The sequence below is a fragment of the Streptomyces sp. NPDC002889 genome (assembly GCF_042888425.1).
Classification (GTDB): domain Bacteria; phylum Actinomycetota; class Actinomycetes; order Streptomycetales; family Streptomycetaceae; genus Streptomyces.
Map to the genome: position 1 here is coordinate 1 of NZ_JBIAPT010000005.1, position 225746 is coordinate 225746.

At 69.0% G+C, this 225746-nt stretch carries 210 protein-coding genes and 7 pseudogenes (1 of these 217 running past the window's edge); 99 read left to right on the forward strand and 118 right to left on the reverse strand.

Going from position 1 to position 225746, the window contains the following annotated elements:
- Positions 1-130: 130 nt before the first annotated feature.
- A pseudogene (locus tag ACFYWI_RS08695) lies at positions 131-413 on the reverse strand (IS5/IS1182 family transposase); the annotation flags it as partial.
- A gap of 26 nt (positions 414-439) precedes the next feature.
- On the opposite strand from ACFYWI_RS08695, the gene ACFYWI_RS08700 reads away from it, so the two are divergent.
- A complete protein-coding gene (locus ACFYWI_RS08700) occupies positions 440-643 on the forward strand; it encodes a dihydrofolate reductase family protein (protein ID WP_389227366.1) in 204 nt (67 codons plus the stop codon).
- 202 nt (positions 644-845) lie between these two features.
- On the opposite strand, the gene ACFYWI_RS08705 is transcribed toward ACFYWI_RS08700, so the two are convergent.
- Positions 846-1130, reverse strand: a complete 285-nt coding sequence (locus tag ACFYWI_RS08705; RefSeq protein ID WP_389228289.1) for an Imm53 family immunity protein — start codon at positions 1128-1130, stop codon at positions 846-848.
- A 26-nt stretch (positions 1131-1156) separates the two neighbouring features.
- On the opposite strand from ACFYWI_RS08705, the gene ACFYWI_RS08710 reads away from it, so the two are divergent.
- Positions 1157-1291 (forward strand): hypothetical protein, encoded by a 135-nt coding sequence (locus ACFYWI_RS08710; RefSeq protein WP_389227369.1) that lies wholly within the window; start codon positions 1157-1159, stop codon positions 1289-1291.
- Positions 1292-1432: 141 nt separating this feature from the next.
- On the opposite strand, the gene ACFYWI_RS08715 is transcribed toward ACFYWI_RS08710, so the two are convergent.
- A complete protein-coding gene (locus ACFYWI_RS08715) occupies positions 1433-1855 on the reverse strand; it encodes a hypothetical protein (protein WP_389228292.1) in 423 nt (140 codons plus the stop codon).
- Positions 1856-2114: 259 nt separating this feature from the next.
- A complete protein-coding gene (locus tag ACFYWI_RS08720; RefSeq protein ID WP_389227372.1) occupies positions 2115-3275 on the reverse strand; it encodes an NAD-dependent formate dehydrogenase in 1161 nt (386 codons plus the stop codon).
- Between the two features lie 195 nt (positions 3276-3470).
- Here ACFYWI_RS08720 and ACFYWI_RS08725 point away from each other — a divergent pair, with 195 nt between their 5' ends.
- The 6 genes from ACFYWI_RS08725 (at position 3471) to ACFYWI_RS08750 (ending at position 7553) form a co-directional block, all read left to right on the forward strand.
- Positions 3471-4013 carry a fluoride efflux transporter FluC gene (locus ACFYWI_RS08725; protein ID WP_389227375.1) on the forward strand — a complete coding sequence of 181 codons (543 nt, stop codon included), beginning with the start codon at positions 3471-3473 and terminating at the stop codon, positions 4011-4013.
- The gene (gene crcB, locus ACFYWI_RS08730) at positions 4010-4381 is read left to right on the forward strand and encodes a fluoride efflux transporter CrcB (RefSeq protein ID WP_389227378.1); all 372 of its coding nucleotides are present in this window, start codon (positions 4010-4012) and stop codon (positions 4379-4381) included. Before ACFYWI_RS08725 ends, crcB begins: the two co-directional genes overlap by 4 nt.
- Positions 4382-4561: 180 nt before the next feature.
- Positions 4562-4840: an FmdB family zinc ribbon protein gene (locus ACFYWI_RS08735; protein ID WP_389227381.1), complete on the forward strand. Its 279-nt coding sequence runs from the start codon at positions 4562-4564 to the stop codon at positions 4838-4840.
- 81 nt (positions 4841-4921) lie between these two features.
- The gene (locus ACFYWI_RS08740) at positions 4922-5560 is read left to right on the forward strand and encodes an AmiS/UreI family transporter (RefSeq protein ID WP_389227384.1); all 639 of its coding nucleotides are present in this window, start codon (positions 4922-4924) and stop codon (positions 5558-5560) included.
- 25 nt (positions 5561-5585) lie between these two features.
- The gene (fmdA, locus tag ACFYWI_RS08745) at positions 5586-6845 is read left to right on the forward strand and encodes a formamidase (protein ID WP_389227387.1); all 1260 of its coding nucleotides are present in this window, start codon (positions 5586-5588) and stop codon (positions 6843-6845) included.
- A 300-nt stretch (positions 6846-7145) separates the two neighbouring features.
- Positions 7146-7553: a hypothetical protein gene (locus ACFYWI_RS08750; protein ID WP_389227390.1), complete on the forward strand. Its 408-nt coding sequence runs from the start codon at positions 7146-7148 to the stop codon at positions 7551-7553.
- Positions 7554-7718: 165 nt separating this feature from the next.
- Here the strand turns inward: ACFYWI_RS08750 and ACFYWI_RS08755 are convergent, their stop codons facing one another.
- The 5 genes from ACFYWI_RS08755 to ACFYWI_RS08775 all read right to left on the reverse strand — a co-directional run bounded on the left by ACFYWI_RS08755 (position 7719) and on the right by ACFYWI_RS08775 (position 10632).
- On the reverse strand, positions 7719-7925 hold the full coding sequence (locus tag ACFYWI_RS08755) for a hypothetical protein (RefSeq protein ID WP_389227393.1): 207 nt from the start codon (positions 7923-7925) through the stop codon (positions 7719-7721).
- A gap of 432 nt (positions 7926-8357) precedes the next feature.
- Complete coding sequence (locus tag ACFYWI_RS08760; protein WP_389227396.1) at positions 8358-8651, reverse strand: hypothetical protein; 294 nt, start codon at positions 8649-8651, stop codon at positions 8358-8360.
- 136 nt (positions 8652-8787) lie between these two features.
- Entirely contained in the window at positions 8788-9624 is an 837-nt protein-coding gene (locus ACFYWI_RS08765; protein WP_389227399.1) for a protein kinase, read from the reverse strand.
- 69 nt (positions 9625-9693) lie between these two features.
- Entirely contained in the window at positions 9694-10137 is a 444-nt protein-coding gene (locus ACFYWI_RS08770) for a hypothetical protein (protein ID WP_389227402.1), read from the reverse strand.
- A 264-nt stretch (positions 10138-10401) separates the two neighbouring features.
- Positions 10402-10632 (reverse strand): hypothetical protein, encoded by a 231-nt coding sequence (locus tag ACFYWI_RS08775; protein WP_389227405.1) that lies wholly within the window; start codon positions 10630-10632, stop codon positions 10402-10404.
- Between the two features lie 126 nt (positions 10633-10758).
- Here ACFYWI_RS08775 and ACFYWI_RS08780 point away from each other — a divergent pair, with 126 nt between their 5' ends.
- Positions 10759-12099, forward strand: a complete 1341-nt coding sequence (locus ACFYWI_RS08780) for a hypothetical protein (protein WP_389228295.1) — start codon at positions 10759-10761, stop codon at positions 12097-12099.
- Here the strand turns inward: ACFYWI_RS08780 and ACFYWI_RS08785 are convergent.
- Positions 12077-12610 carry an NUDIX hydrolase gene (locus ACFYWI_RS08785; RefSeq protein WP_059083836.1) on the reverse strand — a complete coding sequence of 178 codons (534 nt, stop codon included), beginning with the start codon at positions 12608-12610 and terminating at the stop codon, positions 12077-12079. The two genes, ACFYWI_RS08780 and ACFYWI_RS08785, sit on opposite strands and share 23 nt — an antisense overlap.
- A gap of 545 nt (positions 12611-13155) precedes the next feature.
- Between ACFYWI_RS08785 and ACFYWI_RS08790 the strand changes: the two genes are divergently transcribed.
- Positions 13156-14988: a hypothetical protein gene (locus ACFYWI_RS08790; protein ID WP_389227409.1), complete on the forward strand. Its 1833-nt coding sequence runs from the start codon at positions 13156-13158 to the stop codon at positions 14986-14988.
- 21 nt (positions 14989-15009) lie between these two features.
- On the opposite strand, the pseudogene ACFYWI_RS08795 reads toward ACFYWI_RS08790, so the two are convergent.
- The 3 genes and pseudogenes from ACFYWI_RS08795 to ACFYWI_RS08805 all read right to left on the reverse strand — a co-directional run.
- Positions 15010-15931, reverse strand: a pseudogene (locus tag ACFYWI_RS08795) (hypothetical protein); the annotation flags it as partial.
- A gap of 44 nt (positions 15932-15975) precedes the next feature.
- Complete coding sequence (locus tag ACFYWI_RS08800; protein WP_389227412.1) at positions 15976-16269, reverse strand: hypothetical protein; 294 nt, start codon at positions 16267-16269, stop codon at positions 15976-15978.
- 230 nt (positions 16270-16499) lie between these two features.
- A complete protein-coding gene (locus ACFYWI_RS08805; RefSeq protein ID WP_389227415.1) occupies positions 16500-17492 on the reverse strand; it encodes a GlxA family transcriptional regulator in 993 nt (330 codons plus the stop codon).
- A 52-nt stretch (positions 17493-17544) separates the two neighbouring features.
- Between ACFYWI_RS08805 and ACFYWI_RS08810 the strand changes: the two genes are divergently transcribed.
- Positions 17545-17940 (forward strand): cupin domain-containing protein, encoded by a 396-nt coding sequence (locus ACFYWI_RS08810; protein ID WP_389227418.1) that lies wholly within the window; start codon positions 17545-17547, stop codon positions 17938-17940.
- A 193-nt stretch (positions 17941-18133) separates the two neighbouring features.
- On the opposite strand, the gene ACFYWI_RS08815 is transcribed toward ACFYWI_RS08810, so the two are convergent.
- Positions 18134-19120, reverse strand: coding sequence for an NAD-dependent epimerase/dehydratase family protein (locus ACFYWI_RS08815; protein ID WP_389227421.1), 987 nt, complete (start codon positions 19118-19120; stop codon positions 18134-18136).
- A 390-nt stretch (positions 19121-19510) separates the two neighbouring features.
- Here ACFYWI_RS08815 and ACFYWI_RS08820 point away from each other — a divergent pair, with 390 nt between their 5' ends.
- Together ACFYWI_RS08820 and ACFYWI_RS08825 are read left to right on the forward strand one after the other, a co-directional pair.
- Complete coding sequence (locus ACFYWI_RS08820; RefSeq protein WP_389227424.1) at positions 19511-19897, forward strand: VOC family protein; 387 nt, start codon at positions 19511-19513, stop codon at positions 19895-19897.
- Between the two features lie 127 nt (positions 19898-20024).
- Complete coding sequence (locus ACFYWI_RS08825; protein WP_389227427.1) at positions 20025-20189, forward strand: hypothetical protein; 165 nt, start codon at positions 20025-20027, stop codon at positions 20187-20189.
- Positions 20190-20516: 327 nt separating this feature from the next.
- Here the strand turns inward: ACFYWI_RS08825 and ACFYWI_RS08830 are convergent, their stop codons facing one another.
- On the reverse strand, positions 20517-20720 hold the full coding sequence (locus ACFYWI_RS08830) for a cold-shock protein (protein ID WP_385427059.1): 204 nt from the start codon (positions 20718-20720) through the stop codon (positions 20517-20519).
- A gap of 617 nt (positions 20721-21337) precedes the next feature.
- On the opposite strand from ACFYWI_RS08830, the gene ACFYWI_RS08835 reads away from it, so the two are divergent.
- Together ACFYWI_RS08835 and ACFYWI_RS08840 are read left to right on the forward strand one after the other, a co-directional pair.
- Positions 21338-21532 carry a ferredoxin gene (locus ACFYWI_RS08835; protein WP_389228298.1) on the forward strand — a complete coding sequence of 65 codons (195 nt, stop codon included), beginning with the start codon at positions 21338-21340 and terminating at the stop codon, positions 21530-21532.
- Between the two features lie 308 nt (positions 21533-21840).
- A complete protein-coding gene (locus ACFYWI_RS08840; RefSeq protein WP_389227431.1) occupies positions 21841-22263 on the forward strand; it encodes a DUF6003 family protein in 423 nt (140 codons plus the stop codon).
- A gap of 350 nt (positions 22264-22613) precedes the next feature.
- On the opposite strand, the gene ACFYWI_RS08845 is transcribed toward ACFYWI_RS08840, so the two are convergent.
- The 3 genes from ACFYWI_RS08845 to ACFYWI_RS08855 form a co-directional block, all read right to left on the reverse strand.
- Positions 22614-23006: a DUF2267 domain-containing protein gene (locus ACFYWI_RS08845; protein WP_389227434.1), complete on the reverse strand. Its 393-nt coding sequence runs from the start codon at positions 23004-23006 to the stop codon at positions 22614-22616.
- Between the two features lie 220 nt (positions 23007-23226).
- Positions 23227-25593 carry a SpoIIE family protein phosphatase gene (locus ACFYWI_RS08850; RefSeq protein ID WP_389228301.1) on the reverse strand — a complete coding sequence of 789 codons (2367 nt, stop codon included), beginning with the start codon at positions 25591-25593 and terminating at the stop codon, positions 23227-23229.
- 206 nt (positions 25594-25799) lie between these two features.
- On the reverse strand, positions 25800-30125 hold the full coding sequence (locus tag ACFYWI_RS08855; protein ID WP_389227437.1) for a HAMP domain-containing protein: 4326 nt from the start codon (positions 30123-30125) through the stop codon (positions 25800-25802).
- 145 nt (positions 30126-30270) lie between these two features.
- Between ACFYWI_RS08855 and ACFYWI_RS08860 the strand changes: the two genes are divergently transcribed.
- Complete coding sequence (locus ACFYWI_RS08860; protein WP_389227440.1) at positions 30271-30669, forward strand: sigma-70 family RNA polymerase sigma factor; 399 nt, start codon at positions 30271-30273, stop codon at positions 30667-30669.
- Positions 30670-30817: 148 nt separating this feature from the next.
- Positions 30818-31219 (forward strand): ATP-binding protein, encoded by a 402-nt coding sequence (locus ACFYWI_RS08865; RefSeq protein ID WP_389227443.1) that lies wholly within the window; start codon positions 30818-30820, stop codon positions 31217-31219.
- A gap of 245 nt (positions 31220-31464) precedes the next feature.
- Here the strand turns inward: ACFYWI_RS08865 and ACFYWI_RS08870 are convergent, their stop codons facing one another.
- Positions 31465-31704 carry a DUF6411 family protein gene (locus ACFYWI_RS08870; RefSeq protein WP_389228304.1) on the reverse strand — a complete coding sequence of 80 codons (240 nt, stop codon included), beginning with the start codon at positions 31702-31704 and terminating at the stop codon, positions 31465-31467.
- A gap of 161 nt (positions 31705-31865) precedes the next feature.
- On the reverse strand, positions 31866-33086 hold the full coding sequence (locus ACFYWI_RS08875; protein WP_389227446.1) for a phosphatidylserine/phosphatidylglycerophosphate/cardiolipin synthase family protein: 1221 nt from the start codon (positions 33084-33086) through the stop codon (positions 31866-31868).
- Positions 33087-33303: 217 nt separating this feature from the next.
- On the opposite strand from ACFYWI_RS08875, the gene ACFYWI_RS08880 reads away from it, so the two are divergent.
- The gene (locus ACFYWI_RS08880) at positions 33304-33474 is read left to right on the forward strand and encodes a hydrophobic protein (RefSeq protein WP_389227449.1); all 171 of its coding nucleotides are present in this window, start codon (positions 33304-33306) and stop codon (positions 33472-33474) included.
- Positions 33475-33788: 314 nt separating this feature from the next.
- On the opposite strand, the gene ACFYWI_RS08885 is transcribed toward ACFYWI_RS08880, so the two are convergent.
- Together ACFYWI_RS08885 and ACFYWI_RS08890 are read right to left on the reverse strand one after the other, a co-directional pair.
- A complete protein-coding gene (locus ACFYWI_RS08885; RefSeq protein ID WP_389227452.1) occupies positions 33789-34175 on the reverse strand; it encodes a peptidoglycan-binding protein in 387 nt (128 codons plus the stop codon).
- Between the two features lie 398 nt (positions 34176-34573).
- Positions 34574-34924 (reverse strand): winged helix-turn-helix transcriptional regulator, encoded by a 351-nt coding sequence (locus ACFYWI_RS08890; protein ID WP_389227455.1) that lies wholly within the window; start codon positions 34922-34924, stop codon positions 34574-34576.
- A 49-nt stretch (positions 34925-34973) separates the two neighbouring features.
- Between ACFYWI_RS08890 and ACFYWI_RS08895 the strand changes: the two genes are divergently transcribed.
- On the forward strand, positions 34974-35861 hold the full coding sequence (locus ACFYWI_RS08895; protein ID WP_389227458.1) for an NAD(P)-dependent oxidoreductase: 888 nt from the start codon (positions 34974-34976) through the stop codon (positions 35859-35861).
- Between the two features lie 304 nt (positions 35862-36165).
- On the opposite strand, the gene ACFYWI_RS08900 is transcribed toward ACFYWI_RS08895, so the two are convergent.
- The 4 genes from ACFYWI_RS08900 to ACFYWI_RS08915 form a co-directional block, all read right to left on the reverse strand.
- A complete protein-coding gene (locus ACFYWI_RS08900; RefSeq protein WP_389227461.1) occupies positions 36166-36447 on the reverse strand; it encodes a hypothetical protein in 282 nt (93 codons plus the stop codon).
- A 679-nt stretch (positions 36448-37126) separates the two neighbouring features.
- The gene (locus tag ACFYWI_RS08905) at positions 37127-39880 is read right to left on the reverse strand and encodes a molybdopterin-dependent oxidoreductase (protein ID WP_389227464.1); all 2754 of its coding nucleotides are present in this window, start codon (positions 39878-39880) and stop codon (positions 37127-37129) included.
- On the reverse strand, positions 39877-40716 hold the full coding sequence (locus ACFYWI_RS08910) for an FAD binding domain-containing protein (RefSeq protein ID WP_389227467.1): 840 nt from the start codon (positions 40714-40716) through the stop codon (positions 39877-39879). The genes ACFYWI_RS08905 and ACFYWI_RS08910 overlap by 4 nt, the downstream gene beginning before the upstream one ends.
- 863 nt (positions 40717-41579) lie before the next feature.
- A complete protein-coding gene (locus tag ACFYWI_RS08915; RefSeq protein WP_389227470.1) occupies positions 41580-43067 on the reverse strand; it encodes a UDP-N-acetylmuramoyl-L-alanyl-D-glutamate--2,6-diaminopimelate ligase in 1488 nt (495 codons plus the stop codon).
- A gap of 793 nt (positions 43068-43860) precedes the next feature.
- Here ACFYWI_RS08915 and pstS point away from each other — a divergent pair.
- Positions 43861-44937 carry a phosphate ABC transporter substrate-binding protein PstS gene (pstS, locus tag ACFYWI_RS08920; RefSeq protein WP_389228306.1) on the forward strand — a complete coding sequence of 359 codons (1077 nt, stop codon included), beginning with the start codon at positions 43861-43863 and terminating at the stop codon, positions 44935-44937.
- Positions 44938-45072: 135 nt separating this feature from the next.
- Here pstS and ACFYWI_RS08925 read toward each other — a convergent pair whose 3' ends face one another.
- Genes ACFYWI_RS08925 through ACFYWI_RS08935 form a run of 3 tightly spaced genes read right to left on the reverse strand, consistent with a single transcriptional unit; the run spans position 45073 to position 46357 of the window.
- Positions 45073-45198 carry a hypothetical protein gene (locus ACFYWI_RS08925; protein ID WP_389227473.1) on the reverse strand — a complete coding sequence of 42 codons (126 nt, stop codon included), beginning with the start codon at positions 45196-45198 and terminating at the stop codon, positions 45073-45075.
- Positions 45195-45992, reverse strand: a complete 798-nt coding sequence (locus ACFYWI_RS08930; protein ID WP_389227476.1) for an aquaporin — start codon at positions 45990-45992, stop codon at positions 45195-45197. Before ACFYWI_RS08930 ends, ACFYWI_RS08925 begins: the two co-directional genes overlap by 4 nt.
- Positions 45993-46042: 50 nt before the next feature.
- Positions 46043-46357 carry an ArsR/SmtB family transcription factor gene (locus tag ACFYWI_RS08935; RefSeq protein WP_389227479.1) on the reverse strand — a complete coding sequence of 105 codons (315 nt, stop codon included), beginning with the start codon at positions 46355-46357 and terminating at the stop codon, positions 46043-46045.
- 119 nt (positions 46358-46476) lie between these two features.
- On the opposite strand from ACFYWI_RS08935, the gene ACFYWI_RS08940 reads away from it, so the two are divergent.
- Both ACFYWI_RS08940 and ACFYWI_RS08945 read left to right on the forward strand, forming a co-directional pair.
- Positions 46477-46890 (forward strand): arsenate reductase ArsC, encoded by a 414-nt coding sequence (locus tag ACFYWI_RS08940; protein ID WP_389227482.1) that lies wholly within the window; start codon positions 46477-46479, stop codon positions 46888-46890.
- A 283-nt stretch (positions 46891-47173) separates the two neighbouring features.
- Positions 47174-47656: a DUF1203 domain-containing protein gene (locus ACFYWI_RS08945; protein WP_389227485.1), complete on the forward strand. Its 483-nt coding sequence runs from the start codon at positions 47174-47176 to the stop codon at positions 47654-47656.
- A gap of 253 nt (positions 47657-47909) precedes the next feature.
- Here the strand turns inward: ACFYWI_RS08945 and pstB are convergent, their stop codons facing one another.
- The 5 genes from pstB to ACFYWI_RS08970 form a co-directional block, all read right to left on the reverse strand.
- The gene (gene pstB / locus ACFYWI_RS08950; protein ID WP_389227489.1) at positions 47910-48830 is read right to left on the reverse strand and encodes a phosphate ABC transporter ATP-binding protein PstB; all 921 of its coding nucleotides are present in this window, start codon (positions 48828-48830) and stop codon (positions 47910-47912) included.
- 5 nt (positions 48831-48835) lie between these two features.
- Positions 48836-49744 carry a phosphate ABC transporter permease PstA gene (gene pstA, locus ACFYWI_RS08955; protein WP_389227492.1) on the reverse strand — a complete coding sequence of 303 codons (909 nt, stop codon included), beginning with the start codon at positions 49742-49744 and terminating at the stop codon, positions 48836-48838.
- A complete protein-coding gene (gene pstC / locus ACFYWI_RS08960) occupies positions 49741-50682 on the reverse strand; it encodes a phosphate ABC transporter permease subunit PstC (protein ID WP_389228309.1) in 942 nt (313 codons plus the stop codon). Before pstC ends, pstA begins: the two co-directional genes overlap by 4 nt.
- A 2-nt stretch (positions 50683-50684) precedes the next feature.
- Positions 50685-51653, reverse strand: coding sequence for a PstS family phosphate ABC transporter substrate-binding protein (locus ACFYWI_RS08965; RefSeq protein ID WP_389227495.1), 969 nt, complete (start codon positions 51651-51653; stop codon positions 50685-50687).
- Positions 51654-52437: 784 nt separating this feature from the next.
- Positions 52438-52689 carry an ArsR/SmtB family transcription factor gene (locus ACFYWI_RS08970; RefSeq protein WP_389227498.1) on the reverse strand — a complete coding sequence of 84 codons (252 nt, stop codon included), beginning with the start codon at positions 52687-52689 and terminating at the stop codon, positions 52438-52440.
- Positions 52690-53129: 440 nt separating this feature from the next.
- Between ACFYWI_RS08970 and ACFYWI_RS08975 the strand changes: the two genes are divergently transcribed.
- Entirely contained in the window at positions 53130-53417 is a 288-nt protein-coding gene (locus tag ACFYWI_RS08975) for a hypothetical protein (RefSeq protein ID WP_389227501.1), read from the forward strand.
- A 111-nt stretch (positions 53418-53528) separates the two neighbouring features.
- Here the strand turns inward: ACFYWI_RS08975 and ACFYWI_RS08980 are convergent, their stop codons facing one another.
- The 4 genes from ACFYWI_RS08980 to ACFYWI_RS08995 form a co-directional block, all read right to left on the reverse strand.
- On the reverse strand, positions 53529-53738 hold the full coding sequence (locus ACFYWI_RS08980; RefSeq protein ID WP_389227504.1) for a DUF5988 family protein: 210 nt from the start codon (positions 53736-53738) through the stop codon (positions 53529-53531).
- Positions 53739-53836: 98 nt separating this feature from the next.
- Positions 53837-60193 (reverse strand): SDR family NAD(P)-dependent oxidoreductase, encoded by a 6357-nt coding sequence (locus ACFYWI_RS08985; RefSeq protein WP_389227507.1) that lies wholly within the window; start codon positions 60191-60193, stop codon positions 53837-53839.
- A gap of 78 nt (positions 60194-60271) precedes the next feature.
- A complete protein-coding gene (locus ACFYWI_RS08990; RefSeq protein ID WP_389227510.1) occupies positions 60272-61624 on the reverse strand; it encodes a beta-ketoacyl synthase N-terminal-like domain-containing protein in 1353 nt (450 codons plus the stop codon).
- Positions 61625-61996: 372 nt separating this feature from the next.
- A complete protein-coding gene (locus ACFYWI_RS08995; protein ID WP_389227513.1) occupies positions 61997-62239 on the reverse strand; it encodes a hypothetical protein in 243 nt (80 codons plus the stop codon).
- Between the two features lie 836 nt (positions 62240-63075).
- On the opposite strand from ACFYWI_RS08995, the gene ACFYWI_RS09000 reads away from it, so the two are divergent.
- Together ACFYWI_RS09000 and ACFYWI_RS09005 are read left to right on the forward strand one after the other, a co-directional pair.
- Positions 63076-63594: a transglycosylase SLT domain-containing protein gene (locus ACFYWI_RS09000; protein ID WP_389227516.1), complete on the forward strand. Its 519-nt coding sequence runs from the start codon at positions 63076-63078 to the stop codon at positions 63592-63594.
- Between the two features lie 122 nt (positions 63595-63716).
- The gene (locus tag ACFYWI_RS09005; RefSeq protein ID WP_389227519.1) at positions 63717-64694 is read left to right on the forward strand and encodes an NAD(P)H-dependent flavin oxidoreductase; all 978 of its coding nucleotides are present in this window, start codon (positions 63717-63719) and stop codon (positions 64692-64694) included.
- A 229-nt stretch (positions 64695-64923) separates the two neighbouring features.
- On the opposite strand, the gene ACFYWI_RS09010 is transcribed toward ACFYWI_RS09005, so the two are convergent.
- On the reverse strand, positions 64924-65181 hold the full coding sequence (locus tag ACFYWI_RS09010; RefSeq protein WP_389227522.1) for a hypothetical protein: 258 nt from the start codon (positions 65179-65181) through the stop codon (positions 64924-64926).
- Positions 65182-65451: 270 nt separating this feature from the next.
- Here ACFYWI_RS09010 and ACFYWI_RS09015 point away from each other — a divergent pair, with 270 nt between their 5' ends.
- Positions 65452-67092, forward strand: coding sequence for a cytochrome bc complex cytochrome b subunit (locus ACFYWI_RS09015; RefSeq protein ID WP_389227525.1), 1641 nt, complete (start codon positions 65452-65454; stop codon positions 67090-67092).
- A gap of 25 nt (positions 67093-67117) precedes the next feature.
- Here the strand turns inward: ACFYWI_RS09015 and ACFYWI_RS09020 are convergent, their stop codons facing one another.
- Both ACFYWI_RS09020 and ctaD read right to left on the reverse strand, forming a co-directional pair.
- Entirely contained in the window at positions 67118-67507 is a 390-nt protein-coding gene (locus ACFYWI_RS09020; RefSeq protein ID WP_389227528.1) for a cytochrome c oxidase subunit 4, read from the reverse strand.
- Positions 67504-69138: a cytochrome c oxidase subunit I gene (ctaD, locus tag ACFYWI_RS09025; protein WP_389228311.1), complete on the reverse strand. Its 1635-nt coding sequence runs from the start codon at positions 69136-69138 to the stop codon at positions 67504-67506. The genes ACFYWI_RS09020 and ctaD overlap by 4 nt, the downstream gene beginning before the upstream one ends.
- Positions 69139-69829: 691 nt before the next feature.
- Here ctaD and ACFYWI_RS09030 point away from each other — a divergent pair.
- Positions 69830-70753 carry an alpha/beta fold hydrolase gene (locus ACFYWI_RS09030; protein WP_389227531.1) on the forward strand — a complete coding sequence of 308 codons (924 nt, stop codon included), beginning with the start codon at positions 69830-69832 and terminating at the stop codon, positions 70751-70753.
- A gap of 14 nt (positions 70754-70767) precedes the next feature.
- Here the strand turns inward: ACFYWI_RS09030 and fxsT are convergent, their stop codons facing one another.
- The 6 genes from fxsT to ACFYWI_RS09060 all read right to left on the reverse strand — a co-directional run bounded on the left by fxsT (position 70768) and on the right by ACFYWI_RS09060 (position 80622).
- Entirely contained in the window at positions 70768-74751 is a 3984-nt protein-coding gene (fxsT, locus tag ACFYWI_RS09035) for an FxSxx-COOH system tetratricopeptide repeat protein (protein ID WP_389227534.1), read from the reverse strand.
- On the reverse strand, positions 74748-75974 hold the full coding sequence (gene fsxC / locus ACFYWI_RS09040) for an FxsC protein (RefSeq protein ID WP_389227538.1): 1227 nt from the start codon (positions 75972-75974) through the stop codon (positions 74748-74750). Before fsxC ends, fxsT begins: the two co-directional genes overlap by 4 nt.
- Before the next feature lies 1 nt (position 75975).
- A complete protein-coding gene (locus ACFYWI_RS09045) occupies positions 75976-76635 on the reverse strand; it encodes a TIR-like protein FxsC (RefSeq protein WP_389227541.1) in 660 nt (219 codons plus the stop codon).
- A 189-nt stretch (positions 76636-76824) separates the two neighbouring features.
- Complete coding sequence (locus ACFYWI_RS09050; RefSeq protein ID WP_389227544.1) at positions 76825-79065, reverse strand: FxsB family cyclophane-forming radical SAM/SPASM peptide maturase; 2241 nt, start codon at positions 79063-79065, stop codon at positions 76825-76827.
- A 56-nt stretch (positions 79066-79121) separates the two neighbouring features.
- A complete protein-coding gene (locus tag ACFYWI_RS09055; RefSeq protein WP_389227547.1) occupies positions 79122-79304 on the reverse strand; it encodes a hypothetical protein in 183 nt (60 codons plus the stop codon).
- 850 nt (positions 79305-80154) lie between these two features.
- The gene (locus ACFYWI_RS09060) at positions 80155-80622 is read right to left on the reverse strand and encodes an HIT family protein (RefSeq protein WP_389227550.1); all 468 of its coding nucleotides are present in this window, start codon (positions 80620-80622) and stop codon (positions 80155-80157) included.
- Between the two features lie 320 nt (positions 80623-80942).
- Between ACFYWI_RS09060 and ACFYWI_RS09065 the strand changes: the two genes are divergently transcribed.
- On the forward strand, positions 80943-81119 hold the full coding sequence (locus ACFYWI_RS09065; RefSeq protein ID WP_389227552.1) for a hypothetical protein: 177 nt from the start codon (positions 80943-80945) through the stop codon (positions 81117-81119).
- 500 nt (positions 81120-81619) lie between these two features.
- Positions 81620-82297: a hypothetical protein gene (locus ACFYWI_RS09070; RefSeq protein WP_389227555.1), complete on the forward strand. Its 678-nt coding sequence runs from the start codon at positions 81620-81622 to the stop codon at positions 82295-82297.
- Between the two features lie 159 nt (positions 82298-82456).
- Here the strand turns inward: ACFYWI_RS09070 and ACFYWI_RS09075 are convergent, their stop codons facing one another.
- Positions 82457-82660, reverse strand: coding sequence for a cold-shock protein (locus ACFYWI_RS09075; protein ID WP_389227558.1), 204 nt, complete (start codon positions 82658-82660; stop codon positions 82457-82459).
- A gap of 288 nt (positions 82661-82948) precedes the next feature.
- Complete coding sequence (locus tag ACFYWI_RS09080; protein WP_389227560.1) at positions 82949-83404, reverse strand: Lrp/AsnC family transcriptional regulator; 456 nt, start codon at positions 83402-83404, stop codon at positions 82949-82951.
- Positions 83405-83612: 208 nt separating this feature from the next.
- Here ACFYWI_RS09080 and ACFYWI_RS09085 point away from each other — a divergent pair, with 208 nt between their 5' ends.
- From ACFYWI_RS09085 to ACFYWI_RS09100, 4 genes are all read left to right on the forward strand, one after another.
- Positions 83613-84635: an asparaginase gene (locus ACFYWI_RS09085; RefSeq protein WP_389227563.1), complete on the forward strand. Its 1023-nt coding sequence runs from the start codon at positions 83613-83615 to the stop codon at positions 84633-84635.
- A 127-nt stretch (positions 84636-84762) separates the two neighbouring features.
- Complete coding sequence (aspA, locus tag ACFYWI_RS09090; RefSeq protein ID WP_389227566.1) at positions 84763-86205, forward strand: aspartate ammonia-lyase; 1443 nt, start codon at positions 84763-84765, stop codon at positions 86203-86205.
- Positions 86206-86640: 435 nt separating this feature from the next.
- Complete coding sequence (locus ACFYWI_RS09095) at positions 86641-87405, forward strand: class I SAM-dependent methyltransferase (protein WP_389227569.1); 765 nt, start codon at positions 86641-86643, stop codon at positions 87403-87405.
- 435 nt (positions 87406-87840) lie between these two features.
- Positions 87841-88524 carry a formylglycine-generating enzyme family protein gene (locus tag ACFYWI_RS09100; protein WP_389227572.1) on the forward strand — a complete coding sequence of 228 codons (684 nt, stop codon included), beginning with the start codon at positions 87841-87843 and terminating at the stop codon, positions 88522-88524.
- Positions 88525-88578: 54 nt separating this feature from the next.
- Here ACFYWI_RS09100 and ACFYWI_RS09105 read toward each other — a convergent pair whose 3' ends face one another.
- Complete coding sequence (locus ACFYWI_RS09105; protein ID WP_389227575.1) at positions 88579-92127, reverse strand: S8 family serine peptidase; 3549 nt, start codon at positions 92125-92127, stop codon at positions 88579-88581.
- Between the two features lie 467 nt (positions 92128-92594).
- Between ACFYWI_RS09105 and ACFYWI_RS09110 the strand changes: the two genes are divergently transcribed.
- Both ACFYWI_RS09110 and ACFYWI_RS09115 read left to right on the forward strand, forming a co-directional pair.
- On the forward strand, positions 92595-94103 hold the full coding sequence (locus ACFYWI_RS09110) for a glutamate synthase subunit beta (protein ID WP_389227578.1): 1509 nt from the start codon (positions 92595-92597) through the stop codon (positions 94101-94103).
- Between the two features lie 812 nt (positions 94104-94915).
- A complete protein-coding gene (locus tag ACFYWI_RS09115; RefSeq protein WP_389228314.1) occupies positions 94916-95815 on the forward strand; it encodes a hypothetical protein in 900 nt (299 codons plus the stop codon).
- 235 nt (positions 95816-96050) lie between these two features.
- On the opposite strand, the gene ACFYWI_RS09120 is transcribed toward ACFYWI_RS09115, so the two are convergent.
- On the reverse strand, positions 96051-96596 hold the full coding sequence (locus ACFYWI_RS09120; RefSeq protein ID WP_389227581.1) for a hypothetical protein: 546 nt from the start codon (positions 96594-96596) through the stop codon (positions 96051-96053).
- 532 nt (positions 96597-97128) lie between these two features.
- On the opposite strand from ACFYWI_RS09120, the gene ACFYWI_RS09125 reads away from it, so the two are divergent.
- The 9 genes from ACFYWI_RS09125 (at position 97129) to ACFYWI_RS09165 (ending at position 104564) form a co-directional block, all read left to right on the forward strand.
- Positions 97129-97626 carry a peptidylprolyl isomerase gene (locus ACFYWI_RS09125; protein ID WP_389227583.1) on the forward strand — a complete coding sequence of 166 codons (498 nt, stop codon included), beginning with the start codon at positions 97129-97131 and terminating at the stop codon, positions 97624-97626.
- Positions 97627-98007: 381 nt separating this feature from the next.
- On the forward strand, positions 98008-98637 hold the full coding sequence (locus tag ACFYWI_RS09130; protein WP_389227586.1) for a hypothetical protein: 630 nt from the start codon (positions 98008-98010) through the stop codon (positions 98635-98637).
- Positions 98638-98716: 79 nt separating this feature from the next.
- The gene (locus ACFYWI_RS09135; RefSeq protein ID WP_389227588.1) at positions 98717-99115 is read left to right on the forward strand and encodes a hypothetical protein; all 399 of its coding nucleotides are present in this window, start codon (positions 98717-98719) and stop codon (positions 99113-99115) included.
- A 303-nt stretch (positions 99116-99418) separates the two neighbouring features.
- Positions 99419-100729 carry an ABC transporter substrate-binding protein gene (locus tag ACFYWI_RS09140; protein WP_389227591.1) on the forward strand — a complete coding sequence of 437 codons (1311 nt, stop codon included), beginning with the start codon at positions 99419-99421 and terminating at the stop codon, positions 100727-100729.
- Complete coding sequence (locus ACFYWI_RS09145) at positions 100726-101670, forward strand: carbohydrate ABC transporter permease (protein WP_389227594.1); 945 nt, start codon at positions 100726-100728, stop codon at positions 101668-101670. The genes ACFYWI_RS09140 and ACFYWI_RS09145 overlap by 4 nt, the downstream gene beginning before the upstream one ends.
- Positions 101670-102503 (forward strand): carbohydrate ABC transporter permease, encoded by an 834-nt coding sequence (locus tag ACFYWI_RS09150; RefSeq protein ID WP_389227597.1) that lies wholly within the window; start codon positions 101670-101672, stop codon positions 102501-102503. The genes ACFYWI_RS09145 and ACFYWI_RS09150 overlap by 1 nt, the downstream gene beginning before the upstream one ends.
- A gap of 38 nt (positions 102504-102541) precedes the next feature.
- Positions 102542-103735, forward strand: a complete 1194-nt coding sequence (locus ACFYWI_RS09155) for an ABC transporter ATP-binding protein (RefSeq protein WP_389227600.1) — start codon at positions 102542-102544, stop codon at positions 103733-103735.
- A 26-nt stretch (positions 103736-103761) separates the two neighbouring features.
- Entirely contained in the window at positions 103762-103905 is a 144-nt protein-coding gene (locus tag ACFYWI_RS09160) for a hypothetical protein (protein ID WP_389227603.1), read from the forward strand.
- Between the two features lie 278 nt (positions 103906-104183).
- Positions 104184-104564, forward strand: coding sequence for a hypothetical protein (locus tag ACFYWI_RS09165; RefSeq protein WP_389227606.1), 381 nt, complete (start codon positions 104184-104186; stop codon positions 104562-104564).
- Positions 104565-104702: 138 nt separating this feature from the next.
- Here the strand turns inward: ACFYWI_RS09165 and ACFYWI_RS09170 are convergent, their stop codons facing one another.
- A complete protein-coding gene (locus tag ACFYWI_RS09170) occupies positions 104703-106361 on the reverse strand; it encodes an ABC-F family ATP-binding cassette domain-containing protein (protein ID WP_389228317.1) in 1659 nt (552 codons plus the stop codon).
- Between the two features lie 358 nt (positions 106362-106719).
- Positions 106720-107637, reverse strand: coding sequence for a MerR family transcriptional regulator (locus ACFYWI_RS09175; RefSeq protein WP_389227609.1), 918 nt, complete (start codon positions 107635-107637; stop codon positions 106720-106722).
- Positions 107638-107732: 95 nt separating this feature from the next.
- Here ACFYWI_RS09175 and ACFYWI_RS09180 point away from each other — a divergent pair, with 95 nt between their 5' ends.
- The 4 genes from ACFYWI_RS09180 (at position 107733) to ACFYWI_RS09195 (ending at position 111447) form a co-directional block, all read left to right on the forward strand.
- The gene (locus tag ACFYWI_RS09180) at positions 107733-109241 is read left to right on the forward strand and encodes an alpha/beta fold hydrolase (RefSeq protein WP_389227613.1); all 1509 of its coding nucleotides are present in this window, start codon (positions 107733-107735) and stop codon (positions 109239-109241) included.
- Between the two features lie 313 nt (positions 109242-109554).
- Positions 109555-110784: a DUF2993 domain-containing protein gene (locus ACFYWI_RS09185; protein ID WP_389227616.1), complete on the forward strand. Its 1230-nt coding sequence runs from the start codon at positions 109555-109557 to the stop codon at positions 110782-110784.
- Between the two features lie 96 nt (positions 110785-110880).
- Positions 110881-111054 (forward strand): hypothetical protein, encoded by a 174-nt coding sequence (locus ACFYWI_RS09190; protein ID WP_389227619.1) that lies wholly within the window; start codon positions 110881-110883, stop codon positions 111052-111054.
- A 141-nt stretch (positions 111055-111195) separates the two neighbouring features.
- Positions 111196-111447: a hypothetical protein gene (locus tag ACFYWI_RS09195; protein ID WP_389227622.1), complete on the forward strand. Its 252-nt coding sequence runs from the start codon at positions 111196-111198 to the stop codon at positions 111445-111447.
- Between the two features lie 270 nt (positions 111448-111717).
- Here the strand turns inward: ACFYWI_RS09195 and ACFYWI_RS09200 are convergent, their stop codons facing one another.
- The 5 genes from ACFYWI_RS09200 to ACFYWI_RS09220 form a co-directional block, all read right to left on the reverse strand.
- The gene (locus tag ACFYWI_RS09200) at positions 111718-112263 is read right to left on the reverse strand and encodes a tellurite resistance TerB family protein (RefSeq protein WP_389227625.1); all 546 of its coding nucleotides are present in this window, start codon (positions 112261-112263) and stop codon (positions 111718-111720) included.
- Between the two features lie 698 nt (positions 112264-112961).
- Positions 112962-113468, reverse strand: coding sequence for a DUF664 domain-containing protein (locus tag ACFYWI_RS09205; protein WP_389228320.1), 507 nt, complete (start codon positions 113466-113468; stop codon positions 112962-112964).
- A 269-nt stretch (positions 113469-113737) separates the two neighbouring features.
- Positions 113738-114982, reverse strand: a complete 1245-nt coding sequence (locus ACFYWI_RS09210; RefSeq protein ID WP_389227628.1) for an MDR family MFS transporter — start codon at positions 114980-114982, stop codon at positions 113738-113740.
- Positions 114979-116286: an ATP-grasp domain-containing protein gene (locus ACFYWI_RS09215; RefSeq protein WP_389227631.1), complete on the reverse strand. Its 1308-nt coding sequence runs from the start codon at positions 116284-116286 to the stop codon at positions 114979-114981. The genes ACFYWI_RS09210 and ACFYWI_RS09215 overlap by 4 nt, the downstream gene beginning before the upstream one ends.
- Positions 116287-116325: 39 nt before the next feature.
- On the reverse strand, positions 116326-116514 hold the full coding sequence (locus ACFYWI_RS09220; protein ID WP_389227634.1) for a hypothetical protein: 189 nt from the start codon (positions 116512-116514) through the stop codon (positions 116326-116328).
- A gap of 98 nt (positions 116515-116612) precedes the next feature.
- Between ACFYWI_RS09220 and ACFYWI_RS09225 the strand changes: the two genes are divergently transcribed.
- The 3 genes from ACFYWI_RS09225 to ACFYWI_RS09235 all read left to right on the forward strand — a co-directional run bounded on the left by ACFYWI_RS09225 (position 116613) and on the right by ACFYWI_RS09235 (position 119552).
- On the forward strand, positions 116613-117728 hold the full coding sequence (locus tag ACFYWI_RS09225) for a DUF5937 family protein (protein ID WP_389227637.1): 1116 nt from the start codon (positions 116613-116615) through the stop codon (positions 117726-117728).
- 850 nt (positions 117729-118578) lie between these two features.
- The gene (locus ACFYWI_RS09230; protein ID WP_389227640.1) at positions 118579-118731 is read left to right on the forward strand and encodes a hypothetical protein; all 153 of its coding nucleotides are present in this window, start codon (positions 118579-118581) and stop codon (positions 118729-118731) included.
- 35 nt (positions 118732-118766) lie between these two features.
- Positions 118767-119552 carry a hypothetical protein gene (locus tag ACFYWI_RS09235; protein ID WP_389227643.1) on the forward strand — a complete coding sequence of 262 codons (786 nt, stop codon included), beginning with the start codon at positions 118767-118769 and terminating at the stop codon, positions 119550-119552.
- Between the two features lie 23 nt (positions 119553-119575).
- On the opposite strand, the gene ACFYWI_RS09240 is transcribed toward ACFYWI_RS09235, so the two are convergent.
- The 5 genes from ACFYWI_RS09240 to ACFYWI_RS09260 all read right to left on the reverse strand — a co-directional run bounded on the left by ACFYWI_RS09240 (position 119576) and on the right by ACFYWI_RS09260 (position 123763).
- Positions 119576-120043: a hypothetical protein gene (locus ACFYWI_RS09240; RefSeq protein WP_389227646.1), complete on the reverse strand. Its 468-nt coding sequence runs from the start codon at positions 120041-120043 to the stop codon at positions 119576-119578.
- Between the two features lie 59 nt (positions 120044-120102).
- Positions 120103-120660, reverse strand: a complete 558-nt coding sequence (locus ACFYWI_RS09245) for a hypothetical protein (protein ID WP_389227649.1) — start codon at positions 120658-120660, stop codon at positions 120103-120105.
- 342 nt (positions 120661-121002) lie between these two features.
- Positions 121003-121206 (reverse strand): cold-shock protein, encoded by a 204-nt coding sequence (locus tag ACFYWI_RS09250; protein ID WP_389228323.1) that lies wholly within the window; start codon positions 121204-121206, stop codon positions 121003-121005.
- A 263-nt stretch (positions 121207-121469) separates the two neighbouring features.
- Positions 121470-122138, reverse strand: coding sequence for a hypothetical protein (locus ACFYWI_RS09255; protein WP_389227652.1), 669 nt, complete (start codon positions 122136-122138; stop codon positions 121470-121472).
- A 263-nt stretch (positions 122139-122401) separates the two neighbouring features.
- On the reverse strand, positions 122402-123763 hold the full coding sequence (locus tag ACFYWI_RS09260; protein ID WP_389227654.1) for an NAD(P)/FAD-dependent oxidoreductase: 1362 nt from the start codon (positions 123761-123763) through the stop codon (positions 122402-122404).
- 232 nt (positions 123764-123995) lie between these two features.
- On the opposite strand from ACFYWI_RS09260, the gene ACFYWI_RS09265 reads away from it, so the two are divergent.
- On the forward strand, positions 123996-124808 hold the full coding sequence (locus tag ACFYWI_RS09265) for an SAM-dependent methyltransferase (RefSeq protein WP_389228326.1): 813 nt from the start codon (positions 123996-123998) through the stop codon (positions 124806-124808).
- Between the two features lie 92 nt (positions 124809-124900).
- Here ACFYWI_RS09265 and ACFYWI_RS09270 read toward each other — a convergent pair whose 3' ends face one another.
- Positions 124901-125803 (reverse strand): helix-turn-helix domain-containing protein, encoded by a 903-nt coding sequence (locus tag ACFYWI_RS09270; protein WP_389227657.1) that lies wholly within the window; start codon positions 125801-125803, stop codon positions 124901-124903.
- 91 nt (positions 125804-125894) lie between these two features.
- Positions 125895-126128 (reverse strand): DUF397 domain-containing protein, encoded by a 234-nt coding sequence (locus ACFYWI_RS09275; RefSeq protein ID WP_389227660.1) that lies wholly within the window; start codon positions 126126-126128, stop codon positions 125895-125897.
- Positions 126129-126446: 318 nt separating this feature from the next.
- Here ACFYWI_RS09275 and ACFYWI_RS09280 point away from each other — a divergent pair, with 318 nt between their 5' ends.
- On the forward strand, positions 126447-126872 hold the full coding sequence (locus tag ACFYWI_RS09280) for an ATP-binding protein (RefSeq protein ID WP_389228329.1): 426 nt from the start codon (positions 126447-126449) through the stop codon (positions 126870-126872).
- A 315-nt stretch (positions 126873-127187) separates the two neighbouring features.
- On the opposite strand, the gene ACFYWI_RS09285 is transcribed toward ACFYWI_RS09280, so the two are convergent.
- The 5 genes from ACFYWI_RS09285 to ACFYWI_RS09305 form a co-directional block, all read right to left on the reverse strand.
- Positions 127188-127343, reverse strand: a complete 156-nt coding sequence (locus tag ACFYWI_RS09285; RefSeq protein WP_389227663.1) for a DUF6131 family protein — start codon at positions 127341-127343, stop codon at positions 127188-127190.
- 179 nt (positions 127344-127522) lie between these two features.
- Positions 127523-128623 (reverse strand): YihY/virulence factor BrkB family protein, encoded by a 1101-nt coding sequence (locus ACFYWI_RS09290; RefSeq protein ID WP_389227666.1) that lies wholly within the window; start codon positions 128621-128623, stop codon positions 127523-127525.
- A 195-nt stretch (positions 128624-128818) separates the two neighbouring features.
- Complete coding sequence (locus ACFYWI_RS09295; RefSeq protein ID WP_389227669.1) at positions 128819-129085, reverse strand: DUF4235 domain-containing protein; 267 nt, start codon at positions 129083-129085, stop codon at positions 128819-128821.
- Positions 129082-129459 (reverse strand): DUF3618 domain-containing protein, encoded by a 378-nt coding sequence (locus ACFYWI_RS09300; RefSeq protein ID WP_389227672.1) that lies wholly within the window; start codon positions 129457-129459, stop codon positions 129082-129084. Before ACFYWI_RS09300 ends, ACFYWI_RS09295 begins: the two co-directional genes overlap by 4 nt.
- Complete coding sequence (locus ACFYWI_RS09305) at positions 129456-129863, reverse strand: phage holin family protein (RefSeq protein ID WP_389227675.1); 408 nt, start codon at positions 129861-129863, stop codon at positions 129456-129458. Before ACFYWI_RS09305 ends, ACFYWI_RS09300 begins: the two co-directional genes overlap by 4 nt.
- Positions 129864-129998: 135 nt before the next feature.
- Here ACFYWI_RS09305 and ACFYWI_RS09310 point away from each other — a divergent pair, with 135 nt between their 5' ends.
- From ACFYWI_RS09310 to ACFYWI_RS09325, 4 genes are all read left to right on the forward strand, one after another.
- Positions 129999-130919: an oxygenase MpaB family protein gene (locus ACFYWI_RS09310; protein WP_389227678.1), complete on the forward strand. Its 921-nt coding sequence runs from the start codon at positions 129999-130001 to the stop codon at positions 130917-130919.
- Positions 130920-131025: 106 nt separating this feature from the next.
- Positions 131026-131874 (forward strand): GNAT family N-acetyltransferase, encoded by an 849-nt coding sequence (locus ACFYWI_RS09315; protein WP_389227681.1) that lies wholly within the window; start codon positions 131026-131028, stop codon positions 131872-131874.
- A gap of 230 nt (positions 131875-132104) precedes the next feature.
- Complete coding sequence (locus tag ACFYWI_RS09320) at positions 132105-132455, forward strand: PRC-barrel domain containing protein (protein WP_389227684.1); 351 nt, start codon at positions 132105-132107, stop codon at positions 132453-132455.
- Positions 132456-132606: 151 nt separating this feature from the next.
- Positions 132607-133446, forward strand: coding sequence for a DUF1206 domain-containing protein (locus ACFYWI_RS09325; protein ID WP_389227687.1), 840 nt, complete (start codon positions 132607-132609; stop codon positions 133444-133446).
- Positions 133447-133514: 68 nt separating this feature from the next.
- Here ACFYWI_RS09325 and ACFYWI_RS09330 read toward each other — a convergent pair whose 3' ends face one another.
- Positions 133515-133973, reverse strand: a complete 459-nt coding sequence (locus tag ACFYWI_RS09330; RefSeq protein WP_389227690.1) for a hypothetical protein — start codon at positions 133971-133973, stop codon at positions 133515-133517.
- 201 nt (positions 133974-134174) lie between these two features.
- Between ACFYWI_RS09330 and ACFYWI_RS09335 the strand changes: the two genes are divergently transcribed.
- Positions 134175-134366: a DUF6381 family protein gene (locus tag ACFYWI_RS09335; protein ID WP_389227693.1), complete on the forward strand. Its 192-nt coding sequence runs from the start codon at positions 134175-134177 to the stop codon at positions 134364-134366.
- 377 nt (positions 134367-134743) lie between these two features.
- Here ACFYWI_RS09335 and ACFYWI_RS09340 read toward each other — a convergent pair whose 3' ends face one another.
- The 3 genes from ACFYWI_RS09340 to ACFYWI_RS09350 all read right to left on the reverse strand — a co-directional run bounded on the left by ACFYWI_RS09340 (position 134744) and on the right by ACFYWI_RS09350 (position 137748).
- Positions 134744-135646, reverse strand: coding sequence for an RNA polymerase sigma factor SigF (locus tag ACFYWI_RS09340; RefSeq protein ID WP_389227696.1), 903 nt, complete (start codon positions 135644-135646; stop codon positions 134744-134746).
- A 301-nt stretch (positions 135647-135947) separates the two neighbouring features.
- Positions 135948-137492 (reverse strand): FAD-dependent oxidoreductase, encoded by a 1545-nt coding sequence (locus ACFYWI_RS09345; protein ID WP_389227699.1) that lies wholly within the window; start codon positions 137490-137492, stop codon positions 135948-135950.
- A 73-nt stretch (positions 137493-137565) separates the two neighbouring features.
- Positions 137566-137748, reverse strand: coding sequence for a hypothetical protein (locus ACFYWI_RS09350; RefSeq protein WP_389227702.1), 183 nt, complete (start codon positions 137746-137748; stop codon positions 137566-137568).
- Between the two features lie 177 nt (positions 137749-137925).
- Here ACFYWI_RS09350 and ACFYWI_RS09355 point away from each other — a divergent pair, with 177 nt between their 5' ends.
- Positions 137926-138438, forward strand: coding sequence for a GNAT family N-acetyltransferase (locus tag ACFYWI_RS09355; protein ID WP_389227706.1), 513 nt, complete (start codon positions 137926-137928; stop codon positions 138436-138438).
- A gap of 48 nt (positions 138439-138486) precedes the next feature.
- On the opposite strand, the gene ACFYWI_RS09360 is transcribed toward ACFYWI_RS09355, so the two are convergent.
- The 3 genes from ACFYWI_RS09360 to ACFYWI_RS09370 all read right to left on the reverse strand — a co-directional run bounded on the left by ACFYWI_RS09360 (position 138487) and on the right by ACFYWI_RS09370 (position 141563).
- Entirely contained in the window at positions 138487-139185 is a 699-nt protein-coding gene (locus tag ACFYWI_RS09360) for a YoaK family protein (protein ID WP_389227709.1), read from the reverse strand.
- 213 nt (positions 139186-139398) lie between these two features.
- Positions 139399-140967 (reverse strand): glycerol-3-phosphate dehydrogenase/oxidase, encoded by a 1569-nt coding sequence (locus ACFYWI_RS09365; protein ID WP_389227712.1) that lies wholly within the window; start codon positions 140965-140967, stop codon positions 139399-139401.
- Positions 140964-141563 (reverse strand): TetR/AcrR family transcriptional regulator, encoded by a 600-nt coding sequence (locus ACFYWI_RS09370; RefSeq protein WP_389227715.1) that lies wholly within the window; start codon positions 141561-141563, stop codon positions 140964-140966. The genes ACFYWI_RS09365 and ACFYWI_RS09370 overlap by 4 nt, the downstream gene beginning before the upstream one ends.
- Before the next feature lie 73 nt (positions 141564-141636).
- Here ACFYWI_RS09370 and ACFYWI_RS09375 point away from each other — a divergent pair, with 73 nt between their 5' ends.
- Both ACFYWI_RS09375 and ACFYWI_RS09380 read left to right on the forward strand, forming a co-directional pair.
- Entirely contained in the window at positions 141637-143232 is a 1596-nt protein-coding gene (locus ACFYWI_RS09375; RefSeq protein WP_389227718.1) for an FAD-binding oxidoreductase, read from the forward strand.
- A gap of 32 nt (positions 143233-143264) precedes the next feature.
- Complete coding sequence (locus ACFYWI_RS09380) at positions 143265-144146, forward strand: YegS/Rv2252/BmrU family lipid kinase (RefSeq protein WP_389227721.1); 882 nt, start codon at positions 143265-143267, stop codon at positions 144144-144146.
- Between the two features lie 47 nt (positions 144147-144193).
- On the opposite strand, the gene ACFYWI_RS09385 is transcribed toward ACFYWI_RS09380, so the two are convergent.
- Positions 144194-145438 (reverse strand): saccharopine dehydrogenase C-terminal domain-containing protein, encoded by a 1245-nt coding sequence (locus tag ACFYWI_RS09385; RefSeq protein WP_389227724.1) that lies wholly within the window; start codon positions 145436-145438, stop codon positions 144194-144196.
- Between the two features lie 115 nt (positions 145439-145553).
- On the opposite strand from ACFYWI_RS09385, the gene ACFYWI_RS09390 reads away from it, so the two are divergent.
- Positions 145554-146255, forward strand: a complete 702-nt coding sequence (locus ACFYWI_RS09390; RefSeq protein ID WP_389227727.1) for a TetR/AcrR family transcriptional regulator — start codon at positions 145554-145556, stop codon at positions 146253-146255.
- Positions 146256-146341: 86 nt separating this feature from the next.
- Here the strand turns inward: ACFYWI_RS09390 and ACFYWI_RS09395 are convergent, their stop codons facing one another.
- Together ACFYWI_RS09395 and ACFYWI_RS09400 are read right to left on the reverse strand one after the other, a co-directional pair.
- Complete coding sequence (locus tag ACFYWI_RS09395) at positions 146342-148555, reverse strand: FUSC family protein (RefSeq protein WP_389227730.1); 2214 nt, start codon at positions 148553-148555, stop codon at positions 146342-146344.
- On the reverse strand, positions 148552-149997 hold the full coding sequence (locus ACFYWI_RS09400; protein ID WP_389227733.1) for an MFS transporter: 1446 nt from the start codon (positions 149995-149997) through the stop codon (positions 148552-148554). Before ACFYWI_RS09400 ends, ACFYWI_RS09395 begins: the two co-directional genes overlap by 4 nt.
- 163 nt (positions 149998-150160) lie before the next feature.
- On the opposite strand from ACFYWI_RS09400, the gene ACFYWI_RS09405 reads away from it, so the two are divergent.
- The 5 genes from ACFYWI_RS09405 (at position 150161) to ACFYWI_RS09425 (ending at position 155828) form a co-directional block, all read left to right on the forward strand.
- Positions 150161-150673: a hypothetical protein gene (locus ACFYWI_RS09405; RefSeq protein WP_389227736.1), complete on the forward strand. Its 513-nt coding sequence runs from the start codon at positions 150161-150163 to the stop codon at positions 150671-150673.
- Positions 150674-150691: 18 nt separating this feature from the next.
- Complete coding sequence (locus ACFYWI_RS09410; RefSeq protein ID WP_389227739.1) at positions 150692-151588, forward strand: DMT family transporter; 897 nt, start codon at positions 150692-150694, stop codon at positions 151586-151588.
- A 306-nt stretch (positions 151589-151894) separates the two neighbouring features.
- The gene (locus ACFYWI_RS09415) at positions 151895-152587 is read left to right on the forward strand and encodes a FadR/GntR family transcriptional regulator (RefSeq protein ID WP_389227742.1); all 693 of its coding nucleotides are present in this window, start codon (positions 151895-151897) and stop codon (positions 152585-152587) included.
- A complete protein-coding gene (locus ACFYWI_RS09420) occupies positions 152587-153984 on the forward strand; it encodes a hypothetical protein (RefSeq protein WP_389227745.1) in 1398 nt (465 codons plus the stop codon). The genes ACFYWI_RS09415 and ACFYWI_RS09420 overlap by 1 nt, the downstream gene beginning before the upstream one ends.
- Complete coding sequence (locus ACFYWI_RS09425) at positions 153981-155828, forward strand: GMC family oxidoreductase N-terminal domain-containing protein (RefSeq protein ID WP_389227748.1); 1848 nt, start codon at positions 153981-153983, stop codon at positions 155826-155828. The genes ACFYWI_RS09420 and ACFYWI_RS09425 overlap by 4 nt, the downstream gene beginning before the upstream one ends.
- A 65-nt stretch (positions 155829-155893) precedes the next feature.
- Here ACFYWI_RS09425 and ACFYWI_RS09430 read toward each other — a convergent pair whose 3' ends face one another.
- Entirely contained in the window at positions 155894-156853 is a 960-nt protein-coding gene (locus ACFYWI_RS09430; RefSeq protein ID WP_389227751.1) for a GlxA family transcriptional regulator, read from the reverse strand.
- Positions 156854-156968: 115 nt separating this feature from the next.
- Here ACFYWI_RS09430 and ACFYWI_RS09435 point away from each other — a divergent pair, with 115 nt between their 5' ends.
- Positions 156969-157265, forward strand: coding sequence for a putative quinol monooxygenase (locus ACFYWI_RS09435; protein ID WP_389227754.1), 297 nt, complete (start codon positions 156969-156971; stop codon positions 157263-157265).
- Between the two features lie 211 nt (positions 157266-157476).
- Here ACFYWI_RS09435 and ACFYWI_RS09440 read toward each other — a convergent pair whose 3' ends face one another.
- Positions 157477-157623: a hypothetical protein gene (locus ACFYWI_RS09440; protein ID WP_389227757.1), complete on the reverse strand. Its 147-nt coding sequence runs from the start codon at positions 157621-157623 to the stop codon at positions 157477-157479.
- Positions 157624-157790: 167 nt separating this feature from the next.
- Positions 157791-158123 (reverse strand): hypothetical protein, encoded by a 333-nt coding sequence (locus ACFYWI_RS09445; RefSeq protein WP_389227760.1) that lies wholly within the window; start codon positions 158121-158123, stop codon positions 157791-157793.
- A 673-nt stretch (positions 158124-158796) separates the two neighbouring features.
- On the opposite strand from ACFYWI_RS09445, the gene ACFYWI_RS09450 reads away from it, so the two are divergent.
- The gene (locus ACFYWI_RS09450; protein WP_389227763.1) at positions 158797-160278 is read left to right on the forward strand and encodes a glutamate-cysteine ligase family protein; all 1482 of its coding nucleotides are present in this window, start codon (positions 158797-158799) and stop codon (positions 160276-160278) included.
- 52 nt (positions 160279-160330) lie between these two features.
- Here the strand turns inward: ACFYWI_RS09450 and ACFYWI_RS09455 are convergent, their stop codons facing one another.
- The gene (locus ACFYWI_RS09455; protein ID WP_389227766.1) at positions 160331-162181 is read right to left on the reverse strand and encodes a glycoside hydrolase family 15 protein; all 1851 of its coding nucleotides are present in this window, start codon (positions 162179-162181) and stop codon (positions 160331-160333) included.
- A gap of 1628 nt (positions 162182-163809) precedes the next feature.
- On the opposite strand from ACFYWI_RS09455, the gene ACFYWI_RS09460 reads away from it, so the two are divergent.
- Entirely contained in the window at positions 163810-164409 is a 600-nt protein-coding gene (locus ACFYWI_RS09460; RefSeq protein ID WP_389227769.1) for an RNA polymerase sigma factor, read from the forward strand.
- A 44-nt stretch (positions 164410-164453) separates the two neighbouring features.
- Positions 164454-164684: a hypothetical protein gene (locus ACFYWI_RS09465; RefSeq protein ID WP_389227772.1), complete on the forward strand. Its 231-nt coding sequence runs from the start codon at positions 164454-164456 to the stop codon at positions 164682-164684.
- A 6-nt stretch (positions 164685-164690) separates the two neighbouring features.
- Here ACFYWI_RS09465 and ACFYWI_RS09470 read toward each other — a convergent pair whose 3' ends face one another.
- The gene (locus tag ACFYWI_RS09470) at positions 164691-165419 is read right to left on the reverse strand and encodes an SDR family NAD(P)-dependent oxidoreductase (protein WP_389227775.1); all 729 of its coding nucleotides are present in this window, start codon (positions 165417-165419) and stop codon (positions 164691-164693) included.
- A gap of 301 nt (positions 165420-165720) precedes the next feature.
- Between ACFYWI_RS09470 and ACFYWI_RS09475 the strand changes: the two genes are divergently transcribed.
- The gene (locus tag ACFYWI_RS09475) at positions 165721-166002 is read left to right on the forward strand and encodes a metal-sensitive transcriptional regulator (RefSeq protein ID WP_389227778.1); all 282 of its coding nucleotides are present in this window, start codon (positions 165721-165723) and stop codon (positions 166000-166002) included.
- A gap of 103 nt (positions 166003-166105) precedes the next feature.
- On the opposite strand, the gene ACFYWI_RS09480 is transcribed toward ACFYWI_RS09475, so the two are convergent.
- The 4 genes from ACFYWI_RS09480 to ACFYWI_RS09495 form a co-directional block, all read right to left on the reverse strand.
- Positions 166106-167485: a rhodanese-like domain-containing protein gene (locus ACFYWI_RS09480; protein WP_389227781.1), complete on the reverse strand. Its 1380-nt coding sequence runs from the start codon at positions 167483-167485 to the stop codon at positions 166106-166108.
- Between the two features lie 230 nt (positions 167486-167715).
- Positions 167716-168852, reverse strand: a complete 1137-nt coding sequence (locus ACFYWI_RS09485) for a hypothetical protein (protein ID WP_389227784.1) — start codon at positions 168850-168852, stop codon at positions 167716-167718.
- 151 nt (positions 168853-169003) lie between these two features.
- On the reverse strand, positions 169004-169285 hold the full coding sequence (locus tag ACFYWI_RS09490) for a hypothetical protein (protein ID WP_389227787.1): 282 nt from the start codon (positions 169283-169285) through the stop codon (positions 169004-169006).
- 190 nt (positions 169286-169475) lie between these two features.
- Complete coding sequence (locus ACFYWI_RS09495; protein ID WP_389227791.1) at positions 169476-169934, reverse strand: nuclear transport factor 2 family protein; 459 nt, start codon at positions 169932-169934, stop codon at positions 169476-169478.
- A gap of 92 nt (positions 169935-170026) precedes the next feature.
- Here ACFYWI_RS09495 and ACFYWI_RS09500 point away from each other — a divergent pair, with 92 nt between their 5' ends.
- Positions 170027-170584 carry a TetR/AcrR family transcriptional regulator gene (locus ACFYWI_RS09500; protein WP_389227794.1) on the forward strand — a complete coding sequence of 186 codons (558 nt, stop codon included), beginning with the start codon at positions 170027-170029 and terminating at the stop codon, positions 170582-170584.
- A 166-nt stretch (positions 170585-170750) separates the two neighbouring features.
- Positions 170751-173450 (forward strand): SpoIIE family protein phosphatase, encoded by a 2700-nt coding sequence (locus tag ACFYWI_RS09505; protein ID WP_389227797.1) that lies wholly within the window; start codon positions 170751-170753, stop codon positions 173448-173450.
- Between the two features lie 39 nt (positions 173451-173489).
- On the opposite strand, the gene ACFYWI_RS09510 is transcribed toward ACFYWI_RS09505, so the two are convergent.
- Together ACFYWI_RS09510 and ACFYWI_RS09515 are read right to left on the reverse strand one after the other, a co-directional pair.
- Positions 173490-173972 carry a nucleoside deaminase gene (locus ACFYWI_RS09510; protein ID WP_389227800.1) on the reverse strand — a complete coding sequence of 161 codons (483 nt, stop codon included), beginning with the start codon at positions 173970-173972 and terminating at the stop codon, positions 173490-173492.
- Positions 173973-174207: 235 nt separating this feature from the next.
- Complete coding sequence (locus tag ACFYWI_RS09515) at positions 174208-174366, reverse strand: hypothetical protein (protein ID WP_389227803.1); 159 nt, start codon at positions 174364-174366, stop codon at positions 174208-174210.
- Between the two features lie 236 nt (positions 174367-174602).
- Between ACFYWI_RS09515 and ACFYWI_RS09520 the strand changes: the two genes are divergently transcribed.
- Positions 174603-175328, forward strand: coding sequence for a tyrosine-protein phosphatase (locus ACFYWI_RS09520; protein ID WP_389227806.1), 726 nt, complete (start codon positions 174603-174605; stop codon positions 175326-175328).
- 27 nt (positions 175329-175355) lie between these two features.
- On the opposite strand, the gene ACFYWI_RS09525 is transcribed toward ACFYWI_RS09520, so the two are convergent.
- Complete coding sequence (locus ACFYWI_RS09525) at positions 175356-175844, reverse strand: GNAT family N-acetyltransferase (protein ID WP_389227809.1); 489 nt, start codon at positions 175842-175844, stop codon at positions 175356-175358.
- 258 nt (positions 175845-176102) lie between these two features.
- On the opposite strand from ACFYWI_RS09525, the gene ACFYWI_RS09530 reads away from it, so the two are divergent.
- The gene (locus ACFYWI_RS09530; RefSeq protein WP_389227812.1) at positions 176103-178001 is read left to right on the forward strand and encodes a Xaa-Pro dipeptidyl-peptidase; all 1899 of its coding nucleotides are present in this window, start codon (positions 176103-176105) and stop codon (positions 177999-178001) included.
- 45 nt (positions 178002-178046) lie between these two features.
- On the opposite strand, the gene ACFYWI_RS09535 is transcribed toward ACFYWI_RS09530, so the two are convergent.
- The gene (locus ACFYWI_RS09535; protein ID WP_389227816.1) at positions 178047-178772 is read right to left on the reverse strand and encodes a siderophore-interacting protein; all 726 of its coding nucleotides are present in this window, start codon (positions 178770-178772) and stop codon (positions 178047-178049) included.
- A gap of 99 nt (positions 178773-178871) precedes the next feature.
- Between ACFYWI_RS09535 and ACFYWI_RS09540 the strand changes: the two genes are divergently transcribed.
- Positions 178872-180926, forward strand: coding sequence for a penicillin acylase family protein (locus ACFYWI_RS09540; RefSeq protein ID WP_389227819.1), 2055 nt, complete (start codon positions 178872-178874; stop codon positions 180924-180926).
- Positions 180916-181500: a GNAT family N-acetyltransferase gene (locus ACFYWI_RS09545; RefSeq protein WP_389227822.1), complete on the forward strand. Its 585-nt coding sequence runs from the start codon at positions 180916-180918 to the stop codon at positions 181498-181500. Before ACFYWI_RS09540 ends, ACFYWI_RS09545 begins: the two co-directional genes overlap by 11 nt.
- A 36-nt stretch (positions 181501-181536) precedes the next feature.
- On the opposite strand, the gene ligA is transcribed toward ACFYWI_RS09545, so the two are convergent.
- The gene (gene ligA / locus ACFYWI_RS09550; protein ID WP_389227825.1) at positions 181537-183675 is read right to left on the reverse strand and encodes an NAD-dependent DNA ligase LigA; all 2139 of its coding nucleotides are present in this window, start codon (positions 183673-183675) and stop codon (positions 181537-181539) included.
- A gap of 48 nt (positions 183676-183723) precedes the next feature.
- Positions 183724-184308, reverse strand: a complete 585-nt coding sequence (locus ACFYWI_RS09555) for a GNAT family N-acetyltransferase (RefSeq protein ID WP_389227828.1) — start codon at positions 184306-184308, stop codon at positions 183724-183726.
- Positions 184309-184471: 163 nt separating this feature from the next.
- Here ACFYWI_RS09555 and ACFYWI_RS09560 point away from each other — a divergent pair, with 163 nt between their 5' ends.
- Positions 184472-185905, forward strand: coding sequence for a PP2C family protein-serine/threonine phosphatase (locus ACFYWI_RS09560; protein WP_389228332.1), 1434 nt, complete (start codon positions 184472-184474; stop codon positions 185903-185905).
- A gap of 84 nt (positions 185906-185989) precedes the next feature.
- Here ACFYWI_RS09560 and ACFYWI_RS09565 read toward each other — a convergent pair whose 3' ends face one another.
- Positions 185990-187483 carry a hypothetical protein gene (locus ACFYWI_RS09565; RefSeq protein WP_389227831.1) on the reverse strand — a complete coding sequence of 498 codons (1494 nt, stop codon included), beginning with the start codon at positions 187481-187483 and terminating at the stop codon, positions 185990-185992.
- Positions 187484-187716: 233 nt separating this feature from the next.
- Here ACFYWI_RS09565 and ACFYWI_RS09570 point away from each other — a divergent pair, with 233 nt between their 5' ends.
- A complete protein-coding gene (locus tag ACFYWI_RS09570; protein WP_389227834.1) occupies positions 187717-188838 on the forward strand; it encodes an aminoglycoside phosphotransferase family protein in 1122 nt (373 codons plus the stop codon).
- Between the two features lie 810 nt (positions 188839-189648).
- Positions 189649-191625, forward strand: coding sequence for an N-acetylmuramoyl-L-alanine amidase (locus ACFYWI_RS09575; RefSeq protein WP_389227837.1), 1977 nt, complete (start codon positions 189649-189651; stop codon positions 191623-191625).
- Positions 191626-191924: 299 nt separating this feature from the next.
- Here ACFYWI_RS09575 and ACFYWI_RS09580 read toward each other — a convergent pair whose 3' ends face one another.
- Positions 191925-192407 (reverse strand): MarR family winged helix-turn-helix transcriptional regulator, encoded by a 483-nt coding sequence (locus ACFYWI_RS09580; protein ID WP_389227840.1) that lies wholly within the window; start codon positions 192405-192407, stop codon positions 191925-191927.
- A gap of 109 nt (positions 192408-192516) precedes the next feature.
- Here ACFYWI_RS09580 and ACFYWI_RS09585 point away from each other — a divergent pair, with 109 nt between their 5' ends.
- Positions 192517-193263, forward strand: coding sequence for a dienelactone hydrolase family protein (locus tag ACFYWI_RS09585; RefSeq protein ID WP_389227842.1), 747 nt, complete (start codon positions 192517-192519; stop codon positions 193261-193263).
- A 134-nt stretch (positions 193264-193397) separates the two neighbouring features.
- Here ACFYWI_RS09585 and ACFYWI_RS09590 read toward each other — a convergent pair whose 3' ends face one another.
- Positions 193398-193559 (reverse strand): hypothetical protein, encoded by a 162-nt coding sequence (locus ACFYWI_RS09590; RefSeq protein ID WP_389227845.1) that lies wholly within the window; start codon positions 193557-193559, stop codon positions 193398-193400.
- Here ACFYWI_RS09590 and ACFYWI_RS09595 point away from each other — a divergent pair.
- Positions 193558-193734 carry a hypothetical protein gene (locus ACFYWI_RS09595; protein ID WP_389227848.1) on the forward strand — a complete coding sequence of 59 codons (177 nt, stop codon included), beginning with the start codon at positions 193558-193560 and terminating at the stop codon, positions 193732-193734. The genes ACFYWI_RS09590 and ACFYWI_RS09595 overlap by 2 nt on opposite strands.
- A gap of 94 nt (positions 193735-193828) precedes the next feature.
- Here the strand turns inward: ACFYWI_RS09595 and ACFYWI_RS09600 are convergent, their stop codons facing one another.
- A complete protein-coding gene (locus ACFYWI_RS09600) occupies positions 193829-195595 on the reverse strand; it encodes a SpoIIE family protein phosphatase (protein WP_389227850.1) in 1767 nt (588 codons plus the stop codon).
- 469 nt (positions 195596-196064) lie between these two features.
- On the opposite strand from ACFYWI_RS09600, the gene ACFYWI_RS09605 reads away from it, so the two are divergent.
- Both ACFYWI_RS09605 and ACFYWI_RS09610 read left to right on the forward strand, forming a co-directional pair.
- Positions 196065-197081 carry a hypothetical protein gene (locus ACFYWI_RS09605; protein WP_389227853.1) on the forward strand — a complete coding sequence of 339 codons (1017 nt, stop codon included), beginning with the start codon at positions 196065-196067 and terminating at the stop codon, positions 197079-197081.
- A gap of 304 nt (positions 197082-197385) precedes the next feature.
- A complete protein-coding gene (locus ACFYWI_RS09610) occupies positions 197386-199590 on the forward strand; it encodes a germacradienol/geosmin synthase (protein ID WP_389227856.1) in 2205 nt (734 codons plus the stop codon).
- A gap of 91 nt (positions 199591-199681) precedes the next feature.
- Here ACFYWI_RS09610 and ACFYWI_RS09615 read toward each other — a convergent pair whose 3' ends face one another.
- Entirely contained in the window at positions 199682-200182 is a 501-nt protein-coding gene (locus tag ACFYWI_RS09615) for a hypothetical protein (RefSeq protein WP_389227859.1), read from the reverse strand.
- Positions 200183-200367: 185 nt separating this feature from the next.
- On the opposite strand from ACFYWI_RS09615, the gene ACFYWI_RS09620 reads away from it, so the two are divergent.
- Positions 200368-200763, forward strand: coding sequence for a hypothetical protein (locus ACFYWI_RS09620; protein ID WP_389227862.1), 396 nt, complete (start codon positions 200368-200370; stop codon positions 200761-200763).
- A gap of 825 nt (positions 200764-201588) precedes the next feature.
- The gene (locus ACFYWI_RS09625; protein ID WP_389227864.1) at positions 201589-201780 is read left to right on the forward strand and encodes a hypothetical protein; all 192 of its coding nucleotides are present in this window, start codon (positions 201589-201591) and stop codon (positions 201778-201780) included.
- Here the strand turns inward: ACFYWI_RS09625 and ACFYWI_RS09630 are convergent.
- From ACFYWI_RS09630 to ACFYWI_RS09650, 5 genes are all read right to left on the reverse strand, one after another.
- Positions 201773-202021, reverse strand: a complete 249-nt coding sequence (locus ACFYWI_RS09630) for a DUF397 domain-containing protein (protein WP_389227866.1) — start codon at positions 202019-202021, stop codon at positions 201773-201775. The two genes, ACFYWI_RS09625 and ACFYWI_RS09630, sit on opposite strands and share 8 nt — an antisense overlap.
- Before the next feature lie 103 nt (positions 202022-202124).
- Positions 202125-203291 (reverse strand): thiolase domain-containing protein, encoded by a 1167-nt coding sequence (locus tag ACFYWI_RS09635; protein WP_389227869.1) that lies wholly within the window; start codon positions 203289-203291, stop codon positions 202125-202127.
- Entirely contained in the window at positions 203284-204381 is a 1098-nt protein-coding gene (locus ACFYWI_RS09640; protein WP_389227871.1) for a thiolase domain-containing protein, read from the reverse strand. The genes ACFYWI_RS09635 and ACFYWI_RS09640 overlap by 8 nt, the downstream gene beginning before the upstream one ends.
- Positions 204381-205325, reverse strand: coding sequence for a Zn-ribbon domain-containing OB-fold protein (locus ACFYWI_RS09645; RefSeq protein ID WP_389227874.1), 945 nt, complete (start codon positions 205323-205325; stop codon positions 204381-204383). The genes ACFYWI_RS09640 and ACFYWI_RS09645 overlap by 1 nt, the downstream gene beginning before the upstream one ends.
- A gap of 17 nt (positions 205326-205342) precedes the next feature.
- Positions 205343-206173 (reverse strand): crotonase/enoyl-CoA hydratase family protein, encoded by an 831-nt coding sequence (locus ACFYWI_RS09650; RefSeq protein WP_389227877.1) that lies wholly within the window; start codon positions 206171-206173, stop codon positions 205343-205345.
- A 182-nt stretch (positions 206174-206355) separates the two neighbouring features.
- Here ACFYWI_RS09650 and ACFYWI_RS09655 point away from each other — a divergent pair, with 182 nt between their 5' ends.
- On the forward strand, positions 206356-207981 hold the full coding sequence (locus tag ACFYWI_RS09655) for an acyl-CoA synthetase (protein ID WP_389227880.1): 1626 nt from the start codon (positions 206356-206358) through the stop codon (positions 207979-207981).
- A gap of 91 nt (positions 207982-208072) precedes the next feature.
- Here the strand turns inward: ACFYWI_RS09655 and ACFYWI_RS09660 are convergent, their stop codons facing one another.
- From ACFYWI_RS09660 to ACFYWI_RS09670, 3 genes and pseudogenes are all read right to left on the reverse strand, one after another.
- Entirely contained in the window at positions 208073-208603 is a 531-nt protein-coding gene (locus ACFYWI_RS09660) for a VOC family protein (RefSeq protein ID WP_389227883.1), read from the reverse strand.
- Between the two features lie 288 nt (positions 208604-208891).
- Positions 208892-209036 (reverse strand): annotated as a pseudogene (locus ACFYWI_RS09665) (alpha/beta hydrolase); the annotation flags it as partial.
- Positions 209037-209130: 94 nt separating this feature from the next.
- Positions 209131-210396 carry a multidrug effflux MFS transporter gene (locus ACFYWI_RS09670; protein WP_389227886.1) on the reverse strand — a complete coding sequence of 422 codons (1266 nt, stop codon included), beginning with the start codon at positions 210394-210396 and terminating at the stop codon, positions 209131-209133.
- Between the two features lie 73 nt (positions 210397-210469).
- On the opposite strand from ACFYWI_RS09670, the gene ACFYWI_RS09675 reads away from it, so the two are divergent.
- Together ACFYWI_RS09675 and ACFYWI_RS09680 are read left to right on the forward strand one after the other, a co-directional pair.
- Positions 210470-210964: a MarR family winged helix-turn-helix transcriptional regulator gene (locus ACFYWI_RS09675; RefSeq protein ID WP_389227889.1), complete on the forward strand. Its 495-nt coding sequence runs from the start codon at positions 210470-210472 to the stop codon at positions 210962-210964.
- Between the two features lie 162 nt (positions 210965-211126).
- Positions 211127-211345, forward strand: coding sequence for a hypothetical protein (locus tag ACFYWI_RS09680; RefSeq protein ID WP_389228357.1), 219 nt, complete (start codon positions 211127-211129; stop codon positions 211343-211345).
- Here the strand turns inward: ACFYWI_RS09680 and ACFYWI_RS09685 are convergent.
- Both ACFYWI_RS09685 and ACFYWI_RS09690 read right to left on the reverse strand, forming a co-directional pair.
- Positions 211267-211520, reverse strand: a pseudogene (locus ACFYWI_RS09685) (phenylacetate--CoA ligase family protein); the annotation flags it as partial. The gene ACFYWI_RS09680 and the pseudogene ACFYWI_RS09685 overlap by 79 nt on opposite strands.
- Positions 211521-211704: 184 nt before the next feature.
- Positions 211705-212012, reverse strand: a pseudogene (locus ACFYWI_RS09690) (Ku protein); the annotation flags it as partial.
- A gap of 1228 nt (positions 212013-213240) precedes the next feature.
- On the opposite strand from ACFYWI_RS09690, the gene ACFYWI_RS09695 reads away from it, so the two are divergent.
- Positions 213241-213525, forward strand: coding sequence for a hypothetical protein (locus ACFYWI_RS09695; RefSeq protein WP_389227892.1), 285 nt, complete (start codon positions 213241-213243; stop codon positions 213523-213525).
- Between the two features lie 288 nt (positions 213526-213813).
- Here the strand turns inward: ACFYWI_RS09695 and ACFYWI_RS09700 are convergent, their stop codons facing one another.
- The 3 genes from ACFYWI_RS09700 to ACFYWI_RS09710 all read right to left on the reverse strand — a co-directional run bounded on the left by ACFYWI_RS09700 (position 213814) and on the right by ACFYWI_RS09710 (position 216263).
- Complete coding sequence (locus tag ACFYWI_RS09700; RefSeq protein WP_389227894.1) at positions 213814-214032, reverse strand: hypothetical protein; 219 nt, start codon at positions 214030-214032, stop codon at positions 213814-213816.
- A gap of 85 nt (positions 214033-214117) precedes the next feature.
- A complete protein-coding gene (locus tag ACFYWI_RS09705; RefSeq protein WP_389227897.1) occupies positions 214118-214585 on the reverse strand; it encodes a DUF6221 family protein in 468 nt (155 codons plus the stop codon).
- Between the two features lie 97 nt (positions 214586-214682).
- Positions 214683-216263: a recombinase family protein gene (locus tag ACFYWI_RS09710; protein WP_389227900.1), complete on the reverse strand. Its 1581-nt coding sequence runs from the start codon at positions 216261-216263 to the stop codon at positions 214683-214685.
- A gap of 32 nt (positions 216264-216295) precedes the next feature.
- Between ACFYWI_RS09710 and ACFYWI_RS09715 the strand changes: the two are divergent.
- A pseudogene (locus ACFYWI_RS09715) lies at positions 216296-216817 on the forward strand (phenylacetate--CoA ligase); the annotation flags it as partial.
- Here ACFYWI_RS09715 and ACFYWI_RS09720 read toward each other — a convergent pair.
- Entirely contained in the window at positions 216795-218306 is a 1512-nt protein-coding gene (locus tag ACFYWI_RS09720; protein WP_389227903.1) for a fatty acyl-CoA synthetase, read from the reverse strand. The pseudogene ACFYWI_RS09715 and the gene ACFYWI_RS09720 sit on opposite strands and share 23 nt — an antisense overlap.
- Positions 218307-218439: 133 nt before the next feature.
- Between ACFYWI_RS09720 and ACFYWI_RS09725 the strand changes: the two genes are divergently transcribed.
- The 3 genes from ACFYWI_RS09725 (at position 218440) to ACFYWI_RS09735 (ending at position 219960) form a co-directional block, all read left to right on the forward strand.
- Positions 218440-218691: a hypothetical protein gene (locus ACFYWI_RS09725; RefSeq protein ID WP_389227906.1), complete on the forward strand. Its 252-nt coding sequence runs from the start codon at positions 218440-218442 to the stop codon at positions 218689-218691.
- A gap of 618 nt (positions 218692-219309) precedes the next feature.
- Positions 219310-219492, forward strand: a complete 183-nt coding sequence (locus ACFYWI_RS09730) for a restriction endonuclease fold toxin-2 domain-containing protein (RefSeq protein ID WP_389227909.1) — start codon at positions 219310-219312, stop codon at positions 219490-219492.
- Positions 219493-219501: 9 nt separating this feature from the next.
- Complete coding sequence (locus ACFYWI_RS09735) at positions 219502-219960, forward strand: hypothetical protein (RefSeq protein ID WP_389227912.1); 459 nt, start codon at positions 219502-219504, stop codon at positions 219958-219960.
- A 210-nt stretch (positions 219961-220170) separates the two neighbouring features.
- Here the strand turns inward: ACFYWI_RS09735 and ACFYWI_RS09740 are convergent, their stop codons facing one another.
- A complete protein-coding gene (locus ACFYWI_RS09740; RefSeq protein ID WP_389227915.1) occupies positions 220171-220899 on the reverse strand; it encodes a hypothetical protein in 729 nt (242 codons plus the stop codon).
- Between the two features lie 465 nt (positions 220900-221364).
- On the opposite strand from ACFYWI_RS09740, the pseudogene ACFYWI_RS09745 reads away from it, so the two are divergent.
- Positions 221365-221510, forward strand: a pseudogene (locus ACFYWI_RS09745) (transposase); the annotation flags it as partial.
- Here the strand turns inward: ACFYWI_RS09745 and ACFYWI_RS09750 are convergent.
- Positions 221506-221688, reverse strand: coding sequence for a hypothetical protein (locus ACFYWI_RS09750; RefSeq protein ID WP_389227917.1), 183 nt, complete (start codon positions 221686-221688; stop codon positions 221506-221508). The pseudogene ACFYWI_RS09745 and the gene ACFYWI_RS09750 sit on opposite strands and share 5 nt — an antisense overlap.
- A gap of 77 nt (positions 221689-221765) precedes the next feature.
- Positions 221766-222131 (reverse strand): MerR family transcriptional regulator, encoded by a 366-nt coding sequence (locus ACFYWI_RS09755; protein ID WP_389227920.1) that lies wholly within the window; start codon positions 222129-222131, stop codon positions 221766-221768.
- Positions 222132-222222: 91 nt separating this feature from the next.
- Here ACFYWI_RS09755 and ACFYWI_RS09760 point away from each other — a divergent pair, with 91 nt between their 5' ends.
- The gene (locus ACFYWI_RS09760) at positions 222223-222702 is read left to right on the forward strand and encodes a hypothetical protein (RefSeq protein ID WP_389227923.1); all 480 of its coding nucleotides are present in this window, start codon (positions 222223-222225) and stop codon (positions 222700-222702) included.
- 78 nt (positions 222703-222780) lie between these two features.
- Here ACFYWI_RS09760 and ACFYWI_RS09765 read toward each other — a convergent pair whose 3' ends face one another.
- On the reverse strand, positions 222781-223344 hold the full coding sequence (locus ACFYWI_RS09765) for a hypothetical protein (RefSeq protein ID WP_389227926.1): 564 nt from the start codon (positions 223342-223344) through the stop codon (positions 222781-222783).
- Positions 223345-223529: 185 nt separating this feature from the next.
- Here ACFYWI_RS09765 and ACFYWI_RS09770 point away from each other — a divergent pair, with 185 nt between their 5' ends.
- Both ACFYWI_RS09770 and ACFYWI_RS09775 read left to right on the forward strand, forming a co-directional pair.
- On the forward strand, positions 223530-224756 hold the full coding sequence (locus ACFYWI_RS09770; RefSeq protein WP_389227929.1) for a cytochrome P450: 1227 nt from the start codon (positions 223530-223532) through the stop codon (positions 224754-224756).
- A 449-nt stretch (positions 224757-225205) separates the two neighbouring features.
- A protein-coding gene (locus ACFYWI_RS09775) for an AraC family transcriptional regulator (RefSeq protein ID WP_389227932.1) crosses the window boundary here: on the forward strand, positions 225206-225746 show its 5' portion. The gene runs 416 nt beyond the window's last position; only the first 541 of its 957 coding nucleotides appear in the window; its start codon is at positions 225206-225208; the stop codon falls past the right edge of the window.

Below are 225746 nucleotides of genomic sequence, written 5' to 3' on the forward strand. Positions count from 1 at the left end.
GTCAGCCCGCCGCCCTGTGGATACCGCATGCCCCGGTGATACCGCACGAGCGACGAGCCGTCAGCCCATACGACTCCACGAGTTCAACCTCAGTAACCATCTTCGTCTCCGCTAGGAGTTGTCCGGGCGATCATGTTCGGAGCCAGATGGCAAGGGCAAGCGGCAGTGACGGTGCCGAGGTAGACGTAGTGGCGCTTGTCGTACCGGGTGGCCACAGCCCTGGAGTGCTTCAGCTTGTTGATGGCCCGTTCGACGGTGTTGCGCTGCTTGTACCGCTGTTCGTCGAAGCCGGGTGGACGTCCGCCGCGCGATCCTTTCCGCAGGCGGGCGGCCTGGCTGTCGGTCTTCTCCGGGATCGTGTGCCGGACGCCTCTTCGCCGCAGGTAGTCGCGGCACGGGCGAGATCGACAAGCTCAGGCGAGGCGGCGACGGCCACATCGTGGTCTGGGGCGGCGTTAGCTTCTGGCGGTCGCTCATACAACTCGACTTGATCGACGAGTTCCGCCTGGACTTGCACCCCTACGTTGCGGGCGAGGGTACCCGGCTGTTCGACGACGTCCCCAAGTCCTACCGGCTCGACCTGGTCTCCAGCACCGAGTTCAGCAACGGGACCGTCGGGCTGCACTACCGCCGGCACCACTAGACCGGCGGCCGACATGCACGACGAGTGGCAATCAGGCGAGCGCCACTACCTGTCCGAAGGATCTACGGCCCAACTCGAACCAACCTGCGATGCTGGCGGTATCGCCGCGATCGACAGCGGGCAAGTAGACATCGACGATCAACCGCAAAGCCCACCACCCCGCGAGCCACTGCCGGCGGGCTCCTCGGGCGGTGGTTGGAAGCTAGGACTCCCGGCCTTCCGAGGTGGCCCACTCTCGGAACAGACGCAGAACTTCATCGAGATTGAGCGGGCCGCAGGACGCTTGGAAGACGTCGTCCGACACCTTCGTCATCACCCAGTCGGAGTTGCTGCGTCGGAAGTCTGTCCGCGCATAGGTCCGGCCGGCCAGCGAGGTCTCTGGTTGTGTCCATGGAGGTGGTGTGCGGGTTCGACCTGATTCGGGGGTTTGCTCCGGCGTCGGGATGATGCCCGCATAGATGAACGGCCACCGGCTGATCTTCGAGATGTCGAGTCACGAAGGAGATCAGCACGATGACCGCACCAGACAGTGTGCCCCTGCACGCCCTCGCCGAGGACAACCGCGCTGCGGCGAGTCCCGATCTGCTGCGCGCGATGGTCAAGACGTTCGCCGACGCGCTCATGTCCGCGGAGGCCGACGCCCTCTGAAACGCCGAATACGGGCAGGTCAGCGACGGGCGAGTCAACCATCGCAACGGTTACCGCCCACGCGAGTGGGACACCAGGGCCGGGACCGTCGAGCTGGCCGCCGCCGGTCGGGGAGGCTCCTTCCGCACTCGCTCGGGCTTGTCAGAGCTTTCCGCCGATCTCGCACGCCTGGCACGGCGGCCGGCCGCAAGTGCACTGCATGATCGCCTCGAGGACCTCGCGGTCATGGTAGAGGCACTCGTCCTTGCAGGTGTGGCGCGGAATGAAGCCCGCCGGGATCTCACCGGGCCACGGCTCGTGACCGTCACGGCAGCGGACGAACCGTTCGGGATCGGTGGCGTGCAGGTCGTGCATGCTGGACCGCGCCTCGTCCTCCAGCTCCCGCACTCGCTCCACCAGGCTCTTGAGCTCGGCGGAGATGCTGGAGTACCGGTCCGCGCCGGTCCTTACATGTGCGGCCCGCAGTGCCATCACTGCGTTGCCCAAAAACCGGCTGGCATCCTGAAGATCGGTCACGTGATGCATCTGAATGCCGTTCACGCTCCGTACCCACACGGCGTCCATGCTGCTCACTGATCCACCTTCCCGGCGTCCACCTTGGTCTTCTTGCGAAACAGTATGCGCGGCGCCAGTGCCTTCGCATAAGGAAAAATCAATCTCTTTACGCACGCTAAGGCTCTCGGCCGCACTCCGCCAGCGGATTCGGGGTGAGTCGGATCACAGCATGCAAGGGTTCGGAGCCGGCATGACACGCCAGAATGCCCATTGCCTATTCAGTGGTGGATCTTCTGCTGATTTATTGTCCACCGGCTGTTATTCGTTATCAGGCGACCGTGTAGGAGCGCGCTCCCGTCCCGGCAAGCCCACCACCGTCGACGATCAGGTACTCCGGACGGATGGGGCGCTCGTCGAACCAGCACTCCAGGATCTCCCGGGTACCGGCCGCGTAGCGGGCCTGCGCCGCGAGGGTCGTACCGGACACGTGCGGCGTCATCGCTTCGTACGGCATGGTGCGCCAGGGGTGGTCGGGCGGCGGCGGCTGCGGATACCAGACGTCACCGGCGTAACCGGCCAGTTGGCCGCTGTTGAGGGCCCGCACCACGGCATCCCGGTTCACGATGAGTGCGCGTGCGGTGTTGACGATGTACGAACCGCGCTTCATGACCCCGATCAGTTCGTCGTCGAAGAGGTTCTGCGTCTGCGGATGCAGCGGAGTGTGGATGGACAGCACGTCGACCGAGGAGGCGAGCGAACGCGCGTCGGGGTGCCAGGTCAGCCCCAGCTCCTCCTCGACGTCCCTGGGCAGCCGGTGCACGTCGTGGTAGTGCAGCTTGACGTCGAACGGCTTGAGGCGGCGCAGTACCGCCTGGCCGATACGGCCCGACCCGAGGACGCCGACGTTCATGCCTTCGAGGTCGTAGGCGCGCGAGACGCTGTCCGCGATGTTCCAGCCCGCCTTGGCGGTCACCCACTCGTGGGCGGGCATGTAGTTGTGCACCAGTGTGAGGATCTGCATGACGGCGTGCTCGGACACGCTGATGCTGTTGCTGTAGGTCACCTCCGCCACCGTCATGCCGTGGGCGATGGCGCTCGGCAGGTCGACGTGGTCCGACCCGATCCCCGCGGTGATCGCGAGTCTGAGATGGGGAGCCGCGGCGATCCGCTCAGGGGTCAGGTAAGCGGGCCAGAAGGGCTGCGAGATCAGCACGTCGGCATCGGGCAGCTCGCGGTCCAGGGTGGAGTCCGGCCCTTCCTTGTTGCTGGTGACCACATAGGTGTGGCCTCGGTCCTCCAGGAACGGGCGCAGCCCCAGCTCGCCCGAGACACTGCCGAGGAGCTGCCCCGGGGTGAAATCTATGGCTTGCGGGGTGGGGGCGGTCTGACCGCCCGGATAGCCGGTGATGACTGGAATCTCGTCACGTGCGTAGTCGGGTGGATACCCCTCCACGGGGTCGGGATAGAGCACCGAAAGGATCTTTGCCATGGCCGTCCTCCATCGGGTCAGGCCATTGCTCCGGTAAACCGGTCAGGCGCCGATGATCTTGAATTTTAGTCGAGCATGCATCGGTGCTGCAATCCCCAGGAATAATGGGGGAGGTGGGTTATCGGATAGGGATGCGGTTATTTCGATGATCCATGCGGCAGAAGTTCAGACGATCAGTGCGTACGGAGGCTTCTGATGCGGGCCGACGAATCCGGGCCCGACAGGGAATCCCGAGAGCCCGCGTACATCTCCGGTGGCGGGCCCGAACCGTCGAGCGAGCCGTTCCACTCGCGTCTGCGCCGGGGTGCCCTGGCCGCGATCGCGGTCGGCGGTCTCCTGGGCGGATCGGCCCGCTACGCACTGGGACTGGTCTTTCCCACGTCTGACGCGACGTTTCCATGGACGACGTTCGCCGTCAACGTGTCCGGTTCGTTCCTGCTCGCGCTGCTGCTCGTGTACGTGCTCGACATCTGGCAGCCGACCCGGTACGTGCGCCCCTTCGCCGCCGTCGGGTTTCTCGGCTCCTTCACCACCTTCTCCACCTGGATGCTCGACACCGACCGCCTTCTGGGTCACGGCCACTATGCGACCGCGGCGTTCAACGTCTTCGGCAGTCTCCTGGCCGGACTGGCCGCCACCGCGCTCGGCCTGGCCGCCGGCAGGCGGGCGGCGGCGCGGCGGGCACGGCTCGCCACGCGACGCGGCCACGCCCGCCGGTACGGCTGGTGGGTCCGGTGATCACCCTGCTCGCCGTCGGTGCGGCGGCCGCGGTCGGGGCAGTTGCGCGCTACGTGCTCGACCAGTACGTGCAGTACCGAAGCCCCGGCGGCTTCCCGCGCGGCACGTGGCTGATCAACATCACCGGCTCGTTCGTGCTCGGGCTTCTCGTGGGCCTCGACGCACGGCACGGGCTGCCGGAACAGGTGGTGACCATTGCCGGCGTCGGTTTCTGCGGCGCCTACACCACGTTTTCCACGTTCAGTTACGAGCTGATTCTCCTGCGCCAGAAAGGGCAGACCGGAAGAGCCGTGCTGTACGCCGCGTCGAGCCTTGTGGTCGGTCTGGCGGCGGCAGCGGCGGGGCTCGCCGTCGGGTCGTGGGGATAAGGGCCCCCGCACGAGCATCGGCAAGGGCTCCGATAGGGGCCGGATCGGACCGTCCGGCACTTGACACGTGGATGTACGAGACGTCTCCTTGAAAGAGGAAATGCGGTGTGGCGTACGCCGATCGGGGCGCGTCGCACATTCTCGGGTTGGCCAGCGTCCACCGGCATCCGGAGGCTGCTGATGGCAACCTACGAATATCTATGCAGTCGCTGTGGACCTTTCGACGTGAAGTTGACTATCGGAACAGCGCCCACCGTTTACGGCTGCCCTGTTTGCGCAGGTACTGCGAGACGTGTGTACACCTCGCCCGGGCTCACGCTGACCTCGCATACGGTCGCTGCCCTCCATGAACAGGAGGAGCAGTCCCGTGATGCCCCGGCGGTGGTTTCCGAAGTGCCGCCACACCGGGCGGTGCCACCGCGCCCGCACCCCGCGCTCTCGCGTTTGCCACGACCCTGAGGGCGGTGGTCGACAAGGCTGAACCTCTCAGGCGGGTTACGACGATTCCGTCCCCCACGCGGGCTGAGGAGGTGCGTCCCCGTGGGCAACGTGGGACTGCTCTTTGTCGGTGCGGTGCTCTTCATCAACGGAATGCTGCTGCTCGGGAAGGTCGACGCCAAGGCGGCGGCGGTGTTCAACCTTTTCGTGGGCGCACTGCAGGTGCTGACGCCGACTTACCTCATCTTTGCCGCCGTCGGCGATCCCGCCGAGATCCTGGCGGCATCCGGCATCTATCTGTTCGGCTTCACCTACTTGTATGTAGGCGTGGGCCTACTCGCCGGTCTCGACAGCACCGGCGTCGGCTACTACTCGCTGTTCGTGGCGGTTGCGGCCCTGGGATACTCGTTCGTCAATTTCCGGCTCTTCAAGGACTACGCGTTCGGCGTCATCTGGCTCTACTGGGCATTCCTGTGGTTCCTGTTCTTCCTCCTGCTCGGTCTCAAGATGGACCGCCTCAGGATCTATACGGGATGGGTCACGGCGATCCAGGGCTGGGTCACGGGCGTGATTCCCGCGGCGCTGCTGCTCTCCGGTTACTGGGTGAACCCCAACGAAACCGCCATCGCACTGGCGGTGTTCGGCGTGGTGGCCTTCGCGGCGTTGTGGCCGCTCACCCGGAATTCGCGGCAATCAGCCCCAGCGGCCCCGTCGGCCGGAAGCGTGAGCGCACCAACGTGACCTGATCCGAAAATGAGGAGCTGTTATGCCCGAAGAAATCTTCCATGTGGACCACAGCAAGTCGATGCGTGACCAGGACGTTCCCGGACACAACAGGTGGCACCCGGACGTCCCCACCGTCGCCATGGTGAAGCCGGGAGCGGAGTTCCGTATGGAATGCCGCGACTGGACCGACTGCCAGGTCGGCAACAACGACACCGCCGACGACGTACGCGACATCGATCTGACCATCCCTCACATGCTCAGCGGTCCGATAGGCGTGGAGGGCGCCGAACCCGGCGACCTGCTCGTCGTCGACATACTCGACCTCGGCCCCGTGCCGCAGCAGACCGGCGACTTTGCGGGCCAGGGCTGGGGCTACACCGGCATCTTCGCCAAGGCCAACGGCGGCGGCTTCCTGACCGACTATTTCCCGGACGCCTACAAGGCGATATGGGACTTCCACGGACAGCAGGCGGTCTCCCGCCACCTTCCGGGGATCCGCTTCACCGGGATCACCCACCCGGGGTTGTTCGGAACGGCCCCGTCCGCCGAGATGCTCGCCCGCTGGAACACCCGCGAGCAGGCGCTGATCGACACCGACCCGAACCGGGTCCCGCCACTCGCCGTACCGCCGGACAGCACCAACGCACTCGCCGGCACGGCCACCGGAGACCTCGCCACGCGTATCGCCGCGGAAGGCGCACGCACGGTGCCGGCCCGCGAGAACGGAGGCAACCACGACATCAAGAACTTCACGCGCGGTTCGCGGGTCTTCTACCCCGTACACGTCAAGGACGCCAAGCTCTCGGGAGGCGACCTGCACTTCAGCCAGGGCGACGGAGAGATCACCTTCTGCGGCGCCATCGAGATGGGCGGCTTCATCGACTTCCACGTCGACCTGATCAAGGGCGGCATGGAGACGTACGGCATCTCCACCAACCCAGTGTTCATTCCGGGCAACGTCGAGCCGAGGTACACGGAATTCATGACCTTCATCGGGATCTCCGTCGACCACGACACGGACACGAACTACTACCTCGACGCCACGCTGGCCTACCGCCGGGCCTGCCTCAACGCCGTCGAGTACTTCAAGAAGTTCGGCTACAGCGGAGAGCAGGCCTACCTGCTGCTCGGCTCCTCGCCCATAGAGGGACGTATCAGCGGCATCGTCGACATCCCCAACGCCTGCTGCTCGCTGTACGTACCCACCGCCATGTTCGACTTCGACGTCCGGCCCTCCGCCGCCGGCCCGATGAAGGCCGACCGCGGCAAGTGCGCGATGGCCTCCGGCACCCTGGTCTGACCGGACAACGGGGGCCCCGCAGCTGGCACTCGGGGCCGATCACTCAAGGGGCAGCACAACACAAAGGCCCGGGGCAGGGGTCATGACCCTGGCCTGGGCCTTCATCTTCGGAGCGGGTGACGGGAATCGAACCCGCACTCTGAGCTTGGGAATCACTGATCGTTTGCCCACGGCTTCGTCCCTGAGCTGCGTAGACGCTCACCTCCGGCCGTCGCTGACTATCGCGCTTCGCGCCGGAATGACCGTGGTTCACCCCTGTTTCTGGTGCTCATCCGGTGCGCCTGCTGGTAGACAACCGCCATGACGTACTACGCAGACCTGACGCCGTACACGTACGACAGGGACAATTGGGATCCGACGGCATCGGGTGTCTGGCGGAGCGTCACCCTGCGCAACGTCGGCTGGCTCGACCGTGGCAAAACGTATGCGAAGGGTGCTCCACCGCCAGGTCTGGTGGAGACGCTGAAGGGTATGGCCCGCACCCACCGAGCGCAGCAGACGCGAGGCTTCCACCTCTGTCCATGGTGCACTTCGCTCTCCGCTGCAAGGCGCCGCGACGGCCCTCGAGGAAGCGCCGAGATACGAGTGATGGGCGACGGCGTCGCCTACGCCGCCCGTGAACTGATCGCCCACTACGTCGAGGCCCATGACTACCAGCCGCCGGCCGACTTCACGGAGGCGGTCCTGTCGTCGGACGCTGCCGTCTGAGTTCGGGAATCACCGCGCTTGTAGGGCCGGATCTGGCTCCTGGCCAGGCATGACGGGTGCTGGAACCACGCCGTGAAGCCTGTTCCAGCACCTGTCATTGACCGTGGTTCCCCGCCCCATCGGGCACGGGAGGGGCACGGAACATGCAGCATGCGCGTACGTGCTCTACAACTTGTCGTCCCGCTCCAGGACCAGGCTGATCGAGCCGTCTTCGAGATTGACGCCGCCGTCAAGATGCTCGTGGTACCCGTCCTGGAGTTCCGGATCGGCGAGACCAAGGAGCCGTTCGGCCAGGTCCCGCAGCCCGGTCGCGTTGGCGGCAATGGTGATCTCGGTGGCTGAGCCGTACACCTTGATCTTGGGTTCATCCATGGCGTCACGCTACATCGGAGGTCGGTGGAGTCTTAATGGCCTATACCGAGCTCGTGCATGGTTGGCGGTGGCGTGTCGACCCCGTGATCGTTAGTCAAGACCGCCGACAGTCTTGAAAAACGTGAGGACGCGAAAGCGTCCCCGTGGGCCCGGATCCCGCTTACTCCGCAGGTCATAGACATGCTGGTCAGAAGGGGTGCCTCTCGCTGAGGGGCACCCCTTCTGCGTGGGCCTGTCTCACCTTGATCTGGCTCTGTCGCGTTGTCGATCACTGCGTGTGGACCAGGCGTGGACCAAGGATCGGCTGAACAGCGCCACATACCTACTGGTCAGCGCCCTTCTGCGGTACTGAGCGTGGACCGACTCAGGACAGTGCGAAGGCGGGCTGGTGGCCAGTGAAGACGCGCCATACGCTGCCTCTTTAGAGGCTCGCTATGGTGCGACGCTGTCGGCCATGCGGTCCAGGATCGCGAGTGTCTGCCGATAGTGCTCAGCGTGCTCATCGGGGTTGTTCTGCTCGGACAGTAGCCTCTGGAGGTGCCCCTCGCAGAAGCGGTCAGGTTCCCGTGTAACCCGCCGTAGCATCAGTTCGAGGCGGGCCTGCTCGGTTTCGCCCACCCTGACATCGGCAGACACGTACATGCGGCGCTCTGCGAAGGCCAGCATGGTTGGGCCGACCAACAGCAACAAGTCCTCGCGCATCTGCCTTGCGTTGCGCTTCGCCAAGTCCAGCAAGCTGCGCAGCACAGTCTCGGTCAGTGCCTCCTGCCCGTCCAGGGCAGCGAACTCCTGGGGGTAACCGTGCTGCTCAGCAAGGCAGCGTGCCGCCGCGCGAGCAATGCGCGGTGAACGGGCTTCGGGGTCAGCTCAGGGCTTTGCCCACTTCGTAGATCGTCGGCCGGTCCTCGGGAGCGTGGCTGAGCATGGCGTCGATCAGTTCGCCCAGCTCACCAGGCGCCTTTACAGGGCGGCGCCGACCGTTCACCACGGCTTGTCTCTGCACAGCGCGAGGAGCGTCGTCCGGGTACTCGACCGCTCGCCAACCGGTGGCGGAGAGGAGCAGGGACGCGCCGAGGGCGTAGATGTCGGCTTCCGGCGAGGGCTCGGCTTCCCCGGTGGCGAGCACGCTGCGAGCGATCTCCGGTGCCTCGTAGTGGACGAGGCAACCGCGGAACGGGAAGTCGTACCCCTCGGGCACGCTTCCGCCACGGGCGAGGGCGAGGTCGATCAGGTGCGTCCGCTCGGGCCCGATGATGAAGTGGGCGGGTTGCACGTCTCCGTGCGCCCAGCCCTTCGCATGCAGTTCGGCCAGTGCTTCGACGCATCCCAGGGCAACATCGGTGTGTGGCGCGATGGGAGAGTCCGGTCCACGGCAGGGTTCCCACAGCCGGTACAGGTCCGGCCCCTCGTGCCATGTCTGGAAGTTCCAGGTACCTCGCTCCCACTCGCCGTAGGCGATCTCGTCGAGGCCCAGACGGTGCAGTACGGCGCCCTCGCGCGCCGGCGCGAGTGCGGTCCAGGGCTGGGCGGCCCAGTCGGCCGTGGCCTCGATCGGGTAGCCGAGCTTCACGGCGTAGTGGCCCCGTTGGCTCTCCACCTCCCAGACCGTGGAGCCCCGACGATTGATGACCAGGTGTTGAGCCGTGGGCATGAGCGCGTCGAGCACCACGATCGGCAGTTCAGGGGTTGGGCCGGACAACGTCTCTTCTCCTTCCGAGCGCACGCGACCGGCCACGGATCGAGGCCGGTCGCGCCGCTGTTGGGTGGGTCAGTCCTGACCGTAGGGTCGGCCGCAGTCCGAGTCGCACTGCGCGAGGTTCGTGCCGTCCACGGTCCACAGGTCGTCGAAGACCATGAATCCGGCCGCCTTCATGGCGTGAGCCGAGGCAGCGACCCTCTCAGGGTCGCGCGCTCCTCCGCCCGGCTTCGGGTTGTGGTGGAGGAAGCGCCCCGCGTACTGCTCGCAGAGCCCGGCGTACTCCTTCGTGTGCAGGATGAGCGCGTGGAGACCAAAGTCCACGTCATCCGAAGGGACCATGGGGACCGTGGCGGTTGCCGCCGTGACGACGAACGCGACCGCCTGGTCCGCGATCCGCTCGGCGCGCTCGGGCGACTGCCCGTTGTGGATGATCACGAAGTGGGCGAGGCTCTGGAACAGTTCCTCACCCGCCACCGCGCGACCGGTCTTTTGATCGTTCGCTGTTGCCGTCATGTGCAGTCTCCTGGTGTGAGGTGGTGCAGGGCGCTTACCTGCCGTCGCGATCACCGAGCGCGGCTCGAAGACGATCGTGAGCGGGCTTGGAGGCCGGCCCCGAACGGGGACGGGGGAGCCGTAACGGCACCCGTTCGGGGCGGCCGGTCTACTGGCCGGTGCCGAGGGCCACACCGATCACCAATCCGCACGAACCGCTGATGCAGATGATGCAGATGATGCAGATGATGAACAGGACCCCGGCGTAACGGCCGATGGCGCGCATCACAGCCCGACCCGACTGTTGCCGTTCCTAGCGGCCAGCCGGACGCTCAGCTCTTCCCGCGCGCTGAGCGCCTCCACGTCGTACCGCATGGCATCCCACTCCCTGCCGCCACTGACCGGCCGCATCTGCACACGGCCGCCGACCTCACCCATGACGACGCCGATACGCCCGGTGGCACCGTCCTTCGCCAGCGCACCGATGCCTGGTCTGGTCTGCTGATTGCTCGCCATGCAGAGGAGCATCGCGATCAGGGGACCCCTGCCAAAAGGCCAGGCTGATTACCCAACTTGGGTAACATCGCGGCTAGTAGAGAATCCACGACGTTGCGTAGCCCTCGCAGTGTGGGAGCAGGCCCGATGCCCGACGCCGACCGGCCACAGGAATTACCTGCCCGGCTGCTGACCGACCCCGAGATGATCCATGCGTGTCGGGTGCGGGACTTCGCCAGAGTATTCCGGCTGGTGAAGACCCGAGCGGGTATCTATCCGTCGATGATCGCGAGGCGCTGCGACCTGACTCCGAGCCGGGTCGGCGAAGTGATTGCCGGGCGACGTCAGTTGCTCCACATGGACGTGATCGAGCGCATCTCGGACGGCTTGCGCATTCCAGGGGGAATGCTCGGGCTTGCCCGCCGTTCCTGGGAGACGCCGCAGGCCCTCGCAGTCACCGAGCGCGAGGCACCGCAAGTACCGGAGCCTGAGGAGCGGTCACCGGCGTCCCTGCCGGGCCCGGACGTCGACAGCATCTTGGCTTTGGCCACGCGGACGAATCTCAGCGCGGCCACCCTCGAAGCGTTCCGCTCCTCCATCGAGGACTACTGGCGACGGGACGACCAGCACGGCGGCGAGGCGTTGCGGCCGGCCGTCGTCGGCCAGCTCCGCTACGTGGTCGGACTGCTGAAGGAGAGCCGCCCGCCGTCCATTCAGCATGGCCTGTACGGGATCGCGGCCGAACTGGCACGCCTCACCGGCTGGACCTACTTCGACGCCCGCCAGTACAACCAGGCCCGCGCCTACTTCAGCGAAGCCCTGCAACTGGCCAAGGAGATCGACGACCGCCAGTTCTTGGCCAACGTCCTTGCTTGCATGAGCTTGCAGGCGACCTACCAGGACAAGCCCGCGGATTCCCTGGCGCTCGTGACCGCCGCCCAGGACCAGGCCCGCTCGGCCTTCGGTACGACGCCGCGTGTCTTGTCGATGCTGTCCATGCGGGAGGCATTCGCCCATGCCACGCTCGGCAGCCATACGTCGACCCACCGGGCACTCGGGGAAGCGCATCGCCAGTTCGAGCAGATCCAGGCGAGCGACCCGGACCCGTCATGGGTGACCTACTTCGACGAACTGAAGCTCATAGTGGACACGGGCATTGCCCACGGCCGACTGGGCGAGGCGGCGACGGCTGAGCCTTTGATCGCGGATGCGTTGCGTCGGGAGGCCCGCACCAATCAGCGCGGACGGGCGTTTCACGCCTTCTGGCTGGCCCGTACGCAGCTGGATCAAGGGAAGGTTGACCAGGCGTGCAGCACCGCTACGCAGGCTCTGGAGTCCGCGTCGGCGGTGGCGTCCGAGCGAGTGTCGGGCCATCTCAGGGAGTTCTACGACCAGTTGGCCCCACACGGGAAGGAGCCCGTAGCCCTGGCCTTCGAGGCACGGCTACGGGCAGTCCTCCCGCCGGTCAGCGGATCGCTTCATCCATGAGCAGGTAGAGCAGACCAACAAGGGTTCCGCTACTGACGATCTCGCGACGGTCGATCATCCCGCGCACCTCGCTGAGCGGGATCCACTCGATCCGGTCTGACTCGTTCTTCTCGGTGGGCGGTCCCACGTGGGTCGCGCCATCCGCGCGAAAGACGTGGTGCTGTGAGTCGGTGATGCCGTTGGCCGGCTCGGCGTAGATCAGAGGCTTGATGGGACCAGGTCGCCAGCCCGTCTCTTCCAACACTTCGCGTGCCGCCGCTTCCTCAGGCGACTCGCCCTCTTCGACCAGGCCCATGGGCAACTCCCAGGCCCACGAGTCCGTGATGAAGCGGTGCCGCCACATCATCAGCACCTCTTGGCGATCGTTGACCACGGCGGCCACGGCCAGGTGCCGGAGACGAACGACGTGGTACTCCCACCTGCGCCCGTCAGGCTGCTGGACGTCGACCAGACACAGGTTCACCCACTTGTTCGTGTAGATCTGCCGCTCACCGTGGGTCTTCCACTCCATGCCTTCGGCCCCTCTCGATCGGTCTCCAGGATCTCAGACCGCTCCCTGAGAGGGTGCCAGTTCGACGCTTTTCGCGTCACATTGACGAGATGCCTTGGACCCGCATGCTGTTGGAGCGGCCAAAACGCTAGGAGGGGGAAGCCAGGGAGAGGCTGCAGCACAGGTTCGTCGAAGCCTGCGACGGAGAGCACCGCCGCAGCACCGTGCGGGGTGCCGGTACCACTGCCGCGCTCTCCAGACACCTGCGCTCACACCGGCTGCTTGTCCGTGGCCTCCGGTGCCGGAGCGATGCCCGTCGGGCACGAGGCTCCCCAGTTCGTCGCGAACGGGTCACCCAGCTTGACGCCCGTCCCGACCACAGCCCGACCCCCGCCGACGTTCAACTCCACTGGTTTGTCCGCCTGTTGGGACGCATACCGCCTGGTCCAAACGGGTAGCGACCACCCGACCATGGCCGCTTGCCGTCCCGGACCGGAGAAGAGGACCTGACACAGGTGACGTCGTCCCCAAGTCCGCCGGACCATTGGACTGCTGACGAAGAGCACATGTGGCGGCAGTACCGTCGCGGTGGGTGGTGCGATGCGGGCGAGGTCGGGGCCGACGCCGTGCGGTCGCTGCTGCTCAGCGCCCCCGCACCGGAGGACGGTCAGTCGGCAAGGCTGCACCTGCGGGGTGCCCGGATCACCGGGGCGCTGGATCTGGCCGATGCCACCATCGGCGTTCCTGTACGGATGCATCGGTGCAGTTTCGAGGGCCCACTGGTCCTGCGCGGTGCCCGCTTGGACGCTGTGGAATTCGTCGGCTGTGATGTGCCAGGGCTCGTGGCCACCGGCGCAGCGACCGCTCGGGAGGCGAAGATCGTCGACTGCACGGTGGCCGGCACACTCGACCTGCGCGCCTTCAGGGCAGGTGCGTGGCTGAGCCTTGACGGCTCCCGGCTCGAGGCCCTGCCTGGACGTCCGGCTATGGACGCCGAGTCCCTGAGTGTGGAGCAGGGGATGTCCGCCAACGGGCTGCGCTGCGGCGGCGCCGTCCACTTCAACAGTGCGAGCGTCCAGGAGTATCTGAGCTTCCGCGGCGCGCGGCTGCTCGGCCCGGAAGCGCGTTTGCGCGCCCCCGAACTCGTCGTCGGCGGCAGCCTCCACCTCGATCGAGGCTTCGTCAACGAGGGGCCGATCAACCTCTACCGAGCCTCCATCGGCGGCTCGCTCCATATCGAGGACGCGACACTCACCGGCCACGGCACCGGCCGCGGCCAGACCGCGCTGGGGCTGGTGTGCGCTACCGTCGACGGCAACCTCCAGGCGGGCGAAGGTGTACGCGTGAGCGGCTGCATCGACCTGCGCGACACCCAGATCCGGGGAACGGTGAACCTGGACGGCGCTCGTGCGATCAATCGCCACGGTCCGGCGGTCAAGGCGTTCCGCGTCCAGGTCGGCGGGGATCTGCATGCCCGTGACGGCTTCGTCGCGGTGGGCGCACTGGAGTTGTCCGGGGCGAGGATCGGCGGTTCTCTGCAGCTGGACGGCGCCGACCTCACCGGACACGAGGGCATAGCGATCCGGGCACGCAACCTGGTGGTCGGCGCCCGGATCGACTGCTCGGGCGGTTTCATCGCACGCGGCACTGTCTGGCTCAGCAGCGCTGCCGTAGGGAGCCGGATCTCCTTCACCGGGGCGGCGATCCTCACCTCCGAGGGTGAGGACGCCTTGATCCTTCGACGCGCCGGCGCCCCCGAACTGTCCTTACGACTGCACGAGGCACCAGTCGGCTGCGTCGACCTGAGCTTCGCCAGGTTCGGCGTCCTGCGCGACGACCCCGCCACGTGGTCGCCCGTCCTCGTACTCGACGGCCTGCAGTACGACGCACTGCCCGGCAACGCCGACATCGCCGAGCGGCTGCCCTGGCTCATGCGGGACCCTGCGGGCTTCGTCCCCCAGCCGTACGAGCAACTCGCAGCCCAGTACCACCGTATCGGTCGCGACGCAGACGCCCGGAGGGTACTGCTCACCAAGCAGCGGCGGCTACGTGCCACTCTGCCGCTGCCGCACCGGCTGTGGGGGCTGCTCCAGGACCTGGTGATCGGCTACGGATACCTGCCCCGCCGTGCCGTCTGGCTGCTCGTTCTGCTCCTGACCCTCGGTGCCGCTGTGTTCTCGGTGCACCACCCGAGCCCGGTCGGCGACGGACCGTACCCCGCGTTCAACGCGCCTCTTTACACCCTTGACCTGCTCATCCCCCTCACCGATCTCGGCCAGGACCGCTTCTACGCGGCGGACGGCCCGCTCCAGTGGCTCGCCGTCCTGCTGATCTGCGCGGGCTGGCTCCTGGCAACCGTCGCCGCGACCTCCGCCAACCGCGTGCTCCGCCGCAATTGAGATGTTCACCGGACAGGTCGATCAATGCAGGCGGAAGACAGGGCCTCGCGGGGCGAACGGCAGGCCGGCTCCCCGTGGAACGAGATAGGCATGGTCCCGGCGGACGCGCAGCGTGTCGCAGTAGCCGTCCGTGGTGATCAGGACGGGGGCGGAGCGAGGGAAGTCCTCGGCACCGTGCAACAGGTCGATGCCGGGCTGGAGTTCGGTGCCGCCCCGGCCCCGCACACGCACCCGGCCCGCGATCTCGGTGGGCGGCAGATATCCGACGTCGTACGGAGCGGCGTCGCAGAAGACGACGCGGGCGGCCGGGACGTCGCGGGCCTCTGCGTACGAGGCGATGGCGCCGAGCGCCTTGCCGAGCAGTCGCCGGTCCATCGAGCCCGAGGTGTCCAGGACGACACCGAAAGTGCACCGGGCGATCTCCTCGGGCGGGAAGTACCGTCCCGCGCGGGGAATGTCCGGGGTGGACGCCTGGCGGCGGGCGGGACGGGCGTAGCTGCGCACCGGCTCGGGCCGGGGTACGAACTCGTCGAACCAACGTGCCAGTTGAGCGTCCCACGGCACGGGTGGGTGGGCGAGGGCCGCGGATTTCCTCGACCAGGCCGGCCGGCAGCAGCCCGCGGTCGTGGTCGGTGTGCAGCTGATGGCCATTGAGCAACGCGCGGCGGTAGAACTCGTCGAGGTCGCCCGGTGCGCCGGGCGGGCGCAGCGGCTCACCGAGGATGTCCCCCACCCCCTTGCCCCGGAGGGTGGCCAGTCGGCGCTCCCGCCGCAGAGCGACGGCAATGCGGTCGTAGACCTCCTCGACGGACAGGTCCTTCAGCGCGGCGTCGTACAGCACACCTTCGGGCATGTCGCCGATGTCCATCTGCCGCAGCCAGCCGTTGACGACGTAGTCGGCGGCGATGTTGAAGAGAAGCGGGTCCCGTGCGCCGCGGCGTTCGCGCTCTGGGACCTGTCCGGGCGATCATTTGACGTGTGGCTTGGTCACTCGCTCGGATCGAGGACCGCGCCGGCGGTCAGCCGAAGATGATCAGTGGCTCCAGAACGCACCACTTCGACCTCGGTGGCGGAGTCGTCTCCGAACCGGAGGGTGAAGTACGGGCTGGCCTCGATGAGGAGTTGTACGTCCTCGCTCGCGTCGCGGTCGAGGGGCGGCGAGGCAACGGCGTCCCAGGTACCACCGACGGCCGTGGGGTTGATCCGGACAGGGATGCGCGCCAGGCAGACCGAGCGGTTGGCCCACCACTCCAGAAGGGCTGTGCCCTCATAACCGTCCATTTGACGAGGGTACGCAGCGTGGTCGTGTCTGCCCGGCGCCGGGTGCCGCGTCGGGAACGAGGACGGGCGCTGGATGGCGGTGCCTTGAGGGTTTGCCGGCGTTGGCGGTCGGTCGGCGAGCTGGTAGCGGGACCTGCCCCTCCCCCGCTGTCGCACCAGCGTCTCCGGCCCTGGCGACAGCGGACGCCGGGGCACATTGCGGTGTTGTGCCGGAAGACATTGCCTCGCCGTCAACTCACCTCAGGCCCGAACCGACGCTTGTACGCTGACGGAGTGATGCCAGTCTCGCGACGCATCAGCGCGCGCAAATTGGCAGCGGTGCCAAGCCCGCTGATCCGCGCGACCGTCTCGAAGCGGGACTCACCTCGCTCGATCAACCGGCAAGCCAGGGCAAGTCGTTCCCCCGTCAGCCATGTCAATGGCGTCGTGCCCAGTTGCGCCTGGAAGCGACGATGCAGCGTTGCCGGACTGACCGCCGCACGCGCCGCAAGGTCGGACACCGTGAGCGGTGAGTCCAGCCGTTCTTGGGCCCAGGCCAGGACCGGAGCCAGGGACTCGTCCGGCAGGTCGGGCATGGGGCGCTCCACGAACTGCCGCTGCCCACCGTCCCGGTGTGCCGCGAAGACCAGGCGCCGACTCACCGTGTTGGCGACCTCCGCACCGTGGTCGCGGCGGACCACATGCAGCCCAAGGTCGAGCGCAGCCGCGCTCCCCGCGGCGGTGAGAATGTCACCGTCATCCACGAACAGCACGTCCGATTCGAGCTGGACGGACGGGAAGCGGGCCCGGAAGGCGTCCGCCCACTGCCAGTGCGCGGTCGCCCGGCGCCCGTCGAGGACGCCGGCCTCAGCCAGTGTGAAGGCCCCGCTGCAGAAGCCGACCAGGCGCGCACCGCGCGCGTGCGCGCGTCGGATGGCATCGAGGACGGCTGGGCGGCGGGGCACCTCGACGTCGGGGCGGTTGGGGACGATCAAGGTGTCCGCCGCGTCGGCCGCTTCCAAATCGCCGATTCCCGTCAGCGTGAAGAACCCGTCCCGCATCAGGGTGTTGGGCTCGGGGGAGCAGAGCCTGAAGTCGTAGAGATCACGACCGATCTCCGGTCTGCGTAGACCGAAGACCTCGGTCGCGCAGCCGAGCTCGAAGGGGTTCGAGTTCTCGTCCACGATCACGACGACCCGGTGTACACCCGCGGCGTGAACTGCGTGCGAGGATTCTTTCGCCATGTGCAATTCCTAGCACTCACGCTGACCATGCCAAACAGCGAAGGATGAGCCCATGAGCAACGAACCAATCCCTCTCAGCAAAGCACTGGCCTCCTTCGACACCCTCTGGAGCCCCCGCATCGTCACGCGGGTCAACGACTACGACGTCCGCGTGGCCAAGGTCGAGGGCGAACACATCTGGCACGTCCACGACAACACCGACGAGTTCTTCTTCGTAATCGACGGAGAACTGCACATCTCCTTGCGCGAGACCACGGGGGAACGCACGGTCCTGCTCCCACAGGGTGCGGTCTTCACCGTCCCCCGAGGCACGGAGCACAAGCCGTACGCTCCGTCCGGCGCCGCGATCCTTATGTTCGAGCCCGCCGGGACACCGACCGTGGGCGATCGCCACGACGAGATCCCGGACCACGTGGACGCAACGACAGGTCACGCACTCAACACCTGAGCCGACAAGGCTTCGGGTGCACCATTCCAACGGCGCCGGCCCGTGACCGGGGCGGTTCGGCTCAATGGAGGACCAGACCTACGCGCCCGAGCTGGTCCTCAATGCCCTGGTCTCCTGCGCCGCCGTCACGAGCCTGCGAGCCAAAGGCAGCTGTCTGCACGCGTGCCGCCGGGTCAACAGGAGACCAAAGCCGTCAGCCGAGAACATCGAGCAACTCGCGCTCGCGCTGGGCGCTGAGGCCGGCACGTCGTGCCCGGTCCAGACCCTGCTCGCGTTCCCAGAGCAGCGTGTCGGCCAGCAGCTCCGCCCGGGGCCGATGACGGAGCCCCGCGGCGAGCGCCGCAGACCCGCTCCGGGCCGACCAACCTGTCCAGTCCGTCTCGACCAGCCACATCGGCAGCGACTCGGACCCCATGTACTCGGCGACGCCGTTCGCGAGCAGCCATGCCGAGTCGGCGGTGACCACCGGACCGGTGTGCCCGCCAATAGCGCGGGACAGCTCGATCCACTCTTTGAAGGGAACGACCGGACCGACGGCGTCGTATGTGCCGATGCTCCCCCTCTCAGCTGCGTCGAGCAGCCAGGCGGTGAGGTCCCGCACGTCGACTGCCTGTGTCGGCATGGCCGGTGCATCGGGAACCAGCATCGGCCCTTGTGGGTCGCGTGCGGCACGGGCGACCCAGTAGCCGGAACGTCCGCTGTGATCGCCCGGGCCGCCGATGAGACCCGGGCGTGCGATGAGGAGGCGGTCGCCCACGGCGGCTGTCGACGCCTGCTCGCAGGCGACCTTCGCCTCTCCGTACAACGAGCGGTCGACCTCGCTTCGGTCGGTCGGAGAATGGAGGGCCGCCGACTCGTCCGCCGCCGGCGTGGCATGGGAGGCGTAGGCGCTGACGGAGGAGACATAAGTCCAGTGCCCGACCCTGCCGCTCAGTGTGTCGAGCGCCTCACGAACGAAGCCTGGCTGCCATGACACCTCGATGACCGCATCCCATTCGCGGTCGAGCAGTGCTTCGTACGCCGAAGGATCACGCCGGTCGGCGGCCACCAGCGTCGCTCCGTCCGCGACTTCTCCGCTGTCGCCGCGAGCGAGGCACGTCACCCGATGGCCGCGCCCAATCGCCTGCCGCGAAAGCTCCCGGCCCACCCATGCTGTTCCGCCCAGAACCAAGATCTCCATCCCTACACCCAAGCACCGCGAACACCGAGCACCCAGGCGGGTTCGCTGACAGCGGACCCGATGTCGTCAATTGATCGCCGCGGCCCACGGCCCCGCTGCGCACGCGGAGGACTGCGGGACACGCCCGGCACGATCCCGATCGGAGATCTCGAGGGCCGCCGGCCAGACGCTGTGGCGGCCGCTGACCACCATCGGCCAGGTCATGCGCAACGTGGACGGCCCCACCGCCCGTCGGACCGAAAGCGGCAGCACGACCGAAGGGCCCCTGCCTGGGGAGGAGTACACGAGCGTATGCCGTCCATGGCGGTGGCGGGTCGTGCGCGGTCGATCCGGAACCGGCCGGCGGTGTCGACGGCCCCGCACACCCGTGCCTCACCGTACGCTCCCTGCATGGTGCATGTACTGGGCAGCAGGATCTTGCTGCACCCCACCGACCCTCAGCGGTCGCGCGACTTCTACGGCAGTGCCCTCGGGCTTGCTATCGCCCGCGAGTTCGGCACCGGCCCCGAGCGCGGCACGGTGTACTTCCTCGGCGGCGGCTTCCTCGAGATCTCCGGCCGCGCCGACGGCCCGCCGTCACCCACCCTGCAGATGTGGCTGCAAGTGGCTGATGCCCAGGCCGCCCATGAGGAGTTGCGCGACAGGGGAGTTGATGTGCTGCGTCCACCGCAGGAGGAACCATGGGGGCTCATCGAGATGTGGATCGCCGACCCGGACGGGGTACGGATCGCCTTGGTCGAGGTGCCGGAACACCATCCACTGCGCTACCGCCCCTGAGACCGTCACGTCCCGAAGACCTGGTGGCCAGGCCGCCGGGCCCGTACGTGCCCGGGTGAACGCAGCCGATGGGCGTTCGGCAAGTGCCTATCAGCCGGAGGAGAGGCTGTCGCAGCCGAGCGGGCTCATGGACCTCCTCCGTCCGGTCACCGGCACCCTGGACGACTACGCGATGGATGCGCGCCGCGTAGCCCGCGACCCGTACGGCTCCGCCGCCCGCCGGGATTACGGCGACTGGCGGCCCGGAGTCGCGCCGAAGGCGACGATCCATCCCGGTCGGCCATGTGGATGATGTCGTCCTCGCGCGGGTAGTGGGGGGCCAGCAGTCGGTTCCTCCATGCAGATGCGAGGCACCGACTGCTGGCTGCGACAGGGCGAAGGGTGGCCGTTGCGCCACCGTCCTGCCGTCCGCGGTTGATCCCGTCGACAAGGCCGGCCACTCAATTGCCGGAGCCCTGCTGCATGAGATGGAAGTACGCCTCCCACTCATGCCTCAGACGGCTACGCCCCTTCTTGTGCCGGGCTTCTCGAATCTCGCAGCCCGTCACATCCCCTGAACTGGGGTGCGACGATCACTGAACTCGAGACCTGTGGGGCCGGGTCGTGCCCGGTGCCCCGATCAGGCAGGGGTGATGTTCTCCGCCTGCGGGCCCTTCTGGCCCTGGGTGATGTCGAAGGTGACGGCCTGACCTTCCTGGAGCTCACGGAAGCCAGTGGAGTTGATGTTGGAGTAGTGCGCGAAGACGTCCGGGCCACCGCCGTCTTGTGCGATGAAGCCGAAGCCCTTTTCCGAGTTGAACCACTTGACGGTTCCGCTGGCCATGCCGGTGCCTCTCAGTCGATATCGGATCCGCACCGCGCGGATCCGGAGGTGATCGCCCTGGTTCTCAGGCACTGCAACGCAAAACGCCCGCGCCGGAGCGCGGGCAGGTACTGCGAACCACGACATCTGACAGAGACGCTACACGGCGAAACTGCCCGCCACCAGAGAGCAACGATCAATGAGACGTCATCAGGACACGGGGACACAGACGGCCGGACGCCGCCCCGGGAGCCGCGGCACAGCGTCAGGACGCGCAACGGACGGCCCGCAGTCCAGAACGGGTGATCCGCAGGCGCCACGAACTTGCCTCAGGTCGGCCGCCTCCGCGCTGCCCTGCACGACGTCCAGCGCAACCACCGTCGCGCCGAGCTGCAGCCAGCCCCGCAGGCCGCCATGAGCCGGACGCTCACGCACGCCGTGGCCGCAGCGCTGCCACCCTCGGCGCCCCTCACACCCACAAGCGCGCCCGGGCGGCGGCGCCTGGGCGCGTCCGAGTGGGTGCTCGACCGGGTGGTGCCCGGCGGGTTTGGCGTGCGATGGCATCGGTTCCCGCGATCATGTCGCGTGCGTATGACCACGTGTGCTCAGCGTTTTGGAGGGATGGATCCGTGTCTTCTATCAAGGTCGGTATCAACAGCGACGCCTGCATCGGAAGCGGGCAGTGCGTCTTGACGGTCCCTTCCGTGTTCACGCAGGACGACGACGGGTTCGGGATGGTACTGCCTGGGCGGGAAGACGGAGCAGGAGATCCGCTGGTGAAGGAGGCGGCCAGGGCTTGCCCGGTGCAGGCCATCGAAGTCTCCGAGGCCTGACCGTCGAGCTGTCCCCTGTCCTCGCGATGGTTTGTGGCCGGTCAACGGCCTGTGGGAAGCGGGCCGGAACCGCAGGCCCGTTGGGGAGGGGCCATTGCATCGCACCATGCCGGGCCCGGCGGCTCCAGGGAATTGCATCGTGTGTGCCTGTCCGGCTCCTTTCCGGGCAGGCGCACCCATGAGGGTGCTGCTGTCCAGGTCGCTGGTCTCCCGGTGAGCTGTGACGAGCCGGAGCAGATCAAGCTTCCACTTCCGGGCTCTGGCATCGGTGCGCCGCTGATGTCCGATCGAGAAAGCGATTCCGCACGATGGCCGATGACGCTTACCTGTTCCTCCTTCCCGACCGGCATCCTCGGCTGGGGGCGGCCCTGGCTGCCGTCGGCGCTCTGGAGTGCTCGGAAGCACCTGCCGTGCACGGTTGGCTGCAGGCCCACGACGTCTCCGCCTCCTCGGAACATGTCAGGATCCTCCCCGCCGAAGCAGAGGCGTTCATCCCCGAGGGCGCCGAGCGCCTGCCTGTTCCGTTGAGCGAGGAGGAAGCGCTACGGGTACAGCAGGAGTGCGCGCCCCAGTCCATCACGGACATGGAGACGGAACTTCTGGAATTCCGGGACACGACCCAGGATTGGGAGGCTCTCGTGCACCGGGCCCTGACCGCGGGCATTCCCGCGCCGCGCATCGCCCAGCTGACCGGCCTCGCCCCACAGGACATCGGCCACCTGACGGTGTGACCGCTGCGGCGTCACCCGAACATCGCGAACGTGATGGGCTCTTCGCCGCCGCGCAGAAGTTCGGTGGCTTGGTGCACAACCGATGCCAGCGATTGTTCTCCGCCGTCCACCTCGCCGCGGCATCTGCCGGCCGGCCCGAACGGCGACGTGACGAGGGAGGGCGACGTCAGGGCCGGTCATCAGCGTTGCCCGTGCGGCGGACATCGGCAGACCGCACGGTGGTCGCGCCGGACCGTCGGCGCCGTCGGGCCGAATGACGCGGGACCCGCGTACCCGTCCGGCCAGGTAGAGGCGGCCTGCCGGCCACGCGTCCTACCGCCGGCGGAAGAACGGCACGCACCCGTCGGCATTCACGCCGGATCCAAACGGCCGAACAAGCCGGCGTGCCCCGGCGGCAGCTGCGTGAGGATGCGGCGCAGCAGCGCGTCGTCGGCCACCTCCCCGACCGTGGCAAGTACCGCGGTGACGGCACGGCGGGCTTCCACCACACCGACGTCGTCGCGTGCGGCCACCGCTTCGACGAATCCCGAAGGCGTCAGGGGTTCACTGGCCGGCACGGCGTCGATGAGCAGTGGACCGCATTGCCGGGGCAGCAGTGCGGCGAGATCCGTGCGGTCATCACCCACCAGATGTGCGCCCAACACCTCCAGCACACTCTGCACCGCTCCTGCCGCCTCCTTCCGCGCGGCGTAGCCTCCGCGCTCCTGGACCCGGTCAAGCAGCACTTCCACAGACGCGTTCATAGCCGTTCCTTCCCTCAGCCGCCACCACCGCGATCACACCAGATCATCCGAACGCTACGCAGTGTGACCCTCCTGTTACCCGGCAGTCGAGGTGACAATCCTGCGATTGTCTGCGACCCGCCGAATGGCGCACTGGCCGCGAGGAGAACGCTGCCTGTCCGGCCCAGGCGCCCTCACCGCCGAGGGTGGGCAGGCCGGAGCCAGCCGCTGCAGCCGAAGATCACGACACCTGGACACCGATGAGGCAGGTGTCGTCGTCGGTGTCCGACTTGCTGTGCGTGAGCAAGCGGTCGAGGCGGCGCTCGAGCGAGGCGGCAGGGGCCTGCGCTGTGGCGAGCAGTTGGGTGAGGGAGTCGTGTACGGCGGTGTCTCGGCGTTCGACGAGGCCGTCGGTGTACATCAGCAGCGTGTCGTCCGGCTCGAGTTGGACCTCGTCTTCCTGGTACTGGGCCTCCGCGAGGGCGCCGAGCAGCATCCCGCCGAGCAGCGGCAGTGTGTCGGCCTTCCGTCCGCGAACCAGGACCGGCGGCAGATGGCCGGCCCGTGCCCAGCGCAGAATGCGGGTCTGGGGGTCGTAGAGTCCGCACACGGCGGTGGCGGTGACCTGTTCGGTGAGGTGGTGGGCCACGATGTTCAGCCAGGACAGCAGCTGGCCGGGGCCTGCGCCGGTGACGGCAAGACCGCGCATGGCGTTGCGCAGGACCACCATGCCTGTCGCCGCTTCGATGCCGTGGCCGGCGACGTCCCCGACGCAGAGCAGTATGCGCTTGGACGGCAGGACGACGGCGTCGTACCAGTCTCCGCCCACCAGTGACTCCGTCTCCGCGGGCCGGTAGTGCACGGCGACCTGCAGGCCGGGCGCGTCCAGAGGGTCTCGGGTCGGCGGCATGATGGCGTGCTGGAGCTGCAGGGCCAGGCGGTTGCGTTCGGCCGACTCCTGTTCCGTGTGCGCGAGTTGGTCGCGGGTGGCAGCAAGGGCCACCTCGGTCCAGTGCTGGGACGAGATGTCCTGGTAGGCCCCGCGTACGGCAAGGAGCCGGTCGTCGGCGTCGAGGACGGGTTCGGCGATGACCCGGATGTGGCGGGTCACGCCGTCGGGACGCTGGAGGCGGAAGGCCGTCGACGTCGGCCGCCGGTGGTGGAGCACCGCCTGGAGGAAACGGCTGATGGCGACACCGTCGTCCGGATGTGCGTGATCGGCGAGATCCTGCAGCGACACCGGGTTGTCGGTCACCGCACGCCCGTAGAGGCCGAAGAGCTGCCCGTTCCAGGTGATCTCGCCGGTGACGAGGTTCTCCTCGAAGCCTCCGATACGGCCGAGGCGCTGCGCGTGCTGGAGCAGGCTTGCCAGCCGGGCCGTCTCGTCCTCTATACGCCAGATGAGCAGCAGGCTGCCGCCATGCCGGCTGATGCTGAGGTCGGCGACGGACGCGAGCGGCACCTGGTCGACGAGGGCGGTCAACGTCATCCGTTCGGCGCGGAAGGGCTCGCCGGTGGCGTAGACACGTTCGATCTTCTCGAAGAGCTCACTGTCGCCGGCGGCCATGGGGTAGGCCTCCAGCAGCAGGGCCCCGCTCACCGCGTTGCGGGGGCGCCCCGCCGGGTCCAGGAAGCGTCTGTTGACGTGCCGGACACGGAAGTCGGCGAGATGGCCTTCCGGGTCCAGGTGCGGGGTGAGCACCAGCGCGGGGTCGTACAGCCCGTCCGCCAGGTCCACCAGTTCGGACACGTCGGCCGGCTCCCGCCCGGCCGGGAGCTCCGTGCCGGCGGCGGGGAGGCTTTCGAGGGTGTGCGCGCACAGCTCGGCCAGGGCATCGATCTGGCGGGCGATCGCCGGTGCCTGCGGCTTGAGCGGCTCAGGCCAGCAGATCTCCAGCACGCCGTGGATACGGCCGCCGGTCCCGGCGGGCAGGGCGACCCGGCCACCGTCGGGGGACTGCTTCTGCCCGATGGAGGGGACGCGCGCCTCGGCCAGGGACGGGATCCGGATGGTGCGGCGCTCGCTGAGCGCCTGCCGGGCAACGGTCGCCACACCGGGCGGCACGTACCGCCAGCGTCCTGCCTCGTCGGTGCTGAACCCGGCGTGGCCGCGCAGGGTGAGAGAGGCGTCGGAGCCGGCCGTCCAGACGGCTACGGCCGTCGCCCCGAGCGGAGCAAGCGCGTGTTCGAGGAGAGATTCGGCGACGGCCTGGGTGTCGTCGGCAGCCAGCGCGGCGCTTTCCGCAGTGCGCAGACGGACGGAGACGGATACTCCCTCGTCCTCCCCCGCCTGCGGGTCGCCGTTGGCCTGCCGGACGAACTCGCCTGCTGCCTCGGCGACCTGGTCGTGCGCGGCCTGGTTGATGATGTCCGCCGCGAACTCCATAGGTGACAGGCCGGCCTGATCGGCGAGTTCGGCAAGCTGCCGCGCCGCCTGAGCCGGACCGCACCCGAGCCGCTCGATCATGATGCCCTTGGCGACTTCCACCAGTGCCCGGCCGTCGGCGGCGGCGTGTGCCGCCCGTACTTCTGCGCGGAGCCTTTCGACCGTGGCCGCCAGGCGGCCCACGCTGGACGTCTGCTGCGAACCCTGGGCAGGTGCCTGCATGGCGAGTGCAGCGTGGGGCAACTCAGGGCTCGGGCGCTGCCTCGGGCTGTCCACCGCTCGGCTGTTGTCGGCCTCTGAGGGCGTGACCGCCTTCTGGGGGTCCATGTCCAAGGCCGGGGGGATCGCCTCGGTGGACCGGTGGTACTGGTGCTGGTCGGACCTGGGCGTGAGAGCCCCGGCCTCCGCGCCGGCGTTCTCGAGGGAGGTCATGACACCACCGTCGCGTCGCTGGACAGCGGGTTCAGCCAGCGGCGGACGCAGGCGATGAGGTCGTCGGCGTCCACAGGCTTGGTGACGTAGTCGCTGGCGCCGGCGGCGAGGCTCTTCTCCCGGTCTCCGGGCATGGCCTTCGCGGTGACCGTGATGATGGGCAGGTGGCCGTGTGCGGGCATCCGGCGAATCTCCGCTGTCGCGGCGTAGCCATCCATCTCGGGCATCATCACGTCCATCAGGATCAGGGCGATGTCCGGGTGTTCGGCGAGAGCCTCGATTCCCTTGCGGCCGTTCTCCGCGTGCAGGACCTGGACGCCGTGGAGTTCCAGGATGCCGCTGAGGGCGTACAGGTTCCGGGCGTCGTCGTCGACGACGAGGACGGTGCGGCCGTGCAGGGAGTCGTCCACCGCCCGGGGAGTCTGCGATCGCGTTCCCTCGCCACGCAGCAGCGGCACGACGTCGCCGGGCTGGTCGGCCGACAGGTGCAGCGCGATCCGTTCGCGCAGTTCGTCCAGGCTGGACAGGAGCTCCAGCGGCCGCTTCCGGGCACGTGACTCCAGCGTCCGCTCGTGCGCCGCGTCGAGGCGGCGGTTGTTGTGCGCCAGTACGGGGACGGTCCGCAGAGCGGCGTCGCCGTCCATCGCCTCGAGGAAGTGCAGGGCCTCGCTGTTGGCCATGTCGAGTTCGAGGACCACGCAGTGGAACGGCGCAGCGGCAAGGGCTTCGGCGGCTTCCTGCGGGCCGACCGCGGCGACCAGCTCGATGTCGTCGCGGTCGCCGAGGTCGTGGCCCCCGGCCAGCCCGGCCACCGCGCTCTCCGCGACGAGGGACAGCAGCCCGTGCGGGCGCTCCTCGATCACGAGCAGTCGGCGCTTGCGCGACTCGGCGTCCGCGGCAGCCTGCCGGCGGCTGTCGGACGGCTCTTCAGCGTGCGAGACCGCATCGGCGGAAGGGAGGTCCGGTGCCCTGGTGATCTGGTCCCGGAAGTCGGCGCGGGCGACGGGAAGGTACAGCGTGAAGGTACTGCCCTGGCCGGGTGTGCTCTCGGCGGTGAGGGCGCCCCCGAGCAGGTGCGCGATCTCACGGCTGATGGACAGGCCCAGTCCGGTGCCGCCGTACTTCCGGCTGGTGGTGCCGTCAGCCTGCTGGAAAGCACCGAAGATGGCGTCGAGCTGCTGCTCGGCGATACCGATGCCGGTGTCCTTGACGCGGAAGGCGACGACGGCGCCGCCGCGGTGCACGGGGGTCGGCAGTTCGGCGTCGGCGGCGGGCTCGATGCGCAGCTCCACGCTCCCGCGTTCGGTGAACTTGACGGCGTTGGAGATCAGGTTCCTGATGACCTGCCGCAGCCGGGAGTCGTCGGTGAGCAGGTCGGCCGGGACGCCGGGTGCGGTGGTGATGGTGAAGTCGAGGCTCTTCTGGGTGGTCAAGGGCCGGAACGTGGCCTCGACATAGTCGAGGAGCTGCCGGAGTGCGACGCGCTCGGGGTTGATGTCCATCTTGCCCGCCTCGACCTTCGACAGGTCGAGGATGTCGTTGATCAGCTGGAGCAGATCGGAGCCGGCCGAGTGGATGATGCCCGCGTACTCGACCTGCTTGGCGGTGAGATTGCGGGTCGGGTTCTGGGCCAGCAACTGGGCGAGGATGAGCAGGCTGTTGAGCGGGGTGCGCAGCTCATGGCTCATGTTGGCCAGGAACTCGGACTTGTACTTGGATGCAAGGGAGAGCTGCTGGGCACGGTCCTCCAGTTCCTGCCGCGCCTGCTCGATCTCGAGGTTCTTTCCTTCGATGTCGCTGTTCTGGGCGGCCAGCAGGGCTGCCTTCTCCTCCAGTTCCGCGTTGGAGCGCTGCAGTTCGTCCTGCTGGACCTGCAGCTGCTCGGAGCGCGACTGCAGTTCACCGGCGAGCCGCTGGGATTCGCCGAGCAGTTCGTCGGTGCGGGCGTTGGCGACGATGGTGTTGACATTGACGCCCACCGTCTCCATGAGCTGCTCGAGGAAGTCTCGGTGGATGGGCGTGAAGGCGGTGAAGGAGGCCAGTTCGATGACGCCGAGGATCTGGTCGTCGACGACGATCGGCAGCACGATCAGACTGCCCGGTGCCGTCCGGCCGAGTCCGGAGGAGATGCTGACGTAGTCGGCCGGTACTCCGTCGGCGGCGATGGTGCGGCGGCTGCGGGCCGCCTGCCCGACCAGGGACTCACCGAACCTGAAGCGCTCGTGGCCGGTACTGTCGGCGGGCCGGCCGTAGGAGCCGACGCGCCGGAGCTCCGTGCCGTCCGAGGTGTCCTCCGCGAGGTAGAACGCGCCGTACTGGGCACAGACCAGAGGGGTGAGTTCATCCATGACGAGCTCGGCGACCACGGCCAGGTCGCGATGCCCCTGCATCAGCCCGGAGATCAGGGCGAGGCTGGACTTCAGCCAGTCCTGCTCCTGGTTGGCCCGGGTCGTCTCGCGCAGCGAGCCGACCATCGCGTTGATGTTGTCCTTCAGTTCGGCGACCTCACCGGAGGCGTCGACGGTGATCGACCGCGTCAGATCGCCCTCGGCGACGGCGCTGGCGACCTCCCCGATGGCCCGCACCTGACGGGTGAGGTTACCGGCCAGCTCATTGACGTTCTCCGTGAGACGCTTCCAGGTTCCGGAAACGCCTTCGACCTCGGCCTGGCCGCCGAGGCGGCCCTCGCTGCCCACCTCTCGGGCGACACGGGTGACCTCGGCGGCGAACGACGAAAGCTGGTCGACCATGGTGTTGATGGTCGTCTTCAGCTCGAGGATCTCGCCGCGCGCGTCGACGTCGATCTTCTTGGACAGATCCCCGTTGGCGACCGCGGTGGTGACCAGGGCGATGTTGCGCACCTGGCCGGTCAGGTTGTTCGCCATGGAGTTGACGTTGTCGGTCAGGTTCTTCCAGGTGCCGGCGACGTTGGGTACCCGGGCCTGACCACCGAGCCGGCCCTCGGTGCCGACCTCGCGTGCGACGCGGGTCACCTCGTCGGCGAACGCGGACAGCGTGTCCACCATCGTGTTGATGACCTCGGCGAGCGCGGCCACCTCACCCTTGGCCTCGACGGTGATCTTCCGCGAAAGGTCACCTCGCGCAACGGCGTTGGCGACCTGGGCGATGGAGCGCACCTGCCCGGTCAGGTTCGACGCCATCACATTGACGTTGTCCGTGAGGTCCTTCCACGTCCCCGAGGCGCCCCGCACGGTCGCCTGTCCGCCGAGGTTGCCCTCGGTGCCGACCTCGCGTGCGACGCGGGTCACCTCGTCGGCGAACGCGGACAGCTGGTCGACCATCGTGTTGATGGTCTCCTTCAACTCCAGGATCTCGCCCCGCGCAGTCACCGTGATCTTCTGCGACAGATCCCCCTGCGCCACCGCCGTCGCCACCTGCGCGATCGACCGCACCTGCGCAGTGAGGTTGCCCGCCATGAAGTTCACCGAGTCGGTCAGATCCCGCCACGTCCCCGAGACACCCTTGACGTCGGCCTGACCACCGAGATTCCCCTCGGTACCGACCTCCCGCGCCACCCTCGTCACCTCGTCGGCGAACGACGACAGCTGATCGACCATCGTGTTGATGGTCTCCTTCAACTCCAGGATCTCGCCCCGCGCAGTCACCGTGATCTTCTGCGACAGATCCCCCTGCGCCACCGCCGTCGTGACCTGCGCGATGTTGCGGACCTGCGCAGTGAGGTTGCCCGCCATGAAGTTCACCGAGTCGGTCAGATCCCGCCACGTCCCCGAGACACCCTTGACGTCGGCCTGACCACCGAGATTCCCCTCGGTACCGACCTCCCGCGCCACCCTCGTCACCTCGTCGGCGAACGACGACAGCTGATCGACCATCGTGTTGATGGTCTTCTTCAGCTCCAGGATCTCGCCGCGCGCGTCGACGTCGATCTTCTGCGACAGGTCGCCCTTCGCGACCGCGGTGGCCACCTGCGCGATGTCACGGACCTGCGTCGTGAGGTTGCCGGCCATCGCGTTCACCGAGTCGGTCAGATCCGCCCAGGTGCCTGACACACCCGGGACCTCGGCCTGGCCGCCCAGGGTTCCTTCGGTACCTACCTCGCGGGCGACCCGGGTCACTTCGGAGGTGAACAAGGACAGCTGGTCGACCATGCCGTTGAAGACGGTGGCGATCTCGCCGAGCAGACCGTCCGCCTCGTCCGGCAGACGCGTGCCGAAGTCCCCGTCGCGCACCGCTGTGAGCCCGGCCAGCAGCTGCCTCAGCTCCGGCTCCCCCACCTTGCCCGCGCCGCGCGCACGTGACCGCTGTACCGGACGTGCGTTCTCGACCGTCGTCTCAGCCATGACCATTCCTCGTCAACCTCGTCAGGCACCCCGCCGGAGGACGGGACACCGCCACAGCCCTGGCCCGGGCCGCCCCTCGACGTCTCGCTACGTCGGCACGACCGTTGTCGTACGGCAAATATGCCGCAGCGTACCCCGGCGTGGCATGCCGAGGAAAACGAGGCGGTGGACGCGATCACCTGCCGCCGGAGTCCGTGTCGCCGAACCGAAGCGGGAGCCCGTCGAATCCGCCGACGTTCTTGACGTCCCTGTGCATGAGGTCCGGGGGGAAGAAGAGGTCGACAACTCCGAAGGTGAGGCCACGCTCGCCGGCTTCATCGGGGCCGAGGACCCGGCGATGGAGCTGATCGAGGACTTCCATGCCCTCGCCCTGCTCATCGTCGGCCTCGAAGAACGCGACCGGCAGATCCTCTGCTTCCGTTTCGTCGAGGAGCTGAGGCAGTCCCAGATCGGTGAACGGCTCGGCGTCAGGCAGATGCACGTCTCCCGCCTGCTCTCACGAGCTCTCGCGCGCCTGCGCGAAGGACTGCTCACCACCGGCTGACCGGCACCCGCTCCCCCGCCGCAGGTGTCAGCGCGCGGGGATACGGTTGTACCGTCGCCGCACCCCATAGCGTTCAAGGCAACCTCGTGGCATCGCGTACTCTTCCTCGCGACGTTTGCGAGTGCGGCCCAGGATGCGGGTGGATGTGATGAACACAAGAGGGCGCGTCTGGCGCATTCCCCAGGGGCAGGGCGCCTTCGCCCATGCTCGCGATCTGACGGCTGCCGCACTCAAGACCTGGGACTGGGCACCGGAGCGTATCGAGGTAGTGGTGCTGCTGGTGTCCGAGCTGGTGACCAACGCACACCGTCATGCCGGCACGGATGCCTGGCTGCATCTCGACCCGACCCCCGACGGCGTCACGCTCACCGTCCGTGACGGGAACCCCGCACAGCCTGCTCAGCGAACGCCCGACGTCAACAGCGTCACCGGCGGCTTTGGGCTCCACCTTCTGGATCACCTGGCAGCGGGATGGGGAGTCGACAGCTACGCCGACGGCAAGCGCGTTTGGGCACAGATCCTCGGCGCCCCAGCCTCCGTCCCCACCTGATCTGACGCTTGCCTTACAGGCACCTCATCGGTCGACACGGTGCTCGTACTTGCCAGACCTGTGGTCTCGGCCCGGTCCACAAGCGGTACGTGCGCCGGCTCACGCACAGCGCGGTAGGTCACCGGCGGGGGCGCAGCCGATCCCCTCCTGTCGAGGGGCTCTGCGATCCGGGATCGACCGCACCACCCCCGTCGAGACAGCGGCTGCCCCAGAGCCGTACGTCCGCCGGCCCGGCTTCACAGCGGTCAGAAAGGCATGCGGCCGCGGGCCCGGCGGCCTGCCGAGCCGCTGCGGCCCACGGCGCGGGAACTGCTGTGGAAGGGCTTCCTGAGGAGCCGGCCCAGGATGCCGGGGGCCTTGCCGCCGGCACGCGCGCCGGCGCCGAGGGAACGCTGCGTGCCACGTTCGGGGTGGCGGGAGATGCGAGGGACGAAGAACGCCAGCACGGCCAGGACCACACACACGGCAACGACGGCGACGATTATCACGAGCGGACTCCTTCGGATTGGTGAGAGGCGTCTGCCCGCCCGCGCCGCGCGTATGCGACCTGCGGTGTCCTGGCCACGGGGTGGCAGCCGGGGCCGTTGGTCTTGCGGCTGGCCACTTCCCCGATGGCCGGCCCGTGGTGCCAGGCCCTGTCGGGGCGCTAGAGGAACCGGCGGATGGGGGCGACGGCCACCTCGCGGATACGTTGTGCGGCCGAGCGTCTCTTCCAGCGGCCTGTCGCGATCCGCCGGCTGGCCTGCAGGTCCTCGTCGAAGTGCTGGTCCAGGGTGGCGGTGAAGTCTTCGTCCAGGACGGCGAGCATGACTTCTTCGTCGTGGTCGAGGGAGCGTCGGTTGAAGTTGGTGGATCCGATCAGGGCGGCGACCCGGTCAACGGTGATGACCTTGGCGTGCATCATCGTCGGCTGGTACTGGAAGATGCGCACCCCACAGACGAGAAGGTCCTCGTAGTAGTTCTGACCGGCCAGCTGGCAGACGCGCTTGTCGGTGTGGGGGCCCGGGAGCAGGATCTCCACTTCGACGCCTCGCCGAGCTGCCGCGCACAGCAGATCGATGAAGCAGGCGTCGGGGGCGAAGTAGGCGGTGGCCACACGGAAGCGTTCCTCGGCGGATTCGAGCATGACCCGGATGAGGGTCTGCATGTCCTGCCAGCCGAAGCTGGCCGATCCCCGGACGACCTGCACCACGGCGTCGCCCTGCGGCATGTGGTCGGTGAAGCGATCCCGCGTGTCGAAGAGTGTGTCGTGGCACTCGGCCCAGTTCTGCGCGAAGGCGGCGGCGATGCCGTCCACCGCGGGACCACGTACCTGGACGTGGGTGTCGCGCCACTCGTTCTCGTTGCGGGCGTTGCCGCACCATTCCTCGGCGATTCCCACCCCACCGGTGTAGGCGAGGTGTTCGTCGACGACCAGCACCTTGCGGTGACAGCGGTGATTCTGCTTGAAGGGCGACAGGTACAGGGGTTTGCGAAACCACGCCACGTCGGCCCCGGCCCGGTCCATCAGATCCAGAAGGTCCTGTTCGATGAGCCGGCTGCCGAAGCCGTCCAGCAGCAGTCGCACGCGCACACCGTTGCGGGCCCGGTCGGCCAGCGCCTCGGCGAACTGGCGGGCTATGTCGCCGCGCCAATACACGAAGGTCATCATGTCGACGGTGTGCTCGGCACTGCGGATGCTCTGCAGCATCGCCGCGAAGATCTCGTCCCCGTTGCGCAGCGGCAGCAGCGCATTGCCTTCCGTGGCGGCTATTCCGATGAGGCGTTCCAGACGGCGCCGCATCCGCTGCTTGCGCTCTGCCAACGCGGTGGGCTGCGGCTCGGCGGCTTCGGGGGACAGTTCTGGCTCGTTGCGTGTGCTGGTCATGGCTCCACCTGGCCGGTCGGGGAAGGCCGCCTCGTGGGTCCGGCAACCGCCGAGGCGTGCCGACTGTACACACGCAACGAACGGAGGTACCGCCGCGCCGGCAGGGCCGGGGAGCAACGGCCGAATCTTCTGTCCCGGCCCGTGCGGATCAAACCCATGAACTCGCGTGTATGACCGTTCAATCGTGGGGCACATGACTTTCCGGAGGTTGATAATCATGGTTCCCCTGCTTCTCGTTCTGCTTCTCGCACTCATCCTTTTCGGAGCCGGATTCGCACTTAAGGCGCTGTGGTGGATAGCAGTCATCGTGCTCGTGGTATGGCTGCTCGGATTCATCGTCCGGCCCGCGGCCAGCGGCGGCCGACGCGGTCGCTGGTACCGCTGGTAGCAAGCCAGGTCGCATGGTGGGCCGGGCCGGAGATCCCCTCCGGCCCGGCCCACCTGCGTTCACCGCGCCGCACCGCACGTGAGGCCAGTGGCGCGCCAGGAAAAGGGCTGCCCTCAGCCCAGAGCTCTTCCTGGTCCTGACCCGCGATCGCGCACGGCCACTGGTCAAGTGGGAGCAATGGGCGTACGACACCCTCAGAACCGAGCTCTTGGCCGACAACAGGGCTTGATCAATCGGGGCGGTCAGGAAGCGGGAAAAGGCGTGGCGCCGGTCCGGTGCATGAGCCCCGGACCGGCATGGTGGGTGCTCGGGAGTCAGCAGCCGTTGCGCAGCCGGTTCCAGGTGGTGGGGCCGATGATGCCGTCGACGCCGATGCGGCACGTGCGCTGGAAGTCCCTGGTGGCCGCGTCGGTGTAACCGCCGAAGTCCCCGTCGATGCCGCTCGGCCCGATGTAGAAGCCCCAGAACCGCAGGAGACACTGGGCCTCCCGTACGGCATTGCCCGTGCTGCCCCGCCGGACGGTGGGCGGAGTGACCGCGCCGTGGTAACCACAGTAGTAGGCGGCTGCCCCTGTCTCGCCCGCCGGTGCGGCGGGGGCCGACCTGGCAGCCGACGCGGTCCCTATGGAGAGTGCTGATGTACCCGCCATCAGCGTGGTGACGACTGCTGCCGAAGCCGCGAAGCGGCGAAGGCGCCTCATAACTACTCCTCAAATATGCAGAGAGTCCGCCTGATGGGCGAAAGTCTAGGGGCGCACCGACCTGGTCCGGCAGCTCTCTTCCGGCAGGATTGACGGGACTTGGTTACTTGCCTGACCTTTGCGTATGTCGCAGGTCCCCTTCGGGCTCGCCTGCCACCAGGTTCCGCGGAAAAAGCGGGATTGACTGATATCTGGTCATGGATATTTGTCTGGCGAGGAGTTCGACGAGCGCGGAACAGTCGCCAACCAGCGTCAGGCCGGCGGCGACCGCACCAGCACCCCACGCCGCCTGCGATAGCCACTTATTTGTGGGTACTTGGCGTCAGGTGCCGGCGAGGGGAATCTGGTTGTGGGCGGTCGGGCCAGATCCGGTCGGGGCGGGGAAGGTTGGCGTTGCGTCAGGAAACCGGGTGGGCTTCGGCGAGCATCTCCAGGCGTCGGTGACCCCAGTCGGAGAGGGGGGCCAACGCCTCGGAGAGTTCACGGCCGAAGGGGGTCAGGGAGTACACAGTCTTCAGCGGCAGTACATCGTGAACCTCTCGGTCCACCAGTCCGTCGGCCTCCATCTCGCGCAACGCCTGCGTCAGCACCTTCTCGCTGAGGCCGGTCAGCCGCCGGCGCAGCTCGCCGGGGCGGTGCGGACCGGATTCCAGCAGCCACAGGAGAGCGGTCTTCCACTTGCCGTCGATCACGGCGATCGCGGCGGTAACTCCGCAGACATTGGGGTCCTGTGCACGGCCGCGCGTCATTTTCGTCCCTTTCACCAAGTTTGCCGATATTCATGGAGGAGTTGAGGTCATGTCCTCGCGCACCGAACAGTCTGCCGTCACCGTGCTGGGTCTGGGGCCGATGGGCCGGTCCCTGGCCGGCGCGTTCCTGGATGCCGGCCTGCCCACCACGGTCTGGAACCGGACGCCGGGCAGGGATCGGGAGCTGATCGAACGGGGCGCGGCCGGCGCCCTGTCGGTCGAAGCGGCGGTCGCCGCCAGCGGGTTGATCGTGGTCTGCGTCGTGAACTACGACGCGTCCGACGTTGTTCTGCGGCGCGGCGCGGTCGCCGATGCCCTCAAGGGGCGCACGGTGGTGAACCTGTCCGCCGATACGCCGGACCGGGCCCGGGACACCGCCGGATGGGCGGCCGGACACGGCATCCGATACCTGGATGGCGCGATCATGACACCGATCACGACAATCGGAACACCGGCCGCGGTGTTCATCCACAGCGGCCCGGAGGAGCTCTACAGGGAGCACCGCCCGGTGCTGGATGCGCTGGGCGGCACCCACACTCACGTGGGCGAGGACATCGGTCGGGCAGCCGCCTACGACATCGCGCTGCTCGACATCTTCTGGACCGCGATGGCGGGCTATGCCCACGCACTGGCAGTGGCCAAGGCGGAAGGTATCACCGCGCGGGAGCTGGCGCCGTTCGCCAAAGGCATCGGCGCGATCCTGCCTCCGGTCTTCGAGCAGACCGCACAGGAAGTGGGCAACGGCAGCTTCTCGGGCGAGGGCAACCCGATCACCTCGGCGGTATCGTCCATGGCCCATATCGTCCACACCTCCGAGGCGCACGGCATCGATGCGGGCGTGATGCGTGCAGCCGAAGGCATGGCCCGCCGTGCCATCGGACGAGGTCACGCCACAGACGGCTTCATCCGCATCACCGAACTTCTCGGCCGCCGCTGAGGGAACATCAGAGGCCGACCAGGTCGCGGCTGCGGGGGAACTCAGCAGCTGCTCAGCGTCGTGGACCATGCGACTGCTGGGGGAAATCGTCCTCCCTGCGGTGAAGACCCACAGGAACGCCATCTTGAGGCTGTCGTCGCCATCCGCCCCGCGATGGGCCGCCCCGCCACCTCTCCGGCACCCGGGCGCCCAGGCCGGGTGCCGGCCCGGATCCCGCAGCGTTGATGAGCACGCCGGACCCGTCCGCCTCGCACCCTTCGGTGTGGTGCGTCCCCGCCGGACCCGTGAGCAGGGAATGAGCCACTCAGACAGGGAACGTGAGGGCGGCGCCGCCCCCTGCCTTGACCGTCTCCACGGCTGCCTGATGCACGGCCCTGCCGGTGTCCTCGTCGGCCGCGGGTACGGGACTGCCCTGCATGGCGTACCACTCCGTCGCGCCCGTGTGCTGCACGGTCACCTGTGCCAGGCCTTCGATCCAGGTGGTGTGCACCGTCAGGTCTCCCGTGATCGGACCTCCCTCGGCGGTCCCCACGCCGCCCGAGCCAGCGATGATTCCCTGGGTGGTCCACGTCGCCCAGGTGTCCACGGCGCCTCCGCAACGGTGCCTCGCGTCGAAAAATTTCAGTAGGTTCCCCATCCTCTTCGAATTCCTGCCTGAACGCCCGCAGGCGCGCTCCATTCCGCTTCCCTCCGGGCCAGGAGGCGACGTGGGCCCTGGACGCCTTCTTCACCAGGTACTCGGTCCGGTGCGCGCAGGTCCTGTCAGGGTGAGGGGCGCGATGCGGTCTTGCCCGCCGGGCCCTCCGCATGGGGCGGTACGTCACTCCTCACCGGCTCACCGTCGGTGGGCCCCGCGTCCCCGGCGCACGGGGCGCCTGCTCGGTGCCGCGTCTGCGTCCACTCGGCGAACCACCAGGTACCTGCCACCACACACGACCACGACAGCCCGGCCACCCCCGCGGTCGGCCAAGGGACGCGCTCCCCCCACCGCTCCACAGCCGTCAGCGCCACCCAGCTGCTCAGCAGAACGATCACGACCCGTACTCGTCGATGCCTGAACATCTCGGCCCACTACCCGATTGCGGTGCGGATAAGGCGGACATGACCGCCGGTTCTCCTGGAGATACGAGGCCGGTGCGGGGCGGCGAGGGACACGGCCGGGCTCGGACGGACCCGCCTTGCGCTCTTGAGGACGACGAAAATCCGATCGGACGCGCTTGCGACCAGGCGTGGGAGTCAATGGGCCGCCTGCGGTGGTCGAGCCACTATTTCCCCGGAGCCCGGCGGACGGTCGGCGGGACGTATGTTCCCTGGTCGGCGGCGATGGTGAGACTGACGTGGTCGCGGGACAGTGGCAGCGTGCCGAATCGGATTCCGGTGGCGTCTCGCACCGCATTGGCCAGGGCGGGAGCCACCGGGTTGAACGGACTCTCGCTCATCGACTTGGCCCCCAGCGGACCGAGGACATCGGCTGTTTCGGCGAAGTACACCTCGGTCCGTGGCACGTCGCCGAAGGCCGGGATGTGATAGTTGCGGAAGGTCGCCGTAGTGACATGTCCGGCCTCGTCCACCGTCACCGACTCGTACATCGCCGCCCCCAGGGCCTGCGCGACTCCGCCGTCGATCTGTCCTCGACACTGCATCGGGTTGATGACGCGGCCGGCGTCCGCCGCATGGACGCTCTGCAGAATCCTGATCTCGCCGGTTCCGGCATGCACCGCCACCCGAAAGCCGTGGACGTTGAATGCCACCGAACGTGGTGTGCCGTCGCATCTGCCGATTGCGAGGAGTTCCCCACCGGCTGCCTTCGCCGCCGCCCATAGGTCGGCGAGCGGGACACGCACGCCGCCGGAGCGCACGTCGTCGCCGTGGAGCTCACAGGAGGACAGGTCCACGTCGGCGTACTCGCCGGCGGCAGCGATGATGCGCTCACGCAGCGCTTCCGCCGCACGCGTGGAGGCAAGACCGGCGACCACGGTCCCGGTCGAGCCGAACGTCCCGGTGTCATGGCTGACTTGGTCCGTGTCGGCCTGTACGACCCGGATCCGGTAAGGGCTCGTACCGAGCACGGAGGCGGCGAGCTGCTGGTGCACGGTCGTTGTGCCATTGCCGAACTCTGCTGTGCCGACCGCCAGTTGGTAGCCGCCGTCGTCCAGCACCCTGATCCGTGCCTCGGAGCGGTGTCCTCGCGGCGGGATCGTGTCGATCATTGCCAGTGCCACGCCCTGTCCGGTCAGCCAGTCCTCCGCGGGGGCCTGCACGCCGTTGCCGCGGCGCAGTGCCTCACCAACGAGGTTCAGGCACTGGTCCAGACCGTAGCTGCCGATCTCGACGTCGTCCTTCGCTGTACTGAAGGACACCATCGGGTCGCCGGGACCGATGACGTTCCGCTCCCGGAAGGCGATCGGGTCCATTGCCAGGGCGCGGGCGAGTTCGTCCATCGCCGATTCGACGGCGAAGATGGACTGGCTGAGCCCGTACCCACGGAAGGCACCGGAAGGCATGGTGTTGGTGTAGACGCTGTACCCGTCCACCTTCTTGTTCGCGCACCGGTAGACGGCGATCGACTCGTTGCAGGCGTGGAAAACCGTGCTGGCGTGGTTGCCGTACGCACCGGTGTTGGAGACGACCCGCAGCTGCAGGGCCGTGAGCGTCCCGTCGCGCCGCGCGGCGGCCTTGACGTGCACCGTCATCGGGTGGCGGGTCGTCGCGGCGGTGAACTGCTCCTCACGCGTGAACTCCAGCTGCACCGGCCGCCCGGTCCTCAGGGTCGCCAGCGCGACGACATCCTCGGTCAGCATCTCCTGCTTGGCGCCGAAGCCGCCGCCGACGCGGCCGCACAGCACCCGTACACGCTCGGCAGGCAGGTCGAAGAGGGTGCACAGCGCCTGCTTGGTGAGGAACGGTACCTGGCTGCTCGTCCGTACGGTGAGGCGGCCGGAGTCGTCCAGCCAAGCGATCGAGGCGTGGCTCTCCAGGTGTGCGTGCTGGACGCGCTGGGAGACGTACCTCTTCTCGTGCACGACATCGGCCTGCGCGAAGCCCGCCTCGACATCGCCGATGTCCCCGTGCACCTCGACCGGGATGTTGCGCTCGGCGCACGCGATGCGCTGCTCGGACCCCTTGTCGCCATGCAGCACGGGGGCGCCGGGCGCCATGGCCTCTTCGGGGTCGAACACACCCGGCAGGACTTCGTAGGTGACGGCAAGCCGGCGGCAGCCCTCCTCCGCGGCTGCCACGGTGTCGGCCACAACGGCCGCGACCCGCTGCCCGGCGAACCGGACGGCATCGTCGAAGAGCAGTGTGTCAGCAGGATCGTCCGCGGGGTCCTCGTGCCGTCCCGTCGAGAAGAGCCGCCGCGGCGAGTCCTCGTGGGTGAACACGGCCTGCACCCCGGGAACGGCACGTGCGGCACTCGTGTCGATCGCCACGATTCGGGCGTGTGCGTGCGGCGAGCGCAGCAGTTTGAGGTGGAGCAGGCCCTCCATGGAGACGTCCAGGGTGTAGCGGGCCGTTCCGGTCACCACCTCGCGACTGTCCGCGGCAGGCAGGTTCCGCCCACACGGCTCCACCTGCGGATCCTCCTCGACGTGCACGACTCCGCGGATGGCGTCCTCCACCGAGCGGTAACCGGTGCACCGGCACAGGTTCCCCTTCAGCGCCCGGGGGAGATCCTGCCGCTGGTCGGAGTCGAGAGAGGCCACCGTCATCATCATCCCAGCGGTGCAGAATCCGCACTGGAAGCCCTGCGCCGACAGGAAGTCGCGTTGCACCGGGTGCAGTTCCCCGTCGCGGGCGAGTCCTTCGACCGTCGTCACCCGGTGGCCGGCCGCGCGGAGCGCGGGGAACAGACAACTGTGCACCGGTCGGCCGTCGATGTGAACGGTGCACGCTCCGCAGTCACCCGCGTCACAGCCCATCTTCACACCGAGCCAGCCGAGGTCCCGCAGGTACGTGCGCAGGCACTGTCCCGGGCGGGCCCGCTCACTGAAGATCTGGCCGTTCACCTCGATCTTCATCGGTGTCCCCCCTCGTTTCGCTCCAAGAGCTCGGACCGGATCTCCTCGGCGAACCGGTCGGTCATGTGGCGGCGCCATGCCGGCGCTCCATGCACGTCGAGGTGGTAGAGCTCCGGAGCCACGGTTTGATCGAGGGCGGCAAGAAGCTCACCCGGACCGGGCAGGCCGGGGAACGCCAGCTGAACCGGACGGACGGTGGATGCGGTCACCGTGAGCACGAACGAACCGTCGTCGGGTGACCGCCTGCCGATGAGCAGCGCTGCGGAACGACCGTGCGGAGCAAGCGAAATCCGGCGAAAGGCCGTGCGGCAGCGCATCGCGGAGGACGGCAGAGTGATCGAACGCAGCAGTTCACCGGGTCCCAGCACGTTGCAGCCGGGACCGGTGACGAAGTCGGCGGCTCGGACCTGTCGCTCTCCGCCTTCGGGAGTCCAGATGGTGCAGATGCCGTCGAGAGACGTGGTCAGCGAGATCATCGGGCCCGCCGGCAGCGACAGGCAGACATTGCCGCCCACGGTTGCCTCGCTCCAGACCTTGAAGGAGCCCAGCAGCGCCCGGCGGCACTGGTCGAGCAGTGGCGCCGCAATCCACTCAGGCGGTGTCTCGGTCATGAACAACTGCGCCAGTGTGCACGTCGCGGCGATTTCGAGCCCCTGCGCGTCGATCTGCAGCGATTGCCAGCCGAAGCCCCTCAGATCGATGAGCCGTCGAAGCTCCGGCTGCGGCTCGGAGAACAGCCACGTGCCGCCGGCGAGCCACGCGTCGCCCGGCTGCCACGTCGCCTGCGTCGCGCGGGTGGGCACCTCGACCACCGAGGTGATCGTGTTCAAATCCATCCGAACCATCCTCACTGCGACGACAGCTCCGAGGTGGCGGGGCTGGTCACCAGGCCACCGCGGTGGAGCGATGAGGCAGTCCGGCGCGGCGTCCGGGGCGCGAGGCCCGGCACGGACGACGACCCGTCTTTGGAGCATGCAAGCACGCTCCGGTGCGATGTCCGGGAGCCCTGCGGGCGAGTCACCAACTCAAGCGTGCACTCTTCCCTGATCCACTTCCGAGACCTTGGACGCCCGGGATCGACGACGTGAACCGCAATGAGGACTATGCACGTCATTCACCCTTTTGAACTAATTTACTTGGTGTGAGTTCCCGTGCAAACCGTGGCTCGCTGCTTCCCAGCCGTGCGCAATCCGTCCTGACGGGCCTGCCCATCCATCGCTCTGACCGGCGACCGCCCGGCACAGCCGTGGCCCGACCGCCAGTGCCGGCGATCGAGCTTCGATGGGCGTACCCACTCCCCCAATGACGCGCATACGGGCCGGGCACGCAGCCCGAGCGTCTTGGAACCGGCACACCGCGGGACCAGCCGTAGATCGTAGGGAGGGTGCCGACACGCATCCCTGGCCAAGACTCCCCGCTTGCCTCACCCTCGCGCATACAGTTGTCCGCCGAACCCCTGCCCACGGTGAGCGGCGAGCACGCGGGCGAGCACAACAGCCGTAGAGGTGTCGCCCGACGGTGGCCGCACTATCGGCCGCACCGCAACTCACCCCCCGTTGCAGAAGCTCTGGTGCGGCTGTTCAGGCGGGACCACGACCGGGCTGATCGCACCGTCGGCAGACCTGCGAGAGGCCGTCCATCCACGGGGGATGGTGGGCGCGGTGAGGACACATGGATCTACAGGGAAGGACAGGGGCCGCTACGGCCCGGCGAGTTCGAGCACAGTTGCCATGTCGCTGTAGGGGAGCAGCTTTTCACCGACGATCTGGTGCGGCTCGCTGCCCTTCCCGGCGATGAGCACAATGTCGTCCGGGCCCGCGACGGACAGGGCAAAGGCGACCGCCTGACGGCGGTCGGCAAACCGTTCGAACGGTGTACCGGTCGCCGCCAGGCCCGGGGCGATCTGGTCCAGGATGGCCTGCGGGTCTTCGTTGCGGGGGTTGTCCGAAGTGAGGACACAGAGGTCGGAGTGGGTCCCGGCGATCCTCCCCATGTCGACCCGCTTGGTCGTGTCCCGGTCCCCGCCGCAGCCGAAGACGGTGATGACCTGCCCGCGGGCGAAGCCGCGAATAGCTGTCAGTACCTTGTTCAAGGAGTCCGGTGAGTGGGCGTAGTCCACGATCACCGATGTACCGCGGGGGGTTTGAAAGCGCTCGAACCGGCCGGGGACGGGAGGCATCCGGTCGAGCGCGGCGACCAGCCCGTCCAAGTCGTGCCCCAGGATGTGGCAGGCCGCCACGGTGGCCAGCGCGTTGGCCACCGAGAACCGGCCCGGGACGGGGATCGACGCCGGATACTTGCTGCCGTCATGGTGCAGGTTGAACCGTGTTCCGGAGGCGTCCACGGTGATGTCGGTGGCCCGGTAGTCCGCCTGGGCATCAAGGGCGTACGTGGTTACCGCGCCGGGCATCATCGTCTGGATCCCGACGCCCACGGGATCGTCGGCATTGACCACCGCGCGCTGACACAAGCCCTGGAAGAGACGCAGCTTGGCGTCCCGGTAGTTCGCCATGGTTCCGTGATCGTCCAGGTGATCCTGCGTCAGGTTGGTGAAGACACCGACGTCGATGAAGGTACGGTCCACCCTGTGTGTGAGCAGGGCCATCGACGTAGCCTCCAGCACCACGCTGCCGGTCCCGCGGTCGCGCATGCACCCCAGTAGGTACTGCAGATCCGGCGACTCCGGCGTGGTCAGCGCCGACCTCGGCATCGGGATCAGCTCGTCGCCGATCCGGCTGCCGGCCGTGCCGATGACCCCCACCTTTGCGCCCTCGGAGATCCGCAGCACCGACTCGACCATGTAGGACACCGACGTTTTTCCGTTGGTGCCGGTGATCGCCACCATGTCCATCTGACGCCCCGGCTCGCCGAAGTAGCGGGCGGCAACGACCGCAGCCACCTTCCGGGTATCCGGCACCTGCACCGCACACACGCCCGGCACCGAAGCCCACACCGACGTGGGAAGCGCCGGTTCCCTGCCGTCGACGATCACCGCGGCAGCGCCGCGTGCGAAGGCCGGCCCCACGGAGCCGGGACCGCCTTCACAGTGGCCGGGCACTGCGATGAACAACGAACCCGGCATTACCCGGTTGGCGTCGAAGGTCGTTCCCGCGGTGATCCAGGTCTTGTCGGGGTCACCCTGGAGCACCTGGTGCTCCTGCCCGGCCAGCAGCTCGCTCAGCTTCACGATGGTCCCTTCGAGGCGGCTCGGGCCCGCGTACGGCCGTCGCCAAGCGGCAGCGACGGCGGCGCGCCGGAAGCTGCGGTGATGATGTGGAGCAAGGAGCGGAGACACGTCCGACGAGAGCCGGACGCGACAGTTCAGCCCGGCAGAAGAAGTCCTGCGGTGTTCTTGGAAGAGGAGGAAGCCAGGGGCAGGGCCCCGGACGGGGGCGGCTGAGGATCGCTAGCCGTGGCCGTGCAATGCAATGCGGGCGGTCTCGGGCGCTTCGACGTCAGCCGTGGTCGCCGGGCCTACGACTGCCGAACCCGCAACCACCGGGCACAGCGCACAGGTGGCCTGCTGCAGGCACTCCCTCATGGCACTTGTGCGACCCATGGGCCGAGTGTACAGCCGGTCGAGCGGCTCAAAATCCGGATCCGGCGGTCCCGTGACCTGCTCCTGGCCCCGTGACCGCCCGTCGGCACCTCAGCACCGCTCTCCGAAAGACGGTAACGGGCAATCCGCAGGTCGGCGCAGCCGACCGGTGCGCGCGCTGTTCCGCTCCAGCCTCTCCCGACCACCTGCGTACCGGGTTCCAGCACACAGCGGCGACGGAGGGCCTCGACGTTGCCGACGAGGCGGGACAGCGGGATCACGTAAAGCCCCGGCCACCCAAGAGGTGGCAGGGCGACAGCCGATGTTCGCCGATGCGTCACCACAGCAGTCTGGATATCGGCAAGCATCTGTGTTCCTGGCCCTCGGAAAGGAACTGCTGGTGCAGATGCGACGGATGGACCACAGGCGTCGGTACACCGTGATGGTGGCGGCAGTGGGGGGCGCGGTGTGCCTCTCGGCGTGTGGTCGCGGCGACGCGAGTGATGCCCTGCCCTCCGTCACACGGACGAGTCGGATCGAGTGCGCGCAGAACGGTCAGCTCGCGGCGTCCGGCTCCTCTGCCCAGCAGAATGCGATGCAGCACTGGATGCACGAGTACCAGAGTGCGTGTCCAGGTGTGCAGATCCGCTATGTGCCCATCGGATCGGGCGGCGGGGTTGCCCAGTTCTTGCGCGGAGCGACTGTGCTCGGTGGAACCGACAGCGCGCTCAAGCCGGACGAGATCGAGATTTCCCGTGACGTGTGTCCGGGAAGCAGCGCCATCAACCTGCCGATGGTCGGCGGGCCCATAGCCATCGGCTACAACCTCTCGGGCGTGAAGGACCTCGTCCTCGATGCCCCCGCCCTCGCCAGGATCTTCGCCTCCGAGATCACTGTTTGGAACGACGAGGAGATCAAGCGCCTCAACCCCGGCCTCCAGCTCCCCGCAACCCCGATCAGCGCAGTGCACCGCTCCGACGAGTCGGGCACGACTCAGAACCTGAACGCCTACCTCGCCGGAGCCGCGCGGGACGAGTGGCCCTACCCGAAGGAAAAGGCATGGCAGGCCGAGGGAGGTCATTCGGCAGCCGGTTCCGACGGGGTGGCGTCGGAGGTGAGCAGCACGGACGGCGCCATCGGCTACTTCGAATTGTCCTTCGCCCAGCGGGGGAACATTCCCACGGTCAGGCTGGATACCGGCGCGCCGGAGCCGGTCGCCGCCTCCGCGGAGACCGCGTCGGCCGGCATCGCGGCAGCCGAAGTCGTCGGCCGCGGCAAGGACATGACATTGAAATTCGACTACGGAACCCGGGCACCCGGGGCGTACCCGATCGTCCTCGTCACGTATGAGGTCGTCTGCGCCAAGGGCAACCAGGCCGACGTCCTGCCCGTCCTCAAGTCCTTCCTGACCTACACGGCAAGCGAGGAAGGCCAGAAGGGCCTCTCCCGTATCCACTACGCGCCGCTGCCGGACGGGGTGGCCGCGCAGGTCCGCGAAGTGGTGAGCACCCTGTCCTGATCCGCTCGGGTCGGTGTCCGTAGGTCAGCAGGGCTGAGATCTCGCGGGGCGACACGGCGGCGTGGTCCGCGCAGGCCGAGGTGGGGCAGCGCCGGCCGCCAGGGAGAACAGGTGCAGTGAGTCCCAGGTGTGCTGTCACGCACCGGCCGGCTCGGACTGCGCATCAACCATGACGCCGTCCACGCCGAGGCGGCGCAGCTGGTGATCGGCGGCGAGCCCTGCCTGGTCGCCGATCACCACCACCTGTGTCTGCGATGTCATGCGGCGCGCTGCGCCCCAGCGGCCCGGCCCTGCATGAAGATGAGGGCCACCAGGGCGAGCCCCACCACGGCACCGGCCAGTTGGGCGCCGATGAAGCCCGGTACCGAAGCGGGAGCGATACCGGCGAAGGTGTCGGTGAACGCCCGCCCGATGGTCACCGCCGGGTTGGCGAACGAGGTCGAGGACGTGAACCAGTAGGCGGCGCCGATGTACGAGGCGACGGCGACGGGTGCGAAGCGCAGCCGGTCGGTGCGGGCCAGGCCGAAGATCAGCAGGATCAGGCCGGCGGTGGCGACGACCTCGCCGAGCAGCAGGTTTCCGGCCGAGCGGTCGTGCGTGGACCACTTGACCAGCGGCTCGCCGAACATCGCGTCGGCCAGGAGGGCTCCCGCGATCGCCCCGAGGACCTGCGCGGGTACGTACACGGCAGCCTCGCGGGCGGTGACCCCCGCTCCGCCGCGGCGGGCGGTCCACCAGTCGACCAGGGTGACGGCGGGGTTGAAGTGCGCGCCGGAGACCGGCCCGAGGAGGGCGATCAGCACGCCGAGCCCGCAGACCGTCGCGATCGAGTTGGCCAGCAGTTGCACGCCCACGTCCTGGGTCAGCTCGGTGGCTTGGATGCCGGAGCCGACCACCACCGCGACCAGGGCGGCGGTGCCGACCAGTTCGGCAGCAGCGCGGGCCACGAGCGGGGTCCGGGGCGGGGCGGCCCCCGGCGCCGGCTGCGGCTCGGTGGTGGCGGTGATCGCGGTGTCCGCGGCGGTCTCGGGGGAAGCGGCCTCGGTGGCGCTCAACTGGGCTCCTCCATGTGAGCAGTCGCGACCATGCGCGCTGATCGCGGTGATCAGGGACAGGACCGTTTGATGTTCGCCTCGGCGGTGGCGCGCGCGGTCTCCGCGAGGTCGGCGAACCGACCGGCGAGCGAAGCGATGACCTCCGGGCGGAGCCGGTAGTAGGTGAACCGGCCGCATGGCTCGGTCTCCACGACCCCCGCCTCGCGCAGCACCTTCAGGTGGTTGGAGAGATTGGTCTGCCGCGCGCCTGTCTCCTCCACGAGGTGGCTGGTGCAGAGCGTTTCCTTGGCGAGCAGGGTCACGATCTGGAGCCTGAGCGGGTCCGCCAGAACCCGAATCAGTTCAGTGTCGACTGACGTCATCATGGGCTGATACTCTCACATCAGTGGACGCTGACGCCATCAGGCGCTGATGTCGATCGTGCCTGATGCAACGGCGCGTGACGTGGCCAGGCACCCCTCGCGAGACAAGAGAGAGACCTGCGATGTCCGAGAAGCCCTCCGTCCTGTTCGTCTGTGTTCACAACGCCGGCCGCTCCCAGATGGCCGCCGCGTGGCTGACCCACCTGGCCGGGGACCGCGTCGAGGTCCGCTCGGCCGGCTCGGCCCCGGCCGACCAGGTCAATCCGGCCGCCGTCGAGGCCATGTGCGAGGTCGGCATCGACATCTCCGCCGAGACGCCCAAGATCCTCACTGTGGACGCCGTCAAGGAGTCCGACGTCTGCATCACCATGGGCTGCGGCGACACCTGCCCCGTCTTCCCCGGCAAGCGCTACCTGGACTGGAAGCTGGACGACCCGGCCGGGCAGGGCGTCGAGGCCGTACGTCCGATCCGTGACGAGATCAAGAAGCTCGTCGCGGACCTGATCGAGGAGATCACCCCGGCGAAGACGGCATGAGCCGGAGCGCCGGCGAGTCCGCGACGTCATCGTCATCGGCTCCGGACCCACCGACTGCACCGCAACGCTCTGCACCCCCGCGCCCACCTCGTTCCCTTCGTCTTCCGCTGAGCGGTCTTCGCCGGTTGCCGCACCGCGCCGACTCGGCCGGACCTCCAGCCCCAGGTCTTCCAGTGCCGTGTCAGGCAACCTTTGTTCTCTTGGGCGGGGTTGCGCGTCCTGTATTGAATGTGACGTCTGATATCCGCCAGCGCGATCAGTGCCGAGTCGAGAGTGTGGATACATGACTACGACATCGACGGTCGCCTTCCGCGTCCATGCGCTGCCCGCTGAGGTGCTGGACAGTGTGCGCGCCAGTGGAGTCGACGCCTTCGGGAATCGTGTGGAGCGTGTCACCGCCGAGGGCGGCGATCCCCTCCGGTGCTGTCTGCGCAACGCCGAGCCCGGCGAGGACCTGCTGCTCTTCGGTTACCGGCCGCCGCTCCCGGCCAGCCCCTACCGTGAGGTCGGCGCCGTGCTCGCACACGCTGAACCCTGCGCGGGACCCGCCGACGTCAACAGTTATCCGCCGGGCTGGCGCGGACGTCCGCAGGTGCTGCGGGCATACGATGCTCGCGGCTGGATCCACGACGCGACCACAGTGCACGACGGCCAGGATCCAGAGGGAACGATCGCCGAACTGCTCGCGGAGCCTGACGTGGTGCAGGTCCACAGCCGCAACGTCGCCTGGGGCTGCTACATGTTCACGATCACCCGCGCCGGATAGGGCAAGGGCGCACCGGCCACCCTTTTCAACAGTCGCGATGATGGGCCGCGGTCCCGCTGCGGCTGATGCGATCGTCCACGCTCTGCACATGGCCGAGCGAGTGCGGGTGCGTGTTCGTCGGCAACCTGTGCGGCCGTCACCTCGTCCGCCTCGGCCGGCAGCACCGTCGGGGCGCCCGGCAGACAGGCGGTGCGTGACGAGGCATTGCCTCGCTCGGGACGTCGCCGCTCGGTGGTGCCACGGGAACTCCTTCCTAGCCGAAGCGTCCGGTGATGTAGTCCTCGGTGCGTCGGTCCTCCGGGTTCTCGAAGAGCTTCTCGGTGGTGTCGTACTCGACGAGCCGTCCGTGGCGGACGCCGGCATCGTCGACGTCCGCGGTGAAGAAGGCCGTGTAGTCCGAGATCCGCGCCGCCTGCTGCATGTTGTGCGTGACGATGACGAGGGTGAACTCCGAGGCGAGTCCGACCATCAGGTCCTCGATCTTGGCGGTGGCGATCGGGTCGAGGGCCGAGCAGGGCTCGTCCATCAGGATCGCCTCGGGCTTCACCGCGATGGCGCGGGCGATGCACAGCCGCTGCTGCTGGCCCCCGGAGAGGGCAAGTGCGCTGTTCTTGAGCTTGTCCCTGACCTCGTCCCACAGGGCCGCGCCGGTCAGGGCCTCCTCGACGATGTCGTCGAGATTGCCCTTCACACCGTTGACCCGGGGCCCGTAGGCGACGTTGTCGTAGACCGACTTGGGGAAGGGGTTGGGCTTCTGGAAGACCATGCCGATGCGGCGGCGCACCTCGATGGGGTCGACCTCCGGGCCGTAGAGGTCTTCGCCGTGGTACGCCACTTTGCCCACCACGCGAGCGCCCGGGATCAGGTCGTTCATGCGGTTCAGACAGCGGATCACGGTGGACTTGCCGCAGCCGGACGGGCCGATCATCGCGGTGATCTGGCGCCGTCCGATCGTCATGGAGACATCGCGTACAGCCTGGAGCGAGCCGTACCAGACGCCCAGGTCGGAAATCTGGAAGACCGGGTCGTCCAGAGAGGGCTCCGGTCGGCCGTGCCGCCGCTGGCCCCTGGCCGCGGAGAAGACACCGGAGCCGCCCTGGGTCGGAGTCTGCTGGTCACTCTTGACGGGATCGGGCATCGGGGCTCCCTGGGCGGCGGGACGTTCAGCGTTCATGGCGGTCACCAGCGCTTGCTGTAACGGTTGCGGAGCCAGATCGCGGCGGCGTTCATCGCGAGCAGCAGCGCGAGCAGAATGACGATGGCCGCGGCGGCCAGGTGGTGGAACTCCTCGCGGGACTGGCTGATCCAGCCGTAGATCTGCACGGGGAGCACGGTGTAGGCACTTTGCAGCCCCTCGGGGTTGAACGCCACGTACGTCACCGCGCCGAGCATGATCACGGGTGCGGCTTCGCCGATGGCCCGGGACAGCGCGAGGATCGATCCGGTGGCGATGCCGGGCACCGCCGCGGGCAGCACCTGACGGCGGATGGTCTGCCACTGGGTGGCGCCCAGCGCCAGCGACGCCTGCCGGATGGACTGCGGTACGGCTCTGATGGCCTCGCGGGCCGAGATGATGACCACCGGCAGTACCAGCAGGGACAGGGTCAGGGATGCGGTCAGCACCGTGGTGCCGAGGGCCAGTTGGCGAGCCAGGAGGCCGAGGCCGAGGATGCCGTAGATGATCGAGGGCACGGCGGCGAGGTTCTGGATGTTCAGCTCGATCAGCCGGTTGTACCAGCGGTCGGGATCGGCGTACTCCTCCAGGTAGATCGCGGCCATGATGCCGGTCGGCAGGCAGAACAGCGCGGTGAAGCCGATCACCCAGATCGTGCCGAAGATCGCCGACCGGGCGCCGGCGTTCTCGGGCCGGCGGATGGAGGGGAAGTTGGTCCACAGCCGTGAGTCCAGGCGCGGCCATGCCTCGACGAGGATGTAGACCAACAGGACCGCGAGGAACACCACGCCCAGCGCGAGGCAGGAGAACAGCAGCCAGCGGAAGACGGTCTCGCCGGGCCGGAAGCGGGGCCCGGCCAGACGGCGCGCCGGGGTGGGGCCTTGGTCGGCGACCTCGTCGCGTACGACGCTCATTCGTACACCTCGCGGTACTTGCGCACCAGGCGGATGCTGATCATGTTCATCACGAATGTCAGCAGGAAGAGCAGCGCACCGACGGCGAAGATCGTCTTGTACTCGAAGGAAGCCGTCGACACGTCACCTGAGGCGGCGCCTGCGATGAACGCGGTCATCGTCTGCATCTCGTGCAGCGGGTTGAGAGTGAGATCGGGCTTGGCTCCGGCGGCGATGAGGACGATCATCGTCTCGCCGATCGCGCGGGAGACGCCCAGGACGAACGCGGCGACGATCCCGGACAGCGCGGCCGGCATCACCACACGGGTCGAGACGACACGCTTGCCCGAACCCAGGGCGTAGGCGCCGTCGCGCAGCGAATGCGGGACCGCTGACATGGCGTCTTCGGCGAGCGAGGCGATGGTCGGCACGATCATGACGCCCATGACCAGTCCGGCGGACAGGGCGTTCTTGACCTCCGGCGGATCGCCGAAAGGCCACCAGTCCTGCAGCAGCGGAGTGATGAAGGCGAAGGCGAAGAAGCCGTAGACGACAGTCGGCACGCCCGCCAGGACCTCCAGGGTGGGCTTGAAGATCTTGCGGGTGCGGCGGTTCGCGTACTCACTGAGGTAGACGGCCGCACCCAGGCCGACGGGGATCGCGACGAGGAGGGCGATGCCGGTGATGAGGAGGGTGGCCACCAGCAGCGGCAGCACGCCGTACCGGGGGTCGGCGAACAGGGCCGACCACTGGGTACCGGTCAGGAACTCACCGATACCGACTTTGCTGAAGAAATCGGCGGTCGGCGGGATGAGTGCGGCCACGATTCCGATGGTGGTGGCCACCGACACCAGGGCCGCAGCCATGAGGATGATCTTGATGGCCTGCTCGCCGTAGTGCGGGCGGGTCCGCCGCAGGGACCGGGATCCGGCCCCTTCTGCGGACTTGTCGACGGACATGGTCACTGCGCCGACTTCAGCTTGTCGAGGTCGGCCTTGAGCTCCTTGTCCTGCCCGGCGTTGAGCGGGATGAACTTGGCGTCCTTGGCGATCTCGGTGTGGTTCTCGACGTAGTACTCGACGAACGCCTCGACCTCGGGCCGCTGAAGCGCCTTGCCGTTGGGGTAGATGAACAGGGGCCGCGAGAGCGGGGTGTACGTGCCGTTCTGGGCGGTCTCGACACTGGGGGCGACGCAGCCCTTGCCGCCGTCGATCTTCAGGGCCTTGAGCTTGTCCTGGTTCTCCTCGTAGTAGGAGAAGCCGAAGTAACCGAGGCCGCCCTTCGAGCCGGCGACGCCCTGCACGGTGACGTTGTCGTCCTCGGTGGGGCTGTAGTCGGTACGGGAGGCGTCTTCCTCACCGTTGATCGCGTCGGTGAAGTAGTCGAAGGTGCCCGAATCGGTGCCCGCGCCGAACAGCTTCAGCGGCACGTTCGGGTACGTGGGGTCGACCTGGTTCCAGTTGTCGACCTTCGAACCCGGCTCCCAGATCCTCTTCAGCTGCTCCACGGTCAGACAGTCGACCCAGTCGGCGTCCTTGTTCACCACGACGGTCAGCGCGTCATTGGCGACGGTGAACTCCTCGTAGGTGATGCCCTTCTTGTCGCAGGCCGCCTTCTCGTCGTCCTTGATCGGACGGGAGGCATCCGAGATGTCGGTCTCGCCCGCGCAGAACTTCTCGAAGCCGCCTCCGGTACCGGAGGTGCCCACGGTCACCTGGACCTTGGGAGCCTCCTCGGCGAAGAACTCCGCCGCCGCCGTGCTCAACGGCGCGACGGTGCTGGAGCCGTCCACCTTCACCTTGCCCGACAGTTCCCGGCTGTCTCCAGAGGCGCCGGCGTCCCCGCCCCCGCAAGCGCTCAGAGTGAGAGCCGCGGCGAAGGTCAGCGCCGCCGCCCCGACGATCCTTCTCGAACCACTGGTCGCGTTCACTTTTCTCGATCCTCGATGTCGGGCCGGTGTCGTAGGCCGGCAGCCGAGCGTGTCCTGCGGAGCAGGGGTGCGATCGGGCCAGACAGTGCGGGGAGGAGTTGTCGGCCGACTGTTCAGCTGCCCACCGACTCCGCCGCAGCAGCCGCGCCGCAGCTTGCTGCATCGTCAAGCGTCTGTCTCTTTTCCCTGGCGATCCAGTCGAACCATCACAGGGGGTACCCTCCGGCCGAATGATCGACGCAGGTTCCTGGCGGACACCACTCCCGCATGCCCCCGCTCACCCCGCTGTGCGCTCCGCCCTGACCTGCGCCTATCGATCCGGCAACACCTGCGTGCCCCTAGGCGCCCAGTCGGTCGCTGAACGGCTGGATGGGTGACGTTGCGCGCGAAGCATCTCCCCGGCGCGGCACGCTCACGGGCGACGATGTTCCGGTGCTCGGCACGCGTCGGCCGCGCCCGGTGGCACCACTTCGAAAGCAGGCTCTCCCCGGCAGGCCGTATCCGCTGCGCGGCGATGTCCTCGACGGCCGGATCACCGCCATGCGGTGTGACGCCCCGTACCCGCTCGGCGGCCGGAGGCGCTGCTCAGGACGAGCGCGGACCCGGGCCGCCCGCCCGCTGGGCGCCCTCGGCCATCCCCAGCGGCCTCACCCCTTCGCGCCCCGGGGAGCGGAGACCTGCGGGCCGATCACCAACGACGCACGACCTCGCCGCCGCACCGCACCGGGGCGAGGTCACGACGAACGCCCCGGCCCGCCCCCACTGGCGGCCCGGGCGTTCGTCGTCACACCAGGACGTCAGCGGGCGAGCGCAGCATGCTCTGCGGCGAGTCCAGGCCGTCGTGGTCGACCGCGTCGCAGACCCAGGTGCCGCGCTTCTCGCGTCGCAGCAGACCGGCGCCCGTCACGATCTTCAGGTGATGGCTGACCGTGGGCTGTCGCAGCCCGAGGCACTCGGTCAGATCGCAGACACAAGCCTCCTCGTTCGGCGCCGTCCGGATCAGCGGCAGCAGCTGCAGCCGGGTCGGGTCCGCCATGGCTTTGAGTACCTGCGCGATCCGCTCGGCCTCGTCCCCGGTCCATCAGCGAGCAGGCCAGCGCCGGCACACGGCCGACGGGGGACTCCCCGGCCGCTTCCGGTGCGGATGCAGTGATGCTCATCTGTGCAGCAGGCGAACGTCACGAGGGCGGAATGTCGAACGTGTACACCTGTGCACGCCTGTTCATATCGCATTCACTCTCTTCCGCATGCTCGTCACGGACGCTTCCAGGATATAGACAGACACCTATAACTCCTGGTGCAGGGCCATCGAGTCCGACGATCATGCCGTCGGACCGACGGCCTGATCGAACTGATCGAACTGAACGAGACGGTCGAGTGACGGGCAAGCCGGCTTCGACCGGACCGCGGCCGACAGGCGGCAGGAGGACACCCGGCCTAGCCTGGATCCAGTCGCCGGCACACTGGGGGTGCGTCATGGGGCGAAGCCACCACTTCCACCTCGATCAGGGAAGTCACTCGATCACCGTCAACGTGGGGCGGGGCAGGAGCGGCGAGATCGAACTTCTGGTCAACGGCAAGGTGATCTCCTACGAGGGCAGCCACGAATCCGGCACGACCGTACTGGCCGGCGTACTGCCTGAGGATCCTCCCCGCCCGTTCCTGGTCCGCGTACGCCAGCCGCACTTCGCCCCGCTCCGTCTCAGGTGCACTCTCGAACTGGACGGCGTGGAACAGCAGATGCCGGAACGGCTCCTGGTCTGAGGCGGCGACTGAGCGAGGCGTGGGACGACCAGGCCGTCGGCCGAACCGGCCGGGATCGCTGCAGCGGGTCCGGACAGCTGCGGACGTCCAGGACGGGTGCGTGCATCCGTGTCACTCGGCGATGTAGGTGCGGTAGGTCCAGCGGTAGACCGGCATTGTTTCACCGTGCAGGGTGCGGTACTCGTGCGTGAACTCAAAGTGCTCGTAGGCGTTGTGGCGCAGTATCTTGACCGGCTCTCCGCACCCTCCGGGTGGCAGCACCCAGACTTGAGGAAGGTCGTCCGGGCCTCCTTGAAGCAGCACTAGATTGGATTCGTGCATGGCGCTCATGCCTCCAGCAGCCTGGGATGAGTCGGAGCGGGCCGGCGTTGAAGCGGCGAGCCGGGCGGACGAGCCGTCAGCGTGGCCCGCCTGTGCGCCTATCCATCGCCACGGTCCCGGAGCGTGAGGCCCATGTGGTCGGCGAGACCCGTGGCGAGGGCGGCCAGCGTCGGGTGCTGATAGACGAAGTTGGCGGCGATCTTGATGCCGAGGCTCGTTTCCAGGCGGGTTCGCAGTTCCAGGGACAGCAGCGAGTCGAATCCGAGGGACGTCAGCGGGGTCTGCGGGTCGAGGGTGGTGTTCCCCAGCCTGAGGACCGCGCGGATGTGGTCGGCGATGTAGGCCTCGAGAGCGGTGCGTCGTGCGAGACCTGCCGGCAGGGAGCTCAGCTCGGTCCGAATGCCGACGCTGCCGGCCCGTTCCGTGGTTTCGGGGCTTTCGGACCCCTCGTCGGCGAGGAGGCCGAACAGGGACGAATGTCGTACCGCCGGAAGGATCCAGGTGTCCGGCTGCCCAGGGATCACGCCGGTGCGTGTGCGCCGGTGTACGAGCAGCGCGTTCAGCGCCTGGAGCCCCTTCTTCGTGGGGATGGTCTGGTAGCCGCGTTCGGCGAAGTCGACGGCGGCTCCTGTCTCACCCCATGCGCCCCAGTTCACGGCGAGAGTCGGCAGGCCGCGGCCCGTCCGCCAGGTGGCGAATCCGTCGAGCCAGGAGTTGGCGGCGGCGTAGGCGCCTTGGCCGGGATTGCCCAGCAAGGAGGCCATGGACGAGAACACGACGAACCAGTCGGGGGCGTGAGCGGCGGTGGCTTCGTGCAACTGCCACGCACCGGTTGCCTTGGGATGCCACACCCGTAGGAGCTGGTCGTCGGAAATGTTGGCGACCGCAGCGTCGTCGAGGACCATGGCGGCATGGACGAGGCCGCGCAGGGACAGGCCGTCCGCGGTGGCGGCGTTCACGAGGCGTTCGGCGGTGCCCGGCTCGGCGATGTCGCCGAGAGCGACCGTGACGCGGGTCCCGCGGGCGCGCAGCTCTTCCAGGGTCTGTTCGGTGGACGGCGAGCCGGGCGAGCGGCCGTTGAGGACGAGGTGGCCGACTCCCTGTTCGGCGAGCCAGCGGGCTGTCGCGAGGCCGACACCCCGCAGGCCACCGGTGACGATGTAGGCGCCGTCGGGGCGGACGGCCGATGGTCCCTCGGGGATCACAGCGGTGGTGTACCCCTGGTCGGGAACGGTCAGGACCAGCTTGCCGATGTGGCTCGCGCCCGCCATGAAGCGGAATGCCTCCGTGGCCTCGGCCAGGGGGAAGCTTCGGTGGGGCAGAGGCTTCAGCCGTCCCGAGGCTATCTCGATGAGCACCTCGCGGAGCATGGCAGTGAACACCTCTGGTCGCGTCTGCTGGACCTCGATGAGGTCGACGGTGCTGAGGGTGATGTTGTGCCGGAACGGCGACAGCCCGACGGGCGTGTCGGAGAGGATGTCGCGCACGCCGAGTTCGATGAAGCGGCCGAAGGGGCGCAGACTTTCGAGCCCGGAGCGTATCGCCGCGCCGGACAGGGAGTTGAGGACGACATCGACGCCCTCGCCCCCGGTGGCGGCGCGTGTCTCCTCGGCGAAGTTCAAGGACCGGGAATCCATGACGTGCTCGATTCCCATCCCGCGCAGATAGCCGCGCTTCTCCGCACTACCGGCTGTGGCCAGCACCTCGGCCCCCAGCATCCGGGCGACGCCGATGGCGGCAAGGCCGGTCCCCCCGGTCGCGGAGTGGATCAGGATGCGTTCACCGGCGGAGAGCCGCGCGACGTGGCGCAGGGCGTACCACGCGGTGACGTACGCCGCGGGGAGCCCTGCCGCTGCGACGGGATCGATTCCGGCCGGCACGGGAGCGACAGCATGGACGGGCACGGTGACGAACGAACCGAAGGCCCCGCCCCGCAGGTCGACGGCAAGCACCGGATCGCCCACGCCGACGGCCTCGACCTCCGGCCCCACCGCGGTGACCGTCCCCGCGCACTCGAAGCCGATGCGGTACCTCGCGTCCTCGTCGGCGGGGAGAAGGCCCATGGCCGTGAGCACGTCACGGAAGTTCACCGCCGCGGCACGGACACGGAGTTCGACTTCCCCCGGCCCTGGGGCGGGCCTGTCGGTGACGGCGAGTTCCAGGGCACCGAGGTCGCCGAAGCGGCCGACTCGGAGCCGGAAGCGGTCCGTACTGTAGTGCACGGTGCGTGTGGCCGCCGTGGTGCGCTCGGTCTCCGTCAACGGGGCGTAGTCCAGCCGGGCGAGGTGGCGGGTGCCGCCGCGCAGGGCGACCTCGTCCTCGGGACCCGCGTTCAGCAGTTCGTCCGCCGTGTCGTGCAGCGCGGCATCGGCAGGGTCGGCGTCCAGATGGGTGGCGCGGAGTTCCGGGTGCTCGTAGGCGAGGACGCGCACCACTCCGCGCAGGGCGCTCTGGCCGGGGTCGGCCGGCTCTCCCGGTTCGACGCTCTGGGCGCCACGGGTGACCACGAACAGGCGAGGAGGTTCGAGGCAGCCGGAGACGGCCGCTTGGGCGGTGTCGAGCAGCCGGCGAGTGCGTCGCAGTGCGTCCGCTGCCGGATCGCCGCCCTCGCTCGATGGCGCGCACAGCATGACCACCGCGTCCGGGGGCGCGGGGTGATCGGTCCAGCGGTCGACGAGTGCGTCCTTGAGCAGCCCGAGCGGGTGGTCGCCGACCGGGGTGTCGAGCAGGTCCACGGTCGCCCCTGCCGCGTGCAGCATGGCGGCCAGCGCCTGAGCGGAACCGTCCGCCTCACCGATGACGAGCCACCTCCCCCGCGGGCTCGTCGCTTTCGTCTCCGGGCGCGCAGCACGTTGCCATCGGGACTCGAGGAACCAGCTGTCGACACCGGCGGCACCGGACGCGCCATGACGTACCAACTGCAGGCCGTCGATACTGAGCAGGGGCTTGCCCACCCCGTCCAGCAGACGGACGTGTCCGGTGACGCCGTCGGCCTCCTCCTGAACAATGCGGGCGTGACAGTACACGGCTGTCGTCAGGTCGCCGAGGATACGTACTGCCTTGACCCCGACGGGGAGGACCAGGCCCCGGCCGGGTTCCCGGATCAGCCCCGCCACCAGCGCCTGTGCGCAGCAATCGACAAGGACCGGGTGGATACGCAGGCCGTGCGGCGCCGGTGTCGCCGCTGCCGGTAACTCGACGCGGGCCCATGTGCTCTCGCCGTCGCGTGAGATCCGCAGGTTCGTGATCCCGGTGAAGGCCGGGCCGTGTTCGATGCCTCGGGCGCGCATGCCCGCATAGAGCGAGGCCGGGTCGAGGGCGACCGGGTGCTGTGCGGGCAGAGCCGTCAGCTTCGTCGTCGGCGGCAGCGGCGGTACGCCGGCGTGGTGGAGCCCGGCGGTCGCCTGTCGTACCCAGCTTCCGTCGTCACCGCGACCGAAGATCTCGCACTCGGCGCGGTCCGCAGCGGTCACGGTCACGCTGGTGACCAGCTCGGTGTGCGCGGACAGCTGCAGCAACTCCAGGAACCGGACGTCGGTGACCTCGATCTCCTGCGCAGGCGCGCCGAACACCTCGCAGCCCGCTGTCAGGGCGATGGCGCAATAGCCCGCGCCGGGAAATACGGGATCCGCGTGCACCCGGTGGTCGGCCAGCCAAGGAACCGCCGCGGTCCCCGCGTCTCCCCGCCAGTAGTGGCGGACTTGTTCACCGGGGACCTCGGCGTGTGCGCCGGGCAGGCCGCCGGCCATTCCCGCGGAAGTGCCCGGGAACAGGGCGACATCCGCCCAGTGACGTTGCCGGTCGAAGGTGAGGGAGGGTACGTCGCAGAGCTCCGCGTGCGCGTAGAGCTTCGACCAGTCGACATGGACTCCCGCGCAGTGCAGCGCCGCCAACTGGGTCCGGAACGTACCCAGTTCCTCCTCGTCGCGGCGCAGTGTCGGCAGGACGACCGGGTTCTCGATGAGACGGGGCAGGCTGTCGGTGACGGAGCGGGTGACGACCGGGTGGGGAGAGACCTCGACGTACACCTGGTGCCGGTCCGCTGCAGCCGCGGCGATCGCGGAGGCGAACCTGACGGGACTGCGAAGGTTCGCGCACCAGTAGGCGGCGTCGAAGTCGGGAGTCCGGCGTGGGTCGCTCAGAACAGTCGAGTAGAAGGGGACCCGGGGCTGCTCGGGTGCCAAGTCCGCCAGGGCCGTGCGGAGATCGGGGAGCAGCGGATCCACCTGGGGTGAGTGCGAGGCGACGTCCACGGCGATGAGGTGTGCGGGGATGGCCCGCGATTCCCAGGCGGCGACCAGCCGTTCCACCTCTCGGGTGTCACCGGCGACGACCGTTGAGCCGGGAGCGGCGAGGACGGCGACCGAGACCGCGGCGGTCGCGTGAGCGGTGTCGAGTTCCTCTTCCACCGCGGCCCGGTCCAGGCTCACGGTCGCCATGGCACCGGCTCCCGCGATCCGGGTCAGGAGCGAGGACCGGCGGCAGATGACCCTGACGCCGTCGGCGAGCGTCAGCGCTCCGGCCACGACAGCGGCCGCGACCTCGCCCATGGAGTGCCCTACGACGGCGGCCGGTTCGACCCCATGCGCCCGCCAGAGAGCGGCGAGCGCGATCTGTGAGGCGAACAGCAGAGGCTGCACCCGCGAGCATTCGGTCACCGGCGCTCCCCCGGACACGATGTCGAGGACGGAGAACCCGGCCTCGGCCCCGATCAGCGCGTCGGCTTCGGTCAGCGCCGCGGCGAAGGCCGGCTCCCGTTCCAGCAGAGTGCGTCCCATGCCCGGCCACTGCGAGCCCTGCCCGGAGAACACCCATACCGGGCGCCGGGACACTCCCGCGGCCACCGCGCCGGACACCACGCCCGGGTGGGCCTGTCCGGCCGCGAAGGACCTCAGGGCGCGGACCAGGTCGTGGTGGGAGCCGGCCACCGCACCGAGGCGGCCGCGGCCCGCCGAACGCCTCAGCGCGAGTGTGTGGGCGACATCGCGCAGCGGCACGCTCGATCCATCGCCCTCCAGCCAGTCGGCGAGCCGCTGCGCCGCCGATGGGAGCACCGCGCCGGACCCCGCGGGCAAGAGAAGGACCTCTGGCGTCGTGGCCTGCGGCCCGCGTGGGACAGGCGGGCGGGCGCGGGAGGCGGCCGGTGCCTGTTCGAGTACGACGTGGGCATTGGTACCCGAATATCCGAAGGACGAGACCGCCGCGAGCCGGGTGCCCGACCGGGTGGGCCACTCGGTCATCCGGGTGGGTACGAAGAAGCGTGTTCCTTCCGGCGCGATGGCCGGGTTCCACTGTGTGAAGTGCAGATTGGGCGGGACGAGTCCGTGCTGAAGGCACAGTACGGCCTTGATCAGGCCGCTGATTCCGGACGCGGGTTCGAGATGTCCCAGGTTCGTCTTGACCGACCCGAGCGCGCACCGGTCCCGGCCCGTGCCGTAGACCTGCGCCAGGCTCGAGAACTCGGTCGGGTCCCCGATCGGCGTGCCCGTGCCGTGCGTCTCGATCATTCCCACGTCCCGGGGGTCGGTCCCGGCACGTTCCAGTGCCTCCCGGAACAGGGCCTGCTGGGCGGCCGCCGAGGGGGCGGCCAGCCCGTCGGACCGGCCGTCCTGATTCACGGCCGAGCCACGTATCACGGCGAGCACACGGTCACCGTCCCGCAGGGCGTCGGCCAGGCGTTTGAGTGCGACGACACCGCACCCCTCACCGCGCACGAAGCCGTCCGCGGCGGCGTCGAAGGTGTGGCAGCGTCCCGTAGGCGACAGCATTCCCATCCGCGCGAAGGACCTCATTGTCCTGGCTCCGAGGATGAGCGTGACCCCGCCGGCCAGAGCGAGGTCGCACTCGCGGGACTCAAGTGCCCGGCATGCCAGGTGGAGGGCCACAAGCGATGAGGAGCACGCCGTGTCCAGCGCGACACAAGGGCCGTGCAGTCCCAGGAGATAGGAGATCCGCCCTGCGGCGACACAGTGACCGTTCGTCAGGAGCGAGCCCTCCAGCTCCAGTGGCTGCCCGGCGAGACCCTCGTAGAAGTCGTTGTAACTGATGCCCAGATACATCCCTGTCGGGCTCCCCGCCAACCGGTCGGGCGGCAGCCCCGCGTGTTCCAGTGCCTCCCAGGCCACCTCCAGCAGCAGCCGGTGCTGCGGATCGAGCACATCCGCCTCGCGACCGGAGACCCCGAAGAAGTCCGCGTCGAAGCCGGACACGTCCCGCAGATAGCCGCCCTGCCGAGCCATCGGATTCCCGTTGCCGGACCCGGCGCTGCCCTGACGACCGCCTGATGCCGCAGGCCCGGCACGACCGGCGGGAGGATCCCCCACGGCGTCCCGGCCCTCGGCCAGCAGTCGCCACAGTGCGGCGGGCGAATCGACGTCGCCGGGAAGCCGGCACCCCAGACCGACCACGGCGATGCCTGTGGGCTCTGCACCGGCCGAGTGCTCACGCTGGATCATGGGAAACCTCCCCCTCCCGTCGGTCCGACGGGTCCGGATCGAAACGCGCTGTGGAATGGTCGTGCACCGCTCGGGTTCTCAGCGCCGATCCGCAGCGTCCGGACTTCCCAGCAGAACCACGCTCTTCACGCCGCCGATCTGGTACGTGAAATTCAGCGCATGCTGGAAGTCGAGCGAACGGGTGCGCACGCCGGGGACCGGATCGAATACGAGGCCGTCGGCCGGCTGCTCACAATTCGCCGTAGGACATACCTCTCCCCGTTCCATCATGAGAAGGGTCAGCGCCACCCCGAGGCATCCCGCCGGGGCTCCGTTGTGGCCGAAACAGCCCTCCTGGGACGTCATGAGAAGACCGGCAGCGGCCGGGCCGTAGAGGTGCCTGACCGCATTGACCTCAAAGGCGGTGACGACGGCGTCGCCGTCGCTGCCACCGTGAATGTAGGGCACCTGCTCGATCGACCACCGGTTGCCGAGGCATGCCTGGACGGCGGCCACGAGCCCCATTCCGCTCTCATCGCTCGCCAGTGGGTTGGCGAGCCCGTCGCGGGTCGTGGCCTGTGCGAGAATCCGGCCGTATGTGTGAGCGCCACGCCGATGCGCGTGGTCCCGGCTTTCCAGGATCAATGTCACGGAGCCTTCGCCGTAGTTCACACAGTCCGCCCGCCGGTCGTAGGGCCGCATAAGGCGGTCGAACGACGGCAGGAGCGCGGGTTTGCCGGCCGATCGGATGGACAAGTCCGCCTCTTGAGCGACACGTAAGAGACGCTGCGCGTTCCGCACCAGACCGACGTTGAAAACGTCGACACCGGTCACCACTGCAATGTCCACGACGCCATCGGCAATCATGCGGCGGGCATTCCCGAGCTGGACCGCGGACGACGCACAACCGCAGGACACCGTGTAGCACGGACCGGTGGAACGGGTCACCGCTCCCTGCACCAGGGCGACGTCGGAGGGCGAAACAGCCAGTTCGGCGCCGATGAAGAGTTCCATCGCCTCCAAGGCGGTGATCGTTTCAGGGTCGGCCCGCAGGACCGCCTGGTAGCTGCCGACCTGGGCATCGACCCCGCCCCGCCCGGCCAGAATCGCCGCGGCCGCCAGGTCCCCCGCGTACGGGTTCAACTCGGCATCCACGCACGCCTCTGCCAATGAGACGAGCCCGAACCGATGCGCGGTGGTGAAGTGCCGGGCGAAAACCCCCGGAAATTCGGGCAGATGTTCCTCGAACATGCTGTCCGAAAGGTGTACCGGGCCATGATAGACGCCGTCCCGCAAGAGACATGAACGTCCGTGCGAAGCGATGTCCCAGACTTCCTCCGCGGTGAAAACTGGCCGGCCTTCACCGGGCAGGCAGAACCCCATCCCGGTAACGACGACATCCCGCGCGCCCGCTCCCGCACTTGCTCGGGTCGCCTTTGCTCGACCGCTCATGTCATACCTCCAGACGCCGCACGGCGTGGCGAAGCACCACACCACTGCCAGGGACTGGGTCGTCAGGACCCGGAATGCCGGACGCACCGGTGAGCGGTCCGGCTCACAAGCGAGACCTGCTCGAACACAACTGGCGCCATTTCACGACGCGTTGACGCCCCGGCGTACCTGCCGGCCGCCAACAACCCGAACAAACCGACTACAGGTTCATTCTTTTGGGGCTGTCCTTACCTTAGGGCGTGACGGGCAGTTACCGGTCGGAACGGGCAACGGCGCTCGAAGCAGTAATAACGGCAAACGTGCGCCTGAACTCCACCGGCGTATTCTGCTTTCTCGAACTCCGGTTTCGACGGCCGAGAAAGTCGGAGTTTCTCAGCCATTTGGCCTGAACGCAAGCGCCGGCCATACGAGCACGAGCAGAAAGCGGGTGCGTGTCGCAGAAGTAAGGGCGCTCAGCGTCCGGCTGACGAGCAGTTGGGCTCGTCGCGAGCCACTGTCGAACTCGAAAGGCAAGCGCAGCAGGCCTTCGCAAATCCGGTCGCCGCGCCGAGACGCGATCGGCCGGGACTCCGCAGCGGGTTGACACCACGGCTGCACGCCCTCGTCGACAGCCATGGGCGCCTCCTGGTGCACCACCAGGCGGGCCGGGTGCGGGCAGGTCCAGCCCGGCCTCGGGTCGGCCCGGCGCACTTGCGACCAGAAGCTGCGGGGCACCCGGGTCGGGGCGCAGTGCCACCTTGCCGACGGCCCTCACCACACACGGAGATCACTCGATCTACCGGCGGACGGATCCATGCACCTCGTGCGCGGAGCAGCGCAGGGCTTGCGGCGGGCGTGCCCGCCCACCCCTCTCGGCGCTGAGCGAAGGGCCAGTCACGGACAGCACCCCCTCTTCCCGGTCGTTTCGCTGCCACCCCGCGGAACGCCGCCACGTCACACCTCGCCCTCACAGAGGTGGGAGAACAGTCTTCACGTACGCGGGGCCGGCCGCGGCGCAGGTGCACAGCGAGGCGCTGCACCACGAGACAGAGCCGCTGATGACACGCAAGATCGAGGACCGAGCCCCACACCCACCCCGGCAGGGCGACCGGCACCCCTCTACCGCCACCCAGCCACCGCCCCTGAACGCCCGGATCGGGCGCCGGCGTGTGATCCCCCGCATAGGACCCACGCCACATCCTAAGAGTGGTAGTAGCGCGGTCACCCTTACCTCCCTACAGATACAACCCACACGCTGTCATTTCGGACATTTCTCTTAAGTTGGGTAGTACATGGGACCTTTGCGCCGCTCCGCCGGCGCCGTTAACCATGGCTGACGTTCCGGGGAGCCACGCACCGGACCGGGCGAGCCCGCCCACACCGCTCCGGCCCACGACGCGAAGCCCCGCTCCGCTCCCGGCCGACCGCAACCGGCCTCCCCACGCTGTCCCACATTGGAGAATCACGTCCTTATGACCGCCCGCACTCAGACCGTCACCAGCCGTATCGCCCGACTCCGCCGTCTCTCTGCCACAGGCATTGCCACGGCCGGTGCCGCGGCAATCGCTCTCACGCTGGCCCCCTCCCCCGCCCAGGCCGCCACACCGGCCGCGGCGAGCACTGCGGCCGTCGACGCCCCCGTGGCCAAGAAGGCCAAGAAGAAGTCCTACCCCGACAACCTTGACGGCTGGATCAAGGAGTCGCTGGACATCATGAAGAAGCACGACATCCCCGGCACCTACGAGGGCCTGCACCGCAACATCATGCGCGAGTCGAGCGGCAACCCCAAGGCTCAGAACAACTGGGACATCAACGCCCAGAACGGCACCCCCTCCAAGGGCCTGCTCCAGGTCATTCAGCCGACCTTCAACGCGTACCACGTCCCCGGCACCCCGCACGACCTGACGGACCCGGTCGCCAACATCACCGCGGCCGCCAACTACGCCGCCGACAGGTACGGCTCCATCGACAACGTCGACTCCGCCTACTGAGCGACACGCGCACAACGAAGTGCCGGGGCTCGTGAGACCGAGGCAGGATGGAAGTGAACGTGGCGGCCGTCGGTGGCCGACGGCGCCAGTGCCCCTCTCCGCCACAGCCGCAGGAGGCACGTATGCTGCGCACCCCCTTCTGTGATCTGCTCGGCGTCGAGCTTCCCGTGATCTGTGCCCCCCTCGGCCCCTGGGACGAGGTCCGGCTGGCGGCGGCCGTGTGTGAGGCCGGCGGCCTGGGAAGTCTCGGTACGGCGGTGCGCGCCGTGCCCGACCTCCAGCGGCAGTGGTCCCAACTGCGCCGGCTGACCGACCGCCCCTTCGCGATCAACCACACGACGCGGCCGTTCACCGAGGACACCTTCCAGGCCACGATCGAAGAACGGCCCGCGGTCATCTCCTTCCATCTCGCCGTTGCCCCCGATCTGATCGCCAGGGCGCATGACGCGGGCATTCTGTGGATTCAGCAGGTGATGGACTCCCGCCAGGCCGTCGAGGCCCTCGATGCGGGCGCCGACGTCCTCGTCGCACAGGGCGGGGAGGCCGGAGGCCACGGTGGTGACGTCAGCACTCTGGTGCTCGTACCGCAGGTAGTCGACCTGGCCGGCGACACTCCGGTGATCGCCGCCGGCGGAATCGCCGACGGGCGCGGCCTCGCAGCGGCACTCATGCTGGGCGCCCAGGGTGTGTCCATGGGGACCCGCTTCCTCGCCTCGGCGGAGATGAACGTGTCCGACGCATGGAAGCAGCGCATCGTCGCAGCCGACGCCGTCGACGCGGTGAAGGCGGCAAACAGCGACCGGATCCTGCCGCCGTACACCCGACCAGGCAGTTACGGAGTGCCCCGAACACTGCGGACTCCGCTCGTGGACACGCTGCGCGAACGCCCCGAGGACATCGACCCGGACGAGGTCGTCCCCCACCTGATGGAGGCCGTCCGCAAGGGCCGAGGCGACGAGTACCTGCCTTTCACCGGGCAGTCGGCAGCACTCGTACACGAGATCCTGCCGGCCGGCGAGATCATCCGCGCGGTCGTCCGCGAAGCGGAGATGCTCCTGACCGGCGCGGACGGGCTCACAGCATCCTCCGAGTCGGGCTGACCGGCACGCCGGACGGTCGGCACTCGCGGTTGGCCCACACACGCCCCGTACCTCCGCGCAATCTGGCCCTGCACGCCCTCCCGTCCAGATGGCTGAACCGTCTCCGCAGCGCCGCCCTCACGCTTGCGCTCGGCCCGGCGCCCGCTGCAGGACCGGGGCCTCGGCAAGCGGCCAGGAGCTCGGGGGCTGCCGGGCGCCGCGGCCGGCGGCCTGAACCCGCTGCATTGCCTCAGCTCACGGTGACACGCAGCTCGTAGGACTTACCGGTGCTGATCGCTGCGGCCTGTTCGGCCAGGTCGGCCGCGGTGAAGCCGAGCAGGGCGCGGTCGGCTGCGGCACGCAGCAGCGGAAGAATGTCTGCGGCGGGGCGCCCCCGGTGTGAGGCGGCAAGCTCGTTGAACGCCTTCTGATAGGAGGCACCGTACGTGCTGGTGCTGTCGGCCAGGAGCCTGTCGAGGGCCTGGCTGCTGATGCTGATCTGTCCCACGGCCTGCTCCTTGCCACCTGGGGTCCGGCCGGTCCGGCCCTGCACCACCGACGCTACGAGCAGGCACTGACAATGAGACCGATGGCGGCGCCGCCACGGGGTCCGGCCCCCGGCGCCGCTGCCCCCGGCCGTCTGCGCGGGGCGCCACTCCCCTTGCCCGGAAGGCTGCCGGAGCCACGGGCCGACGATTGAGTCCGGGCACCGACGGTTACCCATGTACAGCAAAGCGCAAGCGGGGCACACGGCAGCGGGATGTTCGGAGAGTGGGGCATGCTCCTTCGGAAGCAGCGGGCGCGATGGAAGGCCAGGACCGAGAACGCGGCCAGTAGCGGGTTCACGGCCGTGGACGGTCGGCTCCCGGCCTCGGAGGCGGCCAGGCAGTTGCTCCGCAAGGCGTTTCCGGACCACTGGTCCTTCCTGCTCGGTGAAGTGGCCCTTTACTCCTTCCTGGTGCTTCTCCTGACCGGCGTGTATCTCACCCTGTTCTTCGATCCAAGCATGGTGGAGAGCGTCTACACGGGTCCCTACACACCGCTGCAGGGGCAGCGCATGACGCAGGCGTACGCCTCGACCCTCAACATCAGCTTCTCAGTGCGTGGCGGCCTGCTGATCCGTCAGATCCATCACTGGGCCGCACTGGTGTTTGTCGCCGCGCTCGCCGTCCACATGCTGCGCATCTTCTTCACCGGCGCCTTCCGCAAGCCACGGGAAGCCAACTGGATCGTGGGGGTGACGCTGTTTGTCCTTGCGCTCCTCGAAGGCTTCGCCGGCTACTCCCTGCCCGACGACCTGCTGTCCGGAACGGGACTCAGGACGGCGGCCACCATCGTGGGATCCATTCCGCTCATCGGGACGAATCTGGAACTGGCCGTCTTCGGTGGACAGTTCCCCGGCAACATCATCCTCCCCCGTCTGTACGCCGTCCACATCCTGCTCGTCCCCGGACTGCTCCTGGCCCTCATCGGGGTTCACCTCATGCTGGTCGTCTATCTCAAGCACACCCAGTGGGCCGGTCCGGGCAAGACCAACAGAAACGTGGTCGGCCCTCCGATGTTTCCTCACTTCACCGCGAAGTCGACCGGCTTCTTCCTGATGGTCTTCGGCGTGCTGACCCTTCTGGGCGCACTCGCCCAGATCAACCCCGTATGGAGTTACGGCCCCTACCGCGCCGACCAGGTCTCCGGTGATGCGCAGCCGGACTGGTACGTCGGGTTCCTGGAAGGTGCGATGCGGCTGATGCCGCCGTGGGAGACCAACATCGCGGGCCACACCATCATGTGGAATGTCTTCATTCCGGCGGTGGCGCTGCCGGGCGTCGTGTTCACGGCACTGTTCCTCTATCCCTTCTTCGAGAAGTGGGTCACGGGCGACCGCAAGGAGCACCATCTCTGCGACCGGCCGCGCAACCGCCCGACCCGCACGGGGCTCGGTGTGGCGGCCATCGTGTTCTACGCCGTGCTCCTGCTCGCCGGCGGCAACGACGTGGTCGCCTTCTCCTTCCGGGTATCGGTCGAAGCCCTGACCTGGATCCTCAGGGTGGCGCTGGTCGTCGCTCCGCCACTGGCCTTCGCGGTGACCAAACGTCTCTGCCTCGCCTTGCAGATGCGGGACTTCAGGCGGCTGTCCGACGGCGAGGAAACCGGGCAGGTGACCCAGTCGGTCTACGGCGAACTCTCCGAAGGCCGTCGCGACCTGGATCCGGCGGCGCGTTACCACCTCCTCATGCGTGAGGTCCCGGAGCCCCTCGAGCTCCCCGAGGCGGGCCCGCTGCCGCGCCGGCGGCGGCTGCGCATCGTTCTCAGCGGTTGGTACTACGGCGACCGCGTGGACCTGCCTGCCACGCAGGAGCAACTGGCCAGGATCACGGAGCGGACGCAGCCTCCGGAGCGGATCGGCGACCGCCAGGACTGAGGCGCTCGGAGCACGAGACAGTCCGTCATCGCTCCGGCTCGGCGTACTGGAAGACGAATCCGAACACACCAGCCACCAGCGGACCCATGCCGAGCAGGAAGAGCCACAGCCCGTACACCACACCGAGAGCGAGCACGGCCACACCTGCGGCGGTCAGCACGGGCCAGACACTCTGCGGGGGGAAGAACGCCACCGGACCGGCCCGCTCGCGTACGACGCCTTCTCTGCGGTCCTCGGGGCGGAGCCCCTTCCTGCGGTAGTTCATGGCGAAGAAGAACGAGACGAGCAAGGCCATGAGGAACGCGACGGTGAGCGCCGCGGTGCCTGCCGGATCCCGGGACCACACGGCATAGAGCACGTCGGTCACGAGAAAGAACGCCGCGACCCCTGCGAAGACGATGGCCTCGGTCTTCATGCATCCCACCCCCGCAGCGTGTCCGGAGTGGGTGTGGACTCACCGCGGTCGAGGCCCGGTCTGGCCGCCTCGGGATGGTTCATGTCGAATGCCGGCGAGTCGGACCGTACGCGGGGCAGCGCCCGGAAGTTGTGCCTCGGTGGCGGGCAGGACGTCGCCCACTCCAGTGACCGGCCGAATCCCCAGGGGTCGTCCATCTCGACCATCGGCGCGTGGCGACGAGTGCGCCAGACGTTGTACAGGAACGGCAGGGTCGACAGGCCCAGCAGAAACGAGCCGATGGAGGAGATCGAGTTGAGAAGGGTGAATCCGTCCGCGGCGAGGTAGTCGGCGTAGCGCCGTGGCATTCCGCTCTCCCCCAGCCAGTGCTGGACCAGGAAGGTCGTCTGGAAGCCGATGAACAAGGTCCAGAAGTGGATGCGCCCGATACGTTCGTCGAGCATGCGTCCGGTCCATTTGGGCCACCAGAAGTAGAACCCGCCGAACATCGCGAAGACCACCGTTCCGAACAGGACGTAATGGAGGTGGGCGACGATGAAGTACGAGTCGGTGAGATGGAAGTCCAACGGAGGCGAGGCGATCAGCACTCCGCTGAGGCCGCCGAGAAGAAACGTGACGAGGAAGCCCAGCGACCACAGCATGGGCGTCTCGAACGAGACGCTGCCGTTCCACATGGTGCCGATCCAGTTGAAGAACTTGACGCCGGTGGGCACAGCGATGATGAACGACATGACGGAGAAGAACGGCAGAAGGACGGCACCCGTCGCAAACATGTGATGGGCCCAGACGACTGCCGAGAGCATGGTGATCGCGATGGTGGCGCCGACCATGCCGACGTACCCGAAGAGCGGCTTGCGGCTGAACACCGGAATGATCTCACTCACCACACCGAAGAACGGCAGCGCGACGATATAGACCTCCGGATGCCCGAAGAACCAGAACAGGTGCTGCCACAGCAGCGCGCCGCCGTTGGCGGAGTCGTAGATGTGCGCCCCGAACTTCCGGTCGGCCTCGAGGGCGAGCAGCGCCGCGGCGAGCACCGGGAATGCCAGCAGCGCGAGGATCGATGTGAAGAGCACGTTCCAGGTGAAGATCGGCATCCGGAACATCGTCATGCCCGGAGCCCGCAGACACACGATGGTGGCGACGAAGTTGACGGCCCCAAGAGTCGTGCTGACCCCGGAGAGAACCAGTCCCATGGTCCACAGATCACCGCCCGCGCCCGGGGAGAAGACCGCGCTGTTCAGCGGGGCGTAGGCGAACCAGCCGAACGATGCGGCGCCGCCCGGGACGACGAACCCGGACACCACGATCAGTCCGCCGAAGAGAAAGAGCCAGTAGGTGAGGGCGTTCAGACGGGGGAAAGCCACATCGGGCGCGCCGATCTGCAGCGGCATGACGGCGTTCGCGAACCCGGCGAACATCGGCGTGGCGAACAGCAGCATCATGACCGTGCCGTGCACGGTGAACAGTTGGTTGTACTGTTCGGCGCTGACGATCTGCAGGTCGGGCCGGACGAGCTCCGCGCGCATGAGCATGGCCAGCAGACCGGCGAACAAGAAGAATCCGAACGCGGTGACCATGTAGAGGTTACCGATGACCTTGTGGTCCGTGGTCGTCAGCCAGCCCATGAGTCTCACGCCGGCACTGATGCGCTTGGTGGTGGCTGCTCCGGCCGACGTGTCTTCCCGCTGATCCTGCGACATCGGCTCCCCGTCCGCCTTACCCTCCGGCTCCTGGCATTCATGGTGGAGCCCCCCCAGCGGACGGGACGTGCGACTGGCGGACGAAGCCCCGGATTTCATCAGTTCACCGCTGCTCCACGAGCAGTCGGCCGGCCAGTGCGTCGCAGCCGGCTGCGGATGGCCCCGGAACTGCGGTCCCCGTCGCCGATGACGTGGGACCGCCTGGCCCGGGTCCGGCCCAGGCCGATGCGGGACACCCGTAGCGCGTCCGTCGCGGCGGCGAACCGAGCGCAGTCGAGACGGATCCCCTCGGTACCGTATTCCGCACACCCGTCTGTGCCCGTCAGCCGAGCATCAGCCTGCCCCGCGAGGCCCACAAGCCCGCTCGCAGGCGTCAACGCCCCCCGGCGTGCTCACCCCCGAAAACCCGGAGCTCCCCGAGGGTTTGCCGAGCGTGCCTCTGGTCGGTCGGCTACGCTTCGTAACCGGCAACCGGCTCAACGGGGTGCAGATCGTATTGCAGGCCTGGCTCAGTGCCGGGCAACTCGGCTGATTCGAGCGCTACGAACGTCACCGCCGTACCCCATGCTGAAAGGGTGCCGTTCCGGGCTAAGCCGCTGGCGACGGGAGGCAACAAGTGTTCGGTTTGGTGCAGGCGCCCGACCGCAACGGCAAGCTGGCCTATGAGGAATGGGGAGACCCCAAGGGGTACCCGGTCTTCCTTCTGCATGGCACGCCCGGCAGCCGGTTGGGCCCCAAACCCCGGACATTCGACCTGCATAAGCTCGGCATCCGGCTCATCGCCTACGACCGTCCCGGGTACGGCGACTCGGATCGTCACCCAGGCCGAAGAGTCTCCCATGGCGCGAAGGACGTCCTCGCGATCGCCGACGCACTGGAGCTGAAGCAGTACTCCGTGGTCGGCCGCTCCGGCGGCGGCCCGCACGCGTTGGCCTGCGCGGCAATCAACCCCGACCGCGTGGCGAGCGCCGCCGCCGTCGTCTCCGTCGCGCCTCCGGATGCCGAGGGCCTCGAGTGGATGGCCGGGATGGCTGAGTCCAATGTCATGACGTACAGCCTGATGGCCCGACACTCCCCGGATCTCGCCCAAGTCGGCGCGCTGCTCGCCCGCAACGCCGACGCCATCCGAAGAAACCCCTCCTCCCTCCTCAACTCCCTCAACGAGGAGATGCCCGATGTCGACCGGCTCGTCGTCGAGGACGCTGGGATCCGCGACCTGCTGCAGATCAACTATCTGTCCGCGGTCGGCAGATACACCGGGTCACCGAGCGAAGGTGACCACCCGCCCCAGCCCACCGGCTGGGTGGACGATCTCGTGTCCTTCCGCGAGCCATGGGGCTTCAGGCCGGAGGACACCGAGGGCGTGCCGGTCCTGCTCTGGCACGGCGAACAAGATGTCTTCGCCCCCGTAAGCCATTTCCAGTGGCTGGCTGAGCACATCCCCGGCGCTTCAGCGGTCCTGCAGCCTTCCGCAGCCCACTTCGCCGCTCTGCCGGCTCTGCCGCGGATCCTGGCCTGGGTCCGCGACAAAGCCCTCTGACAGATACTCAGCCCTCAGATCGGGTGCGGCTCCAGCTCGAGCCCCGTCCGACGCCATGACGTGAGCGCCCGCGTTGACGGATGCTCCGTGCCCAGGCTCTTGGCCATATCGGCCAGGGCCCAGTCCCGCATCTCATCGGCAGCACCCTGGTTACCAACGTCCCTCAGCACGACGGCGAGATTGCCGGCGCATACCAGCGTGGCGGGGTGGCTTGAGAACAGCACCTCGCGCAATTGGCCATAGGCCGATTCGTATGTCCTGCGCGCTTCCTGGTGCCGCCTCCCCTCCGCCTGCGCAGAGGCCAGGTTCACCCGGCTGACCAGCGCATGCGGGTGACTCTCCCCTAGGATCTCGGTGAACGCTGCCACAGCCCTCTCCGACAGGTGCTCCGCTTCGGCCACCTCACCCGCCTTCAGCAGATGCACCGCGTAGTTCGCGGAGCAGGCGATGGTGTGCGGGTGCTCCTCGCCCATGATCCGTCGGAGGTCGCCCAGCACCCTGCGCACGAGATCAAGCGCCTCGTCCGGCCGGTCCTGGGCCATCAGGTCGCCGGCCAGGTTCATTTCGAGCAACAGCCGCTCCGGTGAGACCTCTCCTTCGTTCTCCGGCGTGTGTTTCAGAACATGCCGAGTGACCTGTTCCGCCTCGGCCGCCCGACCGTCACGCCGCAGTGAACCGGCGAGTCCTCTCATGGTGTTGAGGACGGTCGGCGCGCCTTCGGTGAGTTCGAGGCTTCGCAGGCAGCGGTCGTGTGCCTGCCTGAGCAGTTTGACCGACTCCTTGTACTCGCCGCACTCCCGCAGATCGCGACCGAGATTGACGGCCGATTCAATGGTCAGCGGATGGTCCGGGAGCAGGATCTGCTCCCGGGTCTCGAGCGTCCTGCGGTCCAGGTCGCGTGCGGCGTAGCAGTCACCCAGCACTGCGAGGGAGACAGCGAGGTTGTTGGCCGCGGTCAACGTACGGGGATGGTCCTCGCCGTAGACGTCGCTGTATCTCTGGTGGGCCTCACGGTCGTACTCCAGCGCCTCCGAGAATCGACCGAGACCGCGCAGGTCCGCAGCGATGCTGCTGGTGGTCATCAGGACGTGCTGATCGTCCATGTCGCCGAGGACGGCGAGCTGGCGCTCCAGCACCCTCTCGTCAATGGCCAGCGACTCCTCGTACTTACCCTGGGCTCGCAGGATGTTGGCGATCTGGAAACGCATGTGCAGCGCCCAGCGCTCGTCCGGGTCCCCTTCGGTACTCCAGCCCGCCACGCACTTCTCGCTCAGGTCCAGGGCCTGGGTGAATTCACCTCGGCGGCGCAGCTGGCGGACGCGGTCCACGATGAGCTCTCGAACGCCGTCGTCGGGGGCGGTGAGCGCCCAGGGAGTGCCCAGGTGCGGCCAGATGATCCGGTACTGGTCCCAGGTGTTGGGGTCCTCCGGGTCGTCCTTGCCCGGCCTCGCTGCTACCAACGCACGGTAGACGATCTCTCGCGCCTCCCGTTGCTCCTCCTCGGTCATGCTGTTGCGCATGGAGAGCTGTACAAGCCGGTGCACCTGCACGCTTCTGGCTTTGCGGTCGACACGGATCAGGGCGAAGCGGCTGAGTTCCTGGTAGGCGCGGGCCACGGTGCGGGCGCCGCCCAGGGCCCGGGAGATCTCGATGCCTTCCAGAAGGTCCATGGAGATGGGCTCGGGACTGAAGTACGAGCAGAGTTGGAGCAGTCGCACCGCGGGCGGGTAGTTCTCCCTCAGCCTCCCGATGGCGAAGTCCCAGGTGCCACCGGTGGCCTTGGTGAAGTCGGCGATCCGGTCGCCGTCGCCGCTCGTCTGCGCGCCGGCTGTCGGCCGCTGCAGGAGTTTGATGTACTCGAGGGCACTCAGGCCGGTCTGTTTGATGCCCGCCGCTGCCTGCTCGACGGCGATCGGCAGGTCGCCCAGAGCATCAGCGACCAGATCGGCCTCGTCCGGGCCGCAGTCCGGAAGCCGGCGGCACAGATGACTGACACTTTCGGGGCGCTTGAAGACACCGATCTCGACTGTCTCCGCGTGGCGGTTCCAGCCCTCGGAGCGCTGGCTCGTGATCAGGACGTGTCCCGAACGCCCGCCGACGAGCAGCTCGGGCAGGTCCCCGGCATCGTCCGCGTTGTCAAGGATCAGCAGCCATCGGTGGTAGGGATCACCAAGGTCGAGCGCGTGGCGCACGGCGCGTGCCATGTCGGTGGGGTTCTTGCGTTCCGGCACGCCGAGCGGCCGGGCCATCGCCGCGTACTGCTCGACCGCGAGGTCGCGTTGCTCGGCCTGGATGTGCCAGACGATGTCGTAGTCGCCTTTGTAGCGGTGGGCGAATTCCTGTGCGAGAAGGGATTTTCCGACGCCACCCATCCCCCTGAGGAGGATGGTGTGCTTCCCGGTCCGCAGTTGTTCCCTGATGGATTCCAGCAGTTCGGTGCGGCCGGTGAACGAGGTCGTGCGCAGCGGCACCGACCACACAGGCGGCTCTTCGCCGGGGTAGCGCGGCGCCAGCCGGTCGGCCCCGGTGAAGTGGCTGCGTGAGCGTGGCTCGGGGCCGACGCCGAATACCCGCAGCAATGCCTCTGTGGCGAGCGGCTCGGTGGCGCAGCGGGACAGGTCGACGAGCCGCTCGGTGAAGGGCTGGCTCAGTGGTACGTCTTCGACCCGCACCGGAACCAGATTACGGCGGTTGCCGAGTCTGTCGGCCGAGAACACAGCCTCCCATGTCGTTCTGTGGCGGGAGGAACGCAGATAGGCGGCGGACAGCACAACGAGGGTGTGGGAGGTGGACTCCACCCCGCGCTCGGTCTCGGTCTTGAGACGGGCCCCGTCGTCAATGCCGTCCGGTGCCAGATGAACACGGAATTCCGCGGCTTCGAGCGTGGCGCGGATCCACTCGGCCCAGGTGCGGTCCTGCGGGACATAGCTGATGTACACATCCGAGACGTCGAGCGGCCGGCGGCGGGTGTACAGGTCGAGGTAGCGCTGCCGCAGGCTCTCGTCCATAGGCGGCATCGAGGTCACCGCGCCGTCGGTGACCACCGCGGTGAGCCGCTCATAGGCGGCCAGCAGGGAGGAGGGGGTGCCAGAGGTATCGCGGAAGGGGGCCAACAGCTCTTCGTACGAATAGGCCGGGCGGTACGGAATCTCCACTCTGCCCCAGTAGTCCTGCGCAGGGATGTCCGTGTGCCGGCCGAGGATGTCGGCGAACCGCAGCCTGATCTGGCCGCGGGCGGCATCCAGCCGGTCGGCCTGTCCATTGGTGTCCTCGACGCGCATCGGTACGGGCAGGATGCGGATATCGCGAAAGCCGTACATCTCGTCGACGCGTTCGGCGACCGCCACCGCTCCCTCGATGCTCTGGCTGCTCGGAGTGAAGCAGGTGACGAGAGTGTGCGGCAGGTTGACCGTACAGATGTCGGAGATGTCACTGAGGCCGGTCCGGCTATCGATCAGCACATAGTCGTATGTCTGGACGAACTCGCACTTGAGGGCCTCGATGAATTCGGTCGCTCGCGGGCCGTCCATGAAGGGCTTCCAGTCGAACTGCGAGAACGCGCTCAGGTACTTCTTGCTCTTGGTGCCTGCGGGGAGGTAGTCCAGCCGCCCCCTCTGGGGGAATTCCCAGATGACGGGAATAACGCAGTGATTGAAGCGGGCTCGTTCGGCCACCCACGCGTCGTCGACGACTGCGGACCGGCCGCTTCCGTGCGGTCCGGGGTATTGCACCTCAGCCAACCGCTGCTCCTCCAGCAAGGACTGATTGAAGCGGCTGACGAGATCGAGGACTCCGGGGGTGGTACGGAGCTTGTCCTGGTCGAGGAAGGGGTGGAGAAAGAGGTCGAGGCCCGGGGCGTCCAGGTCCCAGTCGACCACCAGGACCCGTTTCCCCGAAGAAGCCATGATCCAGGCGGTGTTGGCGAGTGCCATCGTCCTTCCCGTACCGCCCTTGTACGAGTAGAACGTGATGATCCTGCCCGCGTCCTCGCCCGTCATGGCATGGCCTCCGCGCCGCCTTCGTCGGTGCCGAGTCCGTCGGCACCGACCCCCGGCAGTCTCCCCGTCGTGCTGCTCCGCGGGGACGATTGCGGCTGAATGTACCTCAGATAGCGCATGTAGGCGGACTCCGCCAGCTCTCCGAACCACAGGGCGAACAAGTCGGCCGTGGAAAGGCCACGAACGGCGAACTGCTGTCCCATCCTCCCCTCGCGCAGGTAGCGCGGAAAGGTGGCTTCCAGAAGTCCCCGCAGCCGTTCGCCGTGCTCCTTGGTCTGCGGATCGTCGTCGGCAAGTGCGGTCAGCACGGCGGTCCAGGGCCGATGGGCGTCGTCGAACGCCCTGGCCTTGCGGGCAACCTTCGGGTCCTGAAGCGCCCAGGGGTCGACAACGAGAATCCAGGGCCCGGCCGGGGTGTCGGTGCCACGCAGTTCGACCAGGGCCTTGTCGAACGACACAACCTCCGGATCGAAGCCCTGGTTGCGCGCCAGTTCGGAGACCTGCTCGGCGACCGGGCCGCCTGCGACAGGCCCGTAGGGCCGCCAGTCGAGCGGCCGGGGGCCATAGCGCAAGGCCTCACGGCCGATCGGCAGATGCTCCTCCGACGGGGCGAGCACGGTGACCCTCAGTGGTGGACTGGGCGGGATGGCGGAGAAGGCGTCCGGCAGCCGGGCCAGGCCCCGCCGGTCGAGCGCTCTCTGTACACCGGCCCCGAGGGGGGCGACGGCGGCGATACGACGCGCGAGCCAGTCGGTGACCTGGAGCGCTTGGTTCTCCTCCAGGTCGAGCAACTGGTGCAGCCCCATAGCCGCGTAGCTCTCTCCCGCGTCGTCCATGCCCTCCGGGACGGCCGGCGTCTCTTGGACCGCTGCCGGGACGGAAGCCGCCGGGTAAGGCGTCCACAGCACGGGCACGATCTGGGGCGCGGTGCCCGATGAGCTCCCCCGGGTGACGGCGCTCCACTGACGGCCACAGAGTGGATCGGTGAAGTACCGCTTCGAGTACAACGGGACGAAGACCCGGCAGCTGGAGAGCGCGCGCAGGGATGCCTCTCCTTGGGTGCCCGGCTCCTCGATGAAGCCGGAGGCGGCCGTCGGCACTCCGGCGTGGACCGCAACGCGGTGGCGCAGCACCTTGTAGAAATCGAAGACCAATCTGTCCGGGTCGTGTCCGGGGCGCCGGACGCCCGGGATGCGCGCGTAACTCAGAAAGAAGAGCGGCATCCTACATTCCCCCCTCAAAGACGTTGCGGAGGTCGTCGAAGAGCCCGATGTCGCACGGCTCGAGGCGAGCCTGCTGAGCCACTTGGACGATGGTCTGGGCGATGCCCCACACGGACCTGCGGTACTGGAGTGAGTAGCCGGCCTCTCGCAGTCCGTACAGCCCCATCTTGAGATAGGGCGGCCCGAGGTCCGGGTGCGTGTATTGGACCGCCTCGGCGACCGGGGGAAGATCCAGATGTGCGGGGCTGAGCCACAGGACGGGGACGATCGCGTTGATGGTGTACGGGCGGGTCTTGCGCTGCTCGGCCTGCCGCCTGGAAAAAGCATCCCATTCCTTGCCGCACCATTCCCTGGAGAAGTACCGCTTGGTGTAGACGGGCACGAAGACCTGACAGGTCGCCAGTGCCTGCTTGAGGTGCCGTTCCCAGTCCGCGCCGATCTTGATCCGCCGGTCCAGGTAGCCGGGCGACTGGGTGCCGTCGTGGTCGGTCAGCTGCATGACGTGCCGGCACAGCTCCCGGTGGAAGTCGACCAGATCCTGGTCCGGGTGATCTCGGCTGCGCTCCTGCTCGGTGGAGGGGACACGCGCGTAGCTGAGGAAGAAGTACGGATCGGGACCGGTGCCGGCGGGCAGCGGCGAGGACGAAATCGGATGCGTCATGGCCTCGCCCCCCTCGTCAATCCCCGCCACGCGTTTGCGAGTTGCGCCGACGGCGAGGCCAGTGGGATCCATTGGAACGCGAAATCACTTGTCGGTGCCAGAGGCTGGAGCCGGCCAGTTGCCCGCTCCGCCGGAACGCGGCCCGTACGCAGGTGCGCACTTCTCTCCCGGCACTGCCCGCACCATGGTTCACCGCGCCTTCGCGCCGAGGGTCTGCACAGTCGCACGCATGCCCGCCAGCAGCCGCTCCCCCACGCCCGTCGGCGCGCCGGCTCCCGAGAGCGTGTCCAGCGCGTCGAGGACCGCGCCCTGCCAGTACTCGGCCTGCCGGGTGGCGTCCTCCGTGTCCACACGGCGCGCCTCGCGCCGGGAGCGGGTCCACCAGACGTCGGCGACCGCCAGATGGGCGTACGCGCCTTGAAGCGCGGCATCCGCAGGCCCGGGGTCCGTGCGCCAGGCAACCGGGTACCGACCGCCGCCGGGCTCGAAGAGGTCGTACATGTCCTGCATCGCACCGAGTTTGACGTGCTGGAACTCATGGATCAGCAACAGGGCGAGCGTCTCGGCAGAGGGCGGCAACGCGATCGCGACCGCGCCGAAGGCGTGCCGGGACGTCTCACTCACCATCGGGGCGGCCAGCGGGGTCACCGCGCGCAGTCCGGCGGCGAGCCCATCGGCGTACTGCGGATACTCGTCCCGGATGACCTGCCAGGCCTCGCGGAATGTCTGCTGCCAGGACCGGAATTCGGCCACGGTGAGGCGGGGCGATGCCTCGGCCCGATAGCAGGTGCGGTACGGATCGGTGTCCTCCAGCGCCACTCGTATGCCGTCGGCCTCCAGATATCGCAGTGGCTCCCAGACGACGCCGTCCGGCAGTGCGGCCAGTTTGCAGCCGTCGACGGTGAACTCACCGGCCTCGGCCGCCACTGACACGACCCGGCCGGATCCACCGACCACCAGTCGGCCCAGGCCGGGCAGTTGTATGGTGCCGTCCCGCAGCGGCACGGTAAGGCTGAGCCGCTTCCCCATCCGGACGGCCGCGGCCAGGGCGATCTCGGCGGGCCGTCCCTGGTCGAGTGCCGTCTCCTCGCAGACGCCCAGCGCCCACACCCTCAGATAGGGAACGGCCAGCACAGTGTTCAGCATGTCGGAGGGGATGTCTACGATGAACTCCCAGGCCATGGAGGGGTGCGGCGCCTTTCGGCGCGCGTTCGCGAGCAGCGCTCGCCGGATGCTGCACTCCGCCCGCGCCAGCTCCTGGACGGCCGGCGCGCCCCCATATCCGGCCGCAAGATCGTCGAAGTTCGCGCGCCGCAGGCCGTGCAAGGAGGAGCTGTCGTCGGCGCCTTGCACGTACCGGATCAGTTTCAGCAGATCGGCGCAGTACACCGAGGGGTTGTCGAACCCGCCGGGCGTCCGCGAGCCCGCCGACGTGCGAAAGCGGTGCGCGTACAGCCCCCCGCCGCAGACCGCGACCACCGGACAGGCACGGCACTGCGCCGACAGACCGTCCAGGCCCCGCCGCTGAGCCAGGATGCCGGGGTGCGCGGCGGCTTCGTCGAAACGGTCGCGCGCCACATGGAATCCGGTCTCGGGGGCGCCGTGGGCTACAGTCTTCAGCCAGTCCGCTTGCTCGATTGCCCCGTTGGTCTCCACCACGAGCAGGTCTGAACTGCCCAGGCCCAGTGCCTCGGTGAGGCTCACACCACCGTGGGAGAGCCGGGAGATCGAGTCGAACATCCGGATCCGGACCGGCTTGCCGTCGTCCGTCCACTGCCGGTGCACGGCGATCAGCCAGTCCGCGTAGTCCGTCTCGCCGTGAGGGCGCAACGGCGGGCGGTCCCAGGTCGCGTGCGGCAGCAGGAAGTCGATGCCCGGCGGGTCCAGTTCAGCCAGGGCGCGGTAGACCGCGACGGGATCGTTCCTCACGTCGACGGTGCACAGCAGTCCTCCGAAGGCACGCCGGTGGCCGGGCGAGCCGAGCCACCGAACGGCACGCACGACGCCGTCGTAGCTGCCGGAACCGTCGGCCCTGATCCGGTGACGGTCATGGGAGATCCGGTCGCCGTCGAGCGAGATGCCGGTGACGATGCCCTCTGCGGCGAGCATGTCGCAGAACTCGTCGTCCAGCCGCAGCCCGTTGGTCTGCATCCGCAGATCGAGCCGGCTCACGCCGTGCAGTGCGGCGCGCAGCGTGCGGGCGAAGCCGCGCAGCCGCTCCAGGCCGACGAGCAGCGGTTCACCGCCGTGCAGCACCACATGTACCCGAGGCAGGCTGTGTCCGGCCGCGTGCTCGGCAATCCGCTCGGCGGTGAGCCGAAAGATCTCGTCCGTCATGGTGACGGGGCGGCCGCGCCAGCTCTGATCGGCGTGCTGATAGACGTAGCAGTGGTCGCAGGCCAGGTCGCACCGACTGTGCACCTTCAGCACGAACTGGCGAAATGGCCGCGTTCCCGGGACAAGGGAGCGCCTGTACAGCCGGTGACTCAAGGCGAAGGCTGCGCGGACCCGCTGGACTGGAATGCAAACGAAACCTCTCCGCGGTCTGTCCCCACGCGCGCCAGAACGGCGTTCTGCGCCGACTCGGGCACCTGGTGCACCGGGGTGTCGTTGTGGTTCGGCACTGCGCCGGGGATGGTCGCGGGGTACTGCTCGTCGCTGTTGTCCATACGGGCTCCTCGGGTGTATGGCTCCGGGCGGCCTTCATATGGTGACTTCCTGATTACGTGACGACAAGGCACTCACCGGCCAACTGGGGTAAGTGACGCATGCCACCACCGCCCCGGTGTACTGCAGGACCGTGCGGGGCGCTGAGGGGAGTCCCGGGCAGGGCATCGCGCTGATGGGAATGGACGACGAAGCCCGGGAGGCGGCCGTCTGCATCTTCCGTCCCGCTGTGCCGCCGGAGACTCAGCGCGTCCTGGCCGCTGAGGCGAAAGCGCTGCGGAGTACTCCCATTGCGCCGGCCCGCGCACGACGCCGGCGGCTCCCGGCCGGGACCGCCACTGTCGCCCGGGGGCGCATCGCGGACCTTCTCGGGGATTCTCGCGCACCACCTCGGTGGGGTTGTTGTCGCCGTCAGGAGCGATCATCTGTACCTCGGAGTACCGGTCGCGGTGAGCGTTCTTCGCCTCATCGAGTGCCTGGCTGTCGGTGTTCTCCACACTGCGTTCCCGCATGACATGCAGATGGCTGTTGAGAGCAGTCGTGAACTGGCGGGCAGCACGGTTGAGTTCGGCATAGCAACTACGGCGGAGCGCACGGTTCTCGCGGGCGTCCTCGATGCGATGAAGGAGCTCTCTCTCTGCGCTTGGCTCCTTCGGAACCGCGCTGGGTCAGCACGGATGCCCCCAGAGTCCCGCCCACACCCGCTACAGCGATGAGCGCTGAGCTGAGATCCACTGACCGCCCCCTTGACAGATCTTCCGGCTACGTTCCCTGCCCGTGATCACCAGCCCGTCAAGTCGGCGCGCTTCCTTCTGCCCGTCGCCAACGACAGACCCGACCCACTTCTTCGCCCTACGCCGTGTGCGGCCTTGGGCCTAGGTGGGCCCGCAGGGAGCGCGCCAGTTGATCTGCTCGGTCAGCCGTCACCCGCTCCTCTTCAGGGCGCTTGAGCAGCTCGAACACACCTGGCCCACGGTGTTCCTGGGGTAGGTCTGCCATCCGAGGCACGATGTGGAAATGCACATGGGCGAAGCCTTCGGCTTCGGCGAACTGCGCGACGTAGGACTTGACGCATCCGGTCACGCTGTGGAGGGCCCGGGAGAGCGTGACCTGCCATGTCCCCAGCGACGCGGCCTCGGCGTCGGTGAGGCCCCGGACTGCCGTCACGTGGCGACGAGGCAGCAGCACCAGCCAGCCGGGCAGTGCGGTGTTGAAGTCGTGGGCAACCCTCCAGTGCTTGTCAAAGGCGATGCACTCGCGTGGCGGCAGCTCATCGAACTGCGCTTCCTTGCTACATGCGTAGCAGTCCGGCGTCGTCATGCCGAAATCGTAGGGCTGCCTCACTGCAACGCACCCTGCTGATCGGGTCGGAGGAGCAGGGTGGTGATCCTGTGCAGGGATCCAGGCCATGGGTATCCCGCCCGGCCAGGACCGCTGCGAACGAGGCCGACCGAGCCGGGATGCGTGGGCGCGGGGGCGAATCACCGGCGGCGCGGTGGGTACTTCTCTGCCGCGTCCTGTCGCACATTGGGCATCCGTCTGGCGGACCGGAGTCCGCAGGGGAGGCCGGCGGCCCTACACTCAGCAACCGCTTCCGGTTGACGGGAGTGGAACCCGTTTCCGGAAAGGACTGATTGACCGTGTGGCAGGAAGCGCCGATCTACGACCGGCTCGTCACGGAGCTCGGCGACATTCCAGCGCAGGTGCGCAGCGAAGCCGAGCGCACATTGCGGAATCTGGACCAGGTGATGCGGCCGGGGGCGCCTGGGACCGGCCTCCCGCAGCACATACGGCCGTTCACGCCCGTGCAGCGATGACGCGGTGGGCGCCGCGGCCGGCTCCATGGTGCGGCTGACCCTGCTCAAGCCTGCCCTCCCCCGGTATCTGTGGCGGTCCAGGCAGTGCCCGGGGTACGGACTGGCCCCCGGGCCTGTGGACGAGGCCGCCGTCCTGATCGGACACCGGCTCGCTCCCCGTTGACACGATCGGCGGACCGATGTCGCTGTTCCTGCTGACGTCCATCGAAGGCAACGCAGTTCGCCCGGTGCCCCGGGTGGGGGATGCCCCCGGCGGCGCCGGGCAGTCCGGCGGGCGCAGACGTTGGGCGCCGTCGCCCCCGTCGGAGCCGAGCAACCAGGTGCGTGTGTATGCCGGGTCGTCATGACCGAGCAGACGGCGCGGCCGGCCGACGGAACCATCGGTGGCGAGCGGGTGTTGTTCGTACCCGAGCGGGTACCGCTGTGCCCATCCGTTCCTGCCGCCTCACAAGGATGAGTAGCATCCGGCAGCAACACCGGACGACCGAAGGCGAGCTGTCGTGTCCAACGAAGCCAATATCGAAAGCATCCAGAACCGTTATGCCGAAAGGGTCGCGGACGACCTGAAGGCCAATGAGGAGCAACAGGAAGGAATCCGATCGCAGATCACGACTCTGCGGGCCCGCCTCGAACAGCTGAAGAACGACCATGCCTGGCTGTCCGGCATGCGGGGCTCGCTGTCTCCGGAAGCCGCGCAGGAGCAGTCCGACGAAGCACACGGCGCGGAGGCTGAAGCAGCCCCGGCAATCGCCAAGCCCGTACCGCAGCCGCGGCAGGAGAAGAAGGCGGCGAGCAAAGGGGGCGGAAGCCGGAAGAAGTCCGCTGCGTCCAAGGCGGCGGGCAAGCCCAAGCCGTCCACTGCCGGGGCGAAGAAGAACGAGGGCCCGACCCTGCCTGCTCTCATCCTGAACCTGCTCACCCAGCACCATGAACCGCGCATGGTCAGCGAGGTCGTCACGGAGCTGGCGCAGGCACACCCGGAGCGCACCGTGAGCAACCAGGTGGTGCGCAACGCGCTGGAGTCGCTCGTCGCGCGAGCCAGTATCGAGCGGCAGCGTCGCCAGGGGTCCGTGTTCTACACGGCGCCCAAGGCCGGCGCCGCAGACGGCACGTCCCTGGAGCCGGCCGCTCCAGCCCTGGCCGAACCGGCTGACCAGTCAGTGCCCGCGAAGGTCTGACCGTCCCCGGCGTGCCCTGTGTCCACCGGCCACACAGGGCAGTCCGGTCCGCCACGGCACCTGCCGCCCCGTGAGTACAGCACTGACGGCGGAAGTGCAGATGCTGGGGCCGGACCGACGGGTGCCCGCCCCGGCAGGCGGGACGGGCACCAGAGCTTCTCAGGCAGCGGTGATGTTCTCCGCCTGAGGGCCCTTCTGCCCCTGGGCGATGTCGAAACTCACCTTCTGGCCCTCCTGCAGCTCACGGAAGCCGCCACCGGAGATGTTGGAGTAGTGGGCGAAGACATCCGGGCCTCCCCCGTCCTGCTGGATGAAGCCGAAGCCCTTCTCCGAGTTGAACCACTTCACGGTTCCACTGGCCATGCTGTTGTCCTCCAAAGGACTCGCGTCGGCCCCGCACCGTGCGGGAGCCGGAGGTGATCGCCCTGGCTCGCAGAAGACGCTGAACAGCACACCGTCCGCGCGCAATTGCGCGCGGACGGGAACCTACTTCAGAACCACGACAGCTGTGAGCGACGCTACACGGACAGCACCGGTCCCACCACGAAAACACCGCTGGCCCGCGGGTGATTCAACGGCAAGGCGGCAGAACCAAGGCGGGGGCGGAGACGGCCGTACGAACTCTGCCGTCCGGGACCGCAGCGGGAGGCGTCAGCCGTCCACCGGCAGGCCACGGGGGTCCTTGATCCGCTTCATGATGATCTGCGAGTTGACCTCGGTGACGCCGGCCAGCGCGGTCAGCTTCTCGATCCACAGTCGCTCGTACGCGCGCAGATCAGCCACCGCGATGCGCAGCAGGCACCCCGGGCTGCCGAAGAGGCGGTACGCCTCGATGACGTCGGGGATGTCCTGGAGGCCGGCCTCGAAGGCCTCGACCACCTCACGGTCGCGCTTGACCTCGATGGAGACGAGCACTTCGAAGCTCCGGCCGACCGCCTCCGGGTCGATCACCGCGCGATAGCCCTGGATCACCCCGTCCTGCTCCAGTTGCCGGACGCGGCGCATGCACGGTGAGGGGGTCAGGCCCACCCGCTGCGCCAGCTCCTGATTGCTCAGCCGCCCATCGTTCTGAAGCTCTCGCAAGATATCTCGATCAATCGCATCCATGGGGCAATTATCCACCACCCTCCCTCGCCTGTTGGGCAAAAATGCGCGAACATATTGCGAGCTCGGTCTTTTATCATTGCGTCCGACTGCTCCGGCATCCCGGAGTCAGCAGCCATGGGGCGAGCCCGGCCGGAGCCACGAGCGAGGCCGGGTCGCGTCCCCCGTCGAATGGCCGCCTCACCTGCGGCACGAGCGAGGAGTGGGCACTGTGGGACGGGTCGTCGTCATCAGCACCGGCGGGACGATAGCCAGCCGCTGGCAAGGATCGGGATTCGCCGCCGACGCACATGGCCAGGAGGTCATGGCGACCGCCGCGATCCCCGCGGGCGTCACCGTCGAGATCGTCGATCTGTTCAGCGTGAACAGCCCGCGCCTCACCACCTCTCACCAGCTCACTCTGCTCCGTACAGTCCACCAGGTGCTGGCCGACCCGGGTGTGGACGGCATAGTCGTCACCCACGGGACCGACACCCTGGAGGAGTCGGCGTTCCTGGTCGACCTCCACCACGACGACCCGCGTCCGGTCGTCTTCACCGGTGCCCAGCTTCCGCTCGACGCAGCCGACGGCGACGGACCCGGCAACCTCCACGACGCGCTGCTGACCGCCACGACGACCCGTGATCTCGGGGCACTGATCGTCTTCGACGGCAAGGTGCACTCCGCCCGGGGCACCGTCAAGACGCAGACGCTCGCCGCCGACGCCTTCGCCGACCCCTCCGGCTCCCGTATCGGGAACGTCGGCTTCGGCCGGGTCTCCGTACTGCGCCACCCCCAGCGCCCGGCCGCGCTGGCCCTGCCGGGCGTGCCGGACACCCTGCCGCGGGTCGACATGGTGATGCACCACTGCGACGCGGACCCGCTCCTGCTGGACGCGGCCGTGCGCGCGGGGGCCCAGGGAATCGTCCTGGTGGCGACCGGAGCCGGCAATGCCACCCCCGAGATCGTCGACGCCGTCGCCTCCGCGACCTCCCGCGGCGTGCTCGTCGCCCTGACCACCCGGGTCCAGGCCGGACCGGTCACCGAGATCTACACCCACGGCGGCGCGGTCGACCTCGTGGCCGCGGGCGCCGTGCCGACCGGCACGCTGCGAGCCGGGCAGGCCCGTATCGCCGTGCTCACCGCACTGCTCGCCGCCACCGACCCGCGGGAACGGGAACGGGTACTGCGCCACGCTCTCGGCGAGGCCGTGTCCTCAGCCGCCCACGCGTCGGCCGCACTCGTCCAGGCGTAGACGGGCTGCCGCCAGGCCTACGTGCACGCCCCGAAACCCAGCGGTTCTCACCCCAGAGCCGCCGGCCCTCGAGCGACCTCGCTTCGCCCCTCCACGCAACGCACCCGACAGGAGAGTCCGCACCTCCATGGCCACCCACATTCGCGTCCACCCCGAGGTCCGCGCCGAGCACGATCTCCTCGGTGACCGGGACGTCCCCGCCGATGCCTACTACGGCATCCACACCCTGCGCGCAGTGGAGAACTTCCCCATCACCGGCACCCCCATCTCGGCCTACCCGGACCTCGTCACCGCCCTCGCCTGCGTCAAACAGGCAGCGGCCCTGGCCAACCGGGACCTCGGCCTGCTGGACCGCCGTAAAGCAGACGCGATCGTGAACGCCTGCGAGGAGATCCGCGCCGGGAAGCTCCACCGCGAGTTCGTGGTCGACGTGATCCAGGGCGGCGCGGGCACCTCGACCAACATGAACGCCAACGAGGTCGTCGCCAACCGCGCCCTGGAGCTTCTCGGTCACCACAAGGGCGAGTACGCAAACCTTCACCCGCTCGAGGACGTCAACGCGGGACAGAGCACCAACGATGTCTACCCGACCGCCGTCAAGATCGCCCTGGACTTCACCGCCCAGCACCTGCTGGACGCCATGGAGGTCCTCCGCTGCGCCTTTGCCGCAAAGGCACAGGAGTTCGCGGACGTCCTCAAGATGGGCCGCACGCAGCTGCAGGACGCCGTACCCATGACCCTCGGCCAGGAATTCGCCACATACGCCGTCATGCTGGAGGAGGACCACAAGCGCCTCACCGAGGCACGTGAGTTGATCCGCGAGATCAACCTCGGCGGCACCGCCATCGGCACCGGACTCAACGCCCACCCCGAGTACGCGGCGCTGGCCTGCCGACATCTGCGCACCATCACCGGGCTTCCGCTGATGGTCGCCGACGACCTCGTCGAAGCCACCCAGGACGCCGGAGCGTTCGTACAACTGTCGGGAGTGCTGAAGCGGGTCGCCGTCAAGCTCTCCAAGATCTGCAACGATCTGCGGCTGCTCTCCTGCGGACCGCGCGCCGGCTTCGCCGAGATCAACCTGCCGCCCGTGCAAGCCGGTTCCAGCATCATGCCCGGCAAGGTGAACCCCGTCGTCCCCGAGGTGGTCAACCAGATCGCGTTCGAGGTCATCGGCAACGACATGGCAGTGACCATGGCCGCCGAGGCAGGCCAGCTCCAGCTCAACGCCTTCGAACCCGTCATCGCCCACAGTCTGCTGAAGAGTCTGACCCACCTGCGCGCCGGCTGTCAGACCCTCGCCGAACGCTGCGTCACCGGCGTCACCGCCAACCGGGAGCACCTCGCCCACCTCGTCGCCCACTCCATCGGCCTGGCGACCGCGCTGAACCCGCACATCGGCTACGAGCAGGCCACCGCCGTCGCCCAGGAGGCTCTCAGGACCGGCCGGAGCGTCCATGAACTCGTCCTCGACAAGGGGCTGCTGACCAAGGACGAGCTTCAGCTCATCCTGCGCCCGGACAATCTCGCCCGTCCGCACGCCGCAACGGTGGGTGCGGTGGCGCTCTGACCGTTCGCGGCGGCCTCCGGCACGGCCGCGCCCAGGTCGGAGGCGCAGCAGCCCCGAGTACGGGTGAGGCCGAGGTGCGGCGGCGACAGCTCGGGCCCTGTTCGGCGAGCGACTCGGCGAGCCGACAAGGTGCGTGCGTGCGGGTCCGCAGGACGGTGATGGCCTCCTCGGTACGGCCGTGTTCGGCTGAGCACCGCCCCATGCCCGGGCAGTCCGGCGGACCGCCCGGAAATATGCCCGAGCACGGCAGAGAACGCCCCCGTAACGGCCATTGGCGCAGGCATGGGCGACCGCGTGCACCGGGTCGCCAGTGATGCCTTTCCCTCTCTCGCCCGAACCGGCTGGAGACGTGCTCACGGCATCTCGCCATGCCGCCTGAGCTGGGCTTTCATAGGGACCGGCCCCTATGATTTCCCCCTCGCGAAAGGGGACCTGATGGACCGGAACATACGCACGGTCGATGACGTACTGAAGCTTCTGGACAGCCTTCTCGCTCCGGAAGCCGACCGCTGGACGGCCGACGGGGCCACCTGGTGGGACGGTTTTTACACCGACCGCTCCAAGCCGGTTCCGTTCTTCGTGGCGAAACCGGACGAGAGCCTTGCCTCGTACCTCGACCGAAGCCTGTTCGCCCCGGGCCGAGTTCTCGACCTGGGCTGCGGTCCGGGCCGTAACGCCCTTCACCTGGCCTCCCTGGGTTTCCAGGTGGACGCCGTCGACCTCTCCCCGACGGCCATCGCGTGGGCCGAGGACCGAGCCCGCGAGGCCGGGGCGGACATCAGGTTCCATTGCGGCGACGCCTTCACACTCACCGCAAGCGAGCTGGGCGGCCCGTACGACCTGATCTACGATTCGGGCTGCTTCCACCACCTGCCGCCCCATCGCCGTATCAGCTACCTCACGCTGCTCGAACGCGCTCTCGCCCCTGGCGGCCATCTCGCCCTGACATGCTTCGCGGCCGGAGAGATGGGCTCCGAACTCTCCGACGCGGCCTTCTACCGCACCTCCCACCTCCACGGTGGACTCGCCTACACGCCGGAGTCCTTGCGCTGGATCTTCTCCGACCTGACGGAGATCGAACTTCGCCGCATGCACGACGAGCCGCCGGGGTCCCCGTACTTCGGTGAATCGTTCCTCTGGACGGCCCTGTTCCGCCGGGACACCAAGACGGTGTCCGGCGGTCCGCACCCGAAGCCGTGACCGGTCGTGGCAACCACTGCCTGACCGATGAGACGGTGTCAGGGGGCCGGTACCCCTGGTACTAATGCCGATGTCGGCAGAGGCGCCGGCAGTGGTGAGCCGTGTCGGCCGCGCACTCGAGCGCTCGTCACGGACACACGGTCGGGGCGACATGACGCTGCGATATCCGGTCGCCTTCGAGCTCGGGTATGAGTAGGTTCCGTGTCTTCGACCCACAACCGCAGGGACGGACCTGGACAGCGAGTGGGCCGCGATGTCCGGCCAGGATCGAGGCAGGGCGTCTCGTTTCATGACCCCGCGTAAATGCCTCCGGGCTGGGACGACGAACCTTGTCGAAGGGTTCTGTCGGTCCAGCGAAGACACTTGCCCGAGATCGCCCCGGACAGAGAGGCCCACCGCGTGCACCCACCGATCGACGACCCGGCAGTCCCCCCGATGGTTCATGTCCCCGGTGGCGCCGTGGACCTTCGAGACGACCGACGCGGCACTCGCTGGCGGGCTGAGATCGCTCCTTTCCTGTTCGGCCGGTATCCCGTCACGACACACCTCCACCGTGCCGTCACGGACATGGATCTCAACCCCTCTGCGAGTGGCGCCTCGCCCGTGACGAACGTCAGCTGGCTCGACGCGATCGACCTGTGCAATCGAATATCGGCCCGGTCCGGGCTGAGCCCGGCCTACTCCCGCGACGCAGAGAGTGGGGAAGTGACCTGTGACTGGGCGTCCAACGGGTATCGCCTGCCGACCGAGGCGGAGTGGCAGTACGCCTGCAAGGCAGGTACAAGCGGCTACCGGTACGGGGGGATCGACGACATCGCCTGGTACGCGGACAATTCCGGAGGCGGGGTCCACGACGTGGGTGGCAAGGCACCCAACCCGTGGGGGCTGTACGACATGCTGGGCAACGTCTGGGAGTGGTGCTGGGATCTCTACGACGAGGAGACCTACGGCTCCTACCGCATCTTCCGCGGTGGAGGCTGGGCTGAGTCGATGCGGGGCTGCGGAGCCTCCGTGCGCCGCCGCAGTCACCCCTCGTTCGCCATCGACGACCTCGGCTTCCGACTCGCTCGAACCGTGTCGGCAGGCGCACCGAATGACGGGGTTGGCAAGGTGCTCTGACAGGCCGAAGGGCGGGGCGCCTGTCCGGCGCCCCGCCCTCTGGGCTGCGTACGGTCAGCTCTTGTCGGGCCGCTCGGTCGCCCGAAGTGTGTTGAGCAGGGGCTTTCCGTATCCGCCGCGAGCCGCGAAGCGTACGTTCAGGACCCCGTCGGTGACGGTGACCGTGTATGTGCGCGACAGCGCGGTGTAGGTGCCGACCTCCAGCGCGATGTCGAGGGCCGGCAGCACCTGGGTGCCCTCGGCCAGCACATCGAAGACGCGCTTGTTGGGCCGTGTCGAGGACAGCTCGGCGAAGCCGAGTTCCACCGTGTAGACGCCGTTGGGCACATTGTCGAAGCGATACTCGTACATGCCCTCACGGGCACTGCGGTACAGCTTCTGCTCGTCCGTGCCTGTGATCGTGCGGCTGGTGGACTTGGTTCCGGAGTTGCCCTGGTAGCCGTACGACCCGGCGGTGTACTTGCGGTCCGGGGACCACGCGTCGCCCGCACTGTCCACTTGGCCGCCGTTCGCGCCCGTGTCGAGGGCGATCTGGTAGCGGGGCACCACGACCTTCACCGGCACGTTGAGGACCGGGCTGCGGCCGCTCACCGAGGTGATCTTCAGGTCGGCTGTCAGGACCGCACCGGGCTGCGCACCGGTAGTGTCGACGGTGACGGTGACCGGCACCTTCGACCCGGTCGGCAGTTCGCCGCTCGTCGGGGTCGCCGTCAGCCACTCCGCGTCCTCGGCCACCGTGAATGCTGTGCCGAAACCGGGATTGGTCAGGTCGACCGTACGTGTCCGCTTCTGCTGCGGCGGGGCGACGATCTCCAGCGACGGCCGGGAGGCCGTGACCTTGCCGGTCTTCAGGGACTGCGTGACGGTAGCGACATCGCCCGCCGTCACCTGCACGGTGCTCTGAGCGGGCTGGTACGCGGGGGCGGCCACCGTCACCGCATGCTCACCGGACGGGCTCTGGACCACATACCTGCCGTCGGCGGCCGTCGTGGCTCTCACCTCGAAGTCCCCTGAGCCGATCGTGACTGTGGCACCTGCCACGCCGTTGCCGTCGTTGGCGTCGAGTACCCGGCCGGCGACCACACCGCTCCTGGTGGTGCGGAAGGCCACCGACAGTCCGTCGCGGAGCACGGCAGTGTTGAAGGAGTAGCGGAAGGCGTCGCTGCCCATGGCGTTCTCCACGCCGATCGTGGCACTGGAGCCGGCCCTCAGACCGGTGCCGGTGGTGTCCTTGTAGTGGTACGACACCTGTCCGTCCTCGCTGATCACGGCGGAGAAGGAGAACGTGTCGGCCTGCGCGGACCAGTGGGACACCTCGCGCCACTCGATGACGAAGGAGCGGTGGGGCGCGGAGCCGGTGACGGCGGTGAAGACACCCGAGCCGCTACCGGCCGCGCCGACCACCAGGTCGTCCCAGAACGGGTACAGCGCCGCGTTGGGTGTACTCGCGCTCGGGATGTCACCGTTGATGTCGCCGGTGTGCGCGCCACCGAAGCTCACGGTGCCGTTCGTGCCGACGTACGCCGTGCCGTACGTCTTGCCGTACAGCGGCACGGAGAACGGAAGATCGACACGTTCGGTGGTGTTGTCTCCGGTCAGCGCGAGCTGCCGGTCGCCGGACACGTAGGTTCGGTCCGCCGCGGCGCACGCGTAGCCGTAGCTGTCGGTGCGATCGGGCAGAGTCACGGTCGCCGTGGTGTCGTCGGCCAGCGTCACACGGGTGGTGCCGGGGGTGACGCAGCGGGACGAGTGGGTCGCCCGGACGTCGTACGTGCCGAGCGGCAGGGTTACCTCGAAGCGGCCCTGCGCGTCGGCGGTAGCGGTGACCGGGGTGTCCGCGATCGTCACGGCCGCACCGGCGGCGGGACCCGCCGACGAGGAGACGGTGCCCGTGAGTTTCGCCGAGGGCGCCTGGGTCAGCGTGAAGTGGCTGGTGACGGTGGTCCCGTCGGTGACGGCCACGTTCGCGGACTCCTGCCCGTACCCGAACTTTCCTGCCGTCAGCGTGTAGTCGCCGACCGACAGTGCCGGGAAGCTGTAACTGCCGTCCGTGGCCGTCGTGGTCGTACGGTCCGTGGGCCCGTCGGCGGTGACCTTGGCTCCGGCGACCGGTGCCCCGCCGGAGCTGACCGTGCCGGCGAGCGCGCCGACCGCGCCGCGGGGTGCGGCCCGGACCGCCGCGAGCGCATCGAGCCGGCCCTCACCGAAGACGTTGTTGTCGGCCGCGGTGCCGCCGCAGCTTGTGTTGTCGGTGTCGACGGCGGTGCCGTCCAGGAGGGCCTCGGTCTGGGCGACGTCCCCTTCGAGAGCGGGCGCGGCGGACCACATCAGCGCCACGGTTGCGGCGGTGTGCGGAGAGGCCATCGACGTACCGGAGAACGACCCGTATCCGCCGTTGCGGACGGAGGAGCGGACGTTGACTCCAGGGGCGGCGATGTTCGGCTTGACCGTGCCGCCGGGGCCCGCACCGCGCGAGGAGAACGACGCGATCGCGTTGTTGATGTCGAACGCGCCGGAGCTGTACGAGGCCGCGTAGTCACCGGGGGAACCGCTGGTGGCGCAGGCGGGGCCGGAGTTGCCGTTGGAGAAGGCCGGGAAGATGCCCGCTGCGCGCCATGCGTCGACGATCTGCTGGTACCAGTCGTCGTGCACCGAGCTGCCCCATGAATTGTTCACGATGTGCGGGGCGAGATCGGGGCGCGGGTTCTGGCCGCCCAGATCCGTGGGCGCGACGATCCACTGGCCGGAGGCAAGCAGGGATGCCTCCGAGCAGGAGCTTGTCTCGCAGCCCTTGGCGGCGATCCACTTGGCGCCTGGGGCGACACCGATCTTGTTGGCGCCACCGTCGTCCCCGACCATCGTGCCCATGGTGTGGGTGCCATGGTCGTTGTTGTCACAGGGCGCAGCGCTCGCGCATATTCCGCCCGGGTCGAACCAGTTGTAGTTGTGGTCGTACGCGCCCCCGGCGCCGAGGCCACGGTACTGCTGACGTACGGCGGGGTGCTGGTGGTCCACACCGCTGTCGATGTTGGCGACGACGATGCCCTCGCCGCGTACGCCCAACTGCTCCCAGACCTGAGGGGCCTTGATGCGGTCGATGTTCCACTCGACGGCGTCCGCGGCCGCCTCGCGGTCACCCGCGGCGGGCTTGGGGATGCTCACCTTGTCGTCGGCATCGATACGCGCGACCTCGGGCCGCTGCGCGAGGGATCCGGCGAGCTTCTCGGTGCCGACGACCCGTACGGCGTTGACGATCCAGTACGAGGTGTACTCCGCCTTGACCCCGTCCAGCGCCTTGATCAACTCGGACTGGGTACGCGCGGCATGCTCCGTCTTCGCCCGGTAGACGGCCTCGGCCTTGCCTGCCCGGCTCTTCTGCCGCCCGGCGGCGTCCAGGTCGGCGGCGCTGTCGAGGTAGACCCAGAAGGCGGCTTTGCCGTCGTCGAGTTGGGCCCGCAGTTCGGGTTCGATCTTCCGCTCGGCAGGGCTCAGGACGGGGGGAGGTTCGGGTGCGGCGGCTGCGACCCCCGAGCCGAGGGGTAAGAGCAGGATCGAGGTCAGGGATGCCAGCGCCGCGCGTAACGGTCTGTTCCGTCGTGCCACGTAGTCACCTCATGCGTCGTGTGCAGAAAGGACAGTGGATGTGTGTGCGCCGTGAGGTCCTTGTGAGCTACCTGTGAGGCACGCGCAATGGTGGGCCACTATCATGCCCATTACAAGAGCACGTCGGCTTCCAGCGGTCCGCAGTGGTCGAACGGTCCATCGGCCGCGGCCACGCAATGCCCCCTCGGCCTCCCGAGCACACGGCTCGCCCGCCGGAGCCTTCGGTCGCACGACCCGGCAAGCTGTCCGCGCCAGGGGACGGAAAGCGATCCGGACCAGGCCGGCGGCGCAGTCTGCGGCGCCGAGGCTGCCCAGCAGAGCGAGTGGCCGGATGCTACGCCTGCCGCTCCCGGCCACGTCGGCACTACAGGGTGCGGACTGCGCCCACCGACCGATGAAAGCGGGATAAAGCAGGCGTAGGCTGGGCAGAACGCCGTATTGCACCGCATGAGTCATGGAGGCGGCGCATGACCGACCCTTGGGGCTTCCTCCGCACTCCCCGTCGGCCCGTCCCGGCGCGCCCCGTCGAGGAACGGCTGAGCGACTGGCACGAGGTCTACGCCGGGCAGGCCCTGCTGCCGCTCGTGTCCGAGCAGGCGAGGCGCTGCATGGACTGCGGCATACCGTTCTGTCACAGCGCCTGTCCGCTGGGGAATCTCATCCCCGAGTGGAACGCATACGCGGCGCACGGCGACTGGCGGGCCGCGGCCGAGCGGCTGCACGCGACGAACAACTTCCCCGAGTTCACCGGGCGACTGTGCCCGGCGCCGTGCGAGGACGGCTGCGTACTGACCATCAATGCCGACCCGGTGACGATCAAGAACGTGGAGCAGGCCATAGCCGACCAGGCCTGGGAGCGGGGGTACGCGCCACCGCAACCGCCGCAGCGGCTCAGCGGGAAGACGGTCGCCGTCATCGGCTCCGGACCCGCGGGGCTGGCAGCGGCGCAACAGCTCACCCGTATCGGCCACACCGTCGCCGTCTACGAGCGCGCCGACCGCATCGGCGGACTCCTGCGCTACGGCATCCCCGAGTTCAAGATGGAGAAGCGGTACCTGAACCGCCGTATCGATCAGATGCGGGCGGAGGGCACCAAGTTCCGCACGGGTGTGGACGTCGGCAGCGATCTCGACGCCGCCGAGCTGGCAATGCTGCACGACGCGGTGGTCATCGCCGTCGGAGCCATGGAGCAGCGGGAGCTCCCCGTCCCCGGCCGCGACCTCTACGGCATCCATAAGGCCATGGACTACCTGACCCTCTCCAACCGGGTCAGGGAGGGCGACTACGCCTCGCCCCCCGTGACCGCCGAGGGCAAGCACGTGGTGATCGTCGGTGGCGGGGACACCGGCTCGGACTGTCTCGGCACCGCTCTGCGTCAGGGCGCGGCCTCCGTCGTGCAGCTGGACATCAACCCGGAACCGGGCGACGACCGGCCTGACACCGAGCCCTGGCCCACGTATCCGAAGGTCTACCGGATCTCCCATGCCCATGAAGAGGCCCGGGGCCGGGAGGGCTCGGATCCGAGGGTCTTCTCCTCCGCCACCCTGCGTTTCGAAGGGGGCCCGGGCGGTGACGTGCGCGCGCTGCACCTGACGGAAGTGGAGCCCGAGGCCAGAAGGCCGCTGCCGAACACCGAACGGGTGATCCCGGCGGAGCTGGTCCTGCTGGCCCTCGGCTTCTCCGGTCCCGAACGGGGCTCCGGTCTGATGCAGCAGCTCGGGCTCATACTGGACGACCGGGGAAATTTTGCGCGGGACGCCGCCTTCGCGGCCGAAACCACGGAGCCGGCCGAGCGGCCGGCCCGCCCCAGGACGGACGGGGTCTTCGTCGCGGGCGACGCGGGACGCGGCCAGTCCCTTGTGGTGTGGGCCATCGCCGAGGGACGGGCCGCCGCGGCGGCCACGGACCGCTATCTGACCGGCTCCACCGAGCTCCCGGCCCCCATCGCCCCCAAGGACCGGCCGCTGGCGGCGTGAGCCCCCGCCCGGGGCAGCCGTGCCTGGTCGATCTCGTGCGCGCCGTCCCAGCAGGTGACGGCGCAGGATGAGACCACGCCTCCGAAGTGCCGTGGACACCGCGCGACGGGATGTCCCGATGGTGCCTGGATCCACCGATCAGCAGGAGGCCCGTTCGGGAGCGGGCTGTGGCCCCACCTGCGTGCCGGCAAAGAGTTGATCATCATCGTGGCCTGGCTCCACCGGATGGCTGCGAGTCTCGGGACCACCGATGCGGATCCGAAAGGCGCGGTCTGCATCCGAGCCGAACTGATACAGGCTCAGGAAGGGCGTCTCGAGGCATCGTCGCCGCTCTCGGCCCGCTCCGTGCGCGCCAGGCGGACGCCGATGCCGGGTTGGCCCGCCCGGCAGCACGTCGTGCAGCCTCCCCACAGGCACGGCCGACGCCACAGCGGGAAATGGGCTCGCCCCCTCACGTCTCCATCCCTACGATCAACGGACCGGGACTGCGCAGTCCCGCAGGATGCGGAGCCGTGGCAGAGCGGCCTATTGCACTCGGCGCGCGGGAGGTTCACCGCGCGCCGACTGATGGGGTCGGGGCGAACCTGCCCTGGCACCGTCCGTGGGTTCGAATCCCACCGGCACCGCATCCGACCACCCACCCATCCCGCCGGGCGCCCTCCTCCCCCGAGCCGCGACGGGCCCCTCGGGACTCCCCGAGGGACTCCGCAACCTTTCGAGGGGTGGGACCCGTCTCCATATGCCGAGGGCGGGGACGGACTGTCGTAGGCAGCCGCTAGCGTCGGATGACACAACGAGGGGTGGAACAAGCAGTGATGACGAAGACCAGGCGGCACCTGTACGCATCCACGGCCGTAGCGGCGGCTGTTGTATCGATGGCTTCCTGCAGTGGATCGGGAGGTACCAAGGGCCCCGATCACAACGACCGCGGCGGCGCAGTGGTGCAGACCGACCCCATAGCCGCGCTGCGCAGCGTGCAGGAGAAGACCAGGGGTGCGGACTCGGCACGCGTCGAGGGCACCACGGTGATGGGTGATGTGATGTCGATGAAGCAGTCAGGGACCATCGACTGGTCCGACGGGCTCACCGGCACCATCGAGATCACCTACACCGGCGGCACCATGGCGGACAGCATGAAGCAGGCCGGCGTGGACGACGCGATGGAGGCCCGGTACTTCAAGGACGGCTACGTCGTGAACATGGGCGCTGCCGCCGCCCAGCAGTCGGGTGGCAGGCAGTGGATCCGGTACGCCTATGACGACCTGGCCGAGCTCGGCGGCCCGGCCGGGGACGTGATGAAGGACCAGATGCAGAACACCACTCCTGACCAGGGGGTGAAGTCTCTGCTGGCTTCGGGTGACGTGAAGAAGGTCGGTCAGGAGGATGTGCGCGGTGTCTCTGCCACACACTACTCGGGAACGATCGATGTGGCCGAGCTGAGTGCGAGGACCAGCGCTCTGGACGCCGACCAGCTCGCGAAGCTCAAGAAGCAGCTCGGCGACGCCGGTATCACCACCGAACAGGTCGACATCTGGGTCGACGACAACGACCTGCTGGTGAAGAAGGTCGAGCGGGGCGAGATGAAGACAGGTGAGTTCAACTCGACCGTCTTCTACAGCGGCTACGGGACCAAGGTCTCGGTGGAAAGGCCCCCGGCCACCGACACAGTCGACTTCACGGAGCTGATCAAGAAGCAGGCAGGCTCGTCATAGGTCCTCACGCCGTCCGCCGGCGACGGTGAGGGTGAGCCCACCGTAGAGCTGTCCCAGCGCCGGGCCTGAGACAGCGGGTGATTCGGATGGGGCAATGCGGGCGGGCGGCGCGGAGACACTCGGACGAGCTCCGAGGCGGACGCGCAACCTGCCCGCACCTTCGCGGGGCGTCACGCGCCGGCTGAGGGTCCAGGCGCGGTGCCGGTGCCCGTGCCGCCGACTGTGCGGGGACCGCTCAGTGTCCCGCGAGGAGCTTCACAGCCACGACCGCCAAGCCGATCGCAGTGTCGAAAAGACCCGAGATCAGTGCACTCAGTGGTCCGTTGCCCATCCGCAGGCCGGTCCGCCAGCCCCACAGGAACAGAGTGGCCACTTCCACGCCGGCGCTGACCATCAGAGCGGTCTCCAGACCCATCACGCCCAGCGCCGACATGCCGATCAGCACCAGTGGCCCTACGGCGGTCAACAGCAGCGGACTGGAGACGTGCAGCGCTGTCAGGACTTCCCTCCGGTTCGCACTGCGCCCGCTCACCGCCCGGTGCGACTGCTCATCCGCGACCAGCGTGGCCAGCCAGACCCCCAGCGCCGTCACGGTCACGGTGAGCGCTGCTTCGGAGTGATCGGGCGCGGCTGTCTCGGCGAGGGCCACCACGACAGCGGTCAACGTGATGGTCGCGTAGATCCGTTCCTTGAGCCGGGCGGCCGCAGTGTCGCCCGCGCGGGCTGCCGTGGCGGCAACACCCTGCCCGAGGGCGGCCGGGTCCGGAACCGGTGCCGTCACGCTGACACAGGGTCAGGCCGGTCAGCCTCGCTGCCGGCCAGGATCGCGGTCATACTTGCGTCCTTCCCCTTCGAGGCCATCACGCCCTGAAATACACCGTCTTGCGGCAGATGGTAGCCGCTTGAGCTGCCCGCCACGGCGGGGGCACGGGATGTCGCTCACAGGAATCCGCCCGGCAACCGACAGTCGGCAGCTGCTCGGGCAGTGCACCTGGGGCAGCCGTTCGAGTCCGGTGAGGACGATCACATCCTGGGCGCGGACATGGGTGTTCTCGCTCAGGAAGGGAGGCAGGCGAGCAGATACGGGTGAGGGCCGGGGCCGGCCGGCGCGGCCAGGACGAGGCGTACCGGGCTCATCGCCTCCGTCGCGGAGACGGACCCGGACGAGGCCCGTGTTCGGTAAGCAGAGCATGGGCCATGGGGCCCCTCGGCTCGGGCGACGTTTGTCGGGGATCCCGGTGGTCAGCGATTCGGGGTGCCCGCGCTGGTGTCGTGTGGTCAGCAGCCCATCCTCTGGATGCGAGGATGTCTTCATGAATCCCGACGTGTATTTCGACATCACCATCGACGGCGAGCCGGCGGGCCGGATCGTCTTCACGCTGTTCGACGACGTGGTCCCCAAGACCGCGAAGAACTTCCGCGAGCTTGCCACGGGTGAGCACGGCTTCGGATACGAAGGCTCCAGCTTCCACCGTGTGATCCCTGACTTCATGCTCCAGGGCGGTGACTTCACCGCCGGTAACGGAACCGGTGGCAAGAGCATCTACGGTGAGAAGTTCGCCGACGAGAACTTCCAGCTCAAGCACACCAAGCCCGGCCAGCTGTCCATGGCCAACGCGGGCCCGAACACCAACGGCTCGCAGTTCTTCATCACCACCATCGTCACCGACTGGCTCGACAACAAGCACGTCGTCTTCGGCGAGGTCGTCGAAGGCATGGACGTCGTCAAGAAGATCGAGGCCCTGGGCTCGCGCAGCGGTACCCCCAGCGCCCGCGTCCGGATCGAGAAGTCCGGCACCGTCGACGCGTAGACGTGCACGCGGCGGTTGCGTTCTCGCAGCCGTCCTGGACAGACCGTTCACCGGACGGATCCCGCGCTGCTTCGGGTCAACCGCCTGAAGCCGCGCGGGATCGCCGCCTTCTGCCCGGCCGATCCTGCAGGGCCGAGCAGGTGAAGCGGGAGCTGTTCGGCGCGGGAAAGCCCGTCGTGGCGCTGAGCGTCGGACGCGGCGACCCCTCGGCGCCCGGGCATCCGTGACAGGGCATCAGTCGCCGAGTGGTCCAGGGACAGGAACACATCTCGGTGTGGTGCCCTGCGGGAGGTCTTCATGCCGGGTACCACATTGTTTGGGGCACCGGAGCAGGTGAGGGCCCAGGGCAGAGGCGGCACCGGGGGTCGAGGGTGGGCGCTGGTGCGGTCCTGGGCGGCGGCAGTGGCCCTGTTGGCCGGCCTGACCGTCCCGATCGTTGGCGCCGCGCCCGCCGCCGCGACAACCGGAACGTACGCCTACGTCGCCAACCGTGACGCGGACACGGTGTCGGTGCTCGACACCGCCACCCACACCGTGACCGACACTGTCGGCGTCGGCGCAGGACCGACCGGCGTGGCAATCACCCTGGTGGAGCACGAGCCGACCGCGAGCCGGCTGACTCTGAGGGCGAAGAAGCGACACTCCAAGGGCTCCCGGGGCGACCGGCCCATCACGCTGATCGCCCGGCTGAGCGCCGATGGCCGGCTCGGCGCGGCACGAAGGCCCCTGGAAGGCGCGACCGTCACCTTCACCAGCAACACCGCCTCGCCGGTCACACTGTGCACCGCCACCACCGACGGCCAGGGCAGGGCCGGCTGCACGGTTCCCGGCGAGGGTTCCAACGACACCTGTTACACCGCCACCTTCGCCGGCGACAACACCTTCCTGGCCTCCACCGCCACCCTCTGCCGCTGCTCCCGCAAGAATTCCGGCAACGGCAGGGACGATCCGTGGTCAATGCTGCGAACCGCCAAGGGGCCGCCCGCGGCCCGGCACTGTCGCAGGAACTGAGCTGCTCGACAGACAGGCGACAGAAGGCGAACCCGAGGGCGGGTTCGCACAGCCTTGCGTCGAGCGGCAGGATGGCCGAATGCGCACCGACCGATCTCGACTCACCGACGCCGTTCTCTCCGCACTGTTCCTGACCGCCGGAGTGGCCATCGCCGTCTGGGGCATCGGATTCGATGAGCCTCAGGCCGAGTCCGGGACGGCGACGGGCCGGCTGGAAAAGCTCGCTGCCCGGGCCCAGTGCACCCCGACGATTGAGGTGGACGAGGAGAGCCAGCGCCTGGCCAGCTGCAAGACGGGCGACAGCACCTACGTTCTCACCACCTTCGCCACCGTCCGGGGACAGCGCGAGTGGATCAGCGAAACCATCCTCGGTGGTACGTACCTCGTGGGTGACAAATGGGTTGCCTACGGTACGGCCGACATGGTCGCTGCACTGCATGAGCGCCTCGGCGGGAGAGTGGAGTCGGTCGCCTCGTAGCCGGGAACCATGCGCCGCCCCTACGGCAGTGGCTGCTTCGCCTCCTCACCCTCCACCCCAACGGCCACCCCTCCCCCCACGACGACGGCATCGCCCTCCCCCTCCGGCGCCCCCATGCCCACCGCCCTGTTCGGCACAGATCTGCCGTGCGACCGCTGCCGCCATCCGGGTGCACCCGTCCCGACACATGGCTCTGACGGTGATCTGCGGCATCGGCACACATACCGTCGGCGGAGCCGGGTGTTCGACCCGCCCCCGCCGGAGAACCGCCGGATCAGAGAGGCGTGAGGCCGTGTGGAGCGCGTGAACAAGACTCTCCGCCCGCTCCGGCCCGACGTCCGCAGGGCGTCGCGTCGCACCACCGTACGCATGCTCCGGTCATGTGCGGCTCTGCCGCTTCTGGCCGTACTCGCGAGCGCCTGCGGCTCCAACGGGACCGACCACATCACGTTGAACTGGTACAACTTTCCCGACGACTCCGGAGCCCTGGCAAGTGCGGCGAGCAACTGCACCAAGGCCTCGGGCGGCCGTTACAGCATCACGTACCACAAGCTTCCGCGTACTGCGGACGGCCAGCGCCAGCAACTGGTACGACGGCTCGCGGCACGGGACAGCACCGTGGACATCATGGGGCTCGACGTCACGTGGCCCGCAGAGTTCGCCGAGGCCAAGTGGATCCTGCCGTGGACGGGCACCAACCTCCGGCGCGCCACTGAAGACACCCTCAAAGTGCCGCTGCAGACGGCGACTTGGAAGGGCCGGCTGTACGCCGTTCCCTACAACACCAACACCCAGCTGCTCTGGTACCGCGACGACCTCGTGCCCAAGCCGCCCAGAACCTGGGCCGAAATGCTGGGCATGGCACGTGAGCTCGCCCGGCAGGGCAAACCGCACTACGTGGAGATCCAGGGCGCCCAGTACGAGGGGCTGACGGTCTGGTTCAACACGCTTGTCGAGAGCGCAGGCGGCTCCGTCCTCAATGCCCGCGCCACCGCACCTTCGCTCGGTCCGCCCGCCGTCCGAGCAGCCGCGATCATGCGCGACCTGGCCACCTCACCGGCCGCCGACCCGTCCCTTTCCAACCAGATGGAGGACCAGAACCGGCTCGCCATGGAATCGGGCAGTGCCGCCTTCGAGATCAACTATCCGTTCGTCTATCCGTCGATGAAGGCCAACAACCCCACGCTGTTCAAGAACTTCCGCTGGGCGGCCTACCCGCGAGTGGAGTCGGGGCGACCCTCCGAGCCGACCATCGGCGGTATCGACCTCGCCATCGGGGCCTACTCCCGCCACCGCGATCTGGCGTACGAGGCAGCTCTGTGCCTGCGCAACCGGCAGAACCAGACGGCCGCGGCGCTCAAGGGCGGACTTCCGCCCACGCTGCGCTCGCTGTACTCCGACCCGGCCCTGGTCAAGGACTACCCGTTCTCCTCGGAAGTGCTGGCAGCGCTGGAGAGCGCCAGCATCAGGCCCAAGACGCCCGCCTACCAGAACGTGTCCATCGCCATCTCGCACACGCTCTCGCCGCCCTCAGGCATCGAGCCACGCAGCGACGTGCGGCGCATCGGCAGCCAGATCGAGGACGCCCTCGAGTCCAAGGGGCTGATCCCGTGAACCAACCGGCCCCCGCGGCGGAGACCGCGCCGGCCCGGCCTCCGGACAGGGCCAGGGACAAGTCCGAGGGTGCACGGCAGGAGCGGCGACTGGGCTGGCTGCTGTGCGCCCCCGCCGTGGCCGTCATGCTCGCCGTGACGGCGTATCCCATCGGCTATGCGATCTATCTCTCCCTGCAGCGCTACGATCTGCGCTTCCCGAACCAGGCGCGCTTCGTGGGGCTGAGCAACTACGGCGCGGTGCTCTCCTCCGAGTTCTGGTGGGAGGCGTTCTGGGTGACGCTGGTCATCACTGTCACCTCCGTGGCCGTGGAACTCGTCCTCGGTTTCGCGCTGGCCCTGGTCATGCACCGCACGATCTTCGCCCGCGGGACCGTGCGCACAGCGATCCTGATCCCGTACGGGATCGTCACCGTGGTCGCCGCGTACTCCTGGCAGTACGCCTGGACCCCCGGCACCGGATATCTCGTCGCGCTGCTGCCGACCGGTGCCGCCCCGCTGACCGAGCAATGGCCCGCGATCGGACTGATCATCCTGGCCGAGGTGTGGAAGACCACCCCGTTCATGGCACTGCTGCTGCTGGCGGGGCTCGCCCTGGTGCCGGAGGAGACGCTGCGCGCCGCGCAGGTGGACGGCGCCACCGCCTGGCAGCGGTTCGTCCTGGTGACGGTGCCGCTGATGAAACCGGCCATCCTCGTGGCGTTGCTCTTCCGAACCCTGGACGCCTTCCGGGTCTTCGACAACATCTACATCCTGACCTCGGGAGCGCACGGCACCGGTTCGGTGTCGATCCTCGGCTACGACAATCTCTTCACCGCTCTGAACCTCGGCATCGGATCGGCAATCTCCGTACTGATCTTCCTGTGCGTCGGGCTGATCGCCTTCGTCTTCATCAAGATGTTCGGGGCCGCGGCGCCCGGCTCGCAGGAGGGAGGACGCTGATGGCCCGTGCGGGCAAACGGCGTGTGTCGGGCTGGACGGTCGCCAATATCGTGGTGATCGGTTACGCCCTGTTCCCCGTGTGGTGGATCGCAGCCCTCTCGTTCAAGGAACCGAGCACCCTTACGGACGGCAACTTCATCCCGAGCAAGTGGACATGGGACAACTACCGCGGCATTTTCCAGACCTCGGAGTTCACCCGCGCCCTCATCAACTCCATCGGCATCGCGCTGATCGCGACGGTGATCGCAGTGGTTCTGGGGACGATGGCGGCGTACGCGGTGGCCCGGCTGCGCTTCCCCGGCAAACGGTTGCTGATCGGGATGTCCCTGCTGATCGCGATGTTCCCGCCGATCTCGCTGGTGTCCCCGCTGTTCAACATCGAGCGGATCCTGGGCCTCTTCGACACCTGGCCGGGACTCATCATCCCGTACATGACCTTCTCCCTCCCGCTCGCGATCTATACTCTCTCGGCGTTCTTCCGTGAGATTCCCTGGGATCTGGAGAAGGCGGCCAAGGTCGACGGCGCCACCCCCGCCCAGGCGTTCCGGCTGGTGATCGCACCCCTGGCAGCCCCGGGCGTGTTCACGACGGCGATCCTGGTCTTCATCTTCTGCTGGAACGACTTCCTGTTCGCGATCTCCCTGACGTCGACGACCGCGGCACGGACGGTCCCCGCGGCGATCGCGTTCTTCACCGGGAGCAGCCAGTTCGAGCAGCCCACCGGTTCGATCGCCGCCGCGGCGGTCGTGATCACCGTTCCGATCATCGTCTTCGTGCTGCTGTTCCAGCGGCGCATCGTCGCCGGACTCACCTCCGGCGCCGTCAAGGGCTGACCCTCAGCAGCCGGTTGTCAGGACAAGGAGCACCGACCGTGGCCGAGATCGTTCTCGAGGGCATCACCAAGAGGTACCCCGACGGCGCCCTGGCGGTACGGGACGTCAACCTCACAGTCGGCGACGGGGAGTTCGTCATCCTGGTCGGACCCTCCGGGTGCGGCAAGTCCACCACCCTCAACATGATCGCCGGGCTGGAGGACATCACCGAAGGGACCCTGCGCATCGGCGGCCAGGTCGTCAACGACAAGGCCCCCAAGGATCGGGACATCGCCATGGTCTTCCAGAGCTACGCCCTGTACCCGCACATGAGTGTGCGCGAGAACATGGGCTTCGCCCTGCGCCTGGCCAAGGTGGACAAGGCCACGATCCGCAGCAAGGTGGAGGAGGCCGCGCGGATCCTCGCCCTGACGGAGCATCTGGACCGCAAGCCGGCGAACCTCTCGGGCGGCCAGCGCCAACGCGTGGCCATGGGCAGGGCGATCGTCCGAAGTCCCAAGGTGTTCTTGATGGACGAGCCGCTGTCCAACCTTGACGCCAAGCTCCGCGTACAGATGCGCACCCAGATCTCGCGCCTCCAGCAACGCCTTGGCACCACCACCGTTTACGTCACCCACGACCAGACCGAGGCCATGACGCTCGGCGACCGCGTGGTCGTCATGCGCGGTGGCGTCGTCCAGCAGGTCGGCACACCACAGCATCTCTACGACGAGCCACGCAATCTGTTCGTCGCCGGATTCATCGGTTCACCCGCCATGAACTTCCTCCGTACCACGCTGGAAGGGAACATCCTGCACACCTCGATCGGCGACCTCCCCCTCGCCCCTGAGGTGCTTCGGGGTCTCGAACGGCAGAACGCTCCCCGGGACCTCATCGTGGGCCTGCGACCGGAGGCCTTCGAGGACGCCACCCTGGTCGACCCCGGCCGTACAGGGGTCACCTTCACCGCCACTGTGGACGTGGTCGAGTCACTCGGGTCCGATGTGTACGCGTACTTCACGGAGAACGAGTGGCAGCCGACAACAACCTCGGAGCTGGAGGAGCTGGCCGCGGATTCCGGAGCGTCGGACACCGGGACGAGCGAGCACCAGATCGTCACCCGCCTCAGCTCCGCAACCCGCATCCGTGAGGGCAGCCGGGCCGAACTGTGGGTCGACACGTCCAGGATGCACCTCTTCGACCCACGCAGCGGCGCGAACCTCTCGCGCAGGGAGAACACCGACGGCGTATGACGGCCGAGACTCGGTGAGCATGCCGGTTGCACGACGGCCCCGAGCCCGCCGCGTTCCGCGACGGTCAGCAGAATCGGTCGCTGGTCACCTATGCCCTGGACGCCGGCGGACACGACAACGTCACCGCACTGCTCGTCCCCGTCGCGGCAAGCGTGCCCCCTGCGACGTGACCCGCTGCTCCTCCAACGGTCCCGGCGGGCCCGCCTGAACACCTGTGTGGCGCACGGCCGGTGACGGACCACCGATGGGGGGCGCTGCCGGTGGTGACCACCTCGTCGAACAACTCCCTTCGGCGGGGCGGGGCCTACGCCGTCGTCAGCAACCGCCACACGGCCCTCAGATATGATCACAAATACTGATGAGCAGGCGATCGCCGCCCTGCACAGCCTCCCCCGACGCCGCTGCCATGACAGGCGTCGGTTCTCACACTCGAAGGAGCAACACAGCAATGGAAGCCCAGGAGAGCACCGACGTGTGGTTCCGCAGTCACCAATCACTCGAGGAACTGGCGGCCGCGGTCGGCGCGCGGGTGGACATCATTGACGGGGAAAACTACTGGGAGTGGGTGATCGCCGACCTCGCAGACATACAAATCGACATCACGCGCACCCACACCGCGCCGCCCGAGGAGACGGACACCCGGATCTTCCCGTACAGGTACGATCTCTCGTCGTTCCCCCCGCACGTACTTCGTCAGCTCGTCGCCGGTCTTCAGCGCATCGGGATAGACCCGATCTACGTCGGCAAGTGGGTGTACCGGCAAGGCAATGATTTCGACTACGTAGTGCACGAGCGGATCACGGCATCGACACCCCCGCCCCGGAGTTGATCCGGGCGGCCCCCCTCGCCGCCGCTCACGACCAGAGCGAATAGCCCACCGAGGCGGAGGTGTACGCGATGTTCGCACCGCTGGACGGCCGTGAATCACCCGGCCGAGAAGGGTTTGGGTCAGGCCATGGCAGGGGGCTCATCTCTCCGGCACGACCGCGGAGGATGTCCTCGCCCGGCGCGCACCGCCTCCCTCGGCGTCACCGACCACCAGTTCCGGACCGTCGAACGTGCCGCGCATCCGTCGGTCGTGTGTGACGACCACCAGCGTGCCCGGATACCCGGCGAGAGCTGCCTCCAACTCCTCCACCAGCGCCGGGGAGAGATGGTTGGTGGGCTCATCGAGCAGCATGAGGTGGACCGGTTCGGCCACCAGCAGAGCGAGCTCCAGCCTGCGCCGCTGACCGGTGGAAAGTGCCCGTACGGCCCGGGTGAAGTCCCGCTCGTGGAACAGGCCCGTCGCGGACAGCATCTCCGCCCGCTCCTCGCCGTATGCCTGGAGGACCGTGCGCCCGTCGGGTACCGGTTGCGTGCTCTGGCGAAGGAATCCGACCCGTGACGGACGGGTGACCGTGCCCGCGGCCGGAACGAGTTCACCGGCCAGCACCTGGAGCAGGGTCGACTTGCCTGCGCCGTTCGGCCCGGTGACCAGCAGTCGACCGCCCGGCGGTATCTCCAAGCCGTCGAGCGTGAGCCGTCCGGGCACCTCGACGCCCGACAGAGCAACACCACCCGCTGCCTCGCCCTCGATACCGGCCGTGAAGCGCAGCGGCTGCGGAGGCGGCGGCACCGGGTTCGATGTCAGCCGCTGCAGCCTTTCGCGGGCGTTGCGAATACGGCTCATCGCACCGTGGGCGCGCGACCGCGCCCGGAAAGCACCCGCGCCGCTGAACGCCGCCGGCGCTTTCCTCGGGATCGCGGACAAAAGGCCGATGTTGGCGGTGGCCAGCCGCGACTGACGGGCCACGTCGGCACGCCAGTCCTCGTGTGCGCTGATCCAGCGCGCCCGGTCGGCGGCCTTCGCGGCGAGGAAGCCCGCATAGCCGTTGCCATGGCGCCGCACGGTACGCCGGTCCTGGTCCACCTCCAGCACGGTCGAGGTGACCCGCTCGAGGAAGACACGGTCGTGTGTGACGGCGACGACCGTGCCGTGGTGGGCGTGCAGTTGTTCCTCCAGCCAGCCGACGGCCTCGTCGTCGAGGTCGTTGGTGGGCTCGTCGAGCAGCAGCAGTTCGGGCGAGGAGGCAAGGGCAGCGGCGAGCGCGAGCCGGGAACGCCGGCCTCCGGAGAGCGTCCCCAGCCGCCGGTCGAGGTCGAGCGGCTCTCGCTCGCCGAGCCGGCGCAGGGTCATGGCGACCTTGCGGTCCGCGTCGTACCCACCGCGCGCCTCGAACTCGGCAACCAGCCGCGCGTATTCCTCGGCTCCGGCTTCGCCGGCCGTCTGCAGACCCGCCTCGGCCGCACGGATGCGACGCTCGAGGCGGCGCAGACCGGTGAGAGCGAGATCGATCGCGTGGCCGACCCTCGCCGAGCCGGGCAGGTCCAGCCTCTGCGCGAGATGACCGATGCCGCCGGGGGCGACGACGGTGAGTCTGCCGTTGTCGGGCTCCTCCTGCCCGGCGAGCAGTCGCAGGAGCGTGGACTTTCCGGAGCCGTTCTCGCCGACGACGCCGACCTTCTCGCCGGGGCGGAGGGTGAACGAGACGCGGTCGAAAACGATGCGGTCGTCGTAGCGCTTCGTGACGTCGGCGAGAGTGATCTGGGGTACCGCGGTGGTGACCGGGGCGGACGCGACCAGGAACAAGGGCGATTCCCTTCAGTGGACTACCTGAGCATGCGAGACGCACCGTCTCGTCTCGATTGAAAGTAGCACCTCTCACCCGCCTTCGCAAGACGATGCGTCTCGCAAGGTCCGGTCATGGCCGGGGAGCACAGCAGCCCACGGGCGCGGTGCTGAGAATTGCCGCAGGCCGGAGGGGGCCACCGCCGTCGAAGGGCGGGCAGACCGGGGCACGGGCACGCAGTACGCGGGCGACAGCCGCCGCCGGGGTGTGAGGTCGGTGCCACCGTGGCGACGGATCACCGGGCCACCGACGCGACGAGAACACCGTATGGGCAAGGCCCTGTTCTCCGGCCGCCGAGTGACGGCACCCGGTTCAGTCGGCTGAACGGACGGTCTGGGCCTCCAGGGCGGCGCAGAGCCAGTCGTGGGCGGCGCCGGGGGTCGGTTCCGACGGGCCGGACACTTCGGCGGTGAGTTGCCAGTAGTGGTCGATACGGGGATCCGCGACGAGCTGGGCACTGAGACGGTGGCGGAAGGTGGGCGTGTCGCGCATGCCGCATGAGCGGGCATAGGCGGAGACGAAGCAGTCGAGTGCCTCGCCCTCGCGCGGCGGCCGATGGGCCCGCAGTTCCGGCGATGCCAGCGCATACGCCTCGCCGAGACCGTCGTAGAGCACGGCCGGGCGGTAGCCCCCGTCGGACCGGTGTGCTGCGGGCTGGCCGCGATCGGTGCCGACGCAGGGGGCCGAGACGAAGGCATGCAGCCGGGCGAAGGCCAACGCCTGGGCCGGTGTCGGCCCCTCGGGGAGCTGCGGTACGGCCTGTTCGATGATTGCGGAGACCAGTCGGGAAGGGAGCCGTGGGGGCAGCCAGCGCCGCCAGAAGCGTGCCAGCGCGGCCGTGTTCGGCGGGGCGGACATGGCGCCTATCAGGCGCAGCCGCTCGGCGCGTTCCTCGGGGGTGCAGTCCTGGAGCAGGTGGAGGGCGGCCTCCTGCCAGCGCAGAGCGGCCAGCCGCGAGCCGAGCTCCCGCAGCTGCTCGGCGATGACGTCCTCCAGCGCGTCCTCCTGGTCGAGGATCCGGCCCACGTCCGGGACCGGCAGGTCGAGGGTGCGCAGGGAGCGGATCAGGCGGAGACGGTCGAGCGCCTCAGGACCGTACCGGCGGTGGCCGCCGACGCTGCGGACGGCTTCGGGCAGCAGACCGCGGTCCGAGTAGAAGCGGACGGTCTTGACAGTGACGCCCGCGTGCTCGGCGAGCTCTCCGATGCTCAACATTGCGTCAGAGGACACGACTTGAACCTCCCTCAGGGGGAGTTCCTACCGTACCGGCGAGCGGGGACGGCCTGTGCGGCCGGCCCGCGGGCCAAGCGTGCGAGGAGAGGTTCATGACGGCTTTCATTCTGGTGTCGGGTGCCCACACGGGGGGCTGGGTATGGCGGGAGGTGGCCGCCGGGCTGCGGGACTCGGGGGCCGAGGCGTATCCGGTGACGCTCACCGGCATGGGCGAGCGCCGCCATCTGGCGGGGCCCGACACGGACCTGGACACGCATATCCGGGATCTGGTGCAGCTGATCGACCGTCTGGAGGCGCCGGAGGTGGTGATTGTCGGTCACTGCTACGGCATCCACCCGGTGCTCGGCGCCGCCGACCTGCGTCCGGAACGGATCGCCCGGATCGTTTACCTGGACACGGGCATGCCCCAGGACGGCGACCCGGCCGTCAGACTGGTGCCCGACCAGGCGGTCCACGAGCGACTGCTGCACCGGGCCGAGCCGTCCGAGGACCACTGGCGGATCCCCCCGCCGCCGCCCGACGAATGGCAGCGCTGGGGCAGCACCGCCGGCATCCCCGCAGACGCGCTGGCACGGCTGACCCGCCTTGCCGCACCGCAGCCGCTGGGCACGCTCACCCAGCCGCTCCGACTGTCGGGGGCGTTCTCCGAGCTACCGACGACCGGCGTCCTTTGCACCGCCAACGGCTCCAGCATCGCCCTGGTCGAGAACCTGGTGGGACTCGGGGACCCCCGTCTCCAGGCGCTCACCGACCCCCGGGTGAGCTTCTTCGAACTCGACACCGGGCACTGGCCGATGCTCTCCACCCCTGACGAGCTGACCGAGGTACTGCTCCGAGCCGCAGCAGGAGAAGGGCACCGGTTGGCCGCCGCGGGGAGCGAGCAGCCGAAGCATCTCCGGCCGTTCCTCATGGACGTACCGGAGCGGCGCCGCGAGCGGGTGGGGCGGGTCGACCTCTACCTGCCTGATGCCGAGCGCCCTCGTCCGGCGGTGGTGTTCGTCCATGGCGGCCCGGTTCCCCCCGAGGTGCGGCCGACGCCACGCGATTGGCCGGCCCTTGTCGGCTACGGCCAGTACGTGGCGAGTCACGGATTGGTGGGCGTGACGCTGGATCACCGGCTGCATGATCTCGCCGACTACGGGCGTGCTGCCGAGGATGTCGCCGAAGCGGTCGAGCTCGTACGAGCCGATCCGCGCGTCGACGGGGATCGCGTCGCTCTGTGGTTCTTCTCCGGTGGCGGGCTGCTGGCGGCGGACTGGCTCGCGGCGCCACCGCCGTGGCTGCGGTGTGTGGCGGCGACCTATCCCATCCTCGCGCCGCTGCCGAACTGGGGGCTTGCCGATTCCCGCTTCCGCCCTGCGGTCGCGGTGCGTACCGCGGGGCAATTGCCGATCGTGGTGACCCGGGTGGAGCTGGAGCTCGCGGAGATCGCGGTGACGGTCGAGGAATTCCTGGCCGCTGCCAAGGTCTGCGAGGCACATGTCGAGGTGGTCGACGTACCGCTCGGCCACCACGGGTTCGAGACGATCGACCACACCGAGCAGGCGCGCCACGCCGTGGACCGCGCGGTGCTATCGGTACTGGGGCACCTGCGGAGCTGAGACATCCCTCACATGATCATTCTTATCCGCCCGGCACAGCGACCGCACGGAACGTCACGGTGAGGTGACCATCGCACTGACGCGGCATATGGCGGCCCACCCACCCTCACCGAGCGCCCGGGCACCGCCCTCGCTTGTGGCAGGTGGGGGGCCGGTCGTAGGCGGGGCATTCCGCGCAGTGCCGCGACTGTTGGCACTTCCCGTAGCCCGTTGCCCGGCGGACGTGGTCGAAATCTCGTCCTGTTGTGACGGTCGGGCTTGCGTTCGACAGTAGTGATCGTGATGGGATGAGCCGATGCGATCCCCCACACGCATGTCCACGCAACCACGCAATCCGTACGACGAACTGGCTCAACTGGCAGACCCCGAACCGGACTACGGCGCAGAGCCGGGCGGTGGCGAAGACGGCTTCTCGGGCTTCGACCGACTCGGAATCCGCTCGGACGGCGACGAGGCGGACGACTGGTCACCACCCAACCACCGCGGCAAGAGCCGCCTCGCGGCCCTTCCCGTCGCGCTGAAGCTCACCGTTGCCGCGGTCGTCACCGCAACGTTCTTCGTGACCGGCGACCGTCTGGCCGTGGCGTACGCGGAGGAGAAGGCCGAGGACAAGATCCAGCAGTCGCTGGACCTCGCCGCCAGACCACAGGTCGACATCGAGGGATTTCCCTTCCTGACCCAAGTGCTGAACCGCCGTATCGACAAGGCCGACGTCACCGTCCCCGACGTCGCCGCCGACAAGGTATCCCTGGCCGAAGTGCACGCCACCGCAACCGATGTGCGGATCGTCGGCGATCTGCCGACGGCCATCCAGGGCGCGGTGATCGACCGCATGGACGGCGACGTACTGCTGTCCTTCGACGACCTCAACCGTGAACTGGGCGCGTCCCAGGTCGAGTTCTCCGACGCCGGACGCGGCAGCATACGCATCATCGGGTCGCTGCCGGTCGCCGGGCGAGATGTGAGCGTTCGGGCCCAGGCCCACCTCCGACGCGACGGCGACCGCGCGGTGTCCACCACCGTGGAGGGCATGCGCCTGGACGTCCCGGGCCTGTTCACCTACCGCCCGGGCAAGGACCCCGCGCACTCGGGACTGCGGCTGCACCCGGAGGCCGTCCGCAGGATCACCCAGGAGGCGGCCCAGGCCAAGGCGCTCCTCGACCTGCCCGCCGTGGTGGAACGGCTCGGCATACCCCGCTCCCAGATCGACCGCGCTCTGAGCAGCGAGAAGGAACTCAGCCGGCTTACCGGCTCACCGCGCTTCATCGAGCAGCTGATGAAGGTCAACCTGGTCGAGCTCGTCATCGACCACCCCTGGCTTCTGGAGAAGGCGGGCATCGACCCGGGCCTTGTCAGCGCCCTGCTCGCGCTCAGGCCGCCGGAGCTGTCCGACCAGCTGTCCCTCTCCTTCGAACTGCCCAAGACCACGGGGGACCTGCGGCTGCGCGGCATCGAGGTCGAGCGTTCCGGCGTACGGGCGGACCTCACCGGCACCGGCCTGACCTTCGGCAAGGTGGCCGGTGCCGGCGGTGACCAGCGGTAGGCACCCGGCGAGAGGCACGGGCAGCTGGGTGCAGCGACCCGTTTCAGCCGTGCGATGAGGGGCACGTGCACGACGAAGGACTACGAAGGGACTGACATGAGTGCCGGAGAGAAGGCCAAGGCCATGGCCGAGCAGGTTGTCGGCAAGGCTGTGAAGAAGGCGGGCCACGCGATCGGCAACGAGTCCGCCGAGGTCAAGGGCGCTGCCCTGGAAACCCGCGGAAAGGCGCGGGGTGCCAAGGAGAAGACCAAGGACACCTTCAAGCACTGACCCTGCTCCCCTCAGCGACGGGCTCGGCGGCATGTTCGTGCCGCCGGGCCTGCACCTGGGTTCACGGACCGATCGTCTTTCGACTTCGTCACGAGGGGTACTCGTCCCACAGTCCCGGAACCGGCCTGAGGAGGAGAAACGATGACTGCCGAATACCGTCCGGAGGGCTTCGAGGACTCGAACGAACCCCTGCCGCGAGACATGCCCGATCAGCAGGCCGAGACGGAGGAATCGTCCGAAGCCGAAGAAGCGCTGGGCCGCTCCGCGGACGAGAAGGGCCTCACATCGGAAGACCTGCCGGACATCGATGAGCCGGCGGCCGGGCCTCGTGGGGCGCCGGACTCCGAAGACGCGGACGCCGACCAGCCGGTACCCGATGAACCCACCGACTGACACCCCTCGGCACCTGGCTCCGCACCCATGGGGGCTTTGTCGTGCGACCACCCCGCCGCCGGCCTCTTGAGCCCCGTGACTCGGGGACACGCGACCACTGGCAGGTGATGCGCCCCGGCCCATGATCTGCCGAGGTGCGCGTCGCCCGGTCTGCGTCAGACCGAAGGGCGGCCATGGAGACCGCTGGGCTCTCGATGACCCGGGGGCTGCTCCCGGGCAGCTCGCCGCAGGAGCAGCCCGGGGAAGGTCACTGCCAGGTGGTGCGGGTCCTCAGAGGCTGAACTCCGCAGGAGACAGGCCCAGCACAGAACACGCTTCCCGGATGATCTGCTCCTCGGCCGGGGCGACGAAGCCGTCCGCGCCGGCCACGACGATCCCCGTCTGGATCACCGCCCTGGCCTCCGTCTGCTTCTTCGCGGCCTTGGCGACCTCCTGCATCGCCTCCGCCTTCCCCTGCTGGAAGTTGACCGCCAACTGGTCGACATGCTTGTTGAACCGCTGGCGCAACTGGTCCGCAGGGAAGTTCCGAAGGACGTCATTGTTGAGAATCAGCGATTCCACATGCTGCCTCTCGGCCGGGTCGACGTGTCCGTCGGCGGCAGCCACCAGGGCACACATGGCCATACTCGCGTCCCGGTAGGCACCGCTCTTCAGCTCGGCCTTCAGCGAAGTGAGCTGCGACTTCAGCGTCTTCACCAGCTGGGCCCGCGAGCCGCCCGCGGATCCCGAACCGTGCCCGTGACCGCTGGAACCCCGCGTCCCCTGGGCCTGCTGCAGACCCTTGGCCTGTTCCTTGATCCGATCCCACATCGCCACTGGTGCCGCCTCGGCTTCTGCTCGTGTCGTTCCGGTCACGCCCGCATGTCCTCGCGGGTCACGATGCCAACGCTTTCCGCCGTCACGAAGTTCCGGCGACCAATGCAGAGCCTACGGGTGCGGGCCCGGGCGCCGGGGCCGCCGCGCTGTCGATGGAACGCGGAAGGTACTCACGGCCGTGTTTCCGGCCGAGAAGCTCTCCTGGAGTGCCGGCAACGCCGGTCTCCTCCCACCGGTGTGCATGCCTAGCGGGCAGTCGTCCGCACCCCTCGACGAGCGGCAGACGGCCGGCTGAGGCAGACGGCCAGCGCGAGCAGCGCGCTGAGCAGGATCACCCCGCCCAGGGTCAGGAAACTGACCTCGAGCGCCGCTCGGTCTCGGGCTCCTCCGCCGCCGGCAGAGGAGCCGCACGGGGGATCGGCTCCGTCGCCTGGCCAAGCCGGCTGGAGGGGGCCAGGCGGCTTCCCCGACACACCGGGGCGCTCGATCGCTCCGGTGTTGACGCCGGCCATGGCCACCCCGCTCCAGGAGGCCGCGACACTCGAACAGCGTCGGACGGCATCTGCTGAGGTGCACTACGAGCCATCGTCGCCCGAGGGGTGTACGAGCTCGCCGATGGCGACCGGTATCCGCTGCCCGTCCGGGGAACGGAGACAACCGCCTCCGGGACCACCAGGATCCGCCGGCCCCTGTGATGTTCAACGCCGCCCGAGCAGGCCGCGGATGAATGCGGCCTGGCCCGCGTGCTGCAAGTCATCGGCAGTGACGCTGACGAGACGAACCCCCAGTGTCACCGGCGGAATCCACGATTTGTCCACGACGCGGTCCAGCGCATCGTCGTCGAGGCTTTCGATGAAACGCAGCGTCTGCTCCACAACGGCATCGTGGTAACCGAGCAGCAGCTCGGGAGAGTCGACGCGTACGGCAGCGACCTGCTTGCTGCTCTGTCCGAACCCTGTCACCTCGGGAGCGAACGGCAGCGCGAATCGGTCCGCCCAGCCCGAGAGCCACACCTGCTCCAGACCGCCCGCGTCAGCAACATGATCGTCCTGAACACGCGTCAGATGCCATACCAACCAGGCAATGGAGTTCGCGTCATCACTGACCCGGGTGTTGAGCTCCTCCGCGGAAAGATCACGGACCGCTCCGTGAACCGCCTCCTGAATGCGGCCGAAAGCATCTGCCAGCACTCCGCAACCGTTCATACCCTGCTCCCAGGCCGCATCTGCCACCGCCGAGCCGGCCGGCCTCACCGGCGTCGGCACACACCGACCCTCACGCCCAGTCCTCTTCCTTGCATCGCCCCGGATCAGTCACTTCCCAAGGCCCTCACACACCCCGCGGACGCCGACCGGGCGGCACACGACGGACATCATAAATGTACCTTTTGTCGCCAATAGCGCGAAACGGTCGTCTACGCCGGTGGGCTGCTTCTTCGAGGTGACGTCGCGTCGTCCATCGTTCCACCCCCAGGTCAGGAATCCGGTTCGTCCGCTGTGGACGCCGCGCGGCGGCGCGGCAGACAGAGCTGTGCGGCCAGCAGCCCGGCCGCGCCGACCAGGGCCCACAATGCCCACGGGCCGATCGCGTACACGGCGCCGCCGATAAGTGGTCCGGCGCCCGTACCGATCGTGTACGCGGCGCCGTACAACCCCTGGTAGCGCCCGACCATCCGCGGCGGAGTCAGACTTCCCAGGTAGGCGTTGGCGACGGAGCTGGACATCATCTCGCCGAGCGTCCACATCAGCACCGTCGCCGACAGCAGGACCATGCCGGTCGTGAACCCGGTCAGCGCGAGACCGACACCGATGAGCAGGTTGCCGATGGCCAGTACGTACTCCGGCCGGTACCGGGAGACCGCGCCGGTGATGGGCAGCTCCAGCACCAACACCGACAGACCGTTGAGCCCGATGAGGAGACCGAAGTCGCGCTCGGTCAGACCCACGTCGCTGACGTGCAGGGGCAGGCCGACGGTGGACTGGATGTAGACGAACTCGGCGACCACGGTCATCAGCAGGAATCGCACCAGGGTGCGGTCGGCGAGCGCCTGCCGGTACCCCACATCCCGGTCCGCTTGCGTGTCCGCGTCGTCCTGGTCGGCCCGCGTCTGGGGCGCATCCCGCAGCAGCACCGCCACGACCACGCCGAACAGCAGGCATGCGGCGGCATTGCCCAGGAAGAGCTCCGCATAGGAGGTGCTGGCCAGCACACCGCCGATGACGCCGCCCAGGGCAGCGCCGATGTTCATCGCGAACCGGAACACCCCGAAGGCGGCGAGCCGTTGCTGGTTGGTCGCCACGGAGTCGAGCAGCACCGCGGCCGCGGCCGGCCGGTAGATCTGCGACGTCACGCCGATGAGACCGACCACCGAGACGATGATCGGCAACGGTCCGAGGAACGGCACGATCGCCGTCGGCCCGGAGGTGGTCACAGCGGACAGCACGATGGTCCAGCGCCGACCGATCTTGTCGGCGAGGTGGCCACCAACGGCGTTGCCGAGCACTTTGCCCAGACCGGACACGCCCAGCACGAACCCCGCGGCACCGGCGGAATAGCCGCGCTCGGTCAGGTAGAGCACGATGAACACGGGCAGGAAGTTGCCGACCTGGTTGACCAGGATGCCGAGACTGATGATCCACACGCGGCCGGGCAGACCGCGAAGCGCGTCGCGGAATCGCGGCTCGTCGACACCCGACCGGTCCGGCGGCGCGATGCTCACGCGACGGGCTCGGTGCGCACGTGTATCGCCGCGGCCAGCCGCCTGCCATGGGCGATCGCTTCGGTGGCGGTGGCGCCGCGGGCGATGACATGACCGACCTTGTCCTCGTTCCAGGTCAGTGGTGGTACCTCGTCGCCCGGCTCCACCCCCAACTGGAGGTCGACGAACGCCGGGTCCGCGAGCACGGCGTCGACGCCGCTCACCTCCACGACCCGCCCGGGCTCCGGAGCGAGGAACCGGACGGCCGCTCCGCCCCGAGGCTCGGGCGACGTGGTCAGCGGCTCCACCACGCCGAACCTGGCGCCCAGCGCGTAGCGCTCCATGTCGACGCCGTAGGCGATCTCGGCCAGTTCGTTGATCCGGTCACCGCCGATGCGGTTGTGCGACTCGACGATCCGCGGGCCGCGCGAGGTCAGCTTGACCTCGGTGTGCCCTGGACCGTTGCGCAGCCCCACCGCGTCGAGGAAGTCCGCCACCAACCGCGTGACCTCGCCCAGCGTCTCGGTCGAGCAGCCGCTGGGCTGCGAATGTCCGATCTCGACGAAACCGGGGCCGCCGCACTCCTTGTCGGTCACCGCGACGACCACATGCCGGCCGTCGAAGGTCAGTGTCTCCACGCTGATCTCCGGGCCGTCCAGGAACTCCTCCATGAGGAATTCGTCGAAGGAATCGGCACAGGACAGGTCCCTGGCGGCCCAATGCCCGTCGTCGAGGGATCGGAACCGTTCGGCGACGACGTCCACGTCGGCTCGGTCACGTATGCAGAACACCCCCAGGCTGCCCGATTCGCGGATCGGCTTGACGATGATCGGGAGCCCGTGCGCCTGAACGAACTCCCGAACGTCCTGCGCGGATCGGCCGACCGCGGAGGCCACCGGGCTGATGCCCCGCGCGGCCAGGTGCCGGCGCATCCGCCACTTGTCCAGCAGCAGTTCCACGGTGGCGACGGACTCGCCGCCGAGGCCGAACGCCTCGTTGATCCGCGCCGTCGGCAGCAGCCCGAGCTCGAACAGCGACACGGCGGCCTGGAACGGATACGCCTCGTGCAACGCCCGGACCAGCGGCAGGAGCCGGTCGGTGTCGCCGTAGTCGAGCAGCAGCGCCTGATCGACGTAGGGCCAGTGGCCGCGGTCGTACTCGTCCGGGAACTGGGCGTGAACCACGTCCAGGCCGAGCTCCCGGGCCTTGCGCACATGCTTGGGCTTGCCACCGATGACCAGGACGCGAGGCCGTCCGGTGGCGACCGCCGAGGACCGTTGGCGGGTGGATACGACATCGTCGGACAACGTGGGTCCCTCTCTCACGTTTCCTCCCGGCGGGCTCGCCGGGAGTCGGGAATGGCGTCACGGCTGAGGAGGTTCAGTTCGGCACCTCCGTGCGGTGCGGCGTCGTCGCGGGCGGCGGGCCTCGCGGTAGGCGTCGCGGAGTTCCCTGACCAGGGCCCAGTCGTTGACGCCGAGCTCCGGGAGCGTCGGGTCGTGATGCTGGGCTGCTCGGGCCTGGGCGAGTGCGTATTCGGCCGAGAGGCTCATGCATCAACGGTGCGCCCGGCCGCTGGGGTTGGCACGTCAATTGACCAACGCCGCTAATCGGGGCGCCGGCTGTCAGTGGGCCCGTGCACCATGGAGCCATGAGCGTCGACATCGACATCACCGGGCTCCCGCAGGAGCGCATCGTCTTCGGGCCGTCCCCACTGGCCGAGCTGGGGGCGGCTCTGCACGTTCTCTCCGAGCCGGGCCACCATCCGGGCCTGCACGGCTGGGCGACGAAGACGGCTGCGGGGCTGAAGCCGGATCTGCTGTGCCGGATGTCGGAGGCGGAGTTCCTGTGGCGGTCGACGCGGTCCGACATCCTGTTGCCCAACCGCCCGATGCCGCCGGCCACGCTGGCGGAGGAGCTGGACGAGGTGGACGGGCTCGATGACGAGACGTACGTCGAGGCCGCGCTCGAGATCAACACCTCCGGCTGCACGCTGCGCTGTGGTGGCGGGCGCTCCCCGCTGGTGGACGACGCCGCTCGGGACGCTGCCCTTGAGAGGGCGTCGGCGCGCGGTCCCCGGCAGCTCGATTTCGCACAACACCTACTGAAGGACCCGGCGACGGTCCGCGCCTGGATCCGGCGTCTCTTCGAGGACTGCGACGACGCGTTCTTCGCTGAGGTCTGGCAGCGTGTCCGCCCTCAACTCGCCGCGGACGCACGGGAGAAAACGGAGCTGCTGCGTCGCAAGGGCCTCGCCGACGCACTCAAGGCGGTGTCGCCGACCGTGACGCTCGAGGAGGACGCGCGGGGCCGGCGCATCAATGTCGACAAGCTGACCCACGGGCGAACGGAGGCCACGCAGCCGGGCGTCGACCCCGGCGTCACGTTCGTGCCGAGTGCGTTCGGCTGGCCACATCTGGTCGTGCAGCACGCGCCGGGGTGGCGTCCAGTCGTTGAATACCCGGTCTCCACACCGCAGTTGAGATCCGGGCCGGGCACGTCGGAGCTGATGGAGAAGCGTTTGATGGCGTTGGCCCACCCCGTCCGGATACGCCTGTGCTGGGCACTGGCCCGCGCACCGTACACGACGAGCGAGTTGGCGAAGAGTTTCGGCATCACGGCGCCCGAGGTCTCGCGCCACCTGAAGACCCTGCGCGAGGCCGGAATGCTCACCACGCAGCGGCACGGGAAGTACGTACAGCACCAGTTGGACGTCACCGTGGTGGCACGGCTGGGGAGCGACTTCCTCGAGTCGATCCTGCGGTGACGGAAGGGCCCGACGGCAAGCACTCCGTTCCCTCCCAGCCCCGGGCCCGGGCCCGCAGCCGCGGCCAATGTGGAGATCACGGCCCGTGACTCTTCGTCTCAGATCGTCCACCGGCTGGAAGCACAGAGGAAGCGGATGCCCGTGAGGGCGCGCCCCACCGCCTGCCCCGCCACACACCCGTCACCGGTCCGACAAACGTGCTAGTCATCCGTACGGGCGGCATTGGTCATACGACCCGGCCGTGGGCCCCTAGTGTGCCGATGTGGCATGGGAGCAGATGAGCGCACTGGCGGTGGCGTCGATCCTCGGCTCGCAGGGGGTCGTTGGCGCGACCGCCTATGCGGCCGGGGTGGGCGAGAGGCCCGTACCGGCGGAGGTGTCGGCGCCGGTACCAACGCCGGCGGCAGCCGACGTGGCGGTGGCGGCTTCCGCGCCGGCGGAAGGATCGGGCTCCGGATCAGGATCCGCGCCTGCGGTGGGTTCCGCCTCGGCGCCCCGACCGGTGGACGCGTCGTGGGGCGCATCGGTGTCCCTCTCGCTCCCGTTGCTGGCGCTGTCCCTCTCGGTATCGGTGCACGTGGAGGACTGCCCGCCATCGCCGCCCGCACCGACTCCGGCCCCGCCGGCCCCTGTCACACCGCCCTCCCCGACACCAACCTCACCGGCCCCCACCACCGCGCCGCCCGCACCGGCTCCGAGCGAGTCCACGCCACCGGCCTCTGTCTCGCCCCCGGCCCCGCAGCCCCCCGAGCAGGTCGCTGCCGTACCGGTCCCAGATGCGCCCCCTGCCACCGCGCCACTGAAGCCACCCGCGGCCCGCCCGCCGGCCCCCGCACCGCACGCCGTCGCCGTGCGCACCTACCGCCCGGCGAAGGGAAAGCCGAAAGCAGCCGGAATGCCGCTGGTGGTCCTCATGCTCGTGACCACGACCCCGGCCGTGCTCGCCGCGGCGCTGCTGCGCCCCCGCTCGCAGTCCGCCGCATCCCGGCGCGGCAACGCCTGAACCCCGCACACATCACCCTTCCTCGGGAGCCCACCATGTCGGAATGGCTGGTCCTTGCCCTCGTGATGGCCGCCGCCTGCGCCGTCGTCCTTGTCGCCATGCTGCTCAGCCAGCGCAGGTCGGACGCACGAGAGGCGGCAGAGCCGGATGCGGACGCGGACGAGACCCCCGACGTTCTTGAGTACATGACGATGATGGTCGGCGTCGTCTACGCGATCGTGCTCGGGCTGGCCATCGCGGGCGTCTGGGAAGCGCGCGGCGCCGCGCAGGACGACGTGCGCCGAGAAGCTCAGGCGCTGCACGAGATCACCGAGCGGGCACGGGTCTACCCGCCTGACTTCCAGGACGAGCTGCGCTCGGACATCGACCACTACGTCTCGCACGTGCTCGACCAAGAGTGGCCGCGGATGATCGACAACAATGAGCTGCCCGGCCGGGGAGCCGAGCTGCTCGGCACCGTACGTGCGGACATCGCGCAACGCAAGCCGTCCGGCGAGCTGGAGGCCGAGGCCTACCAGCCGATGCTGGACCAGATCGCGGTCGCCGACGACGCACGCAATGCGCGGGCGCAGAACGCCGGCGAAACCCTGCCGGGCGTGGTGTGGTTCGGCCTGATCAGCGGTGCCCTGGTCACCATCGGACTGATCTTCACGATGCAGATCGGCCGCTCGTTCCGGGAACTGCTGCTCGCCGGCCTGTTCAGCGCGCTGATCGCCTTTCTGCTCTTCCTGGTCTGGGACTTCGACGCGCCCTTCGGCCGGTCGGGCACCGATTCGGCTGACGCCTTCCGCCACATGTTCCCGAACGCCGTTCGGGAATGAACACTGTGGGTCACCCGGGCTGTTCAGCTGGACAGGAGGCGGTTGAAGAACGACCGGTACTTCCGCAGGGCCATGCGCAGATCCTCGGTGTTCGCCTCCTCCCCCCGGTTCCACTGCCCCTCCAGGTCCTGCTTGTGCTGAGAGAAGGTCGCGGCCATCGTCTGCATCACGTCTGCGACGAGAGAGTCGGCTGCGTGGACCGCTTCGCGCGGGTCGTCGACGAACCGGGTCTGAATCTCCTGCCAGCGCGTGCGGAAGCTCTCCTCGTCCTCCGTCGTCAGGAGTTGGGGTGGTTCTTCCTCCGCCGGAGCGGCCCCGTCCCGAGCCGGTGATCCAGCGGCTTCCGGTGTTCCCTCGGTGGCCTCGCCGGGAAAGGAAGGAGCCTGGGGCCGGCTTTCGGATTCCTCGCCCCGGCCGCGGTCGCGGGGCGCGGCAAAGTCATCGGTGGACAGGCCGCCCTCAGGGGGTTCCGGCGTACGTTCGCGTTCCATCTCTCCTCCGTTCGACTTGATGTCCCTGTCCTGCAGGGAGCCTCACGCCCTGGCAGCGGTCATGCCCGGGCGTCACGAGCCTGGCCCCCGTCGGTGAGCAGTTCGTCGAACAGCACGCGGTAGTGCACCATGGCGCCCCGCAACTGCTCGGTGGTGGCCTCGTGCTTCATGCTGAGCTGATTGACGTCGTGGGCGGCGCGGTAGTGCTCGAGCGTGCGCCCGTGCTCGACCGAGAGGTCCTTGAGCCGCTGCGTCAGGTCCTCGGTCGGGTAGCCGCGCTCACGCATCAGAGAGGTCACCAGCAGGTCCGCGTCCTGAACGGCGTCCTCGGGGCGATCCACGAAGTCTCCCTGCACGCTCTCCCAGTCCCGGGCGTAGCGGTCCCGGACGCTGCCGGACAGTGGCTTGATGTCCAGCTCGTCATGGCGCTTCTCGCGTGTGCTCAGATCACGCTCGGCCTCGCGCCGGCTTCCGGCGTCCTCGACGGTGCGTTCGTACTCCGGGCCGAAGCGCTCACGCAAGCGCCGACGGCGCACCATCAACGAGGTTGCCACGGCAATCACGGCGACTACCACCACGACGAGGATGATGATCGCTACGAGGGTTCCTGTTGACATCGGCCTGACCTCTCACAAGCGCCCGATATACCCACTTTCAGAGTATCCGCGCGGAGCCGGGGCTGCTCGTTCCCCGAGCACCACAGCGGCGAGGGGCACGCGGCGGATCACCCGTCGGGCTTGCGCCACCGTGGATATCCCACCAGGCACTCCCCCAGCAGGTGATCTCACTCGATCTCACTCTCCGGGGATGCCGGGCAGTGGGCGTCGGCCGGCCGAGGTGCCGTCCCGGGCAGCCCGTCCCGCACTCGCGGGCCCCGGCTGCGGCGTGATGCCGGTCGAAAAACTGTGGCTCCCGCGGCGCGTGTGCGGGAGCCCCAGTTGTGAAGTGCTGGACGACACTCAGCTGCGGATGATGTTCTCCGCCTGCGGGCCTTTCTGGCCCTGCGTGACGTCGAACGTCACGGCTTCTCCCTCCCGCAGTTCGCGGTAGCCCGTCCCGGAGATGTTCGAGTAGTGGGCGAAGACGTCCGGGCCGCCGCCGTCCTGGGCAATGAAGCCGAAGCCTTTTTCGGAGTTGAACCACTTCACCGTGCCGCTGGCCATGCTCATCCTTCTGTCCATCCAGCAAGCGGCCCGGGCGCGGGCCGCCGCAGGCGCCCTGTATGGGCGTCCGGGGCAAGATCTACCCCGGCTCGACAAGACCTACCCGAGAAGCTCGGCGTGCGCCCGACCGGGTCCACTCCGTCGGAGCAGGAAGTGGTCCATCGGACCGGGGCACGGGAGGGCCGCCGGGCCCGGTGGTCGGCGCGCTTCTGAGACGGCTCGACCACCGGGGGTGTCCCGAGGGCCGGATACCCACTGTCGGACTATCGGACGAACGTTCTACCTTCGTGATCGTCGGCGGAGCACGACCGCTTCTCCGCAGCAGTCATCTTGCGGCTCTTGACGACCACCGCGTTCTTCTTGCCGTCCGTGCCGTTCTTGGCCGGACCGGTGATGGTGTCCTGCAGGAACCAGTAGTAGTGACCCCACTTGGGGTTGTCGTAGTGGGTCTGCCAGGTGCCGGTGACCTTCTGCATCACCTGTGCACGGGAGATCCAGCCCACCTCACCGGGCTTCACCGTCATGTTCACGGAACTGCTCTCCGAGTGGGAGCTCGTCCAACTGTGGTTGTAGCTCGCCGTCACGCTCAGGTCCACCATCCCCGCGATGCTGCCACCGGCGGTGACCGAAAGGCCGAGCGAGTCGGTGGAACCCACGGTGTCGTCCCACGCCATCGTCTGAGTGGCGTTCGAGGTACTGCAGTTGAAGAGCGAGTCGGAAACCTGGTGGAAGCGACCGAGGTAAGCCTCGCCGAGTACAGGGGAGTTGAAGCTGCACTTGCCTACTCCTGACGCGCAGTCCGCCATCAGCAGTTGCCGGGTGGGCTGCTCATCGGCGGCTGCGGGCGCAGTGGCCGTCGCCGCTGTCCCGCACGCCGCGACCGCGATCGCGATCAGCCTGACGCCGTGGCGCACGAGGGGGTTCACCGTCATCTTGGTGTGCCTTTCGAACTGGGGGGTCGGTGAACCGGCCTGAACCACAAAGGACTTGAGAGCCTTCGAGGCTGCGCCAATGATCACCGCCTGTTGAGTGCGAGGCTGTCTCAACAGCCGAGGCAGCTACACCAAGAGCGGGCAAAGTTGTAGTTGATGACACAACCGGTGGGGCGCCATCAGACAGGGCCGGCCGGACCCGGCCACTCCCTGCGCGGCGTGACCCAGTGCAAGAAGCACCGGTCCGCACCCTCTCCCGGCCGTCAGGTGCGCGCCCGCAGGGAGGCGGTGTGCCGGCGGACCTGCTCCGGCGTCAGATAGACGTCGGTAAATTCGAAGTCGCGCAGGGTGACCCGCTTCTGTTCCTGGAAGCCGGTACGGACGAAGTCGTCCCCGGCGACGGCGTTGAGCACCCAGTTGGTGAGGACCCGGGTCTTGGCGACGTTGGTCCTCAGCGCCGACCAGTGGTAGCCGCGGGCCACCAACTGGGCCGGGAGGCCACGCAGTTCGATGCCCAGTGGTTTGGAGACGGCGTCCTTGCCACCGAGGTCGACCACCAGGCCCAGGTCTTTGTGCACATAAGGCTTCAGTGGCTGATTGCGCAGCGTGGCGACGACGTTGTCGGCGATCCTCCGTCCCTGTCGCATGGCGTGCTGCGCGGTGGGCGGGCAGACCTCGCCCCCGCCCTTGGCCAGGTCCGGCACGGCCGCAGCGTCCCCGAGGGCGAACGCGCCGTCGGCGCCCGGCACGGTCATCTCGGGCCGCACCACGAGCCGGCCGCGGAGAGTCTCGGCGTCCAACGTGCCGACCAACGGGCTCGCGGCAACACCGGCCGTCCAGATGAGGGTACGGGTGGGCAGCACGCGCCCGTCGGTGAACGTCACCTGCTCGGCCCCGGCTTCGGCGACCGACACTCCGAGGGACACCTCGATCCCGCGCCTGCGCAGGATGTCCAGAGCAGCACGTCCGAGCCTGTCGCCGAGTTCGGGCATCAGCTTGGGCGCGAGATCGACCACATGCCACTTGATCAGCTCGGGGTTCAGACGGGGGTAGCGCTTCACCGCGTGCTGTGTCACACGTTGGAGGCAGGCGGCCGTCTCGGTGCCGGCGTACCCTGCGCCGACCACCACGAACTGAAGCCGGGACCTCCGCTCCTCCTCATCAGGGCTGGCGTCCGCCAGATCGAGCTGGGCAATCACATGGTCACGGATATAGGCGGCCTCGGCCAGCGTCTTCATCCCCCGCCCATGCTCGAGCAGGCCTGGGATGTCGAAGGTACGGGTGATGCTGCCGGGAGCGAGAACGATGTAGTCGTATGTCTGATCGACGATCTCGCCCGTGATCTTGCGGATCACGCACACCTTCGCCTTGGTGTCCACCCCGATCGCGCCACCGGGAATGATCCGGGTGCGGCGCTTGCTGACGCGGCGCAGCGAGACGGCAACGGACTGCGGCGTCAGGACACCTGAGGCGACTTGAGGCAGCAGCGGGAGGTAGAGCTGGTAGGAAAACGGCGTGACGAGCACGATCTCCGCTTCCGCCTCGGTCAGTTTGCGCTCCAGTCGGCGTACGCACTCCAACCCGGCAAAGCCCGCCCCCACCACAAGAATCGTCGGTCGCTCCACGATGTCCTTCCCTTCTCCGGTCCGGCAGGTCCCTCATCGACTGCCCCGCCTCGAAGGACTTGCACGCCGCGCTCATGACGGGCACGGAAACGGCGCTCTTGTGGAGGCCGGCGTGGCCGAAACAGGTGCCTCCATCTCCTGAGGTCCACGCTTTGCCTGTATCGCTCTCTCGGGTGCTCATAGCATGGCCGCCCTACACGACATGATTGCCGAAGATGCGGGTGAGGACTGGATGCAACGCGAGTCGTGGCGCCCGGATGCCATCGACACGAAGGTGCCCAGCGTGGCGCGTATGTACGACTACTTTCTTGGGGGCGACGACAACTACCAGTCCGACCGCGAGGCCTGCGAGCAGTTGCTGGAGCAGGTTCCCAGCACGAAGACGCTGGCGGTCAACAACCGTCGTTTTCTGCAGCGTGTCGTACGTCTGCTGGCGGCCGAGTACGGGGTGCGTCAGTTCATCGACCACGGCTCCGGGCTCCCTACCAGGGACAATGTCCACCAGGTGGCCCAGGCTGTCGATCCCGACTCACGCGTGGTGTACGTCGACAACGACCCCATCGTTCTGGCACACGGCCGAGCCCTGCTGGAGGAGAACGACCGCACGGCCGTCATACAGGCCGACATGCGTGACACCGAGGCCATCTTCGGCCACGAGGAGACGACGCGGCTGATCGACTTCAGCCAACCGGTGGCGGCCCTGTTCGTATCGGTGATGCACTGCATTCCGGACGAGTCGGACCCGGGCGCACTCGTCCGTCGAGTTGCGGATCATCTCGCGCCGGGGAGCTTTCTCGTCGTCTGCCAGCTCGTCAGCGACCGGCCGGAGATCCGGAAATTCGTCACCGACTTCATGGCGGATGCCACGGGAGGTCACTGGGGACGGGTCCGCGAGGAACACGAAGTGGCGGACTACTTCACCGGTATGGAGATCGTGGAGCCGGGCCTGGTGGAAGTGTCGACCTGGCGACCGGACTCCGACCTCGCGCCCACGCAGCTGACCGATGAATGGATCGAGTGGGGCGGCGTCGCCCGGCTCTCGTAGCGTCGGCGCCGGCGTCGATCTGGGCTTCGCCTGATGTTCGGCGGTTCCGGGTGGACAGCGCGTCAGGCGTTCCACCCGGAACACCGCTGTGTTCACGAGCCGGACAGGCGCCGTCGAATCAGCTCGATGGACCCCTTGGGAGTGAGGGCGCAGGCCCCGAGCCGGTCCATCATGTCGCGGTACTGCTCGACGACCTGCGGCTTCTGACTGAACGTGCTGTCGGTCAGATGCTCGATGTACACGGCGTCCTTGAGCTCGCTCAGTGCGAAGCGCAGGTAGGTCACGCCCGTCCCGACGCCGACCGAGGCGGTCACATCCAGCGGGGCGATCTGGAGCACCACACGGCGCTGCTCCATCATGGCGACGAGATACTCGAGCTGCCCGCGCATCACATCGGGTCCGCCGATGGTGCGCATGAGAACGGACTCGTCGATCAGTGCCCACAGACGGGGGGCGTCCGGCTGATCCAGCTGCCGTTGCCGTTCCTGCCTGAGGGCCACCCGTCGCTCGACGTCATGCGGATAGAGGTGGGCGGGTCCCGAGCGGACGACCGCGCGTGCGTACTCCGGCGTTTGCAGCAAGCCCGGCACATAGAAGGGCTCGTAGGTACGGATGGTAGCCGCCGCCCCCTCCAGGGCGACCAGCGGAGCGAAGAAGTCGGACAGGACATCGCTGAACGAGCGCCACCAGTCCGGTCGGCGGGACTGGTGCACCAGCCGCAGGAACTCGAGCACACGCTCCTCGTCGCTCACCCCGTACAGGCTCAGCAGGGCCAGAGCGTCGTCGGGCTTGCAACCGTGACGGCCCAGCTCGATCCTGCTCGTCTTCGACCGGGAGAAGCCCAGCTTGGTGTCGACGCCGGACGGGTCGAGTCCGGCGGTGATGCGCAGCTCGCGCAACTTGCCGCCCAGAATCAGCTTCAGAGCGGTCGGATTGCTCTCGACCGCGCCCAGCGACTCGCCGAACAACGACGGGCTCGGTACTGCTGCAGCCATCGCGCGCTCCTGCGGTGTATGGGAAGGCCCCGACATTATCGAGCACAGGCAGGTGCGGGCCAGAGGCAACCGGCGGCCACCCGGGCCTGTTTCAGCCAATCAGGGAGTCGAAATCGCCGACGCGGGCTCCCTCCATGAAGGCAGCCATCTCGTCCCGGGTGTAGACGAGCGCCGGCCCTTGTGGATCGCGGGAGTTGCGCACAGCTATGTGACCACCCGGCAGTACTGCCATCTCCACGCAGTTTCCGGTCGCGTTGCTGTGACTGCTCTTGATCCACGTCACCGCACTCAGTGCACTCGCCTGCACGCCGTTGAGGAACTCCATACCCACAACCCCTCCCCATTCGCACGTTCGTTCGCCTCGGAACCGGCCATGCAATCTCAGGTGCAATTGCATTCTCGGGGCCGGCACGACAATACTCGTCCGGCATCGGCTGCCGCAGCATCGAACACCGGAGCCTGCAGGGAGACATGACCAGTGACGATTCACATGTCAACTGCCTCGACGATGAAGGTCGAGCACGAGGTGCCGCTTCGATGTGCGGATCGCGCGACCCAACCGCCGCCGCAAGGCCTGGCTGAGGACCCGCCGGACCCCGGCCATGACGAGTACCCCGGCCCCGGCCTGTTCGCCGCATGCGGGCTGGACGGCAGACTCCAGAATGCGGGCCAGGCACGTCAGTTCGTGAGCATGACCCTGAACGGATGGGCGCTGCAGCCGCTCGTACCCGATGCGAAGCTGGTCGTCAGCGAACTCGTCACCAACGCCGTCCAGCACGCTTTGACGCACACCGCGGAGGAAGCGGTCGACTACCCCCTCTGGCTGGGCCTCTTCCGGCACCCCGGACATCTCCTGTGCGCCGTAGCCGATCCAAGCCCTGATCCGCCGCGCCCGGGCAGCTGCGATCCCTCTGCATCCGGGGGCAGAGGGCTTGCGCTGATCGATGCACTGAGCGACTCCTGGTCCTGGAGCCGGACGCCGCCGCGGGGGAAGACCGTCTGGGCGATGCTGCCCCTGCCCGGCCCGAGCGGTCCAACCCCTCGCTCCCCGCACCGGCGCACCGACTAGGGCGGGCACCAGCGCCCGAACCCGCTGGGACTCATATCAGGGCAGAGGATTCCCCGGTGGCATTGAGGATCTCCGCGGTGATGCAACTGGCCTGCGGCGGGGCGAGGAACACTCAGGCAGGAGCCCTCTGCGCCGACTGCACCGGGCGCCTCAGCGGCGTCCGGACCGGGCCCGGGGCGACCGCACTGACTCGGATACCTCCGAGGCCACCCTCTGCGCCAGCCCGACCCGGCCGGAGCGCGGTGCACGAAAGCAGCCCTCATGACCCATCGCTGGATCGCCACGCTTGTGCACTGGTCGCGCCGTGGCCCCACTTCACCAGTAGTGACGCCGACCGCCGACCGCGTGTCCCAATGCACCGAGGATCCACAGCACGACGCCGACTCCTACGAGAATGATCCCGATGGTCCACAAGATACCGATACCGGCCACGAGGCCGATGATCAGAAGGATGACTCCGAGGACGATCATTGGTGCCTCCGATGACGGAGCGGCCCCCTGATCTACGAGTCCCCGAACGTTCTGGTGACAAACCCCGGGAACCGGTTGCCGTCGCCCCGGCGGGACCGTGACCGGCCTGGTCACCGCATGCCGTCACGCGATGGAGTCGTCTCCGGCCCAGCCAGGGGGCGAGCCCGGCCCGGGCGGGATCAGCTCGGACGGTCGGGGTCCGACCGTGGAGCCTGTCCTGCGTCGCGGCGCTGCTCATCGCTCCACTTGCGGGTGTCCCGCGGCTCGACGTAGGGCTCCTCCTCCTCGGGGAAGCCGCCCACGATCGCGCGTTCGCGAGCCAGTTCGGCGTCGAATTCGAGGCCCAGCAGGATGGCCAGGTTCGTGATCCACAGCCACACCAGGAAAACGATCACTCCGGCAAGGGTGCCGTACGTCTTGTTGTACGAGCCGAAATTCGACACGTACAGCGCGAAGCCCGCGGAGGCGAGCATCCAGAGCACAACGGCCAGGAAGCTGCCCGGCGTGACCCATGCGAATCCGCGGCCCTTCGCGTTCGGGGCGGCCCAGTACAGCAGGGCGATCATCAAGGTGACCAACAGGATCAGAACCGGCCACTTCGCGACCGACCACACGGTCATCGCGGTGTCACCGACGCCCAGGGCCGTCCCGATCCGTCGGGCGAGGCCGCCGGAAAGGATGACGATCAGCGCGCTGGCGCACGCCAGGACCATGAGCGCGACCGTCACACCGAGTCGTACCGGCAGCACCTTCCACGCAGGCCGGCCCTCGGGCATGTCGTAGACAGCGTTGGAGGAGCGGATGAACGCGGCGACGTATCCGGAAGCTGACCACACGGCCACCAGGAGGCCGACGACGGCCAGCACCGACCCGGTGACGCTGCTGCCCTGCAGTTGCGTCACCGCATCGGTGATCACGTCCCTAGCTGCGCCCGGGGCGAGCTGCCGAAGATTGTCCAGCACCTTCTGCGTGGTGCTCTTCCCCGCGGTGCCCAGCAGGGAGACAAGCACCAACAGGGCCGGGAACAGGGCCAGCACACCGTAGTAGGTAAGGGCCGCTGCCCGGTCCGTGAGCTCGTCGTCCCGGAACTCCTTGACGGTTCGACGCAGCACCTGGCCCCAGGACTTCTTGGGCAACTCGGTGGGGTTGTCCGGCGCTCTGCGTTCCACCTCGGGGCCCGGGCCCGGGCCGGGCTCCGGTCCGGCAGCGGGCTGCGGTCCGGCAGCGGGCTGCGGTCCGGCAGCGGGCTGCGGTCCGGCAGCGGGCTGCGGTCCCTCCATGCCGGATCGGCGGTCTCCTGATGGGGAGGCTTGTTCGTCTCGATGCCGCATCTTCCACATCCGTGTCATATGCGCGCCACCGTCCGCTCAGCAGAACGAGAAACATGTCGGAGCAACGAGGCCACCCACCGCCTCCTGGCCGGGCCGGGGGCTGCCGTGGTCAGCGCCCGCGGGCCGCTGTGGGGACGAACCGCTTCAGCCGGGCCACGTCCCGGTGAGACGTTTGGTGACTGTGGCGCCGCCACGGTCAACGGCCGCCTTGACTGCTGCGAAGATGGCGCCCTGCAATGACGCGGCGATGAGTATCTCGCGCCACGTGCGGTCCTCGTCGGTGGCGTCGGGCGCCTCGTCGTCGTGCCCGATCCTTTTCCACACCTGCCCGAACAAGGCACCGGCCAGTGCGCCGCTGAGGGCGCCGAGCACGAACCCGACCGGCTTGTACGCGATCTTCGATGTCTTCATCGCCGCCTCCTGCGCCGTACCAGCATCAGCAGCACCAGGACCGCGGCCGCACCAGCGAGAAGCGCAGCCCGATTGCCACGCGCCGCTTCTGCGACCACGTACGACTTTTCCTGTACGGGCTGTGGCGTGGCATCGCGCAGCTTGGCGCCGACTGCCGCGGCCGATTCCGTCAGCTGCTCCTTGGCGTGCGCGGCCTTCTCGCCCACCTGGTGCTTCATCTCGGCGGCGGTCTGCTGTGCGCGCGCTTTCACATCCGCCTTCCGGGCCAGTGCTTCCACCGTCCGGCCGAGTTCCTCACGGGTGTGCTCGACCTGCGCCCGCAATTTCTCGGCGCTGGGCTGTTCTTCCTCGTGAGACCGGGAAGCGTCACTCATCGGTGTGCCCTTTCCCTGAGTTCGGCGATGTCGGCCTTGACACTGTCGATCGTCTGCTGCGGTGCCGGGGGCGTCGCCTGCTTGATGTTCTTACGGCCCGCAGCGGCCAGGACCGACGCGACGAGGAACAGGATGCCGCTGATGATCAGCGCGGAAGCCCACCACGGCAGCACCATCGCGAGCGCGATGATCGCCGCCGCGACCAACGCCTGCAGCGCAAGGACCGCCACCAGGCCGGCACCACCGAACAGACCCCCGCCCCTGCCGAAATGCTTCCCCTTGTGCATCATCTCGGCCTGGGCCAGTCGCATCTCCTCCCGTACCAGTTGCGAAATCTGCTGTGCCGCTTGAGAGACCAGAGCACTCACCGACTCGTCGGCCCTGATTCGAGGCACGTCGCTCATGGGTCATCACCACCTTTCGTACTCTTTGCGTCCGGTTACCCATTCGAAGCGATCTCAGACGCCGTGAGCCACGCGGCGGCTGCGGGGTGGCGGCGGCCCCGGCACACGCACTTCAGGCCTACTGACACCAGACGCATGCAGGCAGATACTTGTCTGGTGAACGTTTCCGAGCGCAGGGTCTTTGACCTGCGGGAGCGACTCGGCAGGGGCCTCCTCACCCGCGTCGCGGGTCCCCAGGGCGCAGATGTTCGCGCCCGCATCCACGGCACGCCGGGGCCTCGCTGGTTCGGTCCGGACCGGCCCATCCGGACCGTCCACGGCGACGCGTCGATGTTCATCGGTGGGCTGAGGGCCTTGCTGCTCCAGTCCCTGCACCCGTTGGCCATGGCCGCCGTCGCCGGCCACTCGGGATACCAGGGCGACCCATGGGGACGGCTGCAGCGCACCAGCACCTTCCTTGCCGTGACGACCTACGGCACCGAGACCGACGCGCAGAAGGCAGTCGACCGCGTCCGGGCAGTACATGACCGCGTGAAAGGGACCACCGCAGCGGGAGAGGCTTACCACGCCGCTGACCCTCACCTGCTCACCTGGGTCCACGTCGCAGAGGTCGACAGTTTTCTCCGCGCCCACCAGCGGTACGGCGCACACCCTCTGGACGACGCCGGCTGCGACGAGTACATCGCCGACACGTCGCGCATAGCCGTCGCACTCGGTGTCACCGACCCCCCGCACAACCGGAGTGAGCTGGCCGACCGACTCGCCGCCTACCGCCCGGAGCTGCGCGCCGCCTTCCAGGCCCGCGAAGCGGCGCACTTCCTTCTCTTCCACCCGCCCTTGCCCTGGGTCGTACGGACCCCCTACGCCGTCCTCGCCGCGAACGCGGTGTCCACCCTGCCCATGTGGGCCCGCAAGGAGCTCGGACTGCCCTACGTGCCGGGTCTCGAGGAAGCCTGTGTACGCCCGGCGGGGCACGCTCTGACCAGGACCATCCGATGGGCCATGGCACGGCCACCGGACTCCACCGCGGCCGCTCGTCCGAATGGCTTGTCCTGACCGGCGCAGTGCACCGCAGCTGCTAGAAACGCCTCGTCACCTACCGCACACACAACACACCGGCACCGTGGTGGCAGGTGCGGAGTCTCTCGGCGGAGGGCAGGCCATGGCGGAATTCGAGATCCGGAACGCGAGCGCCCACGACCTCGGGCTGATGCGCGACTGGGCCGAGGAAGAGGGTTGGAATCCGGGCGACTCCGACCCGTACGCCTTCACCGTCGCCGATCCGCGGGGCTTCCTCGTCGGATGCCTGGACGGTGACCCTGTGGGCTGCATCTCGGCGGTGCGCTACGGAGCCGGGTTCGGATTCATCGGCTTCTACATCACCCGCCCCTCGGTGCGCGGACAGGGCTACGGGATCCAGCTCTGGCACGCCGGCATGGCGCGCCTGGACGGCCGTGTCGTCGGGCTCGACGGCGTCGTCGACCAGCAGGACAACTACCGCAGATCGGGGTTCGGCCCGGCCTGGAACAACATGCGCTTCGAAGGGGTACCGGTTCAGGACACAGTCGAGCCCGAGGGCGTCGTACTCGTCGATGCCCGCTCCCTTCCTTTCGGTCAACTGGCCGCCTACGACCGCCGTTTCTTCCCCGAGCCACGCGACGCCTTCCTCGCAGCGTGGGCCGGTCTGCCCGGCCGCACCGCCGTCGCCGCCCTGCGCGAGGGCGAGTTGCACGGACTCGGCGTCATCCGTCCGTGCAGCGGTGCGTCCCGCATCGGCCCCCTCTATGCGGCTGCACCGGATGTCGCGGCCGCACTGGTCCACGCTCTGGCGGCGACCGCACCCGGTAGCGCCGTGGCGATCGACGTCCCCGATCACAACAAGGCGTCCATCGACCTCATGGAGCACCTCGGTCTCGCACCCACCTTCGAAGCGGCCCGGATGTACACCGGACCGGCTCCCGAGATCGACCGGTCCGGCCTGTTCGGCATCACCAGCCTGGAACTCGGCTGACACTCTGCGCCGTGGGAATCGCTGCTCCGCCCGAGTGATGTCACCGACCTGCCCCGGCCACCCCGTGCCTGTGTTCAGCGGGGCGGCATAACCTCGAAAAACCCGCTGCTGAATGCCGGGTTCGCCGGGTGCAGGGAAGCGACGGCCGGGGACTCGACAAGGCCCGGGCGCAGTGACCCGGAGCAGAGCAGCCACCGTCGTCGTCATCTCATTTCCACAAGGGGCGTTGTATGAACGAGAGCATCTGGAGCTACCCGACGAAGAGCGGCCACACCGCCGGCATCGAACTGGCGGGTTTCAAGGTCGAGGCGACGGATGGAAGCATCGGCAGGGTGGACAAGCATTCCGATGACGTCGGATCGGCATATCTGGTGGTCGACATCGGTTTGTGGATCTTCGGCAAGCATGTACTGCTGCCCGCAGGCACCATTGACCGCATCGATACGGCGGCCGAGACGATCTTCGTCGGCCGCACCAAGGAACAGATCAAGGCCGCACCGGAGTTCGACAGGCAACGGCACGACAGCGACCCGGAGTACCACGACCAGATCGGCACGTATTACGTGAGCCACCGCGCCTGATCGGCACGGGCCCCGGACTGCTGCATTCGAATCCCGGGCGCCCGTCACCCGGCTCACGCCACTCCCCCGCACCGGGCGACGCCGAGGAGCGGGCTCGCCCGGCCGTTTCCCCGTGCCTGCCAGGGGAACCCGCGTACGGGAGGTTCACCAGATGAACGTACGTACGATGAAGCTCCACGGGCGCGCCACGGCCCGCAGGGCGGCGAACAGTTCTGTTGTCGACGCAGCCGCGCGCTGGGGCCTCGCGGCCCGCGGGGTGATCTACCTGCTCGTCGGGATGCTCGCCCTGCAGATCGCCTTCGGCGGCAGCAGGCAACAGGCCGACCGGGGCGGCGCGCTCGCCGAACTCTCCGAGCAGCCCATGGGAGCCGTGCTGCTGTGGGCTCTTGGCATCGGACTGGTCGGGATGGCTGTGTGGCGGTTGTCGGAAGCGCTGTTCGGGGCGGCGGGGCCGAACGGCCACAAGGCGAGCAAGCGACTGCTGTCGGCAGGCCGGTTCCTCTTCTACGGCTTCGTCGCCTGGTCCGTCCTCGCCTTCGCGGCGGGCGACCGCGGCAGCGGGGGATCGTCGGGCGACAAGCAGTCCCAGGACCTCACCGCCAAGGCACTCGAGGCGCCTTGGGGTCAGTGGCTGACCGGCGTCGCCGGTGCCGGCATCGCGGTCGCCGGTCTGTGGATCGCCGTCAGCGCGGTGCGGCGCGAGTACCACAAGCACCTCAAACTCGGCGGCATGTCCCGGCGGGCCCGGCAGTTCGTCGACGTGACGGGAGTCGCCGGCGGAACAGCGCGCGGCTTCCTGTTCGCGGGGATCGGAGTGTTCGTCGTACGTGCCGCGGTGGAGTACAAGCCCGACGAGGCCAAAGGCTTGGACGACACGCTCCGCTCCTTCGCCGACACCCCGGCCGGACCCTGGCTGCTGGTGCTGACCGCCGTGGGCCTCGTGCTGTTCGGCCTCTTCTCCTTCGCGATGGCCCGCTGGCGCAAGGTCTGAGACGTCCGTCCGCGGATCGCCCCCGATGAACTGCGGTCGCGGGTCGAGCGGTTGCCGCCGACGCCGGTTCACCAGTGACAGATCAGGCAATCGCCCTCGTCGACGGCCGCCCATCGGGAGGCGGCCGCGTCAAGGGCAGGGCCTGTGCGGGCGAGGTCGGTGTCATGGAGCGGGCTACGGCCGATGCCACGCCCCTCGATGGGCAGCCCGGACCAGACCCGGTAGGCCCAGTTGACCGACAGCTCGGCCGCCATCACCGCATCGCCCTTGCGCCGCAGCACCTTGAGGCCCGAGCGACGGTGCCTGCCCGCTGTGAGGAGTTCGAAGCCCTGGAAGGTGGCGCCCTGCGCGACTGCTCCCCAGAATCCGTCGGCAAGACCGAGCGCCTGCTCGACGGCGAGATGGACCAGGTCGTGCGGCATGGTCGGCCCCACCGGCTGCGCGGGGAGCCGGACATCCGGGCCGCGGCGGTCACGGACCACTATCTCGTGCTGGTTGTCCGGCAGTTTCCGGAAGAAGATCTCCATCGCACCCGACGGTAGGCCGCCGTTCCCGCCCCGCCAACCGGTTTTCGGCGGCCGGCGGGGCACAGGTGGGCCGGATGCTCCGCCCTCATGAACCCGGCGGGGCTGCGCAGATAACGATGGGTGACCGTTCCGGATGCGCGGATACGAGGGCGCTGCTTCGCTGGTGTGGCCCGCTTTCCCCATCACACTCAAGGAGTGATCATGAGCGTTTCAGGCGAGTCCGGCGGTCGTGCCCAGCAGATGCGCCGCCAGGCGAAGGAGATGGAGCAGGCTGCGGAGCGTGCCACTGACCCGCAGGAGCGTCAGCGGCTGATGGAGAAGGCCCGCCAGCTCAAGGAGCAGAGCGAGCAGCACAGAAGCATGGGCAGCGGGGACATCGATCCCATGGTGTAGCAGACCTGCGCAGGCACCGGCCGGTGGCTGCGACCGCGACGCTTCGAGCGCGCGAGCCATCGGCCGGACGTCTCTGTCCGCGGCCACGACCGCCGGTGCGGCATCACGCCTGGCCCACGGGCCGAAGAAGAGCCGGCCCGGTCTCCACGCTGCAACTGCCTTGCCCCGGCCTGCCTCAGCAGAGTCCCGCAGGCCGGGGCACCGTTGTGGTGAAGCGTCGCTGGACGAACCGCGGCAGCTCGGCCGCGTCGAGAAGGTGCATGCGCAATTCCCCGACCTGCCGCCGGAGCCATGGCGCCGGCCCTGCGCATCCGGGGCCACCCGCACGGTCCGGTCTCCGGGCCTCACGCCGTCGGGTGGGCCAAGGCTTCCCTGTGTCAGTCCGCCAGCATCGCTCTGCGTAGCGTGATCAGCATGCGGGACAGCAGGCGGGAGACGTGCATCTGCGAGATGCCGAGCTCGCAGCCGATCTCGGATTGGGTCATCTCCTTGCCGAAGCGCATCTCAAGAATTCTGCGTGACCGGTCGTCCAGCTCCGTGAGCAGTGGGGCCAGCGCCTGGAAGTCGTCGACGAGTTCCATCTCCGGATCGTTGTCGCCGACGAAATCGGCGTAGGAACGGCCCTTACCGAAGGCCGGGGCGCCTTCGTTGTCCGTTTCCGGGGTGTCGAGGGATCCGGCAGTGTAACCGTTGGCCGCCACCAGGCCCTCGATGGTCTCGTTCTCGCTCAGCTCGAGGTGTGCGGCGAGTTCCTTGACCGTGGGTTCGCCGTCGTGTGTGGTGGCCAGGTGTTCCTTGGCCTTGGCCAGTTCCACCCGCAGTTCCTGCAGGCGTCGGGGGACGTGGACGGCCCAGCAGGAGTCCCGGAAGTATCGCTTGACCTCGCCGACGATGTACGGAATGGCGAAGGAGGTGAACTCGACACCCCGGGCGAGGTCGAACCGGTCGATGGCCTTGATGAGGCCGACCGTGCCCACCTGGATGATGTCTTCCATCTCGCCGTTGCCGCGGTTGCGGTAACGGCCGGCTGCGAATTTGACCAGGGAGAGATTCATCTCGATCAGCGTGTTGCGGGCGTACTGGTACTCGCGGGTTCCCTCTTCCCGTACCTGTAGCTGTTCGAAGAACAGCTTCGACAGCTGTCTGGCATCCCGCGGTGCGACCTTTGCCGCTTCCTCGATCCACGGCAGATCTCTTCCTGTAGCCGGGCCCGGCGCTGCCGGAGCCTGCGTCCCTGTCGACCACGCGGGCCTGTGGCCGGACTGCGTCGATGTCGTCATGGATTCCCTTCGTGGGGCGTCGGCGGGTGGCACCTTGCCGCCTTCCCTGATTACCCTTCGTCACGCGCCCCTTCATTCAGCGACTTTCAGCTGAACCGGCGATTGCTCCGCTTCTGAGGTTGCTCGTAGGACCTGTCGGCAGCGGGTTTGCGGTGGGGATGACCGAGAGCCTCGACGAAGCCGAGCTCGACCGGGGCCTTGTCCTGTCCAGCGCCTGCGTCGGCGCGCCGGGCGGCGACATGGGCGGCCAACACACAGGGCGTACAGCCGCGTTCCGTCGGCCGGCCGGGCCCGACGGTGCTCAGCGGCCGCCGTCCACGTCACGGGGTCCCAGAGGGTGGACCGCCGGGCCCTGGAGCACGCCGCCGTCCATGTCGAAACGGGAGCCGTGGCAAGGACACTCCCACGCGCTCTCCGCCTCGTTGAAGTGGACGATGCAACCCAGGTGGGTACAGCGGGCGGAGACGCAGTGCGGCGCGCCGGAGGCGTCCCGGGACACCGCCAGGGGTCCTTCGCCACGGCTACGCAGTACCGCGCCCTCGCCCGGCCCGATCTCGTCGACCGAATCGGCGTGCCCGCCCGGCAGGCGGTCGCCGACGAGGTGCTTGGCGGTCTTCGCCCCCAGCCGGAGCATTTTGGGCCCCTCGTGAAGCGGGTGCAGCCGTGCGGGGTCGTAGAGGCCCGACCAGGAAGGGGGACTGTCGGTGATCATGGCGGCGAGCAGTCGGCCCGACATCACGCCTCCGCTCAGGCCCCAGCCACCGAATCCGGTCGCCACATATGCGTGGTCGGCCATCGGATGGAGTCGGCCCACGTAGGGCACATGGTCGGTGGAGAAGTTGTCCTGGGTGGCCCAGCGGTGAGTGACCGTGAAGTCCTTGAAGTGCGTGCCGGCCCACTGGGCCAGTGTCTCGAAGTGCGCCGCGGCGCCGTCCTTCGGGGCGCCCGGGGTGAACTTCTCACCGGTGACGATCAACAGGCGTCCGTGCCCGTCATGCGGTGCGGTACGCAGGGACCGTGTGTTGTTCTCCTCGGTGAGGAACATGCCGTCCGGAACCGGGCTGTCCGGCGGAAGCGGCCCCGCGACGACGGCTTCCCTCTTCGGCTCCAGCCTGGTGAACAGCAGCGCTCGGTCGAACACCGGGTAGTGCGTGGCCACTACGACGTCCTCCGCGTGGACGGTGTGACCCGCGCTGGTGGTCAGCCGACAGGGATCCCCTTCCCGCAGGTCCGTCACCCGGCTGCGTTCGAAGATCTTCCCTCCACGGCGCACCAGGTCGGCGGCGAGGGCCAGCAGGTACTTGCGGGGGTGGAACTGCACCTGATCGTCCAGCCGTACGGCCGCCGCGACCGGGAAGGGCAGCGGCGTCTCCTCCACGTACACGGCGTCCAGGCCCGCCGCCCGGGCCACTTCCGCTTCGTGACGCATGTCCTCGGCATGAGCAGGGTCGGTCACGTAGGTGTACGCGGCGGTTCGTTCCAGATCGCAGTCGATGCCCAGCTGGTCGCTGAGGCGTTGCACATGCCCCACGGCGTCCTGCTGCGAGGCGGCGTACTGGCGGGCGCCGACGGCCCCACGAGCCTTGCGGATGCGGCTGTACGCCACACCTTGCAGGGCCGAGAGTTTTGCGGTGGTGTGGCCGGTCACGCCGTGTGCGATCCGGTCCGCCTCCACGAGAGCCACCGTCCTGCCCGCTTGCGCGAGCTCCCAGGCGGCGCTGATTCCGGCAATTCCGCCGCCGACCACGGCGACGTCCACCCGGATGTCTCCCTGCAGGAGCGGATACGCGGGGCCCGGGTCGTACTCCATCCACAGCGACCCGGCCGAATGCCCGGACACGGTCATGGCTGCCTCCTTGATTGTCGGCGAGAGGTCCGCCCCCAGAGGGCGGACCGGACCCATATCGGCGCTGCGCCGCCTACCTGTCCCTGTCGCCCCTCTGCGCGTCCTCCTGCGCCTGTCGGTTCGTCGTGAGCGCGTCCCCCGCCTCACCGTGCGGGATACGGCGTTCGGTCACATCGAGCTCCGCATCCCTGATCTCCTGCTTGAGCTCTTCCGCGGCTCCGCGGTCGGGCTTGCCGTGCTGCCTGGCGCGCTTCATGTCGGTCTCCTCCGTCAGGTCTGGAGTCTGTGCCGCCCGGTTACCCGAACCTGTCGTCCTCACCCGTCCACACACCGCCCGAGCGACATAAACATAAAATGACATATCACCTTTCAGACAGGAGAATGTCTGGAATCGTCACGGAAGAAGAAAACCCCGGCGGCTAAGTTGACGGTCATGGTCAAGACCCTGATCGGAGCCCGCTGTGTGCTGCGGCCCGCAACGATGGAAGACGTCGCTGCCCTCGCCGCGATCCGCGCGACACCACAGGTGTACGCACGATGGCGCGGCGGTCAGGACTTGGCGGCGGCCGTCGCCCGCGACCTCGGCGACGCGGATGTCTCCACGCTGGTCATCGTGCACGCAGACCGTACGGCCGGCGCGATCCAGTGGGGCAGCGAGGAGGAACCCGACTACCGGCACGCGAACATCGACATCTATCTCGATCCGGCCGTGCACGGGCACGGAATCGGAACGGACGCGGTGCGGACACTGGCCCGGCATCTGATCGACGATCACGGGTACCACCGGATCGTGATCGACCCGGCCGCGGACAACACCGCCGCCATCCGCTGCTACACCAAGGCCGGATTCCACCCGGTCGGCATCATGCGGCAGTACGAACGCGGGGCGGACGGCACCTGGCACGACTCCCTGCTCATGGACCTCCTGGCCGGCGAACTCACCTGACAGGGAGAGCACCGACGCCCTTCGGCGCCACGGGCTCCGGCGCGGGCCTCATGTCGTGGGAAAGCGTGGCTGGGACACGTACAGGGCGGCCAGGATCAGTACCACCGCGGCCACCAGGAACAGCGTCGCGGGTACCGGCCACTCCAGTTGCACCAGGCACGCGCCGACGAGACCGCCGGCGAACATCGCCAGTACCGAGGCGACGCGGCGCCGCGTAGCTCCGGACCCGTAACCGAACGCGACGTCGTGCCCCAGCGGTGATCCGCTCAGCATTACGGTCATGGCGCGGGTGAGCACGTTCGTGGGCAGGTCCGGGACGTGCAGGCGCATCGCCGTGACATTGCGGAATCCCATGGCGGTGGCGAGGATTCCGATTACAAGGACGTGCCGGGCGGACGGTGTGCCGTGCGACGGCTCAAGTCCCCATGCCGCGAAGCCGGCTGCCGCGATCAACAGACCCTCGATCACCAGGGCGGGGATGAGCCACTGGTGGCCACGGGGCTCGAGTCGCGACTCCATCCGGGCGCCGATCACCGTACCGACGGCGAACGCACCGAGCGAGACCGATGGAGCCAGAGTCGACAGGCCGCCCTCCCCCACCGTTCCGAACGCGAGGAAGAGCACATTGGCCGTCTGCATGGCCGTGAAGACCGGACCCAGCACGAGGAAGGAGACCGCTTCCACCACACCGGTGGTCACCGTCAGTGCGACCACCAGCGACGTCAGAACCCCTGGCCTCGACTGCACATCCCCTCCTCGCGACAGGCGCTGCTGCCGTCGAGTCTGGGAGAGCCGCCCGAGCCATGGGGGGATTACGCCGATCGCGGGCACCGGCACCCGGTTCCCCGGCGCCGGGGAACCGTACGCGCCGGAGCCCGACGTCAGCAGCCGCGGTCCGGCGCCTACGAACTCACTCCGGAGGACCGGGCGGGTCTCGCTTCGCCGCCGGGGTGGCCGGCCTCAGCGGGCCAGCGCGTCCCCGGCCGCGGTGTGGGCGGCCCGGCGGTCGTGCGGGACCAGGCCGATTCGGGTGCGGCGATCGAGGACATCCGACTCGTCGAGCGCCCCTTCATGGCGTACGGCCCACAGGAGTTCGGCTCCGGTGACCGGGTGGCCGGGGGCGACGGGGTGGGCGAGCGACGGGTCGGTGAGGCCGAGGGCGTGGATCGCCGGGGCTTCGGTCCCGTAGCGGCGTACCAGGCGCCGGGGTGCGTCCAGCGTGGCGAGTGCGCCGGGGCGGGCGGCGCCGACCAGCGGGAGGGATGCGGTGCGGCACCGCCCGGCCGCCAGTCCACTTGCGGTGACAGCGGCGTCGACGGCGTCCTGCGCCATCCGCCGGTAGGTGGTGAGCTTTCCGCCGACGACGGTGACGACGCCGTCGGGCGAGGTCAGCACCGCGTGTTTGCGGGAGAGGTCGGCAGTGCGGCCGGTGTCCCCCGCCGTGTCGAGCAGGGGGCGCAGCCCGGCGAAGGCTCCCACCAGGTCGGCGCGGCTCACGGTGACGTCGAGGGCCGAGCCGAGGACGTCGAGGAGGAAGCCGATGTCCGTCTCGGGTACCTCGGGGATGTCGGGAATGTCGCCGTCGACGGGCTCGTCGGTCAGGCCCACGTACACCCGGCCGTCGCCCTGTGGCAGGACGAGGACGAACCGGTTGGCCTCCCCGGGGATCGGGATGTGCATGCCGGCCGTGAGGTTGCCGAGGTCCTCGCAGCGCAGGACCAGGTGCGTGCCGCGGGAGGGGCGCAGCCGGATGTCGTCGACCAGGCCGCCGGCCCAGACGCCCGCTGCGTTGATCACCGTCCGGGCCCGGATGTCCAGCTCCTGGCCGGTGAGTTCGTCGCGGACCCGGGCACCGGAGCCGCTGAGGGAGAGTGCGCGGGTACGGGTGAGGATGCGGGCGCCGTGGGCGGCGGCGGTGCGGGCGATGGCGGTCACCAGGCGGGCGTCGTCGGTGAGCTGGCCGTCCCAGGACAGCAGTCCCCCGCGCAGGCCGGTCGGCCGCAGGGCGGGAGCCATGTGGCGGGTCTCCACCGCCGAGAGGGTACGGGGCGCGGGCAGGGTGGTGCGTGAGGTGCGGGCGGAGGCGCGCAGCAGGTCGCCGGCCCTGAAGCCGGCCCAGGCGAGTGCGGCCTGGCCGCGGGAGACCAGGGGGGTCAGCGGCAGGACGAAGGGCTGGGCACGTACCAGGTGCGGGGCGGTGCGTTCCATGAGGACGCCGCGTTCGACCGCGCTCTCGTGGGCGACGTCGAGCTGTCCGGTGGCGAGGTAGCGCAGTCCGCCGTGGATGAGTTTGGAGCTCCACCGGGAGGTGCCGAAAGCGAGGTCGTGGGCGTCGATCGCGGCGACGGCCAGTCCGCGTGAGGCGGCGTCGAGGGCGACGCCGGCGCCGGTCGCGCCGAGGCCGACGACGAGTACATCGACCTCGCTGCCGTCGGCGAGTTGGGCGAGTTCTCGGGCGCGGCGCGCCGCGTTCAGCGAGGACGCGGCGGGAGAGGGCGTGGCGAGGGCGGGGCTGCTCGGGCGGCTCATGGTGTGAGGGTCCTCTCCAGAAGGGTCCGCAGTTCGTCGAGGAAGGCCGTGTCGGTGAGTTCGGGGTCGGCCTCGTCGGTCATCGTGCGCAGCGAGAGCGTGAAGGACTGCACGACGAGCAGCAGCGAGCGGGCCTGCAGATCGCACGGCGCTCTGCGGATGGATCCGTCGGCGTGACCCTCTTTCAGTGCGCCGGTGATGAGACCGAGCAGGGCGTCCTGGCTGGCGCCGCGGCGGTCGAGCACGTAGGGCAGCAGCAGTTCGGGATCCACATCCAGGATCTTGTGGAACAGCGGGTGGGCGCGGAAGGCCGCGACTCCGGTGACCAGCCCGTCGACCAGCTGGGCGCGGGTGGGGGCGTGGGGATCGCTCTCGGGCATCGCACCGACGGCGAGCGCGATCCATTCCCGGGTCATCAGGTCGCCGACCAGAGTCCGTACGTCCGGCCAGCGCCGGTAGAGCGTCATGCGGGACACGCCGGCGCGGCGGGCCACGTCGGTCAGGGTCGTGCGGCGTACGCCGACGGCCAGGACGCAGTCGCGTGCCGCGTCGAGGACGGCATCTGCATCCGAATGGTTGTGACGAATGGGCGTCATCTGTCACAGTGTAATGGCAGTGCAGGCCGCGCGGCACGGGCCGCGCGAAACCGACGGTGAGGAAACGACTCAAGTGGACATGTTGTGGAGCGGCTGGGGAGACCCGGCCAAGGCGGCCCCGCTGCCCGACACGGTGATAGGCCTGCTGCAGGACCTGCTCGGGGTCACGCCCCGCGAGAGCGGGCCGGCCGTGCTCGACGGCATCGACGTCCCCGACTCACCGCTCACCGACGACGCGCTCCGGGCCCTCACCGGCTGTGTGGGCGACGCCGCGTACGTACGTACCGATGCCGAGAGCCGTATCCGGCACACCCGGGGCAAGTCCACCCCCGACCTGCTGCGCATCCGCGCCGGCGAGGTCGACGACATCCCCGCTGCCGTCCTGCTGCCGGGCAGTCACGACGAGGTACTGGCCGTCCTGCGCGCCTGCGTCGAACACGGCGTGGCCGCCGTGCCGTTCGGCGGCGGGACCTCCGTCGTCGGTGGCCTCGCCCCGGAGGTCAAGCGCTGCTTCGTCGCCCTGGACCTGCGCCGGCTGGACGGGCTGCTCGCGCTCGACGAGATTTCCCGGACCGCCACCCTTCAGCCGGGACTGCGCGCACCGCAGGCGGAGGCGCTGCTCAACGAGCGCGGGTTCACACTCGGCCACTTTCCCCAGTCCTACGAGTGGGCCTCGATCGGCGGTTTCGCGGCTGCCCGCTCCAGCGGCCAGGCCTCGGCCGGCTACGGCCGCTTCGACGAGATGGTGCTCGGCCTCACCGTCGCCACCCCGGAAGGCACCTGGGAGGCGGGGCGGGCCCCCCGCTCGGCGGCCGGCCCCGACCTGCGCCAGCTCATCCTCGGGTCCGAGGGCGCGCTCGGTGTGATCACCTCGGTGACCGTACGGATCCGGCCACTGCCCGAGACCCGGATCTACGAGGGCTGGCGTTTCGCCTCCTTCGAGGCGGGCGCGGCGGCGCTGCGCAAGCTGGCACAGGACGGCCCGCGGCCGACCGTGCTGCGGCTGTCGGACGAGACGGAGACCTTCATCGGGCTCGCCCAGCCCGACAAGATCGGCAATCCGGGCGCACCGCAGCCGGGCGGATGCATGGCGATCGCCGGATACGAGGGCACCCCCGAGGACACCGCGGACCGGCGCTCCCGCGCCCGTGAGGTCCTCCTCGCGTGCGGAGGCGAGCTCGTGGGTGAGGAGCCCGGGGACCGCTGGGCAGGCGGGCGCTACAACGCCCCGTATCTGCGCGACGCGCTGCTGGATGCCGGCGCGTTCGCCGAGACCCTGGAGACCGCCGCCTTCTGGTCCGCGCTCCCGGCGCTGTACGACGCGGTACGCCTCTCACTCACCGCGGAACTGACCGGGGCAGGCACCCCGCCGCTGGTCATGTGCCATATCTCCCATGTGTACGAGAACGGTGCGTCGTTGTACTTCACCGTGGTCTCGGCGCAAGGGGACGACCCGGTCGCCCACTGGGTCCCGGCCAAGCGGGCCGCCAACGACGCGATCCTGGCGGCGGGGGGCACCATCAGCCATCATCACGGGGTCGGCACCGATCACCGTGACTGGTACACCGACGAGATCGGCCCTCTCGGCGTCCGTGCACTGCAGGCGCTCAAGGCCGAACTCGACCCTGCCGGGGTCCTCAACCCCGGCGTACTCATCCCCGTCCGCTGACCCGATCCCCCTGCCTTCCGAAAGGCGCACTCATGCGACAGTTCACCGCCGTCGTCAATCCGACCGCAGGGGGTTCCAGCGGCACGGCGGCCCTGCTGGTGCTGGCCCGCCTCCTCAGGGAGGCCGGAGCGCAGCTCGACACCCAGTACAGCCGCAGCCTGGAGCACGCCCGGGAGCTGGCGCGGCAGGCCGGCGAACAGGGGCACACCGTGCTCGCCGTCGGGGGCGACGGGATAGCCGGGGGCGTCGGCGGAGCGCTCAGCGGGACGGACACCGTCCTCGGTCTCGTACCGGCGGGCCGCGGCAACGACTTCGCCCGTGCGCTGGGGCTGCCCTCCGACCCGGCGGCCCTGGCCGAACTGCTGCTGAACGGCACGCCGCGGCGGGTCGACACCATCGAGGTCGAGTCGGCCGTGCACGCGAGGACCTCCGTGCTGGGCAGCGTGTACGCGGGTGTCGACGCGGTGGCCAACCGGCACGCCAACACCTCCCGGCTGCTGCGCGGCGCGGCCTCGTACTACGCGGGCGGGCTGCGGGCCGTGGCGGCCTGGCGGCCTGCCGCGTACCGCATCACCGTCGACGGGGTCCAGCACGAGCGCCGTGGCTACACGGTCGTCGCGGCCAACTCCGGCTTCTACGGGTTCGGTCGCAACATCGCCCCGGGCGCACGACTCGACGACGGGCTGCTGGACGTCGTGGTCATCAAGCACGCGCCCAAGCGGCTGTTCTTCGCGATGATGAACGAGCTCAAGACGGGCGCGCACCTGGGGCGCCCCGAGGTGGAGATCCTGCAGGGCAAGGAGATCCGTGTCGAGGCCGACCGGGACATCCCGTACGGCGCGGACGGCGAGGTCGAGGCGACGCTGCCGGTGACGGCGAGGGTGCAGCCGGGCGCGCTCAACGTGCTCTGCTGACAGCCGCCCCCGGGGCGGCCCCCGGTCGGGGGCCGCCCCGGGGCTGCCTACTGCTCGCGCATGCCCCAGGGGGAGCCGTACTCCTCGAGGAGGTCGAGGAAGGGGCGCGCGTCGAAGGCTTCCGGTCCCGCGATGCCCGTCCCCGACCACGCGCCGGTCGAAAGGAGTTCGAGGGCGACGACCGGGTTGAGGGCCGTCTGCCAGACCACGGCCTGGCTGCCGTACTCCTTCATGGACCACTCGTTGTCCACGACGTGGTACAGGTAGACCTCGCGCGGCCGGCCCTCCTTGGTGCCCTTGACCCAGGTGCCCGCGCAGGTCTTGCCGCGCATCAGGTGGCCGAGCGTGGCCGGATCGGGCAGACAGGCCGCGACGACGTCACGGGGCGACACCTGGACCGGCCCTTCGGGACCCTTCACTGTGACCGTATCGGTCCGGTCGAGGCCCACCTGGTGCAGGACCTGCAGGGTGTTGATGAAGTCCGTACCGAGCCCGTACTTGAACGTGACGCGATCGGCCTCGACCCAGCGCGGGATCAGCAGCACCTCCTCGTGCTCGACGTTGACGCACTCGACAGGGCCGATGCCCTCCGGGAAGTCGAACACCTCGGGTTCGCTGAACGGCGCCGTCGTGAACCAGCCTCGGCCGGCCTCGAAGATCACCGGCGGGTTGAGGCACTCCTCGATCGTGGTCCAAATACTGAACGAGGGCGCGAAGTCGTACCCCTCCACCGTGAGGTTGGCACCGTCCCGGACCCCGATCTCCTCGATGGAGTCGAAGAGTTCGTCGGCGGCGTAGCGGGCGAAGACATCGGACAGCCCCGGTTCCACGCCCATGCCGACAAGGGCGAGCCGGCCCGAGTTCTTCCAGTCCTCCCCCAGCGAGAACTGCTCGTCCCCCAGCTTGACGCCGCACGCCTCGTAGGGCCGCTCCGGGTGCGGGTGCGACAAGGACATGGCCATGTCCATGTAGTGGGCGCCGGCGGCGAGCGCCGCACGGAACAGCGGCATCACGAAGCGGGGATCGGTCGCGTTGAGCAGGACGTCGCACCGCTCCCGTACGAGGAGATCCGTGACCGCGGACTCGTCCGAGGCATCGATCCGGGAGGCGGCGAATCGGACCTCGGCCGTCGGACGCGCTTCGGCATCCGCAGGGGCGACTGCCGCCACGGCGGCTTCGGCGCGCGACTTGTCGTAGTCGGCGACCACCAGCCGTTCGAAGAATCCACGGCGGGCGGCGATACGGGTGACGGCCGTACCCACACCACCGGCACCAATCAGCAAAATGCGCATAAACAGCTACTTCCCATCTTTCGAGGCTTCTCCCGGTGCCTCGATGAAACTCACCGGCGATTGGTACCGTCAATGGCGTTGACATAAGGGTCCAAGAAGCGAGGAGGACCGGCAGATGCCGAAGAGGGTGGTGGCAGAGGCCGAGCGACGCCGGCGTCGTCCCACGAAAGCGGGCGTGGTCCTGTCCGAGCAGCTGATCGTGTCGACAGCGTTGCGGATGCTGCGTGAGCACGGCACCGCCGGGCTGACCGCCCGCCGGATCGGGGTCGCACTGGGAGCCGATCCCAGCTCGCTGTACCGGTATTTCCGCGGCATGGACGAGTTGACGCTGGCGGTCGGCGACGAGCTGATCGGCCGCGCGCTGCGGGGATGGTCCCCCACGGCTGACTGGCAGGCGGACCTGCGTGGGCTGGGCCTGCGCATCCACGCCGCCTATCTGGATCATCCGCAGGCTGCTGTGCTGACGGCGAGCCGCGTCTCCGGCCGGGCCCACGAGATCGCGGCGGACGAGATCATCCTCGGTGTTCTGCACCGGGCGGGTTTTCCCACGCCCGCGGCGGTACGCGTCTACCACTGCTTCATCGACCAGACGCTGGCCTTCGCCGCACTGGATGCCGCCACGCTCGCGCTGCCCGACGCCGCCCGCCGTGCCGACGAGACCGTATGGCGGGCCACCTACGCCCGGCTTCCGGCGGACACGCATCCCCACATCGCGCCGGCTGCCCCGCATCTGATCGCGGAGATGAACGTCAGCGCCTATCCGGCGGCGCTGGACATGCTCATCGAGAGCGCTGCGGCCAGGCTCGCGGCGTTGTGACGAGCTGCGCAGGTCGGGGGTGTCGGACCTGGGCTGCGCGGCACCGGCTCGGCGAGGGGGAGGCTGCGCGTGCGCCGCGCACGCGCTCATCTGCCGGGGGGCACCGAATGCTCGATCCGGTCGAGTTGGGCGCTCAGGCTGCGCAGCCAGTGCTCGAGGTCGATGAGCATGGGCAGAGGAGGGCTTTCCGGATCCGCGGCGGGTGAGAGCCGTTCCGGATGGGCGGGCTGCTCGGGCCGGGCTTGTTCGCCGTCGCACAGCGCGGCGACCCGGTCGGCGGCCAGGGCGATGCGGTCGGCCGCCGTACGGGCCCAGGCGGCGGCGTCCGCGGGGACCGGGACGGCAGGCAGGTCGAAGCGGGGCAGCCACTGCACGCCGAGCAGCACATGGTTCGCCATGATGAGCACGGCCTGCCAGTCCATGGGCGTGTCCGACCGCTCACCCGGCTCGCTCTGCAGCTGGACATAGGCGGCCTCGGCCAGCCGCAGCCGGTGCAGGGCACGGTCCGTGGACGGCGTTGGCTCGGCCGCGGCCTGCGGGGCCAGCAGTACTTCGACCGTGCGCGGGATCAGCGGGGCGCAGGAGTGCAGCAGTCCTGCCATGGTTCTGCGCACTTCGCGCCGCGCACCGGCCGGCCAGGCGAGCAGTCCGCACAGCAGGCCGATCACGCTGCCCGTGAACACATCCACCATACGGATCTCGGCCAACTGCCATGATGCGGGGGCGAGTTGAGCGAACGCGGCAGACACCACCAGCGTGAAAAAGGCCTGCGCCCAGGCGATTCCGAGCAGCGGCCCGAGCGCGAACGCGGCGAACATGACCGGCGCGAGCACCGCCGCGTACGCTTCGGTGTGCCGCCCGACCACAAGCAGCAGTGCGCCCGCCGCAACCGCGCCGACGAGGGTGCCGATCAGCGCCGAGCGCACCGCCGACCACGTTGCCCCGGCGGTCGTGCGACCTAGCGTCAGCACGGCGAGCAGCACCCAGAAGCCGTGGGTCAGATCGAGGGATCCTGCCACCAGGCGGGCCGCGCCCAGACCCAGCGCGATCCGGACGGCGTTCTGGAACTGGACCGACCGCAGGGTCATATGGCCGGTGAAACGCCGCCACCACAGATACGGGGTGCTCACGTCGGCGTACCAGAACAGTGCCCGCGGTGGAATCGGTTCCGTGCGCCTGCCGTCCAGTCCGACGCGTACCGCCGTCTGCACGATCCGGGCCGACTCGGCCATGGCGAGGACCGCGGCCTGGCGGCGCAGCGCGGGGACAGGCGGTACGGCGCCGGGCGGCCCGGTCGCCTGCTCCAGACGCAGCGCCTGGAAGCCCCGGATCGCCTGGTCCATGGCCTTTGCCCCGGACACGAGGAGGGGCGCACCACTGCGCAGGGCGGTGGCGGTGCCGGCGCACAGCTCGGCGACGAGGCCGAGGAGTTCGGCCGACGCCGCGTCCGCCGCGGCACCCGGGTCCGCGGCCGCGCCGCTCTGCTGCGGGGCGCCCATGCGGGGCGCCGGGGTCTGCCCCGCCCGCGCCAGTTGGTCGAGCAGCCTGCGGGCCGCGGTACCGGCCTGAGCGAGGGCCCGGTCCACGCGTCCTGCCCCGGCGGGCCGTTCGGCGGGCGGCAGGCGGGACATCCGCAGGCGCCGGCCGGTGGCGCGCAGCCGCTCCGGAGAGTCTGCCGTCACCTCGGCGGCCCGCCCGGGTGCGGCCGCAGCTTCGGCGGCACGGCCCGCGACGGCGAGTGCGCCCGCAAGTCTCGTCCGGTAGGAGACGGTCGGCGGCTCGGGCAGGAGGAAGACCTCGCATGCGGCGAGCAGCAGAACCCCCACGGTGAGCCCGATCAGCCGTCCCCCCAGGGCCTGCGGTGCGTACGGCGGGAAGCAGGCCAGGATGTAGAAGAGCTGAAGTCCCGGTGCCGCTCCGGCCGCACGCGGCCCCGCGACCGATGCGAACGTGAGAACGAACGCAACGACGAGCATTCCGAGCACGGCCGTCCAGGTGTGCACGGCCAGCGCCGTCCCCAGAGCGACCAGCACCAGGCCGACCGGGAGCGCACGCAGTATCACGGCCGCCCGCTGTCGGCCCGACCCGGGGATCGGGGACAGTATCCCGAGAGCCACCGGTCCGAACAGGGCGTACAGCGAGGCGGCCGGGCGGTCCAGCGCGTACACGAACGGGTAGAAGCCGGCGCAGGCGGCCGTGGTCACCCGGACCGCCCGGTGCACGATCTTCGTTCGTTCCGGTCCGGCGGGCGCCGGACGGTGACGCTTGCGGCCCGGCCGGTCCGTGGCGGGGCGCGTCACGGCTTGTCCTGCCGGGTTTCGACGCCCGTGCTCACGGGCGGCCAGGACGCGTGCATGGACAGCGGCGGCAGTTTGCCGTGGACGACGAGCCGATGGCGTACAGCCATGACGACGACGGACGCCGCCAGGATCACGGCCCCGCCGAAGCGCAGGACGGTGTCGTACGCATCCTCGGGCGGATTCTGAGGGGTCATCGCCGTGATCGTGGCCGCAGCTCCGGCGAGGGCGATCGCGCCCAGAGTGACCAGGAACGTCAGCAGGACGCCCGATGCCTCGCCGGCCCTCGCGGGCGGTACGACCTGCTGGGTGGCCACGGTGGAGAAGGACCAGCCGAGTCCGAGGCCGAGCCCGCACCAGGCGAACACAGGTACGTACAGCCACCATGCGGTGACATGGGCGAGCGCGATCATTCCCGTCCCCGCGATCGCACCGGCGAGTGCCATCACCGCTGTGGGGCGCATCCGCGGGGCGAGCCGAGCCCCCATCGGTCCGCTGAGGGCCACCAGCGTGGCCGGGGCCAGGAACACAATGCCCGCCACCAGCGGGGACAGCCCGCGTACGCCCTGGAGGTAGAGCGTCGCGACGAAGACCGTGACGGCGTAGCCCATATTGGCGACCGAGCCCATGCCGGTCACCAGGACGTACGGGAGGTTACGGAACAGACGCAGATCCACCAGCGGATGCCGGGCGAGGCGTTCGCGTACCACGAACAGCCCACCGGCCAGCAACGCCACCCCGAGGAGCGCGAGGGTGCGGGGGTGGTCCCACCCCCAGGCACTGCCGCGCTCCACGGCCAGGGTGAGGGCGGCCAGCGCGCACACGATGACGAAACAGCCCGTCAGGTCGAGCTGACGGGGCGCCGACGGGTCCCGCGAGTCGGGGACGTACGCGACGGCGACGAGGAACGACAGGGCACCGAGCGGTGCGAGCAGCCAGAAGATCCAGCGCCAGCCGGGCCCTTCGGTGAATCCGCCGCCGACGAACGGCCCCAGGGCGGTGCCGATGTTGGCCACACCGAACGCGGCGCCCAGTGCGCGGGCGCGGCTCTCGTCCGGGAAGGCGTTGCTGATCACGGCGACGGACACCGGGAAGACGAAGCCGGCGCCGATGCCCTGGACGATCCGCGCGGCCACCAGCAGTCCCAGTCCGGGGGCGAGCGCACACCCGATGCAACCGGCCGTGAACAGGGCGATGCCCGCCAGCAGGGTGCCCCGGCGTCCGAACACGTCCCCGAGCCTGCCGCCCACGATGAAGCAGGAGCCGATGGCGAGCATGTACGCGGAGAGTGTCCACTGGGCGGCGGCAGGCGTGACCGCGAACTGGTCCGCGATGCCGGGGATGGCCAGGTTCAGGGCGAAGAAGTCGACCTGAATACAGAACAACGCGACCGCGACCGCAATGAAGGCCCCCGTCCGCGCGGCCGCCTGCGACTCTGCGCGCATGGGCACGTTCCTCTCAGCCGACCGCCCCTGGCGTCGCGAGTGGGCCGGGCATGCGCCCTCGTCCCATTGTGGGTGCGCACCCGGCGGTCCGCAGCCCGGGCGGTCCGGATCGCGCGGGACGGCTCGCGGGGGCGACGATGGCAGAAAGGTGCAAGGAGGTCCCATGTCTTCCGAGCAGGCCGTCCCGCATATCTCTGTCCCGTATGCCGCCGCCCCGCCGATCTGGGACGCGATGGAGCGGTACTTCACCCTGTTGCAGGACCATGCGTCCGCGGAGCGGATGCGGGACGAGGTCCTCACCGACGACTTCCGTACCGGCTTCACCGACGGTCTGATGTGGCACGGCGAACAGGGACTGCGGGACTTCCTCGCCGCCCGCTCCACATTCTTCGACGAGTCCCACACGGTGGAACAGATGTCCACCCCCGAGCAGCTGCCCGACGGCCGCTGGCGCGCCCGCACCCGGCTGCGCTTCTTCCTTCGGCAGCGTCTCGGCACCGCGCCGGTGAGCGACACCTTCACCGGAATCGCGTTCCATCTGTGGGAGTTCGCTCCAGGCCCGGGCGGGGCGTGGCGGGTGGCGGCCCAGATCGTCGAGGGCTTCGCCGCGCTCGACGACAATGCCCGGCGGCTGTTCTCCCAGCCCGCCTCCGGTCTGACCCACGACGACCGCTGACCTGCGGAGGCCGACCACGTGAGCACGCTGCTTCCCGTCCTGTTCGCGCTGTGTGCGGCACTCAGCAACGCCGTCGCCACCGTTCTCCAGCGCAAGGCCGCCCTCAGTGTGCCGCGGTCCGAGGGCCTTCGCGCGGGGCTGATGATCGATCTGCTGCGGCGGCCACTGTGGCTGGCCGGGATCCTCGCCGTCATCGCGGCAGCCGTCTGTCAGGCTCTGGCACTGGCGACCGGTCCGCTGACGATCGTTCAGCCTCTGTTCATTCTGGAGCTGCCCCTCACGCTGGTCGTCGCCTCACTCCTGATGCACCGGGGCCTGCCGCGCACCGGCTGGCTGGCGGTGGCGGTGGTGGTGGCCGGTCTCGCCGTGGCTCTCGCCGCCGCGTCGCCCACGGGCAACCGCACCCATGTGGCGCTGGATCGCTGGATCCCCGCGCTCGTGGTGTGCATGGCAGTGGTCGTAGGGCTCGCCGTGGCCGCCGTCAAACGCCCGGAGGGCCGGGCTCGAGCGGCCTGTCTGGGGGCGGCGACCGCCATCAGCTACGCGGTGACCGCGGCGCTGATGAAGGCGTCGATGCACATCCTGGCCGACGAGGGGGTCGAGGCCTTCTTCACCGCCTGGCAGACCTATTCCTTCGCGGCGGTCGGCGCCGGCGCGCTCTTTCTCCTGGAGAACGCGATGCAGGCCGGTCCGCTGGTCGCGTCCCAGCCTGCGCTCACTCTCGGTGACGCGACAGTGAGCCTGGCGCTCGGCATCCTCCTGTACGAGGAACATGTCCGCGCCGGCTGGTGGTTGCTGCCTCAGCTGCTCGGCGTCGCCATGATCGCCACGGGTGTTCTCGCGCTCTCGCGGATTCCGCTCACCCGGTCACTGGTCTCCCCCGACGAGCCTCGGGCAGGAGTCGAGGCTCCGTAGGCCCGCGGCCCGGCGGTGTCGCGCCCATCGCCCTTGATCGCGGGGTATGCGAAGGCAGGACGCCGGCGTCCACGGCGTCGGTCCGCCACGTCGTCCGGTCGGCGGCCGGCGGACCGGGCCCGCGGGCGCGGGACGACCGGCCCGCCGCTCGTACGGTGCCACTTCGCGGCAATGGGCCTGCATGCGAATGACGTTGGCGTACGGCTCGGGCCACGCGCCGCGGCGGGATCCGATCGTGTCGTTCCCTTGCCTCCGGCTCACGCATCGTGGTTCAGTGGCTCATCCACTCAGCCACTGAGGAGAATTGTGGAGACTCTGCCCCGCCAGACGATCGTCGACGTGCTGGAGATGCGGCTCCGCGAGGACATTCTCACGGGGCGACATCCCACCGGCAGTTATCTGCCGCCCGAGCGTGAACTCGCGGACGGCTACGGCGTCACCCGCACCACCCTCAAGCATGCCTTCGGCCGTCTGGTGCAGGCAGGTCTGCTGGAGACGCGGCACGGTGTCGGTACCCGGGTGCGCGACTACGCGCGGCTCGGTGGCGCAGACCTGCTGCCGATGCTGGTGCGGCACAGTCCCGGCTGGCTGGGCGAGATCTTCGAAGTGCGGCGCGGGATCGGCGCGCTGATCGCGGGTCGCGCCGCCGAGAAGGGCACGGCGGATCAGCGCCGCGAGCTGCATGAGCTGCTGGCCGCCGTCGCCGCGGCCGAGGGAGGGGATCCGGTCCAGCTCGCCGACATCGAAGTGCACCGCGCGCTGGCCCGCGCGACCGGCAACCGGGTCTACACCCTGTTGACCAACACCCTGTTCAACGCGTATCTGCCGATGCGTGCCCACCTCGTCGGACCGTTCCTGGATCCAGCAGCCGCCCACGCGCGTCTCGCGCCGGTCGTCGGAGCGGTCTGTGCCCGCGACGGCGCGGCGGCCCGCGTGGCCGCCGACGCGTATCTGGGCGCAACCGAGCGGATCATGCTCGACGGACTGGGGATGGCGTGATGAGCCGGCGCGGAACCGAGTTCACCGAGACCATGACCGGATCGGTGCGTCTGGCCGGGGAGAGCGAGACGCGGCCGATGCGGCTGGACCTGGCCGTCCGGGCCGAGGAGTTGATGCTTCCGCACCGTACGACCGACGGCCGGCTCACCGGCCGCGTACGCGTCGCGGGATGGGCCGACGACCCTGATGCCGAGGGCGAGTTGGAGATATCGCCGCTCGCCCGGCGCCGGATCCGCTACCGGCTGGACTTCACCGCCCAGGGCCACCGCTACTGCCTCGACGGCTGGAAGTCCGTGTCGGCACTGCGGTCGCTGGAGTCGCTGACGGTCCTTCCGTTCATGCTGCGGGACGGCGGGGAGGAGGCCGGGCGTGGCACTCTGCGGTTCCCCGTGGCGAGCGCACTGCTGCCCTTCCTGGCCAGTTTCCGCTTCCCCCGCATCCAGGACGCGAAGGACACCGACCGTCATCTGACGCCGCGCTGGAACGGGGCTCCCGGCCGTACCGAGGTCTGGTACACCACTCTCACCGACCCCGCCACGCGTACGGGACTGTGGCTGCACCACGAACTGACCGCGCCTGCCGACGGCTCCCCCGCCTACGCACACGGCTGGGTCGCCCTGTTCCCGCCGGAAGGCCCCGTCGAGCACGCCCGGTTCGGCCCGGAGCCGTGGAAGGCCGATCCGACGGGCTTTCGCTCCGGAGGTGTCGAGGCCGGACCCGGCCGACTGCGCGGATCCGCCGGCACCTTCGACTGGGCCCTCACCGAACGCCCCGAAGGCGAACCGCTGTTCACCTTCCCGCGCTGGTCCTGGCGCCGCCCTCTGCTGCCGGCCGCGCAGATCCTGCCTGCCGCGCGCGCCGCCTACACCGGCACGGTCAAGCACCCCGGCGGCGAACTGCGCGTCGACGGCGCTCCGGGCGCGTCGGCCCGGATCTACGGACACGGCAACGCTCGCCGCTGGGCCTGGCTCCATGCCGACCTCGGCGGCGGCGACGTCCTGGAGATCGTGGCCGCCGTGTCCATGCGGCCCGGTCTCGACAGGCTGCCGCCCCTGACCTTCCTGCGGCTGCGCAGGAACGGCCGCACGTGGCCCCGCAGGGCGGAGCGCGCCGCGGTCGGCTGGGCGGGTCTCGGCCGGTTCCGGGCGCGCATCGGCCTGCCCGTATGGACCGTCACCGGCACGGCCGGGCTGCGCCGTATCAGGGTCGAGGTCACCCAGCCCGAGGAGCGGACCCTGGCGCTGGACTACACGGACCCGGACGGCGGGGCCGCCGTATGCCGCAACAGTGAGAGTGCCGACGCGCGGGTCCTTCTGGAACGGTGGTGGGGCCGGTGGCGTACCGAGGCGGAATGGTTCCTCGACGGGTGTGCGCACGCGGAGGTGGGAGACCGGTGAGCCGCCCACTGCGAGGCCTCGTCGCCGCCCTTCTGGCCGACGACGGCAGCGTGCCGTGGCCCGGCGGCGTTCCGGACCGGCTGGGCAAGCTGCTCGCCGCGATGCCCGGACCGGCGCGCGCCGGAGTGCACGGTGCGGCCTCGGCCATCGACGCGTACGCGGCCGTACGCACCGGACGGCGACTGCACGCTCTCACCCCGGGTGAGCGGGAGACCGTACTGGCTTCGCTCGCCGCCCGGCCCGCGCTGCTTGCGCTGCTGGACGCGGTGAAGGTTCCCGTCATGCTGGCCGCGGGAACCGAGCGAATGCTCCAGGAGGAGCCGCGCCCCGCCCCACTGGTCGCACCCGACGATCCCCCGCTGGACTGTGTGGCGTCGGCCGAGTGGCCGGACCGTTCGACCGCCGACGCCGTCGTGGTCGGTTCCGGTGCCGGCGGCGCGATCGCCGCGCGCACGCTCGCCCGCGCCGGGATGCGCGTGATCGTGCTGGAGGAAGGACGGCGGTACACCACGGCCGACTTCGGGCGCCGCGCGCCGCTGGACCGGTTCGGTGAGCTGTACCGCGACGGAGGTGCGACCGTCGCCCTCGGCAACCCGCCCGTGGTCCTGCCCGTCGGCCGGGCGGTGGGAGGCACCACCGTCGTCAACTCCGGTACGTGCTACCGCACACCGGACCATGTGCTGGCCCGCTGGCGCGACACCTTCGGTCTCGCTCTGGCCGATGCCGGATCCTTCGCCGGCCACCTCGACGAGGTCGAACGCACCCTGCGTGTGGCCTTCCAGCCTCTCGACGTCCTCGGCCGAAACGGCAGCACAGCGCTGCGCGGTGCCGGACGCCTCGGCTGGCAGGCGGGACCGCTGCGGCGCAACGCACCCGGCTGCAAGGGTTCGTGCCAGTGTGTCGTCGGCTGTCCGACCGGCGCCAAGCAGAGTGTCCAGCTGTCCGTGCTGCCCGACGCCTGCGCGGCCGGCGCGCGTATCGTCACCGGCGCCTACGTCCGCCGGGTCATGACCGACCCCGACCGCCCCGGCGGTCCCCGCGCCTGTGGCGTCACCGTACGGCGGCCCGACGGCACGGACTTCGAGATCCTCTCCCCGCTGGTCGTCGTAGCGGCCGGGGCGCTGCACTCTCCCCCTCTGCTGCGACGGTCCGGCCTGGGCCGTCACCCCCGGCTCGGGCGGAACCTCGCCGTGCACCCGGCGATCAGTGTCGCCGGGCGGTTCGCGGAGCCGGTCACGGCCTGGGAGGGCGTGCTGCAGAGCGTGGGGGTCGAGCAGCACCACGGTGACGGGATCCTGATCGAGGCGACGGCCGGGCCGCCGGGCATGGGGTCGTTCGTCCTCCCCGGTGTGGGGCGCGCCCTGCGCCGGGAACTGGAGGACGCGGGCTCGCTCGCCACCCTCGGCGCGATGATCGCCGACAGGCCCTCGGGCCAGGTCCTGGGTGCCCGGCCCAGTGTGCTGCGCTACGACCTCGATCCGCGCGACGGCCGACTGCTGCTGCGCGCGGTCCAGGCCATGGGCGATCTGCTGTTCGCAGCCGGCGCCGAGGAAATCCTCACCGGCATCCCGGCAGCGCCCCGAGCCCGGTCGGCGGCCGGACTGCGGGAGCTGTTGCGTCAGGTGACGCCGCGGCAGCTGCATCTGTCGGCGTTCCACCCGACCGGGACGGTGGCACTGGGCGGCGACCCGCGGACCGCGCCCGCCGATCCCGCGGGATGGCTGCGGGGCGTGCACGGCGTGCTGATCGCGGACGGCTCGGCGCTGCCGAGCTGTCCCGAGGTGAACCCTCAAGTCACCATCATGGCAACGTCCCTGGCCCTGAGCGAGGCCGCAGCGGCGTGAGGCCGGCCACGGTGCCGGCGCCCTGCGCGCCGGCACCGTGGCCGGCCGGGGTCCCGGGCGTCGCCTCAGCGTCCGCGCAGCGCTCCCGCGGTGCTGCCCGTGCGCTCGCGCAGCAGGATCCGCAGGGTGTTCGCGTGCTCATAACCGACTTTGCGTGCGATGGAGTCCAGGGACAGGTCCGTTGTCCGCAGCAGATGCGTGGCCTGCTCGACGCGCAGGTCCTGGACGAAGCGCACGGGTGACGTGCCAAGGACACGGCGGACGGTCCGCTGGAGGGTGCGTTCGCTCACGCCGAGGGAACGTGCCGCTTCGGCCATGCCGATCGGCCCGTCGAGATGCAGCCTGGCCCAGCGTTCGAACGCGGCGACGAGGGGATCGCTCTGCGCGAGGGCACTCGGGATGGTGTATGCCGACTGCGAGGGCCGCTCGTCGACGACCAGATAGCGGGCGACGAGATCCGCGAGGGCGGGGCTGGCCGTCCGGACGACGGCGAGTGCGAGGTCGACATGCCCGAAAGCCGCTCCGGCGGTCATCACCCCGTCCGAGGTGGCGACCATCCGGGTCTCGTCGATCGTGACCGCCGGATAGCGCTTGCGGAAGACCGGTGCCAGCCACCAGCTCGTGGTCGCCTCCCGCCCGTCGAGGACCCCGGACTCGGCCAGCACGAACGTCCCCGTGCAGGCCGAGGCGACGGGTGCGCCTCGTTCGCGGGTGCCCGCTACCAGGTCACGTACCGGTGCGAGCGCTGGACCCGCCACGTGCTGGAGGAGCGCGTCGGGCCGCCGTTCGGCGAGTGCGGGTACGAGCAGCAGATCCGTGTTCGCCGCCTCGGCCGCCGGCTCGGTCTCGACGACATGTCCCGCGCCGGTGCGGACCCGGCGCCGGAAGCCGACCGTCGTGACCCGCCAGGCGGGCGGCGGCTGCGCAAGCTCGCCGCGCATCGCGTTGGCGGCGTCCAGCACGTCGAGCAGAGCCGAGAGCCCGGAGTCGAACACGCCGTCGTACACCACCACTGCCACATCCATGGCGGGAATGGTATCCGACACGTCGTTTACGACACTGGGGTGGTGAGATTCCGCGGCCTGGGTTGGTGATGTCCCCGGGACCCGGGGCACGGCACAGAACCCATGGAGCGACCCTATGAACATCGGCCTGCTGGCTCGTATCGAGGCCAAGCCCGAGTACGCCGACCAGGTGGAAGGCATGCTGCGCAGCGCCTTGCAGCTCGCCCGCGAGGAGGAACGGACCGTCACCTGGTTCGCGTTCCGCGAGGACGAGACGACCTTCGGTGTCTTCGGCACGTTCGAGAACGAGGAAGGGCGTGCGAGTCATCTGCAGGGCCGGATCGCCGCGGCGCTGATGGAGGCGGCGCAGACCATGCTCGCCTCGCCGCCCGACATCCGTCCCGTCGACCTCCTCGCGGCCAAGCTGCCCTGATCGCGGCCCGGTCTCACGCGCGTGAGGGGTCCGGCCGGCTGAAGCCGGACGCCTCCGTGTGCTCCCGGCCTGTCCGGCCCCAGGTCGTCGGTTCCTGGCGGTGCGCCTCCGCTCGCGGAGGCCGATGCGGCATCGGCCTCCGCGAGCGGAGGGGCAGGCGCATGCTGCCCGCACCGGCGGGGCAGGGCCGTCGGATGGTTCACCAGGCCCGTCAGCGCCGTCCGCGCAGCCGGCCGAGAAGCTGACGGGCCTGGGCCCGTCGCCTCGGGTCGGCGGCGGCCCTCCGGGCCGAGCCGATCGCCCTCTGGCCCTGCGGGGTGCGGCTCAACTGCTTGATCCGTGCGATCAGTCCGGCCACGACGCTTCCCTTCGGTGCGGCAACTCGGACGGCGGAGCGTCCCTTTCGCGGCTGCGTCTACCCCGCGGCGTCGTCATGTATGCCCGTACGCGCGCGAGGCGAACAGGACAGTGGGCGATGGATGTACCCCGTCCCCACCGTCCTGTCCATCCCTCGCCGGCAGAACCTCATTGCCCGCTGGAGATCCAGCGGGCAATCGTCGCGTTGGTCAGGTCGTCCAGGACGCAGAGGGCTTCAATGGCTGCCAGGTCGCCGGGATGCGGAGCGATTCCCGCGGTGGTCAGCGCGGCGTGCAGATCCAGCCGCCGCCGGTCCGCCGGCTCCAGCGACATCGGCATGCGCTCGCCCGCGTCCGGGGCCGGCAGGAAGTAGTCACCGGTTCCATGGGCCTCGGCCGCGTCGTCGAACGGGTCGAGCGGGTCCGTGCCGATGAAGCGGTAGGGGTCGGCCGTCGATCCCGTCGTGGGTGTCACGTGAGTGGAAAGCTGCCAAGTAGTCACACGTTCCTCCTCAGTTGTGGTGTCGCTGAGGGATAGGAAGCCCACACGGGTACGTCCAGTTGCGCTTCGGGCGGGGTACCACCCGAATGTCCCCTATGGCATTTCTTCACACCGGCCGAACCTCCGGTCTGTGTGCCGTTCAACTGGCGCGGTACGTCCGCCGGCCGCCGTAATCGCTGTGCTGCCGTCGGCGGGTTCGATGCGGCCGATCGCCATGGGGCGGGGCAGCGCGGCGGTCAGGGTGCCTCAGGCCATCGGCGGGCAGTTCCCAGATCTCGGCCTCGATGGCGCTGCCCCCTCGCCGGTGTGGACGAGTCCGGTTCCGGCGGATCGGTGCGCAGGGCGAACAGCCGGTGGACGGGTGCGATGGAGGTGCGGGAGTGCAACCGGGCTCCGAGAGCGAGGAGTACTGCGGTGTCGCTGTCGCCGGTGCGCGGCGGGATCGGGTCGTACGCCACTGGGAGCGGTGGCGGTCACGGCAGCCACTGTCGGCGATTCCTGTCGTGCGACAGAAATTAGCGTTTCCCCCGCATGACGCGGCCGTGTCCACCCGCACCCAAGTCCTCACGCCCCGTCACCGTGGAGCGAGCCCGCTCCACGGCCCTCAGTGGTCCCCCACGCCGTTGAGTGGGACGCTTGGGTTGGAAACTGCCGAGGGGACTCGGGAGGGCCGATGGGACGAGATGTCCCGGCGCTGGTGTTCACCCGTGATGACCGTCGCCGGTACCGCGGCAAGATGCAGCACTGTCTCGACGCGTTCGCGCGGATGCTGCGTGAGGAACGTTTCGAGTTCGAACGGCCCCAGGTGGGTCTGGAGATCGAACTGAACCTGGTGGACTCCGCCGGGGAGCCCGCGATGCGCAGCACCGAGGTGCTGGACGCGATCGCGGATCCGGCCTGGTCGAGCGAGCTCGGCCGGTTCAATCTGGAGATCAACATCCCGCCGCGCACGCGGCTGACCGCCGGGGGTCCCGATTCATGGGAGCAGGAGATCCGGGACGCGCTCAACCATGCCGAGGAACGCGCGGCGGCGGTGGGGGCGCATCTGGTCATGATCGGGATCCTGCCGACCCTGCGGCAGGAGGACGTGAGCGAGGCGGCACTGTCGGAGAACCCGCGGTACCGACTGCTGAACGAGCAGGTGTTCTCGGCCCGCGGCGAGGATCTGCGGATCGAGCTGGACGGGGTGGACCAGCTGCGGACGTACGCGGACACCATCACACCCGAGGCGGCCTGCACCAGCACCCAGTTCCACCTGCAGGTCTCCCCCGACGAGTTCCCCCGCTACTGGAACGCCGCTCAGGCGATCGCGGGCGTGCAGGTGGCCCTCGCGGCGAACTCGCCCTTCCTGTTCGGCAACGAGCTGTGGTGCGAGACCCGTATCCCCCTGTTCGAGCAGGCCACGGACACCCGCCCGGAAGAGATCAAAGTACAGGGGGTGCGGCCCCGGGTGTGGTTCGGCGAACGGTGGATCACGAGCGTCTTCGATCTCTTCGAGGAGAACGCGCGCTACTTCCCCGCGCTGCTGCCGCTGTGCGAGGAAGAGGATCCGCTGGACAAGCTCGACAGCGGCGGCGTCCCCGAACTCGGCGAACTCACCCTGCACAACGGCACGATCTACCGGTGGAACCGTCCGGTGTACGCCGTCGCCGGCGGCGAACCGCATCTACGGGTGGAGAACCGGGTACTGCCGGCCGGGCCCACAGTGGCCGACACCCTCGCCAACGGCGCCTTCTACTACGGACTCACCCGCGCCCTGGTCGACGAGGAACGGCCGGTGTGGTCCCGGATGTCGTTCTCGGCCGCGGAGGAGAACCTGCACAACGCGGCACGGCACGGGATCGACGCCCGCCTGTACTGGCCCGGGGCCGGCGAGGTCCCGGCCGCCGAGCTCGTACTGCGGCGCCTGCTGCCCCTCGCGCACCAAGGACTGGAGCGGACGGGCATGGACGCCGCCTGGCGGGAACCGCTCCTCGGCATCATCGAACAGCGGTGTGTCACCGGCCGCAACGGCGCCGTGTGGCAGTCGGAGATGTTCCACCACCTCCACGGCAGCGGGCAGGCCGAGCGCCATGAAGCGCTGCGGCGCATGACCATGCACTACGTCGACTACATGCATCTCAACGCCCCGGCCCACACCTGGCCGGTAGACTGAGCCCGGCCGGCCACGGGCTCGTGCCGCCGCGCCGTCACCGCCGCGCCGTCAGTCAGCGGGCTTCCTTCGCCTCGACCTTGTCGAGCGCGGCGTCGAGCTCCATCGCGGCGCCGATCAACGCCAGATGGGTGAACGCCTGTGGGAAATTGCCCAGTTGCTCGCCGGTCGGCCCGATCTCCTCGGCGAACAGACCGACATGGTTGGCGTAGGTGAGCATCTTGTCGAACGCGTAACGGGCCTGGCCCACCCGCCCCGCGCGGGCCTGGGCACCGACGTAGAAGAAGCTGCACATGGAGAACGTGCCCTCGCTGCCGCGCAGACCGTCGGGGGACGCTGCCGGGTCGTAGCGGTAGACGAGGCTGTCGGAGACCAGCTCCTCCTCCATGGCGTCCAGCGTGGACAACCAGCGCGGATCCTTGGGGGACACGAATCCGACGGCAGGCATCAACAGCAGTGAGGCGTCCAGCACTTCGCCGCCGTAGTGCTGGATGAACGCCTTGCGCCGATCACTCCAGCCGCGTTCCATCACCTGTTCGAGGATCTGGTCGCGGACCGCTGTCCACGTGGCCAGATCGGCCGGACGGGCCAGCTCGGTCGCCAGCCGGACTCCGCGGTCGAAGGCCACCCAGCACATCAGCCGGCTGTAGGTGAAATCCTTCCGGCCGCCTCGGGTCTCCCAGATGCCCTCGTCCGGCCGGTCCCAGTTCTTCGCCAGCCAGTCCAGGAACTCGGCGAACTTCCGCCAGCCGTCGTAGCCGATGAACTGCATGACGTCCCGGGCCTCGGAGAACGCGTAGACCGCCTCACCGTAGATATCGAGTTGAAGCTGACCCGCCGCGCCGTTGCCGAGCCGTACCGGGGCCGAGCCCTGATAGCCCTCGAGGTGGTCGAGGATCTCCTCCGCCAGATGGGGATCGCCGTCCACCCGATACATGATCTGCAGAGGTTCGCCGGTGACCGTCCGTCCCGCACTGATGCGGTCACCCAGCCATTGGCGGAAGCCATTCGCCTCCTCCTCGAGGCCCAGGTCCAGCAGGGCGCGTACGGACAGGGAGGCATCGCGGACCCAGGTGTAGCGGTAGTCCCAGTTGCGTTCGCCGCCGGGTTGTTCCGGCAGGCCCATGGTGGCTGCCGCGACCGGGGCACCCGTGGGGGCGTAGGTGAGCAGTTTGAGCGTGATCGCCGAGCGGTTGACCATCTGCTGCCAGCGGCCCCGGTAGCGGCTGCGGCGGATCCAGGTGTGCCAGAACTCGCGTGTGGCCTCGAATTCCTCGAGAACACCGGCCTCGGTGATCGGCTCGGGCACCCCGCCCTGCCCGTCGTACACAGTCAGCACCGCTGCCGCGGTCTCCCCCTGCCGCAGGACGGCCGAGCCGACCGCGTCATCGCCGTCGCGCTCCAGGCTCAACGGACCCGCGGTCTGCAGATGGGCGTGCGTGGCCAGGTCGCCGAGGGCGGAGAAACGAGCGGCGGTGGGCTTCAGGTCGAGGCGGTGGGCGGCGCGTCCGTAGTCGAAGCGGGGACGGCAGGAGAGCGTGAAACGGACCGTACCGCGCGTCACCCGCAGTACCCTCACCAGCCGGGTCGGCCCAGAGGTTTCGTGGAGCCCGTCGGGCTCCACGGGCATGAAGTCGAGGATCTCACCCACGCCGTCGGGGGTGAGGAACCGGGTGACCAGGACGGCCGTGTCGGGCAGATAGAGCTGCCGCACCGTGGTGCCGGGGGCTTCGCAGGTAAGGGCGAAGAGGCCTCCCCGGTCGTGGTCGAGGAGCGCCGCGAAGAGGCTGGCTGCGTCGAACCGCGGCGTGCAGAACCAGTCGACCACGCCTTCGGAGGAGACCAGGGCGGCGGTTCTCAGGTTGCCGACGAGGCCGTGGTCCGCGATCGGAGGGTAGCGACGCATGAGGTCCGGCCCTTCGTGTGGCCCCCTGACGTGCTCCCACGGTAGATCACGGCCACCGGGCGAGCACGTCGACCGCGGCCCCTCGGACGAAGGGCCGCGGTCGGAAGAGCTGCGCGTGCGCGCGGGATGGCGGTCGGAGCCGGCCTTGGGTACGGGTGCGGTGCCGCGGTGCGCCGGGCGCGTACGGCCCGTGTGCCGCCAACGCGGCCAGGCATGCTCGCGGTGCAGCCGCATCAACGGCCGAACATCCCTCGGCACAGGGCCGTGATGTCCGGGTTCGTCATGCCGTCGGAGGCGTTGCACAGACTGCGCATGTCGTGCGTCCGCCGAAGGCGCGGCGTGCGCACCGCGGGGCGCGGCTGCGGCACATGCGCGCGCCGGGCCTTGCGCTGCGGCACCGGGGCACGACGCACGGGCTGGTCGGGTACGGCGCGTGGTGCTGGTACAGCGCGTGGTGGCGGTACGGCGCGTGGTGGCGGTACGGCGCGTGGTGGCGGTACGGCGCGTGGTGGCGGTACGGGACGGGATGCCGGTACGGGACGGGATGCCGGTACGGGACGGGATGGGGGTACGGGACGACCGTCGAAGCGGTTCCGCGGCGACAGACCTGGCTGCTGAGTCCGGGACTTGTGCGTCGGACCGGTGGCCGCCAGCTCCTCGCGCGCGGACGGTTGCGTGGCGGGCGGCTGCGGTTCGACGGGTGCGGGCGAGTGGCCGCCCGCCGCTGCCGGGCGGGGTGGCGCGGGCCGGACGGCCGGCTCGACCGACGTACAGCCGATGCCCCCCAGAAGGACAAGGGAGACAAGGGCAAGGGGCATGATCGCAAGGCGCATCCGCTCACCCTGCCGCACCCTGCCCGGGCAATCGGCGGTGGCGCACCCCGGACCACCGGCACGAGTGACGGCGTCACCGAGTTCGGCGGTCACGGCCGGCAGCACCGCTCATGGCTGCTTGTGTGCTGCCGGTCCCTCGGACTCGCACTGCGGGGCGGCGCACGGCTGAGGTGACGGCAACTCGCTGTCGGCAGAAGGGAAGGCAAGCGGCAGTACCAGCAGTGAGCGGCCGAAGGGCTCTCGAGGACTCGGGACCGCCCGGTGCTGACTGCGCCACGAGCGTACGAGCGCGTCGTAGATGGGCGATTCGGACGGCGCGTCACAGGGCGGCGACATCACCGGGATTTCCGCCTCGTCCATGGTGATCGTTTCTTCTTCCATGGCACATCCAACGGCGATGAAGCCGGCAGGGGTACTTTTCGCCGATCACCGGGATTCAGGAATTGCTGCTGTCATTGCGCGGCGATCACGAAGTGATGCAGGGCGCACGCATAGGAGTAGGTCACATTCCAGCGCGCAACCGTCTCCATTCGGTAACAAAGCCCACCTTCCGCAGGCATAGTCCACCGCTTTGCGACACCTTGTTCCCCAAACCGGATGGGACACCAAGGAATCAACACGACGAAACCGCGAACATCCGCTCGACAAACGGGATTCGAGCAGATGACAGCGCCACCGGAATGCCGTTGACACAACCAGCGGATCAGTAGGTCCGGCCCCCTCCGGAGATCCACATAAGCGGGGCCGCCGGCTGCAACCCGGCGACCCCTGTTCGACCCACCCCGCAAGCCAGAAATGGGGAAGGCCTTGACAGAAAAGGTTATCCGAAGAATCGCGACCTCATCACTCGGTCCCACGATCGAGCGAGCTCGCACCGGTGACGGGCAGGCGTTCGCCAGCCTGTACCGCGACTACTACCACGAAGTGTTCCGCTTCGTACTGGTGCGCGTATCCGATCGCCACCTGGCCGAAGACATCGCAAGCGAAACGTTCCTTCGCGCCTACGGCGCCATGCATCGCTACGCCCCGAACGGAGCGGATGTCGGCGCCTGGTTCATCACCATCGCCCGCAATCTGGTCATCGACCACTTCCGGTCGTCGCGGGTGCGACGCGAAGTGCTCGTCGGCGACTCCAGGACTCAGGACACGGTCACCGCGCCGTCGGCCGAGGACCAGGCTCTGGAGGTGTTCCGCCACGAACCCCTGCGGTCCGCGCTCGATGCCCTGCCGGCCCATCACCGCAAGGCCATCCTGCTGCAGTACTGGGCAGGTTGGCCCAATCACCGCATCGCACAGGAGATGAACGGCCGCACCACCGGAGCGGTGAAGGCGATGCGGCGCCGCGCGTTCGTGCACCTGCGCACGTCACTGCGAGCGGAGGTCGTCGCAAAATGACATGGAGTGAACGGGGCAGAAGGAAAGGTCCCGCGCCGCGCCCGATGGAGACGCCGCTGCTACCGATCACCGTGCCGCGGCCCTTCCCGGAATCCGGTGCGGCCCTCACCCCTGTCGATGCACACCGCGTCCTTCTGCACTGCGCACTGGACGCGGCCGGGGTTCCCCTCGACGCGGCGGACCACATTGCCGTCACACATGTCGCGGAGCTCGACTTCTCCTCCGTGACCCGCGTGATGTCCTGGATCTCGCGCTCCTCGTCCGGCAACGTCTGACGCCGCCTACAATCCGCCCGCGACGCGCAGCACTGCTCCCGTCGTGTACGACGCATCCGGGGAGAGCAGCCAGGCCACCGCTCCGGCGATCTCCTGTGGCTGCCCTGCCCGGCCCAGGGGAATGGCGGCGGCAACCTTGGCGGGGCGCTGCGGGTCTTCGTGGAAAGCCGTCCACATGGTGCCGGGTGCCACGCAGTTGACCCGGATGCCGTCGGCGGCAACCTCCTTGGACAGTCCGACGGTAAGGGCGTCGACGGCTGCCTTGCCGGCGGCGTAGTGGACGTACTGGCCCGGGCTGCCCAGGGTGGCTGCCGCGGAGGAGATGTTGACGACCGCCCCGCCACCGGACGTGGTCATGTCCCGGACCGCGCGGCGGGCGCACAGGAGATATCCCAGCACGTTGATGTGCAGGGCGCGGCGCATGCCGTCGGCGTCGGCGTCCGCGAGGCGGCCGTTGGGGCCACTGACTCCGGCGTTGTTGACCAGCCCGGTCACGGTGCCGAGCGTGGCGGCCATGTCGAAGAGCCGGTCGACGGACCTCTCGTCGGCGGTGTCGACCTGGACGGCGAGGGAGGCGCGACCTGCCTCGCGGACCGCCTCGGCGACGGCTTCCGCGACGGCCGCCTCCGAGCGGTAGCCGACGACGACATCGTGGCCTTCGGCTGCGAGGCGTGCGCAGATTGCGGCGCCGATGCCGCGGCTGCCGCCGGTGACGACGGTGAGGTGCTGGTGCACAACGGCTCTCCGATTCCTCGGTGGACTGCGTCAAGGCTCTCATCCGCCTCTGCCCGGCTCAGTGGTGGAGGAGTCTGCGGAAGTCCTCCTGGGCTGACCGTAGTTACGCGAGCAGCCCGCGCGCTGCGCCCGGGCCGGCCGGGCTCGGGACCGGCGCAGGCCCGGGGCCGAGCGGGCCCGATGCGCCGCGGAGGTCGGCGCGACGGCTGCCGTGGGGCGAGTACGGCACTGTCGCTCTCCCCGGCCACAGCGAGCATATCGGGTAAAATACCTATAGGGGTATATATCGAAGGAGTGGCTTGTGGAACTGGCGATGGCGGCCGAGGAATTGAAGACCGTGGTCAACAGGCTGCGCCGGGCCCAGGGCCAGATCACCGGCGTGATCAAGATGATCGAGGAAGGGCGGGACTGCGAGGACGTCGTCACGCAGCTCGCGGCGGCCGCACGGGCGCTGGACAAGGCGGGCTTCGCGATCATCGCCACCGGTCTGCAGCATTGCCTGACCGATGCCGACATGGCCCGCAGCGAGGACAGGGAACAGATGCGCGCACGCTTGGAGAAGCTGTTCCTCTCCCTGGCCTGAACCTGTCGGCACGGACGTCGCGGGCGGGGCGCGGTCAGTCACGGCGTCGACCGGCAGGGGCGGCGGCGTAGGCGGCCGCGGCCACTCGACGCGGCGGGGCCCGTCAGCGTGGACGGCCTGGGCCCGTCAGCGGCAGTCCGGCCCGTGCCGCCGAGTCGAAGCCGTCGTCGACGGCGACCACGTCCCGGCCGACGGCGTCCAGCAGGGAGGCTGCGATCGCCGCGCGCATCCCGGTGGCGCAGTGCACCCACACCTCGCCGGAGGGCACCTCGTCGATACGCGCGTGCAGTTGGTGGACAGGGACGTGCACCGAGCCGTCGATGTGTCCACCGGCCCGTTCCGTGTCGCGGCGTACGTCCAGCACCACCGGTTCCTGGCCACCGCTCGCGCCGACGGCCGCCAGGTCGGCGAAGGTGGCGCGGCGGAAGGAGCGCAGCTTCTCCCCGTCACATATCCAGCCGGCCGGGTCCCCGCTCGCCGCGGCGGCGGGGCGGTCGATGCCCACCCGTACCAGCTCCCGCTGCGCGTCGGCGATCTGCTCATGGGTCGCGGCGAGCAGGGTGACAGGCTTGCCCCAGGGAATCAGCCAGGCCAGGTAGGTGGCGAGTTTTCCCTCGCCCTCGAAGTTGAACGACCCCGCGACATGCCCTTCCGCGAAGGCGACGCGGCTGCGCAGATCCACCACCCACTCCCCCGCGGCCAGCCGCCGGGCAATCTGCTCGGCGTCGGCGCGCCGGGGCTCGGTCAGGTCCACCGGGGCGGGACCGGCGGCGTTGGCCGGGCCCATGTGTGCGTAGTAGGCCGGTACGTCCTCCAGCCCGGCGAGCAACTCGGCGACGAACGTGTCCACGTCCTTGGTCAGCGCGTCATTGCTCCCGCGTTCGGCGCCGATCGTGGTCGAGCGCCCTGCGGACTGCGCCGAGGAGCAGAAACTGCCGAAGCCGTGCGTGGGCAGCACTTCCACGTCGTCGCCGAGCTCGTCGGCCAGACGGTGCGCGGAGGCATGCTGGGCGCGAGCCAGCTGGTTCGTCAGCCGCGGCTCGACAAGGTCGGGACGCCCGACGGTGCCGACCAGCAGTGAGCCTCCGGTGAACACCGCCGCCCCTGTCCCGTCCTCCTCCAGAACGTAGGAGGTGTGGTGCGGGGTATGACCGGGAGTGGCCAGCGCCCGCAGCACCAGGCCGTCATCCACCGTCACCGTGTCGCCGTCGTCGACCGGGGTGCGGGCGAAGGACACCGACGCACCGGCCGGAACGAGATACCGGGCTCCGCTGATCCGGGCCAGCTCCAGCCCTCCGGAGACGTAGTCGTTGTGCACATGGGTCTCCGCCACATATGCGATCCGCACACCGTGCCGGGCCGCGGCCGCGACGACCTGATCGATGTCCCTCGGCGGATCCACCGCCACGGCGGCGGCACGACCGCCGACCAGATAGCTGCGGTTGCCCAGGCCTTCGAGTTCCAGGGTGTCGACGAAGAACACGACTACGACTCCTTACTCGGCAAATGTACCCCGGGGGGTATCTGCCGGCCACTTCAACAGGACGACCCCCGGAGGGGCATGACTCGCGGACGCGGGCCGCGGCCGACGGTCAGTCCAGTGCCCCACCACCCGTATCGCGCCGGGCACCTGTGCGGTGCGTCGCCGGTGCGAGCGCAGCAGGGCACCGACCCCCACCGCAACGCCTCTTCGCCGACTGGCGCGGCACGCCCCTACTGCGGAGGGACGGCACCGGACGGATGGGTGTGCAGCTGCTCCAGGCGACGCTGGAGCAGCCGCAGCGCACCGCGCTGCCGGCCCGGCACCCGGCGCCGCAGAGCGACAAGGCCGGGCGCGAGTCCGCGGGCCCGCGCCACGTCGCGGATCTGTTCCCACTGGTGGTGTGCGCGGTCCACGGCCCCTTCGACGTCCGGGTCGTCGGCCGTCTGCTGCCGGTTCAACCGGGCTTCGGCAGCCGCCATCCACAACTCGCAGCTACGGACCGGGTCCTGCGCCAGGCGTGCGAGATCCGCCCGTACCTCCAGCCAGTGCAGCGCCTGCTGCGAGCCGGGGCCGTGGGTACGCAGAGCCTCGCTCTCCCACGCCGCGGCGGCCCCGGCGGCCTCGGTGTGGTGGCCTGCCTGAGCGGCAGCGAAGATCGCCGGATGCGGATCGGCCTGGGGCGGAGGGGTGTGCGGTGCGGTGGCGCGGGCTTCCGTGCCGACGGCGAGGAAGCGCGCGCCGTCGGTGCCGGTCTGGGCGGCTGCCTGTTCATGCAGCTGGGCGAGCGGCGGTCGCCCTCCACTGCGCCAGATCGTGGCCATGGCCTTCAGGTAAGCGGGTACGGCGAGCGCGCGACGGCCCGGCGCGGGGGTGATGCGTCCGTACAGCTGCGTCCCGGTGCCGAGAGCGAGGCCGTCGCGGCGCTCTCCGGTGAGCTGCCGCCAGGCTTCGGTGTCGGCGACCAGGTCGACGACCACGGTGGTGGATCCCGGCCGGCGAATGCCCAGTTCAGCGGCCAGCCAGTGCCAGGGCAGCGCCGTGTAGCGCATGGTCGCCGGGGTGGTGCGCGCGAGGGCGAGATGCAGCAGCCGCTGCTTGCGGTCCAGGTGCAACTGGCCCGCCAGGTAGAGGTACAGCGGGCCGGGAGCGGTGGCCGCCGCACGGATACGGGTGAGGACTGTCTGAGGGTCGAGCGGGTCGGCGAGTTCGATCACTGTCGCCGCATCCGTGCCGGTCAGGGCACTCGGATGTACCGCCGCAAGCGCAGGCAGCACGGACGCCGCGTCGATGAGACAGCCTTTGCCGGCGGGAGCGGCTGCGAGCAGCAGCGCGGTCCCCGGTGCCGGTTTCTCCCCTGTGATCACCACATACGCACCGTAGCCGTTGGCGGAACCCTCTGGCCAAGTCACCGAATGCCGGTGTCGCCACCGACGGGCAGGGGGACAGCACGTACGAGGCTTCCTGCCGGGCCGAGTTGGGCAGGCACAGCTGAAGGAAGGCCTATCGGATGAAGGCCTGTCAGACCTCCATCACGGCATCGCACTGGGCACAGACGAGCCGGGCGTGCTCCGGTGGGTACCACGACGAACCGCAATGCTCCGAGGCCTTCCAGGAGGCCGTTTCCATGGCGAACGTGTCCTGACCGCAGAGGGTGCGCGGCCCTGGTTTGGAGGAGGAGCCGGGGGCGGCGCTCGCCGCGTGCACGCGCAGGACGGGCCGCTCCTCGACCCGTGACTCCCCGGTGAGGGATCGCGCCGCGGGCCGCTGATCGAGCTCGTACATCAAGAAGATCTCGCTCATACCTCGACGGTAAGCCGATACAGGTGGTCATGCAGTGGTGACGCGGGCCGACCGTCCGGGCAGCTCCGCCATGACGTCGGGCCTCAGCGATCCGCAGGCCGACTGAAGCCGCCGGCCCTGAAGAACGGGTTCGGGGCGCGCCCTGCGCCCCGATTCGGCCTCCTCGAAAGGGCGTTGTGGCGCAATGGTGTCAGCGGACGGGGAGGGGGATCCGGCGCTCGGCCTCGGGTCGCGGACCGAAGATGCGGCGTTCCGACTCCGTGATGGGTACGTCGTTGATGCTCGCCTCGCGGCGCGCCATCAGCCCGGACTCGTCGAACTCCCAGAGCTCGTTGCCGTACGAGCGCCACCACTGGCCGTCGGCGTCGCGGCACTCGTACTGGAAGCGGACGGCGATGCGGTTGCCGTCGTACGCCCACAGGTCCTTGCGCAGGGCGTACTCGTGCTCGCGTTCCCATTTCTTGGTCAACAGCTCCACGATCGCGTCGCGGCCGGTGACGAACGTGTCGCGGTTACGCCAGACCGAGTCCAACGTGTAGGCGAGCGACACCTTCTGCGGGTCTCGGGTGTTCCAGGCGTCCTCGGCGGCCTGCACCTTCTGGGCTGCGGTCTCGGCGGTGAACGGGGGCAGGGGCGGTCGAACGGTCATCGCGGACTCCTTCTCCCAGCGAAGAACGATCGTTCTCCTCGATGTTGATACCGTAGAGAACGATGGTTCTCAGGTCAAGGAGAGGTCCGGGGATGGACAGCGCGGCCGCCAGGGAACAGGTGCTGGACGCAGCGGAGGAGCTGTACTACGCCCGGGGCATCCAGACCGTCGGCATGGACGCCGTCCGGGCCGCGTCCGGCGTATCCCTCAAGCGCCTCTACCAGCTCTTCCCTGCCAAGGAAGCGCTTGTGGAGGCATATCTGCGGCGCCGCGACGTCCGGTGGCGGCAGCAGCTCGCCGACCGCGTCGACCGCCACAGGGAACCGCGCGACCGCATCCTCGCCGTCTACGACCGGCTGCACGAGTGGTTCGCCGAACCCGGCTTCCACGGCTGCGCGTGGATCAACAGCTACGGGGAGCTGGGCGCCACCTCGCCCGCGGTGGCGGACCTTGCCCGCTCGCACAAGCAGGCGTTCCAGGACTATCTGACGCTTCTGGTCACGGATGCCGGTCTGCCCGCGGACGTCGCCGGCCAACTCCATCTGCTCGCCGAGGGAGCGATCACCACAGCCGCGATCTTCGGCACGCCGGGCACCGCGCTGCAGGCGAAGGAAGCCGCGGCCCGGCTGCTCGACGCTGCGGGTCCGTAAGGCCCTCGGGCGGCAGTCCGGGAAACCCGGTGCCGCAAAGACCTTGGGGATCAGCGGCGGCCTTGGCATCCTTGAGCGCACCCGTGACGCGTGATGCGCGCGCAGGGGTTCTGCGCTCCGCCATGCGCGGTTCGCCCAGCGTATGCGGGAGGTGTACAAAGAGCATATGGCCGGACGCTACGGCCGCCCGCGCTCGGTTCTGGGGATGCGAACTGTCGCAGGTCAGGTCTTTCTCCTGCAGGTGGCGATCGTGGTGTTGCTCGTCGCCGCGTCCATGGCAGCGCTCTTCCTCCAATCCCGCGCGGACAGCGAACGCGAGGCCCGCAACCGGTCGGTCGCCGTGGCCGAGACGTTCGCCAACTCACCGGGTATCGCGGAGGCCCTGAAGAGTCCCGACCCGACCGCCGTGCTGCAGCCGAAGGCGGAGGAGGCCCGTAAGCACTCCGGGGTCGACTTCATCGTCGTGCTGAGTACGGACGGCATCCGCTACACCCACCCCCTGCCCGATCGGATCGGGAAGCAGTTCGTCGGCAACCTTCAACCCGCGCTGTCCGGCGAGGTCGTCACCGAGAAGATCACGGGGACCATAGGGCCCCTCGTACAGGCCGTCGTACCCGTGCCGGGGCGGAACGGGACGGTCGTCGGACTGGTCTCGGCGGGCATCACCATCGAGCACGTCAGTGGTGTGGTCGAGGACCAGTTCCCGCTGCTGTTCGGCGCCGCCGCCGGCGTACTGCTGCTCGCCACCGGCGGCACGGCGCTGATGACCCGTCGTCTGCGCCGCCAGACACACGGTCTCGGCCCGGTCGAGATGACCCGGATGTACGAGCACCACGACGCGGTGCTGCACGCCGTACGGGAGGGGGTCCTCATCGTCGGCGGGGACGGCGGAGTGCTGCTCGCCAACGACGAGGCGCACAGGCTGCTCGATCTGCCCACGGACGTGGAGGGTCACCAGGTCACCGAGTTGGGGCTCGACCCGCTCACGACGCGGCTGCTGTCCTCGGGGCGGATCGCCAACGACGAGGTGTACCCGGTCGGTGATCGGCTGCTCGCCGTCAACCAGCGCTCGACGGACAAGGACGGCGGGCCACCGGGCAGCGTCGCGACGCTGCGCGACACCACCGAGTTGCGTGCGCTCACAGGAAGTGCCGACGTGGCGCGCGGACGGCTGAAACTGCTGTACGACGCCGGTACGGAGATCGGCACCACGCTCGACGTGGTGCGCACCTGCGAGGAGCTGGCCGAGTTCGCGGCCGCGCGGTTCGCCGACTTCGCCACCGTGGACCTGGCGGAGACGGTGCTCAACGGCGAGGAGCCCACCGCCGCGGGAGCCGGCAACGACCTGCGGCGCACGGCATTCAGCGGCGCCGGGGACACCGCGCTCTATCCGCTCGGCGAGCTGATCCGTTTCGTCCCGACGACCCGCATGGGTACCGGGCTGCGCAGGGGCGAGGCGGTTCTCGAGGCTGATCTGACGGTGCTCTCCGGCTGGCAGGAACAGGATCCGGTACGGGCGCGCAAGCTCGTCGAGTACGGCATCCACTCCATGATCGCGGTTCCGCTCCGTGCGCGCGGCGTCATACTGGGCGTCGCGATGTTCTGGCGCGCCCGGAAGCCCCAGTCGTTCGAGGCGGAGGACCTCTCGCTCGCCGAGGAGCTCGTGGCCCGGGCAGCGGTCAGTATCGACAACGCCCGCCGCTACTCACGCGAGCACACGATGGCGGTGACACTGCAGCGCAGCCTGCTGCCGCGTGGACTTCCGCAGCAGGACGCCGTGGACGTCGCCTATCGCTACCGGCCCGCACAGGCCGGTCTCGGCGGTCTCGGAGGTGTCGGCGGGGACTGGTTCGACATCATCCCACTGCCCGGCGCCCGGGTGGCCCTCGTCGTCGGCGATGTCGTGGGACACGGGCTGCACGCCGCGGCCACCATGGGCCGGCTGCGCACGGCGGTGCACAACTTCTCGAGCCTGGACCTGCCTCCGGACGAACTGCTCGGACACCTCGACGAACTCGTGGCCCGGATCGACCAGGACGAGGACGCGGAGCGCGCCGGGGCCGGGGTCACCGGGGCCACGTGCATCTACGTCATCTACGACCCGGTGACCGGTCACTGCAGCATGGCGCGGGCCGGCCATCATCAGCCGGTGATCGTCCACCCCGACGGCAGGGCCGAGTTCGCCGACGTGCCCGGCAGCCCGCCGCTGGGGCTCGGCGGAATGCCTTTCGAGACACTGGAGTTGGAGCTGCCCGAGGGCAGCCGACTTGTGCTCTACACGGACGGGCTGGTCGAGGACCGGGGCCGTGAGATCGACGAGGGTCTCGAGCTCTTGCGCCTCACGCTCGCCCAGAACTCCACCGGCACGCCGGAGCAGACGTGCGAGGCGGTGCTGCGCGCGCTGCTGCCCGCGCATCCGCGCGACGACATCGCCCTGCTGGTGGGCCGTACGCGCATCATGGACTCAGCCCGGATCGCCGAATGGAGCGTGCCGCCGGATCCGGCGGCCGTGGCACGGGTGCGCGCGGCAGTGACCCGTCAGCTGGAGGACTGGGGAGTGGGCGAGGATGCTTTCACCACCGAGCTGATTCTCAGCGAGCTGGTCACCAACGCCATCCGCTACTCCAGCGGGCCGATCGGCGTACGGCTGATCCGCGGTCGCAGCCTGATCTGCGAGGTCTCGGACCACAGCAGCACCTCGCCCCATCTGCGGCAGGCGGCGACCACGGACGAGGGAGGACGGGGGCTGTTCCTCGTCGCGCAGTTCGCGGATCGCTGGGGGACGCGGTACACCGCGAACGGGAAGGTCATCTGGACGGAGCAGCCGCTGCCCGCGGAGCCCCGGCCGGCCGGCCGGGGCGAGTGACGCTCGTCGAGGCCGGGTTCAGCTCCGGGTGCGGAAGGTTCAGCTCCGGGTGCGGAAGCGGCGGTGGAGTTCGCGCACCCGCTCGGCGAGCTCCGGGACCGGTCCTGCCACCTCAAGGCCGGGGACGATCTCGCGGATCGACAGGGTGGCCACGGGTGAGGCGGAGACACCCAGTTCCGTGAGCCAGTCCACGAGCTGGTGCGACGAGACCGCGTAGACGATGCGGCCGAGGCCGACCCAGCCGTGGGCGGCGGCGCACATCGGACAGTGCTCACCGGACGTGAAGACCGTCGCCGTGCTGCGCTCCTGCGCTGTCATGTGTTCCGCCGCCCAGCGCGCCAGAGCGAACTCGGGGTGACGGGTCGGGTCGGCGAGGGACCTCTCGCGGTTGCGGTCCTCGGCCAGTACGGTTCCGTCGCCGGAGACCAGTACGGACCCGAACGGCTCGTCGCCGGCGTCCACGGCTTCCGCCGCCAGTTCCACACAGCGCGTCAGGTGGCGCAGCTCGATGCCGTTGATCATCAATCTCCCAGGTGTGCGATTCCGGGCCCATGTCATAGGCCCTGAGGGTGACCGATGTCAGCGCTCGCTCCCGGGCAGTGAGCCGGGACAGCCATGCCGGTTGAGGCCCGGTGCTCGAGAGGTGGCCGCGGATCTCGGCGTGGGACGCCGTCCGCCCACGCGAAACTACCGTCCGCCCAGCGGTCGTTCAAGTGATCGGACGACTTATGTGCGCCGGCGCCCGGCGCGGCGGGAGTCAGCCCTTGGTCGCGACGTAGTAGACGTTCAGCGGGTCGCCCTCGATGGAGCGGATATCGACCTGCCGGAAGCCTGCCTCGTTGAGCATCCTGGTGGCGGTCTCCTCGCCCCAGAGCGTGCCGAGGCCCGCTCCTCCCGTGCCGAGCGAGGTGGTCATGCATTGAAGCGCTCCCCTCCTTCCAAAGGCTGGCGCGGCGTGTCGGCGGGACCGGCCCGCAATTGCCACAGTACGCCCGGGCCGGGGCCCCGACCTTGCGGAGCGGAACCACCCTCGGCATCGCCGGTGTGCTCCCGGCACGAGCACGGTGCTGCCGCACACGCCGCATCGGACGGCCGTACCCGAAAATGCACGACGGCTTCGATCACGGGGGTACCTGATCATAGGCTGCCTGCGTGACCAGACACATCGACTTCGAACGCCTGCACAACTTCCGGGACTTGGGCGGCTATCGCGCCGCGGACGGCCGCACCGTGCGGTGGGGGACGCTGTTCAGGTCCGATTCCCTGGCCAAGCTCAAGGGCGACGACTGGGACCGCTTCCTCACGCTCGGCATCCGTACCGTGATCGATCTGCGGTACCCGTGGGAGATAGCCGCGAAGGGCCGTGTGCCCGACAGTGATGGGTTCGCCTACGTCAACCTGAGTGTGGAGCACCGGCCTTACGACCAGGCGGCGATCCCGGCCGATCTCGATCCTTGGCGCTATCTCGCCGACCGGTACGCCGAGGTTGCCCTCGACGGCGCCAAGGAGCTGCGCCAGGCCCTTGAGCTGATTGCCGCCGAGAGCGGACCGGTGGTGTTCCACTGCGCCTCGGGCAAGGACCGGACCGGACTGCTGGCCGCCCTGGTGCTCGGTCTGGCAGGTGTGTCCGACGACGACATCGCCGCCGACTTCGCGCTGACGGAGCTGGCCACGCAGCGGCTGATCGCCGACTGGCAGGAGGCGAACCCGGGCGGGACGCCGGGGTGGCCCGGCTACGGGCGGGCTCCGCAGGAGGTCATCCGGCTGTTCCTGGCCGATCTGACGACCACGTACGGCTCGTTGGCCTCGTACGCCACCGGGCATCTCGGCGTCGACCAGGAGCTGGTCGAGCGGCTGCGGGCACAGCTTCTGGACTGAGCCCGCACGAGCAAGCCGCTGCCGGGCTCAGTTGATCGGGATCACCAGCTCGGGGCGGTCCCAGAGCATCGCGGGCGGGCGGGCGGTCACTGTGCCCGTCCGCCGCGCGCCGACGCTGCTGTAGAAGCCCTCGGCCGGCGGATGGGCGACGATCCGGACGGCGTCGAGACCGGCGACACGAGCGCGATCGGTCATGTGTTCGACCAGGAGGCGGCCGATACCGAGGCCCTGTACGTCGTCGGCGACGAACATCAGGTCCAGTTCCGGCGGGGTCAGCACCAGGGCGTAGAACCCGAGCAGCCGGTCGTCCCGTCCGGTGGCGAGGAACACGTCGTGGGTCTCTATGTAGTCCGGGCCCACCCGGTATCCCGCGACCGCCGCCGCGTAATGCCCCTCGTAGGCGCGCGAACCCCGCACCAGGCGGGTGAGTCGCCTTGCGTCCCGGGCAGTGGCGCGTCTGATCTGCGGGATCCGGCGGCCCGCACCGCCGTCCGGCCCTGTCCTGAACGAGGTCATGGAACGAGTATGCCGCCGGCCGCGGTCCCCTTCCCCATTCATATGCACAAATACATACATTGCCGTTGTGCAAGCAATTCGCCGCCCCGCCCGCGCGGAAACGACCGCGTGCCCCCATCAGACACGCCCGGGTGGACCACGAGGCGTCAGGTGTGCTGTACGTGGCCGGTGTTGCGGTCTGGCGCGGGCGGCCGGTCCGCGATGGAATGTGCGCGCGCTTGCCGCGTGATCGTCACTTTCCCCGGTCCTGGAGGCACGATGGCAAGACCCACCGCTTTACGTACGGCACGTCGGCCCTTCGTCGCCGCCCTTGCCGTCACGGCGCTGCTGGCCGCGCTGCCGGCGCCCGCGGCGCGTGCCGACGACCCGGCGCTGAAGATCGTCGGCAACCGGACCCAGCCCGCGTTCTCCCGTGCGGATGCCATTTCTCAGCAGGTGGACGTCGAAACGCAGACGGACAGCGACGGTGACGGGCGGCTCGACACCGTGCGGATGCGGATCCTGCGCCCGAAGGAGACCGACGCCGGGCTCGAAGTCGCCACCATCATCGAGGCGAGCCCCTATTGGGGCGGCGGAAACGATGTGCCGTTCCACCAGGTCGATCTGGACGAGGACGGACTGCCCTCCGGCAGCAGGCTGTCGGTCGAGAAGCGGCTGCCGGGTGCGATCGGACCGTCCGTGCCCTTCCCCGGATACACGGACAACTACTTCCTGCCGCGCGGCTATGCGGTCGCGCAGGTGGACAGTCTCGGCACGGGAGGGTCGACGGGCTGCCCGACCTCCGGCGGCCACAACGAGACGCTCGGAGCCAAGGCGGCCGTGGACTGGCTGGGCGGACGGGCGCGCGGCTGGGACATGGACGGCAGGCCGGTGAGCGCCTCGTGGTCCACGGGGAGTTCGGCAATGATGGGGATCTCGTACAACGGGACGCTGCCGACCGCGGTCGCCGCGACCGGCGTCGAGGGCCTCAAGGCGATCGTGCCGATCTCCGGAATCTCCTCCTGGTACGACTACTACCGGGCCAACGGCGGGGTCGTGGCACCGGGCGGCTACCAGGGCGAGGACACCGACATCCTCGCCAAGGGTGTCTACAGCCGCAGCGACCGGGAGATCTGCCGGCCGGTCCTGGACCGGCTGACGGCCGAGCAGGACCGGGTGAGCGGTGACTGGAGCCCGTTCTGGGCGGAGCGCGACTATCTGGCCGATGCACGCAGGATCAGGGCCGGGGTCTTCCTCGTCCACGGAGGCAACGACTGGAACGTGAAGACCCAGCACTTCGGCCAGTTGTGGGACGTGCTCAAGGAGTACGACGTACCGCGCAAGCTGTGGCTGCACCAGGCGGGCCACAGCAATCCGATGCCGCTGCGGATGGAGGAGTGGCTCACTCAGCTGCACCAGTGGTTCGACTACTGGCTGTACGACCTGGACAACGGCGCAGTGGACGCGGCGCCCGTCCATGTCGAGCAGTCGGACTTCAGCTGGCGCGAGCAGTCCGACTGGCCGGCCCGTGGCACACGCGGGATGACACTGCGTCTGAACGAGGAGGGCCTCGCACCGCTGCCGGAAGCGCCGGTGAAGCAGTCGCTGACGGACGCGGGCCGCACCATCAGCGCGCAGGAGCTGGTCGCAGCCCCCGATGCCGAGAACCCGAACCGCCTTGCCTATACGACCGGTCCGCTGACGAAGGACGTACGGGTCAACGGTGTACCGACCCTGTCGGTGCGGGCCTCGCTGGACGGGACCTCACCGTATGTGACGGCGCTGCTGGTGGACTACGGCACCGACACCCGCGCGACCGCGGGCACCGTCGCCGACACCTCGCAGCTCGTCTGTTACGGCGAGGGGATCCCTGGCGACACGGGCTGCCTCTACCGGACCAGGCACCGTACCGAGACGGCCGACTTCAAGATCGTGTCGCGGGGCTGGCTGGACGTCCGCAACCGTCGCTCCCCCGCTTGGCAGGACAAGGTGGTGGAGGGCCGGGAGTACCGGCTGGAGTGGGGCATGCAGCCGCAGGACTACGTCTTCAAGAAGGGGCACCGGCTGGGTGTGGTGCTGATCTCGACGGACCACGAACACACGCTGCGGTATCCGGCGGGTACGCGGATGACGGTGCGGACCGGGGTGAGCACCGTGACGCTCCCGGTCGGGCGTTAGGCATGGGGGCCGGGCGGCGCGGCCCGGCCCCGCGCGGTCCGTCCGTCAGGCCGCGCGCCAGTACCCGAGGGCGTGGACGCGGCTCTTGGGCAGGGCGAGTTCGCCCCGCACATACGAGGCAAGAGTCCTGGTCGTCGCCGTGTCGCAGGCGATCCAGACATACGCGCCGGCCGGGTCGTCGAGCAGGCCCGGCAGTGCTGCCTTCACCTCGTCGACCAGGTGGGCGCCGCCGTCGCGGCGCGGAATGCGGCGCACGTCGTGGAGCGCGGTGTCCAGGCGCAGCGGGAGTTCGGCGTCCGAGGCGTGTGCCGTCTCGAACCAGATCGTGGCCGGCACCCCGGGCAGGGCCTCGAGCAGGGTGTTGATCGCGGGCAGCGAGGCGGGGTCTCCGATGACGAAGAGCCGTGACGGCTCGGGAGCGGGGGCGGCGAAGCCGGTGCCCTGAAGAGTTGCCTCGATACTGTCGCCGGGCTGGGCCTTGCGGGCCCAGTCGCTGGCGCAGCCGTCGTGGAGGGCGAACTCGAGGCTGAACGTCCCGGCGGCGGGATCCGCGTCGACCAGGGTGTACGCGCGCTGATGCGGTCTGCCGCCGTTGCTGAACCAGATACGCACCCACATGGTGGGGTGTACGCCGGTCCGGGCGAGCATGCCGCCGTCGGTGAAGTGCACCCGCCGGAAGTGATCGGTGACGTCCTCCGCGCCCGTCACGGTGAACTCGAAGTCCTTGCCGCGCATCAGTTTAAGGACGACGCCTTCCCAGCCATGTCCCACTGCGGTCCCCTCCTCTGAGCCCGGGATTGTGCCCCGAACACGCGTGATCTAAGTTAGGCCAGCCTAACCTAAATCAGTCTGTCGAGTCATGGGACAAATGTGAGAACGACGACCTACCGGGACGCCTGGGGGATCCCGCATCTGCGGGCCCGGAACGCAGCCGACCTCGCCTTTGCCCAGGGACGCAATGCCGCCGTCGACCGGGCCTGGCAGATCGAGGTCGAACGGCACCGGTCGCAGGGCACCTCCGCATCCTTCCTCGGCGAGGAAGCCATCGCCTGGGACCGCTTCGCCCGGATGTCGCGCATGGACGACACTGCCCGGCGCTGCTTCGCCGCGCTCGACGAGGAGAGTGCGGCCTGGATCGGCCGGTATGCCGACGGGGTCAACGCCGGGCTCGCGGAAGGGGCCCGCCAGGCGGCCCAGTTCGCATCCGTGAAGCTCGCTCCTGGGCACTGGGAGCCGTGGACCCCGCTGGGGATCTGGCTGGCCACCCACATCCTGTTCGCGGGCTTCCCCACCAAGATCTGGCGTCATGAGGTCGCCCGGGTCCTCGGCGACGAGGCGATCGGGCTGTTCGCCACGGACGGCCCCGGCACCTCGGGCAGCAACGGCTGGCTCATCAGCGGCGAGCGGACCGAGTCCGGTTCCGCACTCATCGCGGGCGACCCGCACCGCTTCCTGGAGGATCCCGGCATCTATCAGCAGATCCATCTGGCCTGCCCGGAGTTCGACGTGGTCGGACTCGCCGTGCCGGGCGTGCCCGGAGTAGCCCATTTCGGCCACACGGGCACAGTGGCCTGGGCCATCACCAACGCCATGGCCGACTATCAGGACCTGTACCGCGAACGGCTGCGCCGGCGCGACTCGCTCGTCGAGGCCCTGGGCCCCGGAGGCTGGCGCCCGGCCGAGGTCCACACCGAGACCATCGAAGTCGCCGGCGCCGATCCGGTCGAGGTCGAGGTGATCGAGACCGAGCGCGGCCCGGTCGTCGCCGGCGGCGTCGACGACGGGGAGGCGCTCAGTCTGCGCTGTCCGGTGCGGGTGGGCGAGGACATCGGTTTCGGTGCGCTGCTCCCCCTGCTGCGTGCCCGCAGTGTCGCCGATGTCGACCGGGCCGTGGATCAGTGGGTCGAGCCCGTCAACGTCGTGCAGGCCGCGGACACTTCGGGTGGCCTGCTGCATCGGGTGGCCGGGCGGGTGCCGCAGCGCCACCCCGACAACCGGCTGCGGGTGGTGCCCGCCTGGGAGGCGCGGCACACCTGGCACGGGTCGTACGAGCCGCTCCCCCTCGCGACGGTGGACGGCGTGGCCGTGATGGCGAACCAGAGGGAGCTGGCCGGCCCGCTGGGAGTCGAGTTCGCTCCTCCCCATCGTGCTGATCGCATACAGGAGTTGCTGGACGAGCGGGCAGGCTGGACCGCCAAGGACATGGCGGCCGTTCACATGGACACGTATCTGGCGTCCGCACGGCCCCTGTTGGCGCAGCTCGCCGCCTTGGAGGGGCTGGGGCCTGATGCGGCACGCCTGCGGGACCGGCTGGTGCGCTGGGACCGGCGGATGGACGCGGACAGCTCCGACGCGGCGGCGTACGCCGCGCTGCGTTCGGAGGTGGTGCGCAGGATCGCGGCACATCCGGCGCTGGCCGGTCTGACGCAACTCCCCTCGTATCCCGACGCGTTCCTGCCATGGCTGGCTCTGCTGCCGCGGGTCGCGTTCGCGCTGGAGACGCTGGTCTCGCCCGGGGCCCTGCCCGGCCTCGACACCGCGCAAACGGTGCGTGAGGCCGTGGAGACGGTGGCGGCCGCCGGTGAGGTGACCGGCACCTGGGGTGACACACACAGGCTCGCGCCATGGCAGGCCCTGCCGGACGAGCGGACCCAGGAGTGGCCGGGACTGTCCGGTGATCACGACTGTGTGCTGTCGACGTCGAGCGTGGCGGGTCTGACCGACCGCAGTGCGCGGGGCCCGGCGGCCCGTTACGTGTGGGACCTGGCGCGGCGCGAGGACAGCTTGTGGGTTGTCCCCTTCGGCGCCTCCGGTGTGCCCGGCGACCCCCACCGACGCGACCAACTGCCGCTGTGGCTGGGCGGCGCACTCGTTCCGGTCATCACCGACTGGGACGCCCTTACCGAGGAGAGAGATGACTGCTGAATCCGCCACGGGCCGCCGCGCGGCCGTCTACGAGCAGACCGTCGGCCACTTCGGGACGGTCCGCATCGTCCCGCTGGATCCGGTCGGCGATGTCGATCTGATCCACGCCTGGGTCACCGAGGAGCGCGCGCGGTTCTGGGGCATGCTCGAGCACAGCCGCGAGCAGGTGCTGGAGATCTACGAGTACCTGGACTCCCTCACCACTCACCATGCTTTCCTCGTTCTGCTGGACGACGAGCCGGCCTGCCTGTTCCAGACCTATGAACCGGACGCCGACCCGGTCGGCGAGTGTTACGACGTCGAGCCCGGGGACTTCGGTGTCCATCTGCTGATGGCTCCGGCCACGGCGGGAAGACAGCCTGGCTTCACCGGCGCCGTCATGACCGCGCTGATGGGCTATTCGTTCTCCGACCCCGGCCATCTGCGGATCGTGGTCGAGCCGGACGCACGCAACGAGAAAGCGATCGAACGGATGGTGCGGGCGGGGTTCACCCTCGGGCCGGAGATCGACAAGCCCGAGAAGCGGGCCCGGCTGGCCTTCCTCAGCCGCAAGATTCTCTTCGGCCGCGACTGAGCACGTGAGGGGCCGGGTGACCGGCCCCTCACGCCGTCATGCCTGTGTGTCGAGGAAGTCGGCAACGATGGCGGCGAATTCGTCCGGCGTGGCGATCCTCGTACCCATTTCCTCGGCCTTGGCCCGCTTGGATCCGGCGTTGTCCCCGGCGACCAGGAGCGAGGTGCGCTTGGAGATACTGGAGGACGACTTGCCGCCCGCCCGCTCGACGAGTTCGTTCACCTGGTTGCGCGACAGCTTCACCAGCGCTCCGGTCATGGCGCCGGTGACGACGACGGTCATACCGTCGAGCGGTCCCTTGTCCCGCACCTGTTCCGCTTCCTCGCCGCCGCTCTCCTGCGCCTCCCCGTCGCCGCCCGGCTGTCCGGCGGCCGGCGGGGTCGCGCCCGGCTCGGTCATATTGACCCCTGCGGCGGCGAGCCGGTCGATGAGCGGAGCCAGCTCGGCAAGTTCGTCGACGACCGTCCTGGCCTTCTCCACGCCGATGCCGTCGACCTGCTGCAGCGCCTCGGCGTCGGCGGCGAGTATGTGCTCCATCGTCGCGAAGTGGCGCGCAATGCGACGGGACATGGAACGGCCCGTGCCGCGCACGCCCAGAGCGCAGAACACCCGCGACAGCGGTCGGGTGCGCGCCACCTCGATGGCGGCGAGGAGATTGTCGGTGCTCGTCTCGCCCATCCGCTCCAGCCGTAGCAGCTGCTCGCGGGTGAGGGTGAAGAGATCTGCTGTGTCGCTCACCAGTCCGGCGTCGATGAGCTGGACGACACGGGTCACGCCGAGCCCTTCGATGTCGAGCTGGTCGCGGCCTGCCGCGTACGAGACGGATGCCACCAGATGGCAGTTGCGGCCGCGCACACATCGCCAGCGCTGCTCGGAGGTGTCGATGCCGGAGCCGCACTGCGGGCAGTTCTCGGGGAAGGCGATGGCCTTCTCCGCGCCGGTGCGCAGATGTGCGACGGGAGCCTCGATGCGCGGGATGATGTCGCCCGCCTTGTAGACCATCACCCGGTCCCCGATGCGCAGATCGCGGCGGGTGATGTCGGAGGGGTTGTGCAAGGTCGCATAGGTGACGGTCGATCCGTCGATCTCCACGGGCTCCAGCACGGCGCGGGGAGCGACGATCCCTGTCCGCCCCACGTTCCACTCCACGCCGAGCAGCGTGGTGACCTTCTCCACGGCGGGGAGTTTGTACGCGATCGCCCAGCGCGGGGCTCGTGAGCCGGTGCCGGCCGCTGCCTGGTCCGCGGCACGGTCCGCCTTCACCACGATCCCGTCGATGCCGAACGGCAGATCCGCGCGGGTGGCGGCGATCTCGTCTATACGCGCCTGCACTTCGCCAACCGTGGAGAGGGTGCGGGCCGCGACCTCGGTGCTGTCCGCGGTGTGCACGCCGAGGTCCGCGACATACCGCATGACCTGGTGGTGCGGCCACTCGCCCAGCCGCTCGGCGAGGTCCGCGCCGGAGGCGGAGAGCGCCAGCGCGCCGTATCCGAAGAAGGTCATCTCCACCGTGTACGCACGGTCCTTGGCGCGAAGGGTGCCCGCCGCGCCGTTGCGCGGGTTGGCGAACGGCGCGCCGCCGTGCTCGGTGCGGACCGCGTTGGCGAGCTCGAATTGCTCGTTCGTCATGAGCACTTCGCCGCGCACCTCGAGCGTCACCGGCTCGGTGAGCTTGTCCGGCAGACCGACGACGGTGCCCATCGCGTGGGAGACGTCTTCGCCGGCGGTGCCGTCACCGCGGGTGATGAGGCGGGTCAGCCGCCCCTCCTCGTACCGCGCCGCTATGGCGAGGCCGTCCAGCTTCGGCTCCACGCTCCATGCCTCGACGGGTCGTCCGATGCGGCGCTCCACCGACGCCGTCCAGCCGACGAGTTGCTCGGCGGAGAAGACGTTGTCGAGAGACAGCATCGGCACGGTGTGCGGCACATCGCCGAGAACCGCACCACCTGCGACCTTCCCGGTCGGCGAGTCGGCCAGGACCGCGTCGGGGTGTGCCTGCTCGTATGCCTCGATACCCCGCACCAGGCGGTCGTAGGCGTCGTCGTCGAGGGTGCTCTCGCCCGTCGCGTAATACGCGGCGGCTGCCTTCGTCGCGGTCTCGACCGCCTCCGCGTACGCGGAGGCATCGTCGACCGAAGCGGCGGGGGCGGCGGAAACGGCAGGTGAAGTCGTCATGACCCCAATTTTGCCGTCGACCACTGACAATGACCCTGACCTGCGGTTTTACGGACCGCGGCGGATGTGCAGATGGGCGTCGTTCGGGAACGGCGGGCGGGGCGGGAGAGTCGTCCTGTAGGCGAATCCGCATTTCTGGGCCACGCGGCACGAGGCGGTGTTGTCCACCTGGTGCAGCAGTTCGAGATATTCAAGATCGCCGGTACAGTGGTCGAAGGCCCATTCGATGAGCGCCTCGAGCGCGCGGGGGGCGACACCCCTGCCGCGGGCCGTTGCCGCGGTCCAGTAGCCGACCTCGGCGCCCGGCAAGCCCGCTTCGGGCCTCTTCAGCGCGACGTTGGCGACGAGCGGGCCCTCGCCTCCGTCACCCCGCTCCTCGAAGACGGCGAAGCCGAGATACGTGCCGGTCCGCCAACCCCGCTGCCGTATCTCCAGCCAGCGCAGCCCGTCTTCGTCACCGGCCACCGGCATCCTGGTGTAGCGGCGCAGGTCGCGATCGCGGTAGACGGTGACGAGCGCGGGCAGGTCCCGCTCGAGCCAGGGGCGAAGCAGCAGAGCCGGGGCGGAGGATGTGGCAGGCGCGCGCAGTTGGGTGATCACCGCTACTCCCCCGTATACCCGTGCGTAACTCATCTGGATCGACAGGCTATCCGCACAAAGCCCATGGCATATGACGAAGGCACCACCGGATCGAGTGTTGCCAAATGCCTTACGGCCCCTCGCTCCCTGTGCAACAGTCGTAACCGGTCCCCCTTGTCGGGACTTGGCCGTGGCAGCGCCTGTATCGGAGTACGACATGCCGTCCCATGTGTTCGCGGACCGTCCCGCCCAGCCGCCCGAGCGCGGCACGGTCGATGAGCTGATCTCTCAGACGCGTCGGCTGCGCGGAGACGTCGACACCATCCGCCGGGATGCCGTGATCGCGGAGGACGACCCGCACGGCCGGTGGCAGCGAGCACTGTGTGATCTGGCGGTCCATCATCTCGACGACCTCGGCACGCACTTGGGGCAGCTCAAGGAAGGGCTGTCACAGGAGGGCGAAGTCCTCGACCCGGAGCTCGCCGAGCACGAGGCGGACTCCGTCACCGCGGCCACAGGCTCGCTCCTCAGCCGGGTCGGCAGCGCCGAGTGGAACCTCCTCACCGACGAGGTGAGTTGGTCGGACGAGCTGTACCAGATCCTCGGGCGCGATACGAAGAACGGTCCCATGTCCCTTGACGAGCTGCCGTCCATGGTGTTCACCGAGGACCAGCCGCTGCTCACCGCACTGGTGACGGACTGTCTGGTGGACGGACGCCCCATCGACGGCGAGTTCCGGATGGTGCGTGCCGACGGACGGGTCCGCACGGTGCACATGATGGGCGAGCCTGTTCTGGACGCGGACGGGTCCACCGCATCGATGTGGGCGGTCCTCCGGGATGTCAGCGAGCTCCGCCGCAGTCAGCGGACCGTGCGTGAGACACGTGACTCGGTTCGGCGCCGGCAGCACATGGAGGAGACCGAGCGCCGGCTCGCCGTGGAGATGCAGGAAGCCGTACTGCCTCCCTGGCGCTGCTCGCTGCGGTTCCCGTCGAACGGCCCCACCGCGCTGGATGTCGCCGCGCACTATCTTCCCTCGCCCAACGGAGCACTGATCGGCGGGAACTGGCACGACGCTCTGCAACTGCCGACCGGGGAATCCCTGTTGAGCGTCGGCGACCTGACCGGCCACGGAGTGGCCGCAACCTCGGCGATGGCGACGCTGCTGGGGGCACTGCGCGGTATGGCCGTGGCCGGCATCCGGCCAGGACAGCTGATGGAGCATCTCAACCAGCTGCTCGAGACCTCGTCGCAGCCCGCCCTCGGCAGCGCGGTGTGCTGCCGGTACGACCCGGTGGCCCGCTCCCTGTCCTGGGCGCAGGCAGGACACCCCGCCCCGGTGCTGTTCCGCAACGGGACGGGGCGTGCGCTCTCCACGCCCGACGGTGTGCTGCTGGGAGCAACCACCGGCGCGACGTACGAGCAGGCCGAGCTGAAGATGCTGCCCGGCGATCTGCTGGTCCTGCACACGGACGGACTGACACGCAGGGGCGCGACCACCGACGACGACACGGACCGGCTGACGGCACTGGCACCACGCTTCGCCAAGGCCCGTGATGCGCAGGAATGCGTACGCGTGGTCGTCGAGGAGTTCGGAGAGAACGGCCGCGAGGACGACGCCTGTGTGATGGTGGCAAGGATCAGCTCGTAACGTTCCGGACCCAGGGTCGTCGTCCAGGAAGGCGATGGCCCGCGTGCATGCGCGTACGAGTAACGGCTCGCCGTCGGCGACGCTCTAGAGCCCGGCGGTCCTCAGCTTCCTCGACGGGCTGGTGGGCAGCGCGAGCTGGATCTCCTCCCTGAGGTCCTGGATCTTCGCGTATCCCGCGTACTGACCCGTCAGCCGGTACATCTCCCGCAGCCTGTCCCAGGTGCGGTGCGAGGAGGTCTCCCCCATCGACACCAGCGCCAGCCTGGCGTAACGGTCGGCCTGTTCGGGGTCGTCGGCGATGAAGCATGCCGAGGCCAGTGAGATGTAGTCGAAGATCTTCGAGCGCTGACGTCCGCCTTCACGCAGCTCCAGTGCCTGTTTGGCATGCCGCTGTGCGATGCTCGCGGCGCCCGGCTCGTGGTCGGCGAGGGTGCGGTAGGCCAGTGCCTGCATTCCGTGCATATCCGCCTCGTCGAACATCTGCATCCAACTCGGCGGCGGTACATCACCCTTGTCGGACACGAACAGCTCCTCGGCCTCGCCGAGCGTGCGGCGCATCGCCTGTCCGTGACCCATGGACGCCTGTGCCCAGGCCTCGATGGTGTGCAGCATGGCCCGGGTGCGCGGCAGGGTCTGGTGCCCGGAACCGGACTTGGCGAGTTTCATCAGGTCCAGGGCATCGTCTGGACGGCCCAGGTGCACCATCTGACGGGCAGCCCGGGACAGCGCTTCGCCGGCGCGTGGACGGTCGCCGCCTTCGCGGGCCGCATGAGCGGCGATGACGAAATACTTCTGGGCGGTGGGTTCGAGGCCGACGTCGTGGGACATCCAGCCCGCGAGGACGGCGAGATTGGCGGCGACGCCCCACAGGCGCCGCTGGAGATGATCGGGGTGACGGTAGGCGAGCATGCCGCCCACTTCGTTGAGCTGCCCCACGACCGCTTTGCGCTGGAGCCCGCCGCCGCGTGAGGCGTCCCAGGCACGGAACACCTCGACCGAACGCTCCAGTGCGTCGATCTCCTGCGAACCGATGGGGGCTGCCTCGTAGCGGTCGTATCCAGCGGGGTCGGCGTGCAGGGAGTCGGTGAGCCGGGGAGCGCCCGGGGCGGTAGCCGGATCGGTCTTGAGCCAGTCGTACATGGCGCTGCTGAGTGCTGAGCCCGCGGCAAGCGCTGCGCCCGCGCCCACCAAGCCGCGTCGGTTGAGCATGAGGTCCATTCCCGTGAATTCGGTGAGGACCGCCGCCGTCCGGTCGGGCGCCCACGGCAGACCGTCAGGGTTGCCAGCTCCCTGGACGGCCTGTCGTTTGCCCGCGCGCCCGTTCCGTACGAACCCGAGGTCCTCGATGGTCACGACACGACCGAGTCGCTCGGTGAACAGAGCTGCCAGCACTCTGGGGACGGGATCGCGCGGGGTCTCCCCCATGTCGATCCAACGCCGTACCCGCGAGGTGTCGGTCGCCAGTTGGGGGTGGCCCATGGCCGCCGCCTGCCGGTTCACGAGTCTTGCGAGTTCGCCCTTGGACCAGCCGGCCAGGCCGAACAGGTCGCTCAGGCGGGTGTTGGGTTCTCCGCTCACGTCAAGCCCCCAGGTTCTCGGCTGAGTTGACAGTAGCCCGGTGGCAGATGCGTTGGGACTATTCGCCAGGGTTCGCCAGGGTTCGCCAGATGGTCCGCAACCCGCGGCCGGGTGTCAGGTAGGAATGCGCCACCTCGCCCCGGCAGCCGGGCGCATTCCCCAGGGTGTTGTCCGGTTGCCTGGGCGGGGCTGCGCACGCAAATAGTCGGCACACGAAGGGATCTGTCTCTCCCATGTACACAGCATCGTCCTCCGTGTCCGCCCCGCCCCGGCCGCAGCGCTCCGCCGTTCCGGCCGGTACCGGACCGTATCTCGACCCCACGCAGGCCGGCCGGGCACGCAGGCCGGCCGGGGCGGTCGCCCAGCCCCTCAGCGGGAGAATCGACTTGTCCGGTCCTCAGGGCGCACAGCTGCGCAAAGCTGTTGCGTCGGTGCACCGGATCTGCCCGGAGTTCAACCCGGTGCAGGTACTGCGCCGCAGCGGACGTTCGGTACTGATCGTCGGAACCACCGGGCGTACCACCGCGGTCGCCAAGTGCTTACTGGATCACTCCCCCGTATGGGTTGAGCACTTCAGGCAGGAAATAGCTTCCTACCGCGCGTTCGTGCGGCACCGCCCGCCGGTGCGGGTGCCGAGACTGATCGCCGCGGATCCTGAGAACTGCACCTTGGTGATCGAGCGGATGCCGGGCCGTGCCGCGGCGCTCGCCCGGCATCCCGCCGAGGCTCCGCCCCGGGCGGACGTACGGGCCGTGCTCGGCGCGATCGCCCGACTGAACGCCTGGCGGCCGCCGGCCGGAATGTTCGACGCCCCGCTCGACTACGGATCGCGGATCTCGCGCTACCACGAGCTGGGGCTCTTCACCGACCGCGACCTCGGGGACCTGCAGAAGCTGCTGCACGGTCTGACCTACGCGGGCGGCCGCCAGGGCATGGGACAGTTCTGTCACGGCGATGCCCTGCTCTCCAACGTCCTGCTGTCGCCGACCGGTCCGGTGCTGGTCGACTGGGAGCACGCGGGCTGGTATCTGCCCGGGTACGACCTGGCGACGCTGTGGGCGGTGCTGGGGGACGCGCCGGTGGCACGCCGTCAGATCAGCCAGCTGGCGCAGCAGGCCGGGCCGGCCGCACGGGACGCGTTCCTGGTGAATCTGATGCTCGTACTGACCAGGGAGATCCGTACGTACGAGACTGCTGTGCAGCGCGCGATGCGTGAGGCCCCGCCCGCGGGTGTCGGTCAGGCGCACCCGGTCGGGGTGCCGGCCGGGGAAGAACAGCGGCTGCTGCTCCGGCGGCTGCACGACGACTGCGCAATGGCCCGGCGGGCCGTGCGTGCGGCGGTCGGCACTCGCTGACCGACCGCCACAGAGGGGGAAGCGCGCTGCGCGCCCGGTGCCGACACACCGGGCGCGCAGCGCACTGTGCGTGAGCCCTCGAACGCGCTCCGGCAGAGAGGCGGTGGTCGGCGAGCACGGGGCTCGTCATGCCGGTGACGACGGTCAGGGCCGGATGCCGGGGCGGGGACGTCGTCGGCCGTTGTGACGGCGGCGCCCAGCACGCCGGTGCCGCCGATGCTGCGCACCGTCACCTTCCACGCGCCCGGGGCGCATGCGGCACGGACAGCGCCGACGACGGCGCCCGGAAACCGCTCCGGCCCGACCGTATGGCAATGGCTCTCATCGCCCAGCCGATCGACGGTCTCGTCGGCAACTCACCGGTTGTCGACATTCAAAGCGCCCAGGATGTGACGGGGCAGGCTTCACGCCGTCATCGTGACCCACTGCCATCCTTCGACGCGTGGTCAGGTCGTGGCCGGTGTGGCCGACCCGTCACGCCACCAGGCGCGGCACCAGGCATGAAGGACCTCCGGCGGGCGTTCCTGCGCCGTGCATTCCGCTGCCGACCGGATGGAACGGGCGCACATACCGCACGCGGCCGGGCCTTCTCCCGTGTGGAAATTCCGCCGCGCCCTGACCCGGACATTGGTCCAGGCCACTGACGCGCCGCAGGCCTGCGCGACATGCCCGCGAAACTCCGTGGCACGCGCGCTGACGTGCAAAGACCTTGCTGTGAAGCATGATTGACGGATCGTCCGGGAGCCGATACCCCTAGTCGTTGTCCGGCCCCGCAAGCCCTTCGCGCACCACCTGTCACTGGAGGCTGCATTGCAAGGATCCGACCCCGCACGGCGATCGAGCTCCCGCCGACGCCGGCTCAAGGCCGCAGGCGCCGTGGCGTGCGCCGCCCTGTTGCTGCCACTGGTCTCGGCAGGCTCGTCCGCCACCGCGCCGCAGCCATCGACCGGCGCGCTGCAGAACCACTTCGCGTCGGCGGCCGCCGAGTACCACGTACCGCCGGGCCTTCTGCTCGCCGTGTCCTACCTGCAGTCCCGCTGGGACACGCACGGCGGCGCGGCGAGTGTCACCGGCGGCTACGGTCCCATGCATCTGACGGATGCCAGGACCGCGCTCGCCGAGGCGCCCCACCATGGGCACGGCGCCGAGGATGCCCGCGGCGACGAGGCACGCGCGCCGCGTACGGTCACCGAGGCCGCGTCCGAACTACCTCCGCGGCTAAGGACACTGGACCGGGCGGCCGAGGTGTCGGGGATCGGTGCCGCGCAGCTGCGGGACACCCCGGCCGCCAATGTGCGCGGTGGTGCGGCGCTGCTCGCCGCGGCCCAGCGGGAGCTGGGCCGGCCGCTGAGCGACGACCCGGCGCAGTGGTACGGCGCGGTCGCGCGCTTCTCAGGTGCCGACGACGTGGCGACCGCGACGACATACGCCAATGACGTCTTCGATGTACTGCGCACGGGCGAGTCGCGCACCACGGATGTCGGCCAGCAGGTGGTGCTTCCCGCCGTCCCCGATGTGGCACCCGACCGGACGCAGGTGGCCGGGCTCGGGCTGCGTACCGCCGATGCGACGCGGACGGAGTGTCCGCCGACGGTGGCCTGCGAGTGGATCCCGGCACCGTACGAGGAGTTCGGCGAGGGCGACTACGGCAACCACGACAAGGGGAACCGGCCCGACGCGCAGTCGGTGGACTACATCATCGTGCATGACACCGAGGCGTCCTGGGACACCACCTTGAAGCTGGTGCAGGACCCGACCTATGTGTCATGGCAGTACTCGCTGCGCTCTTCGGACGGGCACATCGCCCAGCATGTACCGCTGAAGGATGTGGCCTGGCACGCCGGGAACTGGTTCGTCAACGCCAAGTCGGTGGGGCTGGAACACGAGGGATTCCTGGTGTCACCGGATGCCTGGTACACGGAGGCGATGTACCGCACGTCCGCCCGGCTCGTACGGTATCTCGCCCAGCGCTTCGACATCCCGCTGGATCGTCAGCACATCCTCGGCCACGACAACGTGCCCGGTACGACGACGGCGACGATCCGCGGGATGCACACCGACCCGGGGCCGTACTGGGACTGGGCGCACTACTTCCGACTTCTCGGCAGGCCGTTCACGCCGACCGCCGGACCGGACGCCCCGGTGATCACCGTCCGGCCCGACTACGCACGCCACCAGCCCCTGTACACGGGCTGCGTGACGGCAGGTCAGGCGTGTGTGCCGCACGGTTCTGGTGCGGTGCGGCTGCACACCGAGCCGAGCGACAGCGCCCCGCTGATCAAGGACATCGGGCTGCGGCCGGGTGGGCAGGATTCGACGACCGGGGTCAACGACACCGGGGCGCGCGCCTCGACGGGACAGCAGTTCGCGGTGGCCGGGCGCCAGGGTGACTGGACGGCGATCTGGTACCTGGGCCAGAAGGCGTGGTTCCACAATCCGCGTACGCGGCCGACCGCGGTGGGCGCGCGGGAGTGGGTGCTGACGCCGAAGGAGGGTGTCGCCGAGGTGGCGGTGTACGGGCGGGCCTACCCGGAGGCCTCGGCCTATCCGGCGGGCGTGCCGGTGCAGGCGGTCTCGCCGCTGCCGTACAAGCTGCTCGCGGGCCAGCGGTATGTGGTCGGAGACCGTACGCCTGGTGAGTACCTGTATGCGACGACCTTCGACACCGCCGGGCACCAGGTGGTGCGGGGCAAGGAGACGTATTACGAAATCCAGTTCGGGCACCGCGTGGCGTTTGTGAAGGAGTCCGACGTGCGCGTGCTTCATTCCGTCCTCCAACGGAATTAGCCCTGAGAAGGAACGACATCACGCCGACCGCTGCGCCGGTTCCACGCCGTCGCAGCCAGGCGTGGAATCCGTCGGCGCTGTCGGCCTTGTTTGCGATGACGTGGCCAGGGCTGCAGCGCTGTCGGCCATGGCTGACGCGGGGCAGCTTTCCCTCATGGAATGCCTGAAGTCAATACGGGGCATGACCCAGATACGCATGATCACCGCAGGTGGGCCGCTGGGTGGCCGTCTGTTTCTCGAGCGACCACCTATGGAACAGCGTCCCGGGCAGCGTTTATGGCGGATGCCACTACGCGAGGTCAGGAGGTCCGGGCGTGGTGGTCCAGCAAGCGGGTGAGCAACTGCACGAACTGGTCGCGTTCGGCCGGACTCAACGGCGCGAGCAGTTCGTCGTGGAGGTCGTCCAGGACCTTGTCGAGGCGGCGTAGGTGACGGCGGCCTTGGGGGGAGATCGTGATGATGTTGCGGCGCCGGTCGTCGGGATCCGGCGCTCGCTCGACGAGGTCACGCTCGGCCAGTTCGTTGAGCACGCCGACCATGTCGCTGCGGTAGATGCCGGTGCGCCCGCTCAGCGCCGCTTGGCTCCCCGGCCCGAAATCCTGCAGTGAGGCGAGCACGGCGTAGTGCCACTTGCGGGCGTCGACCTGGGCCAGCCCCTCGTTTATCAGCCGGTCCGACCGCGCGGACAGCTGCGACAACAGTCGGCTCGCCCGTCGACGCAGCCTGTCGGGCGTCTTGGGCGCGCCGTCGTCGGGCATGTCCGCGGCTTCGGCTCTGCTCATGGCGCCCATCCTACTCGTTGCGTTAGTTCGACTAACGATGTACGTTCACTTGTGCCGAAAACGTTAGTGCGACGAACGTTTATCGAGTGAACTCCAAGAAAGGAAGATCTTGCCCACCAAGACACTGCAGATCCCCACCACGGACGGCCAGGCCGACGCCTTCGCCACCTTCCCCGACCACGGCGAGCGGCACCCAGGAGTGCTGATGTACGCGGACGGCTTCGGCATCCGGCCCGTGCTGCGGGAGATGGCCCGCGAACTGGCCGGGCACGGGTACTACGTGCTCGTCCCCAACCTCTTCTACCGGCACGGCCCGGCACCGGTGATCGAACTTCCCGAGCACATCGGAGAAGAGGTCCGGCCCGCGGTCTTCGCCCAGCTGATGCCCTTGATCGAGGCGCACACCGCCGAACGTGTCCTGAGCGACGCCGACGCCTACCTCAGGTTCCTCACCACCCAGCCCGAGGTCGGCGCCGGACCGGTCGCGGTGACCGGCTACTGCATAGGCGGCCTCCTGGCGATGCGCACCGCCGCGGCCCACCCCGGCCAGGTGGCCGCCGTCGCCGGATTCCACGGCCCCGTGGGCGCCGACGGGCCCGACAGCCTGCATCGCCTCCTCTCCACGCTCACCGCCCAGGTCCACCTCGGCCACGCCGAAACCGACATGACGCCCGAGGCCCTCGGCGAGCTCAACCAGGCCCTGGATGCCGCAGGTGTCGACTACACCTCCGAGATCTACCCCGGCACCATCCACGGCTTCACCATGTCCGACACCGACGCCTTCAACTCCGCCGCACTGCAGCGCCACTGGGACCGTCTGCTCCCCCTCCTCGGCCGCACCCTGGCCAACAGCTGAGGCTCCGGCTCGGAAACCAAGCCTGAATTACACGGCTCCGCAGCCCGTAGCCCACACGCGAGTTGCAACGCAGCGGCCAGGACCTGGTGATCGTGGTCATGCGCCGCAATCGCGTGTACCTGGTGACAGCTTCCTTAACGCCGAGCCAGCACCGCGGCCGCGGGATCCGGCTCGACCCCATTGGAGATCTCGTTGACGGCGTGCAGGGTGCACGCCGGCGCGAGCTGGGCGGCCGCATCCTGCGCAAGGGCAGTGGTGGCGGCGCCGGACCAGCGCCCGAATTGTTCAGCGGGCATGAAGGAGTCCTCCTGTGAGACAGGGGCAGGCGGCCTGGCCGTAGCCGTCCGGGGCGGGTGGGCCGTCGCCGCGCAGCGGGTGGTGACGACGTACCGGCCGAAGGAGTCCTTCAGCTTCGGCTCGTTGCCGGAGGCGGGCCCGAAGCCGCGCCACCACTCCACCCATACGCCGTGAGGGGTGGTGCCGGACTCGTCCTTGTCCGACAGCAGGGCCGGCAGCCGCTCGCGGTGGGCCTCGCTGAGCTGGTCGCCCGGTCGCAGACGGCTCGTCAGCGCGCTGGGGGGCCGGTGAGACGGGCCAACAGCAGGGCGATGTCGTCGCTGCGGCGCGGTGCCCGCTGGACCCCGGCAAGGAGCTCGTCGGCCAGGACCTCGAGGTCGGCCGTCGCGGCTCCTGCCAACCTTGCTAGAAAAGCTTCGACGGCCACGCCGATGTCTCCCCCCGCGGCTTCCAGGAGCCCGTCGGTGGTGACCGCCAGCACGCTGCCGGGGAGGACGGGTATCCGCTCGGTCGGGTACTGGGCCTGTGGGTCGACACCGAGCGGGAGGCCGCCGGCGATGTCGAGGAGGCGCGGCGGCTCACCTGGCGCGATCAGGGCAGGTGCCAGATGGCCCGCTGTGCAGGCCTCGAGGGTCCCCTCGGCAGGGCGGATCAGCAGATAGCAGCACGTGGCGAGCATCGCCCGGTCCGGGTCCGGGTCGAACTCGACCAGCAGCCGATTCGTCCGTGCCAGCACGGCCGCCGGACCGTGACCCTCGCATGCATAGGCATGAATGGCCGTGCGCAGCTTGCCCATCAGGGAGGCCGCGTGCACGCTGTGGCCTTGGACGTCTCCGATCACCAGTGCCACCGCGCCGTCGGGAAGGCAGATGGCGTCGTACCAGTCACCGCCGATCCACATGCCCGACGTGGCCGCCTGGTAGCGCGCAGCAATCGTCAAACCGGGTGCCGACAGCGGGCCCGGGGGCAGGATTCCGCGCTGCAGTTCCGTGGCCAGAGCGTGCTGCGACTCGTACATCCCCGCCCGCTCCAAGGACTGGGCGAGCAGTCCGGCGAGGGCGGCCAGCAGCGCCTGCTCCTCGGGACCGAACTCCTGGGGTGAAGGGAATCCCATCAGGCAGACCCCGATCGGCCCCCGGGAATCCGCCATGGGAATCGCCGCCCACGCCCGGCGGCGAGAACCTTCGGCGGCCTGCTGTGCCGGCTGCAGGTACGCGGCGGCCAGGTCGGTGACGGAGGCGACGAACACCGGAGCATCGCGCCCAAGGGCGTCCTGCAACAGAGAGCCCGCGCCGGTGTCCGCATCGCAGACGGCGGCCAGCTCCTCGTCGTGAAAGCCGCAGGAGGCCACGACCGACAGCCCATCACGCTGGGACGCCACCACGGCGAGCCCGCTCGCGCCAAAGTCCTGCAGCCCCACCTCCGTGGCCGCCATGATGTCCTTCACCGTCACGGCCGCCGCCAACGCGGCGGTGAGCTGCTGCATCCGGCGATTGCGCGTCGCCCCTTCGTAGAGCCGTCGCTTCTCGGCTTCCTGACGCTCATGTGCGGCCGTGGTGTCCATCACCACCCCGACCATTCTTGTCGGCACTCCCGCCGCATCGGCGAGCACACGCCCGCGGGCCTCCAGCGAGCGCCAGACGCCCTCACCCGCCGCGATCCGGTAGGCGATCTGGTAGTTGCCACCGGCCTCCGCCATCGACTGCAGCGCATCGACGAACTCGGGCAGATCGGATTCCGGGATCCTCGACAGGAAGCTGTCGAGATGAGGAGGGCTGCCCTCGGGCAGGCCGTGGAGATGAAAGGTGGGCGGATCGCAGTTGATCTCTCCGGTGGCGACGTCCCAGCAGAAGAACCCGGCCTGGACCGGGCCGGCGCTCGGCTGGAACAGGGAGTTCGACGAATGGTGGTCCGTGCCGGTGTCCCTGGCGCCGGGCTCGTCCGTCCGCCGGGCGGGGGAGGGCAGCGCGGAAGTGGTGCCCCCTGCACTGCCCTTGAGGCCGCTCGGCCAGGACTGGAATCCGACCTCTGTCACCGGTCACTCCCCGCTGTTGGCAACGACGTCTCGTGAGAGCTGTTTGACGAGGTACCAGCCTAGAACCACGATGCCCGTCATGCGGAGACGCGATCAGCCGGGCACCTGAAAGGGTGATCCGGTCGAAGAAACCGGACCTTCTCGCCAAGCGCGCGCCATGCGTGCGGAACATGTGGACGGTGGGAGTTGGCATCGGTGCCGGCGTTTTCTCTTCGCCAAGGCGCCGGTGCCGCGCCGGCGGCGCCGCACCGAGGGAAGGGACGTCAACACGGTGACGAACAACGGCGGGAGTGAGGGCGCGGGCCAGTTTGTGCCGGTGCCTCCTCACGCCGGGGTTGTGCTTCCACTCTGGACCCGATCACCGGTTCGCGCTCTGATAATCGTACCGAGCGACCGGTCAGGGGGACGGTGCGCCCGAGTCTTCGCCACCGAGATCCGCATGAAGTCAGCCGGACAAGGAGCGCGCGCCATGCAAGAATTCTCGTTCGACCTCCCCTTCCCTTCACGGATCAGTCGGGCCGTTGAATCCGCAGCGGCTCACCACATCGCCTGGATTCAAGAGCACGGACTGCTGAGCCGAGGATCCCTCCGCGAGTACTACCGATGGGATGTGCCGGGTGTCGCTGCCCGCTTCTGGCCACATGCGACTGGAGCAGACCTGGAGTTCGGGATGGATATCGCAGGTTGGTTCCTCTTGGTGGATGACCAGTTCGATGGGCCGCTGGGAATACAGCCCCACAGGGTCGCACAGATCATCCAACAACTCATCGATATCGTGTACTCACCTCCCGGAGCGGTGCCGAAGGAGAATCTCACCCCCGCGGCAAGCGGGCTGGCGTCGATATGGTCTCGTCAGGTCTACGGGATGTCGGTCTCGTGGCAGCAGCGGTCGGCCCGGAACTGGGAAGACTTCCTCAACGCCTACACCAGCGAGACCATCAACCGTCAAAGCGGAATCGTTCCCGACATCGAGACATACCTCAGCCTGCGCCACAAGGCAGGGCTGGAAAATGTACTGATCGACTGTGCCGAACGCATCGGTCATTACGAATTGCCTGAAGCCGTCTTTTCCATGCCGGAAATCCAGAAGATACACAATGCGACGGTCCAGGTCGTCAACATCATTCAGGACGCGTTCTCGGTGGCCAAGGAAGAAGCCAGAGGAGACTTCCACAACCTGGTGCTCGTACTTCAGCACCATCGGCACTGTTCACGGCAGGAAGCCCTCGCGGAGACCCGGTCGATAGTACGCCGTCACACCGACGAATTCCTGCACCTCAAATCGCAGCTCCCGGCACTTTTCGATGCCGCTGCCCTTCCCCTGCCCGACCGCGAAAACGCCTACGTATTCGTCGATGACCTCCAGGCGCAGATGAGAGCCTGCCACGACTGGTGCCGCACCTCCAACCGCTACTCCCGAGTGATCCGCGCGCGGCCTGAGCAGCCCACCTACCTCGAGGAAATGCACATGCAAGGACTCGGATGACGCGGAGCTTGCGCGGGGTGAAGCCGGCCCCGCCGGGCCGAGCCTCCGCCAGGCCGCGGGCGTGTCGGCAACGGTCTTCACCAGGGCCCGCGAACCGCACCTCCGGCATCTCTCGTTGGACAGCCGTGCGGTCGTGATGTTCCCCGAAGAGGCGGCGGCCGGCCCAACAACCGGCACCCACCTTGTCCGCTTGTGCGACTAATCGGCTGGATGCGTGGCCCACATGGACGACGGGTAGGGCTCGCCCGTCCCTGACCGGTCCGCGGCGTGCTGCGCGGATGTTCACCGAAAGGCCCTGGCGCACATGTCTCAGCCCTTCGTACTGCCGGATTTCTACGTCCCGTATCCGGCGCGGCTCAACCCCCACGTGGAGGAGGCACGACGCCACACCAGGACATGGGCGCGCGGGATGGGGATGTTGGAGGGTTCCGGCATCTGGGAGGAGAGCGATCTCGAGGCCCACGACTACGCCCTGCTGTGCGCGTACACCCATCCCGACTGTGATGCCGAGGCCCTCAGTCTGGTCACCGACTGGTATGTGTGGGTCTTCTTCTTCGACGACCACTTCCTGGAGATCTTCAAGCGCACCCAGGACCGTGCGGGTGGCAAGGCGTATCTGGACCGGCTGACCGCGTTCATGCCGATGGACCTCTCCCAGGGGACCCCGAAGCCGACCAACCAGGTCGAGGCGGGGCTCGCGGATCTGTGGGCGCGGACCGTGCCGAGTATGTCGTCCGCCTGGCGGGCGAGGTTCGCCGAAGCCACCGAGAACCTGCTGCACGAGTCGATGTGGGAGCTGTCCAACATCAACGAGGGTCGGATCGCCAACCCGCTCGAGTACATCGAGATGCGCCGCAAGGTCGGGGGCGCGCCCTGGTCGGCCGGACTCGTGGAGTACGCGGCGGGCGCCGAGGTCCCGGAGCGGGTCGCGCACTCCCGGCCGCTGCGGGTCCTGCGGGACTCCTTCTCCGACGGTGTGCATCTGCGCAACGACCTCTTCTCGTACCAGCGGGAGGTCGAGGACGAGGGCGAGCTCAGCAATGGCGTGTTGGTGCTGGAGACATTCCTCGGCTGTACGACCCAGGAGGCGGCCGAAGCCGTCAACGACCTGCTGACCTCGCGGGTCCAGCAGTTCGAGAACACCGCGCTCACCGAGGTGCCTGCCCTGTGTGTGGAGAAGGGGCTGCAACCGACGGAGTGCGCGGCGATCGCCGCCTACACCAAGGGACTTCAGGACTGGCAGTCCGGCGGCCACGAGTGGCACATGCGCTCCAGCCGATATATGAACAAGGATGTGGACACCGGGCCGTCGCTGTCCAGCGGCCTGCTGGGCACCTCGGCACTCGACATCAAGACGCTCTTCGGCCGCCCGGCAGCCGCACGGCAGCGCAGTCTCATGCACAAGCCACAGCAGGTGGGGCCTTCGTGGCTACCGGACTTCGATCTGCCGTTCACGCTGTCGCTCAGCCCGCATCTGGAGGACGCGCGCAGGAAGTCCCTCGCATGGGCCGGCCGTATGGGCCTGCTGAACGACATCTGGGACGAACCCAAGCTGGCCGGCTTCGACTTCGCGCTCTGCTCGGCCGGACTCGACCCGGACGCCACCCCCGAGGAACTGGAGCTCAGCGCGGAGTGGCTGACCTGGGGGACGTACGCAGACGACTACTACCCCCTGGCTTTCGGGCGGCCGCGCGATCTCGCAGGAGCCAAGCTGTGCAACGAACGGCTGCGGGCCTGCATGCCGGTCGACGCGCCGGAAACCGGTGCGGCGGTCGCGGTCGCCCCGATGGAGTGCGGACTCGCCGACCTGTGGGCGCGCACCGCGGGGCCGATGTCCCACGAGGCCCGGCAGTCCTTGCGCACGGCGGTGGACGTCATGCTGGAGAGCTGGCTGTGGGAACTGCACAACCAGGCACAGCACCGCGTCCCCGACCCGGTCGACTACATCGAGATGCGACGGACGACCTTCGGCTCCGAACTCACGATGAGCCTTGCCCGGCTGCGGCGGGAAGGACAGCTCTCACCCGCGATCTACGCCAGCGGCCCGGTGCGCAGACTGGAGAACGCCGCCATGGACTACGCGTGCCTCGTGAACGACTTCTTCTCCTACCAGAAGGAGATCGAGTTCGAGGGCGAGGTGCACAACGCGGTGCTGGTGGTGCAGTCGTTCTTCGGCTGCGACCGCGCGACGGCAGCGGCGATCACCGACGACCTCATGCGGTCCCGACTGCGCCAGTTCCTGTATGTGAAGGAGCATGAACTCCCTCTGTTATACGAGGACTTCGGGCTGGACACGCAGGGGAGGGCAGCGCTCGACGCCTATGTGAGCGAGCTGGAGGACTGGCTCGCCGGCATCCTGAACTGGCACCGGTGTGTCCGCCGCTACCGCGAGGAGGATCTCCGGGCCGGTGCGGCCCCCTGGCGACTGGGCGCCCCCACGGGGCTCGGCACATCTGCGGCCCGGCCGCCGTCGCTGCCTTCGGCCCGGTCCATGGCATTCGTCGGGTAGCTTCGCGCCCACCTCGATGACTGCATGACAAAACTGCCCGGGCGTGGCGGCCCGATCAGTGGTGGCGGGAGGCGGTGGCCTCCTGCGGGACTCAGCCCTGCTGGAACAGCTCCGCGGGCAGCGGCTTGAGCAGCGCGTACAGATCGTCCGTGATCGGCCGGTCCCAGCTGGCGATCGTCACGAGCACATTGTCGCTGCGGTCGAACTGGACGCAGGAGACACGGCTTTCGGAGAGCTTGACGCGCCGCACGATCAGCAGATTGTCCCCCTGCATCACCGGCGTGTCCTCGGTGCCGACCACCTGCACCGGCTCGTCGTTCCCCAGCGCCAGCAGCAGCTGGGCGACCTCGAACGGGATCTCTCCGTCCTCGACCTCACGGGCGGGCGAGCCCTCCGGAAGATTGCCGATGATCATCGCCGGGCCGCGGCCGCCGAAGAGGTCGTAGCGAAGGAAGACTCCCTGGCAGCTGCCGTCGGGGGCGGGCAGCAGGCCGGCGCCAAGATTGCCCGGCCAGTCGCCCGGGTCCATGGCCAGGACGTCGAAGTCCGGGCCCGCGGGAGTGGCGGCGCTGCGGCGGCGGAGGAAGGACATACGGCAATGGTACGTGCCCGGGCGGGCTCGGCCGAGTCGGGGCTCGGGGCCGGGACGTTGAACACGACGGCCCCCTTCCCCGTATCTGTGGGGACACCGGCACGAGTGAGGACAGGAGCGGAGGACACGAGCCAGGGGCAGCGTCCCCCGCGAGGATTTCCGTACCGACACGTGAGGATCAGCCCATGAATGACCCCATCAGTCCTCCCCTGCAAGCGCTCCCGGACGGCGAGGCGGAACTCCGTCTGGTGGTCCGTCTGCAGTGGGAGGACGTTGCCGCGCTGGGTCAGGAGGCCGGCCGACTGGCCGCTCAGATGCAGCGGCCAGTCACTCTCGACGAAGCTGCCGGGCACCGATTGCGCAGCCGGTCGGCCGTCCACGCCAGGCCTGCGCCCGAGCGCAGTCAGCAGCTGCCGCCGGCGTCCTCGCCGTCCGTGTCGTCCGTGTCGTCGTCCGCGACGTCGTCGACGGTCTCGTCCCTGACCGCCCGCAGCCCCGGTGAGCACGCCCGCCAGGCGATAGACAAGATCAACGGGTCGCCGGGCGGCCTCGGGCATCCGCCGACCCAGACGACCGCCTGATCCGGACGTCGGCCCGTCGCGGTCCTGCGGCCGGCGCAGCGCCGCATCGGGCGGTCGTCCACCGTCCCCGGTGCTCCCTCCTTCGCCGATGGGAGAGAGCACCGGGGACGGCCGGGCAAAGGCGCTCCGGGTGACTGGCGGGTCGGGCGACCTGTTGCTCTTGGCGGCACTCCTCCCGCCTACCGGGAGACCCGGCCGGAGGACCCGCGGCCGCAGCGGGCCCCGGGGTGCGCCGCAGCGGATGTCGGCAGCGCCGGATGTCCACGCCCGCTGTGCCGGAGGAGTAGGTCGTGCCGCAGGATCGGCCGCGGCCTTGGGCGACATCACCCGCGCCAGGCGGCATCGCCGGCGCCGGCTCAGTGGCCCGGGCACCATCCGTATCCGGCCGTGATCGTCGACCGGCCGGGCGATGCGGCGCCGGCCAACGGTGCCTGCGATGTGCTGACACCGGGCATGGGCACCGAGCTGTCGACAGGGCAGGGCAGCACGGCACCTCTGCTGCTGCACCCACGGGCCTCCCATGGTGAAGCCGGACAAGCGGGCCTGGCCGGTGATCCACAGGCTGCACCGGCAGTCGGTGCGACATCCGAACGAACGCCGACGGCGACGGTCACCGAGCTGCCCGGGCTGTGCCGCTCGCCGAGCTGCGCCTCGAGCGGGCGAGCCCGCAGCGGCGACCGGGCGAAGAAAGCAGGTACGGCGGCCGCAGGTCCCGCACGTCGGCGATGCGCTGCTCGTCCGCCGTCAACCGCCGACGCCGAGGACGGCTCGGTCCACGAGCGCCCCGTGAGGGGCCGGGTCCGGGTCACCGGCCGCGTCAGCCGCATGCTCACGGCCCCCGCCGGTGACCCTGGCGGCATCCTGGAGATCCTCCCCGCCGTGTCCGTCGTGGCGGACGGTGAGGGCGAGATCGAGTACCGGGGCATGAACCCGCAGAGCCTGACCGCACCTGGTATCGCCGCCAGCAGCCATGACCCACCGGGCTCCCTGCCGCCCGGCCGGGGCGGCCTCAGGTGAGGTCGAACTCCCCGTCGCGCGCGTTGAGTACGAAGGCGCGCCACTCGGCCGGGGTGAAGATCAGAGAGGGATTCTCCGGCCGGCGGCCGTTGCGCATCGCGATGAATCCCTCCACGAAGGCGATCTGGACGTCTCCCACTCCCTGACTGCTCGACTGCCAATCGGCACTGCTGAGGTCCAGCTCCGGCTTGTCCCAGCCCGAAAACAACTGCGTGGTAGTGGTGGTGGTGCTCTCGGCCACGTCCCTGCTCCTCCCGCATCGTCTCGCGGATCAGCCTAGCGATCGACCCGGGTAACGGACAGGTCGCGGGCGGCCCCGGCGAGGCGCACGGTCACGATCACGGTCAACGGGTGGGCGGCTCGGCACCGACCAGCCACATGGAGAAGAACTGCGCCCCGCCGCCGTACGCATGGCCGAGCGCCCTGCGAGCTCCCTGGACCTGGTGCTCGCCCGCCTGTCCTCGTACCTGGAGGGCTGCCTCGGCGAAGCGGATCATGCCGGACGCGCCGATGGGATTGGTCGACAGCACGCCGCCCGACGGGTTCACGGGCAGATCGCCGTCGAGTTCGGTCACGCCCGATTCGGTGAGCTTCCAGCCCTCGCCCTCGGCGGCGAAGCCCAGGTTCTCCAGCCACATCGGCTCGTACCAGGAGAACGGCACATACATCTCCACGGCGTCGATCTCGCGGCGCGGATCGGTGACGCCCGCCTGGTGGTAGACGTCCGCCGCGCAGTCCTTGCCTGCCTGCGGGGACACGAAGTCCTTGCCTGCGAACAGGGTGGGCTCGCTGCGCATCGCACCGCCGTGCAGCCAGGCCGGGGTGTGCGGCGAACGCGCCGCGCCCGTACGGTCGGTGAGGACCATCGCGCAGGCTCCGTCGGACGAGGGGCAGGTCTCGGAGTAGCGGATCGGATCCCAGAGCATGGGCGATGCCTGAACCTTCTCCAGGGTGATGCCGTGCTCGTGCAGATGGGCGTACGGGTTCTTCAGCGCGTTGCGCCGGTCCTTGTACGCGACGAGGGAGCCGACCGTGTCGGGGGCGCCGGTGCGGCGCATATAGGCCCGTACGTGCGGGGCGAAGAAGCCGCCCGCCCCCGCCAGTAGCGGCTGCTGGAACGGGATCGGCAGGGACAGGCCCCACATCGCGTTGGACTCCGACTGCTTCTCGAAGGCGAGGGTGAGCACGGTGCGGTGTATCCGGGAGGCAACGAGGTTCGCGGCGACCAGCGCGGTGGAGCCGCCGACCGAGCCCGCGGTGTGGACGCGCAGCATGGGTTTGCCGACGGCGCCGAGCGCGTCGGCGAGATACAGCTCGGGCATCATCAGGCCTTCGAAGAAGTCGGGGGCCTTGCCGATGACGACCGCGTCGATGTCCGTCCAGGTCAGCTGGGCATCGTCCAGGGCGCGGTGGGCGCCCTCGCGGACCAGGCCGGCGAGCGACACGTCCCGGCGGGCGGCGACGTGCTTGGTCTGGCCGATGCCGACGACGGCCACGGGCTCCTTAGACATGCGCCTCTCCTTCGTGTTCTCCTTCGCCTTCGTGTTCTCCTTCGCGCCTGCCATCGCCCTCGAGGACGGCGACCAGGTTCTGCTGCAGACAGGGTCCGGAGGTGGCATGGGCGAGCGCGCGGTCGGACGCGCCGCGATGGATACGGGCCGCGGCCTCGCCGAGTCGGATGAGTCCCGCCGCCATCACCGGATTGGCGGCGAGCGCTCCGCCGGACGGGTTGACCCTCACGCTGTCGTCGAGGTCGAGGGCTCTGCGCAGCACGACTTCCTGGGAGCTGAAGGGGGCGTGCAGTTCGGCGGTGTCCACCGGCCGTTCGAAGGCCCCCGCACCCTCGGCGGCGAGCCTCGTCGACGGCGAGTCGGTCAGGTCGCGCACACCGAGACTGTGGGCCTCGATACGATGGTCCATGCCGCGGATCCAGGCAGGACGTTCGCACAGTGCACGCGCCCGGTCGCCGGCCGCGAGGATCACAGCGGCCGCACCGTCGCCGACCGGCGGGCAGTCGGCGGTGCGCAGCGGCCGCACGACGTACTCGCCCCTCGCGACTCGTCCCTTCAGTTGAGCGTGCGGGTTCGCCGCCGCGTCCGCACGGCTGCGTGCGGCGACGGCGGCCAGCTCCGGCTCGTCGGTGCCGCCCGCGTCGATCAGCGCCTGGGCCTGGAGGGCGGCCAGTGCGATGGAGTCGGGCCAGAGCGGGGCGACGTAGTACGGGTCGAGCTGGCGGGTCAGCACATCACGTACCTCGCCGGGCGACGACTTCCCGTAGGCGTAGACGAGCGCGGTGTCGGCCTCGCCTGTCAGCAGCTTCACCCACGCCTCGTACAGCGCCCATGCGCCGTCCATCTCCACATGCGACTCGGAGATCGGCGGCCAGGCCCCGACGCCGTCGAGTGCCATGGTGAAGGAGAAGGCCCGTCCGGCAAGATAGTCGCTGGACCCCGAGCAGGTGAAGCCGATGTCGCTGGTCTGCAGCCCGGTCCGGGTGAGGACCTGGTGGAGGACCGGCATCACCATCTCCACCTCGGAGAGCTCGTCGGTGCGGCGCCGGTGGTCGGTCTGCGCGAAGGCAACGATCGCCACGTCTCGCATCAGAGCAGCTCCTTGTAGGTGTCGTAGTCGGCGTCGGCCTCGCCGGTGGGCCGGTAGTGGTCGGGGTGGCGCGCCCCCTCGGTCCACACCGGTTCGACGCGCAGACCCATGCGCACCTGGTCGTACGGGATGCCGCCGATGCGTCCGTGCAGGGCGAGGTCGGCGCCGTCGAGTGCGATGTGCGCGTAGACGTACGGCACTTCGATGTCCAGATTCCTGGCTTTGATGTTGACGATGCAGTACGTGGTGACCGTGCCGCGCGGGCCGACCTCGACCTCGTCGGTCGTGGCGACGCCGCAGGTGGGGCAGGCGCCGCGCGGTGGGACGTACACCTTGTGGCAGGACGGGCAGCGCTCACCGACGGTCCTGTGGTCGGCGAGTGCGCTCAGATGCGCGCTCTGGGCGCGGCCGGGCGAGTAGGTGTAGTCGAGCCGCGCCGGGGCGACGATGCCGGTGACGGGGTCGGCGAAGTGGCCGCCGTGGCGGCGGGCGGGGCCGGCGGCCTCGCTCTCGTACGGCTCGAAGCAGGCGATGTCCGTGATCGCGCCGGTGCGTTCGCCGGCCCATCGGATGCGGACGCGCATCCCGGTGCGCACATCGTCGGGGCCGGGTGCGTCGAGGACGTGCAGGAGTGAGGTGTCGGCGCCGTCGAGCCGCACCAGCACCCAGGCGAAGGGGGTGGCGAGTGGCTGGTCGCGGCGCGGGTGCGGGTTCCAGGCCCAGGTGGTGACGGTACCCGTGGCGGCGACCTCGACCAGGTCCCGCAGTTCCTCGGCGGTGGCGGGGTCGTACTCGACGGGTGGGACGAGCACCTCACCGTCGCCGGTGCGCACGCCGAGCACGGTCCGCTCGCGCAACCCGGTGAGGAAGGCGCTCTGCACCGGACCGAGCGAGCGGGTGAAGGGGAACTCGACGACGAGGGGTGCGCTGAGGACTTCGGACATCGGGCGGACTCTCCTTCTCACGCGCGCCGGTAGACGGGGGGCCGCTTCTCGGCGAAGGCGCGGGCGCCTTCCTTGGCGTCGGCCGTGTCGAAGACCGGCCAGCCGCGTTTCAGCTCGGCGGCGAGGCCCTCGGTCTCGGTCATGTCGGCGCTCTCGTACACGGATGCCTTGACCGCCTCGACGGCGAGCGGGCCGCAGGCATTGATCTGTTCGCCGATCGCCAGTGCCGCCTCCAGGGCGGTGCCGTCGGGGACGACATGCCCTACCAGCCCGATGCGCCGGGCCTCCTCCGCGCTGTAGGGGCGGCCGGTGAGCAGCATCTCCAGGGCGTGGGTGCGCGGGATCTGGCGGGGCAGCCGTACGGTGGAGCCGCCGATCGGGAAGAGCCCGCGGCGCACCTCGAACAGTCCGAAGGTGGCGCTCCGCGCGGCGACGCGGATGTCGGTTCCTTGCAGGATCTCGGTGCCTCCGGCGACGCAGTACCCTTCGACCGCAGCGATGACCGGCTTGCGGGGGCGGTGGTGGCGCAGCATCGCCTTCCAGTGCAGATCGGGGTCCGCCGCCATCCGGTCCCGGTACTGCTGCCCCTGCATGCCGTCGCCCGCGAGGGCCTTCAGGTCCATGCCGGCGCAGAAGGAGCCTCCTGCCCCGGTCAGCACGACGGAGCGGATGCTGTCGTCCCGGTCGGCGGCCAGCCAGCCGTCGTAGAGGCCGACGAGCATCGCGAGGGAGAGCGCGTTCTTGGCCTCGGGCCTGTTCAGGGTGAGCACCAGCGTGGCGCCTTCGCGCCGCACGGTGAGGTGTTCGGTACCACCGTCTCGTCGTTCGGTACGACCATCTCGTCCCATGTGCGGATCTCCCCTGTGCGGACACACCCCTGTGGTGACCTAGAACAGGTTGCAGTAGGTGAGGATGCAGTTCAATAGTTTTCTGACACATAGTCAGATTTCTTCGTGAGGGCCCTTCCAAGTCGTGCGCCGCGGCGCTCTAATGACGGCCGAGTCGAAGTTCGCCGGGGTCAGGAGGAGCGGTGGAGTACAACCTTGCCGACCTGTTCGAATCGGTCGTCGATGTGGTCCCGGAGCGCGAGGCGCTGCTGTACATCGACCATCCCGGAACCGGCGCGGAACGACGGCTCACCTACGCGGAACTGGACGCGGCGGCCAACCGCCTCGCACACCACCTGCTCGAGTCGGGACTGCGGCCCGGGGAGCATCTGGGCCTGCATCTCTACAACGGGGTCGAGTATCTGCAGACTGTGCTCGGCGCACTCAAGGCCCGCATCGTGCCGGTGAACGTCAACTACCGGTACGTGGAAGAGGAGCTGGTCTATCTCTATCGGGACGCCGACCTCGCGGCGCTTGTCTTCGACGCCGAGTTCACCGGCCGCGTGGCGGCAGCGCTGCCGCGCGCCGAGAAGCTCCGCCATCTCGTACGGGTCGGCACACCGCCCGAAGGCACGCCGGAGTTGGACGCCGCCTCCTTCACCGATGCCGAGGCCGCGGCGTCACCGCAGCGCGGTTTCGCTCCGCGCTCGGCCGACGACCAGTTCATCATCTACACCGGGGGCACCACGGGCATGCCCAAGGGAGTCATGTGGCGCCAGGAGGATCTCTTCTTCTCCGGTCTCGGCGGTGGCGCACCCACCGGCGAACCGGTCTCCTCGCCCGCCGAGCTTGCCGAGCGGGTGGCGGCCGGAGGCGACGGCATCACCTTCTTCCCCACCCCCCCGCTGATGCACGGCACTTCGACGCTGACGGCGTTCATCGGCTTCAACTTCGGCCAGCGGATCGTCATCCATCGCAAGTTCGTCCCGCAGGAGGTACTGCGCACCATCGAGCGGGAGCGGGTCACCAGCGTGTCGCTGGTCGGCGACGCCATGCTGCGGCCGCTGATCGACGCACTGAACGGTCCGCTGAAGGGCTGTGACCTCTCGTCGGTGTTCACCGTCTCAAGCTCCGGGGCGATCATGTCGGAGACGGTGCGGGCCCAGTTCAGCGCGCTGGCCCCGCATGTGATGCTGCTGAACAACTTCGGCTCGTCCGAGTCCGGCTTCAACGGCACCGCTACCGAGGACTCCGGGCCGGACAACGGGTTCCGCCTCCGGGTCAACTCCCGTACCGCGGTGGTGGACCCGGCGACGTACGCGCCGGTGAAGCCGGGCGAGCCCGGGCGCATCGCCCAGTGCGGGCATGTGCCGCTCGGCTACTACAACGACCCCGGCAAGACGGCCGAGACCTTCTTCCGGCGCGACGGCCAGCGGTGGGTGCTGCTCGGTGACATGGCCACGATGGACGAAGAGGGCATCGTCACCGTCCTCGGGCGAGGCTCGCAGTGCATCAACACCGGGGGCGAGAAGGTGTACCCGGAGGAGGTGGAGCAGGCGCTCAAGGCCCACCCCGATGTGTACGACGCGCTGGTGGCGGGGGTGCCCGACGCCACATGGGGCAACCATGTGGCGGCCGTCGTACAGGTGCGGCAGGGAGCGCCCGCGCCGACGCTGGACGACATCCGGTCGCACTGCCGCAGCCGGCTCGCCGGCTACAAGATCCCACGGCAGCTGGTGATCACGCCGGAAATACAGCGCTCGCCGAGCGGCAAGGCGGACTACCGGTGGGCCCGGTCGATCGCGGCGGACGCGGCGGCGGAGTCCTGAGCACCCTGGGAACGCGCCGGTCGCGCGTATCCCCCTCTGCCGAACGGCGCAGCGGGGGTGACGCGTGGGCGAGGCGCCTCGCGCCCGCGGCTCAGCTGCCGTCGTCGGCGAGGATCTGCTCGCCGTTGAAGATGCCGAGCCGCTCCCGGTAGAGCTCCAGCGGAACGCCGTTGGGGTCGCGGAAGTACAGGCTGTCCTCCACTCCCCGGTCCGGGCCCAGATACTCCAGGCCCGCGTCGTCGAGCGCCTCGCGCGCCGCGTCGAACTCCCGCGCCTCCACCGACAGCGCGATGTGCTGCACCCCGCCGATCGTCTCGGTGACGGGCGGGTGGTCATGGCCGGGGAAATCGAAGAAGCCGAGCAGATTGCCGTTGCCGAGGTCGAAGAAGAAGTGCGTGGAACCCTGGTAGTCGCGGTTCTCGACGATCTCCACCAGGGGGAAGCCCAGGAACTCCTGGTAGAAGCGGATGGTCTCCTCCACATCTCGGCAGATGAAGGCCACGTGGTGGATGCCGCGCGTGGTGCTACGGGGCCGGTCGGCGTGCGCTCGCAGATAGCGTCGCTTCAGCTCCTCCCTGCGGGCGCGGACTGCCTCGAGTTCGGCTCCCTCGGGCTGCGGCATCGCGGTCTCCTTCACGGCGGTTGATTGCGGGATTCAACTTCTATCCCGCATCTTCCCCCGAACGGGGCGACTCACGTGAACAGGAACTCGGCAATCGTCCGTATGAACCACTACGAATCGTCCAGCCAGCGGAAATGGCCACCGTCGGGCCGCACCACGCTCTGGCCCGTCCGGAACGGCGCGGCCACCCCGGCAGCCCGCCCGGGGTCCGGCTCACCGGCCGGCTCACCGGCCGGCACCGGCCCATCCAGAGCCGGCCGGCGCGGCGCGGGTGGCCGGCGGCTCGTACAGCTGCCGGTGGGCGCTCAGCCCGCCCGGATCGCCCAGGTAGGCGGAGGTGCGCGGACCGCCCGGCAGACGGATCAGCGGCGCCCCCTCCCCCTTGAGGTGATACGCGAGCTCGGCCCCCGTCAAGTGCTCTGAACGTCCCCATGCAGCGATCTTCACCGGCCGTGTGCCGTCGTGGCAACGGGCTTACGCCTACAGCGCGGGCGAGCGGCCACGAGTCCAGTGCGACTGGCGTCTTCTCACAGAGTGGTGACGAGTCCTGCACCCGCGGGTGCTCGGATTCCCCTGGTCAGCAACAGGGCGAGTACGGCAATCAGTGAGCAGCCGGTCATGCCGAGGAACAGGGGGACGGCGGTGTGCTTGCCGCCGATTCCCATCAGTGGAGCGACAACGGCGCCGAGAGTGCTCTGCAGCGTACCCAGCACGGCCGATCCGGTGCCGGCTGCCTGCGGCACCCGCTCCACGGCGAGTGCCGTGGCGGTGGCGAAGACCTGCCCGAGCCCCAGGAAGCCGAGGCCGACAAGCCCGAGCGCCCAGAGGCGGTTGAGCTGACCTGTCAGAGTGATCAGCAGGGCGAGTGCACTGGAGACCAGCAGGACGGCCAGCCCGACACGCAGCAGCACACCGGGGTGAACGCTGCGGACGAGGCGGGTGGCGGCCGCACTCGACAGCGTGGCGGCGAGGGCGCCCACGGAGAAGGTGAGGGATGCCTGGCCGACGCTGAAGCCCAGGACGTTCTGGAGCAGGAAGGGCGAGGCGGAGATGTAGCAGAAGAGGGTGCCGCTCGCGAAGGAGAAGGCGAGGGTATAGCCGAGGTAGGCACGGTCGGTGAGGACGGAAGTGATCGCCTTGAGCGTCCCGGCGCCTCCCGGGTGGCGACGCTCGGACGAGAGACTCTCCGGGACCGCGACCATCGCCGCGATGAACATCAGCAGGGACGCGCCCGCCAGGACCCAGAACACCCCGCGCCAGCCTCCCGCAGCGTTTACCACGGCGCCGCCGGCCAGTGGGGCGACAATGGGCGCGATCCCGCCGAGCGTCATCAGGACGCCGAATATCCGGGCGGCCGCGGCGCCGGAAGCAATGTCGGCCACCACGGCCCGGCCGACGACGACGCCTGCGGCACCGGCGAAGCCCATCACGAATCGTGCTCCGATCAGTACGCCGATGGAGGGTGCGACGGCACACAGCACGGTCGCTGCGGTGCACAGGGCTGTCCCGAGGAGGATCGGCGTGCGGCGCCCGTGCCGGTCGGAGATCGGGCCGAGCACCAGCTGGCCGGCCGCGAGGCCGAAGAGGAAGGCGGTGAGGGTGAGTTGAATCCCCGAGGCGTCCGTGCGGAGCTCCTCGGACATCGCGGGGAAAGCGGGCAGGTACATGTCCGTGGAGAGCGGAACGACGAAGGACAACAGCGCGAGTACCACCGTGAGCAGGGCAGTTGGCGATGCGGGCGGCGCGTTGCGCTTCGACTGTCCGGCATGCGGTGGTGAGGCGTGAGTGGTCATCACTGCTCCTGAAGGCAGAGGAAGGAAGCAGTACTTATATTTGCATATCTATAAGCATCGTTACCATCGAGTGGTGAACACCGAGACCGATTCCGCAGCCGACGACGCCGACCTCCTGCGCGAGGCCAGAGCTCTGACCCCGGCCCTTTACGCACTCGGGCGCGTCCTCCGATTCCGCGGCGTGGGCGAGGCCGGCCTGCTGCCACTGCCACCGTCCGACCTCGAAGTGCTGCGCTACGTACTCGATTCACCGGGCATCGGGGCAGGCGCGCTCGCCCGTGAGCTCGGGTTGCACGCGAGCAACGTCAGTACGACGGTGCGCGGCCTGGTCGCCCTCGGCCTGGTCCGCCGCGAGCCCGCCCCCCACGACCGCCGGGCCGTGTGCCTGTACCCGACGACGGAGGCGGTGCACGGCATGGCGCGAATCGAGAACGCCTGGGCGGAGATCTTCGCCGACTCGCTCGCCACGCTCCCTGATGCCGAACGCGCCGCGCTCGCTGCCGCCGTACCCGCGCTGCGCTCACTCGGCGCCTCCTTGCGAGAGCGGCGCCCAGCCTCCCTGCAGTAGCCGCTCACCCTCGCTCGGCGGCGCAACGACCTCACCTCCGTCGCTCATCACTTCACCCAGAGATGCGCATGCCTTGACTGCGGGCGGGGTGGGCTGGATAACTGAGCCGGATCAGCACGACCGAATGATCGGTCGCCCGGTTTGGGAACAGGAGTATTCCGTATGACGGACCTGCTGGACGCGGCGGAGCTGCTCGGCCGTGAGGAACTCGGAGCCCTGCAGCTGGAGCGGCTGCGGCGTACCTTGCGGCACGCGTACGAGAACGTCCCGTTCTACCGGGACGCCTTCGACAAGGCGGGGCTGCGTCCCGAGGACTGCCGCGCGAGTGCCTGCGAACGGGCCACCACATCGGCCCAGGTGTCCACGTCGCGCTCGGTGTAGCCGACGACGGTGGGACGGCCCGTGGTCCCGCTGGAGGCATGGATCCGCCGCACCCGCGACTGCTCGACCGCGAACATGCCGAACGGGTAGTTGTCCCGCAGGTCGGTCTTCGTGGTGAAGTGGTGAAGGGGAACCGGGCAAGATCGGCGAGGCTGCTGCGGGCGTCCCACGGCTGGTCTGCTGGGCGGGGCCGGTGGTCGTCGCCCTCCGGGTCAAGGACGACGTCATCGTCCTCCACTCGATGCGCTGGCCCGACGAGATCCGCTCACCCGAGACACTCGCCCCACCTCCCGTCGAGCTCGGCGCCTCCGAGATCGACGAAGTCATGGAGCTCGTGGACGTCATGTCGGATGAGCACATAGCAGCCCGAGTCGCTCGCGTCCGTGCCATGCAAACTTGGCGATGGCGACCTTGGAGCTGCGCTCGAGGGCCTGGCGGAGCAACTTGTACGGCTTCGCGGCCACGCCCTCCGCGCCCCTTTGCCGATCTCATGGTCGGCCAGCTGCTTGCCCTCGAGATCGCACACCTTGCGGTACCGGATGCGCCCCATGTCCTCGAGGTGGATCTGCCGGAACTCGATCCGGTGCGACTCAGTCGCGGACAGGACTTTGATCGGGATGGTGACCAGGCCGAACGAGATGGCGCCGGACCAGACGGGGCGGGGCATGACGAACCTCCGTGACAGCCCCGAGACCGTCAGCCTACGACCGGCTGGGCCGCGCAGCACAGGGAAGGCACCCCGCCAGCGCTACTCTCTCGGCCGACCAAGCGCCAACCCGGCGCGTGCGGCACGCCTGACCGCATCCACGTGCCCTTTCTTGCCAGGCAGCTCTACGCCCAGTGGCGGGGCTGTACGTGATGCGACCGGCGGCATTTTCTCCGCTAGCCAGGTCAACTGTGTCGGGCCGCCGCGGTCTCTGAGCGATGCTGAGGCCCCACGCTGCGAGGGGACGCGTGCTCTTTGGATTGTTCTTTGCATTCATGATTGTGGTCACTGCGGCGATCTGTTTGCTGACCTTGGTCGCGGCCGGGTTCTATCTCTATATGGGGTGGTCTCTCAGCCCGGGGCTTGGGATTCTTTCGACGGTGATGGTTGTCCTCGGGTTCTACCCGTTCGTGGCTCGGGCGTTAAAGAAAGAGCCTGTACAGGGTGGTGAGTAACCGAACGCCAGGTCCCGTGCGCCCCATCGTCCACTACACGCTCGTCCTCTGAGACGCACGAACGCCCCGCCTCCACGGGGGCAGAGGCGGGGCGTCGGATCTCGGCTGTCGCGCCTTGGGGGCCAGCGCCACTGTGCACGGCAGGTAGCCCCGTCACCGGCGCCTCGCGCAACAGGACCCCTGTGTGGCACGAGGGGGACAACGGGGCGGAGTCAGGCGCCGCCAGTTCTCTCGCGCTCCTCCTCAGCCCAGCGCTCCGCGAACTCTTTGACCTTCGGGTTCCGCTGCAGGAACTCCTCATCGGTCCCCGCCAACTCGGACTCGACACGCAAGCCCGAATCGTGAACCCGTCCGGCAGGGCCACCGTCCGGGTGCGCCACTTGTCGCTCATCGGGAACCTCCAACGACCGCCATCACGCTCACGGACATGCGCCTGCCCTCCCGTGGGGAGCCGGGAGGGAGCGCGCCCCGCCCGGGACGGATCCGGGCGGGGCAAGGGGTGGCGGCCCCGACAGGGGGGACGCAGGGCCACCGGGTGGTGCGCACAGCATGCACCCGCACATGCCCCAGGCATAGACGTGTGCACGACACCGGACGCACGAACGCCCCCGTGAAGGGGCGGGCCTCAAGGATGTGTGCAGGATCTACACGCGCCAGCCCCCAGATGCGAGTGTCCGCCAGCCGGGTGACCCTGGTGAAAGTGCCCTGACCCCCACACACCAGGGAGACACGTGATGATCAAGATGCTGCACGACAAGGGCTTCCGCAGCGAACACGCCTACACCGCAGCCTTCGTGTCCATCGGCCTCTCCATCGCCACCTGGGCGCTCAGCCTTAATGCCGAACCCGGCGCCGGCATCGACCGCGCCGACCGGTGGGGCATCTTCGTCGGCGAATGGGCCCCCACATTCTTCGGCCTCGGACTCGCCCTCTCCCACTACGAGCAGCAGGACGGCACCCTCACCGCCAGCGTCCGTGATATCCGCGAGGCGAAGGAGCGGCAGCAGGAAGCCATGTAGCACGAACGCCCGCCCCGGAGGGGGCGGGCGTAGGGCGCCGCCTCCAGGGCCTCTAACCCCGCTGCGGCGTTGTTCCCCGATGGGGCGCGGCGTGATGTGGGAGGGTCCAGTCACCTGGTCCCGGCCGCCTGTGCACCGGCCGTACCTCACACGCTGCCAAGAGATCGGACAGCTGGCCGACATTCCCCGGACCGCCCGGCCACGGCTGACCTGCGCGGGACTATGCTCGCGGAGCCATTGTCGGTAGTACCCCATAGCCTGCCCGGCATGACAGAGAAACTGGATCTCTCACAGCAGTACGACGAGCGCGCAGGCGCCGCGATCCTGGGCCTCTACAACCTCGCCGCCTCCGGCGGGGGCCACGCAGGCGGACCGGTCACAGACGCGTACCGCGATCTTCTGGACTTGATCGACGTTGAGTTTCGAGCCGGCATGGAATCTGGCGATGTAGAGAAGATCGTCACCGCGTGGAACAAGATGGGCGAAGTGACAGGGCATATTGCCCATGCGCACACCCGACTCGGGACGGTGCTTCTCGCCACCGTCGTCAACAACCTCAACTTCACACCCGAGGAGGCGATCCAGGGCGCAATCAGCGAATCACGCAGCCAGGCGCAGGATGCTCCCGCCCTTCGGGACGGTCATGGCGGTCGAGCTCTGGCCGAACTCGACGCGTCGGGCTCTCGGCGCGCATCGCCAGCGCGGACCCGAACACGGCGGCCTGCTCGGCGAGCGTGGATGGCGGAGTCGGGTCCAACACTCTCTGCCCCATACGGCTCCACGGGCCTGCCGTAGCTGCCTTCGCGGTCCGCTCGTCCTCGCCGAGCCGGGTCCGCAGGAACTCCACCAGGTCTCCGATCACGGCCGCCATTCCTCGCGGTAGTCGGGATGGTCGGCTTACGGCAGGGCCAGTAGGCGGAGCGTTGTGCAGGAGCTCGTGTCCTGCTGGGGGGTGAGGTCGACGAACCGGCGACCGGGTCCGCAGCTGTCGTAGGCAGGACACCGGTGTGGGCCGTCGTACACCTCCAGCAGCTCCCGCGTGGCTTCGACTTGGCAGCATCGAACCGCCGCCATCGGCGTTGACTCCGCAGCCATCTGGTCACCCGGCGGCGTCGCCTCCGCAGCCGCCTAGTCAACTGGCGCCCTCGCCCTCGCCGTTACCGGACGAGCCGTGTGTCGCGGTCACCCTGCCCGTCCTCGACCCCAACAGCTGCCTCCTGTCCACCGGGTAGCAGCGGCGTGAAGCCTTCCTGCCCGTAGAAGGACAGCACGACCCGGCCGGGCTCGATGCGTTTCACACCCGGCGCCCGTGCCTTGTAGAGCCGGATCGTCACCACCTGCTTCATCACGAACCGCTTCTGCGCCGGCTCCAGCCCGTCCCACACCTCATCGGCCATCGGATTGCCCAACAGGTCCTGAAGGATCGCCGGCACCGTGGCGTCGGCACGCTTGAGATCAGCCTCCGCCTTCTTTAGCTGAGGGCGGAGGCTCTTCTCCATCTCGCCCAGCGATGCCGACGACAGCTCAGGTTCGCCGTCGTCGTCGAACGTGGTGGCCATACGCCGCGCCTCTTTGAGCTGGCGGTCGATGGCTGCGATCTGGGTCCGGGCCTTCTTGGCGGCTCGGCCGTCCTTCGGCTTACGGAAGGCGGCCGCGGCCTCCTGGGAGCGGAGCCACTCGACCAGGGACTCTTCCACGTACGCCTCGAACTGGTCTGCGTTGACGGAGAGATCGAGGCTGGCACACCGGTAGACCCAGCGCCCCCGGGATGTCGTGGTCTTACGCAACACCGAGGTCCATGGGACGGCTGCGCCCTCGTGGACACTGCACAGCGGCAGCCCTGACAGCCAGTGCTTCCTCGCGGTGGACCACGCCCCGCCCGGGCCGCGCGTTTCCGCGTCCAGGAGGGCCTGCACCTCGTTGAACAGCTTCAGCGGGACGATGCCTTCCCACGTGCCGTTGTGCACCACGCCCTTGTGGACGCGTTTGCCGACGTAGGCCTGGTTGCGCAGAACGGACCCGACCGCGCGGTCGTTCCACGGCTTGCCCAGCCGGGTGACCTCCCCCAGCCCGTTGAGCCTCGCGGCGATGGACCGCTTGGACTTGCCCGCCTTGAACTCCTTGAACATCTTGACGACGTGCTTCGCCCGGGCGCCATCACCGACCTGCTCGAGCAGGTCGCCGGTGTCCGGGTCATAGATGCGCCGGAAGCCGTACGGCGCCGGGCCGTGCGGGCCGCCGGCAGCTGCGTTCTCTCGGGCCGTGCGCAGGTTGCGGTCACGGATGCCCTCGAGCTCGTCCTCTGCGCTTACTGCGTCCATGGCGGTCGCCTTGCGGTCCGCCCTCTTGCTCAAGTCGTAGACCTGACCGTTGTAACAGAGAAGGACTCCGGCGGCGTAGCACGCGTTGCGCAGCCGCACGTACGCCTCGAGGTCGCGGTAGTAGCGGGAGGCCTCGAAGGCGACGACGATGCGGACTTCCCGGTCCTCGATCCGTGCCAGCATGTCTTCGAAGTCGTCGCGCTTCTTGCGGGCGTGACGGGAGGCAGAGATGCCGGTGTCCTTGAAGACGTGCTTGACGGGCCACCCGTGCTCGTCCGCCAGTGACTTGCCATCCTTCAGCTGGTCCGCGACGGAGCGTCCCTTCTTCTTCGGGTCGACGCTGTTGCGGCCGTACAGAAAGCAGTTCCAGACAACGCCCGGGTGCACAAGGTGCAGGTAGGCGGGGTCGATTGGCATGGTCAGTAGCGTAGCGTGATGTACGGCATATGGTGCACTTTTCGGAGGACCATTTTTGCCCTGAGGACGTCGATCCGCTGACCGGTGAAGTGCTCCCCGACGGGGAGAGCGGCGAGCTCGTCTTCACCTCGCTCACCAAGGAGGCCATGCCCGTCATCCGTTACCGGACGCGGGATCTGACACGGCTGCTGCCGGGCACGGCCCGGGAGTTCCGGCGGATGGAGAAGGTGACCGGACGCAGCGACGACATGGTGATTCTGCGTGGTGTGAATCTCTTCCCCACCCAGATCGTGCTGCGCACCGCACATGTCGCCCCGCACTTCCAGTTGCGGCTGACCCGTGAGGGGCGCCTCGACGCGCTCACGGTGCGGGCCGAGGCACGGGCGCAGGCGACGCCGGATCAGCGGACTGCCGCCGAGCGCGCGATCGCGGCGGCCGTCAAGGACGGGATCGGGGTGTCGGTGACGGTGGAGGTGGTCGACCCCGGGACGCTGGAGCGCTCCGTCGGCAAGATCAAGCGGATCGTGGACCTCAGGGACCGGAAGGACGGCTGAATTTCTCGCGCAGCTCGCGCTTGAGGATCTTGCCGCTGGCGTTGCGCGGGAGCACATCCACGAACACGACCCGCTTCGGGGCCTTGAAGTGGGCGAGCCTCTCGCGTACATGGGTGATGAGTTCGGCCTCGCCGACCGTGTCGCGGGCAACGACGACAGCGGTCACCGCCTCGATCCAGCGCTCGTCGGGCAGGCCGATGACCGCGGTCTCCGCGACGGCGGGATGGGTGTAGAGGGCGTCCTCGACCTGGCGTGAAGCCACCAGCACACCCCCGGAGTTGATGACGTCCTTCACCCGGTCGACGACGGTGAAGTACCCCTCCGGGTCCCGTACGGCCAGGTCTCCGGAGCGGAACCAGCCGTCGCGGAAGGCCGCTTCGGTCTCCTCGGGTTTGTCCCAGTATCCCTCGCACAGCTGCGGGGAGCGGTAGACGACCTCGCCCGCGGTCCCGTCGTCGACCTCCTTGCCGTCCTCGTCGGCGACCATCGCCTCGACGAACAGCACGGGCCGGCCGCACGATTCCATGCGTCCCTCGTGCTCGCTGGGACCGAGCACGGTGGCGAGCGGGCCGATTTCGCTCTGCCCGAAGCAGTTGTAGAACCCGAGGCCGGGCAGGCTGGCACGCAGCCGTTCCAGGACGGGTACGGGCATGATCGACGCGCCGTAGTACGCCTTGCGCAGCGCGGCGAGGTCGCGGGCGTGGAAGTCCGGGTGGTTGGACAGACCGATCCACACGGTGGGCGGCGCGAAGAGGCTGTCGGCACGGCCGGCTTCGACAAGGTCGAAAATCTGCTCGGCATCGGGCGCGTCCAGGATGGTGTTCTCCGCGCCGACCGCGAGATACGGCAGCAGAAAGACATGCATCTGGGCTGAGTGGTACAGCGGCAGCGAATGGACGGGCCGGTCGTCGGCGGTCAGGTCCAAGGCGGTGATGGCGCTGACGTACTCGTGCACCAGGGCGCGGTGGGTCATCATCGCGCCCTTGGGCGATGCGGTGGTGCCCGAGGTGTACAGAAGCTGGACCAGGTCCTCGGCCTGCGGCCGGCGCACCGGGGTGAAGGGCCGGGGGCTTGCCAGTTCGGCCAGCAGTGAGGTGTCGGCGTCACGCAGCGGCCGTACGGGCAGGCCGGTGGGCAGCCGGGGCTCGAGGTCGGGGTCGGCGAGGACGAGCGCGCTGCCGGACTGCTCGAGGATGTACGCCAGGTCCTCGCCGGTAAGGTTCTGGTTGACCGGGACATGGACGAGTCCGGCTCGTGCGCAGGCCAGGAAGCCGATCAGGTAGGCGTCGGAGTTGTGGGCATAGGAGGCGACCCGGTCGCCGGGGCTCAGCCCATGGCCGGTGAGCACGCAGGCAGCGGTGCTGACAGCAGCGTCGAGTTCGGCGTAGCTCCAGGACCGCTCGGTGTAGCGCACCGCGGTCCGCCGGGGGGTACGCCGGGCACTGCGCCGTACGACGGAGTCGACTGTACTGCTGCGTACACCGGTCATGGCGCGATCCTGTGCGACGGCGCCCGAGGGGTCAAGACCACGGAAAGCGAACGGGATGTTGACACCGGCTCACCCGGCTGACTGCACGGACCAACCTGCTTACCACGCAGTCACTTTGGGAGGTGCGTTGCTCTTGCGTACCGGCCTTGGACGACTCGCGCTCACCGGTGTCACGCTGTTGACGGCGACGGCGACACGGCCGCCCGGCGCGGCCGCGGGCCTGCACGTGGGGCATCCGTCCGGCCGCGGCCTGTCGGCCGTCATCCGGTACACCGAGTACGGCATCCCGCACATCGTGGCGAAGGACTACGCGAACCTCGGCTTCGGCGCAGGCGGCCCACCAGCTGTGTGTTCTCGCCGACGGCTTCCTGACGGTACGCGGTGAGCGCTCGCGGGTCTTCGGCCCCGACGCTTCCCCGGACGGTTCGCTCTCGTCGGCAACGAGGAATCTGTCGAGTGACCTGTATTCCCGCGGTGTCCGAGAGGCGGGCACGGTCGAGAAACTGATGGCCACTCCCGCGCCGGCGCCCCGGCCGGGACGTGAAGGAGCTGATGCGCGGCGGGCTACAACACCTGGCTGCGGCAGAACCCACCGATCCGGCGTGCGCGAACGCCGACTGGGTGCGGGCGGTGACGACGCTGGACGTCGCACGGCGCGGCTTCGCCGTCTCGGGCGGCCGGGTCCTGGGCGGGTGCGGCGAGGTGGCCCCGACGCGAGCTGCGCCCGTCCGCGTCGATCTCGGCAGTACGGACCGGTGCCGACGGATGCGCGTTCGCGGTCCCCATGGGGAAATCCGTGAACTTCCCCATGGGGAATATCGTGAACGTCCACAGGGCTCATGTCCTCATCCGCGCGAGCGGAGGTAAGCCGAAGAAGGAGTACGGCGTCAACCTGGCTGTGACGTCCTCTCCGCGCGAGCGGAGGTGAGCCGCGGTACGACGACCCACCGCAAGGTCCAGCCTGCCCCGCGGAGTCACGCCGTTCTACCTGGCTACCCGCACCGTGACGGCATGTACGTGGAGGACGGGAAGTAAAGCGCACTACCGTGCAGCGCTCTCCGACCCACGCAACGACGAGATGCGCGGCTTCGAGATCATCACGAACGACAAGCGGTCCGCTCCCTACTGGCAGAGCATGATGGCCATGAGCGGCGGCATAACAGGCACCGCACGCTACATGCAGTAGGGAGACAGGATGACGGCCCCGGACGCGCTGAGGACGACGTTCAGTTTCGCTCCGCCGGTCAACGATGCTGCGGCCTGGCACCTGCAGCTCAACGACCTCGCAGCAGAAATCGTCGAAGCCTTCCCCGGAGCATCCACCTCCCTGGGCGGAGACCTCGGCCCCCGGTCGGCGGACGCCTTGTCCTTCGAAGTGCCACTGGGCGGTGGATTGTGGCTGGAGGGGCTGGCCACCACCCCCTATCCGGGAAGCGGTTCGGTCATGGTGGTGCAAGCATCGGCAGCCGAGGCCGCAAGATTTGCTGTCTGGTTGCGTGACTCGTTTGTCCCTGCTCCCGACCTGGTCCATTTCACCAGCGAATTGGCGCTGAACAGCGGCGACGACGCGTATTGGGTTCTCGCTCCGCACGGGAGCATCGATGAGATCGCGCAGACGCTTCAGCAGCACATCGACTCGACCGGTCGTTCGTGACGACAGGGGCGGCGAGCTGCGTCTTGCCAACCCAGCCCTGGTATCGGCTTCTCCCACGGCCTGCGCAAGTCTGTGGCCGGCGGGCGGGCGAGGTCATCGCCGGGCCGTCCGTGCACAACAACACGTCCGTCAACTCGAACAGGGCGTGCCCGCGTCCGCTCAGGCAGTTGCAGAGGGCAAAAATCGTCAAACGCCCAGAGAGCCTGCTCCTCAGGTCGCGGCGGGGATGTAGCGCGCTGCTGCGAGTTTGGCCATCGTTCGAAGTCTCGTGAAATAGGAGGCGCAGTACTCCTCGTCGATCAGGGGCACGATCTTGTCGAGGTCGGCGATGCACGCCCAGAGGATGGCAATGCCACTGTTGTCGAGTCCGCCGTTCAGCTCTCTCTGGACGAGGCCGGCGACGTCGGCGTCCAGGAGGATCAGCTCCACGCCCTCAATGTCCACGCCGCGGAAGCTTGCGGGGAACAGTGCGCGCCGGTGTTCCTCCCACAGCCGGGCGAGTCGGTCCTCAGGCTGTGCTCCGCTCATGTCGGCGGCTGTCGCCTCTGCCGCAGATGGTGGGCGAAGGAGCAGGGAAACAGCATCGAAGACGGCACGCACCATGTCGATGGCCCTGGCCGGGCCGAGAGCGGCACTTGTCGCGGCGCCCTGCGTGAGCTTGTCGCGCAGCAGTCGGCTGCGGTCGAGTTCGGCGGCGAGTTCGGCCGCGATGAGCCCTGCGTCGGTGGCCCGCTCGATCAGGTCCTGGAGTGGTTTGTTGACGGCCAGACGCTCGGCAAGGACGTGCTCCAGGGCGAACAGGGAATGCGTGACGGCGACGGTGGCGAACTCGTACCGGTAGTAGAAGTGCCGGATGAGCTCGCGGGAGGTTTCCATCGCGCTCATGACGTACATCGACGCGTCGCCCGGCAGAACCAGGTCGGCAACCAGGGCGTGCATGCCCGCATAATCGAGAACGACGTCGCGGGCGCGCGGGTCCGGTACTGGCAGAGGTAGCGGGCCGGGCAACGGCGGCAGGGTGTTCACCAGTGCAGTCTTGTCGTCTGAAGGCTGTCGGTGCCATCGGATTCCCCGGGGCGGTTGGCGACCCGCCGCCGCATGTCGACACTGGCCCGCGGTCCGACCTTGAAGAACAAGCTGAAGCCGTCTCCATACCGATCGTCGAGCTTGGGGCTCGAACAGGGTTCTGGATCGGATGATCTCGGGGTGATCAGTACGTGGGCACAGGGCTCTTGGTAGTTCGGGGGTATTGAGGCCGACCGATCCGTCCAGGAGGCCCTGTTGCCGCAGTTGTACGCGCTCGCGGCAGACCACTTCACCGGTGGCGCCGGCGTCGCCGCCGTCCGCGGGCGGCGACCTGCTTCGTTCAACTCGACTGTCGTGTCGTGCGATTACCTCACCCATGTGTACGGGAACGCGGCTGATCGGCCGGAGCGGGTGCGAAGGTACCCCTCGGACATGACGGACGCGGAGTGGGCAGCGATCCGCCCGTTGCTGCCGGTGCCGCCCTGATCGACGCGGTCCGTTACGTCGTCGACAACGGCGTCAAATGACGCTCGGCGCCTGCCGACTCTCCGGCCTGGGACCGGCCTCGTCGTCCGGCTCGATGACCTGGTGTATGGGCGGGTCGTCGGCGGCGAGCATGCTGACGGAGCGCCCTTGTACGTCGGAGTCGGCTGTGGCCGGCAACGTGTCCAAGGCCGCTTGGTTCACCATGCGCTGGGCCACCCGCTCCCCACCTTGCTCCCACTTCGAAACGAACTTCTCCGCTGATCGGCCAGACCTCGGCGTTCTCGACTTCGTGCTCAGCCGGATTGACCGGCTGCCCGCAACGGGCATCCAGTGCCGACGCGCGCGGTGAGTTCGGCCCGCAGGGCGGCGAGTTCGGCCATGCGTACCTCGATGACCTGGATCTTCTCCTCGAACAGCGCAGACAACGCTTCCGCGGCGTCCGGTGCCTCGCGCAGCTCCTCGCCGTGTCGCGCGATCTCCGCCAGTGAGAATCCGAGCGCCTGCGCGGTGCGGACATAGTGCAGCCAGGCCACTGCCTCGGGCGGAAAGTCGCGATATCCGTTGGCCAGTCGCCGACCCGCGACGAGGCCGACCTTCTCGTAGAACCGGATGGTGTCTCTGGTCATGCCCGCCTGCGCGGCCAACTCTCCGATACGCATGGCTCTCCGTCGAATGATGGGCTTGACCTTGGACCGTACTCCAGTCTTTACGGTGAGGCGTCGCTGTCACGAGACCAGCTGGAGCCTCATTGTGATCCGTCTCTTCGCCCCCGCACGCCCCGCCTATCTCCGTGTCGTACGCGCGAGCGCCTGGTACGACCTCGTCGTTACGGCGGGCTTCGCGACGCCATGGACGTACGCACTGGTGCACAACGCTCTGTCATCGTGGGGCGACGCACTCGGGCTGGGCGTCCTGCCCGAACTTGACCCGGTGCAGACCCTGTACGCGAATCTGATGGGTTCGGTCGTGGTCGTCTGGGCCGTGCTGCGGATCGTCCGGCCGCTGGCGGTGCACGGACTGCTCGACGGCTTCGCGCGCACGCTGTTCGCGACTTGGCAGGCGTACGCGCTGGCCCACGGTGCAATGCGGTTGCTGTGGCTGTTCTTTGTCGTCGAGGTGGCGTTCGGCGTCGCCCAGCTCGTGCCGTGGTGGCGGAACCAGCACACCAATCCGGTGGACGACCGTACCGGCCGGGCCGATGGGCACCCGCTCAGCGCGCCGAGGCAGTGACTCCCGGGTCAGGGCAAGTGCCCCGGTACCCCTCACACATGCTCTGCTTGCCCCCGTCCCACACAGTTGAGCCGCGGTTCATCGGGTGGAGAGGCGCTGCTCCAGCCGGCCAGGTCCTGGAGGGCACTGGGGCGCGCAGTCGGGGCAGACATACACCGCCCTGGCGGGACCGGAGGGGGACTCGATGATGCGCACGAGGACCGGCGCTTCGGTGCTGCGCTCGCAGCGGCAGCAGTTGCGTGCCAGCGGGCGGGACCGGGTGGTCGCGGCCAGCGCCGTGTGGAGCGCGGAGTGCAACCGCTCGGTGCTCGTCCAGCACCGCTCTCGCGTCGGCGGAACGTGCCAGTGGAGCCCCGGCCCGGACGTACGGTGCTGGGGCGGAACCGCCACATGGCAGCTCTGTCCGAGCACTTGGACCTGCGGCAACTGCCAGTGGTCGGCGCTCCCCGCCCGGATCAGCCAGTAGAGGATGCTGCCGTAGTCGTCGTTGATCACGGCCCCCGCATCGCCCCCGAGGCACTCGAGGGCACGGACACCGAGGCTGAGCGGCACGCGTACGGCGTCCCACCACTGACCTGCGGGCAGTGCCTGTACCTCCCGGCCACACAGCTGCACCCATTGCGGGACTCTGCTGATCGTCATAGGTCTTCACCGGTCTTCCTGTCGGATGCCCATGACCGTAGGACGGTCCGAGAAGCGTCACTTGTGTGCACGCGTAGGGAAGTTGCCATCGCACGCAGCGTGCGCGAGGCGCTCTCGCTCCGAGTTGCTACCACGGCGTAGCGTGATGCCAGAGTCGTATTGGAGTTCGAACCAGGGAGTCCCTGATGGCAGCCCAGCCCCGTGTGGTGATAGACCCGACCGGCCGCGACATCCATGGCGAAGCCGCACACATACGTGAGCAAGGACCGGTGACACGCGTCGAGCTCCCGGGCGGAGTACAGGCGTGGGCGGTCAGCAGCCCCGGCCTGCTGAAGGAACTGCTCACCGATCCACGGGTCTCCAAGGACCCTCGCCGGCACTGGCCGGCCTGGATCAATGGGGAGATCTCCCCGCAGTGGCCCTTGTTCACCTGGGTGGCGGTGCAGAACATGTTCACCGCGTACGGCGGCGAGCACAAGCGCCTGCGGACACTGGTCGCCAGGGCGTTCACCGCGCGCCGGACCGCCGCTCTGCGGCCGCGTATCGAAGAGATCACCACAGGTCTGCTGGACCGTATCGCCTCGGCCGGTCAGCAGGGAGGCGTGGTGGATCTACGGGAGCAGTTCGCCTATCCGCTGCCGATCCAGGTGATCAGTGAGCTCTTCGGCCTCCCCCACGAGAACCGGGAGGAGCTGCGGCACCTTGTCGACAGCATCTTCCACACCTCCGCCGACCCCAACGAGGTCACCGCCACCTACGCACGGCTCTACGCCGTCCTGGGCGACCTCGTCACCGCCAAACGGCAGGCGCCCGGCGACGACATGACCACCGAGCTGATCACCGCACGAGACGACGAGAGCGACACGCGGCTGAGCGAGCAGGAACTCCTCGACACCCTGGTGCTCATGATCAGCGCCGGTCACGAGACCACGGTAAATCTCATCGACAACGCCATCCACGCGATGCTCACCCACCCGGAACAACTCGCGCAGGTACGTGCGGGCCGCGCTTCGTGGGACGACGTGGTCGAGGAGACACTGCGCTTCGATGCACCGGTCGCCAGCCTGCCCCTGCGCTACGCCGTGGAGGACATCACGCTGGACGGGACGGTGATCCGCAAGGGCGAAGCGATCCTGGCCTCGTACGCCGCCGCCGGCCGCTGTCCCGAGCGCCACGGGAAGGACGCCGACCGCTTCGACGTCAGCCGGGCCGACAAGGAGCACCTCGCCTTCGGCCACGGCGTGCACTTCTGTCTCGGCGCTCCCCTGGGCCGCCTGGAGGCATCCATCGCGCTCCCGGCACTGTTCGAACGGTTCCCCGGCATCACCCTCGCCGTGCCGCAGGAAGAGTTGCGGCCCGTGGACTCCTTCATCTCCAACGGCCACCGCGCCCTGCCCGTACGCCTCTTCTGACTGCCCCACGGGCCGCGTCGCGGCACCGGTTGCCGTCCGCGACGAGTCCTCCGGGGTCCTGGACCTTCGGCAGGCCACTCGGTCCGCGGACGGCGGCGGGCGCGAACCGTACCGGCAGGGCGTGGCGCGCACGGTGGAAGAGGCCGGGCTGTCGGACCGGTTCGTCGGGGCGGACCGCCAACTCCCCGCCGGGAGGCGGCCGAGCGGTTTCCCGAATACCACCTTGCGATGAGCAGACCGACGGCCAGGCGTGTTTGCCCCACGCGCAAGGGATTTGCCCTGAGGCGCAGAGCCGGCAACGACGCACAAACATGCGTGGTTCACGGAGTCTGCGGAGCTCAGAAGCCTGTATTACACTCCGCGCTCAGACAACTACCGTTATTTGCCGGTTAGTTGAAGATTCGCACATTGCTGACGTCAGGAAACGGACCACAGCGGAGGAGGTCTGGGTGCCCGGGGGAACGTACAGCGTGGAGTCGTTGTCGACCGGGGATGTGGAGCCTCGTGAACGCGCCGAGTTCTGGCGCGAGCACATCGCCTCCTATCAGTCCAGGATGGACTACAGATACGCACGCACGGACAACTTCCGTGGTGAGACGGTTCGCCAGCACACGGAGACCTATCAGCTCGTCCGCTTCCGGTCGGACGAGATCGAGTACACCCGGACGGCACGTCAGGTCCGGCAGGACCCGGACGAGGACTACCGGTTCCTGCTCCCGCTCAGCGGAGCGATTGTGCTGCGGCAGGATGACCAGGAGGCACGGGTGACGCCGGGGACCGGGACTCTGGTCACCTTCGGATCACCCTTCGAGTGCATCCAGGAGCAGGCAAGCGACGCCTTCATCCTCACGATCCCCGCCCGCGAGGTGGACGGCCCGCTGAACCGGAATTCGCCGCTGGCCGTCGGGCTGGATCTGAGCAGGGGCCTGGGCCACGTACTGAGCTCCATGCTGAACAGCCTTTTCAAGGAGCGCGAGAGCCTCACCGACC

Excerpts from the sequence above, each read along its gene's own strand:
- ACFYWI_RS08710 (WP_389227369.1), top strand. The coding sequence starts at position 1,157 with ATGACCGCACCAGACAGTGTGCCCCTGCACGCCCTCGCCGAGGACAAC.
- ACFYWI_RS08715 (WP_389228292.1), bottom strand. The coding sequence starts at position 1,855 with ATGGACGCCGTGTGGGTACGGAGCGTGAACGGCATTCAGATGCATCAC.
- ACFYWI_RS08720 (WP_389227372.1), bottom strand. The coding sequence starts at position 3,275 with ATGGCAAAGATCCTTTCGGTGCTCTATCCCGACCCCGTGGAGGGGTAT.
- ACFYWI_RS08725 (WP_389227375.1), top strand. The coding sequence starts at position 3,471 with ATGCGGGCCGACGAATCCGGGCCCGACAGGGAATCCCGAGAGCCCGCG.
- ACFYWI_RS08735 (WP_389227381.1), top strand. The coding sequence starts at position 4,562 with ATGGCAACCTACGAATATCTATGCAGTCGCTGTGGACCTTTCGACGTG.
- fmdA (WP_389227387.1), top strand. The coding sequence starts at position 5,586 with ATGCCCGAAGAAATCTTCCATGTGGACCACAGCAAGTCGATGCGTGAC.
- ACFYWI_RS08750 (WP_389227390.1), top strand. The coding sequence starts at position 7,146 with ATGACGTACTACGCAGACCTGACGCCGTACACGTACGACAGGGACAAT.
- ACFYWI_RS08755 (WP_389227393.1), bottom strand. The coding sequence starts at position 7,925 with ATGGATGAACCCAAGATCAAGGTGTACGGCTCAGCCACCGAGATCACC.
- ACFYWI_RS08770 (WP_389227402.1), bottom strand. The coding sequence starts at position 10,137 with ATGACGGCAACAGCGAACGATCAAAAGACCGGTCGCGCGGTGGCGGGT.
- ACFYWI_RS08775 (WP_389227405.1), bottom strand. The coding sequence starts at position 10,632 with ATGGCGAGCAATCAGCAGACCAGACCAGGCATCGGTGCGCTGGCGAAG.
- ACFYWI_RS08780 (WP_389228295.1), top strand. The coding sequence starts at position 10,759 with ATGCCCGACGCCGACCGGCCACAGGAATTACCTGCCCGGCTGCTGACC.
- ACFYWI_RS08785 (WP_059083836.1), bottom strand. The coding sequence starts at position 12,610 with ATGGAGTGGAAGACCCACGGTGAGCGGCAGATCTACACGAACAAGTGG.
- ACFYWI_RS08790 (WP_389227409.1), top strand. The coding sequence starts at position 13,156 with ATGTGGCGGCAGTACCGTCGCGGTGGGTGGTGCGATGCGGGCGAGGTC.
- ACFYWI_RS08800 (WP_389227412.1), bottom strand. The coding sequence starts at position 16,269 with ATGGACGGTTATGAGGGCACAGCCCTTCTGGAGTGGTGGGCCAACCGC.
- ACFYWI_RS08805 (WP_389227415.1), bottom strand. The coding sequence starts at position 17,492 with ATGGCGAAAGAATCCTCGCACGCAGTTCACGCCGCGGGTGTACACCGG.
- ACFYWI_RS08810 (WP_389227418.1), top strand. The coding sequence starts at position 17,545 with ATGAGCAACGAACCAATCCCTCTCAGCAAAGCACTGGCCTCCTTCGAC.
- ACFYWI_RS08815 (WP_389227421.1), bottom strand. The coding sequence starts at position 19,120 with ATGGAGATCTTGGTTCTGGGCGGAACAGCATGGGTGGGCCGGGAGCTT.
- ACFYWI_RS08820 (WP_389227424.1), top strand. The coding sequence starts at position 19,511 with ATGGTGCATGTACTGGGCAGCAGGATCTTGCTGCACCCCACCGACCCT.
- ACFYWI_RS08825 (WP_389227427.1), top strand. The coding sequence starts at position 20,025 with ATGGACCTCCTCCGTCCGGTCACCGGCACCCTGGACGACTACGCGATG.
- ACFYWI_RS08830 (WP_385427059.1), bottom strand. The coding sequence starts at position 20,720 with ATGGCCAGCGGAACCGTCAAGTGGTTCAACTCGGAAAAGGGCTTCGGC.
- ACFYWI_RS08840 (WP_389227431.1), top strand. The coding sequence starts at position 21,841 with ATGGCCGATGACGCTTACCTGTTCCTCCTTCCCGACCGGCATCCTCGG.
- ACFYWI_RS08845 (WP_389227434.1), bottom strand. The coding sequence starts at position 23,006 with ATGAACGCGTCTGTGGAAGTGCTGCTTGACCGGGTCCAGGAGCGCGGA.
- ACFYWI_RS08850 (WP_389228301.1), bottom strand. The coding sequence starts at position 25,593 with ATGCAGGCACCTGCCCAGGGTTCGCAGCAGACGTCCAGCGTGGGCCGC.
- ACFYWI_RS08855 (WP_389227437.1), bottom strand. The coding sequence starts at position 30,125 with ATGGCTGAGACGACGGTCGAGAACGCACGTCCGGTACAGCGGTCACGT.
- ACFYWI_RS08860 (WP_389227440.1), top strand. The coding sequence starts at position 30,271 with ATGCCGAGGAAAACGAGGCGGTGGACGCGATCACCTGCCGCCGGAGTC.
- ACFYWI_RS08865 (WP_389227443.1), top strand. The coding sequence starts at position 30,818 with ATGAACACAAGAGGGCGCGTCTGGCGCATTCCCCAGGGGCAGGGCGCC.
- ACFYWI_RS08875 (WP_389227446.1), bottom strand. The coding sequence starts at position 33,086 with ATGACCAGCACACGCAACGAGCCAGAACTGTCCCCCGAAGCCGCCGAG.
- ACFYWI_RS08880 (WP_389227449.1), top strand. The coding sequence starts at position 33,304 with ATGGTTCCCCTGCTTCTCGTTCTGCTTCTCGCACTCATCCTTTTCGGA.
- ACFYWI_RS08885 (WP_389227452.1), bottom strand. The coding sequence starts at position 34,175 with ATGAGGCGCCTTCGCCGCTTCGCGGCTTCGGCAGCAGTCGTCACCACG.
- ACFYWI_RS08890 (WP_389227455.1), bottom strand. The coding sequence starts at position 34,924 with ATGACGCGCGGCCGTGCACAGGACCCCAATGTCTGCGGAGTTACCGCC.
- ACFYWI_RS08895 (WP_389227458.1), top strand. The coding sequence starts at position 34,974 with ATGTCCTCGCGCACCGAACAGTCTGCCGTCACCGTGCTGGGTCTGGGG.
- ACFYWI_RS08905 (WP_389227464.1), bottom strand. The coding sequence starts at position 39,880 with ATGAAGATCGAGGTGAACGGCCAGATCTTCAGTGAGCGGGCCCGCCCG.
- ACFYWI_RS08910 (WP_389227467.1), bottom strand. The coding sequence starts at position 40,716 with ATGGATTTGAACACGATCACCTCGGTGGTCGAGGTGCCCACCCGCGCG.
- pstS (WP_389228306.1), top strand. The coding sequence starts at position 43,861 with ATGGTGGCGGCAGTGGGGGGCGCGGTGTGCCTCTCGGCGTGTGGTCGC.
- ACFYWI_RS08925 (WP_389227473.1), bottom strand. The coding sequence starts at position 45,198 with ATGACATCGCAGACACAGGTGGTGGTGATCGGCGACCAGGCAGGGCTC.
- ACFYWI_RS08935 (WP_389227479.1), bottom strand. The coding sequence starts at position 46,357 with ATGATGACGTCAGTCGACACTGAACTGATTCGGGTTCTGGCGGACCCG.
- ACFYWI_RS08940 (WP_389227482.1), top strand. The coding sequence starts at position 46,477 with ATGTCCGAGAAGCCCTCCGTCCTGTTCGTCTGTGTTCACAACGCCGGC.
- ACFYWI_RS08945 (WP_389227485.1), top strand. The coding sequence starts at position 47,174 with ATGACTACGACATCGACGGTCGCCTTCCGCGTCCATGCGCTGCCCGCT.
- pstB (WP_389227489.1), bottom strand. The coding sequence starts at position 48,830 with ATGAACGCTGAACGTCCCGCCGCCCAGGGAGCCCCGATGCCCGATCCC.
- pstA (WP_389227492.1), bottom strand. The coding sequence starts at position 49,744 with ATGAGCGTCGTACGCGACGAGGTCGCCGACCAAGGCCCCACCCCGGCG.
- pstC (WP_389228309.1), bottom strand. The coding sequence starts at position 50,682 with ATGTCCGTCGACAAGTCCGCAGAAGGGGCCGGATCCCGGTCCCTGCGG.
- ACFYWI_RS08970 (WP_389227498.1), bottom strand. The coding sequence starts at position 52,689 with ATGGCGGACCCGACCCGGCTGCAGCTGCTGCCGCTGATCCGGACGGCG.
- ACFYWI_RS08975 (WP_389227501.1), top strand. The coding sequence starts at position 53,130 with ATGGGGCGAAGCCACCACTTCCACCTCGATCAGGGAAGTCACTCGATC.
- ACFYWI_RS08980 (WP_389227504.1), bottom strand. The coding sequence starts at position 53,738 with ATGCACGAATCCAATCTAGTGCTGCTTCAAGGAGGCCCGGACGACCTT.
- ACFYWI_RS08985 (WP_389227507.1), bottom strand. The coding sequence starts at position 60,193 with ATGATCCAGCGTGAGCACTCGGCCGGTGCAGAGCCCACAGGCATCGCC.
- ACFYWI_RS08990 (WP_389227510.1), bottom strand. The coding sequence starts at position 61,624 with ATGAGCGGTCGAGCAAAGGCGACCCGAGCAAGTGCGGGAGCGGGCGCG.
- ACFYWI_RS08995 (WP_389227513.1), bottom strand. The coding sequence starts at position 62,239 with ATGGCTGTCGACGAGGGCGTGCAGCCGTGGTGTCAACCCGCTGCGGAG.
- ACFYWI_RS09000 (WP_389227516.1), top strand. The coding sequence starts at position 63,076 with ATGACCGCCCGCACTCAGACCGTCACCAGCCGTATCGCCCGACTCCGC.
- ACFYWI_RS09005 (WP_389227519.1), top strand. The coding sequence starts at position 63,717 with ATGCTGCGCACCCCCTTCTGTGATCTGCTCGGCGTCGAGCTTCCCGTG.
- ACFYWI_RS09015 (WP_389227525.1), top strand. The coding sequence starts at position 65,452 with ATGCTCCTTCGGAAGCAGCGGGCGCGATGGAAGGCCAGGACCGAGAAC.
- ACFYWI_RS09020 (WP_389227528.1), bottom strand. The coding sequence starts at position 67,507 with ATGAAGACCGAGGCCATCGTCTTCGCAGGGGTCGCGGCGTTCTTTCTC.
- ctaD (WP_389228311.1), bottom strand. The coding sequence starts at position 69,138 with ATGGGCTGGCTGACGACCACGGACCACAAGGTCATCGGTAACCTCTAC.
- fxsT (WP_389227534.1), bottom strand. The coding sequence starts at position 74,751 with ATGACGGGCGAGGACGCGGGCAGGATCATCACGTTCTACTCGTACAAG.
- fsxC (WP_389227538.1), bottom strand. The coding sequence starts at position 75,974 with ATGCCGCTCTTCTTTCTGAGTTACGCGCGCATCCCGGGCGTCCGGCGC.
- ACFYWI_RS09045 (WP_389227541.1), bottom strand. The coding sequence starts at position 76,635 with ATGACGCATCCGATTTCGTCCTCGCCGCTGCCCGCCGGCACCGGTCCC.
- ACFYWI_RS09055 (WP_389227547.1), bottom strand. The coding sequence starts at position 79,304 with ATGGACAACAGCGACGAGCAGTACCCCGCGACCATCCCCGGCGCAGTG.
- ACFYWI_RS09060 (WP_389227550.1), bottom strand. The coding sequence starts at position 80,622 with ATGACGACGCCGGACTGCTACGCATGTAGCAAGGAAGCGCAGTTCGAT.
- ACFYWI_RS09075 (WP_389227558.1), bottom strand. The coding sequence starts at position 82,660 with ATGGCCAGTGGAACCGTGAAGTGGTTCAACTCGGAGAAGGGCTTCGGC.
- ACFYWI_RS09080 (WP_389227560.1), bottom strand. The coding sequence starts at position 83,404 with ATGGATGCGATTGATCGAGATATCTTGCGAGAGCTTCAGAACGATGGG.
- aspA (WP_389227566.1), top strand. The coding sequence starts at position 84,763 with ATGGCCACCCACATTCGCGTCCACCCCGAGGTCCGCGCCGAGCACGAT.
- ACFYWI_RS09095 (WP_389227569.1), top strand. The coding sequence starts at position 86,641 with ATGGACCGGAACATACGCACGGTCGATGACGTACTGAAGCTTCTGGAC.
- ACFYWI_RS09100 (WP_389227572.1), top strand. The coding sequence starts at position 87,841 with ATGGTTCATGTCCCCGGTGGCGCCGTGGACCTTCGAGACGACCGACGC.
- ACFYWI_RS09110 (WP_389227578.1), top strand. The coding sequence starts at position 92,595 with ATGACCGACCCTTGGGGCTTCCTCCGCACTCCCCGTCGGCCCGTCCCG.
- ACFYWI_RS09125 (WP_389227583.1), top strand. The coding sequence starts at position 97,129 with ATGAATCCCGACGTGTATTTCGACATCACCATCGACGGCGAGCCGGCG.
- ACFYWI_RS09135 (WP_389227588.1), top strand. The coding sequence starts at position 98,717 with ATGCGCACCGACCGATCTCGACTCACCGACGCCGTTCTCTCCGCACTG.
- ACFYWI_RS09150 (WP_389227597.1), top strand. The coding sequence starts at position 101,670 with ATGGCCCGTGCGGGCAAACGGCGTGTGTCGGGCTGGACGGTCGCCAAT.
- ACFYWI_RS09165 (WP_389227606.1), top strand. The coding sequence starts at position 104,184 with ATGGAAGCCCAGGAGAGCACCGACGTGTGGTTCCGCAGTCACCAATCA.
- ACFYWI_RS09180 (WP_389227613.1), top strand. The coding sequence starts at position 107,733 with ATGACGGCTTTCATTCTGGTGTCGGGTGCCCACACGGGGGGCTGGGTA.
- ACFYWI_RS09185 (WP_389227616.1), top strand. The coding sequence starts at position 109,555 with ATGTCCACGCAACCACGCAATCCGTACGACGAACTGGCTCAACTGGCA.
- ACFYWI_RS09190 (WP_389227619.1), top strand. The coding sequence starts at position 110,881 with ATGAGTGCCGGAGAGAAGGCCAAGGCCATGGCCGAGCAGGTTGTCGGC.
- ACFYWI_RS09195 (WP_389227622.1), top strand. The coding sequence starts at position 111,196 with ATGACTGCCGAATACCGTCCGGAGGGCTTCGAGGACTCGAACGAACCC.
- ACFYWI_RS09205 (WP_389228320.1), bottom strand. The coding sequence starts at position 113,468 with ATGAACGGTTGCGGAGTGCTGGCAGATGCTTTCGGCCGCATTCAGGAG.
- ACFYWI_RS09220 (WP_389227634.1), bottom strand. The coding sequence starts at position 116,514 with ATGAGCCTCTCGGCCGAATACGCACTCGCCCAGGCCCGAGCAGCCCAG.
- ACFYWI_RS09225 (WP_389227637.1), top strand. The coding sequence starts at position 116,613 with ATGAGCGTCGACATCGACATCACCGGGCTCCCGCAGGAGCGCATCGTC.
- ACFYWI_RS09235 (WP_389227643.1), top strand. The coding sequence starts at position 118,767 with ATGTCGGAATGGCTGGTCCTTGCCCTCGTGATGGCCGCCGCCTGCGCC.
- ACFYWI_RS09240 (WP_389227646.1), bottom strand. The coding sequence starts at position 120,043 with ATGGAACGCGAACGTACGCCGGAACCCCCTGAGGGCGGCCTGTCCACC.
- ACFYWI_RS09245 (WP_389227649.1), bottom strand. The coding sequence starts at position 120,660 with ATGTCAACAGGAACCCTCGTAGCGATCATCATCCTCGTCGTGGTGGTA.
- ACFYWI_RS09250 (WP_389228323.1), bottom strand. The coding sequence starts at position 121,206 with ATGGCCAGCGGCACGGTGAAGTGGTTCAACTCCGAAAAAGGCTTCGGC.
- ACFYWI_RS09255 (WP_389227652.1), bottom strand. The coding sequence starts at position 122,138 with ATGACGGTGAACCCCCTCGTGCGCCACGGCGTCAGGCTGATCGCGATC.
- ACFYWI_RS09265 (WP_389228326.1), top strand. The coding sequence starts at position 123,996 with ATGCAACGCGAGTCGTGGCGCCCGGATGCCATCGACACGAAGGTGCCC.
- ACFYWI_RS09270 (WP_389227657.1), bottom strand. The coding sequence starts at position 125,803 with ATGGCTGCAGCAGTACCGAGCCCGTCGTTGTTCGGCGAGTCGCTGGGC.
- ACFYWI_RS09275 (WP_389227660.1), bottom strand. The coding sequence starts at position 126,128 with ATGGAGTTCCTCAACGGCGTGCAGGCGAGTGCACTGAGTGCGGTGACG.
- ACFYWI_RS09285 (WP_389227663.1), bottom strand. The coding sequence starts at position 127,343 with ATGATCGTCCTCGGAGTCATCCTTCTGATCATCGGCCTCGTGGCCGGT.
- ACFYWI_RS09290 (WP_389227666.1), bottom strand. The coding sequence starts at position 128,623 with ATGGAGGGACCGCAGCCCGCTGCCGGACCGCAGCCCGCTGCCGGACCG.
- ACFYWI_RS09295 (WP_389227669.1), bottom strand. The coding sequence starts at position 129,085 with ATGAAGACATCGAAGATCGCGTACAAGCCGGTCGGGTTCGTGCTCGGC.
- ACFYWI_RS09300 (WP_389227672.1), bottom strand. The coding sequence starts at position 129,459 with ATGAGTGACGCTTCCCGGTCTCACGAGGAAGAACAGCCCAGCGCCGAG.
- ACFYWI_RS09305 (WP_389227675.1), bottom strand. The coding sequence starts at position 129,863 with ATGAGCGACGTGCCTCGAATCAGGGCCGACGAGTCGGTGAGTGCTCTG.
- ACFYWI_RS09310 (WP_389227678.1), top strand. The coding sequence starts at position 129,999 with ATGCAGGCAGATACTTGTCTGGTGAACGTTTCCGAGCGCAGGGTCTTT.
- ACFYWI_RS09315 (WP_389227681.1), top strand. The coding sequence starts at position 131,026 with ATGGCGGAATTCGAGATCCGGAACGCGAGCGCCCACGACCTCGGGCTG.
- ACFYWI_RS09320 (WP_389227684.1), top strand. The coding sequence starts at position 132,105 with ATGAACGAGAGCATCTGGAGCTACCCGACGAAGAGCGGCCACACCGCC.
- ACFYWI_RS09325 (WP_389227687.1), top strand. The coding sequence starts at position 132,607 with ATGAACGTACGTACGATGAAGCTCCACGGGCGCGCCACGGCCCGCAGG.
- ACFYWI_RS09330 (WP_389227690.1), bottom strand. The coding sequence starts at position 133,973 with ATGGAGATCTTCTTCCGGAAACTGCCGGACAACCAGCACGAGATAGTG.
- ACFYWI_RS09335 (WP_389227693.1), top strand. The coding sequence starts at position 134,175 with ATGAGCGTTTCAGGCGAGTCCGGCGGTCGTGCCCAGCAGATGCGCCGC.
- ACFYWI_RS09340 (WP_389227696.1), bottom strand. The coding sequence starts at position 135,646 with ATGACGACATCGACGCAGTCCGGCCACAGGCCCGCGTGGTCGACAGGG.
- ACFYWI_RS09345 (WP_389227699.1), bottom strand. The coding sequence starts at position 137,492 with ATGACCGTGTCCGGGCATTCGGCCGGGTCGCTGTGGATGGAGTACGAC.
- ACFYWI_RS09350 (WP_389227702.1), bottom strand. The coding sequence starts at position 137,748 with ATGAAGCGCGCCAGGCAGCACGGCAAGCCCGACCGCGGAGCCGCGGAA.
- ACFYWI_RS09355 (WP_389227706.1), top strand. The coding sequence starts at position 137,926 with ATGGTCAAGACCCTGATCGGAGCCCGCTGTGTGCTGCGGCCCGCAACG.
- ACFYWI_RS09365 (WP_389227712.1), bottom strand. The coding sequence starts at position 140,967 with ATGAGCCGCCCGAGCAGCCCCGCCCTCGCCACGCCCTCTCCCGCCGCG.
- ACFYWI_RS09370 (WP_389227715.1), bottom strand. The coding sequence starts at position 141,563 with ATGACGCCCATTCGTCACAACCATTCGGATGCAGATGCCGTCCTCGAC.
- ACFYWI_RS09380 (WP_389227721.1), top strand. The coding sequence starts at position 143,265 with ATGCGACAGTTCACCGCCGTCGTCAATCCGACCGCAGGGGGTTCCAGC.
- ACFYWI_RS09385 (WP_389227724.1), bottom strand. The coding sequence starts at position 145,438 with ATGCGCATTTTGCTGATTGGTGCCGGTGGTGTGGGTACGGCCGTCACC.
- ACFYWI_RS09390 (WP_389227727.1), top strand. The coding sequence starts at position 145,554 with ATGCCGAAGAGGGTGGTGGCAGAGGCCGAGCGACGCCGGCGTCGTCCC.
- ACFYWI_RS09400 (WP_389227733.1), bottom strand. The coding sequence starts at position 149,997 with ATGCGCGCAGAGTCGCAGGCGGCCGCGCGGACGGGGGCCTTCATTGCG.
- ACFYWI_RS09405 (WP_389227736.1), top strand. The coding sequence starts at position 150,161 with ATGTCTTCCGAGCAGGCCGTCCCGCATATCTCTGTCCCGTATGCCGCC.
- ACFYWI_RS09420 (WP_389227745.1), top strand. The coding sequence starts at position 152,587 with ATGAGCCGGCGCGGAACCGAGTTCACCGAGACCATGACCGGATCGGTG.
- ACFYWI_RS09430 (WP_389227751.1), bottom strand. The coding sequence starts at position 156,853 with ATGGATGTGGCAGTGGTGGTGTACGACGGCGTGTTCGACTCCGGGCTC.
- ACFYWI_RS09435 (WP_389227754.1), top strand. The coding sequence starts at position 156,969 with ATGAACATCGGCCTGCTGGCTCGTATCGAGGCCAAGCCCGAGTACGCC.
- ACFYWI_RS09450 (WP_389227763.1), top strand. The coding sequence starts at position 158,797 with ATGGGACGAGATGTCCCGGCGCTGGTGTTCACCCGTGATGACCGTCGC.
- ACFYWI_RS09455 (WP_389227766.1), bottom strand. The coding sequence starts at position 162,181 with ATGCGTCGCTACCCTCCGATCGCGGACCACGGCCTCGTCGGCAACCTG.
- ACFYWI_RS09460 (WP_389227769.1), top strand. The coding sequence starts at position 163,810 with ATGGGGAAGGCCTTGACAGAAAAGGTTATCCGAAGAATCGCGACCTCA.
- ACFYWI_RS09465 (WP_389227772.1), top strand. The coding sequence starts at position 164,454 with ATGGAGACGCCGCTGCTACCGATCACCGTGCCGCGGCCCTTCCCGGAA.
- ACFYWI_RS09490 (WP_389227787.1), bottom strand. The coding sequence starts at position 169,285 with ATGAGCGAGATCTTCTTGATGTACGAGCTCGATCAGCGGCCCGCGGCG.
- ACFYWI_RS09495 (WP_389227791.1), bottom strand. The coding sequence starts at position 169,934 with ATGACCGTTCGACCGCCCCTGCCCCCGTTCACCGCCGAGACCGCAGCC.
- ACFYWI_RS09500 (WP_389227794.1), top strand. The coding sequence starts at position 170,027 with ATGGACAGCGCGGCCGCCAGGGAACAGGTGCTGGACGCAGCGGAGGAG.
- ACFYWI_RS09505 (WP_389227797.1), top strand. The coding sequence starts at position 170,751 with ATGGCCGGACGCTACGGCCGCCCGCGCTCGGTTCTGGGGATGCGAACT.
- ACFYWI_RS09510 (WP_389227800.1), bottom strand. The coding sequence starts at position 173,972 with ATGATCAACGGCATCGAGCTGCGCCACCTGACGCGCTGTGTGGAACTG.
- ACFYWI_RS09515 (WP_389227803.1), bottom strand. The coding sequence starts at position 174,366 with ATGACCACCTCGCTCGGCACGGGAGGAGCGGGCCTCGGCACGCTCTGG.
- ACFYWI_RS09525 (WP_389227809.1), bottom strand. The coding sequence starts at position 175,844 with ATGACCTCGTTCAGGACAGGGCCGGACGGCGGTGCGGGCCGCCGGATC.
- ACFYWI_RS09530 (WP_389227812.1), top strand. The coding sequence starts at position 176,103 with ATGGCAAGACCCACCGCTTTACGTACGGCACGTCGGCCCTTCGTCGCC.
- ACFYWI_RS09545 (WP_389227822.1), top strand. The coding sequence starts at position 180,916 with ATGACTGCTGAATCCGCCACGGGCCGCCGCGCGGCCGTCTACGAGCAG.
- ligA (WP_389227825.1), bottom strand. The coding sequence starts at position 183,675 with ATGACGACTTCACCTGCCGTTTCCGCCGCCCCCGCCGCTTCGGTCGAC.
- ACFYWI_RS09555 (WP_389227828.1), bottom strand. The coding sequence starts at position 184,308 with ATGAGTTACGCACGGGTATACGGGGGAGTAGCGGTGATCACCCAACTG.
- ACFYWI_RS09560 (WP_389228332.1), top strand. The coding sequence starts at position 184,472 with ATGCCGTCCCATGTGTTCGCGGACCGTCCCGCCCAGCCGCCCGAGCGC.
- ACFYWI_RS09570 (WP_389227834.1), top strand. The coding sequence starts at position 187,717 with ATGTACACAGCATCGTCCTCCGTGTCCGCCCCGCCCCGGCCGCAGCGC.
- ACFYWI_RS09580 (WP_389227840.1), bottom strand. The coding sequence starts at position 192,407 with ATGAGCAGAGCCGAAGCCGCGGACATGCCCGACGACGGCGCGCCCAAG.
- ACFYWI_RS09595 (WP_389227848.1), top strand. The coding sequence starts at position 193,558 with ATGAAGGAGTCCTCCTGTGAGACAGGGGCAGGCGGCCTGGCCGTAGCC.
- ACFYWI_RS09590 (WP_389227845.1), bottom strand. The coding sequence starts at position 193,559 with ATGCCCGCTGAACAATTCGGGCGCTGGTCCGGCGCCGCCACCACTGCC.
- ACFYWI_RS09605 (WP_389227853.1), top strand. The coding sequence starts at position 196,065 with ATGCAAGAATTCTCGTTCGACCTCCCCTTCCCTTCACGGATCAGTCGG.
- ACFYWI_RS09610 (WP_389227856.1), top strand. The coding sequence starts at position 197,386 with ATGTCTCAGCCCTTCGTACTGCCGGATTTCTACGTCCCGTATCCGGCG.
- ACFYWI_RS09615 (WP_389227859.1), bottom strand. The coding sequence starts at position 200,182 with ATGTCCTTCCTCCGCCGCCGCAGCGCCGCCACTCCCGCGGGCCCGGAC.
- ACFYWI_RS09620 (WP_389227862.1), top strand. The coding sequence starts at position 200,368 with ATGAATGACCCCATCAGTCCTCCCCTGCAAGCGCTCCCGGACGGCGAG.
- ACFYWI_RS09625 (WP_389227864.1), top strand. The coding sequence starts at position 201,589 with ATGCTCACGGCCCCCGCCGGTGACCCTGGCGGCATCCTGGAGATCCTC.
- ACFYWI_RS09635 (WP_389227869.1), bottom strand. The coding sequence starts at position 203,291 with ATGTCTAAGGAGCCCGTGGCCGTCGTCGGCATCGGCCAGACCAAGCAC.
- ACFYWI_RS09640 (WP_389227871.1), bottom strand. The coding sequence starts at position 204,381 with ATGCGAGACGTGGCGATCGTTGCCTTCGCGCAGACCGACCACCGGCGC.
- ACFYWI_RS09645 (WP_389227874.1), bottom strand. The coding sequence starts at position 205,325 with ATGTCCGAAGTCCTCAGCGCACCCCTCGTCGTCGAGTTCCCCTTCACC.
- ACFYWI_RS09650 (WP_389227877.1), bottom strand. The coding sequence starts at position 206,173 with ATGGGACGAGATGGTCGTACCGAACGACGAGACGGTGGTACCGAACAC.
- ACFYWI_RS09660 (WP_389227883.1), bottom strand. The coding sequence starts at position 208,603 with ATGCCGCAGCCCGAGGGAGCCGAACTCGAGGCAGTCCGCGCCCGCAGG.
- ACFYWI_RS09670 (WP_389227886.1), bottom strand. The coding sequence starts at position 210,396 with ATGACCACTCACGCCTCACCACCGCATGCCGGACAGTCGAAGCGCAAC.
- ACFYWI_RS09680 (WP_389228357.1), top strand. The coding sequence starts at position 211,127 with ATGACGGACCTGCTGGACGCGGCGGAGCTGCTCGGCCGTGAGGAACTC.
- ACFYWI_RS09695 (WP_389227892.1), top strand. The coding sequence starts at position 213,241 with ATGATCAAGATGCTGCACGACAAGGGCTTCCGCAGCGAACACGCCTAC.
- ACFYWI_RS09700 (WP_389227894.1), bottom strand. The coding sequence starts at position 214,032 with ATGGGCAATATGCCCTGTCACTTCGCCCATCTTGTTCCACGCGGTGAC.
- ACFYWI_RS09705 (WP_389227897.1), bottom strand. The coding sequence starts at position 214,585 with ATGCTGCCAAGTCGAAGCCACGCGGGAGCTGCTGGAGGTGTACGACGG.
- ACFYWI_RS09710 (WP_389227900.1), bottom strand. The coding sequence starts at position 216,263 with ATGCCAATCGACCCCGCCTACCTGCACCTTGTGCACCCGGGCGTTGTC.
- ACFYWI_RS09720 (WP_389227903.1), bottom strand. The coding sequence starts at position 218,306 with ATGACCGGTGTACGCAGCAGTACAGTCGACTCCGTCGTACGGCGCAGT.
- ACFYWI_RS09735 (WP_389227912.1), top strand. The coding sequence starts at position 219,502 with ATGACGGCCCCGGACGCGCTGAGGACGACGTTCAGTTTCGCTCCGCCG.
- ACFYWI_RS09740 (WP_389227915.1), bottom strand. The coding sequence starts at position 220,899 with ATGCACGCCCTGGTTGCCGACCTGGTTCTGCCGGGCGACGCGTCGATG.
- ACFYWI_RS09755 (WP_389227920.1), bottom strand. The coding sequence starts at position 222,131 with ATGCGTATCGGAGAGTTGGCCGCGCAGGCGGGCATGACCAGAGACACC.
- ACFYWI_RS09765 (WP_389227926.1), bottom strand. The coding sequence starts at position 223,344 with ATGACGATCAGCAGAGTCCCGCAATGGGTGCAGCTGTGTGGCCGGGAG.
- ACFYWI_RS09770 (WP_389227929.1), top strand. The coding sequence starts at position 223,530 with ATGGCAGCCCAGCCCCGTGTGGTGATAGACCCGACCGGCCGCGACATC.